Below are 230,686 nucleotides of genomic sequence, written 5' to 3' on the forward strand. Positions count from 1 at the left end.
CGGAGGAACTGCTGCCGCTCGGCCACGACATGGAGTTCGTGTACGTCGACGACGGCAGCCGCGACCGTACGCTCGCCGTCCTGAAGCAGCTGGCGGAGCTGGACGCACGCGTCCGGTACGTCTCGTTCAGCCGCAACTTCGGCAAGGAGGCGGCGCTGCTCGCGGGGTTGCGGCACGCCTCGGGCGACTCCGTGATCGTCATGGACGCCGACCTCCAGCACCCGCCGGAACTGATCCGCCGCATGGTCGACCTGCGTGAACAGGGCTACGACCAGGTCATGGCCCGCCGTACCCGGACCGGCGACGGCCTCCTGCGCACCGCCACCGCCCGGCTGTACTACCGGCTGGTCAACCGTCTCGTCGACGTGGAACTCGTCGACGGCGTGGGGGACTTCCGGCTGCTCTCCCGCCGCGTGGTCGACTCGGTCCTGGACCTCACCGAGTACAACCGCTTCTCCAAGGGCCTCTTCGCCTGGGTCGGCTTCCCGGGCACGACCTTCGAGTACGAGAACGCCGTGCGCGAACACGGCCGCAGCTCCTGGAGTTTCCGGTCGCTGCTCGACTACGGGCTCGACGGGCTCCTCTCGTTCAACAACCGGCCGCTGCGGGCCGCCCTCCACCTCGGCCTGTGCCTGCTGGTCTGCGCGGGGCTCTACACGGCGTGGATCGTGGGCGTCGCGCTCGTCAAGGGCGTGGAGACACCCGGCTATGTCACCATCGTCATGGCCGTCACCGCCCTCGCCGGCGTACAAATGATCATGCTCGGGGTGATCGGGGAGTACACCGGCCGGATCTACTACGAGGTGAAGGGGCGCCCGCACTTCCTGGTGAAGGCGACCAATGTGGAGCAGGCGGAGCAGGTGGAGCAGACGGAGGGGCACGCGGCGTGCGGCACGACGAAGGACCTCATTCGCTGATGGGGACGGCGACGCGTACGCAGACACTCCCCGAGGCCCGCCCGATGCCAGAGCGCCACATATCGGGACAGATCATCTCCTTCGCTCTGGTCGGCGTGGTCAACACGGCGACCTACTACGGCCTTTACCTGTTGTTTCTCAATGGGCTTCCTTATCTGGGCGCGCATATTCTCGCGTTCGCACTGAGCATGACGGGTTCGTTTTTCCTGAACGCGCGATTCACCTATCGCACCAGCCCCACCTGGCGGAAATTCCTGTTGTTCCCGCTGACCAACGCCACGAACTTCCTGATCACGACGGTGGGTGTGTATGTGATCGTGGACGTCCTGCACGCCGGGAACCGGTTCGCCCCGCTGCTCGCGTCGGGCGCGGCGATTCCGGTGACGTTCGCGGTGTCCCGCATGATCATGCTCCGGGGTTCCCGGGCCCGGTGAAAGGCCGTCAGGCCAGCGCGCCCAGCGGGTCGTCGAGCACCGGCTGCCACGCCAACTCGGCCGCCCCCACCAGACTGTTGTGGTCCAGCGTGCAGGCCAGGATCGGGGCGACCCCGCTCTGCCGGCCCCACAGGCTGCGGTCGGCGACGACGGCACGCAGCCGGTCGGGGTCGGCGTCGAGCAAGGTGCGGTGCATGCCGCCGAGGATGATGCGGTCGGGATTGAGGATGTTGACCAGGCCCGCGAGCCCCAGGCCGAGGCGGTCGATGATGGCCTCGGCGGCCGTGCGGACGCCGGGGTCGCCGTACTGGGTGCGGATCAGCTCGTTGGCCTGCTGAAGCAGGGAGCCCTCGGGCCCCGGGTCGCGGCCGACGGCGGTGAGGAAGGCCCGCGGGTCCGCCTCGACGTCGAGGCAGCCGCGGCTGCCGCAGTGACAGGGGCGGCCCTCGGGGTTGACGGTGAGGTGGCCGACTTCGAGGGCGAGACCCGAACTGCCCGTGTGCAGACGGCCGTCGAGGACCAGAGCGCCGCCGACGCCCCGGTGCCCGGTCGCCACGCACAGCAGATCGCGGGAGCCCCGCCCGGCGCCGTGCCGGTGTTCGGCGAGCGCGGCGAGGTTGACGTCGTTGGCCGCGAACGCGGGCCCCTCGATCCCGGCCGCGCGGACCCGCTCGGCGAAGATCTCCCGGACGGGCGCTCCGGCCGGCCAGGCCAGGTGCAGCGGGTTCAGCGCCAGCCCCGCCGGTTCGGCGACGGCGGACGGCACGGCCAGACCCGCGCCCACACACCGTCGGCCGGTCTCCCGCAGCAGTGCGGCGCCCGCGTCGACCACCGAGCCGAGCACCTTCGCCGGGTCGGCGTCCACGATCTCGCAGGCGGGCGCGGTGGCGACGATCCGTCCGCCGAGCCCGACCAGCGCGGCCCGCCAGCCGTCGGCGTGCACCTGGGCGGCGAGCGCGACGGGACCCTCCTCGGCGACTTCTAGGCGGTGCGAGGGCCGACCCTGCGAACCGGCGGCGGCGCCCGGATGCGCGTCGACCCGGATCAACCCCAGCGCCTCCAGCTCGGCGGCGACGGCGCCGGCCGTGGCCCGGGTGACACCCAGCTCGGCGGTGAGCACGGCCCGGGTCGGTGCCCGCCCGGTGTGCACGAGCTCCAGCGCCGGACCCAGCGCGCCCCTCCCCCGGTCCAGCCGAGTGCGTGTCGTCGTCGGTGTCCCTTCGCCCGCCGCCTTGGGGGCCGCCTTCCCGTCCATGAGGGCGAGTCTCCCATGATCCGCACGGCACCGAACCCCGCCCGGCGGGCGTCAGCCGTCGTCGAAGCCGCCGACCCGCAGGGTGACGTTCAGCCGTCCGGTCAGCCCCAGCCCGGGCGGCGCCGTCCCCGCATGCACCCGGGGCACCCCGTGGTACGCCTGCCGTGCCGCCCCGCCGAACACGAAGAGATCACCGCTGCGCAGCTCCACGTCCGTGTACGGCCGGGCCCGGGTCCGCGTGTTGCCGAAGCGGAAGACACAGGTGTCACCGAGGCTCAGCGACACCACCGGCGCGTCCGACTGCTCCTCGCCGTCACGGTGCATCCCCATGCGGGCGTCGCCGTCGTAGAAGTTGATCAGGGCGATGTCGTACGCGGCCGTCGCCGCCTCCGGTCCCAGGGCGTCCACGACCGCGCGCCCGCCCAGCTCCCCCAGCCAGTCCGGAAACGGCTTCACGGGCGCCCCGTCGCCGTCGACGGCCGTGCGAGCGTAGGCGTACGGGTACCAGTGCCGGCCCAGACAGACCTGTCGGGCGGTCATCGTGCCGCCGCCCGGGGTGCGGACCGTACGGAGTCCGGCGGGCGGGCGGGCCCACTCACGGCAGGCTTCCAGAAGCCGCCGCTGCTCTTCCGCGTCCAGCCAGTCCGGCACGTGGACCGCGCCCGGCGCGATCTCCGTACGGTCGCGGGGGAACAGCTCGGCGTCCGAAGGGGGCATGGGTTCCATGTTCGCGCATCGCCGCTCGGAGAAAGGACGTGAGCCGGGCTCGGTTAGCCTGGGCACACGATGAGCGACCGTATGACCGCGCCCTGGGGCGAATACTCCCTGACCCGCTTTCCCGATGACCCGCGTGAGCAGCTGCGCGCCTGGGACGCGTCCGACGCGTATCTGCTGCGCCACCTCGCGGAGAGCGGGACGCCGCTGGACGGCACGGTCGTGGTCGTCGGCGACCGCTGGGGCGCTCTGACCACCGCGCTGGCCGGGTACGGGCCGACGCAGATCACCGACTCGTTCCTGAGCCGGGAGGCGACGCGGGCGAACCTGGAGCGGGCCGGCGTCGAGGCGGACACCGTACGGCTGCTCACCACCCGGGACACGCCCCCGGACCGCGTCGACGTGCTCCTCGTCCGGGTCCCCAAGAGTCTCGCGCTCCTGGAGGACCAGCTGCACCGGCTCGCGCCCGCCGTGCACGAGGGCACGGTCGTGATCGGCACCGGGATGGTCAAGGAGATCCACACCTCCACGCTCAGGCTCTTCGAGCGCGTCCTCGGCCCGACCCGCACCTCGCTCGCCCGGCAGAAGGCACGACTCATCTTCTGCACGCCGGACGCGAGGACCCTTGACGCGCGGGGCAACGATCCGTGGCCGCACACCTACCAACTGCCGGACGACACCGGCCTGTTGGCCGGTCGTCCCGTCGTCAACCACGCGGGCGTGTTCTGCGCCGACCGACTCGACATCGGCACCCGGTTCTTCCTGCGCCATCTGCCGAAGGATCCGGGCGGCGGGCGGGTCGTCGACCTGGGGTGCGGCAACGGCGTGGTCGGCACGGCGGTCGCGCTGGCCGATCCGGATGCCGAGGTGGTGTTCGTCGACGAGTCGTACCAGGCGGTGGCCTCGGCGGAGGCGACGTACCGGGCGAACCGGCCGGACGCCGACGGCAGGGCGGAGTTCCGGGTCGGCGACGGGCTGGAGGGGTTCGCGCCGGCGGGGGTCGATCTCGTCCTCAACAACCCGCCGTTCCACTCCCACCAGGCGACGACCGACGCCACGGCCCGCCGGATGTTCACCGGGGCACGACGGGCGCTGCGGCCGGGCGGCGAGCTCTGGGTGGTCGGCAACCGTCATCTGGCCTATCACGTGACGCTGCGACGGATCTTCGGCAACAGTGAACTCGTCGCGAGCGATGCCAAGTTCGTGGTGCTGAAGGCGGTCAGGCGGAGTTAGGGCGTGTTTCGGAAGTCCCTTCGACGAAGGGACTTCCGAAACACGCCCTAGTGTTCCGAGTCGGGAATTCTGTTCAGATAACTGGCGAGGCGTTCGAGGATCTCGTCTGCGGTCTTCGTCCAGACGTAGGGCTTCGGGTCGGTGTTCCAGGCGGCGATCCAGTTGCGGATGTCCTTCTCCAGGGCTTGGACGGACCTGTGAACGCCGCGCCGTATCTGCTTGTTGGTCAGTTCGGCGAACCATCGCTCGACGAGGTTCAGCCAGGACGAGCCGGTCGGTGTGAAGTGCAGGTGGAAGCGGGGGTGGGCCGGCAGCCACTTCTTGATGGCGGGGGTCTTGTGGGTGGCGTAGTTGTCGCAGATGAGGTGGACATCCAGGTCGGCGGGCACCTCTTTGTCGAGCTTGGTGAGGAACTTCTTGAACTCCTCAGCCCGATGTCTGCGGTGCAGGGAGCCGATCACTTTGCCGGTGGCGACCTCGAGGGCGGCGAACAGGGTGGTGGTGCCGGCGCGGACGTGGTCGTGGGTCACCCGCTCGGGAACCCCGGGCATCATTGGCAGCACGGGCTGGGATCGGTCCAGGGCCTGGATCTGCGACTTCTCGTCGACGCAGAACACCAGGGCCCGCTCGGGCGGGTCCAGGTAAAGGCCGACGACATCGTGGACCTTGTCGACGAAGTACGGATCGGTCGACAGTTTGAAGGTCTCCGACCGGTGCGGCTGCAGGCCGAAGGCCCGCCAGATCCGTGAAACCGACGACTGCGAGAGGCCCGTCTCCTTCGCCATCGACCGCGTCGACCAGTGCGTTGCGTTCTTCGGAGTGGATTCCAGCGTCTTGGTGACTACCGCGGCAACCTGCTCGTCCGTCACGGTCCTTGGGCCGCCCGGACGCGGCATGTCACCCAGACCGGCGATCCGGTACTGCACGAACCGGGCCCGCCAGCGGCCCACCGCATGGGGTGTGGAACCGAGCTGAGCAGCCACGTCCTTGTTCGAGGCGCCCTCGGCGCAGGCCAGGATGATCCGACACCGCAACGCCCATGCCTGCGGCGTGGAACGTCGCCGCACCCACTCCTCGAGTGCGGCCCGTTCTTCGTCCGACAGTGTCAACTCGGCCTTCGGCCGCCCCGTCCGTGCCATGGAGCAAGCCTATACATCTGAACAGAATTCCCGACTCAGAACACTAGCGGCCCCCCGCCGAGAAGGTGGCCCCGCGCAGGGCGCGCGGTGAGGCGCCCAGTTCCCGGCGGCAGGCCTTGTTGAAGGCCTGGAGGTCGGGGATGCCGACGGAGGCGGCCACGGCGGGAATGGAGAGGGTCGTGGCGCGCAGCAGATGGTGGGCGCGTTCGAGTCTGCGGCGGCGAATGTAGGCGACGACCGTGCCGCCCGTCTCCGCGCGGAACAGCCGGGTCAGATGGTTGTGGGAGACGCCGGCCACGCGGGCCACCTCCGGGATGGTGAGCGGGGCGGCCAGGTGGGCCTCGATGTGGGCGATGGCGGTGGTGACCGCCGGGTGCGGACCGGGGCCGGCCGCGGCGGGCGGGGTCAGATGGGCGACGCGCCACAGGGTGGTCCAGATCTCGGCCCGGGTGCGGTCGGGCTCGCTCGGGGCGGCTGCCACCGCCTGAAGCAACAGGTCGGTGAGCGTAGGGAGTTCGGGACCGGCGTCCTGCACGACCGGAACCGTGCGGGGCGGCCCGGCCGGGGCGATGCGCAGATGCGCGAAGAGATGTTCGGAGCGGCCCCGGTAGCGGTAGCGGACGGTGGTGCCGGGCGGTACGAGGCTGACCCGGCCGGGGCGGATGGTGTGGACCGTGCCGTCGACGGTCAGTTCGGCCTCGTACTGGTAGAGGTGCAGCTGCCACAGCTCCGGCAGCCGGAACACGTCCGTGCGTCCCGCGACGCCGTGCACGCCGACACCGATGAGGGCGACGACCGGCGGCTCACCGAGGTGGATCTCCGTCTCCCGCATGACCGGAAAAATATCAGTGACGGGCGTCACACTCGGGTTCCGGGTGCCGCGCTTCGCGAGACGGTCGCATTCCCACACGGGACGGACCCGTACGGGCCTCCTACCCGGGCGGACCGGCCTCTCCCGTCCGCAGCACGCCGATGAGCCGGGCCACCGTCTCCGCCATCGCCGCCCGGCCGGCCGCGAGGTACGTGCGCGGGTCCACCACCTCGGGGCGGGCGGTGAGGAAGTCCCGGACCGCGCCGGTCAGGGCGATGTTGAGCGCGGTGCCGATGTTGACCTTGGCGATGCCGCCCGTGACGGCCGCCCGCAGTTCGTCGTCCGGGACGCCGGAGGAGCCGTGCAGGACGAGGGGGACGTCCACGGCGGCGGCCAGCCGTTTCAGGAGGGCGTGGTCGAGGGCGGCGGTCCGGGTGGTCATCGCGTGCGAGCTGCCGACGGCCACGGCGAGCGCGTCCACACCGGAGTCGGCCACGAAGGCCCGCGCCTCGTCGGGGTCGGTACGGGCGCCGGGCGTGTGCGCGTCGAGCGGCGGTGCGCCGTTCTTGCCTCCCACCTGCCCCAACTCGGCCTCGATCCACAGGCCTTGGCCGTGGGCCCACTGGACGGCGGCGTGGGTCGCGGCGAGGTTGTCCAGGTAGGGCAGGCGGGAGGCGTCGTACATCACGGAGCTGAACCCGGCGTCGGCCGCCCGGCGCAGCAGGTCGTCGCTCCGGATGTGGTCGAGGTGGAGTGCGACGGGCACGGCCGCCCGCTCGGCGGCGGCGGACGCGGCGCGGGCCAGTGGGAGCAGGCCCCCGGCGTGGAATGTGACGGCGTTCTCGCTGACCTGGAGGACGACCGGCGCGGCGACGGTCTCGGCGCCGGCGACGACCGCCTCGATGTGCTCCAGGGTGATGACGTTGAACGCGGCCACCGCGGAGTGCGCGGCGGCGGCCGCGGTGATCAGGTCACCGGTCGTCGTGAGGGGCACAACTTCTCCTGTCTCAGCGGTCGTTCGTATCGAGGATCACCGAACGGGTGAGGTGGCGCGGCCGGTCGGGATCGAGGCCTCGGGCGGTGGCCACGGCGACGGCGAGCCGCTGGGCGCGGACCAGTTCGGCGAGCGGATCGAGTGTGCCGGCCACCCACGTCCCGCCGGTCTCCCGCACCTGCTCGGCCAGCCCCTCGGGCGCCTCGCCGAGCATCCAGGTCGCCGTGGACCGGGTGGTGACGCTGATCGGGCCGTGCCGGTATTCCATCGCCGGGTACGCCTCGCTCCACGCCAGCGCGGCCTCGCGCATCTTCAGCGCGGCCTCGTTCGCGAGGCCCACGGTCCAGCCCCGGCCGAGGAAGGTGAACTGGCCGCTGTCGGCGAGCCCTTCGGGCAGCGGTGACTCCAGGGCGGTGCGCGCGTCGGCGACGGCGGCCTCGGTGTGCAGGCCGAGGTGGGCGCGGAGAAGGGTGAGGGCGGTGGTGGCGAAGCGGGTCTGGACGACGGACTTCTCGTCGGCGAAGTCCAGCACGACGACGTCGTCCGCGGCCGTCATCACGGGGGTCTGCGGGTCGGCGGTGATCGCCGTCGTACGCGTACGGCCGCGGAGCGCGTCCAGCAGTTCCAGCACCTCGGTGGTGGTGCCGGAGCGGGTGAGGGCGACGACGCGGTCGTAGGCCCGCCCGTGCGGGAACTCCGAGGCCGCGAAGGCGTCCGTCTCCCCCTGGCCGGAACGCTCGCGCAGCACGGCGGCGGCCTGCGCCATGAAGTACGACGTCCCGCAGCCGACGAGGGCCACCCGCTCCCCCGGCACCGGCAGGATCCCGGTGTGCTCCACCGCTTCGGCGGCGACGCGGGTCCAGCACTCGGGCTGGGTGTTCAGCTCGTCCTCGACGTGGGTCATGCGGTCACCCTCCCGGAGACACCGGAACTCATGCTTGATTGTGCAAGTTATAGCAACATTTCAAGCATCTTCAAGCAAGTCGGCGCGCCCGCCCTGTCCCTCGTGACGAACGCACTCGGCATCGCGAGCGAGTCGGCCGTGCGGCACCGGTTCAGGATCGTGGTGACGGGCGGGGTGGCCCGCGACCAGTCGTACGAACTCGGACGTGGTCGCGGCCGACTCCGGCGAGCCGGCGCGGCGGCCCTTCGCCTGGATCTGTGCGACCGGGTCGGTGGACACCCTGGTCGCGGGCGCGGTGGAGGCGGAGGCGGAGGCGGAGGCGGAGGCGGAGGCGGAGGCGGAGGCGGAGGCGGAGGCGGAGGCGGAGGCGGAGGCGCCGGAGACGGTACGGGGCTTCGAGGAGGCCGAGGTACGGGTCCGTCGCCGTCTGGGGCCCGATGCGCCGGGAGAGGGCGGGTCAGTCCTGCAGCCAAGGGGCCAGCATTCCGCCCCGCTTCAGGGTGGTGAGGACGAGGGAGACGTCGATCGACGCCACCTCGTGGAGCCACGGGGAGCGGGTGACGAAGTCGTGGAGGGCGCTTTCGTCGGGGAACGCGGTGAGGATGAGGAGTTGGCGTTCGCCGGTGACGAAGCTGGCGTAGCGGACGTGGGCGGACTCGGCGAGGGCCGCCGTCACCGAGCCGACCTCGGCCGGGGGTGTCCGGGCCCAGAGGACGGCCTCGACCGGCAGTCCGAGCACGGCGGGTTCGATCACGGCGCGGATGCGGACCTTGCCCTCGCGCCGCAGCGCCCCGAGGCGGCGTCTCGCGGTGGCCTCCGACACGCCCGACACGCGCGCGAGTTCGTCGTAGGTGCGGCGCCCGTCCTCGGCCAGGGCGTGCAGCAACAGCCGGTCGGCGCGGGAGAGTTCGGGTGATGTCTCACCGGCGGGCAGGGGATCGGTGACCGGCGGCGACGTGGCGCCGGAAGGGGCCGAGCCCTTCAGCGCGGCGATCTCGGCCTCGGTGAGGAGGCCCGCGTGCCACTCGCGGATCGTGCGGACATGGCGCAGCACCGGGAGGGTGCGGGTCTCCAACACGCCCGGCAGGCCGGCGAGTTCGTCCAGTACCAGGCCCGCCAGCCGTTCGCGGGGCCAGCGCAGTTCCGCGAGGCAGTCCGGGGTGCCGGTGAGAACGTGGGCGAAGACGCAGTCGGGGCGGCGGGCCAGCGCGGTGGCGGTGACCCGGGCCCGGCCGGGCGCGCAGCGGACGCCGACCACCACGCTGCGGCCACGCATCGCCATGGCCCCGATCCGCACCAGACCGGTCTCCAGCAGCCGGGTGCCCCGGCGGACGACGGTGCGTTCGGGCTCGCCGAGGGCCGCCGCGATGCGGTGCCAGGCGGCCCGGCCGTCGATCTGCAGCGCGCTGATGATGCGCCGGTCCAGCGAATCCGTCACGGGGCCGGTCTGCGATGCGTCCATCGGCCCCAGAGTATGGCGGATTCCGTCAACTCCGCAGGGGTTCTTGTTCCCTTCCGTCGCCGTGGCCCAGCCTGCCGTGAAGTGGAATCGCATGGTCCCGCACGGTCTCCCCGCCGTGCGGGCGCGCCCACCGTCCCCCTCTCGACCCGCACACGCCGCACGAACCCATGACTCCCGTAACTCCCCGATATACGGAGATGGTTGACGTGACCGCGACTCCCGGCAGTCCCCCACGTTCCCCGGCCAGCGACCCCACCGCGCCCGCGCCCCTGCGGCCCGCCGACACCCGGCGCGGCCGCCTGGCTCTCCTGGGTCCCGGTCTGGTGCTGGCCGCCGCGAGTGTGGGCGCGGGCGACATGGTGACGTCGCTCGCGGGCGCCGCCGGGTACGGGATGGCGTTGATGTGGGCGATCGTCATCGGTGTCGTCCTCAAGTACACGCTCACCGAGGCGGTGGGCCGCCTGTATCTGGCCACCGGGCAGACCGTGATCGCGAGCCTGAAGTCGGCCGCCCGCTGGCTCCCGGCGGCGTTCTTGCTCTTCGTCCTGGTCATCGGGCTGCTCTACGGGGCGGCCCTCAGCTCGGTGGCGTCACTGGCACTGTCCACGCTGTTCCCCGTGCTGCCGGTCAGGCCCGTCGCCGTGGTGATCGCACTGACGGCCGCCGCGATCGTGTACGTCGGGCGGTACGCGGTGTTCGAGCGGGTGATGAGCGTCTTCCTGCTCGCCAAGTTCCTCGGCATGGCCGTCCTGGCGGTGGCCACGCTCGCCACCGCCGACGATCTGCCCGGCCTGCTCGGCACGCTGCGCCCCAGGCTGCCGGAGGGTGACGTGGTGACGGTACTGGCCCTGGTCGGCGGCGTGGGCGGGACCGCCGGGATCGCCTCATACAGCTACTGGGTGCGGGAGAAGGGCTGGGCGGACCGGAGCCGGCTGCGGATCGTGCGGGCGGACTCGGCGGTGAGTTACGGCGTCACCCTGCTCTTCGTGCTGTGCACGACGGTGGTGGGCACGGGACTGCTGTACGGCACGGGCGGGAGCATCACCGGCAGCGACGGGCTGGCCGCGCTCGCCGATCCGCTCGGCGCCGATCTGGGGTCGGTGGCGCGGGTGCTGTTCCTGGGGACGTTCTTCCTGGTGACGCTGAGCGCGCTCGTCGGCGGCTTCAACGGCCTGTGCTACATGCTCGCCGACTCGCTGCGGACGCTGCGCGGCATTCCGGACGCCGAGGCGGAGCCCCACATCGCGCAGAACGGCGGCCCGTTCCGCCTGTTCGTCCTCTACTGCGCCGTCACCTCGGTCGTCGTCACCTTCCTGGGCCGGCCGGTGTCCCTGGTGCTCACCTACGCCGCCGTCGGCTCGCTGATCCTGCCGTTGCTCGCCAGCGCGCTGCTGGTGCTGCTCAACCGCCGGAACGTGGAGCCCGCGCTGCGCAACCGCATCACCTCGAACGTACTGCTGGGCGGCTCCTTCGTGCTCTTCGGAGTGCTCGCGGTCGTCCAGCTCAAGGACTCCCTGGGAGGGGCGTGAACCACCTCGTGAACCACCTCGTCGACCACCCCGCGCAGTACCCCGTGAACCCGACGGGCGACGCGGACCCGACGGACGACCTGTGCTTCCGGACCGCTTACGAACTCTCCGTCGCGCTGGCGCGCCGTGAGATCTCCGCGCGGGAGGTGGTGACCGCCCATCTGGAACGGATCGAGCGGGTCAATCCGGCGGTGAACGCGATCGTGACGCTGGTGGCCGACCAGGCGCTGGAGCAGGCGTCCGAGGCGGACGACCGGATGGCGGCCGGGGAGCCGGTCGGTCCGCTGCACGGGCTGCCCGTCGCGCACAAGGACCTGCACGACACGGCGGGCATCCGGACGACGTCCGGTTCGCCGATCTTCGCCGACCGGGTGCCCGGCCGTGACCATCTGGTCGTCGAGCGGCTGCGGAAGGCGGGGGCCATCACCCTCGGCAAGACCAACGTCCCCGAACTGGGCCTGGGTTCGCACACCGTCAACCCCGTCTTCGGGGCCACCCGCAACCCGTACGACCTCTCCCGCAGCGCGGGCGGCAGCAGCGGTGGGGCGGGAGCGGCCCTCGCCTGCGGGATGCAGCCCATCGCCGACGGCAGCGACACCGGTGGCTCGCTGCGCAATCCCGCCTCCTTCAACAACGTCGTCGGGCTGCGCCCGTCACCCGGCCGTGTGCCGTCCTGGCCCGACAAGGCGCCCTGGGGCCAGTTGTCGGTGAAGGGGCCGATGGCCCGGACCGTGGCGGACGTCGCCCTGACCCTGTCCGTGCTGGCCGGTCCGGACCCCCGCGACCCGCGCTCGCTGCAGACACCCGGCTCCACGTTCGCCTGGCAACTCGACGGTCATCTACGGGGGTTGCGGGTCGCCTGGTCACCCGATCTCGGCGGGCAGGTGCCCGTCGACCCGGAGGTACGGGACGCGCTGCGCCCGGCGGTGGAGGCGTTCTCCGCGCTGGGCTGCGACGTCGAGGAGGCCTGCCCGGACCTCACGGGCGCGGACGAGGTCTTCCTCGCCCAGCGCGCCTGGCAGGTCGAGCTCTCCTACGGGGCGCTGCTGGACGAGCACCGCGAACGGCTGGCCCCGGACGTGATCTGGAACATCGAGGAGGGCCGCAGGCTCGGCGGACCCGACCTGGGGCGGGCTCAGGCCCTGCATGGCGCCCTCTTCCACCGGGTCCGCGAGTTCTTCGAACGGTACGACCTGCTGTTGCTGCCGGTCAGCCAGGTCGCCCCCTTCGACATCGAGCTGGCGTACCCGACGGTCGTCGACGGCACCCCGATGGAGACCTATCTCGACTGGATGCGCTCGGCGTACCTGATCTCCGTCACGGGCTGCCCCGCCCTGTCCGTCCCGGCCGGGTTCACCCCGGAGGGCCTGCCGGTCGGGCTGCAGATCGTCGGCCCGCACCGCCGGGACTGGTCGGTCCTGAAGGCCGGGCACGCCTTCGAACGGGCGACGCGGGTCGGCGAGCGTCGGCCGCCGGTGGTGAGGGCCGACGCGTAGGCGCTCCGCTGGGGGCGCGGTGATACGTCCGCGGGCCGGTGGGGGCTTGTCGCGCGGTTCCCCGGGCACCTTATGGGGCGCGGTACCGCCGTCAGTGCGTGTGATCGGCCGAAGGCGCCGCCGGTACTTCCGTTGGCGCCGCTTCTCCGGCCCGGACCGTGAACGCCGCCGTGTGGACCTTGCCTTCGTGCTTGAAGTCGAGGAACAGGCGGTAGGCGCCGTCGCTGGGGGCGGTGGCCGTGAAGGAGATGTCCGGGCCGGGGTCGGTCTTGCCGTCGCCGGGTTCGCCGTTCGGGTGGACGTGCAGGTAGGCGAGGTCGCCGGAGCGCAGGGCGACCAGGTGGCCGTACGCGCCCAGGTAGGGCTGGAGGTCGGTGACGGGCCTGCCGTCGCGGGAGACCTTGAGCCTGAGTTCGCTCGCGGCGCCCGGGCGCAGTCCGCCGTCCAGCTCGACCTCGTAGCCGTTGACCTCGGCGGTGCCGCTCGGCGCCGGCAGTTTCCCCGGTTTGTACGTGCCCGAGGCCGCGAGGTCGGCGCCGAGCGTGAGGTTCTCGGCGTCCTCACCGGCCGGGGTGAAGTCGGCGAAGACGCGGTAGCCGCCCGCCCCGGGGAGGTCCACGGGGGTGCTCCAGGTGCCGTCGGCGGCGCGGGAGGGATGCAGGTGGCGGTAGGTGCCCAGGTCGCGTGAGGCGACGATGAGGTGGAGTTCCTTGTCGTGCTCGCGCTGGTACCCGGTGACGGCGCGGCCGTCCTCGTCCCGGATGACGAACCGCAGGTCGGTCCGCTGCCCCGCGGTGACATCCGGGGTCCGCAGATCGAGCGTGTAACCGCCTTCGGAGATCTGCAGCCCGCCGGCCGGGGCCGACGCGTGCCCGCCCTCGCCCTCTCCGCGATCCGTATCCGGTGACTCCTCGTTGTGACCGTCGTGGTGCGCGGGCGCGCTCTCTGCGGTGTCCGCGGTGTCCGCGGTGTCCGAGACGACGGGTTCGATGCCCTTGCCCACGCCGTAGGCGGTGCCGAACGTCGCGGCCAGCGCTGCGGCGAACGCGGTGATCCTCAGTCCGGTGTTCATGGCCGTCTCCTTCGAGGTCCGGGTCTCCAGCACAGCTCACGATACCCCTATGGGGTATACAGTCAAGCGCTGCGGATGACTTGCCACTGATACCCTCCGGGGGTATACAGGCAGTGCGACGAGGATACCCCCGCCCCGTATCAGGCTCGATCGCCGCCCACGATCTACGAGGAGCAGCCATGACCATCACCAGGACCGGGCCCGCCGCCGAGGTGGAGCTCACCATCGGCGGTATGACCTGTGCCTCCTGCGCGGCTCGCATCGAGAAGAAGCTGAACCGCATGGACGGCGTCACGGCCACGGTCAACTACGCCACCGAGAAGGCGAAGGTCAGCTATGCCGACGACGTCGCGGTGCGGGATCTGATCGCCACCGTCGAGGCGACCGGCTACACGGCACACGAGCCCGCGCCGCCCGCACCGGCCGAGCCCGGGAGCACCGGCGAGGCGGCGGACGACGCGCTGCTGCCGCTCCGGCAGCGGCTGATCACCGCGGTGGCGCTGGCCGTCCCCGTCGTCGCGATGGCCATGATCCCGGCACTGCAGTTCACGTACTGGCAGTGGCTGTCCCTGACACTGGCGGCGCCCGTGGTCACGTACGCCGGGTGGCCCTTCCACCGCGCCGCCTGGACGAACGCCCGGCACGGCGCCGCCACCATGGACACCCTGATCTCCATCGGCACCCTGGCCGCGTTCGGCTGGTCGCTGTGGGCCCTGTTCTTCGGAACGGCGGGCACACCGGGCATGACGCACCCCTTCGAGCTGACCATCGTCCGCGGTGACGGCGCCGGAAGTATCTATCTGGAGGCCGCGGCCGGGGTGACCGCCTTCATCCTCGCCGGGCGCTACTTCGAGGCCCGCTCCAAGCGGAAGGCGGGCGCGGCGCTACGGGCACTGCTGGAACTGGGGGCGAAGGACGTCACCGTGCTCACTCGGGACGGCGGTGAACGGACCGTCCCCGTGGCCGAGTTGAAGGCCGGCGACCGCTTCCTGGTGCGTCCCGGTGAGAAGATCGCCACCGACGGGACGGTCGTGGAGGGCTCGTCCGCCGTGGACGCGTCCATGCTCACCGGCGAGTCTGTGCCCGTGGAGGTCGTGGCCGGCGACCCGGTCACCGGCGCCACCGTCAACGCGGGCGGACGTCTCGTCGTCGAGGCCACGAGGGTCGGCGCCGACACCCAACTGGCCCGGATGGCGAAGCTGGTGGAGGACGCGCAGAACGGCAAGGCCGCGGCGCAACGGCTCGCGGACCGGATCTCCGCCGTCTTCGTGCCGATCGTGATCGCCCTCGCCCTGGGCACCCTCGGCTTCTGGCTCGGCAACGGCGCCGGGCTCACGGCCGCGTTCACCGCCGCCGTCGCCGTACTGATCATCGCCTGCCCCTGCGCCCTGGGGCTGGCCACGCCGACCGCGCTGCTGGTCGGCACCGGGCGCGGCGCCCAGCTGGGCATCCTGATCAAGGGCCCGGAGGTGCTGGAGTCCACCCGCAGGGTCGACACCGTAGTCCTCGACAAGACCGGCACCGTCACCACCGGGCGCATGACCCTGCTGGCCGTGCGCCCCGCCGACGGCACCGACGAGGCCGAAGTCCTGCGACTGGCGGGCGCGTTGGAGCACGCCTCCGAGCATCCGGTCGCCCGTGCCGTCGCCGAGGGCGCGTCGGCGCGGCTCGGCTCGCTGCCCGCGCCGGAGGACTTCGCGAACGTACCCGGCCTCGGTGTGCAGGGGATCGTCGACGGTCACGCGGTCCTCGTCGGCCGCGAACGACTCCTCGCCGACTGGGCGATGGAACTGCCGGCGGACCTCCGGCGTGCCAAGGACGAGGCAGAGGCGTCCGGCCGTACGGCCATCGCGGTGGCCTGGGACGGCGAGGCGCGCGCGCTGCTCGAAGTCGCCGATGCGGTGAAGGAGACCAGCGCGGAGGCGATCACCCGGCTGCGCGCGCTCGGCCTCACCCCGATCCTGCTGACCGGAGACAACCGCGCCGTGGCCGAGTCCGTCGCCCGCGAGGTCGGTATCGCGCCCGAGGACGTGATCGCGGAGGTGCTGCCGCAGGACAAGGTCGACGTCGTCAAACGGCTGCAGGACGAAGGCCGTTCGGTCGCGATGGTCGGTGACGGCGTCAATGACGCGGCCGCGCTCGCGCAGGCCGACCTGGGGCTGGCCATGGGCACGGGCACGGACGCGGCGATCGAAGCCGGCGACCTGACTCTCGTACGAGGCGACCTGCGCGCGGCGGCCGACGCCATCCGCCTCGCCCGGCGGACCCTCGGCACCATCCGGTCCAACCTGTTCTGGGCCTTCGCCTACAACGTGGCCGCCCTGCCGCTCGCGGCGGCCGGCCTCCTCAACCCGATGATCGCCGGGGCGGCCATGGCCTTCTCCTCGGTGTTCGTCGTCGGCAACTCCCTGCGCCTGCGGTCGTTCCGGGCGGCCGACTGAAGCAACTCGCCGACACCGACATCGGATTGTCCCTTGGCCGAGGAATTGACGGACACAGAAGGAGAGTGATTCGACATGGCGCCGCTGCCCGTCGCTGAAAATACTGACGAATGGCAGGCTCGATCTACCCCACCCGGACACTCCCACGAAAACGATGAGCGTGTCCCGGCCGGTTCCACGGAGACCTCCCGGAGGTTGCGCCGACGAGCGCTTTTCCGGGATTACTGGATCGAGGTCGACGAATTTCCCTTGCTCACGCCGCGCCAATTCCGTCGAGGGCGGTAAGGAGAAATACGACGCGGCCGGTCACCGGTCGTGGCGCTCACCGAGGTCGGCGAGAAGCAGGTTCGGGTCCCGCATGGTGAAAAAGGCGCCGCTGGTCACATAGACCGTTCGATGACGTACGGCCACGGAGGTCGGGTTGGAGTGCCCGTCCTCCTGGGTGAGGACGACGGTGTGGGTGCCGTCCGGGCGCACGAGGGCGAGTTCGTTGTCGAGGAACATGGCGGCGAGAACGGTGTCCCCGCGGCCGGTGAAGGCGAAGTCGTCGATTCCACCGAGCCCCGTCGCCCTGGTCTCGATCGGGCCCGCCGACCCGTTCCGGCGCACGGGAATGCGGAGCAGCGTTCCTCGGTCGCTGTTGGAAACCCATACGGCTCCGTCGTGGACCTTGAGTCCGTTCGCGCCGACACCGAAGCCGCCCTCCGAGCCGGGGACGGGGTCCAGGGCGGTGTCCTTGGCCCATTCCGTGGGCGTGCCGCCCTGCTGCGGGACGCTCCAGACGGTTCCCAGCACCGAGTCGGCGACGTAGAGGACGCCTCGGCGCTCGTCGAGGCCGATGGCGTTGGGCAGTCCGTTCGAAGGCAGTTGCGCGATCTGGCGGGGCGCGCCGCCGGGGGCGACGCGCCAGACGCCGGTCTTGCGGGTTCCGGTGGCGTAGGTGACGTAGAGCGTGCCGTCGTGGGCGCGGGCGATGCCGAGGACGATGTCGTCGCCGACGACCGGTGTCCGCGGGTTCGCCTCGGCGGGCAGGGTCGCGCGGATCCGGGTGTGCCCCTGCTTGGTGACATGGGCGATCTGGCGGGCGGCCGAGAAGGTCAGGTCGGCGGAGCCGTCGGGTTCGAGGGCGATGTTCTCCGGTGTCTGTCCCTGGGCGAAGTCGAAGTGGGCGACGACACGCGGACGGGACACGGTCACCTCGCCGCTCGGCGGGGGTGCCGCGGCCAGCAGGGCGACGACGGCGGTGGCCGCGGCGACACCGGACAGATAGGGAAGTCGGGGCATGCGTCTCTCCTTGGAAGGGCGCGGAGCGCCGGGGTGCGACGCACACGAACATGACGGGGCGTCAGTCGAGGGCGGTGGCCGTCACGGCCGGGCGTTCGCCCGCACGGCCCACGGCATGCGGCCGGTCGAGTTCCCCGCCGGGACCCGATCGGGTCGCGGGGACGAGACGGCCCCGCTTCCTGACCTGCCACGGCGAACGGCGAGGGACCACCCCCGGTCGGAGCGGGCCGTCGCCGTGGAAACGGAACAACGGAACAGGGATGGGGCAGCCCTCTCGTCGGCGGTCGGCGGTGAGGGAGGAACTCGGGATCACCCCCGGCACCCTGGGGCCGCACGCCCAGGTCAGGGGCACCTCGGCCCCCGCCCTCACTCTCTGCGGCCGCGCACACGGCCACCCCGCCGGAGCACTTCGTATCTGAGGACCCTCACACCGTGGGCGGCCTCACCCCACCCGCAGACCGCCCTGCCCCGCCACCCAGATGACCTTGCCCCGGCCTTCGGCCCCACCTAGCCTGGTTTTGTGCCGCGAATAAACAAAACCCGAACGCACAACGCCGTGCCGGGCCACGACAGCGACCTCTCACGCCTCCACGTCCTCCGCGTCCTCCGCATCGCCATCACCGCCTTCTTCGCCCTCGACGGCTTCGTCTTCGCCGGCTGGGTGGTCAGAATCCCCGCGATCAAGGAGCAGACCGGCGCCTCACCCGGCGCGCTGGGCCTCGCGCTGCTGGGCGTGTCCGCCGGAGCGGTGATCACGATGATGCTCACCGGCCGGCTCTGCCGCCGTTTCGGCAGCCACCCGGTGACGGTCGCCTGCGCCGTCCTGCTGTCCCTCAGCGTGGCCCTGCCCCCGCTCACCCACTCGGCGCTGGCGCTGGGCGCGGTACTGCTGGTCTTCGGTGCTGCCTTCGGCGGGATCAACGTCGCCTTCAACAGCGCCGCCGTGGATCTGGTGGCCGCGCTGGGGCGACCCGTCATGCCCGGTTTCCATGCCGCGTTCAGCCTCGGCGGCATGCTCGGGGCAGGGGTCGGCAGCCTGGTCGCGGACTCCCTTTCCCCGACGCGCCATCTGCTCGGCATCACCGTGATCGGCCTCCTGGTGACCGCCGTTGCCGCTCCCACCCTGCTGCGCCACGAACCCCCGGAACCACCGAACCGCGCCGCCGAGCGGGAGGACCGGGCGACCGGCGACCGCCGCCTCGACGGCCGTACCCGCGGCCTGGTCGTCGTCCTCGGTCTGATCGCCGGATGCACGGCGTACGGCGAGGGGGCGCTGGCCGACTGGGGCGCCCTGCATCTGGAGGCGGACCTGGACACCTCGCCCGGAGTCGCGGCGATCGGTTACTCGTGTTTCGCGCTCGCCATGACGATCGGCCGGCTGACCGGGACGACCCTGCTGGAACGCCTGGGCAGGACCACGGTGCTCGTGGCCGGTGGCGCGACCGCGACGGCCGGCATGCTGCTCGGCGCCCTCGCCCCCTCCGTGTGGGCGACCCTGCTCGGCTTCGCGGTCACCGGTCTGGGCCTCGCCAACATCTTCCCGGTCGCCATCGAACGCGCCGGCGCTTTGGCCGGGCCCAGCGGGGTGGCCACGGCCTCCACCCTCGGCTATCTCGGCATGCTCCTCGGCCCACCCGCGATCGGTTTCATGGCCGAATGGTTCTCCCTGCCCGCCGCGCTCACCAGCGTCGCGGTACTCGCCGCGTTCGCCTCCGCCATCGCGTTCACCACCCGCCACTCGACCGCGAAATGACCACTCACCGTTGCCCCGTGACACCTCGCGGTGCATGAAGTCAGCCCTCCGAGAACATGAGGCAACCATTCAGTCGTTCGATTCGTATAACTCCCTGGAGGCACTGCGACCCGGCCGAACAGAGGGCGGCCGGAGCGTCACCATCCGGTTTTCCGGATGGTCCCGAACAAGGAGAAACGATGCGACTGTTCGTGCTCAACTACGCTCGCGCCGCTGAGCAGTTGGAGTTCAGCGCTCCGTACACCTACGACTCCGGGCTGCAGTTGAACGTGCTCGCCGACGGGCGGATAGCCGCTCATGACCAGGGCCTGATGAGGGAATTGGGGGCGACGACGTCCACCGCGGGCTCGAAGACCCATTTCGACGACTGAACGCGGACCGGCGACGATGACGGTGCTGATCCTCACCTGCGAACAGGATGTGACGGCGGACCTAGTGGTCGCGCAACTCAACAGGACCGGCGTCCCGGTGGTCCGGCTCGACCCCGCCGACCTGCCCGGCGCGGTGGCGCTCTCCGGGGAGTACGTGCACGGCTCCTTCCGCGGGCATCTGTCCGCCGGGGGCCGCCTGGTGAGCATGAGCGGGCTGCGGTCGATCTGGCTGCGCCGACCGGGGGTTCCGGCCGGCCGGGTCGCCGAGCCGTCCGCATGGCTGACCGAGGAGTCCTCGCAGGCCCTGTACGGCATGCTCCGCGGCACGGGCGCCCGCTGGATGAACGACCCGGACGCCGCCCGGCGGGCTCGCCACAAGCCGTGGCAGCTTCGGCACGCCCAGCGCTGCGGACTCCCCGTACCGGCCACGCTGATCACCACGTTCCCGCAGGCCGCCCGCGACTTCGCCGAACGCTTCCCGGACCTGGTGGTGAAGCCGGTCTCCGGCACCCATCCGCAGGAGCCCGCCCGGACGGTCCCCACCAGCCGTATCGCGCCCGGCACCGACTTCACCGCCGTCGCGTTCGGCCCGACGCTGTTGCAGCGCCGGATCGCCAAGACCGCCGACATCCGGCTCACCGCCGTCGGCGACCGCATGCTGGCCGCCCGCAAAGCCGTCGCCCCGGACGCGCACCCCGACGAGGTCGACGTCCGCTTCGCCCCCTCCACCGCGCCCTGGCAGCCGGTCGACGTCCCGGCCCGCACCGCCACGGCCGTGCGCACCTACCTCCGTGACGCCGAACTCACCTACGGGGCCTTCGACTTCGCGGAGGACGCGGACGGGATCTGGTGGTTCCTGGAGTGCAACCAGTCGGGCCAGTTCGGGTTCGTGGAGATGGACACCGGCCAGCCGATCGCCCACAGCGTCGCCGAGTGGCTGGCACACGAGGAACCGGTGGCGGGAACGCGCCGCGACGGCCGGATCCGGGCGGCGCCCCGACATCCCTGACGACCCACCGGTGAGCCGAAGCGCCCGCCCCGGCCGGGGCGGGCGCTTCGAGCACGCTCCATCCGGCAGACTCGCCCCATGGAGACTGCCGAGCACATCAGCGCCCTGGACGAGGAAGGCCGACTGCTCGCCGCGGCCGCCCGCAAGGCCGGTACGGACGCCGAGGTGCCGACCTGCCCGAAGTGGCGGGTACGGGACCTGGTACGGCACACGGGAGTCGTGCACCGCTGGGCCACGGCGTTCGTCGCCGAGGGCCATGCCTCTCCCCGGCCCCTCGGCAGCGACCCGGAGCTGGACGGCGACGCTCTGCTGACCTGGTTCGAGGACGGCCACCGGCGCCTCGTCGACACCCTGCGCACCGCACCCGCCGACGTCGACTGCTGGAACTTCCTGCCCGCCCCGTCCCCGCTGGCCTTCTGGGCACGCCGTCAGGCCCACGAGACGGCCGTCCACCGTGCCGACGCGCAGTCCGCTCTCGGCGGCGAACTCGGCGAGCCCGCGGTGGACTTCGCCGTCGACGGCATCGACGAACTCCTGCTCGGCTTCCACGCCCGCGACAGGAGCCGGGTGCGCACCGAGACGCCGCGTGTCCTGCGGGTGCGGGCGACGGACACGGACGCCGTCTGGACCGTACGACTGTCGTCGGAGCCGCCCGTGGCGGAGCGCGCGGAAGCGTCGAAGGCCGGGGACGTGGACTGCGAGATCGCGGGACCGGCGCCCCGCCTGTACCTGTCCCTGTGGAACCGGCTCCCGTTGCCCGCCGCCACCGGCGACCCCTCACTCGCGGAACTGTGGCGGGAGACCTCGGGCATCGGCTGAACCGGGCCCGGCGGCGTGCCCGTTGCCTTGTCCGGTACGCCCGCCGCCCGCACACTCACCCCATGGGGAGACGAACGCAGGCCGAGCGGGACGCGATGACCACGGAGATCGGATTCGCGTTCTTCGCGGGGGCGGTGCTGGCGGGCGCGGCCTATTTCGGCGTGACCGAACTCCTCCCGCACTTCTTCGGCTCGCTGCGCGGCCGGTGGAGTCTGCTCGGGCCCCTCGCACTCTCCGTGACCGTGGTGGTGTTCGTCGCGGTCGTCACGATCGTGCTGACCCGCTTCCGGCGTGCCACACGGGTCAGCCGACAGGTTCCCGAAGAGCCCGGTCGGCCGCGCTCCGCCCAGCCCAGCCAGCCCGGCCGCACCAACCCCGACTCGTAGGCCGGCACGACGAGTTGGGCACGGTCGCGGGCGCGCCGCTTCCACCACGGGGGTCCGCCCCGTGCCATCGCCGGCACGGTGGCCCGCCCCACGCCGGGGGGGCCACCCGCCTGCGCACCCTGCTCCGCCACACCGGCCACTCTGGACGCCGCCCACCGGGCACGACGTCACCCGAGCGAGGTGACCACCCCTACTCCCGGCGCAGTACGCCCCGCCGGGCCGGGGGGCATCAGCGCGCCGCCGCCTCGGACTGCGGGAACACCAGACCGACGTGGTGGGCGAGTTGGCCCGCCGCGTGCCGGAAGAACACCGCACGGTCCTCGACCACCCGGTTGAACTGCCCGAACACCTCGAAGCTGACCAGGCCGAACAGCTGCGCCCATGCCCCGACCAGCACCGCGACCAGCTCCGGCGGCAGATCGGGCGCGACGTGCTCCGCCATCCGCCGCGCCTCCGGCCGCACCTCGGCGGGCAGCTTCCACTGGGCCACACCCTTGTCCCGGTAGGCATCCCGCACGATCCGGATCAGCAACTGCCCGGCCCGGGACGCGGCAGGCAGGGTCGTGTCGGGCGCGGTGTACCCGGGCACGGGCGAACCGTAGATCAACGCGTACTCGTGCGGGCGCGCCAGCGCCCACTGGCGCACCCCTTCGCACACCGCGACCCACTGCCCCGCCGGGCTCTCACCGGCGGCCTTCGCGTGCGCGGCCTCGGCGGCCTCGCCCAGGGAGTCGTAGGCGTCGATGATCAGCGCGGTCAGCAGCTCGTCGCGGCTCGGGAAGTAGCGGTACAGCGCGGAGGAGACCATGCCGAGCTCGCGCGCCACCGCACGCAGCGACAGCTTGGCGGCGCCCTCGGCGGCGAGCTGTCTGCGCGCCTCGTCCTTGATGGCGGCCGTGACCTCGATCCGGGCGCGGGCACGGGCCCCACGTGCTGTGCTCATGCGAAGAGTGTGCCACAAGGGCAGAGCACTGCACACATTTCGGAGCAGCGCTCTCCAATCGGAGCGCCACTCACAAACGAGAGCGCCGCTCTTGCTTGCGAGCACCGATCTCGTGCACACTGCTCTCAAGCGAGAGCAGTGCTCTCCAAATCACTCGGAGAGCAGCTCCACAACGGGAGGACCCCCCATGCCGTCGTCGCCCCACTACATCAAGTCCAACCCCTTCGACCGCGCGCTGAACGGCTTCATCGGCTGGCTCGCCCGCCACGGCGTCAGCCTCCTCGGCACGGCCGAGCTCTCGGTGCGCGGCCGCAAGAGCGGCGAGTGGCGTCGGCTGCCGGTCAACCCGCTGCCGTACGAGGGCGGCCCCTACCTCGTCTCGGCGCGCGGTCACTCCGAGTGGGTGCGCAACATGCGGGCGGCGGGCGGTGGACGGCTGCGGGTGGGCCGCCGGGTGCAGGAGTTCACGGCGGTCGAGCTGTCCGACGAGGAGAAGCCCGTCGTGCTCCGCACCTACCTGAAGAAGTGGGGCTGGGAGGTGGGCCGGTTCTTCGGCGACGTCAACGCCGACTCCTCCGACGCGGAGTTGCTCGCCGCCGCGCCGAAGCACCCCGTCTTCCGGATCACCGTCGAGCGGTGACCGTACGGGGTGCCGACGGATGGCCGGGCCGTGCGGTCCGGCGGTTCCCGGGCCGGCTCTTCGAAACGTTCCCCGGGCCTACTTGTCGAACGCGGTCAGCGCTCGCTGGGCGATCGGGTGGGTGCGGACGATCTCGCCCAGGGAGGTCGACCCGCGTGCGATGTCGACGAAGGCCCGCCAGGCGGGGCGGAAGCCGGTGATCGCCGCGTGGAAGAGCCCGGGCCGCCGCTCGAAGGCGATCAGCAGCCGCTTGCCGACGCTCATCTCGACGCCGAGTCCCGCCTTCACGGCGAACGCGTAGTTCAGGGCCTGGCGGCGGGTGTCCACCGCGTCGGGCGCCTCGGCGATCCGGACCGCCCACTCCCCCGCGAGCCGCCCCGAGCGCAGCGCGAAGGAGATGCCCTCCCGCGTCCACGGCTCCAGCAGTCCCGCCGCGTCGCCGCAGACCAGCACCCGCCCCCGCGAGAGCGGCGAGTCGTCGGCACGGCAACGCGTCAAGTGCCCGGAGGAGACGCTCGGTTCGAAGCCGGCGAGGCCGAGCCGCCCGATGAAGTCCTCCAAGTACCGCTTGGTGGCGGCGCCTTCACCGCGCGCGGAGATCACGCCGACGGTCAGCGTGTCTCCCTTGGGGAAGACCCACCCGTAACTGCCGGGCATCGGGCCCCAGTCGATGAGGACGCGTCCCTTCCAGTCCTCGGCGACGGTCTCCGGAACGGGGATCTCCGCCTCCAGGCCGAGGTCGACCTGGTCGAGCTTCACCCCGACGTGCGCTCCTATGCGGCTGGCACTGCCGTCGGCGCCGACGACGGCCCGCGCGAGCAGCGTCTCGCCGCTCTGCAGGACGACGGCGACCGTGCGCCGGTCGGGCACGGCCGAGCCGTGCTGCTCGACCCGGGTGACCGTGACGCCCGTTCGCAGCTCCGCGCCCGCCTTCTGGGCGTGCTCGACGAGTTGCTGGTCGAACTCGGGCCGGTTGATCAGACCGAACAGCATGTGCTTGGACTTGCGCGTGCGGGCGTAACGGCCGTCGAGGGAGAAGGTGACCGCGTGCACCCGGTCCTTGAGGGGCAGCTCGAAGCCGGGCGGCAGCGCGTCGCGCGAGGGGCCGATGATGCCGCCGCCGCACGTCTTGTACCGCGGCAGCTCCGCCTTCTCCAGCAACAGGACGCTGCGTCCCGCGACCGCCGCCGCGTAGGCGGCCGAGGCCCCCGCGGGGCCCGCACCCACCACGACGACGTCCCACACCCGCTGCACGTCGTCCGCCGAAGAGTTCTCGCTGCTCACGATGGTCTACTGCTCCCGATCCAGCCGCCTGCCGCACCTGTCCCACGCATCCTACGGCGGGTGACGCCGAGGACCGCTGTGGGAGGATCGGCAGCGCATGCGCCCTACACCGACACACCGGGTCAGCGCGTACGCAGCCACATCCCCAGAAGGACAACGTCGCACCCACGAGGAGCGTGCCCATGCCGTCGAACCCGGTCGCCGAGACCGTCGCCTCACTGATTCCCCGGGCGAAGGAGGAGCTCACCGAACTGGTGGCCTTCAGGTCGGTGGCGGACTTCGACCAGTTCCCGAGGAGCGAGAGCGAGGGCGCCGCGCGCTGGGTCGCCGACGCGCTGCGCGCCGAGGGCTTCCAGGACGTGGCGCTGCTCGACACCCCCGACGGCACCCAGTCCGTCTACGGCTACCTGCCGGGGCCCGAGGGCGCGAAGACCGTCCTCCTCTACGCGCACTACGACGTACAGCCGCCGCTGGACGAGGCCGCCTGGGTGTCACCGCCGTTCGAGCTGACCGAGCGCGACGGCCGCTGGTACGGGCGGGGCGCCGCCGACTGCAAGGGCGGCGTGATCATGCACCTGCTGGCCCTGCGCGCGCTCAAGGCGAACGGCGGGGTCCCGGTCCACGTCAAGGTGATCGCCGAGGGCTCCGAGGAGATGGGTACCGGCGGTCTCCAGCAGTACGCGGAGGCGCACCCCGAGCTGCTCGCCGCCGACACCGTCGTCATCGGCGACGCGGGCAACTTCCGCGTCGGCCTGCCGACGGTCACCTCCTCCCTGCGCGGCATGATCCTCATGCGGGTGAAGATCGACGCCCTCGAAGGCAACCTGCACTCGGGACAGTTCGGCGGCGCGGCCCCCGACGCGCTGGCCGCGCTGATCCGCGTCCTCGACTCACTGCGCGCCGAGGACGGCACGACGACCGTCGACGGACTCGCGAGCGACGGGACGTGGGACGGCCTGCAGTACGCCGACGCGCAGTTCCGCGCGGACGCCAAGGTGCTCGACGGCGTGGAGCTGGTCGGCGCCGACACGGTCGCCGACCGCATCTGGGCCCGCCCGGCCGCCACCGTGCTCGGTATCGACGCCCCGCCCGTGGTCGGCGCGACCCCGTCGATCCAGGCGAGCGCCCGCGCCCTGATCGGTCTGCGGGTCCCGCCGGGCGTCGACGTGCAGCAGGCGATCAAGCTGCTCGAAGCCCACCTGGTGGCGCACACCCCGTGGGGCGCCCGGGTGAGCTGCGAACCGATCGGCCACGGCCAGGCGTTCCGCGCCGACACCTCCAGCCCGGCGTACGAGGCGATGGCCTCGGCCATGGCCGTCGCCTACCCCGGCGAGGAGATGCAGTACGCGGGCCACGGCGGCTCCATCCCCCTCTGCAACGCCCTCGCCACCCTCTACCCCGACGCCGAGATCCTGCTCATCGGCCTCAGCGAACCCGAGGCCCGGATCCACGCGGTCAACGAGAGCGTGTCCCCGGAGGAGTTGGAGCGCATGTCGGTGACGGAGGCGTTGTTCCTCCGCAACTACGCGCACAACTGAGCGAACGGACCAACACCGGTGCGGTACCGCGCCCTTCAGGGGCGCGGGGCTGTACCACCTACGGCTCCGCCGCGTGGGCGCGGTCAGCCACGGTCCACCCGCAGCCGCTCCACGACCTCCCCCGAAACGGCGGCTCGGCGACCCGTCACACCGGCACCCCCGCTTCCAAGTACAACGCGGCACCCCGCTCCCGCGCCCGCAACGCCCACCGCAGCCGCTCGTACCGCACCGGCGGCAACAGATCCGCGGCCTCTTCCTCGGTCACGAACCGCCAGTCACGCAACTCGGGTCCGGGCAGCACGGGCCGCTGTGCCCCGCCGGTGTCGAGCCGACCTCCGTCGAACAGCAGGCGCAGTCCCCCGTATCCCGGCGGCCTAGGCGCCTCCCAGTCCACCACCAGCAGCCGGGGCACCTCGTCGAGCCGTATCCCGGTCTCCTCGACGACCTCCCGCATGCCCGCCCGCGCGGGCGCCTCTCCGGCCTCCACCACTCCGCCGGGGAACTCCCAGCCGGCCTTGTAGGTCGGATCGACGAGCAGGACCCGGTCGTCCTCGTCGAACAGCAGAACCCCCGCGGCGACCGTCTCGGCGGTCGGCTCGGGGGTCTGCACGATGTCGCACACGCGTACGTCGTCGGTGGCCACCGCGTCGGCGATACGCCGCGCGGTCTCGTACGGGGTGAGGGCGCCGGTGTCGACGAGGTGGGCATCGGCGGTGAGCCAGCCGCCCAGCGCGGCACGGTAGGGCGCGATGTGGTCGTACGCCCATTGACGCATCCGCATCTCCCCGTCGGGGAGGTCGGGCGGTATCTCCCGCCCGGCTATTCGCTCTCGCAGGATCGTTTCGGCCGGGGCCAGGAGCAGATGCCGTACGGGTATGCGACGCGAGGCGAGGCCACCGAAGATCTCGTCGCGGTACTCCTGGCGGAGCAGGGTCATGGGGACCACGAGGGTGCCACCCAGCTCGGCGAGCAGGGCGGCGGCGGTGTCGACCACGAGCCGTCGCCAGCTCTGCAGGTCCTGGAAGTCGCCGACCTCGGCGAGGCGTTTGGCCGGCAGCAGGTGTGTCAGTGCGCCGCCGATGACCTCGGGGTCGAAGAGCGTGCTGTTCGGGATCAGTTCGATCAGTTCCCGTGCGGTGGTGGTCTTCCCCGCACCGAACGCACCGTTGATCCAGACGATCACGGTTCCCCCTCTTCTGTTGGCCCCCTGAGCCTTGCCCTCCACTCCGCCACGGAAACCAGCCGCTGATGAGGAGCCGAAATACGACGGCGGCGGGTCCCCCACCGAGTGGGGGACCCGCCGCCTGCGATGCGAGGAGAGGCGGACCGGGAGTCCGCTGTCACCTACGCGGCCGTCAGCCTTCCTTGCCGCCCTTGCCCTCCTGGTCCGCCTGGCCCCCCAGGGCGTCCTCGTCGACCGCCAGGCTGTCGCTGGAGACGGTGCTGCCGACCTCGCCGAGCGTGCCCTCGACGTCCAGTTTGCTCAGCGCGTCCGTCTTCCCGACCGTGTCCCCGGCGTCGAGACCGTGCGACGGCGTGATGGCCGCGACGACGAAACCGGTGGCGAGGGAGGCGATGGCGAGCATGCTGCGCTTCTTCATGCCCCGCTCAACTGCGGAACGTCCCACGGGGTCACGGCCGACGTCCGGCGTTTCGGCTCAACGCCCCGCTCGCCCCGGGCCCGGGCGGGAAGACGACACGGCCACCAGGCCTGGAGCGCGGCACGGCCAGGGGCGGGAGCACGGAGCGGCCACGAGTGGGAAGAGGTGGCACCCTCACCGGGCGGCACCCCCCACAGCGCGGCACCCCCCAGGGCGACAAAGCCGCACGGCGATCCCGCATCCGCTTCCGCCGATGCGGGATCGCATTCCGGCCTCCCCGCTCCCGCGGCTCCCACAACGCCCCCGCAGTCACGCCACCGGCGTGCTCGGCCGGCGCGCCAGTGCCGCCGCGGCGGCTCCCACCAGGCCCGCGTCCGTGCCCATCACGGCCGGGGCGATGGTGAGGTGCTGGACGAAGGAGAGGGTGGCGTAGTCCTTGAGGGCGGTGCGGAGGGGGGCGAAGAGGACGTCGCCGGCGTTCGCGACGCCGCCGCCGATGACGGCGATGTCGATCTCGACGAGGGTGGCGGTGGCGGCGATACCGGCGGCGAGGGCCTGCGCGGCGCGCTCGAAGGAGGCCACCGCGACCGGATCACCGGCCTGTGCGGCGGCGGCGACCGCCGCGGCGGAGGCGTCGCCGTCGGGGCCGGGTCGCCAGCCGTTCTCCCGGGCGCGGCGGGCGATGTTGGGTCCGCTCGCGATGCGCTCGACGCAGCCGCGGGCGCCGCAGGGGCAGGCGTCGCCGTCGAGATCGACGCTGATGTGACCGATGTGACCGGCGTTCCCGGTGGGGCCCGCGTGCAGCTGACCGCCGAGGACGAGGCCACCACCGACGCCCGTCGACACGACCATGCACAGCGCGTTGTCATGGCCGCGCGCCGCGCCCTGCCAATGCTCGGCCGCCGTGATGGCCACGCCGTCGCCGATCAGCTCGACGGGGAGCCCGCCGGTGGCCGCCCGGACCCGCTCGACGAGCGGGAAGCCGCGCCAGCCGGGGACGTTCACCGGGCTCACCGTGCCGGCCGAGGCGTCCACCGGGCCCGCGCTGCCGATCCCGACGGCCGTGGCCCTGCCCCACAGTGGCGCGGCGGTCAGCTCGCCGAGCACCTCTTCCACGGCCCGCATGACGGTGTCGCCGTCCTCCTGCGCGGGCGTCGGGCGCTGGGCGCGCACCAGGATCCGGCCGTGGCCGTCCACCAGCGCCCCGGCGATCTTGGTGCCGCCGATGTCGAGCGCGGCCACGAGGTCGGTCTGCATCAGTGTCAGCTCTCCCGCTGCGAGTCTCCTACCGGGTACCCGAATCCAGCGGCACCCGGATCTCCGGCCGGAAAACGGGCAGCACGACGCTCGCCTGGTGGGGGCGCCGGCCAGAGAATGCGATAGACAGTCTCCCCCGGCTGTGACAACGTTGTCCAGGCTCTATGCTCGACGCCACATCCTCCACAGCCGCGCAATTCCGACACGGCACCACCCGCCACACCCTTGGACGACAGGACAGGACAGCGCATAGTGCCCGAGACCGCCAACGGCATCGCCCGCCGCCCCGAGAACCGCTACGGCAACCGTCCCACGATGAAGGACGTCGCGGCCCGGGCCGGGGTGGGTCTGAAGACGGTCTCCCGGGTGGTGAACGGCGAACCGGGTGTCACCCCGGACACCGAGCGCCGTGTCCAGGAGGCGATCGAGGCGCTCGGCTTCCGGCGCAACGACAGCGCACGGGTGTTGCGCAAGGGCAGTACGGCCACCATCGGCCTGGTCCTGGAGGACCTCGCCGACCCGTTCTACGGTCCCCTCAGCAGGGCGGTGGAGGAGGTGTCCCGCGCCCACGGCTCGCTGCTGATCAACGGGTCCAGCGCGGAGGACCCGGACCGCGAGCAGGAGTTGGCGCTGGCGCTGTGCGCCCGCCGCGTCGACGGGCTCGTGATCATTCCCGCCGGTGACGACCACCGGTATCTGGAACCCGAGGTCAGGGCCGGCGTCGCCACGGTGTTCGTGGACCGCCCGGCCGGGCGGATCGACGCCGACGTCGTGCTGTCGGACAACTTCGGCGGGGCCCGCGACGGCGTCGCCCACCTCATCGCCCACGGCCACCGCCGGATCGGGTTCATCGGCGACATGCCCCGCATCCACACCGCCGCCGAGCGGCTGCGCGGCTACCGGGCGGCCATGGAGGACGCCGGCATACCGGTCGAGGACGCGTGGATGTCCCTGGGCGTCACCGACCCCGAGCGGGTCCGCAGGGCGGCCGAGGACATGCTGTCCGGTCCGTCGCCCGTCACGGCGGTCTTCGCGGGCAACAACCGGGTGACGGTGACGGTCGTACGGGTCCTCGCCGAGCACACCCGTCCGGTCGCTCTCGTCGGCTTCGACGACTTCGAGCTGGCCGATCTGCTCCGGCCGGGCATCACCGTGGTCGCCCAGGACCCCGCCCGGCTGGGCCGCACCGCCGCCGAGCGGCTCTTCCAGCAGCTGGACGGCTCCCTCGTCGCCCCCGAGCGCATCGAGCTGCCGACGCGCCTGATCGCCCGCGGCTCGGGCGAACTCCCGCCCGCGGACTGACTCTTGGACGCCCCCGACCCCCGTACGCTCGAAGCGCTCGGCCTCGCCGTGGCGCCGCGCGAGGACCCGCTCAGCTACCCGGGCGCGTGGCCTGACGTGTCGGCGCTCCTGGACGGCAACCGGATGCTGCCGCTGGACACGCTCGTCTTCGAGGACCGGGTGCCCGTCCTCTCCGTCGGCTCCAACGCCTGCCCCGCGCAGCTCGTGCACAAGATGGCGGAGCACGGTGTCGGGTGCCGGATCCCCATGGTGAAGGCCAGGGTCACGGGCATCGGGGTCGGTGTCTCCGCCCACGTCAGCCTGCTCGGCTACCTGTCCGCGTCGCCGTTCCACTCCCCCGGCTCCACCGGCGAACTGTTCATCACCTGGCTCGACGAGGCGCAGCTCGCCGTGGTCGACGCGAGCGAGGGCGTCGACTCCCCGACCGGCAACTTCCACCGGGCCGCCCTCCCCGCCGCCGACTTCCGTGTCGAGCTGGAGTCGGGCCACGTCCTCGACCAGGCCTGGATCTACGTCAACCGGTGGGGCGTTCTGCGCGACGGCGGACCGGGCCCACGCCCCCACCCGGGCCGACAGCGGCCGCTCATCACCGAACTCCTCGCCGCGTCCCCCGAGTTGCGCGAGCTGTTCGGCACCACACCGGACGAGTTCTGCGCCCGCGCGCGCGGCAACCGGGGGTTGTGCGTCCAGGGCAGGGAGGTGTTCGCCGAGCAGAGGTGGACGACGGTGTCGGGTCTGGAGCAGTACGTACGACCGCATCCGCAGTCGCGGGCCTGACCCGGGCGCGGCCCGGCCCCAGGGCGTGTTTCGGAAGTCCCTTCTGCTCTGCGACGCCCGGCACGCTCCCCCACTCTCGGCTCCGCTCGAGCGGGAGGGACCCCCACCGCCGCACCGGACGAAAGGCCAAGTACGCCCAGCGCCGAGAGCACGCACCGGACGCCGCAGAGCCGCCCTTCGGGCGACGAAGGAACTTCCGAAACACGCCCTAGCTTGACTCTGTCGGGGATCTTGGAGTTTCCCGGTGCGGCAGCAAGATCGACGGGCATGCTCGGGTAGTTCCGCCGACCGATACAGCTGTCGAGGTGCTCGTTGTCTCTTCGTCCCCGTTCCGGTGAGCAGGTCCCGTCTCTGACTGCGCAGGTTGCGCGGGCGAGCAACCCGGACGGCACGACGGCGATATGGGTACGTGACCGCCTCGATGGGCTGTGGTGCGACGAGGACTTCGCCGACTGGTACCCGCGGAATGGGCGTCCGGGGCTCTCGCCTGCTCAACTGGCCACCGTCTGTGTGCTGCAGTTCCTGCTCGGCCTGTCGGACCGGCAGGCCGCCGAGTCGGTCCGCTGCCGCATTGACTTCAAGTACGCCATGGCCATGGAGCTGGACGATCCCGGCTTCCACCACAGTGTGCTGGCCGACTTCCGAGACCGTCTCGCCGAAGACGACCGCGCCGACCGCCTCCTCGACCTCGCACTGGCCCGCCTCAAGGAGGCCGGCCTGGTGCGCGGGCGCACCACGCAGCGCACCGACTCCACCCACGTCCTGGCCGCGGTGCGCGACCTGACCCGCCTGGAGATGGTCACCGAGGCGGTCCGCGCCGCACTCGAAGAAGTCGCCGGCACATCCCCGCACCTGCTGGACGAGCTGGTCGATGAGGACTGGGGGCTCCGCTACGGCCGGCCGGTCCGCCTGGGCAGGAACCCCACCAAGCCCAAGACCAGGATTCTTGCCACCGGAAACGACGCCGTCCGACTCCTGGAACACCTCTACCAGCACGGAGCAGACCGCACATCCGGTCCTCGTATCCAGGCCCTGCGCCAGATCATGGTGCAGAACTACCACCGTGACGCCGCAGGACATCTGCGCTGGCGCACCGCCGAGAAGGAAGGCGGGCCCGGGCTGCCGCCCTCGTCCCGGGCGGTCGTCTCTCCCTACGACACCTCGGCCCGCTACGCACGGCACGGACACATCATCAGCTGGAAGGGGTTCACCGCCCACCTTACCGAGACCTGCGCTCCCGACGGCCCCAACGTGATCACCGACGTGGCCACCACCGCGGCCACCACCCACGACAGCCAGGTCCTGCCCGGCATCCACACCCGCCTCTCCCGCCGCGGACTGCTGCCCGCCGAGCACCTGGTCGACGCCGGCTACACCTCCCTGCCCCACCTGGAACAGGCCACCCGCGAACACCAGGTCACCGTCTCCGGGCCGCTGAAGAGCAACCCCACCCGCCAACACCGCCGAAATGAGGGCTTCGCCCGGGACGACTTCCGCATCGACTACGACCATCAGCAAGTCACATGCCCGCAGGGGCAGGTCAGTGCGGGCTGGCACGGCCCCTACCCGACCTCCTCGCCCACCGCGGCCCCGCTGATCGTGGCCAGGTTCACCAAGAGCCAGTGCCGCCCCTGCCCGGCCCGCATCCAGTGCACCACCACCGCCGACAGCGCCCGCACCGTGGGATTTCCTCCACGAGAGCTCCGTGACCTGCAACTCCGTGTCCGCGCCGAGCAGCAGACGCCCGAGTGGAAGACGCGTTACGCGGTCCGCTCCGGAGTGGAGGGCACGGTCAACGAGTTCGCCCACGGCCACGGCATGCGGCGCTGCCGCTACCGAGGGCAGGGAAAGGCCCACATCCAGCACGTCCTGACGGCCATCGCCGTCAACATCGAGCGCCTCAGCGGATTGCCACCGGCCGAGGAAGCCCCCATACCCCGCCGACCGACTGCCTTCCAGAGCTACCTCGACCAGCGCGAGTTACCTCGGCTGAAATCCTGGCGAACCCTGGGCAGTTGACCTCGCCAACCCCAAGATCCCCGACAGAGTCAAGCTAGCAGACCGGGAGGCCGGGTACCGGGGCGTCGTTGTCGCCGCCCTGGATGTAGACGTCGCTGACGAAGACGTTCGTGTTGCCGCTGTCGTCGTCGGTCTTGGCCCACCAGACGTTGGTCCACTCGCCGGAGGTCTCGCGGCGGCCCAGGTTCTGCTGGCAGTAGAAGTAGTTGGTGCCCTGGTTGAGGACGCCGACCTCGGTGCCGGAGGCCGTGTAGGACTTGGCGGTGGTCCAGACCGTGCAGTTGTACTTGCCGCCGCCGATCGAGTGGCAGACCGGTTCCTCCTGGGTCTCGCCTCCGCCGGCCCCGCCGGTCGTGCCCCCGCTGGTGGAGCCGCCCGAGCTGTCCGAACCCCCCGTGCCGCCGCCGGTGGTGGTGCCGTCGCTCGCGTTCTTCGACGGTGAGGCGGACGCCTCGGTCTCCTTGTCGTCCTCCTGCGTGGCCTTCTCGCCGGGGCTCGCGGACTTGCTGTCGTCCTTCTCCTCGGCCTCGGAGTCGTCGGAGAGGTCGACCGTGCCCCGGCTGCGGCCCGGGGAGGGAGTGCCTCCGCTCGATTCGGTGGCCTGGGGCTGGGCGCCCGTCTCGGAGTCGTCGCCCGCGGTGAGCAGCGCGACCGTGACGCCCGTGGCGGCGAGCACCACGGTGACGGCCACGGCGGCGAGGAGGGCACGGCCCTTGCGTGGACGACTGCCGCCGGTCGAGGACAGGGCGGTGACGGCACCCGACGCGGGGACCGGCGCCTGTGGCGCGCCCGCACCGGATCCGCCGACCGCCGGCGAGGCCCCTGTGCCGGGCCCCGGGACCGGCTGCGGCGGGCCGAAGCCGGGGGTCGGTCCTGTCGAGCCGAACCCGGCACCCGCTCCCGCATCCGTGGCGCCGGTGCCCGCGCCCGCCGTCGGCGGTCCGAACCCCGGCGGCACCGACGGGACGCTTCGCTCGGTCTCCGCCCTCGGCCGCGATGCCGGGCCGCCGCCCGGCCCCGCCGTCGGGGAGTCGAGCCCGTCCCCGCAGGCCACGGCCTCCAGCAGTTCGCGGGCCCGAGCGGCGTCCGGGCGGTGCTCCGGGCGCTTGTCCATCAGCAGTCGCAGCACGGGCCCGAGCGGTCCGGCCCGCTGGGGTTCGGGCAGCGGGTCGACCACGATCGCGGTGAGCGTCGACCAGGTCGACGTACGCCGGAACGGGGAGGCGCCCTCGACGGCCGCGTACAGAGTGGCGCCGAGTGCCCAGATGTCGGAGGCGGGGCCGGGGTCGTTGCCCTGGGCGCGTTCGGGGGCCAGGTAGTCGAGGGAGCCGACGAGTTCGCCGCTGCGGGTGAGGTGGGTCGCGGAGCCGTCGCCCGGGTCCTCCATGGTGGCGATGCCGAAGTCGGTGAGGACGACGCGGCCCGAGCGGTCCAGCAGGATGTTGCCGGGCTTGACGTCGCGGTGCAGGACGCCGACGCGGTGGGCGGCGCCGAGGGCGTCCATCACCTTGGCTCCGATGGCGGCCGCCTCGCGCGGGTCGAGGAGGCCCCGGTCGCGCAGGACGTCGTCCAGGGACGGGCCGTCGACCAGTTCCATGACGATCAACGGGCGTCCGTCGACCTCGGCCACGTCGTGCACGGCGACGACCCCGGGGTGCCGGACGCGGGCGGCGGCCCGTGCCTCGCGCTGCATCCGCAGCCCCAGGTCGGCCAGTTCGGGCGCGCCCGCGTCCGTGTAGGTGCGCAGCTCCTTGAGGGCGACCTCGCGGTGGAGCACCTCGTCCACGGCCCGCCAGACGACGCCCATGCCGCCGCGTCCTAGCTGCTCCACGACCCGGTACCGCCCGGCGAGGATCCGCCCGGCACCGTCCGTCCGTTCGTTGGCCCCCGAAGACACCCGCGCCCCGTTCCTGTGACACACCGACGAATGGCGTACAGCCTAAGCCGTGGGCAGGGGCGCTCCGGACCGGCGGCAACGGCTGTCACAGGACCGCTACTCGTCCGCCGTGCGGCCGACCCCGCTACTGGCCGGAGAGCGTCGGATCGGCCCGCCGGGGCGCCGCGAAGCCCTCCAGGCCGGCGCGGGTCAGACCGGTCGCGCCGGAGACCTCGTCGAGGTCGAGGGCGCCGCAGTCCAGGCCCCGCAGCAGGTAGCCGCTGAGGGCCTTGGCCGTCGCGGGCTCGTCCATCATGTCGCCGCCGACGCGGCCGGCGTAGCGGGAGAGGCGGGCGGCGGCCTGTTCGTAGCCCTCGCGGTAGAAGGCGAAGACGGCCGCGTAGCGGGTGGGGATGTGGCCGGGGTGCATGTCCCAGCCCTGGTAGTAGGCGCGGGCGAGGGCACGGCGGGTCAGGCCGTAGTGCAGGCGCCAGGCGGCGTGGACCTTCTCGGTCGGGCCGACCGGCAGGACGTTGGTGGAGCCGTCCGAGACGCGTACGCCGGTGCCCGCCGCGGCGACCTGCATGATCGCCTTGGCGTGGTCGGCGGCGGGGTGGTCGCTGGCCTGGTGGGCGGCGGAGACACCGAGGCAGGCGCTGTAGTCGAAGGTGCCGTAGTGCAGGCCGGTGGCGCGGCCCTCGGCTGCGTCGATCATGCGGGCGACGGTGGCGGTGCCGTCGGCGGCGAGGATGGCCTGGCTGGTCTCGATCTGGATCTCGAAGCCGAGCCGGCCGGGTACGAGTCCGCGCGCCTTCTCGAAGGCCTCGAGGAGCCGGACCATGGCCGTGACCTGTTCGGCGTACGTCACCTTGGGCAGGGTCAGGACCAGCCCGTCGGGCAGGCCACCGGCCTCCAGCAGGCCGGTGAGGAAGATGTCGAGGGTGCGGATGCCCCGGTCGCGGACCGGTGCCTCCATGCACTTCATACGGATGCCCATGTACGGGGCGGCCGTGCCTGCGGCGTACGCCTCCGCGATCAGCCGGGCGGCGCGGGCGGCGGCCTCGTCCTCCTCGGCGTCCGGACGCGGCCCGTAGCCGTCCTCGAAGTCCACGCGGAGGTCCTCGATCGGCTCGCGCTCCAGCTTGGCGCGGACGCGGTCGTACACGGGCCCGGCGAGGTCGTCGCCGAGGTCGAGGACGGCGGCGAAGGAGGCCGCGTCGGGGGCGTGCTCGTCGAGGGCGGCGAGGGCCCGGTCGCCCCAGGTGCGGACGGTGTCGGCGGCGAAGACGTCACCGGGGACGTAGACGGTGTGTATGGGCTGGCGGGTGCCGGGGTCGCCCGGGTAGCGGCGCTCCAGCTCCGCGTCGACGGGGGCGAGGGAGGCGCTGATCTCCTCGCTGACGGCTCCCGCGAGACTCGTCGCCACGTTCTCCTGCCGACCCTGCCCCATTCCACACCCTCCGTTTTCCGTAGTACGGAATCAAGAATCCGCATAACGAAGCTAAGCGTCGATCTTCACCCCGGTCAATACTGTCTCGAAGTGGGATTGCCCATGCTTTCCCCCTGGTCACTGCTGACCCGCCCTCTTCTTCCGTATTCATGGGGCAAGGTTCATCCTGACTCCCAAGGGAGGAGATCGCGTGTCGAAAGAGGTCGGAGTGACGCGTCGCCAAGGACTCAGGTCCGCGGCGGCCGCCGCCATCGCCCTGCCGCTGCTGACCACAGCGGGTGCGTCACAGCCGGCGTCCGCCGGTGAGCACGCGGGGGCCCTGAACGTGATGACGTTCAATGTGCGCTTCGCGACCGTCGTCGACAAGACACCGCGCTGGGCCGTGCGTCGGCCGGTGATGCGGGAACTGCTGCGCCGCGAGCGACCGCATGTCATCGGCACCCAGGAGGGGCTGTACCAGCAGCTGCGCATGATCGAGAAGGATCTCGGCGGGCACTACGACTGGATCGGCACCGGCCGAGGGGGCGGCAGCAAGGACGAGTTCATGGCGATCTTCTACGACACCCGCAGACTCGACCCGATCGAGTTCGATCACTTCTGGCTGTCCGGCACCCCGTACGCGATCGCCTCCAACACCTGGGGCGCGGACTGGCTGCGCATGGTCACCTGGGTCCGCTTCGCCGATCTCGCCGACGGAGGGCGGGAGTTCTACGTCCTCAACACCCATCTGGACAGCGTCAGCCAGTACGCCCGGGAGCGCTCCGCGGGGCTCATCGGCGAGACGATCGCCGGATGGGACCGGTCGTCGCCGGTCATCGTCACCGGCGACTTCAACGCGGCCGCCCACGACAACCGGGTGTACGACCTGATGCTGGACCACGGCCTCGTGGACGCCTGGGACGCGGCCGGCTCCCGCGGCCCGGCGTACGGGACCTACCACGGCTACCGGGCGCCCGAGCCCGATGGCCGGCGCATCGACTGGATCCTGACCTCGCCCGGGGTGACCACGCACTGGGCGGCGATGAACACCTTCTCGATGGACGGGATGTTCCCGAGCGACCATCTGCCGATGCAGGCCTCACTGACTCTGGGATGAGCCGAGGCCCCCGCGACCGTTCCTTGGGTTCGGGCGGTCGCGGGGGCCTCGGACGACTCAGGAGGGTCAGCCCTTGCGGGTGTTGATCTCCTCGGTGAGCTGGGGGACGACGTCGAAGAGGTCGCCGACGACGCCGTAGTCGACGAGGTCGAAGATGGGGGCCTCGGCGTCCTTGTTGACGGCCACGATCGTCTTGGAGGTCTGCATGCCGGCGCGGTGCTGGATGGCGCCGGAGATGCCGTTGGCGATGTACAGCTGCGGGGAGACACTCTTGCCGGTCTGGCCGACCTGGTTGGTGTGCGGGTACCAGCCCGCGTCCACCGCGGCGCGGGAGGCGCCGACGGCGGCGCCGAGGGAGTCGGCGAGGGCCTCGATGAGTCCGAAGTTCTCGGTGCCGTTGACGCCACGGCCGCCGGAGACCACGATCGCGGCCTCCGTCAGCTCCGGGCGCCCGGTCGACTCGCGCGGGGTACGCGCGGTGACCTTGGTGCCGGTGGCCAGCGCACCGAACGTCACGGCCAGCGCCTCGACCGTACCGGCGGCCGGGGCGGCCTCCACGGCGGCGGAGTTGGGCTTGACGGTGATGACCGGGGTGCCCTTGGAGACACGGGTCCTGGTGGTGAAGGAGGCGGCGAACACCGACTGCGTGGCCACCGGACCGGAGTCACCGGCCTCCAGGTCGACGGCGTCGGTGATGATGCCGGAACCGATGCGCAGCGCCAGACGGGCGGCGATCTCCTTGCCCTCGGCGGAGGACGGGACGAGGACGGCGGCCGGGGACACGGCCTCGACGGCGGCCTGCAGCGCGTCGACCTTCGGCACGACCAGGTAGTCGGCGTACTCGGCGGCCTCGTGGGTGAGAACCCGGGTCGCGCCGTGCTCGGCGAGGGCGGCGGCCGTGCCGGCGGCGCCGGCACCGAGCGCGACGGCGACGGGCTCGCCGATGCGGCGGGCCAGGGTCAGCAGCTCCAGGGTGGGCTTGCGGACGGCACCGTCCACGTGGTCGACGTAGACGAGAACTTCAGCCATGGGATTGCTCTCCTGCGGATTGCGAAGGCCTAAAGGGGGCGGGGCGGGGCGGGGACGGGTCGGGCCTCGGCCGGACCCACGGGTCGCGGCGGGCCACAGGGCCTTAGATGAACTTCTGGCCCGCGAGGAACTCGGCGAGCTGCTTGCCGCCCTCGCCCTCGTCCTTGACGATCGTGCCGGCGGTACGCGCCGGGCGCGCGGCCGCGGAGTCGACAGCCGTCCAGGCACCCTCCAGACCGACCTCGTCCGCCTCGATGTCGAGGTCGGACAGGTCCCAGGCCTGCACCGGCTTCTTCTTCGCCGCCATGATGCCCTTGAAGGACGGGTAACGCGCCTCACCCGACTGGTCGGTGACCGACACCACCGCCGGCAGCGACGCCTCAAGCTGCTCGGAGGCGGTGTCACCGTCACGACGGCCCTTCACCACCCCGTCCTCGACGGACACCTCGGACAGCAGCGTCACCTGCGGAACACCCAGACGCTCCGCGACCAGCGCCGGAACCACACCCATCGTGCCGTCCGTCGACGCCATACCGGAGATCACCAGGTCAAAGCCGGCCTTCTCGATCGCCTTCGCCAGCACCAGCGACGTACCGATCGCGTCGGTGCCGTGCAGGTCGTCGTCCTCGACGTGGATCGCCTTGTCCGCGCCCATCGACAACGCCTTGCGCAGCGCGTCCTTGGCGTCCTCCGGACCCACCGTCAGCACGGTGATCTCGGCGTCGTCGGCCTCGTCGGCGATCTGCAGCGCCTGCTCCACCGCGTACTCGTCCAGCTCGGAGAGCAGACCGTCCACGTCGTCACGGTCGACGGTCAGGTCATCGGCGAAGTGCCGGTCGCCAGTGGCGTCGGGCACGTACTTCACAGTGACAACGATCCTCAAGCTCACGCCGGCTCTCCTACTGCATCGTCATTTCTGGGCTGCCTTCTTCCAGGCAGCATAGGCGCCTGAAGCGGCCGATCCCGATCGGGGCGACCTGCGCTCCGGTCGAAATATTACTCGCCAGTACGACACCTACGTTCCCGCATTCCGTGCCCGCTAAGCAACCGCTTTGAACTGTGAGTTAGGCAACCCTGCGTAATCGTGCGGGAATCAGTCTCGCAGACCGTTGAAGCGGCCCTGGTGGTACAAGAGCGGCCGCCCGGCGCCCGACGGATCGCCCATGACCACCTCGGCGAGGACGATCCGATGCTCGCCCGCCGGAACGCGTGCCACCACCCGGCAGACCAGCCAGGCGAGCACGTCGTCGAGGACGGGAACTCCCTCCGGGCCGCTACGCCATCCGGTGGGCGCCCCGAACCGGTCGGCGCCGCTGCGGGCGAAGGTGGCCGCCAGCTCCCGCTGATGCTCCCCGAGTATGTGCACGCCGATGTGTTCCGCCTCGGAGATCACCGGCCAGCTGGAGGCGCCGGTTCCGATACCGAACGAGAGCAGCGGGGGCTCGGCGGAGACCGAGGTGAGCGAGGTGGCGGTGAAGCCGACCGGGCCGGTGCCGTCCTGTGCGGTGATCACGGCGACGCCGGCGGCGTGGCGCCTGAAGACGGAGCGCAGGAGTTCGGGGGAGGCGAGCCGGGGCGAACCGAGGCCGGAAGTGGCCGTCATGGAACTGTCCTTCTGCTGGAGTCGGCATGGGGGCACCGCCCGCTCGAGCGAAGTCGAGAGTGGGGGATGGTCCGTGGTTGCTCAGGTTCCCGGACAGCGCGCACTCGCCGTGCGGAACAGGAACGACCTCGGCATGGCGCCACGCTCGAAGAGAAGGAGTTCTCGGGGCATACGGTCAGGCTGACGAGAGGCGAGGCCTACAGTCAAGCGCGTCCCGGAGTGCGGCTTCACACGGCCTCACCGAGAGCGGCGATCACATCCGCCCGACGCGGCTGTCCGGTTGCCCTGCGGACGATCCGGCCGTCCGCGTCGAGCACGAGCACGGTCGGCGTCTTGAGGATGTCGAGCCGCCGCACGAGATCGAGGTGTTTCTCGGCGTCGATCTCCACATGGGCGACGCCGGGCACCATTTCGGCCACTTCGGCGAGCACCCTGCGGGTCGCCCGGCAGGGGGCGCAGAAGGCGCTGGAGAACTGGACGAGCGTGGCCCGTTCACCGAGTCCCTCCCCCAACTCCGCCGCGCCGACCCGCTTGTCGCCGTCCCGCCCGCGCACCCTGACTCTCCCGCTCCGCCGCTGATGCAGCACTCCGTACGCGCTCGCCGCCGCGAGCACCAGCCCACACACCACAAGTCCGGTCACAGCGTGCTTCAGCGTTCACGAGACTGCAAAGATTCCCGGGTCCCCAGGGAGATTGGCCTGCGGAATGCTTGACCCATGGACATCGATGTGAGGGGACCGCGCTTCGGGGCGGCCGTGACGACCGTGGTGCTGGCGGTCGTGCTGATCACCGGCAGCGCCTGGCTGCTGGCCTGGCAGACGTTCGCGTTCGCGCTGGGCGCGGCGAGCGGGGTGGCGAACTCGCCGTACGGCCGGGCCTTCCGCACGCTGGTGCGGCCCCGGATCGGGCCGCCCACGGAGTTCGAGGCGCCGGAGCCGCCGCGGTTCGCGCAGGCGGTCGGGCTGGTCTTCGCGGCGGTCGGCCTGGTCGGTCTCACGGTGGGGCCCGAGTGGCTGGGACTGGCGTCGACCGGCGCGGCACTCGCGGCGGCCTTCCTGAACGCGGTGTTCGGGTACTGCCTGGGGTGCGAGATGTACCTGCTCGTCCGGCGGGTCACCGTACGCACGGAGTAAAGGACGGGTGAACGTCCGGCAGTCGATCGCGTGACCGACGTGACGAGAATCTCGCCGACGCCCGGCACCAGGACTGGCTACTCGCACGTTCTTGGGGCACGATCTGCGAGATGCCGTAAACCTACGGCTGCGTAACTTCCCGCCGGGAGACCCCTTCCCAGGCAGAGAGAAGGGTCCACTCCGCCCATGGCAGAGCTTGTCTACCGCCCCGCGATCGGTCTCGCCCGCACCCTGTTCAAGGCATGGGACCTGAAGATCGACTGCAAGGGGTCGGAGAACATCCCGCGCTCGGGCGGCGCCGTGCTGGTGAGCAATCACATCGGCTACCTGGACTTCATCTTCGACGGCCTGGCGGCGCTGCCGCAGAAGCGTCTGGTGCGTTTCATGGCCAAGGAGTCGGTGTTCCGGCACAAGGTCTCCGGTCCGCTGATGCGCAACATGCGGCACATCCCGGTGGACCGCAAGCAGGGTGAGGCCGCCTACGCGCACGCACTGGACTCGCTGCGCTCCGGCGAGATCATCGGCGTCTTCCCCGAGGCCACCATCTCGCAGTCGTTCACCCTGAAGAGCTTCAAGTCGGGCGCGGCCCGGCTGGCCCAGGAGGCGGGCGTCCCGCTGATCCCGATGGCCGTGTGGGGCACGCAGCGGCTGTGGACCAAGGGCCACCCGCGCAACTTCAAGCGCAGCCACATCCCGATCACCATCCGGGTCGGCGAAGCGATAGAGGCCTCCAAGGACAAGTACGCGGGCGCCATCACCCGCCAGCTCCGTGAGCGTGTGCAGGAGTTGCTGGAGGCCGCCCAGCGCGCCTACCCCGTCCGACCCAAGGGCCCGGACGACACCTGGTGGATGCCCGCCCACCTCGGCGGCACGGCCCCGACCCCGGAGCAGGTCCGCGAGGCCGAGGCACGCTGACGCGCTCGACCGGGGCGGGCTTCAGGGGTTCCAGTACGTGGACAGGGAACCGATGAAGCCCGCCCCGAAGTTGAGCACGACCAGGTGCACCACGGCGGTGAGCCACAGCCGGCAGACCAGGGCGAGACCGACACCTCCGACCGCCAACCGGTAGAGGAAGGCCACGGAGTCCTGCTGGTACGTCTCCCCGTCCGGGGCCGTCATCCCCGGATACGGCAGCCAGTCCTCGGTGAAGACGCCCTCCGTGCCGAGTATCAGGACCCAGCCGATGACGACGAGGTCCACAGCGCCCAGCACCACGGCCGCGCCGATGTCCGCGCGCTGATGCCGCTCCGACCTCACCAGGAACCGCTGGACCCGCCCCGCTGCACGCATCCGCCGAGTCGATCACTTCGACTCGGCGGCGCCTATGGCGGAAGCCACACCTCCGGCAACAGGAGCGTCACAGGCAGCGGCATAGGCCTCAGCAGGGGTTTCAGAGTTCCGTGGGGAGCGTTCGCCAGAGGTGCGGCCGGTCGGCGGCGGCCTTGAGCGTGTCGAGGACCGCCGGATGCGGTGCGGCGTAGAGAACCGGGTAGTCCAGCTCGTCCGCGTCGGGGTCCGGCACCCAGGCCAACTCCTCGCCCTCCAGCGAGAACTCGGCGTTCACTCCCGGCTTGTTGCCGCGGGGGTCCTGGCGGTGCCAGTCCCCGTTGAAGCGCACGGCGACCAGGCCGTGGACGGCATGTCCGTCGCCGTCGTCGTGCGCCAACCGCTGGTAGCAGAGCGCGGTCGGGATGTCCTCCGCGCGCAGCAGCGCGGTGAGCGCGTGCGCCTTGGCGTAGCAGATGCCCGTCTGCTGTTCCAGGACGTCGGAGGCGCGCCAGGTGACGCGCGGATCGCCCGAGTCGGCCGAGTGGGGAATGGTGTCGCGCACGAACTCGTACGCCGCTCGCGCATAGCCATACGAGTCCGCCACTCCCCTGGCGAGATGTGCGGCCGTCTGTCGTACGCGTGGATGGTGATGGTCTATGGCCTCGTCAGCAACCAAATAGGCGGAAAGGTCAGGGTTCTGCTGGATCAGCTCCATGCCTGGAGAGCATAGAAATACGATCACCCGAGAGTCAATTACTTTTCGAGTGACCGTATATCTATGCAGTACTCAGCGTGCCATCTCCTCCTTGAGCGCCGCCACGAACCCGTCCACATCCTCCTCCGTGGTGTCGAAGGAGCACATCCAGCGGACGTCGCCGGCCGCCTCGTCCCAGAAGTAGAAGCGGTAGCGCTTCTGGAGGCGTTCGCTCACGTCGTGCGGGAGGCGGGCGAAGACGGCGTTGGCCTGCACCGGGTGGAGGATCTCCACGCCGTGGACGGCGCGGACGCCGTCGGCGAGCCGCCGGGCCATCTCGTTGGAGTGGCGGGCGTTGCGCAGCCAGAGGTTCTTCGACAGCAGGGCCTCCAACTGCACCGACACGAAGCGCATCTTGGAGGCGAGCTGCATGGACAGCTTGCGCAGGTGCTTCATATGACGGACGGCGTCCTGGTTGATGACGACGACCGCCTCGCCGAACATCGCGCCGTTCTTGGTGCCGCCCAGGGAGAGCAGGTCGACGCCGACCGCGTTGGTGAACGTCCGCATCGGGACGTTCAGGGAGGCGGCGGCGTTGGCTATCCGGGAGCCGTCCAGGTGCACCTTCATGCCGTGCGCGTGGGCGTGCTCGCAGATCGCGCGGATCTCCTCGGGCGTGTAGAGGGTGCCGAGTTCGGTGCTCTGGGTGATCGAGACGACCTGCGGCATCGCGCGGTGCTCGTCGTCCCAGCCGTACGCCTGCCGGTCGATCAGCTCGGGTGTGAGCTTGCCGTCGGGCGTGGGCACCGTGAGCAGCTTCAGCCCGCCGATCCGTTCCGGCGCCCCGCACTCGTCTACGTGGATGTGCGCGCTCTCGGCGCAGATCACCGCGCCCCAGCGGTCGGTGACCGCCTGGAGCGCGACCACGTTGGCGCCGGTGCCGTTGAAGACGGGAAACGCCTCGGCGGTGGCGCCGAAGTGGCTGCGGACGATCCGCTGGAGGTTCTCGGTGTACTCGTCCTCGCCGTACGCGACCTGGTGCCCGCCGTTGGCCAGGGCCAGGGCGGCGAGCACCTCGGGATGGACCCCCGCGTAGTTGTCGCTGGCGAAGCCGCGGATCTCCGGGTCGTGATGGCGTCGGGCGTCGGTCTTCGGAGGGTTCACGGCTTGTCGGTCAGCCACAGACGGTTCCCGTTCACTTCGGCGGCGGACTTCTCCCAGACACCGACGATGGCCTCGGCCAGTTCCTTGACGTCGGTGAAGCCCGCGAACTTCGCGTTGGGTCGGTCGGCGCGCATCGCGTCGTGCACCAACGCCTTCACGACCAGGATGGCAGCCGCGGAGGTCGGCCCGTCCGGGCCGCCCGCCTTGCGGAAGTAGTCGGCCGTGGCCAGCGTCCACGCCTCGGCGGCGGCCTTGGCGGCGGCGTAGGCGGCGTTGCCCGCGGTGGGCTTGCTGGCGCCGGCCGCGCTGATCAGGACGTACCGGCCGCGCTCGCTGCGCTGCAGGGCCTCGTGGAAGGCGAGGGAGGTGTGCTGCACGGTGCGGATGAGCAGCATCTCCAGGAAGTCCCAGTCGTCGAGGCTGGTCCTGGTGAAGGTCTCACTGCCGCGCCAGCCGCCGACGAGGTGGACGAGGCCGTCGACGCGCCCGAAGTCCTTCTCGATGCGGGTGGCCCAGTCCCGGGTCGACTGCAGGTCGAGGAGGTCGACCGTGTCGCCCACGACGGTGGCGCCGCCGTGCGCGTAGCGGGCCGCGTCCACGGCCTCGGAGAGCCGCTCGGGGTCGTTGTCGGAGCCGACGACGATCGCGCCCGCTTCGGCCAGCCGCAGCAGGGCCGCCCGGCCGGCGGGTCCCCCCGCGCCGGCCACCGCGATCACCGCGCCACTCAGTGCACCGTTGCCGTTCTGCATGGTCTTCGCCTCCTGAGCAGCGTCTGTGACGTCCGCGAATCCGGCGCTCACGCGGCGACCCGCTCGGCGTTCGCCGCGGTGATGCCCTTGGTGGAGGCGATCACTGTCTTCAGCTTCTTGGCGAGCGCCTCATAGAACATGCTGAGCGGAAACTCGTCCGGAAGCACGTCGTCGACGAGTTTTCGCGGCGGCTGCGTCAGATCCAGGGCGTCCGGGCCCTTGGCCCAGCGGGATCCCGGGTGCGGGGCGAGGTACGTCGCGACCAGCTCGTACCCGGCGAACCAGTGGACGAGCTTCGGGCGGTCGATGCCGTCGCGGTAGAGCTGCTCGATGTCGGCGCAGAGCTGGTTGGTGACCTGCGGGGCACGCTGCCAGTCGATGTACAGCTTGTTGTCGGTCCAGCGGACGACGTCGTGCTTGTGCAGGTAGGCGAAGAGGAGCTGGCCGCCGAGGCCGTCGTAGTTGCGGACCCGCTCGCCGGTGACCGGGAAGCGGAACATACGGTCGAAGAGGACCGCGTACTGCACGTCACGGGCCTGCGGGACGCCGTCGGCCTCCAGCTTGACGGCCTCCCTGAAGGCCGTGAGGTCGCAGCGCAGCTCTTCCAGGCCGTACATCCAGAACGGCTGCCGCTGCTTGATCATGAAGGGGTCGAAGGGCAGGTCGCCGTGGCTGTGGGTGCGGTCGTGGACCATGTCCCACAGGACGAAGGCCTCCTCGCAGCGCTTCTGGTCGTGGACCATCGCGGCGACGTCCTCGGGCAGGTCGAGGCCGAGGATGTCGACGGCGGAGTCGGTGACACGGCGGAACCGGGCGGCCTCGCGGTCGCAGAAGATGCCACCCCAGGAGAAGCGGGCCGGGGCCTCGCGCACGGCGATGGTCTCCGGGAAGAGGACGGCCGAGTTGGTGTCGTAACCGGCGGTGAAGTCCTCGAAGGTGATGCCGCAGAACAGCGGGTTGTCGTAGCGGGTGCGCTCCAGCTCGGCCAGCCACTCCGGCCAGACCATGCGCAGCACGACCGCTTCGAGGTTGCGGTCGGGGTTGCCGTTCTGCGTGTACATCGGGAACACGACCAGGTGCTGGAGGCCGTCCGCGCGGCTCGCGGCGGGCTGGAAGGCCAGCAGCGAGTCGAGGAAGTCGGGCACCTCGAAACCGTCGTCGGCCCAGCGCCGCAGGTCCTTGACGAGCGCCTCGTGATAGGCGGCGTCGTGCGGCAGCAGCGGGGACAGGGCCTCGACGGCCCCGATGACGCCCTGCACCGCCAGCGCGGCCTCGGCCGGATCGGGGGCGTCCTCGGCGTCGAAGTCGATCGAGCCGTCCTTGGACTGCCATGGCCGGATCCGCTCCACGGCATCCTTGAGCACGGGCCAGGCCGGGTGTTCCACCACCCTGTCGACCGAAGGAACAACGTCCTCCGCGCCCATCTGCACAAGAATTTCCGTCATGACCCATCCTCCACGGGATAAACTTTCGTAAGGACACCGTACGTAGCGGAGGTTCCCCACCGCAAGACCGATCTTGACCGGTCCTGCCGGAAATCCTCCCGCCACCCCCTCTACCTAACCGCTGAATCTCCTGTCACACGCGTCATAGATCACAATTCGTGCGCCTCGCTCCCCGCGTGGAGGCCTCCGGGGTCAACGCGCACCGGACTCGCCCACTCACGGATGACCCGGTCGGTACGGGGCAGGCGCGGAAACGGTCCTGTCCTGCGACGTGGCACGGCATGACACGACCCGAAAGGGCTCGTGCACATACGGATCCATCGCACGGCTGGAGGACTACGCTGCGCCCCAGCCGCGTGCCGCCCCTCCCCCGGTCACGCGGGCCGAGCCGCCGTCGACGGAAGCGAGTCAACCTTGAACTTCCTCACCATCGGTCACCGCGGAGTCATGGGTGTCGAACCCGAGAACACCCTCCGTTCGTTCATGGCCGCCGACCGCGCGGGCCTCGACGTCATCGAACTCGATCTGCATCTGAGCAAGGACGGCGCGCTCGTCGTCATGCACGACGCGGATGTGGACCGGACGACGGACGGCACGGGCCCGATCTCCGACAAGACCCTCGCCGAACTGCGCGCCCTGGACGCGGGCCGCGGCGAGCGCGTCCCCACCTTCGAGGAGGTCCTGGACGCGGTACGGGCACCGCTCCAGGCCGAGATCAAGGACACGGCGGCGGCTCGCTCCCTCGCCGAGGTCATGCACCGGCGTGACCTGGTGGGACGGGTCGAGGTGCTGTCGTTCCACGACGAGGCGGTCGCCGAGATCGCCCGGCTCGTGCCCGGCGTACGCACCGCGCTCGTCGCCAGCCGCTACGGCCCCGATGTCGTGGACCGGGCGGTGGCGGTCGGCGCCGCCACGCTCGTGCTGAACATCCGGCGGCTGACGCTGGAGGTCGTCGAGAAGGCCCGCAAGGCGAACCTGCGGATCATCGGCTGGGTGGTGAACACCCAGGACCACCTGCGCCTGGTCCGCGCGCTCCAGCTGGACGGCGCCACGACCGACTACCCGGACATCAAACGCACGGGACGCTTCACGGCATAGGACCCCGCGCCCGCGGCGTGCTCCGCCGGACAGGCCCAGGTCTCAGACGAGTTCCTTGACCAGCAGCTCGAACCTCAGGCCCGCGCGCCGCGGGATGCCGAAGCGCTCGTCGCCGTACGGGAACGGGGTCATCCGTCCCGTACGGCGGTAGCCGCGGCGCTCGTACCAGGCGATGAGGTCGTCGCGTACGGAGATCACGGTCATGTGCATCTGCCGGGCGCCCCAGGCCTCGCGCACGATCCGCTCGGCCTCGGCGATGATCACCTTGCCGAGACCGGCGCCCTGGAGGTCCGGGCTCACCGCGAACATCCCGAAGTAGGCGTGGTCACCGCGGTGTTCGAGCTGGCAGCAGGCGACGACCACGCCGTCCCGCTCGATGGCGAGCAGCCGGCTGTCGGGCGACTTGATGACCGCCAGGACGCCCTCCGGGTCGGTCCGCTGCCCTTCGAGGATGTCCGCCTCCGTGGTCCACCCGACCCGGCTGGAGTCCCCGCGGTACGCCGACTCGATCAGCGCGACGAGGACGTCCACGTCACCGTCGCCCGCGTCACGGAAGGTCAGGCCGGTGGCGGCGGTCTCCATGGGCTGCTCCTGACGGGCGTCTGTGCGGCTCGAACACGCACGAGGGTAACCGCAGCCGCGCCCCGAAACGGACGCGGGGAACCGCGCGAGCGGCCCCACTCACCCGCACCCGAAACACCGCGTCTCCGACGCCTACGCTCGACACATGATCCACGTACTGAGCAGCCGCACCCTTCTCCGCCCCACCGACCCCGAGCGTTCCCGCGCCTTCTACGGCGAGAAGCTTGGACTCCCCGTCTACCGAGAGTTCGGTACGGGCGACCACCGGGGCGTCGTGTACTTCCTCGGCGGCGGTTTCCTGGAGGTCGCGGGCCGCTCGGAGACCCCGCCGTCGCCCGCGCTGAAGCTGTGGTTGCAGGTGGCGGACGTGGCGGCGGCTCACGAGGAGCTGCTGGCGGCCGGGGTGGAGGTGCGGCGGCCGCCGGTGCGGGAGCCGTGGGGGCTCATCGAGATGTGGATCGCCGACCCGGACGGCACGGAGATCGTGCTGGTGGAGATCCCGGCGGACCATCCGCTGCGGTACCGGCCGGGCATCTGACGCGTCGCACCCCGGTGGCCGGGCAGGGGCTCGGGCATAGCGTGCTGGAAGGGGTTCCCGTCCCCGATTCCTCCCGATCCCCGTCCGGAAGGAACACCATGAAGCTCGACGAGCCGGTGACCGGTGGGCCCTGCTGGACCGAGCGGGGGACCGGCGACCGGTGGGCCCTGCTGGACCGAGCTGGGGACCGGCGACCTGGGGGCGGCGAAGCGGTTCTGCACCGAGCTGTTCGGCCGGCGCCCGGCGCGGTGTCCCTGGCCCGGCTGCTCGGTCGCCCCGGCGCGCCCGACCTGGGCTTCCCGCACGACTTCCTGCGTGAGCCCGTCATCCCCCGGAACGGAACGGAACGGGTGCAGGCCCGCTGGGTCGAGATCCGCGACCCGCGTACGACGGCCCCAGCTGGGGCCGTCGTCCCCTTCCCGTCCGCCTCGCGTTCCCGTCCGCCTCGCGACGACGTGTCCTAGGCGCGCGGCAGCCCCAGGCGGCCTTCCAACTGGATGAGCAACTCACCGAGCAGTACGGCTAGTTCGCGGCGGTCGTCGGTGTCGACGCCGGAGAGTACGGCCTTCTCGTAGGCCAGTTGTTCCGGCATGACGCCGTCCACGAGGTCGCGGCCGGTGTCGGTGAGGCGGACGTGGGCGACGCGGCGGTCACGGGAGTCGCCGCGTCGCTCGACGAGTCCGCGCTCGGTGAGCACCTTGAGGCGTTTGGTGACGGCGGCGCCGGAGGCGAAGGTCTCCCGGGCGATCTCACTGGGGGTCAGCTCGTGGCCGGTGCGCCGCAGGGTGCCGAGGACGTCGAACTCGGGGCGCGTGAGCCCGGCGTGCCGCAGGGGCGCGTCCTCGGCCTGTTGCAGGAGCGCGGCGCAGCGGTTGACCCGGCCGATGATCTCCATCGGGGCGGTGTCGAGACCGGGGTGCACCGTGTGCCACTGGCGCACCACCTTGGCCACCGTGTCCCCCAGAGCCGCGCCGCTCCCCGCTGCCCGCCCGTTGCCTGCCGTCATGCCCGTGCGCCCTCCGATGCCTGGAACCCGTGCTGTCGTACCGTCGCGGCGAGCGTACGGTGTCCGGCCTGCTCGACGTGTGTCACCCGCTCCGACGGCCAGGCGCGTTGCCACCATTCGCCGCTCGCTGCGTCGGTGACGGCACGCAGTTCGACGAGGGCGGCGGAGAGGGCACGGCGGGCGGCACGCAGTGCGCCGGGCGCGGCGTCCGGGTCGGCGGCCGTGCGGACCGTGTGCGCGCGGGCGCGCTCCACGGCGGCGAGGGCGTGGGCGACGCGGTCCCCGGCGCGCCGGTTGGTGACGGCGACCGCCGCGAGGAAGCCGACCAGGGCGCCGACGAGGGTGTCCAGGAGCCGGTCGGCGATCAGCTCACCGGGGTTGCCGTAGCGGACGAACTCGGTGACGAGCAGGGCCATCGGGGTGACGCAGATGCTGCCGAGCCAGTAGTTGCGGCCGATCAGGGCCTCGGCGCCGAAGCCGAGGGCGAGGCAGCACAGGACGAGCGCCGTCGGGCCGAGGTGGGCGAGCGGGACCAGGGCGGCGAAGGCCAGCACCCCGGCGAGGTTGCCGACGACACGCTGGACGCCCCGGCTCCAGGTGAGGGTGAGGTTCGCCTGGTAGAGCGAGGCGGCGGTGACCAGGGCCCAGTAGGGACGGCCGACGCCGATCGCGAGGGAGGCGTACCCGGCGAGGGCGCAGCCGACGGCGGTGCGGACGGCGAGGGGGGTGAGCGGGCCGAGCCTGCTCCACAACGGGGCGCGCCCGCCCGCGAGTTCAGACTCGACGTCGAGCAGTTCGCCGGCCGCCTCCGCCGGGGCGGTGGCTCGTGGGAGGGGTCCGGCACCGCGCAGTTCGCGGGCCCGGGCCCGCAGTCGGCCGGGGTCGGCGTCGGCGGGCGCGGCGAGCGCGACATCGGCGCGGACCAGGAGCGCTTCGAGGGCCCGTCGGGGTTCGGTGCGAGCGCCGGCGGTGAGCAGTGTCTGCCAGGCGGCGTGCACGGCGGTCGCGGCGACGGCGCGGGACCCCGGCTGGCGCGCGTGTGCCGCCTCGATGTGGGCGGCCACCGCGTTCAGGGCCTGGGCGGTGGCACGGCGCTCCGGCCCGTGCGGGCGCAGGAGGCCGGGGACCATGCAGACGAGCCAGGCCCAGGCGCCCGCGACTGCGGACGCGGCGAGGTGGCCGGGGACCTGGGCGAGGGTCTGGGGCAGGAAGAGGGCCGCCGAGGTGACGAAGGTGAAGATCACGTTGGCGGGCGGCCCGATCCGGCTCGCGTCACAGAGCGCCTTCTGCGCGGCGGCGAGGAGCGCGCCCACGGTGACCAGCACCACCGCGTTCGGGGTGAGCGCGGCGGCGACCAGGGCGACCGCCAGGCCGGCGACCATGCCGAGCACCACCCGGGCAAGGGTCCGGGCGCGGGCGGCGTAGGGGCGGTTGTGGGCGTAGAGCGCGCACAGGGACCCGGCCATCGTGTACACCGCCAGGTCCAGGCGGTGGAGGGCCAGCAGCGTCAGGTTCGGCGGGGCGGTCGCCGCGACGACGCTGAGTGCGGGCTTGAACCAGATCTCGGAGGGGCGGTTCGCCCGGAGGACACCGGAGAGCGGAAGGCGGCGGGCACGGGGAGGTCTGACGCTGCGCATTCCATAACCTTAGCTGGTGTTTTATTCGTGAAATACATTGCGCGACTGTGGCACTCGTCTCCGTGGGCTCGTCTCCGTGGCGCACTCCCGCACGCTCCCCCGCGTACACCCTTGCGCTCGTATGCGCGCCATCGGGCCCGGGCATGCCCTGACCGACTGTCCGAGCTCACTCTCAGCACTGACCGACGTCGTCGAACGGGGAGGTGCGCGGTGCACGGACCGGTTTCGGCCGGCTGGCTGCTGGTCGCGCTGTGCGCGGTGACCGGGGGCTACTGCCTGCTGCGGATGCGCAGCGCCGTCGAGGAGCAGCGCCTGGCCGCGGGCGGCGAGGCGCTGATGGGGTTCGGCATGGCCGTGATGGCCGTGCCCGCCGCGGCCGTCGCGCCGCCGCGCTGGGCCTGGCTCGCCTACGCGGTCGTGTTCGGCGCGGCGGCGGTGCGCGCGCTGTGGTCGGCCCGCACGAGCGCGCACCATCTGCACCACTTGGTGGGCGCCCTCGCGATGGTCTACATGGCCGCGGTGATGGTCGCCTCGCCGGGCGGTGGCCACGGCGGCGCGGGCCTCCCCCTGGTGACCGGCGTGCTGCTGGTGTACTTCGCCGGCTATGTAGTGTGGGCGGGCGTCCGGCTCATGCCCGTACCGGCCACGACGGGGGCGCGGGTTCCGGTCGCCGGGGCTACGGGGTGGGGCGACCGGCCGGAGCTGGCGCGGGCCTGCCGGCTGTCCATGGGCATCGGGATGCTGGCGATGCTGCTGACGGTCTGAGCGGCCGGACGGGTGTGCCACCAGCCGTGAACCGTGAGCTGTGAGCTGTGAGCTGTCAGCTGTCAGCTGTCAGCTGTCAGCTGTCAGCTGTCAGCTGTCAGCTGTCAGCTGTGAGGTGTGAGCTGTCAGCTGTGAACAGCGGTTCGTCCGGCCGTGGGTTGTACGTGAGGGTGGGGTGCGTCACTTCGGTGGCTCGGCCCGTGTCGCCGTGCACCGGCCCGCTCATAGGCTGCGCCTCATGATGGTCCCCGCGGCGTTGTTGCTGCTCGGCGCCCTGACCGCCGTCGTCGCCCCGCGGCTGCTGGCCCGCGCCGACTGGCCGGACCGTGAACCTGTGGTCGCCCTGTGGGTGTGGCAGTGCGCGGTCGCGGCCGTGCTCCTGTGCTGCGCGCTGTCGATGGCGCTGAGCGCGGCCGCCGCCTGGACGGTGGTGCGCGGGCGGATGTTCGCGCCCGCGCCGGACGGGGTCGTGGAGGCGTACGCGCTGGGCGGCGGGGGCCCCTGGGCCGTGGCCACCGCCGTGGCACTCGCGTGCGGCGGACTGTGGACCGGGGCGATGCTGGTCCGCGAGGTCGTCCGGGCCCAGCGGCAGCACCATCGACGCCACGCCGAACTCCGCCTGCGCGCCCCGCTGTTGCCCGGCGAGAAGCCGGAGGGCGAGCGGCTGGTGGTGGTCGAGGGCGAGCGGCCGGACGCCTGGTGGCTGCCCGGTCCCACACCTCGACTGGTCATCACCACGGCCGCGTTGCGCCGACTGGAGGGGCGGCAGGTGGACGCGGTGGTGGCCCATGAGCAGGGGCACGCGCGGGCGAGGCACCACTGGCTGCTGCACTGTTCGGCGGCGCTGGCGGGCGGGTTTCCCCGGGTGCCGGTGTTCGCCGCGTTCCGCGACGAGATGCACCGGCTGGTCGAACTCGCCGCCGACGACACGGCCTCCCGCCGCCACGGCCGCCTCACCATCGCCCTCGCGCTCGTCGGCCTCAACGAGGACCGGGGTGTGTTCGGGCCCTGCCCGACCCCCGAGGATCATGTGCCGCAGCGGGTCCACCGGTTGCTCGCTCCCCCGGAACGCCTCACTCCGGCGCGGCGGCTGCGGCTGACCGCGTGCGCCGCCCTGGTTCCGGTCGTGCCGGTGTTGGTGGCTTTCGTCCCGGCGTTGCGGGCACTCGGTAGGTCGTGACATGGCAAAGAAGGCACAAAGCTCAGCCCAAGGACAACGCACGACGCGACGACTTTGCTCCGGTCGCGGCGCGTGACAGTGATCTCACGCCCCGGGGTTGGCCTGAGGCCCCGCGAGTCGGCCAGGATCGCTGTATGCACACCCCCACCGTCGACTCGCCGCCCCACCGGCCGTCGACCACCCGCACCGCCCGCGTCGCCGCGGCCTTCGCGGCGCCCTCCGTCCTGCTGCTCGTCCTGGTCGCGCTCTCCTGGGAGCCGCTCATGTCGCTGGACGAGAGCATCGCGAACACCACCCACGGATGGGCCGTCGACGAACGGGGCGTCACCCACGCGTTCCGCATCCTGACGGACTGGGTCTGGGACCCGGTGACGATGCGTCTGCTGGCCGCGGCCGCCGCCGTCTGGCTGGTGTGGCGCCACAGGGAATGGTGGCTCGCCCTCTGGCTGGCGGTCACCTGCGCGGTGGGTACGGCGATGCAGCAGGCGTTGAAGGCGGCCGTCGGCCGGGAGCGGCCGGCGTGGCCCGACCCCGTCGACTCCGCCCACTACGCCGCGTACCCGTCGGGCCACGCCATGACGGCCACGGTCGTCCTCGGGCTGCTGGTGTGGCTCCTGCACCGGTACGGCGCCGGCCCGGTCCTCATACGGACGGCCCTGGCGGTGGCCGCCGTCTCCGTCGTGGGTGTCGGCGCGACCCGGATCTGGCTGGGCGTGCACTGGGCGTCGGACGTCGTGGCCGGCTGGCTCCTGGGCGGTCTGACGATCGCGCTGGCGATGCTGACGTACGAGAAGTGGCTTGCCCCGACGCGCACTTGACCGGGTCCGGGCGGGCACGAAGGATCGACGGCATGACGATCAAAGGGGTCCTGTGCGTCGATGGATGGTCAGGCCGGGCGTAGCGGAATGGCGTTGAAGGTGTGGACCACCCAGATGCGGCGGGTGGTTTCGGCCGGGTAGGGCGTGACGGCGGTAGGGCGTGACGCCGGGGTCGGTGTCGATGGGCTGGGTGAGACGCTGCTCGGTCTCGTACTCGGGCCGGCCGCCGTGGCGGGCCCGGCCATCGGTGTGGCAGATCCCGACCGGCGTGATCTTCGCCGGCATCCCGCCGGGCCGGGATCATCGATGTCAATGTCCCCGACATGGAAAACAGGCCACCGACTGAAGCGATCAGCCGTGCTGCTCGGCATCCAGCAGTGCCAGGGCGGTGCGGATGCCCTGTTCGAGAAGCTCGTCGGCGAGCTGCTGATCGGTCAGGGCACGGGAGAGTTGCAGAGTCCCGGCCAGCATGCCGAGGAGGCTGAGTGACTTCAGACGCGCCGACGGCGGATCGTGGGGTGCCAGGCGGGCGGCGAAGCCGTCGATGAGGACCAGCGCGCCCTCGGTGTATGCCTGCCTGGTGGGATCCGTGGAGCGTGCGATCTCGTCGAGCAGGGCGGCATTGGGGCAGCCGTCCTCGATGTTGTCGCGCTGCTCGGTGGAGAAGTACCAGCGCACCAGCTGTTCGAGTCCGGCACGGCCGGGCGCCGCCCGCGCGACGATGTTCGCGTGCTGTGCGCGCATCTGGTCGGCGACCGCGGTGGCGACGAGTTCGTCCTTGGACGCGAAGTAGGCGTAGAAGGTGCCGTTGGTGAGGCCGCGTCCTTCATGAGGGTCGCGACTCCGGAGCCGTCGATGCCGTCCTGCTTGAGCCGGCGGCCGGCCGTCGCGATGATCCGCTGCCTTGTCTCCTGTTTGTGTTCTTTCGTGTAATACCGCGCCATGTGTTCCTCCATGGCAGCCGGGGCTTGCGCCCCGGCTGCCGCCCTGGTCAGGTCAGTGTGCCGCGCCTGCGAGGGGAGCGGCGAAGTTGATCCTCGCGGTCTGCAGTTTCGGGTCGTGGGGCTCGGGGACGCCGCCGTCGGTGATGTACAGCCGGTCGCCGCGGACCGCGGTCGCGGAGGGTGAGGCGAGACCGTCCGCGCTGGTCAGGACGGGCTTGTAGGTGCCGTTCGGGTAGATCACCACGACCCTGTCCGGACCGTTCTGCGAGGAGGAGCCGTTCTGCGCCGCGAAGACCACATCGGAGCGGGGGGTCAGGAAGCTGAGATCGTCGATGTTGGGCAGGCCGCCCGCGACGAGGCGGATGGGACCGGCCGAGCCGGTGGCGGTGACCGGTACCCGCAGCAGGGTGCCCTTGTTGAAGTTGCTGACCCACAGAGCGCCGTTGTGGAACCTGAGCCCGTTGGCGCCGATCGGCAGGGCCTCGGTCGGCACCGGCGCCAGAGCGGCATCGGTCAGCCACGGAGTCACCGATCCGCCCGAGACGGGAACGGACCAGATGGTGCCCTTCAGGCTGTCGGCGATGTAGAGGGTGTGTCCGGCCGAGTCGATGGCCAGCCCGTTGGGGCCCGAGTCGGCGGGCAGAGCGGCGATGCGCTGAGGGGTACCGTCCACAAGCAGCTCGTACACGCCGTTCCTGGCCGCGTTGCCCGGGGCCCACACGCTGTAGTAGACGGTGCCGTCACTGCCACGGGTGTTGCCGCTGATCGCCTCGCCCACCTGCCCGGTGACGAGCACCGTGCGCTCTCCGGACGGGGAAATACGCATCAGCTGCGGCCCATGGGTGCGCTCGCACACCGCGCAACTGCCGAGCAGGGACAGGGTCACCGAGCCGTCGGGGTTGACGGTGATGTTCTCGGGGATCTCGCCGGCGGCGTAGTCGAACGTCGCCGCGGTCGTTACGTCGGTGACAATGGGGCCGCGATACCAGTGTCCCGTCCCTGCGGACGCGGACGGCGCCGAGACCAGGACGGTCGCCGTCGCGGTGACCGCCAGCGCGATGCCCACGTTCCTCTCCAGGAAACGCCGTGCGCTCGACGCACCGCGCCGGACCGTTTGCTGGTGTTGCTGCTGCATGACTCTCCTCGGTACATCAGCGAGTGACTGATCGATGGGTCAGGGGCTTTGGGGACATCAGGGATGTCGGGAGGGATGTCGGGGGACATTCGGTCTGCAGCGGCACCCTTGGAGCCGGACCGGGACGTCGCCGGACCGGGATGTCAGCCGGGCAGGCGGTTGTTCTTGCGGATCCGCTGGTCGAACGTTCCGGCGGGGACGAGGCGGCGCGCCGTGGTGACGCGCGAGGCCGGCGGGCCGGCGGTGTAGCGCGGCTTCGGCTTCTCGTCGGTGGCCGCCGGTGACGATCGCCTTGGCGAGGTGGGGCCGTCGCCGTCCTTCACCGCATCCGCCATCACCCCGTCGGAGACGCGCCGTCACTTTCGGACGGGTTCGGGCACGCGAAAGGTGGGCGTCAGTTCGGCATCCGGTTGAACCTGCGGACGATGCGGTCGAAGATCCGGGGCGGAAGGACGCGGTGGAACACGCTGATGCCTGCGGCCGTCGAGCCGGCGGTGCGCCGCAGTTTCGGGTTCCGGTCGGTGGCCGCCGCGACGATCACCTTGGCCACGACGGCGGGATCGTCACCGCCGCTGAGGTTCTTCGCCAGCACCTCGTCGAAGGTGCGCCGTCCCGACGCGTAGAGCGCCAACGGGGTGTCGCCCTGCATGCTGTGGTCCCCGAACGGGGTGTTGATCGGGCCGGGCTCGACGAGCAGGATCCGGACGCCGTGCTCGCGGACCTCGTGGTCCAGCGACCCGGAGTAGCCCTCGACCGCGTGCTTGGTCGAGGTGTAGATGGCCATGAACGGGCTGGGGACGAACCCGCTGAGGGAGGAGACGTTGATGACGCGTCCGCGCCGTTGAGTGCGCATGTGCGGCAGAACCGCCTTGGTCATCCGCATGACGCCGTAGACGTTGACGTCGAAGACCTCCTGCGTCCGGGCTACGGAGAACTCCTCGGCCGCGCCGTTGGCGCCGACGCCGGCATTGTTGACCAGGACGTCGATGCGCCCGAACCGGCCGATCACCTGCTTGACCACGGAGGCGACCGATTCGTCGCTGGTCACGTCGAGGTCGAGGTAGGTCACCCCGGCGGGCGCGGTGACTCGCGCGGTGTTGCGAGCGGTTCCGATCACCTCGAAGCCCGCCGCGGCGAAGGTGCGGGCCGCCTCCTTGCCGACCCCCGATGAAGCGCCTGTCACGAGTGCCACCGGCCGAGTTGCCGCCATCACGGTCCCCTTTATTTGAATTACGTTCGTAAGTCTTACGTTCATACGACCATAGGGTGGTCGTCGGTCGATGGCAAGTGGTCAGGCCCGGAGCTCCGAGAAGATCTGAGAAAGGTCCGGAAACGTGGGGCGTGATCGTGGCGCTGGAGGTGAGCCCGGAGGCGTCATCCGCTGGTCCGGAACGGGTCGTCGCAGTCGGTGTTCACCGGCTCTCCTGACGTGCGACGCCGAGGTAGTGGCCCAAGCGGAGTTCCAGCTCTTCGGGACCCTTTTCGGCAGCGAGCTTCTCGAACCGGGGCAGGAATGCCTGGACCCTGGGCAGGTCATGGACGGGTTGCCATACCGTCCACGAAGCCGTCCAGCTCGGCGTCGGCGACGGCGCGGGTCACCCATCCGTAGCGTTCCGCCGTGTCGGCGTCGTAGTCATCGCTGCTGAGGATGGCTTCGAGTGCCCGATCCCGTCCGATGAGTCGGGACAGGTGTTCCGTGCCCCCGCCGCCGGGAAGAATCCCGCCGCCGACCTCGGGCCGGCCGAACACCGCGTGCTCGCGGCTGGCGTAGCGCAGATCGCAGGCCAGGGCCAGTTCGTCCCCGCCGCCCCGGGTCCGTCCGACCGGTGAGATCCTCGCGGCGGGCCGCAGCGGCGTACGGGGAGACGTCCGGGCCCGCGACGGCGTCGCCGAGGTAGGACGACCAGCCGTACCGGTTGCTCTTGGGCGTCCAGACGCGCACCTTGAGGGTGTCCAGGTCGGTTCTCGTCGTCGTGCGGTCGTCCAGCATGGGGTAGAGGAGCAGTTGGAACACCGGCCGGATCTCGGCCCGGTCGTGGGCGAGCAGCGCGAGGGCGGCGGCGATTCCGCCGCCGGCGCTGGCGCCGCCGATCGCGATGCGATCGATGTCGATGTTCAGGTCGCCCGCGCGCTCGGCCAGTCCACACAGTCCGGCGTAGGCGTCCTCGACCGCGGCGGGCGCGGGATGGTCCGGCCCCAGTCGACATCGAAGGGGCTGACCGGACGCGGCCGAGTGCGACGCCACCGCCCGAGCCCGCAGCGACCTGGTCGACGAGCCGCTTGCACGGTCGGCCACGAGACGCCGGACCGATGCGACGCGGGAGGACGAGTCGACGTCGGCGGCATTCGACGAGGCCGTCGCCGCAATCCCCGAGGTTCCACAAGCGCAACGCCGCTGCGGCGATACCGACTGCCTTGTGCACAGCGTGGCCGCCGACCTCGCCGACTAGCGGAAGCTTCACGAAGGGCAGCTGACCAGACTGCCGGGTGTACGGAAACCGACCTTCACCATCGTCATGAGGCACATCGTCGAGGCGCACCCTTTCCCCACCATAAACGACGCCCGGCCACCCCACCCGGCTCAGCACTGAGCCGCATACGGGCGACGCGGAGAAGGTGTGCGGCCCCGCCGGCCGACGGTTTGGAGCGCCCGTGGCGCACGTGCGGTCGGCTCGAGTAGGCGGCTCGGGCGGCGAAGCAGTCGCCGTCCGCCAGGGAGGACGTCTGCCATGGGCTCGTTGTCGGGAAAACCCTAGGTCCGATGCCGGACGTCGAAGTGCGCGGAGTGCGCGGTCAGCTTGCCGAGCAACTCGATGAGGGTCTGCCGCTCGTCCTCACTGAGGGCGCCCGCCCACTCCTGTTCACGTGCGTTGTGCGCCTGGAAGGCAGTGGTGATCGCCTGCACGCCGGCCTCGGTGAGGCCGAGCTGGACCGCACGCCCGTCGTAGGAGGCGCGCTCCTTGCTCACCAGGCCGTCCCGTTCCAGTGTGTTCACCAGCGCCGACACGGCGGCTCGGCTCATGCCGGACAGTTCCGCGACCTTCTTCGCCTCGACCGGGCCCGACAGCCAGATGGCGAACAGCACTCGGAAGCCGGGCCACGACCAGCCGCGAGGCCTGTGTACGGCGGATTCGAGGTCGTAGACGAGCATGTTGGCCGCGCGGTGGAGGGTGAGCACCAGCCGCATGGCGAGCGGGTCGATGCCGGGGAGTTCCCGCGAGGCCCGCTCGACGGCGTGGTCGATGAACGACCAGAAGTGCAGGTGGTCGGCGTCCAGCGGTTCCGGTTCCTGGGTCACAGTCGGAGTCTAGGTCGGACGGCTTCATGGGACCGCACTCGGGAAGCAGGGCATGCGTCGGCACCCCGTCCAGGTTCCCGGACCGTAGAAAATCCTTCGGTCGAGGGCTTCCCCAGAGATGCCGACGGGGGTACGGTCCCCAATTAGTCAAAGCATTGATTACATGCTCTGAGCAGTAGTCGTCCTGTTTTGTCCCCTGGGTCTGTCAGGGGACAGGTCTCCTCCCGGCCGTGCGTCCCGATGTGCGGCCGGGTAGCCCCGGCCGTTCCTCCCTCTCCGTCGACGGGCACGGTCCGGCGCGCGATCGATCCCAAGGAGCCTCGTATGCCCGAAGCACTCGCTCCCCCCAGTCCCGGCGCGCTGCGTGCCTGCATGTCCCGTTTCGCCACCGGCGTCACAGTGGTGTCGTACGCGACCGACAGCGGTCCGCGGGGCGCCACCATGAACTCCTTCACGTCCGTGTCCGCCGAACCGCCGCTGGTGCTGGTGAGCGTCGCCCGCCGGGCCCGCTGCCACGACCAGTTGGCCGACGGGCCCTTCTGCGTGAACATCCTCGGTGCCGAACAGGAGCAGTTGGCCCGGCTGTTCGCGGGAGCCCGGAGCGCCGCGGAGCCCCGCTGGGCAAAGGGCGCGCGCGTCCCCCGGCTGGCCGACCCGCTCGCCTGGGTGGAGTGCGAGCCCTGGCGCGCGTACGACGGCGGCGACCACACCCTGGTCCTCGGCCGCGTCACCGACCTCGGTCACCGCGACGGCGACGCCCTGACCTACGCCTGGAGCCGTTTCGCGTCCACGACCGAGTCGACCGACGGCATCGAGCACCTCTTCTGAAGCTCTTCCGCCCGTCCCACCCCCTCCCGAGCCCCACCGCACTCCCCAGGAGAACCGCCATGGCCGCACGCACCGGCAAGGAATTCCTCGATCGCCTCTCCCAGTCCCGCCCCACCGTGCACATCCAGGGCGAGACGCTCACCGGAGGAATTCAGGAACACCCCGCTTTCCGCAACGTGGTGCGCACCTACGCCGAGCTGTACGACCTCCAGCACAGCGACGAACACAAGGACGTCCTCACGTACGCCTCCCCCACCTCCGGTGAGCCGGTCGGCACGTCCTTCCTCACTCCGCGCACACCCGACGATCTCGTCAAGCGCCGTAAGGCGTTCAAGGTGTGGGCCGACCATGGCAACGGCATGCTGGGCCGCACCGGCGACTACATGAACAGCTCCCTGATGGCGCTCGCCTCGGCCGCCGACTGGTTCGCCCAGGCCAATCCCGCCTTCGGCGAGAACATCCGCCGCTACTACGAGAAGGCCCGCGAAGAGGATCTGCTGTGCACGCACACGCTGATCCCGCCGCAGGTCAACCGGGCGGTGGCGGGCACCCAGCAGGCGGGCGGCAAACTCGCGGCACGCATCGTGAAGGAGGACGACAACGGCGTGGTGATCCGCGGGGCGCGCATGCTCGCCACCATCGCCCCCTTCGCCGACGAGATGCTCGTCTTCCCCTCGACCGTGCTCCGCGGCACGCCCGAGGACAAGCCGTACTCGTACGCCTTCGCCATCCCCAACGACACCCCCGGCCTGCGCTACATCGCCCGCGAGCCCCTCGACTACGACCGCCCGCGCCACGACCACCCCCTCGCCTCCCGCTTCGAGGAATCGGACTGTGTGGTCGTCTTCGACGACGTGCACGTGCCCTTCGAACGCTGCTTCGCCCTCGGTGACGCCGAGCTGTGCAACGGCTTCTACTCCCAGACGTCCTCCGTGGTGCACATGACCCACCAGGTCGTCACCCGCACCACCGCCAAGACCGAGTACATCCTGGGACTGGTGACCCTGCTCACGGAGGCCATCGGCATCGAGCAGTTCCAGCACGTCCAGGAGGACATCGCCGAGATCATCACCACCCTGGAGACGCTGCGCGCCTTCCTGCGCGCGGCGGAAGCCGACGCCGAGGTCAACGAGTACGGGGTGCTGACCCCGGCCTGGGCCCCCCTCAACGCCGCCCGCAACCTCTACCCCAAGCTGTACCAGCGCTTCCCGCAGATCCTGCGCAAGCTCGGCGCCTCCGGCCTGATGGCCACCCCGACCGAACTGGACATCACCGGCCCGGCGGCCGCCGACATCGAGGCCTACCTCCAGTCGGCCACCCTCACCGGCGCCGAGCGCGTGAAGCTCTTCCGTCTCGTCTGGGACACCTGCATCTCCGCCTTCTCCAGCCGCCAGGCCCTGTACGAGTACTACTTCTTCGGTGACCCTGTCCGGATGGCGGGCGCGTACGTGAAGTCGTACGACCGTGAGCCGTACAAGGCGAAGGTCCAGGACTTCCTGAATCAGCGCAGCCTGGAGCGCTCCTGATGACGCACCCCCTGGGGAACCCTCCGTCGAAGATCATCGCTGTTCACCTCAACTATCCCAGCCGGGCCAGGGAGCGCGGCCGGATCCCGGCCCAGCCCTCCTACTTCCTCAAGCCCCCCTCGTCGCTGGCGGGCACCAAGGAGGCCATCGTCCGCCCGGAGGGGTGTGAACTGCTCGGGTTCGAGGGCGAGATCGCCCTGGTCGTCGGCGGCCGGGCCCAGCGGGTGCGGCCGGAGGACGGCTGGGCGCACGTGCGGTGGGTGACCGCCGCGAACGACGCCGGGGTCTACGACCTGCGGTATGCCGACCGCGGCTCCAACCTCCGCTCCAAGGGCGCCGACGGATTCACGCCGATCGGGCCGCGGCTGCTGGACGCCCGCCAACTCGACCCGGCCGCACTTCGGTTGCGTACCTGGGTCAACGGCGAACTCGTACAGGACGACACCACCGACACCCTCCTTTTCCCCTTCGGACAGCTCGTCGCCGATCTGTCGAGACTGGTCACCCTGGAGCCCGGGGACGTCATCCTTACGGGCACTCCGGCCGGCGCGTCCGTCGTCTCCCCCGGCGACACGGTGGAGGTCGAGGTCACCGGCGGCGGACAGTCCACCGGGCGGCTACGCAACCCCATCGCCTCCGGGCCCGCCCTGGAGACGTACGGCGCGATGCCGAGGACGGACGCGGCCGAACGCGAGGCCGCCCACGGAGCCGCGTTCACCCCCGAGCCTCCCCCAGCTACCGCTGGGAGGTGCCCCCAGCTCGACGAACGCGTCGAGGACGGACTGCGTTCGGTCGCGGTCGCCACACTCAGCGCGCAGTTGCGGGGGCGCGGACTGCCGCACATGTCCATCGACGGGGTACGTCCCGCACGGCCGGACACGAAGATGGTCGGCGTCGCCCACACGCTGCGCTACCTGCCGCTGCGTGAGGACCTGTTCAAGCGGTACGGCAACGGCATGAACGCCCAGAAGCGGGCCGTCGAGCAGCTGCGACCCGGTCATGTGCTGGTCATGGACGCCCGCCGGGACACCTCCGCCGGCACGCTCGGCGACATCCTCGCCCTGCGCGCCCAGCAGCGCGGCGCGGCCGGGGTGGTCACCGACGGAGGCCTGCGCGACAGCGTCGCCGTCACCGAACTGGGGCTGCCCGTCTACCACGGCGGAGCCCACCCCTCCGTCCTCGGCCGCCGCCATGTGCCGTGGGACACGGGAGTGCCGATCGCCTGTGGCGGAGCCCTCGTACAGCCCGGCGACCTGCTGGTGGGAGACGCGGACGGCGTGGTCGTCGTGCCGCCCGACCTGGCCGAGGACCTGATCACCGACTGCCGGGAGCAGGAACAGAAGGAGCGCTTCATCACCGAGCAGGTGCGTGCCGGGCACGGCATCGACGGCCTGTATCCCCTCGGTCCCGACTGGCACGAGATGTACGAGCGGTGGCGCAAGCAGCACAGCACGCAAGGAGAGCCCACATGAAATTCCGCAGCGACCCGTCCGCCATCCGCGGCTCCATCGCTCCCGCCATCACCCCCTTCACCTCGGACGGAGCCGTCGACCACGACAGCCTGCGCGCGCTGATCCGCTTCCAGCTGGAGTCCGGTTCGCACGGCATCTCGCTGGGCGGCTCCACCGGCGAGCCCAGCGCGCAGAGCGTGGCCGAACGGATCGCGGGGATGCGGACGGCGGTCGAGGAGATCGACGACCGCGTCCCGTTCCTGCCCGGGACCGGATCCCACAAGCTCGACGAGACCCTCGAACTCACCGCCGCCGCAGCGGAGTTGGGCGCCGACGCCGCGCTCGTCATCACGCCGTACTACGCGCGCCCCACGCAGGAGGCGTTGTACCAGTGGTACGCGACCGTCGCGCGGGAGTTCCCGGACCTGCCGATCGTCGCCTACAACGTGCCCTCGCGCACGGCCGTCGACATCGCGCCCGAGACGGTGAAGCGGCTGTTCACCGACTTCGAGAACTTCGTGGGCGTCAAGGAGACCACCAAGGACTTCGAGCACTTCTCGCGCGTGTTGCACGCCTGCGGGCGCTCACTGCTCGTCTGGTCGGGCATCGAGCTGCTGTGCCTGCCGCTGCTCGCGCTCGGCGGTGCGGGTTTCGTCTCGGCCGTCGCGAACCTGGCGCCCGGTGCGGTGGCTCGGATGTACGAGCTGTGGGAGGCGGGCGATTTCGACGGTGCCCGCGATCTCCACTACCGCCTGCACCCGCTCGTCGACCTCCTGTTCGTCGAGACGAACCCGGCGCCGGCGAAGTGGGTGCTGCACCAGCAGGGACGTATCGAGTCACCCCATGTCCGCCCGCCGCTCACCTCCCCCACCGACGCGGGCCTGTCCAAGATCCGCGCGCTGCTCCGCGAGGGCGGAGACCTCACCCAGCAGATCGGAGCCGTGCAGTGAGCACCACCCCTGAGCACCTTCCCTCCACCCCTGAGCACCTTCCCGCCGTGATCCCGCACTGGATCGGCGGTGCCTTCGTCGACGCCGCGGACGGACGCACCTTCGACGTCGCCGACCCGGTCTCCAACACGGCCTACGCGCAGGCCGCGCGTGGCTCCGCGGCCGACGTGGACCGGGCGGTGACGGCCGCCCGGGTCGCGTTCCCGGAGTGGGCCGGGCTGTCCAACCGGGCACGCGCGGGTGTCCTGTACCGGATCGCCGACGCCGTCGAGGTCCGTCATGACCGGCTCGCCGCCTTCGAGTCGTACGACTCCGGGCTGCCGATCACGCAGGCCCGCGGCCAGGCGCGGCGCGCCGCCGAGAACTTCCGCTACTTCGCGGATGTCATCGTGGCCCTCGGCGAGGAGGCGTTCCGGCAGGGCGACGACCAGTTCAGCTATGTGGTGCGCACACCGGTGGGGGTCGCCGGGCTGATCACTCCCTGGAACACGCCGTTCATGCTGGAGAGCTGGAAGCTGGCACCCGCGCTGGCGTCCGGCTGCACGCTGATCCTGAAGCCGGCCGAGTGGACCCCGCTGTCCGCGTCGCTGTGGCCGGAGATCTTCGAAGAGGCAGGCGTGCCCGCCGGGGTGGTGAACATCGTCCACGGCATCGGCGAGGAGGCCGGCCAGGCCCTCGTCGACCACCCGGACGTGCCGCTGATCTCCTTCACCGGCTCCTCCGACACAGGTCGGCACATCATCCGGTCCTCCGCCGAGCACCTGAAGACGGTGTCGATGGAGCTGGGCGGCAAGTCCCCGGTCGTCGTCTTCGCCGACGCCGACCTGGAGGCCGCGCTGGACTCGGTGGTCTTCGGCGTGTTCTCCCTCAACGGGGAGCGCTGCACGGCAGGTTCACGCGTACTCGTCGAGCGCCCGTTGTACGAGGAGTTCACCCGGCGACTGGCGGAGCGGGCCGCGAACGTACGGGTCGGGCTCCCTTCCGACCCGGCCACCGAGGTCGGCGCACTGGTACACCCCGAACACTACGAGCGCGTCCTGAACTACGTGGAGATCGGCCGGAAGGAGGCCCGACTGGTCGCCGGCGGCAGCCGCCCCGAGCACCTCGCGGACGGCAACTACCTCCAGCCCACCGTCTTCGCCGACGTCGAACGCGACGCCCGTATCTTCCAGGAGGAGATCTTCGGCCCGGTCGTGGCCGTCGCTCCCTTCGACGACGAGACCGAGGCCGTGGAACTCGCGAACGCCACGCAGTTCGGTCTGGCCGCCTACGTCTGGACCTCGGACCTCAAGCGCGGCCACCGCATCGCGCACGCGGTCGAGTCCGGCATGGTCTGGATCAACTCCCACAACGTCCGTGACCTGCGCACCCCCTTCGGCGGGGTCAAGGCCTCCGGCGTCGGCCGCGAGGGCGGCGCCCACAGCATCGACTTCTACACCGAATCGAAGATCGTCCACGTCGCCCTCGCCGAGGTGCACACCCCCCGCTTCGGAGCCACCTCATGACTGCCTCGAACGCCCCGGACGTCGTCCGGTCCGCCTACGCCCAGCTCGCCGTCACCGACCTCGGTGCCGCCCGCTGGTTCTGGGTCGACATGCTCGGCTTCCACATCCAGTACGAGGACACCGAGTCGCTGTACCTGCGCGGCACGGACGAACTCACCCACCACTCGCTGGTGCTGCGCAAGGGCGACCTGGCGGCCCTCGACCACATCGCCTACCGCGTACGCACCCCCGAGGACGTCGACAAGGCGGAGAAGTTCTTCACCGAACTCGGCTGCCCGGTCAAGCGGTTGAAGAAGGGCGAGGGCACACACGGTGTCGGCGACGCGGTCCGCGTCATCGACCCGCTCGGCTTCCCCGTGGAGTTCTTCCACGAGATCGAGCGCGCCGAGCGCCTCATCCAGCGCTACGACATCCGCCACGGCGCCGAGATCGCCCGCCTGGACCACTTCAACATCTGCACCCCCGACATCCCGGCCGCCTACGCCCACTACCGGTCCCTCGGCTTCGGCTGCTCGGAAACGATCGAGGGCGACGAGCACGAGCTGTACGCGGCCTGGATGTACCGCAAGCAGACCGTCCATGACGTCGCCTTCACGGGGGGTGCCGGGCCGCGTCTGCACCACCTCGGGGTGGCCACCCACGAGTCCCACCAGGTACTGCGCGCGGCCGACATCTTCGGCTCACTGCACAAAGAGCACCACATCGAACGAGGCCCCGGTCGGCACGGCGTCTCCAACGCCTTCTACCTCTACCTGAGGGACCCCGACGGCCACCGCGTGGAGATCTACACCTCGGACTACTACACCGGTGACCCGGACCACGAGACGTACCGCTGGAACGTGCGCGACGACCGCCGCCGCGACTTCTGGGGCAACGCCGTCATCGAGTCCTGGTACAAGGAGGCCGTCCCCGTCCTCGACCTGGACGGACGCCCGCAGCCCGTGACCGACACCGTCCTCGACGAGTCCGCGGTTCAGGTGGGTGCGGACGGCCTCGGCTGATCATTCGGGGGGGGTAGGGGGTAGGGGACCCGGAGGCGCTTCGCGCCCCTTCCGGGCCCCCTCGCCGCGCCCTCGACAGACAAGAAATCTTCCTATACACCCCATTCATCACACTTTGTAAAAACCGGATATGACAGTTAGTATCCGGCGGCACGCCTACCTGCCGGCTTGCCGAAGGGCCCGCAGAGGAGACCCATGCCCTCGATGACGACTCCGTCGGACGACACCTCCGCAGGACGCTTCGAGTTCTGGCGGGACGTGGTCGGCCAGAGTTTCGTGCCGCTGGAAGCGCTGCCGCGCGAGGTTCCCGACTTCCGCGCCTCCCTGCACACCGCCCAGCTCGGCGCGGTGCAGGTGTCCGTCGTGGCCGCGGATCCGCACGGCGTCGCCCACACGCGGAGGCACATCGCCTCCGACCCGGCCGATTTCGTCAAGGTGAGTCTTCAGCTGGCCGGCCAGTGCATGCTGACCCAGGCGGACCGCCAGGCCCTGCTCAAGCCGGGCGAGCTGGCCATCTACGACACCCGGCACCCGTACACGCTCGACTTCGACCAGCGGTACCGCACACTCGTGCTGATGTTCCCGCGGGTCATGCTCCGGCTGCCCGAGCGCGACCTGACCCGCGTGATCGCCACCACCGTGTCGTGCAGTGACGGACTGGGGCCCGTCGTACACCCGTTCCTGCGCGGACTGGCCGGGCAGGTCCGGCAACTGGACGCTCTCGGCACGCAGCGGCTCGCGGACAGCGTGGTCGACCTGGTCGGCGCGATGCTCTCGGAGCGGTGCGCCGTGCAGGTGGCGCAGCAGGACGACGGGCGGGAGCTGCTGGCCCGGCGGATCCTCACGTACATGGAACAGCGGCTCTCCGACCCGGGGCTCGGCCCCGACCGGATCGCGGCCGCCCATCACATCTCGCGGCGCTTCCTCTACAAGCTGCTGGCCGAGCGGGGATACACGGTCTCGGGCTGGCTCCGGGAGCGTCGCCTCGCCGAGTGCCTGCGCGATCTCGCGGACCCCGCGCTCGCCCATATGCCCGTCGCCACCGTCGGGAGCCGCTGGGGCTTTCCGGACCCCGCCCACTTCAGCCACGCCTTCCGGAGCGCCTACGGCATGAGCCCGTCGGAGGCACGCGGGGCCGGGCGCACGGCGCTGGGCGCCTGAGCGCTCCGCTGAATATGCGGGTTGTTCACCGCGGGCCGGTGGGGGCTGGTCGCGCAGTTCCCCGCGCCCCTTGCGGGGCGCTGTAGCGCAGCGGACTTCACCGATCCCGCTCAGCGAGCGCTCAGTGGCGGTCACGCGGTTTGGCTGCCCTGTAGCTGCCCTTTCGCTGCCTGTCGTAGCACGTCCCGAACACGGCGGATCCGCCGATCGTGCCCGCGCCCGCAAGGGCCGGTGCACCATCACGCAAGCCGGAGTGGGCCGCCGAGGTGCACCCTCCGGTCGTGAGAGAGAGCCGCACACGCCTCACGGGCCCGCCTCGCGGGCGCCGGTGAGCGGCTTACGCAGGAACGTCCACAGACACGGGAACGGGCTGACGTCCCGACCACCCCCAGGGCCGAAGCGCGTCACCGCGCCGATCGACAGCCCCGTTGCCGTCTCTTCTCCCCACGGCTCCCCCTTCCTGCCTCTCCGGCTCCCGCTCGTCCGACGAATGAGGCATTCATGCTGAGAAAGCGATCCGCCGCGCCCCCTCCGCTCGGTGGCGCCGGCCCCGACGCCCGCCGCTACGAGAACAAGCTGCTCGTCATCCTTTTCCTGGGCTTCGGCCTCGTCTTCTTCGACCGGCAGGCACTTCTCTTCCTCGTCCCCTTCATCAGCGAGGACATCCCCCTCTCGAACACCGCCCTGGGCGCGCTCTCCGGAGTCCTCGCCCTGACCTGGGCCCTGTCCGGAATGATCTCGGGACGCCTGTCCGACCGGCTCGGCCGCCGTAAGCCCGTGGTCATCATCGCGGTGGTGCTCTTCTCCAGCCTGTCGGCGTCGAGCGGTCTGGTCACCGGATTCGCCGCGCTGTTGGCAGTCAGGGCGCTGATGGGGCTGGCGGAAGGTGCCGTTCTGCCGGCGTCGCAATCCCTGATGGTGGAGGCGTCACAGGAGCACCGGCGCGGGCTGAACATGGGCCTGCTGCAGGGGTCCTCGGCCGGGTTGCTGGGCGGCATCCTCTGCCCGCTCGCGGTGGTGTGGATCGCCACGCAGTACACCTGGCGACTGGCGTTCGTCATCACCATCGTCCCCGGCCTGCTGCTCGCCCTGTGGATCTGGCGGTCGGTACGGGAGGAACCGCCGGGTGGCCGTGTGATGACGGAGCCCGCGGCGGAATCCGTGGATGCCGCGGCCAAGCCGAGCATCGGCAGCATCCTCCGGCAGCGCAACATCATCCTCTGCGTGCTGATCGCCTGCGCGTACATGACCTGGTTCTTCGTCATCATCACGTTCGCGCCTGTCTACATGACCTCGGTCAAGGGCTTCTCACCCGCGACGATGAGCGGCGTCGTGACCTGTCTCGGGGTGGCGTGGGTCGTGTGGGGCTTCGTCACACCGGCGATCTCGGACCGGTTCGGCCGCAAGAACACACTGATCGTCTTCACGGTGATGGCCGCGCTCTGCCCCCTGGCCGTGGTGTATGTGAGCAGTCCTCTGGCGCTCGGCGCAGTGGTTCTGCTCACGTATACGGGTCTCGGCTGCTTCACCCTGTTCATGGCGACCATCCCCGCGGAGACCGTCCCCCGTGGCGCGCTGGCGACCGCCCTGGGCCTGGTCATGGGCATCGGGGAACTCGCCGGCGGGTTCCTCGCTCCGGTGATCGCCGGGTGGGCCTCCGACAACTGGGGGCTTCAGACGGCCATGTACATCTCGGCGGCGGGTGCCGTGTTGGTCGTCCTGCTCGCGCTCGGGCTGAAGGAGACGGCTCCCGCCGTCCTGCGCAGGAAGAACGCGGCGGCGGTCGGCGCCGGCGCCACGGAGCGAGTCCCGAGCGCACCCGCCGTGTCCTGACTCCGCCCCCCCTTTCTGCGACTCCCGCGACGGGCCGGGACCACCTCGGTGGTCCCGGCCCGTCGCGTGCTGCCTCGGCGCAGCCGCTCGCCCGCGCGGCCGGGCCCGGTCACCCACGGCGGCTGCCAGGTCGCCCATAGGCCCGCAGCGGGCAGCGTGCGCCCGGCCACCGGGCCCGTCCGTCCGCCCGTGCACAGCCGTTCGTGCCCGCCTCCGCAACAGCCCGTGCACGACGGCACAAGCCGGCGGCCCGTCCGTCTGTGACCCTCCCGTCATGCGAGCAACACACACCGTTTACGACCACATCGTGGTGGGCGCCGGGTCCGCGGGCTGTGCGCTCGCGCGCAGACTCGTGGACGCCGGCCGGACCGTCCTGCTGATCGAGATGGGCGACCGGGACGACAACCCGGCCATCCACGACCCCGGGCGCCTGTGGGAGCTGTGGAACTCCCCGCAGGACCACGCGTACACCACCGAACCCCAGCGGCACGCCTCCGGCACCCAGGTGTTCTGGCCGCGCGGCAAGGTCCTCGGCGGCTCCAGCGCCCTCAACGGCATGATCTACGTCCGCGGTAACCGGGCCGACTACGACAGCTGGGCCTACCAGGGAGCGGCGGGCTGGTCGTACGACGAGGTGCTGCCGTACTTCAAACGCTCGGAGGACTTCGAGGACGGCGCGTCGTACTACCACGGGGCCGGCGGCCCGCTGCCCGTCAGCCGGAACCACTCCCCCAACCCGGTGACCACCGCCTTCATCGAGGCATGCCAGGACTACGGGATCGCGTACAACGACGACTGCAACGGCCAGGACCAGCTCGGCGTCAACCTGATTCACCGCAACATCCGCGACGGCAGGCGCGTCAGCGCGTGGACCGCCTTCATGGAGCCGGTGCTCGACAGCGCGCAGCTGACGGTGATGACCGGCGCGGCGGTCACGCGCGTCCTGGTGGCCGACGGCCGGGCGCGGGGCGTCGAGCTGCTGCGCGAAGGCCGTACGACGGAGGTCCGCTGCGAAGGGGACGTGATCCTGTCCGGCGGCGCCATCGGATCGGCACAGCTGCTCCTGCTCAGCGGTGTCGGGCCGGCGGACGAGCTGCGGGCCCTCGGGATCGAGGCGGCCGCGGACCTGCCGGGAGTGGGCGCGAACCTGCACGACCACACCCTCGCTCCGGTGGTGTGGGAGTCGGCACGTCCGGTGCCGCAGGGTACGGCCAACAACCTGGAGGCCCACTACTTCGCCAAGTCCGACCCGGCGCTGGCCGTGCCGGACCTGCAGCCGCTGATGTCCCACCTGCCCCTGCCGGTGCCCGACATGGACGTTCCGGAAGAAGGCCACGGCTTCTCGGTCCTCGCGGGGACGATCCGTCCGCTCAGCCGGGGCCGTCTGTGGCTGCGCTCGGCCGACCCCACCCAGGCTCCCGCCCTGGACCCCGCTTACTTCTCCGAGCCGTCGGACCTCGCGGCCATGGTGCGGGCCGTGCGGCAGGTGCGGGAGATCGGCGAGGAGAAGTCGCTGGGCGACTGGCGGGCCCGCGAGGTCGCACCCGGACCGTATGTGCGTACGGACGCGGAGATCGCCGCGTACATCAAGCGGACCCTCCTCAGCTATCACCACCAGGTGGGCACCTGCCGTATGGGCATCGACCGTATGGCGGTCGTCGATCCTCAGCTGCGCGTACACGGCGTGGCCGGCCTGCGCGTCGCGGACGCCTCCGTCATGCCCTCCGTCACCTCCGGCAACACCCACGCACCTGCCGTCATGATCGGCGAGCGCTGCGCCGACCTCATCCTGGGAGCACAGCTGTGACCAACACCCTTTTCATCGGTGGCGAGTGGCAAGCCGCGGCCTCCGGAGCGGAGTTCGAGACCCTGGACCCGGCGACGGGGCAGCCCCACGCCCAGGTGTCCCTGGCGGGGGCCGCGGAAGCCGACGCGGCCGTACGGGCCGCCCGCGCCGCCCTCGAGAACCCGGATTGGGCGGGACTCACCCCGGCCCGGCGCGCCCGGATCCTGTGGCGCATAGGCGACCTCATCGAGGAACACGCCGAGGAACTGGCCGAGTTGGAGACCCGCGACCAGGGCCAGCCGCTCGGCATCTCCATGGCGGTCAGCGTCGCCGCGGCTGCCGAGCACTTCCGCTACTACGCCGGCTGGGTCACCAAGATCTACGGCGAGACGGCGCCGCTGTCCTTCCCCGGCGTGCTGCAGTACACCAAGCGCGAGCCGGTGGGAGTGTGCGCGCTGATCACCCCGTGGAACTTCCCGCTCATGATCGCGAGTTGGAAGATCGCACCGGCCCTCGCCTGCGGGAACACCGTGATCGTCAAACCCGCGGAACAGACCCCGATGACCACGGTGCGGCTCGTCGAGTTGTGCCGTACGGCCGGTGTGCCGGACGGCGCCATCAACCTGCTGACCGGTGGTCCCGAGGCCGGCCGGGCCCTCGTCGAGCACCCCGGCGTGGACAAGGTCTCCTTCACCGGTTCGACCGAGACCGGCAGGGACATCGTCCGGGCCTCCGCGGGCAACCTCAAGCGTGTCACGCTCGAACTCGGCGGGAAGGCACCGAGCCTCGTGCTGCCCGGCGCCGACCTGGACGCGGCCGTGGCGGGCTGTCTTCAGGGCGCGCTCCTCAACAGCGGCCAGGTGTGCGCGGCCTACACCCGGTTCCTCGTCCACCGCTCCCTCGCCGACGAGTTCGCCGAGCGCTGTGCCAAGGCCGTCAGCGGGATGCGACTCGGCGCGGGCAACGCGCCCGACACCGAGCTCGGTCCCCTGGTCACGAGCGAACACCGTGCCCACGTCCACGCACTGGTGCGCAGCGGGGTCCAGGAAGGCGCCCAGCTGCTCGCCGGCGGGGCCCCCGTCGACGACCTGCCGGGCTTCTTCTACCAGCCGACCGTGTTCACGGGTGTACGGGACGACATGCGCATCGCCCGCGAGGAGATCTTCGGCCCGGTGCTGTCCGTCCTGCCGTACGACGACGAGGACGAGGCCGTCGCCCGCGCCAACGACACCGAGTACGGCCTGGCGGCGGCCGTATGGACCCGCGACGTGGGCGCGGCGCACCGCGTGGCCGGCTCCATCCGGGCGGGCACGGTATTCATCAACATGCCCAACCCCGTGGACGCCTCCGCCCCCTGGGGCGGGTTCAAGGCCAGCGGCTGGGGCCGGGAGATGGGCAGCGGAGCCATCGACGCGTACACGGAGGTCAAGAGCGTGTGGACCTCGCTCGCCTGAGGTGCCCGCCCGTCGCGGACAGGCGGCCCCGAGGGTTCGGACCGCACGATCCTGAGGATGATGCGCGGCCTGTCCGCCTGTCCGTCCGGGCGCCTGAAGAAGCCCGCAGAGATCCTGATCGCCGTCCGCGCGGCCGGCGTCAACCCGACCGACTGGTGGAACCGCGCCCAGCCCATGACCGCCAACGGCCTGCCCCTCATCCTGGGCTGGGACGTCTCCGGAGTCGTCGAGACCGTCGGCACCGGCGTCACCCTGTTCAAGCCGAGCGACGAGGTCTTCGGCATGCTGCCCTACCGTTCCTGTGGACGGAGCGGGAGTGAGTCCGCTCAGCCGCGCGCCCCGAACGGTCCTGGGCGAGCTGGTCCCCGGCGTACTCGACCCCGGGGCGGCGACACACATCCTGTGCGTGGTCCGAGCCCGGGAGGCCAGTTCCCTGCGCGACCTGGCCAATTGGGTACGGCCAGAGGCGACGGGGAGGCCCTGAACCATCACACCGGTGAAACAGGGGCCCCACACGCTGACGCCGTACCCCGCGTCCCAGATCGCACAGCCACGCTAACCCGAACGGCCCAGGACGCCGCAAGCCCGGAAACCGACCATCACACGATCGAGCTAACTCGACCTCATACGCACTCCTTGGCAAGCAGCTCATACCCCCACGGGGTCGGCTCCCACGCCGAGTACGTGACCGGCCGGGCCCGCGCCTTCGTCCACAAGCCCGCCGGCATCGACCACCTCCAGGCCGGCGCGCTCCCGCTCGCGGCCCTGACCGCCTACCAGGCACTCGTCGACACCGCCGACGTCCAGCCCGGGCAGCGCGTCCTCATCCACGCGGCCGCGAGCGGCGTCGGCCATCTCGCCGTCCAGATCGCCAAGTCCCGCGGCGCGTACGTCATCGGCACCGCCAGTGCCGCCAAGCACGACTTCCTGCGTTCGATCGGAGTGGACGAGGCCATCGACTACCACACGGTCGACTTCACCGAGGCCCGTCGAGGACATCGACGTGCTCCTCGACCCGATCTCGTTGGACGCCGCCGCCCGCGCCCGCTCCCTCACGGTGCTGCGCCCGGGCGGAACCCTCGTCTCGATCCTTCCGGTACCCATCGACGCCGACGAGCTGGCGGACATCGCCGAGCGGGGCATCCGCTACGAGGCCCTCCTCGTCGAGGCCGACCGCGCCGGCATGCAGGCCATCGCCGACCTCGTCGAGACCGGCGCCCTGCGCGCTCACATCGAGGCCACGTTCCCGCTCGCCGAGGCCGCAAAGGCCCACGCCCTGGGTGAGACCGGCCGTACCACTGGCAAGATCGTGCTGACCGTGGAAGGGACGGGGAAGGCATAGCGGAGGCTCGACCGGCTGATATGGCGGGGCATCCCGATTCCCCGCCGCACCACCTCCCACCACACCTGTAGGAACCCGTAGAACCTCGCCGCCTCGCGGGATCGCGGAGAGGCCGTCGGCGTGGTGAGCAGCATCGGGTGGGATCCGCGGCCGGTGTGGCGCGCACGGCCTCGATCCGTACGTCGGCGAGTACGTGCTGTCGTACGAGCACGGCGGCCGGAAGACGGACCCCAGGCTGTTCTCCCTCGCCTGCGAGGCGCTCGGTGTCGACGCGCGGAACACCCTGATGGTCGGTGACGACCGGCGGGCCGACGGCGGTGCCGCGGCTCTGGGGTGCGGGGTGCACTTCGTCGACCAGCTGCCCGCCGCCGAACGGCCGGACGGGCTGCGACCGGTGCTGGATGTGGTGGACTGAACTGCCGTCAGCCGCTGCCCGACGAGTCGGACCGGGTGCTCGAGTCGCGTTCGCCGATCGGCTGTTCGTCACCGCTGGACGTCCGTCCCGGACCGTCCCCCGTGCGGCCCGGGACGAACAACGGCCGGGAGGGAGCACGTAAGGTCGCCGCCCGGAAGCGCTGAGTATAGTTGGCCGACTGCCGGCCGACGCGGGAGTTACAGGATGTCCTCGCGCGGTGCCCCGGTCAATGAAGAGCTCGCGAGTGGTCCGTCCCGCCGGACCCCGAAGGGCCCGGCGGGACGGGTGACAGGGATCTGCCGCGGCGCTTCTACCAGTCGAAGTAGTCCGGCTGGGTCTGCACGTTGAGCTCGCGCAGGTGGACCCACTTGGCCGGATCCGTCCGCCGGTCGTTGATCTTCAGGACGTCGAAGCCCTTCACCAGGTCGTTCGAGTAGATGTAGCCGTTGTAGTAGTACGCCGACCACGAGCCGCCGCCGACGAGGGTGTCGGTGGAGATCGGACCGCGCTCGAAGTAGGCGATCTCCTTGGGCTTCGAGGAGTTGGTGAAGTCCCAGACGGAGACACCGCCCTGGTACCAGGCCTGGACCATGATGTCCTTGCCCTTGACCGGGATCAGCGAGCCGTTGTGGGCGACGCAGTTCTCGGTGTCCGCCTGGTAGCGGGGGATCTTGTAGTAGCTCTTGAAGACGAGCTTGCGCTGGTCGCCCTTGCCGACGATGTCGTAGATGCCGTCGGCGCCGCGGTCCGGCCCGATCGCCGCGTTGCAGGTGGCCGCGCCGCCGCCGCCCAACTCGTCGGTGAAGACGACCTTGTTCGCCTTCTGGTTGAAGGTCGCCGAGTGCCAGAACGCGAAGTTCACGTTGTCCTGGACCTGGTCGATGACCTTCGGCTTCTCCGGGTCCTTGATGGAGAACAGGATGCCGTCGCCCATGCACGCGCCGGCGGCCAGGTCCTTCGACGGCAGCACCGTGATGTCGTGGCAGCCGGTGGTCTTGGAGACGCCGGGGTTCGTGGGCGATCCCGGGTTGCCGCCGCCGTCCGCGCCCTCACCGGGGAACAGGACCGGGAAGCCCACCACGGCCGCCTTCTCCGGGGACTTGCGCGGCACCTTGATGATCGAGATGCCGTCGTGCGGCGGCTGGCAGTCGGGGAACGCGGCGTTCGGCGAGTACGAGGAGACGTAGACGTAGATGTTCCTGCGCTCGGGCACCAGCGTGTGGGTGTGCGAGCCACAGGGCGTCTCCACGGCGGCGACGTACTTCGGGTGTGCCTTGTCGCTGATGTCGAAGATCTTGACGCCCTCCCACGACGACTTCTCGGTCGCGGGCTGCGTGGTGCTGTTGCAGGAGTTGTCGCTGCGCGAGGAGTCGGTGGACAGGAAGAGCAGGTCGCCGGAGACGGAGATGTCGTTCTGCGAGCCCGGGCAGAGGACCTGGGCGACGGTCTTCGGGGCCTTCGGGTTGCTGATGTCGAAGACACGGAAGCCGTCGTAGTTGCCGGCGTAGGCGTACTTGCCCTGGAAGGCGAGGTCCGAGTTGGTGCCCGGCAGCGCCTCCTTCGGGATGTTGGTCAGGTGCTGGATGTTGGCGGAGTGGACGATCTCGTCCTGGCCGGGTATCTCGCCGGCGGCTATCGCCTCCCGCGCCTCGGCGGCATCACTCTTGGAGACCTTCTCCCGCACGGTGGGCGAGTCCCCGGGGTCGGGGGTCGCGGCCGCCGGTCCGGCGGTGAGCAACGCGGCCAGCAGGCCGGCCGCAGTCGCGGCGACCCCCAGACGTCTGCGCCGCGTCCGAAGGTTGTTCAACAGGGTCACTGTGTCCTCCCTTGTAGCCGTTCGCGGTTGAACGGTTCAGGCACCACCGAAGTATCGTCTTCATCATGCACAGATCAACAGACGGCAATGTACTTGTAACGAACAAATTTGATCACCAGCTCGCGAAAGCGTGTTAGGAACGTTCGTCAACACTCACGAGGTGTACGCCCGTTGCTGTGTCCCAGGAGGTCACTGTGCTCGTTCGCCGCACATCCCGCGCGCCGCTGGTCACGGCCTCGCTGACGGCCGCTCTGCTGGCACTCGCGGGCTGCGACTCGGGGTCGGACGCCGGCCCCGACGGCGGCTCCGCCAAGTCGAGCGGCCCCGCGGTGATCGCCCCCGGAAAACCCGGTGAGGCGGCTCAAACCCTCTCGCCGGAAGAAGTCGAGAAGCAGCGCGCCGAGGACGACTCGCCGAATTCCGCGGACTTCGACTACGCGCGCATGATGATCGCGCACCACACCCAGGCCCTGGAGATGACCGAACTCGCCCCCGACCAGGCGAAGTCGACCCAGGTGAAGCGGATCGCCGAGCGCATCTCGGCCGCCCAGAAGCCCGAGATCGAGGCCATGGAGGGCTGGCTGAAGGTCAACGGCGGTGACGGGCGGGCCACTTCGCACGACCACGAGACGATGCCCGGCATGGCGACCGAGGCCCAGCTGACGGAACTCGGCACGCTCGACGGGGAGAAGTTCGACCAGCTCTTCCTGAAGCTGATGATCACCCATCACGAGGGGGCGGTCACCATGGCCACGGACGTGAAGGCGCAGGGCAACAACATCCTGATCGAGGAAATGGCCGACGACGTGATCGCCCAGCAGACGACGGAGATCAGCCGGATGCGCGACCTGACGAAGTGACCGCGGGGCCGCTCCCGGTCCAAGGGCTCAGCGCCGGGCGTGACGGGGGCCGAGCAGGCCCTCGTCGCGCGCCCCGGCGATCAGCCGGAGCGACTTGCGGCGGCTGTGCCCGGTCGCGCACATCACCGCGAGGACCGGGTCGTAGCCGGACCGCTGCGCCGCGAGGTACTCCTCGGCGACCATCCGCCGCCCCTCCACACCGCGCGGCCACGCGGGCCTGGCCCGGCGCCCGGGCCCGTACGAGTCGTCCTGCGGCTCCTCGTCGAGGGGCTCCGCCGCGGTACCGCACGCCTCGAACAGCGGGCCCTCGATCCAGTCGGCGAGCTCGGTCAGGTCCTCCAGGGACAGCGGCGGCTGGGCGTGTACGTCCTCCAGGGACAGCCGGCCCTCGCAGACGACGACGAGCACCTCGACCACGGCGCCGTCCGGGAAGGACAGCCGGGCGTTGAACCAGGCCGTGGCGCCGCCGTGCTCCTGCACTTCCCACGCGGGCCGCACGGTCACCGCGCCGTCCTGCCAGTGGCGATCAGAGAGATTGAGAAAGGATGCTTCCAGCACATACGCAACGTAAGCGCATGATCACATTCTCTGCGTACAGCCACGCATACCGGGGGCGCACGGCACCCCGACGGCGCAGCACCCTCCTCTCTCGCCTCCGCGCCCCTCCCCCGGTGGGCCCGGTGGTGGGATCCTGGAGGCATCAGCGATCTCCTCGGGTAAGGAGTTCCGCGTGCTGCGTGTCGCCGTCGTCGGTTCGGGGCCGAGCGGGTGCTACACCGCCCAGAGCCTCGTCCAGCAGGATCCCCAGGTGCGCGTCGACGTGCTGGACCGGCTGCCGTGCCCGTACGGCCTGGTGCGCTACGGGGTGGCGCCGGACCACGAGAAGATCAAGTCGCTGCAGAACAATCTGCGCACCGTGCTGGAGCACGAGCGGGTGCGGTTCCTCGGCGGCGTCCGGGTGGGTCCGGACGGGGTGCCGGCGGCCCGGCTGCGGGAGCTGTACCACGCGGTCGTGTACTGCGTGGGCGCCGCCGGGGACCGACGGCTCGGCATCCCGGGCGAGGAGCTGCGCGGCAGCTGGTCGGCGACCGAGTTCGTCTCCTGGTACAGCGCGCACCCCGATGCCAGGGCCGACGGCTTCGTCCTCGGGGCGCGATCCGCCGTGGTCATCGGTGTCGGCAACGTCGCGGTGGACGTCACCCGTATGCTCGCGCGCGGCGCGACCGAGCTGAGCCCCACCGACATGCCCGAGGCCGCCCTCGCCTCCCTCGCCGCCAGCGAGGTCACCCGTGTGCACATGGTGGGCCGCCGCGGCCCCTCGCAGGCCCGCTTCACCACCAAGGAGCTGCGCGAGCTGAGCACCCTCCCGGACACCCAGGTGACGGTCAACCCCGCCGAGCTGGAACTCGACCCGGCCTACGCCGACCCGTCGTCACTCCCCGCCGCCCAGCGCCGCAACGTCGAGGTCCTGCGCGGCTGGGCCACCGCGCCCGCCCCGGGCGGCCGCCACCGCATCCGGCTGCGCTTCTTCCTCCGCCCCGTCGAACTCCTCGCCGACGGCGACCGCGTCTGCGGCGTACGCCTGGAGCGCACGGAACCCGACGGCCACGGCGGCCTGACGGGCACCGGCCGGTACGAGGAGATCGAGGCCCAGCTGGTCCTCCGCTCGGTCGGCTACCGGGGCGTCCCCGTCGACGGCCTGCCCTTCGACCCGGCCCACGGCACGGTCCCGCACACCGCCGGACGCGTCCTGCGAGAGGGCGTGCCGTCCCCGGGCGAGTACGTGGCCGGGTGGATCAAACGAGGCCCCACCGGAGTGATAGGCACCAACCGCCCCTGCGCCAAGGAGACGGCGACGTCACTTCTGGAGGACGCCCCGGCGCTCGCGTCCGGCAGCGTGCCGGACGATCCGCTGGCGGCACTGAGGGCAGAGGGCTGCCGGCCGGTCGAGTGGCCGGGCTGGCAGGCGATCGAACGGGCGGAGGCGGAGCTGGGCGCCTCCCTGGGCAGAGGTGTGGTGAAACTCCCCGACTGGGAGTCCCTGATGACCGCCGCCCACCGGGGCACCCCTTGAGGGACGCGGCGAACCGCGCGATCGGCCCCCACCGGCCCGCACTCTGAGCACACACAGGCAACACCCCAGAAATCAACAAACTGTTCAAGTCCCCTATCGTCTCGCCCATGGCATCCACCACCCACCCCGTCGACGAAGTACCCCCCACCCGCCACCTCGTCGCCTTCGGCCTCCAACACGTCCTCGCCATGTACGCGGGCGCGGTGGCCGTCCCCCTGATAGTCGGCGGCGCGATGCGGCTCCCGCCCGCCGACCTCGCCTACCTGATCACCGCGGACCTCCTCGTCTGCGGCATCGCGACGCTGATCCAGTGCGTCGGCGTGTGGCGCTTCGGCGTACGGCTCCCGATCATGCAGGGCTGTACCTTCGCGGCCGTCTCCCCCATGGTGCTGATCGGGACGGAGGGCGGCGGGCTCCCCGCGATCTACGGCTCGGTGATCGTGGCCGGTCTGGCGATCATGCTGCTGGCACCGGTGTTCGGAAAGCTCCTCCGCTTCTTCCCGCCGCTCGTCACCGGCACCGTCATCCTCGTCATCGGCCTGTCCCTCCTGCCGGTGGCCGGGAACTGGGCGGCCGGCGGCGTCGGCGCGGAGGACTTCGGTGAGCCGAAGAACCTGGCGCTCGCCGCGTTCGTGCTGCTCGTCGTGCTGGGCGTGCAGCGGTTCGCCCCGGCGTTCCTCAGCCGGATCGCCGTGCTGATCGGCATCGTCGTGGGGCTCGCGGTCGCGGTGCCGCTGGGCTTCACGGACTTCGGCGGGGTGAAGGACGCCGACTGGCTGGGCATCAGCACGCCGTTCCACTTCGGGGCGCCCACGTTCCACGTCTCCGCGATCCTGTCCATGCTGGTGGTGGCCCTGGTGACCATGACCGAGACCACCGGTGACCTGATCGCGGTCGGTGAGATGACCGGGCGCGAGGTGAAACCCCGTTCCCTCGCCGACGGACTCCGGGCCGACGGTTTCTCCACGGTTCTCGGCGGCGTCTTCAACACCTTCCCGTACACGGCGTACGCGCAGAACGTGGGCCTGGTCGGCATGACCCGGGTGCGCAGCCGCTGGGTCGTCGCGGCGGCGGGCGGGATGCTCGTGCTGCTCGGTCTGCTGCCGAAGCTCGGCGCCGTGGTCGCGGCGATCCCGGCGCCGGTGCTGGGCGGCGCCGGACTCGTGATGTTCGGTACGGTCGCCGCGAGCGGCCTGCGCACGCTCACCCGGGTCGAGTTCAGAGGCAACGACAACCTGACGATCGTGGCCGTCTCGGTGGCCGTGGGGCTGCTGCCCGTCGGGGTGCCCACGGTCTACGCGAAGTTCCCGGACTGGTTCCAGACGGTGATGAACAGCGGCATCAGCGCGGGCTGCCTGACGGCGATCGCGCTGAACCTGCTCTTCAACCACCTTCCGGCCAGGTCCGGTTCAGGTAACGCCGAGGCGGGCGACCCCTCGGGCGGCGGCGCCCACGGGGGCGTCCACAAGCCCCGGGAAGAGGCCGTCTAGGTCGAACGTCTAGGTCGTCCCGGCGCAGGCCCTTGATCTTGGCCGTGCCGTGGTAGACCTGCCGGATCACCCCGCTCTCGCGCAGCACCCGGAAGTGGTGGGTGGCCGTGGACTTCGTGACCGGCAGGTCGAAGTACGAACACGAGAACTCGTCGCCGTCGGCGGCGAGTGCGGGATCCTGCTCGCCGAACTCAACGCGGACTCCCGGCTGGACCGGTCCCGTTGCGTGGTCGACTCCTCCCACGCCAGAGCCCCAAAAGGGAGCAGCACACGGGCCCCTCGCCGGTCGACCGGGGCCGGGCCGGCTCGAAGCACCACCTGATCACCGACGGCCACGGCACCCCGTCTCACCGCCTACTGCGCACGACCGCAATGCACTCCGCTTGCCCAATCATTGACATTGTCATATCGTGGCAATAAGTGATCTTGCACGCCTCACAAAGCCGCCTCACACCGTGGAGTCGCGGCCAAGAGGATCCTCAATCTCCTACGTGCATACGTGCATACGCGCCGATCAGGGGGAAGCTCGCAGCGGGATTCCCTCCCTTGCCCGCAGGCACAGTTATCACATTTCGGCAATATCTCCTCTCTGGTCGGGGATTCCGGCCAATTCACGGTCCTCGATCCGAATATGCGGAAGCTCGGCTTCGAAGGTGACGACGCCAACGGCATCCCCGGCAAGGCCAGTTGGGACAAGCCGCAGGTCCCCAACGTCTCGAGGATGGGTCCTGCGGCACGACCGTATCTACATCCACCGCGTGGATCCGATGACGGTTGACGACATCTCGACTGGTGACGTGAGAATTCCTGATCCTGAGTACCACTGGCGACACAAAGTTGTGGAACTGAAAGGACGGCGTCATGTCTGAGAAGAACTTCGACGACGAGGACGTGAAGGCGGCTCTCGAGAAGACAGACGCCGGCGATGGACCCGGCATCGACAATCTCGATGACCTTCCGGAGAGCGACTTCGTCGCCTTCGCCGAGGACGGCGTCGAGAACGACGCGGTGCCCCCCGCCATCGCTTACGACCGTCCCGTCACGAACCTCATCGACGAGCTGAGCGCGACGGGCCACGTCACCCACGAGTCCTACAGGAAGACGTCGGTCACCCTGCACCACAACGCCGGCCGGCTTTCGCACCAGGGTGTGCTCGAGGTCTGGACGACGCGTCCGGCTTCGGCCCACTTCGACGTGGACGCCGCCGGTGCCGTCGCTCAGTACGTCAAGGTGAACGAGTACGCCTGGGCAGTCGGCAACATGGCCGGCAACCAGAGCTCGATCAGCATCGAAATGGCGAACGCGACGCTCGCGCCCGGCTGGACGGTCGCCGAAGTCACCTGGAAGAGCGCCGCACGTCTCGCTGGCTGGCACTTCGCCAAGGTGATCGGCGAACGCCCCAGCAAGAGCAACCTCTTCTACCACCATCACTGGTCCGCGACCGTCTGCGCCGGCCCGCACATGGACACGATCTACGACAACGTCCTCGCGGCGGCTCAGGAGGCGTACGACCACTTCAAGGAATCACACCCCGTCCCCGGGCCGGACGATGCCAACGGCATCCCTGGCAAGGCCAGTTGGGACAAGCTGCAGGTCCCCAACGTCTGACCGTCCTCGCTGATGGCTTAGCTCACCACGGCTCGTACGAGAACCGGGTCCGCTACGCGTTCGAGGTCGTCGACGCCGTGCGGGAGGTGTGGCCGGCGGACAAGCCGCTGTTCTTCCGTGTCTCCGCCACCGAGTGGCTGGAGAAGGGCGGTGGACGGCCGACGACACGGTCCGCCTCGCCGCCGAACTCAAGACCCACGGGGTGGATCTCCTGGACGTCTCCACGGGCGGCGACGCCTCCGGGGTCCGTATCCCCGTCGGTGCCGACTACCAGGTGCCCGTCGCCGCGGTCGGTCTGATCACGGAAGCCGAGCAGGCCGAGCAGGCCGAGAGGATCCTCGCCAACGGCGAGACCGACGCGGTCCTGCTCGGCCGTGAGCTGCTGCGCACCCCTTCGTGGGCCCGGCAGACCGCCCGTGAACTCGGGGGCGAGGCGCACGTGCCCGAAGCAGTACCACCGGTCGGTCCAGCCGGGGCTCGGACCACCGGCCGAGCCGGTCAGCTCCGTCGGAGCAGGCGGGCCGGAACCGCTTCGGCCAGGGTCCGGTAGCCCTCCGGGTTGAGGTGCAGCCAGTCGCCGTCGTGGAGGTCGGGGAGGAGTCGGCTCGGATCGCCCGGGTCGCGGACCGCGCGGTCGAAGTCGAGGACCGCGTCGAAACGGCCGCTGGTGCGGATCCAGGTGTTGACGGCCTGCCGTGCCGCCTCGCGGTGTCCGGCTGTGTCGTCGTACGGGGTGTTGCCGCCGAAGGGCAGCAGGGTCGCGCCGTACACGCGGATGCCCTGGGCGTGGGCGCGGACGATGATCTGCTCGTAGGCGGCGATGAGGTCGGCGGTGACGCGCTGCTGGGCGGCGGGAGTGGCTTCGGCGGTGCCGAGGTCGTTGACTCCCTCGAAGACGATCAGCTGTTCGACGGCGCTGTGGGCCAGGATGTCGCGGTCCAGGCGGGCGAGGGCGTTGGGACCGAGTCCGTCGTTGAGGACGCGGTTGCCGCCGGCCGCCTGGTTCACCACGGCGATGTGCCGGGTGCCGGGCTGCCGCTGGAGGCGGTCGAAGAGCTGGTCGGGCCAGCGGTTGTTGCCGTTGGTGGTGGAGCCCCGGCCGTCGGTGAGCGAGTCGCCGAGGACGGCGACGGCGGTGGTGGCGGGCCGGGACAGCACCTCGACATCGCTGAGCAGGTACCAGTGGTTGGTCGGGGTCGCCCCCGGGAGGTCCGCGTCCTCGGTGTGGTCGCCGTGCCGGAGGTACGAGGTGGTGCGGGACCCGGGGTGCGAGGTGAGGGCGAGGGAGGCCTGTCCCGCGGCCAGGTACGCCGTCACCGTCAGGTTGGTGCCCGGCCTCAGCGTGAAGTCCAGCGGGTCGGACACGACCTGGGCGCCGACCGGAACGGTCGTGGCCTCCCTGCCGCTGAAGGTCACCGTCCGGGAGGTGCCGGGTTCGATCGCCCCCACCCCCGCCCGCCCGCCCAGCGGGAGCGCCACCGTCACGGCGGTCAACGGCAGGGCGCTGCCGCCGAAGGCGTTGGAGAAGCGCAGCCGGACGCGGTCGCCGCCGGTGGTGACGCGTACGGTCTGCCGCAGAGTCGTGTCGACCAGCACGGCGCGCTCCCCGGTGAACGGCGCCGGTGGCATGTTGGCCGGCTCGGTGAGCTGTGGCATCGCGGACCAGGTGTTCACCCAGTGCCGGGCGGACGTCGCCGCGTCGCCGGTGCCGGCCCCGTCCGTCCGCTGCGGGCTCCTGACCAGGGCGACCACGGCGGCCGACGCCACGACGAGGGCCAGGGCGAGGACACAGGTGGCGATCACGGTCGCGAGCGGCGCCCCGCTCGACGGCCTGGCGGGCTGGGGGCTGCGGAGCGCGTGCAAGGGCGGTGCCTTTCTCCGGAGGTCGGGCGAGCGGGGCCGATCACCGACGCCGTCCGGGCGCGCGCCTGCTCGGCGCCCGGACGGACGGACGGACGGTCGGACACGTCAAGCGGGCGTACAGGCCGTGCCGTTGAGGGTGTACGCCGAGGGTGCGGCGCTGTTGCCCGTGTGGTTGGCCTGGTAGCCGATGCTGACGCTCGCGCCGGGTGCGATCGCGGCGTTGTACGTGGCGTTGGTCGCGGTCACGGTGCCACTGACCGGGCTGTACGTAGCGCCCCAGCCGTTGGTGACGGTCTGTCCGGAGGGCAGGGTGAAGCCCAGTTTCCAACCGTTGACCGCCGTCGTACCGGTGTTGGTGATGGTCACCGAGGCGGTCAGGCCGGTGCTCCAGGCGTTGGTGGTGACGGTCACCTTGCAGGGGCCGGCCGGGGGTTGGGGCGCGGGGCCGGAGCCGTTGAGGCCGAAGAAGGTGAGGACGCGCTCGGCCATGCCCCAGGCGTAGAGGTTGTGGCCGGTGCCCTGGAGGCTGATGGCCTCGACGGGGGCGCGGTCACCGGTGCCGCCGTAGCGGGTGCGGGTCCAGCCGGACTGGGGCGAGTCGGTGGCGGCCGGTGTCTGGCCGACACCGTGCACGTCGGTCCACTGCTTGATCTCCTCGCCGAAGTTCGGGTAGCGCAGCACGTCGTCCGCGGTGCCGTGCCACAGCTGCATGCGCGGGCGGGGTCCCGTGTACCCGGGGTAGGCGCCGCGGACCAGGTCGCCCCAGGCCTGCGGGGTGCGGGTGACGGTGCCGTTCGCGCAGTCGCTGTTCCACTCGGAGCCGTTGGTGGTGGCGAAGCAGGCGAAGGGCACGCCCGCGAAGGCGGCACCGGCGGCGAACACGTCCGGGTAGTCGCCGAGGAGGACGTTGGTCATCATCGCGCCGGAGGAGATGCCGGTGGCGAAGACGCGGTCGGTGTCGGCGCCGTAGGTGCGGACGGTCCAGTCGACCATGGACTTGATGCCCACGGGGTCGCTGCCGCCGCCACGGGTCAGCGCCTGCGGGGAGGCGACGTCGAAACACTTGCTGCTGCGGGTGACCGACGGGTACACGACGATGAACCCGTACCGGTCGGCCAGTGAGGCGTACTCGGTGCCGTTGTACATCGCCGGACCCGAGCCGGTGCAGTAGTGCACGGCCACCACGATCGCCGGGTTCGCGGTGACGCTGTCCGGTACGTACAGGTACATCTGCAGGTTGCTGGGGTTCGTGCCGAAGCCGGTGATCTCGGTGAGCGCCGCACGGGGAGCGGCCTCGGTCTTCGCGGCCGCCGCGGCGGCCGTGGGCGCGGTCAGGAGCGTGGTGGCCGCGAGCAAGGGCACCAGCGCTCCCAGCAGCGCGACGAGCACCGAGCGCAGCGGTCCACGCGTGCGGTCGTGGGGGGTGAGGGTCACGTCGTCGTGCCTTCCTGTGACGCGTTCGGCGGAAGGGAGAAGTCGGTTCAGGTCAGCAGGAGCAGCATCGTGACATGGACATGGTTGCCATGGAAGCGCTCCCACGCGTCGAAAGAATTCGCTCCCGCCGAGCCGCCGCGCCCCCTCGGCCCGCCCGGCGGGCGCGGCCCACCTCCCCCACCAGGCCCGACCCAATGTCTTTTGCGCAAAGCGTTGACTAGAAAGCGCTTGCCCCCTACGTTCCGTTCAGCAGTGTGAACCGGCTACGGCCGACCCGCCTCAGGGACCCCGCACTCCGGAGTCCGACACCCCCTGAGAAACCGCTCCACCTGCTCCATCGAGGTCCACGCCGCATTGCGTCCGCTCGCGCGCGTCGATCAGCACGATGAACAACGTTCATGTACATGGCCCGTCAGCTCTCCCTGAAGGGACGCACCCGCATGCGTACCGTCCCCCCACGTACACAGGCGCAAAGATCAGCTCTGGTGGCCGCCGCGGCCGCCCTGGCGACAGCCGCCGTCCTCGTCCTGCCGCACTCCGCGGGTGCGGCGGAGACCTCCCCCATCGGCTACGGCGCCGGGACCACCGGCGGCGGCAGCGCCACCCCTGTCACGGTCTCGACGCTCGCCGCCTTCCAGAGCGCCGTCACCGGCAACGCGGCCAAGGTCGTCCGCGTGAGCGGCCTGATCCCGTTGAGCGGTCAGGTCGACCTCGGCTCCAACACCACGGTGCTGGGCGTGGGTTCGTCGTCCGGGTTCACCGGCGGCGGCCTGCGGATCAAGGAGGAGACCAACGTCGTCGTGCGCAACCTGACCATCAGCAAGCCGGTCGCGCCTGCCGACGGGATCACCGTCCAGGAGTCCACGAAGGTGTGGATCGACCACAACTCGTTCTCGGCGGACCGCACGCACGACAAGGACCACTACGACGGTCTGCTGGACATCAACCACGGCTCGGACAACGTGACGGTGTCCTGGAACACCTTCAAGGAGCACTTCAAGGGCTCACTGGTCGGCCACAGCGACAACAACGCCTCCGAGGACACCGGTCATCTGAAGGTGACGTACCACCACAACCACTTCAGCAACGTCTACTCGCGCATCCCCAGCCTGCGCTTCGGCACCGGGCACTTCTACAACAACTACGTGGACGGCGCCGAGACCGCCTGCCACTCGCGCATGGGCGCGCAGATGCTCGTGGAGAACAACGTCTTCCGCAACACGGGAGTCGCGGTGACCACGAACCGCAGCAGTGACGTGGACGGCTACGCCAATCTGCGCGGCAACGACCTCGGTGGGGCCGCCACCGAGATCTCCCGGGTGGGGACCTTCACCACCCCGCCCTATGGCTACACCGCCGAGCCCGCCTCCTCCGTCGTCGCCTCGGTGACGTCGGGCGCGGGCGCCGGAAAGCTCTGACACCCCCCATCCGCCCGGACAACAGAAGGAATCGGGACATGACTTCTGCAACACGTCCGCGTGCCCGCACGCGCGCGCTGACCGGCACGTTCGCCGCGTTCAGCCTCTCGTTTGGCATGATCATGACTAGCGGGGCCACTCCGGCCAACGCCGCCACCTGGCCGACACCCAGCAGCAGCCAGCCGGTGTCCTCCACCATCTCGGTGTCGGGCACGAGGGACGGCGGCATGGTCCGCTACTACGGCAGCGGCGCCCTGGCCGGCGACGGCCAGGAGGAGGGCCAGGACCCGATCTTCAAGCTCGCGGCCGGCGCGACGCTGAAGAACGTCATCATCGGCGCGCCCGGCGCCGACGGCATCCACTGCGAGGGCAACTGCACCTTGCAGAACGTGTGGTGGGAGGACGTCGGCGAGGACGCGGCGACCTTCCGCGGCGGCTCCACCTACACGGTGACCGGCGGCGGCGCCAAGAAGGCGGCGGACAAGGTCTTCCAGCACAACGGGCCCGGCACCGTGAACATCTCCAACTTCGCGGTCAGCGAGTTCAAGACGCTGTACCGCTCGTGCGGCGACTGCTCCACGCAGTACACCCGCAAGGTGAACCTCAGCAACATCGAGGTGACCGGGACGGGTTCGACCGCGCGGCTCGTCGGCATCAACGTCAACCGCGGCGACGTGGCGACCCTGCGGGGCATCACGATCCTCAACGACAGCAGCCGCAAGGTCGTCCCGTGCCAGAAGTACAACAACACCACCGCGGTCGGTACGGGCCCCGACAGCACCAACTGCCTGTACTCCACCTCGGACATCACCTACAGGTGAGACCGCTCGTCACTCACCGGTGAGTCCGCTCGCGACGGCCGGACGGAGCCTCCCCCCACGGGCCTCGTCCGGCCGTCGGCCGTTGCGCGCGGGGCGCTCACCGTCACGTTCACGCCCCGCCCGTCCTCACCAGATCTTGCGCTCCCAGAGCGGGGCGATCCGCTCCCACTCCTCGTCCCACCGGTCCATCCGCCGCCGCTCCATACGGCCGCGCACGAGCCGGCCGCCCACGAAGGGCACGGCGCCCACGAACAGGCCCGCGAGGGCGCCGACGAGCACGGCGCGCAGCCGCGCCTGGGACTCGCCGGCGGGCTTGGTGACCAGGAGACCCTCGGCGTCCGTCCAGACGGTGACCGGGGCGCCCATCAGGGTGGCGGGATCGACCCGGGCCTGGCCCTCGTGGGCGGAGCCGTCCGGCGCCGTCCAGCGGACCTTCGCCCACACCTTCTCCGTGCCCGTACCGCTCGGGCCGGGCGGCTCCGGCGCGTCCTCGGTGAGGACGGCGCCGACCGGGCGCCACTCGGCGCGCTGCCGGGCGAGGCCCGACTCCACGGAGTCGGCGGCCATCAGGCCCGTGACCACCCCGCCGAGCAGCGTCAGCGCCCAGGCGATCAGCACGACCCAGGACTCCAGCCGATCGCCGCGCCTTCTGAGCGGGTTGCGCCGCCACCGCCACAACCACACCTTCGGACCACGGAATGCCACCATCGGGGGCACCCTCCCTCACACGCGCAGGACTGCCGGACCGCTCTCCCATACGGCGGCGGTCCCCCCGATGCTCATGCGATGTGGGTCACCCTGCCGTCACCCTGCCCGTTCCCAGCGGGCCCCGCTCCGCACGCCACACCCGTCCACGCCCGCTGACCTGCGGCGCAGGCGTGCCGAAGGGTGACTGTCAGTGGTGGGGTGCAGACTGGCCGGTGACTGGGACGACGATGTCCGGGAGGTGGCCGAGATGGCTGACGTAATGCTCACCGTGGGCACACGCAAGGGGCTGTTCATCGGGCGGCGCCGCAAAGGCGCCTGGGAGTTCGACGAAAGCCCGTACTTCAACGCGCAGGCCGTCTACGCGATCGCCATCGACACCCGTACGGACACCCCCCGGCTGCTCGTCGGCGGCGACAGCGCCCACTGGGGCCCCTCCGTCTTCCACTCCGACGACCTCGGCCGCACCTGGACCGAACCCGCCCGGCCCGCCGTCAAGTTCCCCAAGGACACCGGCGCCTCGCTGGAGCGGGTGTGGCAGCTGCACCCCTCGGCCGCCGAGCCGGACGTGGTGTACGCGGGCACGGAACCGGCCGCGCTGTACCGCTCCGAGGACCGCGGGGAGACCTTCGAGCTGGTACGGCCGCTGTGGGAGCACCCGACCCGCGACAGGTGGGTGCCGGGTGGCGGCGGCGAGGGGCTGCACACCATCCTCACCGACCGGCGCGACCGGCGCGCGATGACCGTGGCCGTCTCCACCGCCGGGGTGTTCCGCACCGAGGACGGCGGAGACAGCTGGTCGCCGTCCAACTCCGGTGTCTCCGCGGTGTTCCTGCCGGACCCGAACCCGGAGTTCGGCCAGTGCGTGCACAAGGTGGCCCGGGACGCGGCGACCCCCGACCGGCTGTACCTGCAGAACCACTGGGGCGTGTACCGCAGCGACGACGCGGGCGCGCACTGGGAGGACATCGGCGAGGGCCTGCCCTCCACGTTCGGGTTCGCCGCGGTCGCCCATCCGCACCGCGGGGACACCGCCTATGTGTTCCCGATCAACGCCGACGCCGACCGCGTCCCGGCCGACCACCGCTGCCGGGTCTTCCGCACGGCGGACGCGGGCAAGAGCTGGGAGCCGTTGTCGGCGGGGCTGCCGGTGGAGAACCACTACGGCACGGTGCTGCGCGACGCGATGTGCACGGACGACGCGGACCCGGCCGGCGTGTACTTCGGCAACCGCAACGGCGAGGTGTACGCGTCGGCCGACGACGGCGACAGCTGGCGGCAGCTGCTGTCGCACCTGCCGGACGTGCTGTGCGTGCGCGCGACGGTCGTCGGCTGAGTGGCCGGGAACGGGGGAAGCCGGTTGTTCGCGTCGCTCTCCGGGCGGTCTCCGTCGTCCGCGGGCCGCCCGTACCGTCCGCCAAGTCGGCCCGGAAACGGCCGCGTTCGGCACCGGAACGGTCGTCATCGATCACCTGCGGACCGCCGGTTGATCGTCACGACCGTTACGGCAGTAGGGTGACGCCGTGGCACCACGACCGTTGCATGAAATCGTCGAAGCGGGCTGGGCGAAGGCCCTGGAACCCGTGTCCGGGAAGATCGCCGAGATGGGCGACTTCCTGCGCGCTGAGATCGCCGCGGGACGCACCTACCTCCCCGCCGGATCCAACGTCCTACGGGCCTTCCAGCAGCCCTTCGACGAGGTCCGCGTCCTCATCGTCGGGCAGGACCCCTATCCGACACCGGGGCACGCGGTGGGGCTGTCCTTCTCGGTGGCCCCGGAGGTCCGGCCGCTGCCGGGCAGCCTGCTCAACATCTACCGGGAGCTGAACACCGACCTGGGGCTCTCCCAGCCGTCCAGCGGTGACCTGACGCCCTGGACCCGGCAGGGTGTGCTGCTGCTCAACAGGGCGCTCACCACGGCCCCGCGCAAGCCGGCCGCGCACCGGGGCAAGGGCTGGGAGGAGGTCACCGAGCAGGCGATACGAGCGCTGGCCGCGCGTGGTCGCCCCCTGGTGTCCATCCTCTGGGGCCGTGACGCCCGCAATCTCCGTCCGCTGCTCGGCGACCTGCCGTCCATCGAGTCCGCCCACCCCTCCCCCATGTCCGCCGACCGCGGCTTCTTCGGCTCCCGCCCCTTCAGCCGCGCCAACGACCTGCTGACCCGCCAGGGCGGCGCTCCCGTGGACTGGCGTCTGCCATGACGGGCGGCGCGCCCCCCGTCGTGCTCGCCGTGGACTCCGGTGGGTCCGGGCTGCGGGCGGTGCTGGCCCGGGGCACCGAGGTGCTCGGCGAGCCGGTCGCGTCCGGGGAGGCGGTGCCGACCGGCGCGCGCGGTATCGACACCGGACATCTGCTGGAGCTGCTGCTCCCCCTGGCCCGGCGGTTGCTCGACGCCGCCGGCTGCGAGCGCCCGGCCGCGGTGGCCGTCGGCGCCGCCGGGTTCGCGACGCTCGGCGAGCAGCTGCGCGCCGAGCTGCCGTCGGCGCTGACGCGCGAGTTGGGGGTGGGCCGGGTCGCGCTGGTCGCCGACGCGGTCGCCGCGTACACCGGCGCCCTCGGCGCGCGGCCGGGCGCGGTGATCGTCGCCGGTACGGGGCTGATCGCGATCGGCACGGACCTGGACAGGTGGCGTCGGGCGGACGGCTGGGGCCATCTGCTCGGGGACTGCGGCGGCGGGGCCTGGATCGGGCGCGCCGGACTGGAGGCGGCGCTGCGGGCGTACGACGGGCGCACCGGCGGTTCGGCCCGGCTGCTGGCACGCGCCGAGGAGGTGTTCGGCCCGATGGACGGGCTTCCCGGCCGGGTCTACCCGAGGCCCGACCGTCCGGCGGTCCTCGCGTCCTTCGCGCCCGAGGTGGCCGCCCGCACCGAGGACGACCCGGTGGCGGCCGGCATCCTGCGCGAGGCGGCCCGGCACATGGCCGACGCGGCGGCCGCCGTCTGCCCGGCCTCGGGCGAGCCCCGAGTGGCCCTGACCGGCGGCCTGTTCAAGCTCGGCGACCCGCTCCTCGTCCCCCTGAGGGCGGAGTTGGCCAAGCGGCTGCCGCACGCGCCGCTGGTGCCGGCGGAAGGAGATCCGCTGGTCGGTGCCGTGCGGATCGCGGTCGCCTGGGCGGGTGGCGGACTCGGGTTGCCCTACGACGAGCGGATGTTGTACGCGGTGGCCGAAAAGTAGTACCTGAAACAGGGAGCAATCCAGCCTGTCGGACAAACATCACCGTGCACCCCCAAGAACACCGCTCAGCAGATAAATGCGGTATTGATCGGTCCTGATCGGCACGTAACTCATCAGACAAATCAGGACGGATACCGCTCACCTGCACCCTCCCCGAACAGGGGAGCCCAAGAAGCCAGTAACATGCGGCGCCATGAGTTCCCCCACTGGGCCCGCGTCCGGCCTGCCAGTACGAATGCCGCGACCCCGCCAGCCCGGGCGGCACCGCCGTCCCGAGCCGCTGGCGGCTCCCGAGGGCGCGCCCGCGCTCGTCCTCGCGGTGCCCGGCACGCCCAGCGCCGCCACGCGCAGCCTCGCCGAGGAGGTCGTGAGCATCGCGCGCTCCGAGCTGCCCGGCCTCGACGCCCGCATCGGCTACGTCGACGGCGGTGCCGACGAGTTCCCCACGCTGCAGTCCGTGCTCACGCGCGCCGCCGAGGAGCGCACCGCCCGATACGAGCAGGCGCGCGCCGCCGGCCTGGACGTCAAGGAGCCGGACGGCCCCGTCGCCGTCGTCGTGCCGCTGCTGGCCGGCCCGGACAGCGCGACGCTGCGCCAGGTCCGCCAGGCCGTCATGGAGAGCCGTATCGCGGCCGAGCTGACCGATGTCCTCGGCCCGCACCCGCTGCTCGCCGAGGCGCTGCACGTGCGCCTGTCCGAGGCCGGTCTGGCGCGTGCCGACCGGGCCCGGCTGTTCACCGTCGCCACCGCCGCGGACGGCATCGTCCTGGCCACCGTGGGCGGCGAGGAGGCCGTGCAGGCCGCCGGGATCACGGGCATGCTGCTCGCCGCGCGGCTCGCCGTGCCGGTGATGGCCGCCGCCCTCGACCAGGAGGGCTCGATCACCTCCGTGGCCGAGCAGCTGCGCTCCTCGGGCTCCCAGCAGCTGGCGCTCGCGCCGTACCTGATAGGGCCGGAGATCGACGCCGGTCTGATCGAGGCGGCCGCGACGGAGGCGGGCTGCTCCGCCGCCGACGCGCTCGGCCCCTACCCGGCGATCGGCAAGCTGGCGCTCGGCAAGTACACGACCGCACTCGGCATCGCGCCGCAGCAGCCGCAGGGCATGCCGGTCCGCTGAGCCCGGTGCACCGATCCCGGACCGCGACCCGTACGGCCGAGGGCCCGCTCCTCTCGCAGGAGCGGGCCCTCGGCCGTACGCGTGCCGCACCGCGCGGCCCACTGGCAGGGGTCCGGATCAGACGTCCAGGACGACGCAGGAGGCGGCGGGCGCCTCGATCGAACCGCCTCGTACCGGTACACCCGTGTCCGGGTCGACCGTGAACCAGGTGACGTCGCCCGAGCGCTCGTTGGCCACGTACAGCGTCCCGGCCGCGTAGGCGAGGGCGCGCGGCCAGTGGCCGCCGCAGGGCACGGTCGTGACCAGACGCAGCCCGTCCTCCACGACGGCGAGCACGGAGAGCACGTCCGTGCCACGGGTGGCCGTCCACACGAAACGCCCGTCGGGGGACACCACGACGCCCGAGGGGTACGCGTCGCCTTCCGGGGCGTTCTGGAGCACCGGGGTCTCTCCCAGCGCCTCCAGCGGCCCGTCAGGGGCGTTCCAGCGGCACACGGTGACCGTGGGGGCGAGTTCGTTCAGCACATAGACGTACGACCCGTCCGGCCCACCCGGGTGGAAGGCGAGGTGGCGCGGTCCCGAGCCCGGCGGCAGCGCCGTCTCGTGGCGCACGACGGGGACGCCGTCCTCCAGGGCGCACACCCGCACCGAGTCCGTGCCGAGGTCGACGGCGAGGAAGCGGCGGCCGCTCGGGGCGGGCAGCACCTGGTGGGCGTGCGGCTCCTGTTGGCGACGGGGGTCGGGCCCCGATCCGGTGTGCCGGAGTGTTCCGGACGCCGGGGCCGCGAGGGTGCCGTCGGGGCGCAGGGGGACGGCGGTGACGCCGCCGGAACCGTAGTCGGCGGTCAGCACATGGCCGGCGTGCAGACAGAGGTGGGTGGGACCGCCGCCGACCGCCACCGGGGGCCCGGTCAACTCGGGCTTGTCGCCGGTCACCCGGTAGGCGGCCACGGCGCCCTCGGGTCGCTCGCTGACCGCGTAGAGCGTGCCCCCGTCCGGTGAGAGGGCGAGGTGGGACGGGTCGGGGACGTCGTCCGCGCCGCCGAGGACGGTCAGCGCGCCGCTCCCCTCGTCCACGGCGGCGACGAGGACACCGAGGCCGCCCGCCGAGGTGAACGACCCGATGTAGGCCCGTCGTCTCCTGCCGTGTGTCGTCGTGGCTGGTGCCATCGTCCGTCCCCTCACCGGTGGCTCTTGTGCGGGCGAGGGTAGCAGTAGGTCTAGACCAGAGGGGTTGCGCCCCCGCCGCCCCTACCCGTCCCATCCCCCCAGGGGCCGACGCCCCTTCGACCCCGCACGCCATCGAGCTCGGGGGGTGGGGTGAGTTGGCGGGTGCGGGTTGGGTGTGGTTGCTCGCGCCGTTCCCCGCGCCCCTAAAGGCTCCGGGCGCCACCCATGCTTTTCAGCGGCGCGGGGAACTGCGCGACAGGACCCTGAGGTCAGGCGCGGGCCGGGGAGGAGCCGTGCAGGGGGTGGGCCAGTTCCGCCAGGGCCCCTTCCAGGGCATGGAGGTGGGCAAGGGCCTGGTCGGCGCGCGGGTGATGACCGGACGTGGCCGCGTGCGCCGGCGCGGGGCGCTCGGGCACCGCGCCGACCAGGGCCTCGACGGCCGACTCGACACGACGGCAGGCGGCGGTGAGACGGGCGTCGTGGGAGGCGTCCGGGTCGGCGGCGACGGCGGCGAGGCCGCGGGCCTCCCGGGCACAGTCGTCGAGCAGCGCGAGCACCCGGCGGGCCCGTTCCTTGCGCGGCAGCAGCGGGTTGAGCGGGTGGACCAGGGGCGCGAGGGACAGCCGTACGCGCCCCAGGAGCGCCTCCAACTCCGCCACGCGCGGCGCCGGGTCCGCGTCGGCGTCTCCCGCCAGGCGCAGGGCCGCCGTCGCGGTGCAGCCGTGCACCGCGTGCAGGGCCCGCCGCACCCATCGGTCGGTGACGGCGTCCGTGGTGACGGGGAGGATCAGCGCCACGGCGAGCGCGGCCCCGAGCGCGCCGACCCCGGTCTGCGCCAGGCGGAGGCCGAGCAGTGCCGGATCCAGGACGCCGAGGAGGCCGTAGAGCAGGCCCGCCATGACGGTGACGCAGAGCATCATCCAGGAGTACGACACGGCGGCCGTGTAGAAGATGCCGAACACGCAGACGGCGACCAGCGCGGCCGTGGGCGCCGGGGCGCCGTGCAGGGGGACGGCGACCAGGAGACCGACGAGGATGCCGGTGACCGTGCCGAGGACGCGCCGGAAGCCGCGGACCAGGGTCTCGCCGCGCGAGGTGGTGTTCACGAAGATCCACCAGGCGGTGCCGACGGCCCAGTACCAGCGTTCCTGCGAGAGGACCTGCCCGGCGGCCATCGCGAAGGCGCAGGCGGCGCTCGCCTGGAAGGCCTGGCGGGTGGTGACCCGGGCCAGTCCGCGGCCGTCGGCCGGGGCGGGGGCGGCCGTCGGCGCGGTGCGCCGTTCGATGCACCAGGCGCCGAAGCGCACGGCCGAGGACGCGGCCAGCGCCAGGGTCATCGCCGTGTACAGCTCGGGCAGCTGGCCGGGGACGGCGTGCAGGAACTGGGTGACGAAGAAGGTCATGAACGCGAAGATGCCGAGCGCGTGGCCGCGTGGTCCCCAGCGGCGGGCGTGGACGCCACAGAAGATCACGACGAGCCAGGTGGCGTCCCGCAGCGCCGGCATGTCGTGCAGCACCGTCGCGAGGGCCAGGACCGGGAAGCCCACCGCGGGCAGCAGCGCGGTGGTGACCGCCTGGCCGCGCACCGTCGGGTCGGCGACCGTGAACAGCGCGAGGAGCGCCGCGAGCCCGCCCGTGATCGAGGCGGTCAGCGTCAGCCCCGCCAGTTCCGACAGCGTCACCGCGAGGCCGATGCCGAGCACCGCCCGCAGCGAGACCCGCAGCCGCAGCAGCCCCGGGTCCGGAGCCATGAACATCCTCTTCACCGCCGGCCGCCCGCCCCTCTCCCGTTCAGCTTCGGCCCGCACGGGCCCTTCGCGTTCGCCCACGCCGCGCCGGCATGGAAATGGCGCCGCGGGCACGGACCGGCCTCATTGCCGTCCTGCGCTGCGCGGCGCCATCGATGGTCAGTAGGAAAGCACCAGAGGAGCTGATGGCTCAACCGGCACCCGAATCACTGAGCCATTGGTACAGTTTTCCATGATCACCGAATGCCAGAGGGAGGCCAACGGACCATGGCCGTCGACGAGCTCGACACCCGCATCCTGCGGCTGCTGCTGGACCAGCCGCGCACCAGCGTGCGTGAGTACGCCCGCATCCTCGGCGTCGCCCGGGGCACCCTCCAGGCCCGCCTCGACCGGCTGGAACGCGACGGTGTGATCACCGGCACGAGCCCGTCACTCTCCCCCGCCGCGCTCGGCCACCCGGTGCTCGCCTTCGTGCACATCGAGGTGACCCAGGGGCACCTGGACGACGTGGGCGACGCGCTGGCGGCCGTACCGGAGATCATCGAGGCGTTCTCGATCACGGGCGGCGGCGATCTCCTGACCCGGGTCGTGGCCCGGGACAACGCGCACCTGGAGGACGTCATCCAGGCGCTGATCAGCCTGCCGGGCGTCGTGCGCACGCGCACGGAGGTGGCGCTCAGGGAGCGCGTGCCGTACCGGCTGTCGCCGCTGGTCGAGTCGATCGGCTCGGCGGCGGGCAGACCGGCGAGGAACTGACCGATGGCATCCTGGCGTTCATGAGCACCATCCGCGGCACCACGGTCATCTTCGATCTCGACGGAACGCTCGTGGACAGCGAGCCGAACTACTACGAGGCGAGCCAGCCCGACGTGATCCTCATGATGAGCAAGGGACTCGAGTCGGTCGGCGGTGTCGACGGGCTCGTGGAGATCCCCGGCATCAGGGAGACCCCGGCCGGGATGGACCGCCGGGTGGTGGACCTGGAGGACGGGGTGCTGCTCAGCTTCGGGCCGCGTACGCCGCTGGTGATCGATGTCTTGGTGGAGCGGTTGCATCGGGGCTGACGGCGGGTTGGGGCTGTGTGGTGGCCGCGGGTGGGTGGGGGCTGGTCGCGCGGTTCCCCGCGCCCCTGACAAGCAGGGGCTGCGCCCCGTGCTTGTCGGCCCGCGGGGAACCGCGCGAGAAGCCCCACCCACCCGCACCCGGCAACCCGCCCTCGGCTCAGCGGGCCTCCGCACAACTCACGTGTCGAAGTCGACCGTCAGAGTCTCCGAGACCGGGAACGACTGGCAGGTCAGGACATAGCCCGCGTCGACCTCGGCCGGTTCGAGCGCGAAATTGCGGCGCATGTCGGCCTTGCCGTCGGTGACCAGGGCCCGGCAGGTGCCGCAGACACCGCCCTTGCAGGCGAAGGGCAGGTCGGGGCGGGTGCGTTGGGCGCCGTCGAGGATGCTGCGCTCGCGGGAGAGCGCGGCGGTCGTGGAGCGGCCGTCGAGGGTGACGGTGACCTCGCTGACGGGCCCCTCGACGGCGGCCTCCTCGTGCCGGACCTCCCGTACGGGTTCGTCGTCGGCGTAGAACAGCTCCTGGTGGACGCGGCCGGCGGGCACGCCGAGTCCGGCCAGGACCCGCTGGGCGTCGCGGACCATGCCGTGCGGGCCGCACAGCCACCAGTGGTCCGCCGTGTCGACGTCGACCAGGGAGCCGATCAGCGCCGAGAGCCGATCGGCGTCGAGGCGGCCCGAGAGCACCTCGGCCTCGCGGGGTTCACGGGACAGGACGTGGGCGAGCTGGAAGCGGGCCGGGTACAGGTCCTTCAGGTCGGCCAGTTCGTCGGCGAACATCACCGTGCCGCTGCGGCGGTTGCCGTAGAAGAGGGTCACGGTCGAACGCGGGTCGGCGGCCAGCACCGACTCGGCGATGGAGACCATGGGGGTGATGCCGGAGCCCGCCGCGATCAGCACATGGTGGCCGGGGGTGCCCAGGTCGGGGGTGAAGAACCCGGTGGGGCCCATGACCTCGACGGTGTCGCCGGGCCGTACGTCCTCGACGAGCCACGAGGAGAACAGTCCGCCCGGCACCACCCGCACCCCGATACGCGGCGCCGAACCGGCCGGGGAGCAGATGGAGTACGAGCGCCGCTCGTCGCGTCCTTCGATCTCCCGCCGCAACGTCAGCGACTGCCCGGGCACGAACGCGAACTCCTGCGCCAGTTCCGCCGGAATCTCGAACCCGACGGCGACGGCGTCCTCGCAGAGCGGCTGTACGCCGGCGACGCGGAGGCGGTGGAAGGCGGGGCGGCGACGCGGGCGCACCGCCGCGGCGAGAGTGGCGTGGGCCGAGCCCGGACCGCCGGAGGCGGCCGGGGCGGAGACATCGGATGCGGTTGAGGCGGTGGGGGCCGCAGCGGCGGAGGTGGCCCGGCCTTCCGACGCGACCGCCGGTTCCCCCCGCAGGCCTCCCGTCGGTTCTTCCTTGAGGCCCTTCATCAGATCTCCTTGACGTGCTCGAACGGCTCGCGGCAGGTGCGGCAGCGCCACAGGGACTTGCAGGACGTGGCGGCGAAGCGGGAGGTCTCCTCGGTGTCCGCCGAGCCGCAGCGGGGGCAGCCGACCGACCGCCGGGTGGGTGACAGCAGGAGGGGGACCGCGCCTCGGGGTGCCGTGCCGGGTGGAGCGATGCCGTGTTCCGTCAGCTTGCGGCGGCCCGTGTCGGTGATCCAGTCGGTGGTCCACGGCGGGTACAGGACCGTGCGGATCTCCACCTGGGCGTAGCCGGCCGCGCGCAGCCGGGCCGCCACGTCGGCGCGCATCTCGGCCATGGCCGGGCAGCCGGAGTAGGTCGGGGTCAGGCTCGCGACCACCGTGCCGTCCTCGGTCAGCTCGACGTCCCGCAGGACGCCGAGGTCGGCGAGGGTCAGCATGGGCAGCTCGGGGTCCGGCACCTGCTCGGCGATGTACCGGGCGCGCCGCGCCTCGGTCGCCGTGGTCACCATGTCGCCTCCGGGTGGGCGCGGGCCACGCTCTGCAACTCGGCGAGCAGCGGCGCCAGATGCTCGGTGTGGTCGCCGCCGCGGCCGGCGCCCGGGAGCGGCCGGTACACCGGCATGGGCAGCCCGGCCGTCTCGGTGACCTGGCGGAGCACGGCGGCGACCTCGTCCCGTACGTCGCAGGCGGTGAACAGCTCACCGAAGTACGGGGCGACCTGCTCCATGGCCCTGCGGACGCGCCGGTGCGACTCCTCCGTGCCGTCCCCCAGCCGCACGGCCCACTCGGCGGCGTACTGCCGGTGGTACGTCAGCTCCTTGACGCCCTTCGCCGCGATCGCCGCGAGCACCGGGTCCGGGTGCGCGACCAGCCGCTCGAAGTGCGCGAGGCGCCAGCTGGACAGGACGAGCAGCCGCACGATCGAGAACGCGAAGTCACCGCCCGGGAGTTCGGCGAGGCGGACGTTGCGGAAGTCCTCCGGGTCGCGGAAGTAGGCGTACGCGTCCTCGCCGCGCCCCGTGCCGTCGACCTGCCCGGCGCGGGAGTACAGCAGGCGGGCCTGGCCGAGGAGGTCGAGGCCGATGTTGGCGAGGGCGACCTCCTCCTCCAGCTCGGGCGCGCGGGTGGTCCACTCGGCGAGTCGCTGGGCGGAGACCAGGGCGTCGTCGCCGAGGGCCACGCAGACGGCGGCCAGTTCACCGGCGTCGACGCCCTCGGGCACCGTGGTGTCCACGCCGTGCAGGGGGTCCTCGAAGCCGGTGCCGTACGCCCAGCGCGCGTCGTCCTCGTGTCCCTCGGCGAGGGTCAGGTAGACGTGGTCGTCACTCATACCCTGCTCCTCAGATGTGCGGGACGTCGTCGGGGATGTCGTAGAAGGTGGGGTGGCGGTACACCTTGTCGGCGCTGGGCTCGAAGAAGGGGTCCTTCTCGTCGCGGGTGGAGGCGGCGATGTGCTCGGAGCGCACGACCCAGAGGGAGACGCCCTCGTTGCGGCGGGTGTAGAGGTCGCGGGCGTGGGTGAGGGCCATCTGGTCGTCGGCGGCGTGCAGCGAGCCCACGTGGACGTGGTTCAGGCCGCGCTTGCCGCGGACGAACACCTCGTACAGCGGCCAGTCGCCCTTGTTCGTGCCGGTCATGCCGCCGTCCCCTTCCGGGCTCGCTCGCTCTGCCTGGCCGCGTGGGCGGTGGCCGCCTCGCGCACCCAGGCGCCTTCCTCGTGGGCGGTCCGCCGCCGTTCCATCCGCTGGTCGTTGCACGGCCCGTCGCCGGTGATCACGCGCTTCAGCTCGCCCCAGTCGGGGGTGCCGAAGTCGTGCCGGCCACGCTCCTCGTTCCACCGCAGCTCCGGGTCGGGGAGCGTCACGCCGAGCTTCTCGGCCTGCGGGACGGTCATGTCCACGAACCGCTGCCGCAACTCGTCGTTGCTGTGCCGCTTGATCTTCCAGGCCATCGACTGCGCGGAGTTGGGCGAGGCGTCGTCGGGCGGGCCGAACATCATCAGCGAGGGCCACCACCAGCGGTTCACCGCGTCCTGCACCATCTCGCGCTGAGCGTCGGTGCCGCGCATCATCGTCAGCAGCAGTTCGTACCCCTGCCGCTGGTGGAACGACTCCTCCTTGCAGATCCGCACCATCGCGCGCGCGTACGGCCCGTACGAACTCCGGCACAGCGGGACCTGGTTGCAGATCGCCGCACCGTCCACGAACCAGCCGATGACCCCCACGTCGGCGAAGCTCGCCGTCGGGTAGTTGAAGATCGACGAGTACTTCTGACGGCCCTCGATCAGGCGCCGGGTCAGGTCCGCGCGGTCCGCGCCGAGGGTCTCGGCCGCCGAGTACAGGTACAGCCCGTGGCCCGCCTCGTCCTGGACCTTCGCGAAGAGGATCGCCTTGCGGCGCAGCGAGGGCGCCTTGGTGATCCACTCGCCCTCCGGCTGCATGCCGATGATCTCCGAGTGCGCGTGCTGCGCGATCTGCCGGACGAGCGTCCTGCGATAGCCCTCCGGCATCCAGTCGCGCGGCTCGATCCGCTGGTCCCGCGCGATCGTCGCGTCGAAGTGCTCCTGCAGCGCGTCCTGGGTGTCCGGGGTCCCCTCGGCGTCCTGGGACGGCGCCCCGGCGGAGTCTGTCGTCGTCATCGAAACCAGCTTCCCAACCGACCATTCGTTCGGTACCAGTGTGACGCGATTCGCGCGGACGGGCAAGACCCGCACGCCCCTCCCGCGATCAGCACCTTCTTGACAGGCGGCGACCCCGCTGGATTTCATGAGGTGACGCACAGCAACCGAATGGTCGGTCGGCTCACGGGGTCGTGGGCACGAAGGAGTCGCGATGAGCAGCCTGGGCGATCCGCTCCCCCACGACCTGCTGGACGACGGCGAGCGCCTCACCCAGGAGCAACTGCGGGAGCTCCAACTCGACCGGCTGCGGGCGACCTTGCGGCACGCGTACGACAACGTGGAGCTGTACCGGAAGAAGTTCGACGCGGCCGGGGTCGGCCCCGGCGACTGCCGCTCTCTCGACGACCTGGCCCGGTTCCCCTTCACCACGAAGGCCGACCTGCGGGACACCTACCCCTACGGCATGTTCGCCGTCCCCATGTCCGACGTACGACGCGTCCACGCCTCCAGCGGCACCACCGGGCGCCCCACGGTCGTCGGCTACACGGAGAACGACCTCTCCCTGTGGGCGGACGTGGTCGCCCGCTCGATCCGGGCCGCCGGCGGGCGCCCCGGACACAAGGTGCACATCTCCTACGGCTACGGCCTGTTCACCGGCGGCCTCGGCGCGCACTACGGGGCCGAGCGCGCGGGATGCACGGTGATCCCGGCCTCCGGCGGCATGACGGCCCGCCAGGTGCGGCTGATCCAGGACTTCCGCCCCGAGATCATCATGGTCACCCCCTCCTACATGCTGACGCTGCTCGACGAGTTCGAGAAGCAGGGCGTGGACCCGCGCTCCACGTCCCTCCGGGTGGGCATCTTCGGGGCCGAGCCGTGGACGGAGGAGATGCGCCGGGAGATCGAGGAGCGGACGGGTCTCCACGCCGTCGACATATACGGACTGTCGGAGGTGATCGGCCCGGGTGTCGCGCAGGAGTGCGTGGAGACCAAGGACGGCCTGCACATCTGGGAGGACCACTTCTACCCCGAGGTGGTCGATCCGCTCACGGACACGGTCCTCCCCGAGGGCGAGGAGGGCGAGATCGTCTTCACCTCCCTCACCAAGGAGGCCCTGCCGGTCATCCGCTACCGCACCCGCGACCTGACCCGGCTGCTGCCCGGCACCGCCCGCCCCGCCTTCCGCCGGATGCGCAAGGTCACCGGCCGCTGCGACGACATGATCATCCTGCGCGGCGTGAACCTCTTCCCCAGCCAGATCGAGGAGATCGTGCTGCGCACGCCGGCCGTGGCCCCGCACTTCCAGATCCAGCTGACGCGGCGTGGCCGCATGGACCACATGACGGTCAGGGTCGAGGCACGGGCGGGGACGGCCCCCGACCAGCGGGAGGCGGCGGCCACGGTGATCACCCAGGCGGTCAAGGACGGTGTGGGCGTCACGGTGGAGGTGACGATCGTCGATCCGGAGACCCTGGAGCGCTCGGTCGGCAAACTCAAGCGGGTCAAGGACCTCCGCGACGCCGAGATCTGACGACCGGGCAGCACACCGACCAGGTCAGGGACGCGGGGAACGGCGCGACCGGCCACCGACGGCCCGCGGTCGGCAGGCCGACGGCAAGCGGAACGGCGCTCTCCCCTCGTGCGGCGCCGCTGCGCCGCGCTCAGAGCCCTCGATGCACAACATGCCCACCCGTCACGGTCAGCAGCACCGGCGCATCGGCGACCTCGTCCGCGGGCGCCTCCACGGGGTCGAGCCCCAAGGCGGTGAGATCAGCCCGCAGCCCCGGGGCGATACGGCCGACGACATCCCCCTCGCCCGCCGCGAGCGCCGCATGGCTGGTGCAGCCCTCCAGCGCCTGCACCCCCGTGAGTCCCGCCCCCGAGGACGCCGCGCCCTTCGGCTCCCTGGCCGTCGCCAGCACGACCCGCGCGTCGTAGTGGGTGATCGGCCAGTCCGACCCGAGCGCGACCACCGCACCCGCGTCCCGCAGATCACGCAGCCGCCACGCCCGCACGGCCCGCTCCTCACCGAGCCGCACCGACCACTCGTCGGACAGATCGGCCCGGGTGAAGTCGGTGTGCGGCGGCTGCATGGACGCGATGACCCCCACCTCGGCGAACCGCGCCACCAGCTCGTCCGGCACCGACTCGACGTGCTCCACGCGATGCGCGAGCCGCCCGCCGGGCCCCAGGGAGGCGACGGTGTCGAGAACGTGGCGTACGGCGGCGTCCCCGATGGCGTGTGTCGCCGTACGCACCCCGGCGTGGTGCAGCCGCCGTACGGCTTCGCCGTACGCCGCCGGGTCGGGCCAGAACGCGTCGGTGCCCTGGCCGTGGCAGTCGGGATGGTCGAGCCAGGCGGTGCCGCCCTCGACCGTGCCATCCATGAAGAACTTCACCCCGCCGACCCGCCAGTGCCGTCCTCCCCGGCCCTGGAGCGCGACGAGTTCCGCCAGGTCGTCCGCGTCGGCGCCGGGCATGCACCAGGGTGCGAAGCGCAGCCGCAGCGGCAGTACCGACTCCTCGGCGACCTCGCCCACCAGGTCGAGGTCGCCGAGGTCCATGACATGGGCGCCGGTGAGGCCGGTGGCCGCCATGCCGTCCAGCAACTCCGCCAGCCGGGCGCGTCGTTCGGCGTAGGACGGCCGGGGCATGACGGGCTGGAGGAGCTCCATGGCGGCGTGTTCGACGAGGTGGCCGGTCAGCCGCCCGTCGGTGTCGACGGCGATGTGCGACCGCTGGGCGAAGGCGCGCGGCCCGGTGATGCCGGCGGCCTTCAGCGCGGCCCCGCTGACGAGGGCGGAGTGGCCGTCGTACAGGCGCAGGAAGGCGGGGGCGCCCTCCAGGACGTCCTCGACGAGGGCACGGTCGATGGTCCGGCCGCCGAAGGCGTTGTGGTCCAGTCCGTAGCCGATGACCCAGCCGTCGACGCGTCGCCCCGAGGTGAGCGCGGCGCGCAGTCCGTCGAGGTCGGTCACGGCGGTGAGGTCGATGCCGGTGGCCATGTCCAGGCCCCACACGGGGTGGCTGTGGCCGTCCACCAGGCCGGGCACCAGCCGGCCGCCGCCCAGGTCCACCACCTCCGTGCCCCGCCCGCGCCAGTCCCGTACGTCCGAGGCCTCACCGACGGCGGCGATCAGCCCGTCGCGGACGGCGACCGCGGTGGCGTACGGCCGTCGCGGGTCGAGGGTGCGGACGTGGGTGCCGGTGATGACGAGGTCGGCGGTGGGCATGGAGAGGTCTCCTCCGGTGGTGAGCGGGACGGCGGTCGGCTGGGGCGGGGTCAGTCGGCGGTCCGGGCCGGTGGTTCGGCGGCGAAGCCCGCGTAGACCTCGGGCCGGGAACGGCGCAGCCACCGGGCGAGGACGAGGCCGATGACCAGGACGGCCGGGACGAGAGCCGCGAGGAAGGTGTTGACCGTCGTGGAGGCGCCGGTGAACTGGTCGAGGTGGCTGACGACCAGGGTGATGGCGCCGGTCAGGAGCGCCGCGGCGAGGACGGGGGCGACGACCGTGCGCAGGACGCCCTCGGTGTGGGTGACGCGCCGGAAGTAGAAGGGCACGGCGAGCGCGGCGAGCAGTTGCAGCAGCATCAGGGCGAGCATGCCCGGGGTGTTCACCCACAGCAGCAGCTGCATGTACGGGTCGGCGCCGGCCGCGGCGAAGGCGAGGACGACGAGGGCGCCGAGGACGGTCTGGGCGAGGCCCGCGACGTACGGGGAGCGGTGGCGCGGGTGGACGCGGGCCAGGGCCTTGGGGAGGATCCCCTCCTCCGCGAGGGCGAGGCCGTAGCGGTTGATGGCGTTGTGGAAGGCGAGCAGGGAGGCGAGGACGCTGGTGACGATGAGGACGCGCATCAGGTCGGCCGCCCACGGTCCGACGTAGGTGGTGATGGCGGAGAAGAAAAGGTCCGCGGGGTTGGCGCCGGCCGCCGCGATGACCTGGGCGTCGCCGAAGGCCTGGATCACGGTCCACACGATGAAGGCGTAGAACAGACCGAGGAAGCCGATGGCGAGGTAGGTGGCGCGGGGCACCGTGCGGGCCGGGTCGCGGGCCTCGCGGCGGTAGATGACCGTCGACTCGAAGCCGGTGAACGCGGCGAACGCGAAGGCCAGGACGGCCACCATGCCGGGCACCATGACGTTGTCGGGGGCGAAGGAGGCGAGGGAGAGGCCGTCGGCGCCGCCCTTGGTCAGTACTCCTCCGGCGAGCAGCACGAGGATGCCGGTCTCGGCGACGAGCAGGACGCCGAGGAGCTTGGCGCCGAAGTCGATGGACCGGTAGCCGGCCCAGCCGATGAGCAGCAGGCCCGCGAGGGAGACGGGCAGCCAGGGGATGTCGGCGCCGAACAGGGAACGGGCGGTGTCCCGGGTGGCGGTGCCGAGGAGGCCGTAGACGCCGATCTCCATGCTGTTGTAGCCGATGAGCGCGAGGAGCGCGGCGCCGATGCCGGCCGGGCGGCCGAGGCCTCGGGTGATGTACGCGTAGAAGGCGCCGGCGCTGCGGACGTGGCGGCTCATGGTGGTGAAGCCGACGGCGAAGACGGCGAGGGTGAGGCCGGCGAGCAGGTAGCCGACGGGGGCGCCGATGCCGCCCATCAGGAGGGCGAGCGGGGCGACGCCGGCCATCACCGTGAGCGGGGCGGCGGCGGAGACGACGAAGAAGGCGATGTCGGTGGTGCCGAGCGAGCCGGAGCGGAGGGACGGGGCCGGGGCGGCGGCGTTCTCCGCCGGGCCGGTGGCGGTCGCGTCAGGGGTGACAGTCATGAGGGGAAAACCCTTCTGGCTGCGGGCAGGGACGAGGGGACCGGGCCGTGCGGGATGACCGAGCCCGTAAACCTAAAGGCTTTCGGTTTTCGCAATGTAGCCTTCTCCTCGGACTACTGGGAAGACCCCGGAGGGGACGGACACCATGGGACGGCCGCGCACACCCCTGCTGGACAGGGAGCGCATCACCACCACCGCGCTGGAACTCCTCGACGCGCAGGGCGAGTTCAGCGTGCCGCAGATCGCGCGGCGGCTCGGGGTGCAGACCGGCTCGGTGTACCACCACGTGGAGGGCAGGGACGGCATCGTCGAACTGCTGCGCGAGCGGGTGGCGGAGGGCATCGACGTCACCGCCCTGGACCTGCACCCCTGGGACGAGGCCCTCGCCGCCTGGGCCCGCTCCTACCGCGCCGCCTTCGCGGCCCACCCCCGGGCCGTCCCGCTGCTGATGACCTCCCCGGTACGGGCCCCGCGCGTCCTCGAACAGTACGAGCGGGCCGTCACCCTGCTCCTCGACGCCGGCTTCCCCCTCCCCGACGTGATGCCGGTGCTGGTCGCCCTGGAGAACGTCGTCCTGGGCTCGGCCCTGGACCTCGCCGCTCCTGTGGCGATGTGGGAGATCACCGACGAGTCGGCGACCCCGCGCCTGGCGCAGGCCCTGGACGCGGTGGGCGACGGTCGCGCGGACGACGCCTTCGCACTCGCCCTAGACGGCTTCCTCGCGCACGCGCGGCGCAGGCTGGAGGCGTACGCGCGGGCGTAGCGGGACACGTGCGAACCGGGCCGCGTACGGAGTGCCGGACTGGGCCGCGTACAGAGTGCGGGACCGGGCCGCGTACAGAGTGCGGGACCGGGCGGCGTACAGAGTGCGGGACCGGGCGGCGTACGGGAAACTCCCGTGCGCCGGTTCGCACACCTCTGCGATCATCCCGGAATGGCGCAGAGTCCCGAATCGCTGGTCATCCGGCACACCCATCGCCTTCCCGTCCCCAAGGGGTCCGTCGGCGAAGGCACCGCCGCCGCGCGGCAGTTCGACGCCGCCCTCATGAACGTGGGCTTCAAGCTCTCGGCGGAGCTGCTGGAGCGGCTGTCCGGGCTGTCCGAGGCCGCTGTCCTGCACACCGCCAGGCGGACGCTGCGCATCGTGGGCGAGATGGTGGGCGACCACGTCCGGCACAACTCCTACTTCATCGACTTCCCGGCGAACGTGCCGGACACGGAAGAGTTCTGGACGCGGTGCGTGGCGCAGGCCCTCGGCGACGAGAAGTCGCGCGAGAACGTGCTGACGCAGCTGGCGAACGGGGTGCTGGACCTGCTCAGCCTCCCCACGTACGGCCGGTACCAGCACACCTACGAGGAGATGCTCGCGGCGCAGGACGAACTGATCGCCTCGGCGGGCGACCGGGTGACCGTCCTACACCTCGGCCGGGACCTGGACGACGAACTCACCGACCTGTACCTGTCGCTGGCGGGCAGCACGACCCCGCTGGGCGAGGAGCACCTGCGCGACCTCAGGACGCTCGCCGGGCGGTGCGCGCTCGGCCCCCAGCCGGAGCGGATCCCGGTGCGGGAGAACCGGGCGGTCGTCAACGAGGCCCGGCTCGGCGTCGGCGCGGACCTCCTCCTCGACACCGTCACCGATGTGCTGCGGCTGGCCTGCGCGCTGTCGGGCGGCGACGTGACGCTCCAGGAGCCGACCCGGTTCCGGGCGCTGTCGCGGCCGGTCCGCCGGGCGCTGCTCGCGGGCCTCGACGCCGTGGTCGCGGCGAACCCCGCCAAGCTCGCCGATGTGCACGCGCACCGGGAGCCCTTCAAGCGGCTCGGCGAGCGTCTCCACCCGCATGAGTACCCGCGCTGGCCGCACGCGGCCGACGTGTTCGCCGTCGCGCGGGGCGAGAAGGAGGCGCCGTCCTTCGGCGGCCGGGTCGAGAAGCTGCTCGACGGGTTCGACGTGCTCGGTGCCGTGAAGCTGCTGAAGTCCGCTCCCGGCAAGCTGTTCCGCGCCCTGGACCTCCTGCTGCGCATCGCCGCCGACCAGGCGGAGCGGGACGCGGTGGTGGCCGCCGCGGTGGAGGTCGCACCCGGCGTCTCCGGCCGGGTCGTGCTCTCGGTGCGCGAGCACTTCCACAACCGGGAGCGGGAGAGCGACGAACCCCGCATCTTCGTCAACCGCCGGGGCCGCGCCTGGGTGACCCCCGACCTCCGGCCGCCGGTGCCGGCGGCCGACCGCGACCGGCTGATCGCCGCCCTCGACGCCGAGCTGCGCCGCCGGCTCCCGGCGCCGTACCGGCTGCTGCTCGACCCCGACGTCCTCGACGTGGCGCTCCCGCTCAGCGGCCGGGCGACCGCGGCCGGGCTCGGTGTGCTGCCGCGGGGTTCGGTCTCGGCGGTCGAGGGCGAACAGCTGCGCTTCTTCGTGTACTGGAAGGAGACCGAGCACCGGACCGACTACGACCTGTCGGCGCTGCTTCTGCACCCCGACTACAGCACCGACTCCTGGCTCTCCTACACGTCCCTCACGGCGGTCGGGGGCGAGCACTCGGGAGATGTCACCGAGGCGCCCGACGGGGCGTCGGAATTCATCAACCTGTCCCTGGACCGGGTGCGCGGCCCGTTCATCGTTCCGCAGGTCAACATCTACTGCGGCGAGGGCTTCGAGGAGGTCGAGGAGTCGTTCTTCGGCTTCATGGTGCGTGACGGTGAGCAGAAGGGCCGGCCGTTCGAGCCGCGCACGGTCCGGACGAAGTCGGAGCTGCGCGGAGTGGGCCGGGTGGCACTGCCGCTGGTGTTCCGGCGCGGGGACGACGGCCGGTGGCACGCGAAGTGGCTGCATCTGTATCTGAAGGGCATCTCGGAGGCCAACCGGGTCGAGGAGAACCAGGTTTCGGTGTCCAAGGTGGTGCGCGCCCTCGTGGAGCGCGAGCAGCTGACGGTCGGGTACCTCATCGACCTGATGTCCCAGGACACCACGGTCATGGACCTGTGGGACGGCGAGCGGGTCCCGGACGAAGCCGTGACGTACATCGGTCTCGAACGCCCCGAGGGGCTGCACCCGGACTCCCGGGTCATCACCCTCGAAAATCTGCGCGACCTGATCCCGGGCTGAGTGCTAGCGTTGCGCACGGCGAGGCCATGAAGGGGCTTCCTTCTCCTTCACTTCACATGAATCAAGTCCTTTCGCTCTCCTCGCCCTCGACTTCGACCGGGAGGCGCCCGCGCGGCGCCTCCCGGTTCTCGTGTGCGCCGCCGGACCGTCGCCCGGAAAATCGGCGCGACCCGGTCCCGGGCCGACTGGTAGCGTTGCCGACGGCGAGGCCATGAGAGGGCTTCCTTCTCCTCCGCCGTGAAAGCGGCTTAAACGCGACGAGTCCTCTCGCCCTCCTCGCCGTCGACGTCGCTCCGGGCGGCGCCCGCGCTCACCGCGCGAGCGCCGCCCGAGCCGTTTCCAGGGCCTGTTCCGCGTAGCCGCGGCCGAAGAGCACCGCGTGCACCAGCAGCGGGAAGAGCTGCTGCAGTCCGACGCGGTCCTGCCAGCCGTCGGCGAGGGGCGCCGCCCGCTGGTAGCCGTCGAGGATGTGGCCCAGGTGGGGGCAGCCGAAGAGGGCGAGCATCGCCAGGTCGGTCTCCCGGTGACCGCCGTGGGCGGCCGGGTCGATGAGCCGGGCGTGGCCGTCGGCGCCCCACAGGACGTTGCCGTTCCAGAGGTCGCCATGGAGCCGGGCGGGCGGCTCGTCGGGGCCCGCGAGGTCGGGCAGCCGCACGCAGACGTCCTCGATCAGGGCGGCTTCGGCCGGGCGGACGGTGCCGTCGTCGACCGCGCGGCGCAGATACGGCAGTACGCGGTGCTCGGCGTACCAGACCGGCCAGTCGGTGCCGGGGACGTTCCGCATGGGGGCGCGCCCGATGTACGCCTCGCTCGGGCCGCCGGGCGGTGGGGCGCCGAAGGAGGGCGCGCCGGCGGTGTGCAGGGCGGCCAGGTCGGCGCCGAGGCGGACCGCCGCCGCGGCACTCGGTGCCCCCTGTTCCACCAGGTCGATGACCAGGCGGCGCCCGTCGTGGCCGTACACCGTCGGAACGCGGACCGTGCCCGCCTCGGCGAGCCAGCGCAGTCCGGCCGCCTCGGCCCGGGCCGCGCCGGGCCCGTCGCCCAGCTTGACGAGCACCAGGCGGCCGTCGTCGAGGGTGACCTCGGCGAGCGTCCCGGACAGACGGCGTTCACCGGTCGCCGAGCGGCCGGTGAGCCGCGCCGCCAGGGCACCGGGTGCCGTGCGATCGGCCACGGCGACCACCTCCCCATCTCATGTTCCCCGGCGTGCCACAGGATCCCGCAAGCTCCAGGTGTGGTGCCGGTGAAATCTCCTACCCATGTCTTGACATGCAAACGAAACGCTCCGTAGCTTGGCCGATCATTTAGATTCGTGAAGCGAGTTCACGGATATGAACAGCCGGGCGGACGGCCCGGAGGAACAACGGAGTGTGCCCATGGGCGTTCGCCGACGAAGTCGCCGCCTGGCCGCCATCATCACCGTCGCGGGGCTCGCGTTCGGGGCCGCGGCCTGCGGACCGGGGTCCGACAGCGCCGGGAGCGGTGACCCGAACACGCTGGAGGTCTGGACCCGGAGCAACCCGGACCCGGCCGCCACGTACGAGCGGGTGTTCGCCGCCTTCACGAAGAAGACCGGCATCAAGATCGACTACCAGCCGGTCATCAACTTCGACCAGCAGCTCCAGAGCCGGGCGTCCACCAAGGACCTCCCCGACGTGATGATCAACGACACGGCACTGATGGGCAGCTACCAGAGCCAGGGCCTGCTCGAGCCCGTCGATCCGGCCGCGATCGAGGGCCACGACCAGATCACCGACAAGACCTGGGCCTCCACCGTGGGCATCGACGGCGAGCACTACGGCATCCCGTACTCCCGCCAGGCCCAGACCCTGATGATCCGCACGGACTGGCTGAAGAAGCTCGGGCTCCGGGCGCCCACGACCTGGGCGGAGATGATCGGCGTCGCGAAGGCCTTCGCCGAGCGCGACCCGGACGGCGACGGCAAGAAGGACACCTACGGCATGGTCGTGCCGGGCAGCGCCCAGAACGGCTACGCCGCCTGGTGGGGCGCCAGCTTCCTCTGGTCCGGCGGCGCGAAGATCATCGAACCCGAGGGCCGGGGCTACCGCCCCGCCATGGACTCGGCCGCCGCCGTGCGCACCGTCACCTGGATGAAGGACAAACTCTTCTGCGGTGACAACGGTGTCATCCAGCCCGGCGCCATCAGCGCCGTCACCGGCACCGCCACCAACTTCCAGGACGGCAACGCCGGGATGTACCTCACCGGCCCCTACAACATCGCCACCTACGACGCGACGCCCGGCAAGGACACGTACGAGGTCGTCCCCTTCCCCGCGGGCCCGGCCGGGTCCACCGTGCTGGCCGACGGCGAGAACGTCTACTTCGGCGCCAGGACCGGCAAGACCGGGCAGGAACAGGCCCTCGCCGCCTTCCTGATCTCCCCCGAGGGCCAGAAGCTCGCCATGACGGGCGAGAACCAGCCCGTGGTCCGCATCCCCGTCAACGCAACGCTCGACGCGGCCCGGGTGCGGGACGACCCGCGCTGGAGCGTGGTGCAGAAGGCGTACGAGGACGCCTCCGAGCAGTTCCCCAACGCACCCGACTTCGCGCCGATCAAGCAGGACACCGCCGACGCCCTCAACGCGGTCTTCACGTACTGCGGCAGTGACGTCGGCTCCAGTCTCAAGGAACTCAACGACACCCTCGCCGGTGACCTCAAGGACCAGGACCTGTTGAAATGACCGCGACCACCGCGACCACCCTCGCGCCGGACCGGCGCGGAGCGCACGCCAGGCGGGCCCTCTCCAAAAAGGCCGTCCTCCCCTGGCTGTTCCTGGCCCCCGGTCTGCTGCTCGCCCTCGTCTTCAAGTTCCTGCCGATGGGCAAGGGCATCTGGCTCAGCTTCTTCGACGTACGGCCGTTCCTCGGCGACCAGTGGGTCGGCCTCGACAACTACACCCGGGTCCTGACCGACCACCGCTTCCAGGACGCGGTCGGCCACACCCTCCTCCTCGGCGTCGGGCAGTCGCTCGGCGCGATCGTCGTCGGCTTCCTCCTGGCCCTGCTCCTCGAAGGCCAGGCCCGCTCGCTGAAGATCATCCGTACGGCCGTCTTCCTGCCGGTCGTCACCGCGACCGCCGTGGTCGGTGAGCTGTGGCGGCTGATGTACTACCCGACCTCCGACGGCCTCGTGAACGGCGCCCTCGGGCTCCTCGGCCTCGGCCCGACACCGTTCCTCGACAACCCGGACACCGCGCTCTGGGCGACGATGGTCATGGGCATCTGGATGACCGCCCCCTACAACATGGTGATCATCCTCGCCGGACTCGCGGGCGTGGACCGCACGTTGTACGAGGCGGCCGCGATGGACGGCGTCTCGCTGTGGCAGCGGCTGCGGTACGTGACCCTGCCGGCGATCCGCCCCGCCATCGGGATCGTCCTCACCCTGGCCGCCATCCGTGGTCTGCGCGTCTTCACCGAGGTGTACGTCCTCACCGGCGGCGGTCCCGCCGGGTCCACCGAGGTGTGGATGACCCGCGCCTACACCCTCGGCTTCACCCGCAACGACATCGGCGGCGCGTCGGCGGCCTCCGTCGTCCTGCTCGCGGTGACGCTGCTGCTCACCGTCTCCGTCAACCACTTCCGCACGAAGGGAGACGTGCGATGAGCGCACCCGCCCTCGACCCCGTCCGGACGCCGTCGTCCGACGAGGCCGTCACGTCGTCCGGGAGAACCGGCAAGCAGGCCCGGACGACTCCTGCCCGCTTCGACACCGCGCTCGGCTGGAACGACCGGCCCGGTGTCTCGTGGGCCCTGCGGATCCTGCTGTGCGCGACAGCGCTCGGCATCTTCGCCGTGCCCTTCCTGACCATCGTCTCCGGCGCCCTCACCACCCACCCCAGCGGCTCGTCGCTGACCTTCCTCCCCCACGACAGCACGCTGCTCAACTTCCGGGTGGCCGGGGAGCGCGGCATCTGGGACTACTTCACCAACTCGCTCGTCATAGCGGGTGGCGGACTGCTCCTGCAGCTCGTGGTGTGCGTGCTCGCCGCGTACGCGCTGGCCCGGCACCGGTTCCGCGGCCAGGCGATCGTCATGACGCTGTTCATGCTGACGATGATGCTCCCCGAGGAGGTCATCGCCATCCCGCTGTCCCTGGTCCTCGGGCATGTCCCGGTGGTCGGCATCGACCTGAAGGGCACCGTCTGGGGCGTCATCCTGCCGCTCGGTGCCTGGGGTTTCTCGGTGATGCTGCTGACCGAGTTCATGAAGGACATCCCCGGCGAGATCGAGGAGGCCGCCCGTCTCGACGGCGTCGGCGAGCTGCGGATGCTGTGGCAGGTCGTCCTGCCGCTGTGCAAGCCCGCGCTCGGCGTGGCCGGGGTCCTCGGCTTCATCATGATCTGGGACCAGTACCTGCTGCCGCTGATCGCCGCGAAGGACCCGACCGACTACACGGTCACCGTGGCCCTCTCCATCCTGCGCACCGACCCCGAGGTCGGCTCGGGTGTCGTCCTCGCCGGCGCGGTCATCGCCCTGGTGCCCAGCCTCGTCGTCTACCTGCTCCTCCAGCGCTCGTTGGTCACCGGCATCGCCGCCGGGGCCACCAAGGGCTGAGCCAACCCCCCACGTTTGAGGGAGACATGAAGTTCCAAGGAGTGCTGTTCTTTCCGGTCACGCCGTTCGCCTCGGACGGTTCGCTGGACGAGGAACGGCTCGCACAGCACATCGAGGCCGGGGTCGCGGCCGGTGCCGGGGGCGTGTTCGTCGCCTGCGGCACCGGTGAGTTCCACGCGCTGACGTCCGAGGAGATCGAGCGGGCCGCACGGGTCGCCGTGGCGACGACGGCCGGGCGGGTCCCCGTCCTGGCCGCCGCCGGGGGCCCGCCCCCGGTCGCCCGCGACCAGGCCGCCCGGCTCGAACGCGCCGGTGCCGACGGCATCCTGCTGCTGCCGCCGTACCTGGTGAGCGCGCCACAACAGGGCCTGGTGCGCTACGTCGCGGAGGTCACGGCGGCCACCGGCCTGCCAGTGATCTTCTACCAGCGCGGCACCGCCCGCCTCACCGCGGACACCGCCGCCGAGATCGCCGCCCTGCCCCGCGTAGTCGGCCTCAAGGACGGCATCGGGGACATCGAGCGGATGCACCGCATCGTCCGCGCGGTACGGGCCGTGCCGGGCACGGAGGGCTTCCAGTTCTTCAACGGCCTGCCCACCGCCGAGATGACCGCGCCCGCCTACCAGGGCATCGGCGTCGGCCTGTACTCCTCCGCGGTGTTCGCCTTCGCCCCCGAGATCGCCCTCACCTTCCACCGGGCGCTCGCCGAGGGCGACGAGACGCTGGTCGCCACGCTCCTCGACGAGTTCTACGGCCCGCTGGTCGAACTGCGCGACGAGGTTCCCGGATACGCCGTGGCGCTGGTCAAGGCCGGGGTGACCCTGCGCGGCCTGGATGTCGGCGGCGTACGGGCGCCGCTGATCGATCCGGCCCCGGAGCACCTCGCCCGGCTGGCGAAGCTGATCGACCACGGACTGGAGGTGGTGGGCGCGTGACGCCGAAACAGCCGGGCCGTCCGCCCGCTGGCAACCCCCACGGCCCCGACCTTCACGGCCTCAAGGGGATGGGCACATGACCGGCACACCGGGGACCCGGATCCGGGAGCTGATCGTCACCCCGATCGCCTTCCGCGACCCGCCGCTGCTCAACTCGGGCGGCGTCCACGAGCCGCTCGCGCTGCGGACGATCCTCCAACTCGTCCTGGAGGACGGCACGGTGGGGCTCGGCGAGTCCACGGGCGGCACCGTCCGCCTGGAACGGCTCGACGCCGCCGCGAAGGCGGTCGTCGGCCTGGACGTCTTCGACACGACCGCCGTCGCGGCCGCGATCGACGCCGCCCTGCTGCCGACCGTGCCCAGTTCCCACGAGCGCGGCTGGACCACCTCGGCGGTCGAGGTGGCCTGCCTCGACGCACAGGGCAAGCTGCTCGGCCGCCCGGTCAGTGATCTGCTCGGCGGCCGGGTCCGCGACTCCGTGCCCTTCGCCGCGTACCTCTTCTACAAATGGGCCGAACACCCCGCCCTCGACGGCCGCCCGGCGGTCGGGGACGACTGGGGCGAGGCCCTGGACCCGGCCGGTGTCGTCGAGCAGGCCCGGCTGATGCGACAGCGGTACGGCTTCCGCTCGTTCAAGCTCAAGGGAGGTGTCTTCGCGCCGGACGAGGAGATCGCCGCGATCGAGGCGCTCGCCGAGGCGTTCCCCGGGCAACCGCTCCGGCTGGACCCCAACACGGCCTGGACCGTGGAGACCTCGACGTACGTCGCCCGCCGGCTGGACGGCGTACTGGAGTACCTGGAGGACCCGACCGCGACCATCCCCGGTATGGCGGAGGTGGCGAAGGAGTCGCCGATGCCGCTCGCCACCAACATGTGCGTGGTCGCCTGGGAGCACCTGAAGCCGGCCGTCGAGCGGAACGCGATCCAGGTGCTGCTCACCGACCACCACTACTGGGGTGGTCTGCGCCGCACCCGTGAACTGGCCGCCGTCTGCGAGGCGTTCGGGCTCGCCCTGTCCATGCACTCCAACTCGCACCTGGGCATCAGCCTGGCCGCGATGACCCATGTCGCGGCGGCCATCCCCAACCTCGACCACTCCTGCGACACGCACTACCCGTGGAACTCGGCGGACGACGTGATCGTCCCCGGCGTGCTGGAGTTCCGGGACGGGGAGGTCGCGGTGCCCACCGGGCCCGGGCTGGGCGTGGAGCTGGACCACGACGCCCTCGACCGGCTGCACCGGCGCTACGTCGACTCCGGCATGCGCTCCCGGGACGACACCGGGTACATGCGCCGGATCCAGCCGGGGTACGAGCCGAGACTGCCGCGCTGGTGAATCACCGCTGATCAGGGGCCGCCTTCGGGCGGCCCCTCTTTCGCGCGGCGGCGCCATACGCCGTCCGCCCTTCTGCCCTCCTTCTGTTCTTCTGCCCTCCTTCTGCTCCGCGCCCCGTACGTCCACGCACCTCCGCTCACCGATCGGGAGGGAATGTGACCGCCCCCGTAAGCTCCTCCGAAAGCGCACCGGAGCCCGCCGACGAACGGCAGTTCACCAGCCTCAGTACCCGGGCCGCGCGGCAGCTCGCGACGACCACCACAAGTCCGAACCGCACGTGCAGGCCATCACCTCCCGGTGGCTGCTCAGGACGCTGCCGTGGGTGGACGTCAAGGGCGGCACCTACCGAGTCAACCGCCGTCTCCAGCTGCGCATCGGCCGGGGCCGGGTGCAGTTCGACCAGAACGGCGCCGACGACGTCAGGGTCATCCCGGAGACGCTCACCGAACTCCTCGCGCTGCGCGGCTACTTGGACGTCGCGGCCCTGCGGGAGATCTCCTCCCGGTTCCGGGTGCGGGAGGTACGCGCCGGCCAGGTGCTGGTGGACGCAGGACAGCCGGTGACCGAGGCGTATCTCGTGGTACACGGCCGGTTCACGCGGTACACCATCGGCAAGTACGGCGAGGAGGAGGTCCTCGGCGTCATCAGTGACGGTGACGGTCTGGGCGACGAGGCCATCGGCCACGCCGACCCGCTGTGGCTCAGCTCGGTGCGGGCCGACACCGCGGGTGTGGTGCTGGCGCTCAACTGGGACGTGCTGATGGCGTTCGTGGAGCGCACACCGTCCCTGGCGGCCCAGTTCGACGCGTTCACCGAGCAGCAGCGCAAGCCCGTGAACCGCAAGGGCGAGGCCGACGTGCCCCTGGAGGCCGGGCACGTGGGCGAGTTGACACTGCCGGGCGGCTTCGTCGACTACGACCTCGCGCCGCGTGAGTACGAACTCTCCCTCACCCAGACGGTGTTTCCAGTACCTGCTGATCGCCGCGGACCGGGTCTGACAGAGGGGGCGGCGGGCCCGCACGGTCGGCGGCTCCGGCATCCCCTCCGCCTGCCGCGCGTGTTGGCCGGGCCCGGAATTGCCACCGCGGGGTTCCGGGCGCAGGCTGGAACGAGGAGGGGTGGCGGACAGTGGGCGCCGGAAGAAGGGCGCGGGGTCATGCCCTCTCTCAAACATCTCGTCCGGGAGACCGGCCGCGTCGCGTGGTCGTGGCCACCGACGGGGGCGCGCCGGGGGCGGCGGATCGCCCGGCTCCTCAGGGCCGCGCTCAGTGCCAGCGCGTTCTTCCTGCCGCTCGCCGCCGCGCTGGCCGTGCTCGCCGTGACGGGCGTGGTCGACGAATTCTCCGGGAAGTGGTCCGTGGCGGGGTGGGTCGCGCTCGTCGTGGCGGTGGTCCTGGTCCTGCTGACGGTCAGCCGACGCGGTTCGCGGCCCGTGCGGATCCTCTCGTTCAAGAACCTGGTCGCCGGCGACGACGTCGGCGAGCTGGACAAGGTCGCGGCGGGCTTCGCCGATTTGCTGCACAGCGAGATCGAGCGGATCTCGGAGCTGGTCAGACAGGAGCCGTTCATCACGCCCGCCGATGTGCTCAACCCGGCCGGGGAGCGGGGCGAGATGGTGCTGCGGTCGTCCGCGCGGGTGCCGTTCAAGTCCGGCGTCGCGGCGACCGGGCTGCACGGCGACATCAAGGAGACGGAGCTCGGCACGGTCGCCCTGGGCCCGCTCCAGCTCCAGGTCGGCACCCTGCTCACCCTCGTGGAGCGCGCGTTCGGCCGCACCCTTCAGGGTTCGCTGGTGGAGGCGGACGGGGTCCTGCGGGTCGTCGCCTCACAGTCCGGCCACGGCGGACGCACCTGGTCCGCGCAGACCGACATCGCCGGCGCCGACGTCCGCCGGGCCAGCGCCTCGCTCGCCCGGGAGGTGGCCCACCGCATCGAACTGGAGCGGCCCGGGGCCGCCGAGTCCGGTGCCGACGTCGACAGTTTCCAGCGTCTGGTGGACGGTCTGGAGAGCTATCAGCGGTTCCAGCGGGAAGGCCTGCTGCACCATCTCGACGCGGCGGAGGAGCACTTCCGCGCGGCTCTCTCGCACAGCCCCGGCTACGCGGCCGCGTACCACAACCTCGGACTCGTCTACCGCGAGCAGCGCCGCATCCGCACCGACATCGGGCTCCGGGCGTCGGCCGTGGTGCGCAGCGCGGCCACGCTGATGTGGCAGAAGGCGGTCGCCCTCGACCCGACCCTCGCCCCCGCCCGTATCCAACTGGCCAGAGCCGCCCTCGAACAGGCCGAGCATCCGGACGTCGACGCCCCGAAACGGGCCGAACTCCTTGACCAGGCGGCCCAGTCGGCCCACAGCGCGCTGCGCCAGTCCGTCGGCGGCCATCCCATGGACGGCGCGCTTGCCTCGTACTGGCTCGGGGTGGCACTGCTACGGCAGGAGGCCGAACTGCAACGGAAGACGGGGCCGGGTCAGGAGGCCGCGGAGGCACGGGCGGACGGCAAGGTCCGTGAAGCTCTCCGCCTCTTCCATCGCACCGAGCAGGATCTGATCGACGAACGGGCCCGCCGACTGGTCGAGGACGGTGACGAGACCGCGGTACAGCCGTTGACCGAGCGGATCGCCCATGTGATCGCGATGCGCTCCGAATGCTGGTTCCGGCTGGCCCGGGGCGCGGACGACGGGCCGGGGCGCCGCGCCCGCAAAAGGGCGGACCGGTACCTTCGTACAGCCATCCGCTGGGCCCCCGACATGGCCGAACTGCACGCGCTGCGGGGCCGCATGCTGCAGAAGCACAACAGCGAGGGCGCGCTCTTCGCGTGTCTGGAGGCGATCCAGCGGGACCCGCAGAACCATCATGTGGCGGTCCGGGACGTCGGCCTGTTCGCGGCCGGCTCCCCGGACGTCGACGGCACGCACGAGCTGGCCACCGCCCTGTTCACCGTCGCCGCGCACCAACACCCCGACGACGCCGAGGCCTGGCTCCTGCTCGCCGTCAACCAGATGTTCTGGCGGGAGAACCGGACCGCCGCCCGGGCCCTCGCGGGCATGGCGCTGGCCCTTGAGCCCGGCCGGGAGGACGTACGGCGGATCGTGAACGCGTACTGGCCTTCGCCCGACGGCGCGGACGGCGCGGACCGGAAGCCCTTCATCCTGGATTGGGCGCGGGCCTGGGCCCATGCCCGGGAGGCGGAGCAGCACTTCGACGAGGTGGGTCTGCGGGAGGCGCTGGCCGAGATCGAGTCGCTGCGGTGCGCACCGGGGGCGTCGGTGCCCGAAGTCTCGCTGGCCGCACGGGAGATCGGGCTGCTGCACGGCTCGCTCGCCGGACTGATCCGGCCCTCCGACCGACAGCGTCACCACTGGGCGACGGCGGTCGAGGAGCTGACCCGGGCGGTCACCGAAGGTCTGCCCGCCGGACTGGAGACGCCGCCGCAGTGGCACGTCGAACTGGGTGACGCGCACGCGGCCCTCGGTGACTCCCTGTCCGACGCGGAACACCGGCAGTTCGCCGCGGGGAGCTACCGGGAGGCCGTCGGGCAGTACGACATCGTCCTCGACCGGCCGCCGAAGACCGTCTGCCCCCGCTACCGCTCGGGGCGCCGGGGGCAGGAGAGGCTGACGGAACTGTCCGCCGAGCCGCCGGACCTGCCCACGCGGGCCCGGGCCCTGGCGGGGCGCGCGGCGGTGTACGTCCGGCAGGGGCGGACGAGCGACGCCGTGCGGGACTGCCGGGACGCGTTGAAGCTGGCGCCCCTGTACGCGTATCCCCGCTTCACCCTGGCGCGGCTGTACCGCGACCACCGGGCCCAGTACGACCTCGCCGAGCAGACGCTGCTGCGGTTGATCGAGCTCCTTCCGGCCGGGGAGCAACGGGATCTGGCCCGTCTCGAACTGGCCGTCACCCATCGCGGGCAGGCGGAGACCTCGCAGGGTGACGAACGCGCGGAACTCCTGGAGCGGGCGCGGGAGGAGTTGGTCGACGCCACGCGGGAGGCGTCGCTGAGCGCGGACCTGGACGCCCGGATGCACGAGGAGCTGGCCAACGTCCTCGATCTGCTGGGGCGTTGCGACGACGCGATCGTCGCGCTGCGCTCGATCGGCGGAACGGCCCGGCAGTCGGGCGCCGGCCGGCACCACGAGTGGATCGCGCATCTGATCGCCGGGCGTGAGCAGCCGTGGGAGGTGGAGCAGGAGCTCATCGAGGCCCAGGACGCCTGCGCGGCCCGGCTGACCGCGTTCCGCGGCACGGACGAGGAGCCTCCGCTGCGGGCCGCATTGGTCATTCTCACCGCGCGGCTCGCCATGTTCTACGCCGAGCAGGGGATCCGGCTCGACGAGGCGCGCCTGTTGGCGGAGGGGGCGCTGAAGAGTGCGCGCCGGGTGCTGGAGCCGACCCGGATGGCCGTGTGCGAGGACGCGTGCGGCTGGGTCGCCTTCCGGCAGGGGCGCCTCGACGAAGCGGTCGAGCTCCTGCAGGACGCCGTCGAACACTCCGGGGGCCATGCCCAGGAGTGGGCCCACCTCGCCCAGGCCCTCGAAGCCCGCGACGATCCCGAAGGCGTCGACCACGCCCGCGACATCTGGCAGCAGATCGCCGAACAGTTCCCGCACAGCGGCACGGCCGAACAGGCCCGACGCCACCTCGACCTCCTGGCGACCGGCTGAGCGACCGAACCGGGCCGACTTCCGCGGGGAATGGCGGGCCGCATCACGACCTCGTCGAACTCGGCGCCCCTGCGGCCGAGGTGGTGGAGGGCGTCACGGCTCCGATGTCTCGGATTCGAGCGAGGCGCGCGTCGCCTCGCCGTAGACGCCCGACTCGTCGTCGAGGAGGACACGGGTCAGCTGGTAGCCGCGGACCGCGCTCTGGACCTCGCGGTCGTAGTCGCCGTCGGCGTCGGCGTTGTAGTAGCCGATCTGGGTCAGACGGAGCTGGAGTTCGGTGACCTCCGCCCCCTGGTCGCCGAGGCCGAGGACGGGGGGCCGGCCGTCGGACCGGGTCGGCGCGGGGGCCGCCGTGGCGGTGGCGTCGCTGTTGGACGGGGTCCTGGTCGGGGTGCCGGAGCGGGTGGGGGTGGCCCCGCTCTCGGTCGGGGTCGCCTCCGGCGAGGCGGACGTCGTCCGGGACGGGGATGCCGTGGAGGCCGTGCGGGACGGGGTCGCCGGCGATGACGACGCCTCCGCGCCGGCCGCCGCCTCCGGGAGTCCCGCCCTGACGTCGTCGGGGCCCGAGCCGTCCCGCGAGGGAGCGTCGTACGAGAAGAGTCCGCCGATGATCCCTCCCGTCACCAGGACGGCCGCGGCGGCGATCCCCGCCCCCGTGGCCAACGCCGCTCGGCGCCGTCGCCGACCGCCCCGGGCACCGTCGTCCGGAGGCTGTTCGTCGAGGGGAGGGTGTTCGTCGAGGAGAGGCCGTGCGTCGAGGGGAGGCTCTTCGCCGAAGGGAGCCGATGCGTCGAAGGGAGCGGCCGGCGCGTGGTGCGGCTCGGTGAGGGCCGCCGTCGGTGCGTCGTCGTCATCCGAGGTGCTGGGCCGTGGTTCGTCCATGGGGGCCTTGGCGGCGGCGTCGACCGGCTCGTTTTCGTCGCCGACCTTCACGAACGGCCGTATGCGTACCGGGTCGAAGTCCTCCGCGGCCTCCGCCTGCGCCGCACGTGTGTCCCGATGAGCCTCCGACGCGAGGCGGCCGCAGGAACAGGCCGGAGTGCCGTCCGTCGCCCGGGGTGTACCGCACTGCGGGCAGACAGGGGCTGTCGGTTCACTCACGCGTGGTCTCTCTTCGAGCGGATTCCAGAGTTCAAACAGATCTTCTGCACAGAATCCCCAAGACTTGCTTGAATCTCAAACCTTTCCCGGCCAAGTTCCGTCCGGAGAAGACCGGTTGCCGCTCATGATGTCTTCATGCGCCGGGGCTGGTGCGCGACCCGGCACCGGGTGTGTCATGCCTCTGACATCAACCCGGTGTGCCGGAGTGGAAGGAACCCCGTGAGCCTGTCCCGTCCCCATCCCCGTCCCCGTTCGCGCCCTCGCGCCCATGCCCGTGCTCGCGCCCGCGCGCTGGGCGCGGTCGCCGCGCTCGCCCTGGGCGCGCCCGTCGCGCTCTCCGGCCCCGCAGCCGCGGCGGTCCCGACGTACTCGGTGTATCTGCAGAACTCCGTCACCGGGCTCAACGCGGCGGACAGCGGCGGTACGGTCGCCGCGCACAATCCCAAGGGCAACGAGGACCATCAGCAGTGGACGCCGGTCGCCGTCGGCGGCGGCCACCAGCTGCGGAACGCCGACGGGTCGGGGATCTGCCTCGGGCGCAGTGGCACGTCGGCGGTGACCACGACCTGCGGCGAGGACGGCACCACCTGGACGATCACCGAGGCCGCGAACAGCACGTACACGATCGGCGTTCCCGGGACCTCGCAGTATCTGACGGGCGCCTCCGCCGACTCCTCCCTCGTCCAGATCGGGTCGAGCGGCGACCAGGCCCGCTGGTACCTCACGCCGGCCACCTACGCCACGTCGGCCATGCCGTCCACCGACACCCGCACCCTCGACCAGGTCTCGTTCCTCACCTCGCACAACGCCTACGCCAACGGCGTCGACGGTAACTTCGCCTCGTTCCCCGTGAGCCTCTTCCCCAACCAGTCGCGGGGGGTGAGCCGACAACTCACCGACGGCGTACGGGGGTTCATGCTCGACACATACACCGTGTCGGGGCAGGCGATGCTCTGTCACAACAGCTGCGACGGGGTCGGCAGCCCGGTTCCGCTCGCCACCGGCCTCCAGCGCATGGTCGACTTCCTCAAGGCCAACCCGGGTCAGGTCGTCACCGTCTTCCTGGAGGACTACACCTCGTCCGACGTACTCAAGTCGTCGCTGGCCTCCGTGAGCGGTCTGTCCGACGTGCTGTACCGGCCGGACCAGGAGGGTGTGGCGACGAGCGGCTGGCCGACGATGGCCGATCTCGCCGCCCGGGGCAAGCAGTTGCTGATCTTCAGCGACCGCACACGGGCGAGCGACGTCTCCGCCGGCCAGACCACCCGGAACACCTTCGGTGTGATGTACCAGCGCGAGTGGACCGTGGAGAACTACTGGTCGATGGGCGGCGGGCTCGGCGGCTCCGACTGGTCCTGCTACAGCCGCTGGGGCACGAGCAGACCGCTCACCGCGGACTCGTCCGCCTTCCATCCGCTGTTCGTGATGAACCACTTCCGCGACTACACGATCAGCGGCACGGCCGAGACGGACAACGCCAAGCTGCTCAACCGCGCGCAGAACTTCTGCACCCCGGCCGCGCGCAAGAAGCCCAACTACCTCGCCGTGGACCGCTACGAGCTGGGCTCGCCGTCACCGCTCACCACCGTGGGGAACCTCAACACGTACGTCCTCACGGCCGGCCAGTAGCCGTCGCCGCGACAGGCGGCCGGCCGTCGGCCGTCGCCGTGCCAGCCGCTCGCCCATCCTGCGGGGCGCCGTGCGCATGCCCCGCAGGACGGGCAGCTGGTTCCGGGACAGCTTCGCCCGCTCGCCGCCGCCCGCGATCAGGGCGTTGACCGACGCCATCGGGTCGGCGCCGGCCGACCGGGCCACCAACGCGCCGATCACCAACGGCAGCAGCACCACCGCGAGGGCCGAACCGGTGGCGGTGGCCGTGGCGGTGACGTTCCGGAGGGGCCTCGGGCGCGAGGTGTTCGTGTCCATGACGACAGTGCACCAGCGGCCGGGGGTGCGGGGCATCCGAGCACGTACTCAGTCGGCCCGTCCGACGTACTCAGGCCGCCGCCACGGCTCCCCGCTCCCCCGCGTCCCGGTGGATCGGCGTCCCCGAACCGGTCAGCGGCACACCCGTGCCGCCGCGCCGGGCCGCGACGATCTCCGCCGCGATCGACAGGGCGGTCTCCTCGGGCGTACGGGCGCCCAGATCGAGCCCGATCGGGGACCGGAGCCGGGCCAACTCCCGATCGGTGAGGCCGACTTCACGCAGCCGCCGGTCGCGGTCGGCGTGCGTGCGGCGGGAGCCCATCGCCCCCACGAACGCGACCGGCATCCGCAGAGCCGTGTCCAGCAGGGGAATGTCGAACTTGGCGTCGTGGGTGAGCACACACAGGACGGTGCGACCGTCGGTCTCGGTGCGCCGCAGATACCGGTGCGGCCAGTCCACCACGATGTCGTCGGCCCCCGGGAAACGGGCCCGCGTGGCGAAGACCGGGCGGGCGTCGCACACGGTGACGTGATAGCCGAGGAACTTGCCCGCGCGTACGAGTGCCGCCGCGAAGTCGATCGCGCCGAACACGATCATGCGGGGTGGCGGCACCCTCGTCTCCACCAGCAGTGTGAGCCCACCGGGGCAGTGCGATCCTCCCCCGGACTCCGTCCGGGGGGACCCCCGTCCCGCTCCGCTCGCCGAGAGCTCGATCGTGCCCGTACGTCCGCCGTCCAGCAGGGCCCGGGCCTCGGCGGCGGCCGTCCGGTCCAGGTCGGGATGCCCGCCGAGACCGCCTTCGCAGGACCCGTCGGGGCGTACGAGCAGGACCTGTCCGAGGAGTTCGGCCGGGCCCCGGACGACGCGGGCGACAGCCGTCGGCTCACCCTCGGCGGCGGCCGACAGGGCGGTGTGCAGCACCGCTCGGGCCGGTGACCCGGCGGTGACGGGGGTGACCAGGACGTCGATGACGCCGCCGCAGGTCAGGCCGACGGCGAAGGCGTCCTCGTCGCTGTAGCCGAAGCGCCGGAGCACGGTCTCGCCGTCCGCCAGGGCCTGTTGGCACAGCTCGTACACCGCGCCCTCGACGCATCCTCCGGAGACCGAGCCGATGGCCGTGCCCGCGCTGTCGACGGCGAGGGCCGCGCCCGGGCCGCGCGGGGCGCTGCCGCTCACCGCCACGACGGTGGCGACGGCGAAGTCCCGGCCCTCCCCGGCCCAGGCGCTCAGCTCGGTGGCCAGGTCAAGCATCCCGGCCCGCCATCAGGACGCGGTCGGGTCGGATGGGCAGGTGGCGGTGGCGTACGCCGGTGGCGTGCCAGACCGCGTTGGCGACGGCGGCCGCCGCGCCCACGATGCCGATCTCGCCGATGCCCTTGATGCCGACGGGGTCCTCGGGGTCGGGGTCGTCCACCCAGTCGGCCTCGATGGCGGGCACGTCGGCGTGCGCGGCCACGTGGTAGCCGGCGAGGTCGGCTCCGTAGTGGCCGCCGGAGGCCTGGTCGCGTACCGCCTCCTCGTGGAGGGCCATCGAGATGCCCCAGGTCATACCGCCGATGAACTGGCTGCGGGCGGTGAGGGGGTTGACGATCCTGCCCGCCGCGAAGATACCGAGCATGCGGCGCACGCGTACCTCGCCGGTGGCGGGGTCGACGGCGACCTCGGCGAACTGGGCGCCGTAGGAGTGGCGTTCCCGCTGGGCGAGGGCGCCGATGGCGGCGGTGGTGTCGGAGCGGACGGTGATGCCCTCCGGGGGGATGCCGTCGCCCAGGGCGAGCCGTTCCCTCAGCTCGGTGCCGGCGGCCGTGACCGCCCAGGCCCAGGAGCGGGTGCCCATGGAGCCGCCGGCGATCATGGCCGGTCCGAAGTCGCTGTCGCCGATCCGCACCCGGACCCGCTCCGGTGCCACCTCCAGCGCGTCGGCGGCGACCAGGGTGAGCGCGGTGCGCGCTCCGGTCCCGATGTCCGCCGCGTTGATCCGCACGGTGAAGGAGCCGTCGGCCTCGGCCGTCAGGGACGCCGTGGACGGAGCGGCTCCCGCGCCGAAGGAGGCCGCCGCCGTGCCGGTGCCGAGCAGCCAGCGGCCCTCGCGCCGCAGGCCGGGGCGCGGGTCGCGGTCGGCCCAGCCGAACCGGCGGGCGCCCTCACGGAAGCAGGCGTGCAGATTGCGGCTGCCGAACGGCAAGCCGGAGACGGGGCCCCGCTCCGGCTCGTTACGGGCCCGCAGCTCGATCGGGTCGATGCCCAGCTTCTCGGCGAGTTCGTCGAAGGCCGACTCCAGCGCGAACGACCCCGGTGCCTCACCCGGCGCACGCATGAACGTCGGTGTCGGCACGTCGAGCCGTACGACCCGGTTGGCCGTGTGGTGGGCGTCCGCGTCGTACATCACGCGGGCCGGTCCGGCGGCCGGCTCGACGAACTCGTGGACGGTCGAGCTGAGGCACTGGGAGCGGTGCTCCAGCGCGCGCAGCCGTCCGTCGGGATCGGCGCCGAGCCGGACCCGCTGGGTGGTGGGGCTGCGGTAACCCGCCAGGGAGAACATCTGGCGCCGGGTCATGACCACCCGGACGGGGCGCTGGAGGACGGTCGCGGCCATGACCGCGGCGACCTGGTGCGCGCGGACGCCCTTGCTGCCGAAGCCGCCGCCGACGTGCTCGGAACGCACCCGCACCGAGGCGGGGTCGAGGGAGAACAGGTTGGCGAGTTCGCCCGCGACCCACATGGTGCCCTGGTTGGAGTCGACGACGTCGAGCCGGCCCGCGTCCCAGCGCACCGTCACCGCGTGGGGCTCCATCGGGTTGTGGTGTTCCTCGGGGGTGGTGTACTCGGCGTCCAGGACGACGGCGGACGCGGCGAGTTCGGCCTCCAGGTCGCCCTTCCCGGTGACCGCCGGGCCGAAGCCGCCCGCGTCGTACGCCTCCGGGTGCTCGGCGGCGAAGTCGATGTCGTGCGGCTCCTGCTCGTAGTGCACCACCAGCGCCTCGGCGGCCTCCCTGGCCTGCTCGGAGGTCTCGGCGACGACCAGCGCCACCGGCCAGCCCAGGTGCGGCACCCGGTCGTGTTGGAAGACGGTGATGGTCGGATCCGGTGTCATCCCCATGAGACCCGTGTAGTCGGTCGCCACGCGCGGGGCGTTCTCGTGGGTCAGGACGGCGAGCACGCCCGGCATCGCGAGCACGTCGGCGCTCTCGATCGCGCGGATCCGGCCGCGTGCCACGGTCGACAGCGCCAGCCAGCCGTGAACGAGTCCGGTGAACGGGACCTCCCCGGCGTAGCGGGCCGCTCCGGTGACCTTGTCGCGGCCCTCGACGCGGGTGTGCGCGGTGCCGACGGCGCCCTTGTGCGCCGTGGGGGCGGTGGTCATCGGGTGGCCTCCTCGGTGAGTTCGGACAGGACGGCCACCACGAGGTTGCGCATCAGCGTCACCTTGTATCCGTTGTGCGGCAGCGGCCGGGCTTCGGCCAGTTCGGCGTCGGCGGCGGCCGCGAAGGTCTCGGCGTCGGCCGGCGCCCCGGTCAGCACCCGCTCCGCCGCGTACGCCCGCCACGGCCGGGACGCGACCGCCCCGAAGGCCAGCCGCGCGTCCCGTACGACGCCGTCCCGGACGTCGAGCGCGGCGGCGACGGAGCCGATGGCGAAGGCGTATGAGGCGCGCTCGCGGACCTTGCGGTAGCGGGAGCGGGCGGCGACCGGGGCGGGCGGCAGGACGACGCCGGTGATCAGGGCGCCCGGTGGCAGGGCGGTCTCGAGGTGCGGGGTGTCTCCGACCGGAAGGTAGAAGTCGGCGAGCGGCGACTCGCCGGGGCCGTCGGCCGTTTCGTACGTCACGACGGCGTCGAAGGCGGCCAGCGCCACGCCCATGTCGGAGGGGTGGGTGGCGACACAGTGCCCGGAGGCGCCCAGGATCGCGTGGTTGTGGTGCTCACCCTCGATCGCGGGGCAGCCGCTGCCGGGGATCCGCTTGTTGCAGGGCTTGGTGACGTCGGCGAAGTAGCCGCAGCGGGTGCGCTGGAGGAGGTTGCCGCCGACGGTGGCCATGTTCCGCAGCTGCCCGGAGGCGCCGGCCAGGACCGCCTGGGTCAGCGCCGGGTAGCGGCGGCGGACGTCGGGGTGGGCGGCGAGGTCGCTGTTGGTGACGGTGGCGCCGATCCGCAGTCCGCCGTCCTCGGTCGACTCGATCCCGTCGAGCGGGAGTTCACGGACGTCGACCAGGCGGGCGGGCCGCTCCACGCCGGTCTTCATCAGGTCGACGAGGTTGGTGCCGCCGCCGAGGAAGCGGGCCTCGGGGTCGGCGCCGAGGAGGGCCACCGCGCCGGAGACGTCGTACGCCCGCTGGTAGTCGAACTCCTTCACGCCACGGCCTCCTTGGCCTTCGCTGTGCTGTCGGCGGCGGCGCGGGCGACGGCTTCGACGATCGACACGTAGGCGCCGCAGCGGCACAGGTTGCCGCTCATCCGCTCCCGGATCTCGTCGGCGCCGAGAGGGGGCGGGCCCGCCTCGGGACGGACGTCGTCGGTGACCGCGCTGGGCCAGCCCGCCGCATGCTCCTCGATGACCGCGATGGCGGAACAGATCTGGCCCGGGGTGCAGTAGCCGCACTGGAAGCCGTCCAGATCGAGGAACGCCTGCTGCACCGGGTGCAGTTCGTCCCCGTCGGCGACGCCCTCGATGGTGGTGATCTCGCGCCCCTCGGCCGCCACCGCCAACTGCAGACAGGAGACGTTGCGGCGGCCGTCGACCAGGACGGTGCAGGCACCGCACTGCCCCTGGTCGCAGCCCTTCTTGGTGCCGGTCATGTCGAGTCGCTCGCGCAGGGCGTCGAGCAGGGTGGTGCGGTGGTCGACGGAGAGCGTGTGCTTCTCGCCGTTGATGTTCAACGTGATGGCGCTGTACGTCGATGAGGTGGCTGGGGACATGATCAGCCTTCTTTCGCGTATCCGGGGCATGTCGAAGGGACTCGCTCCGGCAGGCGGTCGAATCGGGAATGCGGGACAGCTGGGGTGCCGGGGCCGGTCGTGCCGACGCTACGATGAAGCAACCGGACAGCTGTCCTCTCCGGGAAAACGTAACGGACAGTTGTCCGGTTAACAAGAACGGGTTTCGGCCACGGATCCCTGAGGAGGACGCGTGCGGCAGAAGAAGGACGCCTCTCTGCGCTCGGACGCCCAGCGGAACCGTGAACGGATCCTGGCGGTCGCGCTGATCGAGTTGACGCGCTCGGCGGACACACCGCTGAGCAGGATCGCCAGGAAGGCGTGCGTGGGACAGGGCACGTTCTACCGCCATTTCCCGAGCCGGGAGGCCCTCGTCCTGGAGGTCTACCGGCACGAGATGCAACAGGTCGCCGACTCCGCCGCCGAGTTGCTGGCCACCCGTGAACCCGACCGGGCGCTGCGCGAGTGGATGGACCACCTCGCCCGCTTCGCCATGACCAAGGCGGGCCTCGCGGACGCGATCCGCCAGGCCACCTGCGGCCCCGACCGCCCGGACAAGCCGGGTCACGGCCCGGTGGCCGAAGCCGCCGAGCTCCTGCTCCGCGCGGGCGAGAAAGCCGGAACCGTCCGCCCCGGAGTCACCCCGGACGACTTCTTCCTCGCGATAGCCGGCCTCTGGCAGATCGACCCCCAGGACTGGCAGGCGCGCGCCGCCCGCCTCCTCGACCTCGTGATGGACGGCCTGCGCACCAGGGCACCGCTCACCGGGACGTGAGTGCGCCGCCCGGTCCGGCCGGGCGGCGCACGGGCCGTGCCAGGGGTCGGCCTCCGTCAGAGCCGCGCCCCCACGTCCGCACCGTTCGCGGGCCGCAGGAAGGCCGAGGCCGGGATCGACCCGTCGGCCGCCCTGGCCCCGGTGATCGTGGCCGCGTCGGTGCTCGCGAAGGACCAGGTGCCGCCGAGGTTCCAGGAGTTGCCGCTGCCGCCGGAGTTCGAGCCCAGTGAGACGTTCGTGCCGTTGGCCACCGCGAGGTTCTTCGTGAGTGTGCCGTCGGCGTCGGCGAAGTCGAATCCGGTGCCCTTGTTGCGCCACGCCGTGCAGCGCTCGGCCACCAGCGCACCGGGGTTGGCGTTGTCGATGAACCCGCCGGCCGAGTTGTCCCACGCCATGCTGTTGCGCACGACGTGCGCCGCGGGCAGGTCCTCGTCACCGCCGCCGCCGAGCTTGAAGCCGTTGCCGTCACCCGTGTAGTCGGGCAGGTTCCAGCGGTTGTAGCCGTTCCCGTACGCGAGGCTCCCCTCGACCGTCACCGGGGAGAGGAACTCCCAGAAGTCCAGCCCGTCGTCGGCGTTGTTCCACAGCCGGGCGCCACGCACCACGTTGCCCGTCCCGGAGCCTTCCTTGATCGCCAGGCCGTCGGCGCTCTCGCCGTTCTTGCGCGGGTCCCGGTTGCCGTGGCTGTCCAGATTGATGAACTGGTTGGCGCTCGACGCGCCCTGGATGTGCACGCCGGACTCGTAGTTGTTCCGCGTGACCAGCCGCTCGAAGACATTGCCGCTGGTGTCCACGCCGAAGATCCCGTACGGCCCGTTGACGATCTCCAGCCCGCTCAGCCGCCAGTACTCCCCCTCGATGTGGATCGCGCCCCGCTGGGCCCGGGGGATGCTGGAACCCACCGCGCCGGGTGTGTACGGCATCCCCTCGCCGTCGATGACGACCCGCTCGCCGTTGTAGTTGCCCATCCTGATCGGCTGACTCGCCGTACCGCTCTTGAGCAGCTGGATATTCGCGGTGGGCGCGTAGGTTCCGCCCCGGATGAGGATCGAGTCGCCCGCCTGCGCCAGATCCACCGCGCGCTGGACGGTCCGCAGCGGGGCAGCCAGCGTGCCGGCGTTGCTGTCGCTGCCGTTGGTCGCCACATAGAGGCTGGTGGCGGCGTGCGCGGCGGGGGCGGACAGGGCGAGGAGTCCGCCGGCCAGGACGCTCAACAGGCCTACGCACGCGGTGAATCGCTGTGGACGCATGGTTCGTCTCCCGGGCAGCCGAAGGGAAAGCGCTTTCCATCTGGGAAGCTAGGGGCTTGTCCCGAGCACGTCAATATCCATGCACGTGATAGACGTTCTTACTCTTGAACGATCACCACCCCGGGGTCGAGTCGCCCGAGACGGCCTCGCGGGGGATGGGGCTGCGCCGGCCCGGCATCGCCGACTCGCTGCCGCCGCGCGCACAACAAGCCAGTCACGCACCCATCTTGACGCGTTAATGACAACGATGGCATGTTCACCTGGGAGCGCTCCCATCTCACCAGGGAAGGGACACACCATGCGCAAGCCCCGCCACTCCCCCTCACGGCACCTGCCGCTTCTCGGCCTTCTGACCACCCTGCTCCTCACCCTAGGTCCGACCCTCGCACCGCCCGCCGCAGCCGCGTCCGCGCCCGACATCGCGGCGGCTCCCGTGCGCATCATGCCGCTCGGCGACTCGATCACCGGCTCGCCCGGCTGCTGGCGGGCGGTGCTGTGGAACCGGCTGCGGAACGCCGGCCACACGGACATCGACTTCGTCGGCACGCTCGGCACGCAGGGCTGCGGGCAGGAGCACGACGGCGACAACGAAGGCCACGGCGGCGAGTTGGTGACCAACGTCGCCGACCAGAACCTGCTGCCCGCCCGGTTGGCCGCGACGCTTCCCGACATCGTTGTCATGCACTTCGGCACGAACGACGTGTGGAGCAGCATCGCCCCCGACCGCATCCTCGCCGCATACACCAAGCTGGTCGGGCAGCTGCGGGCCTCCAACCCGCACATGCGGATCCTCGTCGCGCAGCTCATCCCCATGAACCCCAGCAGCTGTGCGGGGTGCGCGCAGCGTGTCGTCGACTTCAACGCGCGGATCCCCGACTGGGCGCGGGCCACGAGCACCGGGGACTCGCCGGTGACCGTGGTCGACCAGTGGACGGGGTTCAGCACGGCGACCGACACGTACGACGGCGTGCATCCGAACGCCGCCGGCGACGACAGGATCGCCTCCCGCTGGTACCCGGCGCTGAGCGCGGTGCTGGACGCGTGGGTACCGGGCGACCCCGGTGATCCGGGTGGCGGGGAGCCCCTGTGCGGGGCGGTCTTCCGGGCCACCAACGTCTGGCAGGGCGGCTACCAGGGCGAGGTGACGGTGACCAACACGTCGGCGGCCACCGTGTCGGGGTGGACCGTGTCCGTCGCACCGGCGGACGGGGCCCGTCTCACCCAGGTCTGGAACGGGAGCTCCACCACGGCGGCCGACGGCACGGTCACCGTCACCAACGCCTCGTGGAACGGCACGCTCGCGCCGGGCGCGAGCGCCACGTTCGGGTTCGTCGCCACGACGTCCACGACGGCCGGGACGCCGTCGGCGAGCGTCGGTTGCACGGCGAGGGCCGCCACCTCGTGACGGACGGCGGGGTGCCGTCGTGTCCGCCGTCCGCACGGCGAGGACCGCCGCCCCAGGCCGTCGTCGTGCGACGACGGACCGACGGCCCCCTGCCCCGAACGCATCGGAACACCGCCCCATCACCCCCTCCCCACGCCCCCTCTTGGAGCCGCCATGAGATCCCGTAGGCGCACGCCCGCCCTCCCCCGCGCGGCACGCGCGGCACGGACAGCACGCACGGCACGCGCGGCACGGACAGCACGGACGGCACGCGCGGCCGCGCTCGCCGCAGCCCTCCTCGGCCTGCTCCTCCCTCTGTTCGCCTTCGGCGCGCCGGCGCACGCGGCACCCGCGGCGCCCGCCGGTTTCCGGATAGAGAACGGCCGGCTGTTGGAACGCTCGGGCAACGACTTCGTGATGCGCGGCGTGAACCACGCCCACACCTGGTATCCGAACCAGATCGGCTCGCTGGCCCACATCAAGGCCAAGGGCGCCAACACCGTGCGGGTGGTCCTCTCCAGCGGGGACCGGTGGACCCGTAACGACACGGCGGACGTGGCGAACGTCGTGGCGCAGTGCAAGCGGAACCGGCTCATCTGCGTTCTGGAGGTGCACGACACGACGGGTTACGGCGAGCAGAGCGGCGCGGTCACGCTCTCGCGCGCCGCCGACTACTGGATCGGTGTGCAGAGCGCGCTGACCGGCCAGGAGGACCACGTCATCGTCAACATCGGCAACGAGCCGTACGGCAACACCAACTACGCGAGCTGGACGGCCGACACCAAGGCGGCGATCCAGAAGCTGCGCACCGCCGGATTCGACCACACGATCATGGTCGACGCCCCCAACTGGGGCCAGGACTGGGCCTTCACGATGCGCGACAACGCGGCGTCGGTCTTCGCCGCCGATCCGGACGCCAACACGATCTTCTCCATCCACATGTACGGCGTCTTCGACACGGCGGCCGAGGTGAGCGATTACCTCAACCGGTTCGTCGCTGCCGAACTGCCCATCGTTGTAGGCGAGTTCGGGCACAACCACTCGGACGGCAACCCCGACGAGGACGCCATCCTCGCGACCGCGCAGCGCCTCGGCCTCGGTTACCTCGGCTGGTCCTGGAGCGGCAACGGCGGCGGTGTCGAGTACCTGGACATGGTGACGAACTTCGACCCGAACCAGCTCACCGGCTGGGGCCAACGCCTCTTCAACGGCGCGAACGGCATCGCCGCCACCGCCAAGGAGGCCGCCATCTACTCCTCCTCCGGCGGCGACACCACTCCCCCGAGCACGCCCGGCACCCCGACCGCCTCCGCGGTGACCTCCTCGTCGGCCACCCTGACCTGGACCGCCGCCACCGACGCGACCGGCGTGACGGGCTATGACGTGGTCCGCGTCAGCGGCACGACGGAGACCGCCGCGACGACCACGACCGGCACCTCCGCCACACTCACGGGTCTGACTCCCGCCACCTCGCACACCTTCGCCGTCTACGCGCGCGACGCGGCCGGCAACCGCTCTACGCGCTCGGGCACGGTGACCGTCACGACCGCCTCCGGCGGTTCTACGGCGGCCTGTGCCATCGGCTACCGGGTGACGGGCGAGTGGTCCGGCGGCTTCCAGGGCGAGATCGTCGTCCGCAACACGGGCACCTCGGCGATCAGCGGCTGGACCCTGCGCTGGACCTTCCCGGGCAGCCAGCGCGTCTCCAACCTGTGGGGCGGCACGGCGACCCAGTCCGGAGCGGACGTCACCGTCACGGCCGCCTCGTACACGGCGAACATCCCCGCGTCCGGCTCGGTCACCCTCGGCTTCACCGCGACGCGCGGCACCACGAACCCGGCCCCGACCGCGTTCACACTCAACGGGGCGGCCTGCACGTCGACTTGACCGCCTCGATCGCTCGCATCCCCCTGCTGCCTCAGCCCGGGCCCGGCCCGACCCCGCCCTTGAGCCGCTCCAGGTCGGACGGCCGGACCTGGATGGCCAGTACGGCGATCAGGGCGGCGATGACCGTGAAGACGGCGGCCATGACGAAGGCGGCCGAGACGCCTGCGGTGAGCACCTCGTGGGACCAGGGCGGCGGAAGCTGCCCGGTCTGTTCGAACCGCAGGCGCTCGGCCGGGGTCGCCTGCGACAGGAACTCCGGGACCTGTTTCTCCGCCTCGTTGCTGCTGGCCGTGCCGTACATCGTGACGAGGATGGAGAGGCCGAGCGAACCGCCGACCTGCTGGGTGGCGTTGAGGAGTCCGGAGGCGGCGCCGGTCTCGGGGGTGGGGACGTCGGAGAGCGCCATCAGGGTCAGCGAGACGAACTCCATGCCCATGCCCAGGCTGAAGACGAGCATCGGGCCGAGGACACTGCCGGCGTAGGTGGAGTTGACGTCCGTCAGGGTCAGCCAGGCGAGCCCGGCCGCGGACAGGATCGCGCCCCCCACCATGAACGGTTTGGGCCCGTACGTGGGCAGGAACTTCGAGGCCAGGCCGGCGCCGACCGCGATGACCGCGCTGACCGGCAGGAAGGCGAGGCCGGCCTGCAACGGGCTGAAGCCCAGCACGTTCTGCACGAAGAGCGTCAGGAAGAAGAACATGCCGAAGATCGCGGCGGCGAGACACAGCATGATGCCGTAGGTGCCCGCCCGGTTCCGGTCGCGGAACATGTGCAGCGGTGTGATCGGCTGCTTCGAACGCCGCTCGACCAGGATGAACAGGGCGAGAAAGGCGACGGCCCCGGCGAACGAGGCCACCGTGAGAGCGTCCCGCCAGCCTTCCTGCGCGGCCCGGATGAAGCCGTACACCAGGAGCACCATGCCCACGGTGGAGGTCAGCGCGCCGGTGATGTCGAAGTGCCCCGGGTGGCGTTCCGACTCCTTGATCCAGCGGGGCGTCGCCAGCACGATCAGCAGTCCGATCGGCACGTTGACGAAGAGCACCCACCGCCAGTTCAGCCACTCCACGAGGATGCCGCCCGCGAGCAGCCCGATCGCGCCGCCGCCCGCCGAGACCGCCGCGAACACCCCGAACGCCCTGTTGCGCTCCGGTCCTTCACGGAACGTCGTACTGATCAGCGCGAGGGACGTCGGGGACGCGATGGCACCGCCGACACCCTGGAGGGCGCGGGCGGCGAGGAGTTGGCCGGCGTTCTGCGCCAGACCGCCGAGCAGCGAGGCCAGCACGAACAGCAGCACACCGAACACGAACACCCGCCGCCGGCCGAGGATGTCCCCGGCCCGCCCGCCCAGCAGCAACAGCCCGCCGAAGGTCAGTGTGTACGCGTTGACCACCCAGGCGAGGCTCGTCGTCGAGAAGTCCAGCGACCGCTGGATGTCCGGCAGTGCGATGTTCACGATGGTGATGTCCAGCACCACCATCAACTGACACGACGCGATGACGAACAGCGCCATCGCACTCCCACCACCACCTGTTTCCCGGGTGGTGGTCCGCGCTGGGGAAGTCGGGTGTGGGTTGCTCATGGCAGATCGCAAAGGCAGGATTCGGTGAACGGTTCCGTCCACCGCCGCGTTCACTGTTCGACCGTACGCCGCCGCCCCGGCCCTCACCACTTGGGCAGCCGGTGCCGCCCGGCCGCGCTCAGTGCCCGCGGAACGCCTCCTTCAGCCACCACGACCCGTGGTCACGGGTGACCTTGGCGTCGGTCAGGAAAGGGGCGGCGCGGGGGCCGGTGAGCCAGTCGTCGAAGGCTGTCGAAAAACATGTGCGGGATCAGCGCGGGCGGCGTTACGATCCCCGCGATGACTACTCATTCCGTTGGCAGAATGGGGGTCCCGTCCGCGCAAGGTGAGTGCTGATGCTCACTCCCATCGCGAACGGGGATTCCCGGCTTTCCTTCTGGTCGCGCGTGCGCGAGTTCGCCGTGCCACCCTCCATGATCGAGACTGCGACCGCCCGCCGTGCCGTCGGCGACTGGGCCGGGGCGTGTGCCGCCGCAGGCTTCGACATCGACTTCGACATGCGTTCCCTGGCAGGCGGTCACGGCCAGGAGCTGGCGGCCCGAGTCCGCGCCGATCTACGGCATCTGGCTCCGGATCTGCTGCGCTGGCACATGCCGAGAATCGCTCCGGACGGGCTGCTGCGCCCGGGCCTGACCATCACACTGGCCCGGTACCCCGCGGCGGGGCGCGACGGCCCGCACGCCGTGCACCTCGTGGCCCGGACTCCACCCGCCTGGGCGGATGCCGGGCAGCGGATCGGCCTCGCGCTGTGGGACGGCTCCCGTTCCGAGGCCGGTGCCCGCGGGCATCCGCATCCGCGGCCCAGCCGTCGGTACCGGCTCGATCTGCATCGTCATCTGTGGGATGCCCGCAGGGCGGGTGAACTGCGGGTGCGTTCCGGAGCGGATCGGCCGGCCGCCGACGGGCCGCCTCCACCGTGCCCGGAACCGCAGGTGCCGCAGGTGCCGCAGGTGCCGCGGACGGAGATGCTGGGGACGGAGATGCTGGGGACGCTGGCGTCGGAGCGCGGTTGTGCCGTCGAGCGATGGGCGGACGAGGCGGCGACGGTGCTGCGCGCCGAGGGACGGTCCGCCGGATCCGTCCTCGTGCGGTGCGGCACCCGACGCCGAATCGTCCTGGACCTCGACCCGGGCCCGAGCCCGGGTGCGGGTGCGGGTGCGGGCGACCGCACGGGCATCGGCGACGGCGGCAACGGGCCACCCGCGCTGCGGATCAGGGCCGTGTCCGGCGACGTCGGTGCCACCGGCTCGCTGCCGGTCCTGCCCGACGCCGCGACCTGGGTGCTGCCCGATCTGGAGCTGATCCGTGCCGGCGCGATCGAGGTCGAGCGGCTGCATCCGCTGGTCGCGTCGGCGCTGGTGCCGGATCACGTACGGTCGGGACCGTCCGAGGCCGCGGACCGGGCGGAGCGAGCGCGGATCGTGGAGTGCCGGGGTGAGCGGCACCGGATCGGCCTGGTCGACGGGGTGCTGGTGGCACTGGACCATGACCCGGCCGAGCTCCGCCGGGAGGAGCTGCTGGTCGAACTGACCGGTACCCCGCTCCCCTGTCTGCGGGCCATCGACGAGGCACACCGTCGCCCGGACTGTCTGTCCGGAGTACGCGAACGGCTGGACCACGGGGACATCGCCGGTGCGCTGGCCGTCGTCGAAGGGCTCCTGGGCCCCGAGGCGGTGCTGCGCGACGGCCCTCTGCGGGACGAGCTGGAGTCGGCCGCGCGACGGCGGATCGCCTACGGCCTGTACCGGGCGGGCCTCGCCGATCCCGCCCCCGGCCGGGTCCGCTCCCACGTGGGCCGCCGCCCTTCCCGCCACCGCCGTCCCCGCGTGGCGACCTTCTTCTGACCGAGGACCCGGGCCGCACGCCGAAACACCGGGACGCTTTCAGCCCACTACACACCCAAGGTGATCAAACATGCCCACACGCACCCCCTCCGTCCTGCCCACCGTCTTCTCCGATACCGCCGCCTCCGACCACACCTCCCAACTCGACGTAGCCGGTGACCTGTTGAGCCTGCTGCGCACCACGACCACCGAACCGCGTCCCGACACACAGTTGGAGGCGCTGACCCTGGCCGTCGCCGCGGACCTGCCCGTACTGCTGTGGGGTGAGCCGGGGATCGGCAAGACCGCGGCGCTGACACAGCTCGCGGCCGCCCTGGATCTTCCGCTGACCACCGTGATCGCCAGCGTGCACGAGCCGTCCGACTTCTCCGGGCTGCCGATCGTGGGAGACGACCCGGCCGAGCAGGGTGTGCCGATGGCTCCGCCGGACTGGGCGGTGCGACTGGTACGGGCGGGCCGGGGACTGCTGTTCCTGGACGAACTGTCCACGGCGCCGCCCGCCGTTCAGGCCGCGCTGCTGCGGCTGGTGCTGGAGCGGCGGATCGGCGCGCTCCAACTGCCGCCCGGCGTAAGGATCGTGGCCGCCGCCAACCCCCGGTCCTCGGCGGCCGACGGCTGGGAGCTGAGCCCACCGCTGGCCAACCGGTTCGTGCACCTGCAGTGGACGCACGACCACGAGGTCGTCGTACGAGGTCTCGGGGGGACCTGGCCGCGGGCCACCCTGCCGCGGCTCGCGCCGGAGCGGCTGTCGGAGGCGGTGGTCTTCGCCCGACGCGCGGTGTGTGCGCTGCTGGCCGCGCGCCCCAAGCTCGTGCATCAGCTGCCCAGCAGCGAGACCCGTCGGGGCGGGCCGTGGCCGTCGCCCCGCAGCTGGGAGATGACCCTGCATCTGATCGCCTTCGCGACCGCCTCCGGTGTCTCGCGCGATGTGCTCTCCCTGCTGGTCAGGGGCACCGTCGGCGACGGCCCGGGGCTGGAGCTGCTGGCCAGTCTGGACCGGCTGGACCTCCCGGATCCCGAGGTGCTGCTCGCCGATCCGGCGGCGGCGGAACTGCCACAGCGAGGGGATCTGCGGCAGGCGGTGCTCGACGGGGTGGTGACGGCGGTCCGGGCGCGTCCGGAACGGGCCCGCTGGGACGCGGCCTGGGCGCTGCTCGTCCGGGCGCTGGAGACCGGGGCCCCGGACCTGGTGGTCGTCCCCGCGACCACCCTCGCCTCACTGCGCCGAGACGACTGGGACGTTCCGACGGCGATCGAGAACCTCGCCGGAGTGGTCACCCTGTCCCGGCGGGCGGACCAGGCGGCGGCCCGCGCCAGGACGGCGACGAAGGGCCGCCGATGAGCACGGGCGCGCGTGGGGACATGAACCCCGGAGCGAGGGCCGAAGTGAGCACCGACACGAACACCGGGACGAGCGCGAGCATGGGCAGCGGCAGCGGCACAGCGACGGCCGCGAGCAGCGGCGGCAGCAGCAGCGGCATCGGCATCGGCACGGCGACGACCTCGGGCACCGCCACGGCCACGGACACGGCCGGGGGCATGGGCACCGCCACGGCCACGGCCACGGGCACGGCCGGGGGCAGGGGCAGGGGCACCGCCACGGGCACGGCCGGGGGCAGGGGCAGGGCCAGGGGCACCGACGGGAGTCCCGTCGCCATCGGCGCCCAGAGCCTCGACCTCGACAAACTCTTCACCGCCCGGTTGCAGGCGGCGCGGGCCCGTCCCTACCTGGCGACGGCGTTGTTCGCGCTGCACACCGTCGAGTCTCGGCACGTGCCCACGATGGCCGTGGACCGGCACTGGCGGTGTTACGTCTCCCCGGCCTTCGTGGACCGTACGCCGGTGGAGGAGCTGGCCGGCGTATGGGTGCACGAGGTGTCGCACCTGCTGCGCGACCATCACGGGCGCAGCGACCGGGTCGCCAGGGAGCGTGAGCTGACCGGCCCCGGGGAGCGGCTGCGGATGAACATCGCCGCCGACTGCGAGATCAACGACGACGTGTTCGGCGACGGGTTGGTCAAGCCCGAGGGGGTCGTCGATCCGGCGTTCCTGAGGCTGCCGGAGGGACAGCTGATGGAGGACTATCTGCGCCAGTTCCAACTCGGGCCGCGCACGCTGGAGTTGGCGTGGCTGGACTGTGGCAGCGGCGCCGACGGCCTGGAGCGGGAATGGGAGCTGGGGCCGGACGGGGCGCACGGCCTGAGCGACCAGGAACGGGACGCGGTCCGGTTCCGGGTGGCGCAGGGCATCACCGGCCGTCCGGGGTCCGCGCCCGAGGGCTGGCGGCGCTGGGCGGAGGAGGCCTTCCATCCGCCGCAGCCGTGGCGGGCGTTGCTGGGCGCCGCGGTCCGGTCGGCGGCCTCCGCGCCCGGCGCGGGCGAGGACTACAGCTACGGCCGGCCGTCACGGCGTTCGGCCGGTGTGCCGGGAACCGTGCTGCCGAGTCTGCGGCGCCGCCCGCCCCATGTCTCCGTGATCATCGACACCTCCGGGTCGGTCAGTGACGCGGAACTGGGCAGCGCCCTCCTGGAGGTCGCCGCGATCTCCCGTGCCGTCGGCGGCCGACGTGATCTCGTCACCGTCGTACCGTGCGACGCGGCGGCCCGGATCGCCCACCCGCTGTGCCGGGCCGAGGGCATCCCCCTGCTGGGCGGCGGCGGTACGAACCTCCGCGCCGGCTTCGCCAAGGCGCTCCGCAGCCACCCCAGGCCCGACGTCATCGTGGCCCTCACCGACGGACAGACCCCCTGGCCCAGCACCCGGCCACCGTGCCGGACGGTGGTCGGCCTGTTCCCCCGGCATCGCCGGCACACCTCGTGGGACGAGGACGACCCCGACTACGTACCGGACTCACCGCCCGAGTGGGCCCGTGTGGTCGAGATCGGGTAGGCCCGTGGGCACCGCCGGAAATCATTGGACGCCCCCACGAAGGCCCTGCTGACATGGGCGGATGAGCGACTTCTGGACAGGTGAGCGGGTACGGCTGCGCGGGATCGAGCCCGAGGACTGGCAGGCGTTCATGCGGATCGACGGGCACTCGGGACACCAACGGTCGGTGGACGCGCTCTTTCCGCCGCGTTCCGCGGAGGGCTACCGCCGCTGGGCGGCGGAACAGGCCGTCGCCCAGCCGGACGGGGACGTCTTCCGGCTGGCGATCGAGGCGTTGGACAGTGGTGAGCTGGTCGGGGCCGTCTCGACGCACGACACCGAGCCGCGCGACGGCAGGTTCGCGTACGGCATCGGGGTCGGCGGCGACCATCAGCGACGCGGGTACGCGTCCGAGGCGGTGGTGCTGCTGTTGCGCTTCATGTTCGGCGAGCGGCGCCATCACAAGTGCGAGACGGGCGTGTACGCCTACAACGAGGCGTCGCTCGCGCTGCACCGGAGGCTCGGCTTCGTCGAGGAGGGCAGGCGGCGCGACCATAAGTTCTTCGCCGGACGCCATCACGACCTGGTGCTCTTCGGGATGACCGCACCGGAGTTCGCGGCGCGACACCCGTTCGGCGAACTCTGACCGACACCACTCCCGCATCCCCGTCACCCCCTCCCCATGACAATGAAAACGATTATCGATAAGGTGCACATGCCAAGCCGGGCACCTCCTTGTCGAGGTGTCGCCGGGCTGCCGTGACGCCTGAACGCACCGCACGAAAAGGGGAGCTGTGGCTCATCTGTTGGTGGTCGAGAGCTGGGTCGGATCGATGAGCAGGCTGCTCCCACGGGCCATCCGGGAGGGCGGGCACGAGTTCACGTTCCTCACCCGCGACCTGCACCACTACCTGCGCTCCGCCCCCGAGGGCACGGCCCATCCGCTGCTCGGCGCGCGGAACGTGGTCACGGCCGACACCAACGACATCGACACCCTCCTGCCGGAGGCGGAACGCCTGCACGCGGTGTTCGGCTTCGACGGGGTGATCTCGTCCTGCGACTACTACCTGCCGACAGTGGCCCGGATCGCCGGCCACCTCGGACTCCCCGGGCCGGGCCCGGAGGCCGTCGCGAACGCCTGCCGCAAGGACGCCACCCGCCGGGTCCTCGCCGACTCCGGCGTGCCCGGCCCCCGTTTCGCCCTCCACGAGGAGTGGGCCGATGTCGCCCGAGCGGCACGGGAGATCGGCTATCCGCTGGTCGTGAAGCCCGTCGACCTGTGCGCGGGCATGTACGTACGGCGCGTGGACAACGAGACCGAACTCGCGGATGCGGTAAGGCTGTTGGCCGACTTCCCGCTGAACGCGCGCGGACAGCGGCGGGTGCCCACCGTCCTCCTCGAAGAGCTGCTGAGCGGGCCCGAGGTGAGCGTGGAGACCGTGTCGTACGCGGGGGCCGTGCACGTCGTGGGAGTGACCGACAAGAGCATCGGCGGGGCGCCCGCGTTCATCGAGACCGGGCACATGTTCCCCGCCGCCCTGTCCGGTGCCGACGCCGATGCCGCCGAGCAGACCGCGCTGGGCGCGCTCAAGGCGCTCGGTCTCACCGACGGCGTCGTGGCGCACACCGAGATCAAGCTGACCCCGGCCGGTCCGCGCGTGGTCGAGGTGAACCCCCGGCCCGCCGGGAACCGCATCACCGAGCTGATCCGCCATGTCACCGGCATCGACCTCGCCGCGGCCGCCGTGGAGGTCGCCCTCGGCCGCGAGCCCGATCTGCGGCACCGGGAGACCGGGCTGCGCAGCGCCGCCGTCGGCTTCCTCGTACCGGAGAGGTCGGGCACGCTCGAAGCACTGGACGGCGATCGACTCGTCGATGTCGCAGGGGTGTTGGAGGTGCAGCTCGCCGAGCCGGGAAGGCAGGTCAAGGCGGCCGGCAGCAACAACGAGTATCTCGGCCACGTCATGGTGGGCGACCCGGCCGGGCCGGGCGCGCGCGGACAGGTCGAGGCGCTGTTGGGCGAGTTGAGCTCCGGCCTGGTGATCCGGTGACCGCCCTCGCTCCGGTGGCCGGCGCGGCCACCTACGAGGAGTTGGTGGAGCGTGCAAGATCCGGCCGGCTCGGCCCGGATCCCGGGACGCTGCGCATCGCCGTGGCGTTCGTGACACGGCAGGCCGTGCGGCACGACGGGCGCGGCACGGGTTATCGCAACGAGGTGCTCAGTCTGCGTCTCGCCGGGGCCGTGGGGTCCTGCGCGGTCGAACCCGGTGCCCTGCCGGACGCGGCGATCGACGAGTGCGTCGGCACCGATGTGGCCCGGCTCCTGGAGCATCCGTCGCTCCCGGTGCGGGTGGCCGCGCTGGACGCCTATCTGATGCATGTCGACCCGCACACACCGGAGAACGGGGCACGGCCCTTCCCGCTGCCGGGCGGCACGTCGCTGGAGAAGTCGAGGGCGCGGGCGCGGGCCGTCGTCGAGCTGCTCGATCTATCGCCGGGCGCGAACGTACTGGTGGTCGGCGTCGTCAACTCCCTGCTGGAGGCGCTGCGTTCACGCGGGCTCCGCTATGTGCCGTGCGATCTCAAGGGCGGGGTCACGGAGTGGGGCGAGAAGGTCGTCACCGACGCGCTCGGCGCGGCCGACCGCTGTGACGCGCTCCTGGCCTCCGGGATGACGTTGAGCAACGGCAGCTTCGAACCATTGCGGCGGCACGCGCTGGCGTACGGCAAGCAGTTGGTGATGTTCGCGCAGACGGGCAGCGCGGTGCTTCCCCGGTTCCTCGGTCACGGGGTGAGCGCGGTGTGCGCGGAGCCGTATCCCTTCTTCTGGCTGGACGCGGGCGCGGGCACACTGCACCGCTACCGCCTGAACGGAGCGGACGCCGGTTCGGGTTCGTCTCCCGATTCGGGTCCTGATTCGGGTCCTGATTCGGGAGGCGGCCAGTGACCGCGCCGACCGCCCTGCGTGCCGTCGCACGCCCGGAGTTGCTGTCCCTGGTCGGACGGACGCCGCTGGCGCGCATCACCGCCGATCTGCCCGGTCCGCAGCCGGGGTTCTGGGCCAAGCTGGAAGGGCTCGCGGCGGGCGGTATGAAGGCACGGGCCGCCGTGTCCATGTTGCTGGGTGCCCGCGAACGCGGTGAACTGCGGCCCGGCGCTCCGGTGGTGGAGTCGACGTCCGGCACGTTGGGCATCGGGCTGGCGTTCGCGGGGCAGGCGCTCGGCCATCCCGTCGTGCTGGTCGGAGACAGTGAACTGGAGCCGTCCATGCGGCAGTTGCTGCGCTCCCACGGTGTACGGCTGGAGCTGGTGGACCGTCCGGCGGCCCTGGGCGGCTGGCAGGCGGCACGCCTCGCGCGGCTGCGGGAGCTGCTCGCCGTGCTGCCGGGCGCGTACTGGCCCGACCAGTACAACAACCCCGACAACACCGCCGGTTACGCCTCGCTCGCCGCCGAACTCGCGGTCCAGCTGGACCACTTGGACGTCCTGGTGTGCAGCGTCGGCACCGGCGGCCACAGCGCGGGCATCATCGGCCCGCTGCAGCGGCACTGGCCGGCGCTGCGCCTCGTCGGCGTCGACTCCACCGGTTCGACGATCTTCGGCCAGCCGGCCCGGCCGAGGCTGATGCGCGGCCTGGGCAGCAGCATCCACCCGCGCAACGTCGCCTACGACGCCTTCGACGAGGTGCACTGGGTCGGCCCGGCGGAGGCCGTCGACAGCTGTCGACGCCTCGCGCGGGGCAGCTTCGTCAGCGGTGGCTGGAGCACCGGCGCGGTCGCGCTCGTCGCCGCCTGGGCGGCCCGCGTCCACCCGGGCGCCGTCGTCGCCACCGTCTTCCCGGACGGCCCGCACCGCTACCTCGGCAGCGTCTACGACGACGACTTCGCCGCCGCCCACGGCCTCGACCCGGCCTCCGCCGCCACCCGCCCCGTCGAGATCCCCCATCCCGGAGCGGCCGAGGCCGTCGGCTGGGTCCGGTGCGGCAGGGTCGCCGACCCGCTCAAGGCCCCCCGTTCGGAAGAGAGACTGTGAAGGTCACCCAGCGCACCGTACGCCTCGAACTCGCCGAGCCGTTGCGCATCTCCCGCTCCACCATGTCCGCGCGTGACGCCGTGTGGTTGACCGTCGAGGACGACGACGGGGCGCACGGCCACGGTGAGGCCGTCACCAGCGTCTACTACGGCCTCGACGCCGACGCCCTGGAGCGGCTGTTCACGGACGTCGCCACGGACCTCGCGCGCTTCCGCGATCCGGAGAGCGCGCTGGAGGCCCTGCGGGGCGGCGAGTCGGCCGGGGCGAGCGCTCCTGCGGCCGTCGGCCGGGCGACCGCCGTCCCTCCGGCCGTCACCGCCGCCGTCGAGGCCGCGCTGCTCGACCTCGTCGGAAAGCGGGCGGGCAGCCCCGTGCACCGGCTCCTCGGCGCGCCGGTCGCGCCGACGGCCGCGACCGCCCGGACCATCGGCATCACCTCGCCGACGCGTGCCGCGGCACAGGCGCGTCGGCTCGCCGCGAGCGGCTTCGAGGTCCTCAAGGTGAAGGCCGGAGCCCCGGACCCCGAGGACGACGTCGAGCGCGTACGGGTCGTCCGTGACGCCGCTCCCCGTGCCCGGCTGCTCCTCGACCCCAACGGTGCCTGGACACCGGCGCAGGCCGAGGCCCTGCTACCGCGTTTCGCGGAACTCGGGGTGGAGGCCGTCGAACAGCCCCTCGCCCCCGGCGATCCGGACGCCCTCGCGGCCCTCGCGGAGCGCTCGCCGCTTCCCGTCGTCGCCGACGAGGACGCCGTGGGGCTGGAGGACGTACGGCGGCTGGCGGGGCGGGTGCACGGCGTCAACGTCAAGCTCGCCAAGTGCGGGGGCGTCCACGCCGCGCTCCGGATCGCCCGGCTGATCGAGGGCAGCGGCACCGAGCTGATGCTCGGGTGCCTCACCGCCAGCAGCCTCGGACTCGCGCCCGCCGTCCATCTCGCCGACCGGGCCCGCTGGGTGGACCTCGACGGACATCTCCTGCTCGCCGACGACCCGTGGACCGGCATCGGGGGCACCGACGGGTTTGTACAAACAAGTGCCCTTCCGGGGCTGGGAGTTCGGCTCCGCGAGTCCAAGGAGACCGAGAGGACTGAGAGGACCGAGAGGACCGGGGAGACGGCAGAGACGGCGGAGACGGCGGAGACGGCAATGACCGGGAAGGCGGGGGAGATACGTCGTGCAGACATGGCATGAGATACGCCGCTTCCCGTTCGCGGTCCGCCTCCTGCTGGTCAACCAGCTCGGCGTCAACATCGGCTTCTACCTCCTGATCCCCTACCTCGCCACGCACCTCACCGAGAACCTGGGTATGTCGGCGGCCGTGGTCGGCATCGTCCTGGGCGTCCGCAACCTGAGCCAGCAGGGCCTGTTCATCATCGGCGGTTCCGCCTCGGACCGGCTCGGCGCGCGGGGCGTGATCATCGCCGGGTGTGCGCTGCGGACCGTCGGGTTCGGGCTGTTCGCGCTCGGCGACGGGCTGCCGGTGCTGCTCGCCGCGTCGGTGCTCAGCGGGCTCGCCGGGGCGCTGTTCAACCCGGCGGTGCGGGCCTATCTGGCGCAGGATGCCGGGGAGCGCAAGGCGGAGGCGTTCGCGCTGTTCAACGTCTTCGCGACGACCGGTGCGCTGATCGGTCCGCTGCTGGGGAGCGTGCTCCTGCTCGTGGACTTCCGTACGTCCGCGCTCACCGCCGCCGGGATCTTCGCGGTCCTCACCGTCGCGCAGGCCCTCGTCCTGCCCGCGCGGAAGGCCGAGCCGAGCGGCGGCGGTGTCCTCGGGGACTGGCGGGAGGTTCTCGGGAACCGGGCCTTCCTGGCGTTCGCGCTCGCCATGGTCGGCATGTTCACCCTGGAGAACCAGCTGTATCTGCTGCTGCCGGCCGGGGCCCGGGAGGCCACGGGCTGGGACGGCGCCGCCGGTCTCGTCTTCCTCGTCGGCACGCTCGCCAACCTCGCGCTTCAGCTGCGCATCACCAGATCGCTCAAGTCGCTTGGCGACAGGGCTCGTTGGATCGGTGTGGGGCTCGCCGTGACGGGCCTGGCGTTCCTGCCGCCGGCGGTGGGGGCGGGACTCGGCACCTCCGGGTGGCCGGCCGCCGCACTGGTCCTGCTCGGCGCACTGCTCCTCTACCTCGGCCTCATGGTCGCCTCGCCCTTCGTGATGGAGCTGATCCCGCGTTTCGGGCGGCCCGAGCTGACCGGCACGTACTTCGGGATCTTCTACGTCGTCTCGGGCGTCGCCGCGGCCATCGGCAACACCGCCGTCGGGTGGGCCATGGACGCCGGGGAGCGCGGCGGACACGCGTGGCTGGCCTGGGTGAGCTGCGCCCTGTTCGGGCTGGTCTCGGCGGCCGGCGTCGGCTGGCTCCACCGGCTGGGAGCACTGCCCGCGCCCCCGGCCCCGGCCGCCGCCCCGCCGGCCTCCGAAAGGAGCAACGCGTGACCGGCCGAGCGACCGACGAGGTGACGGCCGGAGTGAGCGACCGAGCGACCGACGAGGTGAGCGACCGGACGACCGGCGAAGCGACGGCCGAAGCACCCGCCACGAGGACGGACAGAGGTACCGGACGACCGACCGGCGCGGCGACGGCCAGGTCTCGGGGTCGCGCGACCGGCCCCGTGCCGGGCCGTAATCTCCTCACCGACAACCCCGAGCTGTACGAGGCCCGCTTCCCCGATCCCGAGCGGCTGGCCGGGCGCTGGGCCGAGGACTGTCTGCGGCGCCACGGCGGCGGACCAAGGATCCTGGACGTGGGCTGCGGCACCGGTCGCGACGCCGCCCACCTGCACGGCGTCGGCCGTACGGTGACCGGCGCCGACCTCTCCGAGGCGATGCTCGCCCATGCCCGTGCCCGGCACCCCGGTCCCACGTACGTGCGGGCCGATCTGCACGGCTTCGATCTGGGCCGGGCAGCCTTCGACGCGGTCGTCTGCCTGGACAGCTCGCTCCTGTACTGCCACACCAACACCCAGCTCGACGGCTTCCTCGCCTCCTGTCGCCGGGCACTCGCACCCGGCGGGCTGCTGGTCGCCGAGATGCGCAACGGCGCCTACTTCCTGGGCCGTACCGACCTCCTCGACACCCCGACCGTCAACGCCTTCACCTGGCAGGGCACCGCCCACCGGTCCACCACCACGCTCACCGTGGACCGCGCCGCCCAGCTCCTGCGCCGTATCCGCGTCTGGACCTCGGACGACGGCGCACCGCCCGCCGAACAGCGGTCCGCCTGGCGGCTGTTGTTCCCTCAGGAACTGCGTCATGTCCTGGCCGGGCACGGTTTCGAGGTGCTCGAACTCCACGACGGTCCGGGCCCGCGCACAGAACCACCCTGGCGGGAGGGGCAGTTGCCCGGCCGTACGGCGGACGCGGACCGGCTGCATGTCGTCGCCCGCCTCGGCATCGGCACTCGCTCCCTCTGACACCCGCCCCACTCCACCGCACCGCTCACCTCACCTCACCTCACCGCACTTCACCTCACCCAAGGAACTTTCATGCACGACGAACTTTTCCCCGGCCTGCGCCGACGCGGCTTCCTCGCCGCCACAGGTGCCGTCACGCTCGGTGCGCTCGCCCTGACCGGGTGCGGCGAGAGCGGCGGTACGGATACCCAGGCGGCCGACGGCGACGGCAAGCCGAAGCGCGGCGGGCGGCTGCGGGCCGCGTTCGCGGGCGGCGGTGCCGGCGAGACGCTCGATCCCCACCTGGCCAATCTGTTCGCCGACGTCGCCAGAGCCAAGGCGCTGTTCGACAAGCTCGCCGACTACGGGGCCGACCTGTCCGCGCAGCCGCGCCTCGCCGCGAAGTGGGAGTCGAACAAGGCCCTGGACCGCTGGCAGGTCACCCTGCGCGAGGCCACCTTCCACGACGGCAGGCCGGTCACCGCGAAGGACGTGCTGTACAGCTACCGCCGTATCGCCGACCCCGAGAAGGCCTTCCGCGCCAAGGCTTCCCTGGAACCCATCGACCTGGACGCCAGCCGGGCCACCGGTGAGCGGGGCATCGAGTTCGTACTGAAGCGGCCGACCGCCGAATTCCCCAATGTACTGGCGGCGTTCGGCGCGTACATCGTGCCGGAGAACGCCGGGAAGAACGCCACCGACTTCGACAAGAAGCCTGTCGGCTCCGGTCCCTTCCGCTTCGTGTCGTTCTCCCCCGGCCGCTCGGCCGTCCTCCGCCGTTACGACGCCTACTGGGAGGGCGCCCCGCACCTCGACGAACTCGAATTCGTCGTCGCCAACGAGGAGTCCGCCCGTGTCAACGCGCTCCTCGGTGGCCAGGTCGAGTACGCCCATGAGCTGAACCCCACCACCGCCCGTGCCCATGAGGGCAAGGGGCAGATCGAGATCGTCCGGCTGCGCAACAGCGCCATGCAGGCGTTCTGTATGAAGACGGACCGGGCGCCCTTCGACGACAAGCGGGTGCGGGAGGCGTTCTTCCTGATCGCCGACCGTCAGGAACTCGTCGACGGGGCACTCTCCGGCGCCGGCGTGGTCGGCAACGACCTGTTCGGCAAGGGCTACGAGTACTACGCCGCCGACCTCCCGCAGCGCGAGCAGGACCTCGACCGGGCCCGGGCCCTGCTGAAGCAGGCCGGTGCCGAGAAGCTGAAGGTCTCGCTGGACACCTCGGCCGTGGCAGCCGGGTTCATCGAGGCGGCCGGCATCTTCCGGGACCAGGCCGCGAAGGCGGGCGTCACCATCGACGTGAGGACGGGCAGCAAGGACTCGTACTGGAGCGACATCCTCGACTCCGGCACCCTCGCCTGTTACCGCTCCGGCGCCATGCCCATCGAGGCGCACCTCTCGCAGCGGCTGCTCACCGACTCCACCACCAACGCCACCAAGTGGCGGCACAAGGACTTCGACGCGCTGTACCAGCAGGCACAGTCGACGCGGGACAAGACCGAGCGGGCCGCCGTCTACGAGCGGATGCAGCGTCGGCTGTACGCCGAGGGCGGCTTCCTGATCTGGGGGTTCGCCGACTGGATCATCGGAACGGCCAAGATGGTGAAGGGAGTTGAGGCCAAGGCGCCCGCCAACACGCTCGACTGGGCACGCTTCGACAAGGTGTGGCTGGCGTGAGCGGAGGCGGTCTTCGCTCCTTCGTCGCCCGGCGGCTGCTCCTCGGCGTGGCGCAGACCGTAGCCGTCGTGCTGCTGGTCTTCGCGCTCACCGAGGCGCTGCCGGGCGACGCCGCCGTCGCCCTCGCCGGCGACCAGCCCGACCCGGCGCGCATCGCCGCCATCCGCGAGTCCATGCACCTCGACCGGCCGGTGCACGAGCGGCTGGCCGACTGGGCGCTGGGCCTGCCGCACGGAGACTTCGGCACCTCCCTGACCTCCGGCCGCCCGGTCGGCCGGTACATCGCCGACGGCTTCGGGCCGACCCTGCTGCTGGCCGCGCTCACCGTGGCCCTGCTCGTGCCGATCGGCTTCGGCCTCGGCGTACTGGCCGCCCGCCACGAGGGCGGACTCGTCGACCGGCTGATCAGCTCCCTGACACTCGCCGTGTACGCGGTCCCCGAGTTCGCCCTCGGTGTGCTGCTGGTGACCGTGTTCGCGCTGAAGCTGGGCTGGCTGCCGCCGACCGCCGTCGGCTACGGCACCGACCTGCTCGCCCACCCGGCCGCGCTCGTCCTGCCCGTCCTGGTCCTGCTCTCCCGGCCGGTCTGCTCCCTCGTCCGCCTGGTCCGCGCGGGCATGGTCGACGCCCTCGCCTCCCCGTACGTCGCCCACGCCCGCCGGTACGGCGTCCCGGGCGCCCGCGTCCGCTACGCCCACGCCCTGCCGAACGCCCTCGCCCCGGCCGCGCAGCAACTCGCCCGCACCGTCGACTGGTTGCTGTGCGGCGTCATCGTCGTGGAGGCCCTCTACGTGATCCCCGGTCTCGGCACCGTCCTCCTCAACGCCGTAGCCGAACGCGACGTGCCCGTCGTCCAGGGCCTGGCCGTGGTCTTCGGCGTCCTGACCGTCGTCCTCAATCTGGGCGCGGACGTGGTGGCCCGGCGGCTAGCACCCCGGGCGGGGGTGGCGGCGTGACGGCGGGCGCGGACATCAGCGCGGCCGACACGGGCCCCGTCTCCCCTTCCCGGCGGCGGCGTACGGGCCGTTTCGCGCTCGGCGTCACGATCATCGCCGTACCTCTCCTCCTCGCCCTCCTGGGACCGGTGTTCGCGGGTGAGCCGGGGGCGCGGTCCGCTTCCTTCACGCTCGGCGACGGGCACTGGCTCGGCACGGACTTCGTGGGCCGGGACGTATGGCGGCAGGTGCTGCACGGCGGCCGACCGGTCGTCCTGACCGCGCTCGGCGCCGGTGTCCTGGCCTACCTCGTCGCGCTACCTGTGGGTCTGTTCGCCGCGCTGACGCACCGGCGCTGGCTGGAGGAACTTCTGATGCGGCCCCTGGACGTGCTGATCGCGATCCCGTCGCTGCTGCTGATCCTGCTGGTCGCCTCCGTGTTCACCCCGGGAGCCATGGGCATCGCCCTCCTCGTGGCGCTGGTCAACGTGCCGGACGCGGCCCGCCTCGTGCGCGCCGCCGCCACGGAGGCCGCCGCCCGTCCGGTCGTCGAGGCGCTCCGTCTGCAGGGCGAGAGCTGGTGGCGTACGGCCGTCGGCTACGTCGGCCGCTCCATCCTGCGCACCCTCGGCGCCGACGCCGGCACCCGGCTGACCGGTGTGCTGTACCTGGTCGCCACGGCCGCGTTCCTCGGGGTCGGGGTGGCCCCGGACGCCGCCGACTGGGCGGTGATGGTCGACCGCAACCGCACGGGTCTGTTCGTGCAGCCGTGGGCCGTGGTCGTACCCGCCCTGCTGATCGTCGCCCTGACCACGGGCACGAATCTCCTCTTCGACGCCGCGCTGGAGAAGCCCGGCGGACGCGACGGGAACGGCCGGCGCGGCGAGCGCCGGGTACGGAAGGAACGACGGTCGTGAAGCGGTTCGACGACGAGACCGGCCCGGCCGCCCCGGCACCCCTGGCACCTCTGGCCGAGATCACGGATCTACGGGTAGAGGTGGGCGGCCGGGCGATCGTCGAGGCAGTGAGTCTGCGGGTGCTGCCCGGCAGGATCACCGCACTGGTGGGTGCCTCGGGGAGCGGGAAGACGACCACGGGGCTGGCCCTCCTCGGTGAGTTCCCGGCGGGCGCACGCGTCACCGGTGACGTCCGCGTGACGGCGGCCGACGGCCTCGTCGGATACGTGCCCCAGCATCCGGCGGCCGTCCTCAATCCCGCCCGCCGGATCACCGCCCTCCTGAACGACATCGCCCACGCGCGGGTACGTCACCTGCCCCGTGGCGCCCGCCGAGCAGCGATGCGGGAACGCGTCCTGCACGCCCTGACCGATGCCCAACTCCCCTCCCCCGCGACCCTGTTGCGCCGCTATCCGCACCAGCTCTCCGGCGGCCAGCAGCAACGTGTCGTCCTCGCCCAGGCCCTCCTGCTCGGTGCCCGGGTCATCGTCGCCGACGAGCCCACCACCGGCCAGGACGCGCTGACCAAGAGCCTCATCGTCGAGCAACTGGCGGCGGTCGCGGCTCAGGGCATCGCGGTCGTCCTGCTCAGCCACGACCTCGACGTCGTCCGCGCGCTCTCCGACGAGGTCCACGTCATGCGAGCGGGGCGCGTCGTGGAGTCGGGCCCGACATCGCGGGTGTGGTCGGCACCCCGACACGAGTGGACCCGCCAACTCCTCGCCGCGCAGCTGTCGTTCACGGGGACGGCCGGGGGCGCGGAAACAGGGCCGGGAGCGGGCGCGGAAACGGGGTCACCCGGAGGGACGGGGTCACCCGGAAGGACAGGGTCGGGCGACCGGAGCGGATCGGCGGCCGGGCGAGCCGCACGCCCCGTGGTGCGCGTCCGCGACCTCATCGCCCGCCATCGCGACGGATCACGCGGCACGTCGGTGACCGTGCGAGTGCCCGAACTCGCCCTGTACGCAGGCGAATCGATGGCCGTCGTCGGCCGTTCGGGCAGCGGCAAGACCACGCTCGCCCGCTGTCTCGCCGGGCTCCATCGCGATCACGACGGCGCGATCCTCCTCGATGGCAGCCCCCTGCCGCACAGCCTGCGCGACCGCGGCCGGGGGCAGTTGGCGGCGGTCCAGTACGTATTCCAGGACGCCCGCGCCGCCTTCGACGAGCACCGCCCGGTTCTGAGCCAGGTCGCCCGTACGGCGGTTCGGCTGCGCGGCGTCGACGCCCGTACCGCCGAGACCGAGGCCCTGACCACCCTCCTTCGTCTGGGCCTCCCCCAGGAACTGGCCCACCGCCGCCCCACCCGGCTCTCCGGCGGCGAACTGCAGCGCGCCGCCCTGGCCCGCGCCCTCCTCGCCCACCCCCGCGTCCTGATCTGCGACGAGATCACCTCGGGCCTCGACACGGTCACCCGGCGCGGCATCCTCGACGTCCTCACGGGTCTGCTGGGCGACGGCGACGACGGCAGTCACAGTGGCGGACCGGTAGAGGGAGAGGGCCCGGCCCTGGTGCTGATCACCCACGACCTGGACACCGCTGCCGTCGCCCACCGCATCGCGGTCATGGATGCCGGGGAACTGGTCGAACAGGGACCCGCCGAAAGGGTTCTCACAGCGCCGCAACACGCCTTCACCGCCTCGCTCATCGCCACGACGACACGGGCAGCCCGTCCCACGATCTCTCCGCATGCGGACGTGTGACACAGGCAGCGGTATGACGAGCGCGAACCGATCGCACACGCGGCGCTCTTGGCGGGTCGGAGACGTATCGGTACGTGAGTACGCGCGTCAAGCCGACCGGCATCGGCCTCGAGAAAGTTGTGGTGGGTGTCGTCGTCCGGCCATCCGACCGGGGTCAGGGCTCGCCATTCGCCCGTGCGTACGGCGGCGGCAGCCGACAGCACGTGGCCGCCGGGGTCGACGACGTAGTTCCGTACGCAGTACGGGGATCCGGCGATGTCCGCCTCCGTGAGGTCGGGCAGGGCCGCGCGGAACGACGGCCATCAGGTTCTCGTCGCGCAGGGCGATACGCCGGCCGGGCTGCGTTCCCACACCGTTTCTAGGGACTGAGCGGGAGTGAGTCCTGTTGCCAGGTCTCATGCTCGGCCGAACGCCCCGGACGGTGTTGGGCGTTCTGGTCGCCCGCGTTCACTCCGCAACCGGGCAGCACGGATCGTGTCCGTGGTCCGGGAATGCGGCGGCGGGGTTCCTCACGCCCAGGAACACCTGGTCGGGCCTGGACGGTCCGATGCCCCACCGCATCGCTCCGGTGCTGTGGGGGCGGTGTCGTCCGTCGCCGGATCGGGTGTTGCTGGGCGCGCCTTCCGATCGCCACGGCGGCAGCGTCGTGGCGGGTGGTGGTGCGGCTTGTGGTGGTGAGGGGTTTCTGCCAGTGCTGGGCACCCCAGCGGCTGGTGTAGGCCGGGTCGACGGCAATGACAGCGATACCGGTGGCGTCGGCCATCGAGGTCAGTCGGGCGCGGAGTTTGCCGGTGGGCATGCCGGAGATCAGTTGGCGGAAGCGTGTGCGGCGGCCGTGTTTCTCGCGGGTCTTCTCGGCGGCGAAGTCCAGGTCCTCCACCGCGACCGCCTTCACATCACAGGTACGGGCCCAGTGCAGGAGGCGGGTGAGGGCGTGGCGGACCTGGGCGTCACGGTGTCCGGCGGTGCCGGTCAGGTCGTGGAAGAAGCGGCGCGGGCTGCCGGTCGGGTTGCCGTGGATGTCCAGGCGCCAGGCGGCCAGGTGGTCGGCGTTCATGTCCACGCCGACCACACCGTGGGCGAGCGCGGCGTCCATCGGGACGGTCTGTGCGGTCGGAATCTGCCAGACGGCCGTCAGGTACCAGCGGTCCCGGCCGGTGTCGTAGTGGATGCGACAGGCGATCGCCCGGTCGGTGGCGACGCGGTCCGCCCACTCGCCGCCCCGGTGCGCGAACGCGACCCGGCAGGCCAGGACGTACCGCCCGTGCGGGACGTTCGCCAGATGTGCGAGCGGCGCGGGGACTTTGATACTCGCTTCGCCGTCGGGGCTGATGCGGATGGTCTCGTTGCCGGAGCGCTTGCCGGACTCCCCGTCCCGCCTGACAGAACCAGCGCTCCGCCTCCCACCGCCCACGCCACCCGGACTCGGACAGCCCGGCCGCCTCCAGGTGGTGCCGGGAGCGGGCCAGACGCTTGCCGCCGCGCACCACGTGCACGACGCCCGCCTCACGGTCCGCCCGCGCGGCAGCCAGCCGGTCCTCAAGGACCCGCAGCCGCCTCGACTTCGCATGCCACTCCCGCCGGGACCGGCAACCCCCCGGCGCCTTCTTCGTCCCCTTCTGCACGACCGGCCGGGACAGCCGGTCCTCGTTGGTGCGAACACCGGCTTCCAGGCCCTGGATGTGCGCGAGCTGGCAGCGCCGGGCCAGCGCCCACTGGTCATGCGAGGCCTTGGTGATCGCCCCCGCCCACCGCGACGACGACAGCGGCGTCAGCTCCCGCTTACGCACCGCCCACGCCTGACCGGAATGCTCCAGGCCGACCCGGCACCGCGCCTTGAGATCCTTCGAAGCCAGCGACCCCAGATGTCCGCCGACCTGGCGCAGCGCCTTCTCATCGTCCGGCGTCAGCTGCTTGAGGCGGGTTCGCACGGCCACACCACTCGGACCGGACGCGACGAACGGCGCGGCGATGCTCCTCAGTCCACCCACTCTGTCACTCCCGCCCGGCCCCACCCGAAGAACCCTGTCGCCATGGAAAACGAGCGCCACCCACGAAGGTCACGCATTCGATGAGAGAACGTCAGTTCCCCGCTGAAACCGACACCACCACCGAGGCGCGTGACACAACACAGACCAGCAGCACTCACTCCCGCTCACCAGAACGCACTTGAACGCACTCCATCGGCAGCAGTTCCACACCCTCATCAGCCAGACGGCGTCGAGGCCCGGCAGCGCGACCTCGTCCCAGACCTCGCCGGGCACGTCGCCGAGGGTGACGCGGCGTCCGTACCGTTCGCTCAACTCCCGTAGCCAGACGAGGGTGTTGATCTCGTAGATCACCGTCATGGCAGGCGTTCCTCCCTCGCGGCCGCCGGGGCGCGGCGTCCGCGTCGGTGTCGGCCGCCGCTGCCCCGGGGCGGGCAGGGGCGGGTCGCGAGGGCGGCGGACCATACGGAGGCGGGCGGCACCGTTCCGTGCGGACCGGGTTTTCCGGTCGACCGGTCGTGATGCCGCCCGCGGGTGGGTCAGACGATCTCGACGAGCAGGTCGCCGCCCTCCACCTGCTGGATCTTGTTGATGGCCAGGCGGGACACCCGTCCGGCCTTCGGGACGGTGATGGTGGCCTCCATCTTCATGGCCTCGATGGTGGCGACCGTCGCACCGGCCGCGACCTCGTCGCCCTCGGCGACCGCGAGGGTGACCACGCCGGCGAACGGGGCGGCGACATGGCCGGGGTTGGAGCGGTCGGCCTTCTCGGTGACGGGGATGTCGGAGGAGGCGGCCTTGTCGCGGATCTGGATGGGGCGCAGTTGGCCGTTCAGCGTGGACATCACCGTGCGCATGCCGCGTTCGTCGGCCTCGCCGACGGCCTCCAGGCCGATGAGGAGCCGGACGCCGGGCTCCAGGTCGACGGCGTACTCCTTGCCGGGACCGAGCCCGTAGAAGAAGTCCTTGCTGTCGAGGACGCTGGTGTCGCCGTAGGTCTGGCGGTGGGTCTCGAACTCGCGGGTCGGGCCGGGGAACAGCAGCCGGTTGAGGGTGGCGCGCCGGTCCTTCTCCAGTCCGGTACGGTCCTCGGCGTTCAGGTCCTGGACGGGCTTGGCGTCGGCGCGGCCCTGGAGGGCCTTGCTGCGGAACGGCTCGGGCCAGCCGCCGGGCGGGGTGCCCAGCTCGCCGCGCAGGAAGCCGATGACGGAGTCGGGGATGTCGAACCGGTCCGGCGTCGCCTCGAACTCCGCGGGAGCCACTCCGGCGCCGACGAGGTGCAACGCGAGGTCGCCGACCACCTTGGAGGAGGGGGTGACCTTCACCAGGTGGCCGAGGATGCGGTCGGCGGCGGTGTACATCGCCTCGATGTCCTCGAAGCGGTCGCCGAGGCCGAGGGCGACGGCCTGGGTGCGGAGGTTGGAGAGCTGGCCGCCGGGGATCTCGTGGTCGTAGACACGGCCGGTGGGCGAGGCGAGGCCCGCCTCGAACGGGGCGTAGATCCGGCGGACGCTCTCCCAGTAGGGCTCCAGGTCCCCGACGGCTTGCAGGTCGAGGCCGGTGGGCCGGTCGGAGTAGTCGGTCGCGGCCACGATCGCCGACAGCGACGGCTGCGAGGTGGTGCCCGCCATGGACGCCACGGCCCCGTCGACGGCGTCGGCGCCGGCCTGGATCGCGGCGAGGTAGGTGGCGAGCTGGCCGCCCGCCGTGTCGTGGGTGTGAATGTGCACCGGCAGGTCGAACTCGCGGCGCAGCGCCGTCACGAGCTTCGTGGCGGCCGGGGCGCGCAGCAGTCCCGCCATGTCCTTGACGGCCAGCACGTGGGCGCCCGCCTCGACGATCTGTTCGGCCAGCCGGAGGTAGTAGTCAAGCGTGTAGAGCTGCTCGCCGGGGTTGGAGAGATCGGAGGTGTAGCAGAGGGCGACCTCGGCGACGGCCGTCCCGGTGGCCCGTACGGCGTCGATGGCGGGCCGCATCTGGCCCACGTCGTTGAGCGCGTCGAAGATCCGGAAGATGTCGATGCCGGTCTCGGAGGCCTCCTGGACGAAGGCGTCGGTGACCTCGGTCGGGTACGGCGTGTAGCCGACGGTGTTGCGGCCGCGCAGCAGCATCTGGAGGCAGATGTTGGGCGCGGCGGCGCGGAAGGCGGCCAACCGCTCCCAGGGGTCCTCGGCGAGGAAGCGGAGGGCGACGTCGTAGGTGGCGCCGCCCCAGCACTCCAGGGAGAGCAGCTGCGGCAGGGTCCGGGCGACCACGGGGGCGACGGCGAGCATGTCCTTCGTACGGACGCGGGTGGCGAGCAGCGACTGGTGGGCGTCCCGGAAGGTGGTGTCGGTGACGCCGATGGTCGGGGACTCGCGCAGCCAGCGGGCGAAGCCCTCCGGGCCGAGTTCGACGAGCTTCTGCTTGGAGCCGGCCGGGGGTTCGGTGACGGTGGGCCGAGGCAGCTTGGTGGACGGGTCGATCAGGGCGGGCCGCTCGCCGTGCGGCTTGTTGACCGTGACATCGGCCAGATAGGTGAGCAGCTTGGTGCCCCGGTCGGCGGAGTGCCGGGAGGTGAGCAGGTGCGGGCGCTGCTCGATGAACGACGTGGTGACGTTACCCGACTGGAAGTCCGGGTCGTCGAGGACGGCCTGCAGGAACGGGATGTTCGTGGCCACGCCCCGGATACGGAACTCGGCGACGGCGCGCCGGGCCCGGTTGACGGCGGTGGTGAAGTCCCGGCCCCGGCAGGTCAGTTTGACCAGCATCGAGTCGAAGTGGGCGCTGATCTCCGTACCGGCGTGGGTGGTGCCGCCGTCGAGGCGGATGCCGGAGCCGCCGGGCGAGCGGTAGGCGCTGATGCGGCCGGTGTCGGGGCGGAAGCCGTTGGCGGGGTCCTCGGTGGTGATACGGCACTGGAGGGCGGCGCCGCGCAGCGTGACGGTCTCCTGGGAGAGCCCGAGGTCGGCGAGGGTGGCCCCGGCGGCGATGCGCAGCTGGGACTGCACGAGGTCGACGTCGGTGACCTCCTCGGTGACCGTGTGCTCGACCTGGATACGGGGGTTCATCTCGATGAAGACGTGGTTGCCCTCGCGGTCGAGGAGGAACTCGACGGTGCCCGCGTTGCGGTAGCCGATCTCCCGGGCGAACCGTACGGCGTCGGCGCAGATCCGGTCGCGCAGGGCCGGGTCGAGGTTCGGGGCCGGGGCCAGCTCGATGACCTTCTGGTGGCGGCGCTGCACCGAACAGTCGCGCTCGAAGAGGTGGATGACGTCGCCGTGGCCGTCGGCGAGGATCTGCACCTCGATGTGGCGGGGCTCGACGACGGCCTTCTCCAGGAAGACGGTGGGGTCACCGAAGGCGGAGGCGGCCTCGCGGGACGCCGCCTCGATGGACTCGCGCAGCGCGGCGGGGTCCTCGACGCGGCGCATTCCGCGTCCGCCGCCGCCGGCGACGGCCTTGACGAACACGGGGAAGCCGATGTCGTCGGCGGCGCGGACCAGTTCGTCCACGTCGGTGGAGGGCTCGGAGGAGCCCAGGACCGGTACGCCGGCGGCGCGGGCGGCGGCCACGGCGCGCGCCTTGTTGCCGGTCAGCTCCAGGATGTGCGCGCTGGGGCCGACGAACGTGATGCCCGCCTCCTCGCACGCCCGGGCCAGCTCGGGGTTCTCCGACAGGAACCCGTAGCCGGGGTAGACGGCGTCGGCGCCCGCCAGCCGGGCGGCGCGCATGATCTCCTCGACGGAGAGATACGCCCGCACGGGGTGCCCCGGTTCGCCGATCTCGTAGGCCTCGTCGGCCTTGAGCCGGTGCAGCGAGTTGCGGTCCTCGTGGGGGAAGACGGCGACGGTCCGCGCGCCCACTTCGTAGCCGGCGCGGAACGCCCGGATCGCGATCTCGCCTCGGTTGGCGACCAGTACCTTGCGGAGCATTCCCGTTCCCTTCGGCCTGCCTGGTGAGGAACACCATGGTCGCGGCAATGCGGCCGACGTGCCATGAGAGTCCCGTCACTGACAGGTGATCGGAGGTCTGGCCTACGTGACGGAGCGGGTGCGGGCCGCGCGGGCCCGTGCAGGTTGTACGGCCCGGGCTCGGGGCTCGGCCGGACCTCTGTCAGCTCCGCACCGCGAACTGGCTTCCCGTCTTCTCGCCGTCGTCCGTCACCGCCGCGGCCACACACCGGAAGACGCGCAGCCCGTTGTCCCACTCGACCGCCGACGGCGGGACGACGTCGACGTTCCACTCGTCCGCGACGTCACGGCCGCCGGAGGTCATCGTGGCGGCCATGACCTTCTGCGAACAGAGCGCCTTGACGTCCGGATGTCTGACCAGGTCGCGCGCGTTGTTCGTCATGCCGTCCTTCGGCAGCGGCGCGATCGCGAAGGTCTCCCAGACGTGCTTGGTCTGGCAGTCCGCACGGCTGACGGTGACGATGCCGGAGATGTCGACGATGCCGCTCCAGCACTCCGGGGTCGCGACGCACCGGCCGCCCACGCCGCCGACGTCCGCGGCGGGGCAGTTCTCCGTCGTGGTCGCCACCTCGAACCCCGAGGTGCCCTTGCCGTCGGCGGTGGCACCGGTGGACGGCGTGGCCGTCGAGGAGGAGTCGCCTCCCCCGCTGTCCCTGTCGTCGTTCTGGTACGTCACCACGGTGACCGACACGCTCACGGAGACGGCCACGGCCGCCAGTACGGCGATCACGGCCGGCCGGCGCCGCGCCACGCCCTTCCGCCCGCCGTCGCCACCCGGCCCGGGCACCACGGTGCTGCCGCCCCCGCCCGTGGGCGCGTCCCCGTACGGCGACTGCGTCGTCGCGGGCGGCGTGTCACGGTACGGCGGCATCGTCGTGGGCGGCGCGCCCCGGTACGCCGGGACCGTCGTCATGCTGGGCGGCGGTCCGAAGCCACCGCCGCCGCCTCCCAGGTCGACGGTGTCGAGGTCGACCCCGGCGAGGGCGTCGCGGAAGGCGCCCGCGTCGGAGAGGCGCCGGGCGGGGTCGGACGCGAGGGCGTGGCGGAGCGCCGAGTTGAAGGCGGGCGGCAGTCCGGGGAGGTCGGTGTACGGCCAGGTGTGGCGCACGATCAGTTCGGCGAGGCTGAGCTGGGTGCCGTCCTCCGGGTAGTGCGGCGGGCGGCCGCACAGCAGGGCGTAGACGGTCGCGGCCAGGGAGTACACATCGCCGGCCGGGCTGGGGTCCGCCATGTGGAAGGCCTCGGGCGGCGCGTACGCGGGGGTCAGCGCCTCCCGGGTCACGGACAGTTCGCGGCCCGGCCGGGGCATGGCGGCGAGGCCGAAGTCGGTGAGGGCGACGCCGCCGTACCGGTTGACCATGACGTTGCCGGGCTTGATGTCGCGGTGCAGCACCCCGGCGGCGTGGGCGGCGGCCACCGCGTCCGCGAGGCCCACACCGATGTCGCGTGCCTCCTTGGCCGGGAGCGCGCCCTGCCGGTGCAGCCGGTCGCCCAGGGAGCCGCCGGGGCACAGCTCCAGCACCATGTAGGGGCGGCTGTCGGCGAGGACCCCGGCGTCGTACACCGGAACCACGTGGGGGTGGCCGGACAGTTGCCCGGCGGCCGTCACCTCGCGCAGGAAGCGCTGCCGGTCGCGCGGTGTGGTCAGCACCCTGCTGTCCACCTTCAGCGCGACCTCCCGGCCCACGGCCAGTTGCCGGGCCCGGTACACCGTGGCGAATCCGCCCTGGCCCAGGACTTCCTGGATCTCGTAACCCGGCAGGTCCGTTCTTTCGGGCCCCATGTTGCCGTACCCCCAGCGCACAGCCCCGGTCAGGACGTCCGACCGAGGTGAGGCGAGACTCTAGCCGAGGCCGGTGACACCGGTACGCCGGGTTCGTCCACCGGGCACCACCGTCGTTCGGGCCGGCGGACCGAGGTCCCCTTCGAGGACGGTCCGGATGATCGGAGGGCGGTCCCAGCGGGCGAGGATCTCGTTGGCCAGGTCGACGATCGCGGCCCCGGCGTCAGGTCCACCGCGATCCGGTCGCCGCAGCCGTTGTCGCCGACGACGATCCAGCCGGGCGAGCCGACGGAGGGGCCGGCCGTACGCCGGGCGAGCCCACCCCCGCTCAGGGCCGGCACAGCGCCCCCACAGGGTCGGTTAAATCGTTTCATTCACCAGGATTCGAAGTGCGTCCCACCCATTGACCGGATTCGACGCGGAACCCTAACCTCCGGGCAATCGCATTGAAACCTTTCATGAACGGTCGTTCTCACCGGCCGACCTCATCGACATCGACCCGAAGGTGCACCATGGCGCGGGACTTCTCACGGCGAAGACTTCTCCAGCTGGGCGGCACCGCAGCCGCCTCCGTCGTCCTGTCCGGGCCCCGGGCCTTCGCCGCCCCCGGCCCGGCAGGCACGGTCGGTGCCGCGGGGAAGCCGCCCGCGCCCACCGGGATGCTCACCGATCTGCTGCCGCGGGCGCTGGGCACGAGTGCCGGACACAAGCCTCGCTTCAGCTGGCAGGTGCCCGACTTCTGTGCCGGTACCGTGCAGCACGCCTACCAGCTCCAACTGGCGGCCACCCCGGGCGGTTTCCAGGACGACGAGCTGGTGTGGGACTCCGGGAAGCGGAAGTCCGCCGACTCCACGGCCGTACCGTACGGCGGACCCGCCCTGCAGCCCCGTACTGCCTACTGGTGGCGGGTCAGCAGCTGGGGTGAGCGGCGTTCGGCCTGGTCGGAGCCGACCCTGCTGGCCACGTCGGTCGAGGACGAATGGGAGGCGAAGCCTATCTGGGCACCGGCCGGGCCGGTGATGACCGACGGCACCCTCACCGTCCGCGTGAAGATCAGCGCCGTGGCTGCCGGGCTGTGGTTCCGGGCCACGAACACCGCCAACAACTACATGTGGCAGCTGCGCGCGGGCACCACCGGTGTCCTGCGCAAGCACGTCTGCGTGGGCGGCACGTACACCGTGCTCGGCGAGGTGAAGCTGCCGTTCGCGGTCACCGCCGGGGAGTGGGTCGACCTCGGCGTCACCATGGCGGGCGCCACCTTCACCACCACCGTCAACGGCACCGTCGTCGACACCACCACCGACAGCCGCTACGCCTCCGGCAACGTCGGTCTGCGCAACGGCAGCACCGAGTCCCAGGTCTACGACCGGGTCACCTTCACGGCCGCCGACGGCACGGTCCTCCTCGACGACGACTTCGCCTCCGACAAGGGCACCTTCGCCACCGGCACGGTCGCCGGCGGCGTCCTCACCTTCCCGGCCGGCGCGTCCTCGCTCTCCTCCTACGGAGCCGACGACACCTGGGCGCTGCTGCGCCACGAGTACGACACGGCGGCCGGCAAGGAGATAGCCGCGGCGATCCTCTATGTGGCGGCCACCTCGCCCGATCCGGCCCGGCAGTACGTCGCGAAGGTGTGGAGCAACGGCACGACGGTCGGTTACGCCTCCGTCCGCTCCGGCGAGGGGACCGCCTACCAGGCCTTCGACGTGACCTCCACGCTGCGTGCCGACGGCAGGGCCAACGCGCTGGCCGCACTGTGCTGGACCACCTCGCAGCAGAAGTTCCTGGCCCAGCTGGAGATCACGTACACCGACGGCAGCCGGTCGACCGTCGCCTCCGGGGACCACTGGACGGCGCGCCGCCAGGCCGGGTTGCTGCCGTCGAAGGGCAGCGCGGGCAGCAGCTACTTCACCGTTCCGCAGGAGTACTGGGACCTGCGCCGCGAGCCGGTGGGCTGGACCAAGCCGGGCTTCGACGACGGCGACTGGCTCAAGCCGGTCGTCCGTACGGCGATCGACGGTCTCGTCCCGGCCCTGATCGAGGCGATACGGCCGCACGACGTCACCCCCGCCTCCGTCACCCAGGTCGCCGACGGACGCTGGCTGGTCGACCTCGGCCGGGAGATCGTCGGCGGGCTGGCCCTGGAGGTCACCGGCGGCGCGGGCGACACGGTCGAGGTGCGGCTCGGCGAGGAGCTGAACGCGGACGGCACGGTCAGGTACCAGCTGCGCGCCACCAACGCCTACCGCGAGGTGTGGACCCTGCGCGACGGCGAGCAGCGTGTCGAGCACTGGGGCTACCGCGGCTTCCGCTGGGCCGAGCTGCGCACCACACTCGACCTGTCGAAGGCGGTCGTCACCGGCCGCGCCTGGAAGCTCGACTGGGACGACTCGCACGCCTCGTTCCGCAGCTCCGACGCCGACCTGGACCGGGTGTGGGAGCTGTGCCGGTACTCCATCGAGGCCACGCGCGGCGACCTCTACACGGACACGCCCACCCGCGAACGCGGCCCGTACGAGGGCGACGCGCTGATCAACCAGCTCTCCGAGTACGGGGTGCAGCGCTCGTACGCGCTCGCCCGCTGGTCGAACGACTATCTGGTCCGGAAGGGCACCTGGCCCACCGAGTACCGGCTGATGTGCGCGATCTCCGCGTGGGAGGACTACCTCGCCACCGGCGACGACCGGCAGCTCGCCAAGGACTACGACCTGCTGACCGCCAAGAACCTCACCTCGTACCTGGACTCCGACGGGCTGGTCCGCAAGGCGCCCGGCGGCACCAGCCAGAACCTCGGCGATCTGGTCGACTGGCCGACAGCCAGCCGTGACGGTTACGTGTTCACCAACGTCAACACGGTCGTCAACGCCTTCCAGTACGCGGCCTTCGAGGCGCTCGCCGAGTGCGCCGCGGCCCTCGGCGAGGACGCCGACGCGACCGCCCTGCGCGGCCGGGCCGACACCCTCGCCACCGCCATGCGCGCCACCCTCCTCGACGGTGCGGGCGGGCGGTTCCTCGACGGCGTCGGCACCACGCACAGCGCCCAGCACGCGACCGCCTTCCCGGTGGCGCTGGGTGTCGCGGACACGCTGGACGAGGAGGTACGGGCCAGGCTGGGCGACACCCTGGCGGCGGGCGGCATGAAGGTGAGCGTGTACGGGTCGCAGTTCCTGCTCGACGCGCTGTTCCGGCTGGGCCGCTCCGACGCGGCGCTCGCCCTGCTCACCTCCACGGCCACCAACTCGTGGCTGCACATGCTGGACGCGCTCAAGGCGACCGTCGTCACGGAGGCGTGGGACCCCGCACTCAAGTCCAACATGACGCTCTCCCACGCCTGGGCGTCCGCGCCGGCCAACGCGGTGGCCCGGCACATCCTCGGCGTGCAGGTCAGCGAGCCCGGGGCGGCCGGGTTCCGGATCCGGCCCAGGACCGGGTCCCTGACCGAGGTCGAGGGGACGGTGCCCTCCGTGCGCGGGCCGGTCTCGGTCCGGGTGCGCCGCTCCGAGGACACGCACGCGACCCGGGTGACGGTGCCGCCGAACTCCCGTGCCGTGCTGGAGGTGGAGATCGGGGACGCCGACCCGGAGACGTACCGGGTGAACGGCACCACGCCCGGCGGGCAAGGTCGGGTGGAGGTCGAGTCGTTCACCGATCTGACGGGCACGGTGCTGCGGATCGGACCGGTGGGATCGGGCACGACGGAGGTGCGACGCGCGGCCTCCTGAGCCGCGGGTGGGGCGGATGTGACCGATAACCCGGAACGTGAGCCCATGCTGAGCTAGCCTCAGTTTTCTGGGGGCGAACTGATGTACGCCAAAAATCACTTCGGGGGTGTTGTGTCAGAGCAGCGGCCGGTGCCACCACGTGCGACGGCGGACAGGGCCGCGGCGCTGCGAGAGGCGGGGGCGCTGCCCCTGCGCCCCGGCGACCCGGACCGTATCGGTCCCTATGTGCCGGTGGGATTGCTCGGGAGCGGCGGGATGGGGCGCGTCTATCTGGCGCGCCCCACGGACGGCGGCCCCGACCTCGTCGCGGTGAAGGTGATCAGGCCCGAGTACGCGGAGGACATCCGGTTCCGCCGCCGGTTCGAGCAGGAGGCGTCGGTGCACAGCCGGGTGCGGACGCCGCGCATGCCGCGCCTGGCCGGCACGGGCTTCCGGGACGAACTGCTGTGGATGGCCACCGAGTATCTGCCGGGGCTCGATCTGGCGGCGGCCGTGCACGAGGACGGCCCCTTGTCGGCCGTCGCCGTCCGGCGGCTGGTGGCGGAGCTGGGGCAGGCCCTCGCCGATCTCTCCGCCGCGGGGATCGTGCACCGGGACCTGAAGCCGTCCAACGTCCTGCTGTCCGCCCGGGGCGCGCACGTCATCGACTTCGGTATCGCGAAGGCCGCCGACGCGAGCGCGATCACCGGCACGGGCAACCGGGTCGGCACACCGGCCTACATGTCGCCGGAGTATCTGCGGACAGGCACCTGCGACACGGCCTCGGACGTGTTCTCCCTGGCCTGCACCCTGATCTTCGCGGCGACCGGCAGCGCGCCGTTCGGCGACGGCACGGGCGTCGACGTCATGCACCGGGTGGCGTTCGAGGAGCCCAACCCGGAGGTGCTCGCCGAGATCTCGGCGGCCGACGCGAGGCTCACCGCACTGCTCTCCGCCTGCCTGGCCAAGGAGCCCGGAGATCGGCCGACGCCCGAGCAGTTGATCGAGGCCGCCCCGTCCGGCTCCCCGGGGTCCGAGGCGACCGGACCGTCCGGGACGTTCGGCTGGCCCGACCCGCTGGGCGGCAGAGTGCTGGCCCGGCAGCAGGCGTACGAGGCGCTGTGCCGGCTCCCCCTCGAACAGCCCGGCCCCGAACCGCGGGGGAAGGCCCCGGCCGCCGTCGCCGCGTCGCCGGGTCCGTCCGCCGACGCCTCGGCACAACCGTTACCCCCGACGCCGCCCGGCACCCGGACCCGCCGTAGGCGCGTGCTGATCGGAGCCTCCGGTCTGGCTCTCTGCGTCGCGGCCACCGGTGTCGTCGTACTCACCCTCCGAAGCCCCTCCACCACCACTGCCTCGCCGCAGCGAGGTATGACGAAGTCCGCCGACGCACGGCCCGGCGACGCCGCCTCGGGGTCGGCGACCGCGGGCTCGAACGGTGCGGCGGCGGCCCCGGACGGCGGATCGGGGGTCTCGGAGGTGTCCGGCAAGGACGACCGGGACGCGGTCGACGACGGCACCGCGCGCCCCGACGAGTCCGGATCGGGTTCCGGTTCCGGTTCCGGTTCCGGTTCCGCGAGCGACGACGAACACGCGGACTCCTCCGCTCCCGCCACCGAGACCAGCGCGCCCACCGAGCCCACGGCGAGCCCGACCGACGATCCCACCGAGCCCTCCACCCCGGCCTGGCTCTCGGAGTGCACGTACTACTCCGGCAACGGGCGCACCCGTCTGGGGAACAGCGGCAAACGCGTGGTGCAGGTCCAGTGCATGCTGACCAGGCGCGGGTACGGCGTCGGGGACGCGGAAGGCGACTTCGGGACCGGGACGCAGGACGCGGTGCGGAACTTCCAGAGCGACAAGGGGCTGGCCCCCGACGGCGTCGTCGCGCAAGGCACCTGGGCGGCGCTGCGCGGCACGGACTGACCTCTCGGTCCGCCGGCGTCCGCCGGGCAGCCCGGGCCGCGCCTCGGTCAGTCGACGAACAGCCCCCGCGCCGCGGCCCGCGCGTCGAACTCCTCCAGGTGGGCCTGGGCGTCCGGGAGGGCGTCGCACATCGCCTCCAGGAGGACCTGGCCCAGCAGCATGGGGGCGCTGACGGTGTCGAAGACGAGGCCGGTGCCCACGGCGGCGGGGAGCAGCAGGTCGCTGTGGGCGGCGACCGGGGCGAACGTGCCGTCGGCGACGGTCACCACGGTCAGGCCGACGGCACGGGCATGGGCGAGGGTGTCGAGGAGTTCGCGCGGGTGGCGGGGCAGCGCGAAGCACAGCAGCGCGCTCGCGCCGGCCTGCCGGGCCGCGTCGACGCGGTCGGCGAGCAGTGAGCCGCCCTCGTCGAGCAGCCGTACGTCGGTGTGGACCTTCGCGGCGAAGTAGGCGAAGCCGCGGGCCTGGGCGGCGGAGGCGCGCAGCCCGAGCACCGGCAGGGGCCGGGAGGCGGCGAGCAGACGGCCCGCGCGTTCGACGGGTTCGGGGTCGGTGAGCAGGGACGCCAGGTGCCGCAGGTTGTCGATCTCGGCCTGGACGGCGCGCTGGTACGGGTTGGCCGACCGTCCGTCGAAGCCGTGCCCGGTGGGTGCGACCGCCCGCAGGTGCTCGCGCAGGGCCGGATAGCCGTCGAAGCCGAGGGCGACCGCGAAGCGGGTCACCGACGGCTGGCTGACCCCGGCCAGGTGTGCCAGTTCCACGCTCGACAGGTAGGGCACGTCCGCCGCCTGCCGGACCAGGCAGTGCGCGATGCGGCGCTGTGTCGGAGTGAGCCGACGGCCTTCGAAGAGCTGCTGCAGCCGCGCGGCCGCGCCGACTCCGCCAGTTCCCTCGGTGCCGACTCCGCCACGTCCTTCGGTGCCGACTCCGCCACTTCCCTCGGTGCCAGCTCCGCCACTTCCTTCGGTGCCGACAACGTCAGGTCCTTCGGTGCCGACAGCGTCAGTCATCTGGTCCCCCAGCCGGTCGTCGTGCTCGGTCCCCTCCCCCTGCCCGGCGGGGTGGCCGGTGCGTGATGCCGGGCAGGAGTGGGGGCGACGGTGATGGCGTGACCGAGCCGGTCAGCTCACGAGGCCGGTGGACGTCAGCCAGTCCTCGGCTACGGCGTCCGCGTCCTCCTTGTCGTTGACGAGCTTCTTCATCATCTCCAGCAGGTCCTCGGTGGTGAGCTTGGCGGAGACGGCGTTGAGCGCCTCCTTGGCCTTGTCGTTCACCGCGTCCTTGTAGACGAGGGGCGTGACGTTCTGCGAGGAGAACAGGTTCTTCGGGTCCTCCAGGACCACCAGCTTGTCCGCGACGATGGCGGGGTCGGTGGTGTACAGGTTGGCGGCCTGCACCTTGTCGTCCTTCAGCAGCTTCACCAGGGTGGTCTGGGCACCCGCGTCGAGCGGCTGGAACTTGCCGAAGTCCACGCCGTAGACCTTCTTGAGGCCGACGCCGCCCTGGGTACGGGTCTTGAACTCCGACCCGGCCCCGAGGGTCATGTCGCCCGCGACCGGCTTGAGGTCGGCGAGCGTCTTGAGGTTGTACTTGGCGGCCGTCTCGGCGGTGACCGTCACCGAGTCCTTGTCCTCGGCCGCGGCGGAGTCGAGGATCTCCACGGACGACGGGAGCTTCTCCTTCAGTTCGGCGTTGATGTCCGCGGTGCTGGTCGCGGTGCTGTTCTTGTCGACCGCCACCGACAGCAGGGCGCCGTTGTACTCGGGGAAGACACCTATGCCGCCCTTGACGACCTGGTCGTAGTAGACCTCGCGGGCCCCGATGTCGAACTTGCGCGTCACCTTCAGGCCCTCGCTCTCCAGCGCCTGCGCATAGATCTCGGCGAGCAGCTGGTTCTCGGGGAAGTTCGCCGAGCCGACGACGATGGTCTTGCCGCCGCTGTCGCCACTGCTGCCGGTCAGCGGGTTGTCGTCGCTGTCACCGCCACCGCCACAGGCCGTCAGCGTGAGTGCGGTGATCAGACCGAAAGCGGCGCCTCTGTACATGCCTCGCATGGGTTTTTCCTCTCTGGGAGCCCGGGAGCTCGGAAGATTCGGCATCAGAAAATTCGGGGATCGGGGATCGGGGATCGGGGATCGGGGATCGGGGATCGGGGATCGGGGATCCACGAATCCGGGGATCCGGGGATTCAGGACTTCGACGCCGAGACCCTCAGGCCCGGCGAGACGACGGCGCGCCGGAGCGCGGTGAACGCGATCTGGACGACGAGCGCGAGGGCGACGACGACGGTGGAACCACCGATGACCAACCCGTAGTCGTTGCGGGAGAGTCCGTCGACGATGTAGCGGCCGAGGCCGCCGAGACCGGGGTAGGCGGCGACGGTCGCGGTGGCCACGACCTGGATCGCGGCGACCCGCAGTCCGAGGAGGATCAGCGGCAGCGCCATCGGCACCTCGACCCGGGTCAGGATCTCCCACTCGGTCATGCCGACCCCGCGCGCGGCGTCCCGGGTGGCGGGGTCCACGCCCCGTACCCCCTCGAAGGTGTTGATGAGGATCGGCGGGACCGCCAGCGCCACCAGGGCGACCAGTACGGGCGTGGTGCTGAGCCCGGCGAGCGTGACGACGAGGACGACCAGGCCGAAGGTGGGGATCGCGCGGGCGAGGTTCGCCACGCTGGCCACGGCGAAGGCGCCACGGCCGGTGTGTCCGACGAGCAGTCCGAACGTCAGGCCGATGAGGGCGGCGAACAGCAACGACAGTCCGCTGTAGGTGAGGTGCTCCACGAGTCGTCGCGGGATGCCCTCGTCTCCGTGCCACTGCGCCGAGGACGTCAGCCAGTCCCCCACGAGCTCCATCTGGTTCAGGAAATCGTTCATGCCGACGTCACCTTGTTCCGGGACCACGGGGTGAGCAGCCGCTGCGCCAGGACCAGCAGCGCGTCGGTGGTGAGCGCGAGCAGCATGATCAGGACGATCGCGGTGACGATCGGGGTGGGGAAGTCGAGTTGGAGGCCGCGGGTGATGTAGTAGCCGAGGCCGCCCTGGCCGATCAGCTGTCCCACGGCGACGAGGCTGATGGACGAAACCGCGGCGACGCGGACACCGGCGATGACGACGGGTACGGCGATGGGCAACTCGACCTGGACGACCCGGCGTACGGCGCCGAATCCCATGGCGGTGGCCGCGAGCCGGACGGGTTCGGGGACCGAGGCGAGGCCGTCGACCACGTTGGGGACCAGTACGGACAGGGTGTAGAGCGTCAGCGGGATCATCACCGTCTGTTCGGTCAGCCCGGTGTAGCGGACGAAGATCATGAACAGGGCGAGGGACGGGATCGAGTACAGGATGTTCGACACGGTCAGCACGGGCGGGTAGAGCCAGCGCCAGCGGTGGCACAGGATGCCGAGCGGCACGGAGATGATCAGCCCGAACAGCACCGGCAGCAGGCCGAGTCGGAGATGGATGCCGGTGTACTCGGCGAGTTCGGCCGTGTGATCGGCTATCCACTGCCACCGGACCAGCGGTTCGTCGTCGCTCATCGGTCACCGCCGCCCGGGGTGTCGGCGGAGGCCGTCTTGTCCACGGGCGACGCGGACTCGGCCGGCGCGGACCCAGCGGGCGCGGGGCCCGTCGGCTCGGACTCGGTCGGCGCGGACTCGGTCGGCGCGGTCGCCGTCGACTTGCCCTTTGCCGACGCGTCTTCGGCGGACCCGGCGGCGGTCGCCCCCGCGGACCGCTCGGCGGCGACGGCGCCGGCGGACAGCTCGTAGGCGTCCGCGACTCCGGCGACGGCGCCCTCCGCGTCGACGGCCACCGCGAGGCGGGCGGGTGACAGGAGCGCCGAGTCGAGGGCGGCCCGTGCCGAGTCACCGACGAGGCTGAAGGTGTGGCCGAGGGGGACCAGGGGCGCGTCCGCGAGGGTGCCGGCGTCCGGCAGTGCGTCGGTCGCGGCCCAGCCGAGGGGGCGCCGGGCGTCGTCGACGACGAGTACCCAGGGCGCGTCCACCGCCCTGGCCTCGGCGACGGGAGAGGTGGCCGACAGCACCGGGCCGTCGCGCAGCGGCAGTTCGGCCGCGTCGACGAAGGAGAGCCGGCGGATGCCCCGGTCCTGCCCCACGAAGTCGGCCACGAAGTCGTCGGCGGGCCGGGCGAGCAGCCGCTCGGGGGTGTCGAACTGGGCGAGCTTGCCGCCCGTGCGGAACACGGCGATGTTGTCGCCGAGTTTGATCGCCTCGTCGATGTCATGGGTGACGAACACGATCGTCTTGTGCAACTCCTTCTGCAGCCGGATGAACTCGGCCTGCAGCTCCGCCCGCACGATCGGGTCGACCGCGCTGAACGGCTCGTCCATCAGCAGCACCGGCGGGTCGGCGCCCAGTGCCCTGGCCACCCCGACGCGCTGCTGCTGCCCGCCGGAGAGCTGGTTCGGGTAGCGCTTGGCCATCTCGGCGGGCAGGCCCACCAGTTCGAGTAGTTCCGCCGCCCGGGCCCGCGCCTTCTTCTTGCCCCACCCCAACAGCAGCGGAACGGTGGCTATGTTGTCCAGGATGGTGCGGTGCGGGAACAGCCCCGCGTGCTGGATCACATATCCGATGCCCCGGCGCAGCTCCGGCGCGTTGACCTCCCTGATGTCCCGGCCGCGCAGGCTCACCGTGCCGTCGGTCGGCTCCACCATGCGGTTGATCATGCGCAGGGTGGTGGTCTTGCCGCAGCCGGAAGGACCGACCAGGACCGTGATGCCACCCTCGGCCAGCTCCAGGGACAGGTCGTCCACCGCTGTCGTGCCGTTGGGATATTTTTTGCTCACCGCGTCGAATCTGATCAAGACTGCCCCTTACCCGACTGCATATGGCCATTCAGAGTCGTCGGTGACTGAATGACAGTCAATGGGATTCCGTGAACGGCACGTTACGTTCACACCAAGCCGGACCGGAAATGTCCAGATCATTCAGCTTCCACCCTTTGCGCTCCCTCCGGGCAGGGTGCCCTGGCCCTCGCCCTCGACACCCTCGCGCCGGCGCTGGCGCAGACCGCGTCGGTCTCCGCCGACCCCCGTCAGGGCGCGGCGGCCGTCGAGGACGACTCGACCAACGCGGCGCTCGGCGCCCGGCGGCTGCCGACGATGCCGGCCCGGCCGCGGCGGTTGCTCGCCGTGGAGGCCGTGGTCGCCGCGCAGGCGGTGGATACGGCGGCACCGGCCGCACTGGGGCGGGGACCGGAGTTCCTGCGGCGCGCGATCCGGGAAGTTGTTCCCCGCCTGGAGGACGACCGGCCGTGCGGGGTGGACGTGGAGGCGGTGCGCCACGCCATCCTGGAATCCGACGACGTCCGGAGCACACCGCGCGCCCTGACCGGGGAAGCGTCGGCCTTGTGAGAGGAACGGCATGACCAACTGCGACGTGCACCAGCATCTGTGGACCCCCTCGCTGGTGACGGCCCTGCGCGCACGCCGCGAACCACCGTTCCTGGACGGCTGGACCCTGTTCCTCGACGGGGAGCCGCCCTACGAGATCCCGCCCGCCGACCACGACACCGCCCGTCGTGCGGACCTCGCCGGCGCCGACGGCCTCGGCCTGGCCCTCGTCTCGCTCTCCTCCCCGATCGGCGTGGAGTGGCTGCCCGCGGCCGAGGCACGCCCCCTGCTCGACGCCTACCACGACGGCTCGGCCGCGCTCCCCGAGCCGTTCGGCGCCTGGGCCGCCGCCTGCGTACGGGACGTCGACGCGAAGGCGACGGCCGAGGACCTCGACCGGGGCTTCGTCGGCCTCCAGCTCCCGGCGAACGCCCTTGCCGACGCGGCCGGTTACGCCCGCTGCGCCCCGCTCCTCGACCTCCTCGAAGAACGCGGCCTCCCGCTGTTCGTCCACCCGGGGCCCGCGCCCGGCGGCGCCGAGGGGCCCGGTTGGTGGCCCGCGATGGTGCCCTACGTGCAGCAGATGCACTCCGCCTGGTTCGCCTTCCGCGCCCACGGTCGGCCCCGTCACCCCCGTCTTCGGGTGTGCTTCGCCCTGCTGGCCGGGCTCGCCCCGCTCCACGGGGAGCGCTTCGCCGCCCGCGGCGGCGGGAGCGACGCGGGGGTGGACCCGGGCGTCTTCGTCGAGACGTCCTCCTACGGACCGACCGCCGTCGAAGCGGTGGTCCGCGCCCTCGGCGTGGACGCCGTCGTCCAGGGCTCCGACCGCCCCTACGCCGAGCCCCCGCAACAGCCCGGCTTCGGCCTGGGCGGGGCGGCGGCGTACGCCTTCCGCATCGCCAATCCACGGCGACTGCTCACCGGGACGGAGTGGCACGCCGGTACGCCCGGAGCACGGTGACCGTCCGTCAGCGGCCGGAGCGGATCAGCCCCGTGAGATAGCGCCACAGCGAGGAACGCTGCCGGGCGGACACGTCCGGCGTCACCGGCCGCGCCGCACCCGCCGCCGGGTCGTCCACCGGCGGCCGTTCGGGCATCGGCGCGAGTTCGTACCGCACGGGCAGTGAACGCAGGCCCCGCATGAAGGGCGAGGAGCGCCAGGGCAGTTGGTCGACGGGGAGGGCGAGGTCCAGGTTGGCGAAACGCTCGAACAGCCGGCCCACTCCGACGGCGGCGACCGTCGAGGCGAGTTCGCGTGCCGGGCACTGGCGCGGGCCCGCGCCCCAGGACAGGTGCGCCCGGGTGCTGACCGTCGTCGTACTGGGTGCCACGTGGTCGGCGAAGAGCGGGTCGGCGTGCGCCGCGGCGGAGGAGACCCAGACCGGGTCGCCCGCGCGGATCGTGTAGTTGCCGAGCTGGGTGTCCCTGGCCGCGAACCTCGGCACGAAGTTCACCAGCGGCGGCTTGCGCATGACGACCCGGTTCATGGCCTCCCGGACCATGCCGGCGGAGAGGCTGGCCCGCACGCTGTCCTCGCCGGAGAGGACCTCGACGACCGTGTTGGAGATGAGAATGCCGACGTGGTCGGACGTCATGCCGAGCAGCATGAACAGTTCGCGGGCCAGCTCGTCGAGCGACAGGTCCGGGTGAGCGGCCAACAGGTAGGAGGGGAAGTCCTCGCCCGGCGACTTCAGCTTCAGCTCCGCCAGTTCCGCCAGCGCGCCCAGCAGCCGGTCCAGGGCCGGCCCCGCGTCGGGTCCCGCGTCCAGTACCCGCCACATGTCCATCAGGGCGTCGTCGCCCTGGGAACCGGGGAAGCCGAGCAGATGGCTGGCCACCATCAGCGGCAGGGGCCGGGAGAACTGGGCGGACAGGTCCGCCAGCCCCGTGCCGCCGGCCTCGCCCATCAAGGTGATCAGCTCGTCGGCGTAGGCGGTCACGGCCATCTTGAGCCGTTTGGCCTGGGGGTTGCGCGGGTCCTGGAACGGCTTGAGCGCCTGGTCCCACGCCGTCCGCAGCGTCCGGTAGCCGGGTCCGCCCTGGATCAGTACGTGGTTGACCTCCAGGGAGGGACCGAGCGGCCAGTCGGCCGGGACCCTGCCCTCGGTCCTGGCCCGCCAGTTCTCCAGGCCCTTGGGCCATCCGTCGTCGTCCTGGAGCACCTGGAGCGCTTCGCGGTAGCCCAGCACCAGCCAGGCGGGTACGCCCAGCAGATCGACCGGCGCCACCGCGCCGTGCCGTTGCCTCAGCCGCTCGTACACCAACGACGGGCGCGTCTCGTAGTCCCGGGTCAGCAGCGGTTCGGGAGACATCGCCTCCAACCCCGCACCGTCCAGTTCCACGGACACGCCCTCACCCGACTGGGTTTCCCTCACCATGCCGCCCCTCCGACACTCCCCGTACCGGCCCACCTTCAGTCGGTAGCCGGAACGTGGGGACCCTACCCCAGGGTCACTTCCGGGGGAACGCCGGGCATCACCACTCACAGCTCCGGCCCCGTGACTCACAGAGGTGGACACGGCGGCGGCACCGCCGCCCGTCACCTCCCGGCGCGGGCGGCCTTGACGAACTCCCTGATCAGACCGGGGTCCTTGACGCCTCGGCTCTGCTCCACGCCGCTGGAGACGTCGACGCCCCAGGGGTCGGTGGCGGCGACGGCGTCGCGCACGTTCTCCGGGGTGAGGCCACCGGCGAGGAGCCACTTCTCCCCGGCGGCCGCCAGCGGCTTGCTCGCCCAGTCCCAGGCGATGCCCGAGCCGGGGACGGGCGCGTCGAGGAGGAGCATGTCCTCACCGAACTCCCCGCAGCGCGGCACCGAGTCGCCGAACGCCGCGGCACGGATCAGGGTCCAGTCGCCGGTCGCCAGGTCGTCGTAGTAGGCGCGGTCCTCGGGGCCGTGCAGCTGGATCGCCCGGATCCCCGACTCGGTGGCCAGGGACCGCACGCCGTCGAGGGGTTCCTGGCGGAAGACCCCGACCGTCAGGACGTGCTCCGGCACGCGGCGGCTCAGCCGTGCGGCGGTGGCGGCGTCGACCTGGCGCGGGCTGGCCGAGAAGACGAAGCCGATGGCGTCGGCGCCCGCCTCGACGGCCGTGTCGACGTCCTGCTCGGTCTTCAGACCGCAGATCTTGATGAAGAGGGAGTCCCTGGAGTTGCTCACGGCCCCAGCCTGCCGTATCGGCGTCGGCCCGGGGACGGCGGCCACCCGCTCCGGCTCGACCGGCCCGGTCAGCGCCACGCCCCCGACAGACGCCGGGTGACGGCCGCGCTGAGCGTCCGCACGCCCCGGGTCGAGCCCGGGTCGATGCCGGTGAGTTCCCGTACCCGGCGCAGGCGGTAGTCCAGTGTGCGGGTGTGGACGTTGAGGGCGGTCGCCGTGGCGCCGCGGTGCATGTCGTGGCGGTAGTACGCGTCGAGGGTGACCAGCAGGTCCGGGCCGGAGTCCAGCCTGCGGGCCAGCGAGCGCAGCCATGCGTCGACGAACGGCACGTCCGAGACGGCGAGTTCGACGAAGACGTCCGCCAGGGCGTGCGGCCGCAGCCGGGCGGAGGCGCGCCGCAGCGGGGCCGCCCGGCCGATCCGCCGAGCCCGGTCCAGGGCCTCGGCCAGCTCGGGCAGCGGTGCGGTGGCGGTGCCGACGGCGCACGGGCGGCCGAGGGCCCGGGCGAAGTCCCGTACGAGTTCCGGCAGGTGGTCGGGGGCGAGATCGGGTAAGAGGTCGGGAACGGCGTGCGCCGGTACGTTCTCCGCTTCCGCGGCGCCGGAATTCAGGGGAACCAGCGCGATCAGCTCACCGCTCCCGTCGGCGTCCTCCGGCCCCCACATGACCGGCACCCGGTGACTCTTCACCAGCGTTTCGATCTCGTTTTCCAGGAAACGGTCGACGGTGGGAGGGTCCGGCAGCCGGAACACGGTCACCGCGCAGTAATCCGGTAGTTCCATGTCGACGGCCGCGGCGAGTTCCGCCGATATCGGATCGCCGCTCAGTAATGACCGGGCCAGCAGGGCGACCTGCTCGGTGTACGGCATTCGGCGGCGCAGTACGCGTACGAATCCCCGGCGGTAGGCGCCGATGCCGCGCTCGCCCTGCGGGGCGAACCAGGTCATCATCCGCATGAGTTCGTCGACACCGCCGCCGCGCTGGGCGTCGGTCGCCTCGTTGATCTCGCGCAGCATGAGCGCGGTGTGCACGCGCAGCACCCGCTGCCGTGCGTCGAGCGACATGCCCGCACCGGCCCGCAGCTCGCCCATGGACGCGATGTAGCCAAGATCGTTGCTGCTCAACTCGCTGTTGTCCGGCGACAGTTCGACGGTCCGGTGGCGGAACCAGACCGAGTGGTCCAGCGTCTCGGCCCGCGCCCGGGGGTCCTTGTCCAGGAACCCGAACTCCGGGATCTCGCGTGTGTACGTCTCTACCTCCCGGCGGGCGTTGGTCGACGCCTGACGGGCCAGTTCGGCGAAGAGGCTCCCCATGGACGCGAGCATGTCATTCCGGACGAACCGGCCGACAGACGAGATCCGGACGGCGTTCATCACTCCGCATAAATCGGCGGCAACTATGCCGACAGGGTTTTTGTCACAGTGCGCAAAATTCCCGGATCAGGGCGTTCCCGTCACCCCTTCCGCTTGTGGAGGAGTCGTAAAACAGCCTTAATGAGAGCCGCGTACACGCCCGTGGGGGAAGACCGAGGCCAATCATTCCGGTGCGACTCCGGAAGGGCTCCGGCAATCAGTACGGGCACGGGTACCGAAATACCTCAGTCAGGCGCCACACAAGGGCGCTCGCCCGAACGGGAGGGAAACTCCGATGAAAGCAGGCACGCGAAAGAGAATCACGGCGGCGATGGCGGTCGCGGTCACGTCGACGGCGCTCATGCTCGGCACACCGGGCACCGGATCGGCCGCCCCCGCCGCCGCCCCCAGCCTGCGCGCGTACGGAATCAGCGGCGACGGCACCCTGATGGCCACGTTCACGACCGACCGGCCGGACGTGCTCAACTGGGTGCGGGCCATCACCGGCCTCAGCGGCGACACGGCCCTGATCGGCATCGACTTCCGGGTGCAGAACGGCGTGCTGTACGGCGTGGGCAACAAGGGCGGCATCTACACGATCAAGTACCCGCCGGCCACCACCCAGGACGTCGAGGTCACCAAGGTGTCCCAGCTGCAGTACGCGCTGAACGGCACCAACTTCGGTGTCGACTTCAACCCGGCGGCCGACCGGCTGCGCGTGATCAGCGACAACGGACAGAACCTGCGGCACAACCTGGGCGACCACACGACCATCCAGGACGTCAACCTCACCACCCCGCCGATCGAGGGCACGACCAAGGGCGTCTCCGCCGCCGCCTACACGAACAACGACCTCGACGGGTCCACCGCGACCACGCTGTTCGACATCAACACGACCAGCGACCAGGTCGTCATCCAGTCCCCGGCCAACAACGGCACACTCGCCGCGACCGGCAGCCTCGGCATCGACGCCCAGATCAACGCCGGCATGGACATCTACAGCACCCTGAGCGGCGGCAAGACGGTCGACAACGCCGCCTTCGCCACCCTCACCCCCTACGGCGCGAGCACGCCCTCCCTCTACAGCGTCAACGTCTTCACCGGGCAGACCACCCTCGTGAACGATGCCGCCAAGTCCAAGTTCCCCCTGAACATCACGGACGTGGCCATCTCCCTCACCGGCAGCTGACCCCACGGACCTCACCCTCGCCGCGGACCGGCCACGACCGGACCGCGGCGAGCCGGAGCCCCGTCACGTCACCGCATCTTCTCCAGGTCGAGGTCCGACCCCACGACCAGGGTCACCACGCCCGCCGCGGCGTCCGCGGACCGCGTGGCCTTGGCGTCGGGCAGCCGCGAGGCGAGAACCTTCGCCTGCTTGGTGAGGTCGGCCGGGTAGGCGACCGTGGTGGCGTCGGTGTTCTCGGGCGCGTTCCCCGTGCCGACGACGGTGAAGCCGGCCGCGCGCAGCTTCTCGGCGACGGCGGCGGCGCGTCCGTTGACACCGGTGCCGTTGAGGACCTGGACGCGCACGGTGGACGCGTAGATCAGGTCGTTCTTGGCCTGTGCCTGCAGCCGCTTCTTGTCGACCTCCTTGTCGCCTGCGAGGGAGGTGAACAGGTCGGCGGCCTGCGGGTACTGCCAGACGATGTTGGCCTTGTCGGCGGGGACGTCGGCCTCGCGCGGGTAGTTGGGGACGGTCAGGAACGTCAGCCGGTCGCTCGGGATGCCCTTCAGCTCGGAGGCGAGGTCGTAGAGCGGGTCGATACCGGCGAGATCCTCGTCCGTGGTCAGGGACTTGGTGGCGGACTGCAGGAAGTCGTAGAGCGAGGTGGGGCTGGTCAGCTTGGACTTGGCCTTGGCGGCCAGGGCCTCCATGAACTCCTGCTGGCGGCCGATGCGCCCGATGTCGGAGCCGTCGCCGACGGCGTAGCGGGTCCGTACGTAGCCGAGCGCCGTCTCGCCCTTGACGGTCTGGCAGCCCGCCTTCATGTCGAGCAGGGCGTTCTCGTCGTAGATGGCCTGCTCGGGGCAGACCTCGATGCCCTCCAGAGCGTCGACCATCCCCTTGAAGCCCTGGAAGTCGACGGACATGAAGCTGTCGATGCGCAGACCGGTGTTGGCCTCGACCGTCCTGATCGAGCAGGCGGCCGCGCCGGCGACCTCGCCGCTCGTACCGCCGATCGCGAACGCCTCGTTGATCTTCGCCAGATGCGGACCGGAGGAGCTGCCGTCACCCTTGTCGCACGCCGCTATCTCGACCCACGAGTCACGCGGGAACGACACCACGGTGGCCCATTCGCGGTTGGCGGGGATGTGCAGCACCATCAGCGTGTCCGACTGCATGGTGGTCAGGTCCTTGCCGTACTTCGCGTTCGCCCCGTCACGGCTGTCCGAGCCGACGACCATGATGTTCTTCGAACCCGGGCTGAGATTGACCGGTCGGTCCCCGCCGAGCTTGCCGTCCACGTCGGCGCCCGTGATGTTGTTGTCCAGGTCCTTGTAGACCCAGGCGCCGACACCTCCGACACCGAGGACGAGCACGGCCGCGCCGCCGGCGAACCAGCTCACCGTCCGGCCCCGCCGCGTCAGCCGCGTCCCCCCGCCCACGGCACCCGCGCGCCGCCTTCCCGTACCGCTCACCGGCCTTCCCCCACCTCGGCCGCATCCGGCCGGTCGACTACCCCCTGGGCGTCCGGTAGTTGTGATCACCGAACCCGCAGGACTCTACATGCATGTAGATATACGGATCGGCGCCACACACGTCTCATCACGCCCCGCGCCCACCGACGTCACAGAGGGGTCGCAGCGTACGGAATCAGGGCCACCGTCCCGGCCGAGGCGGCCGATGACCTCACCGACACGGCCGCGCCCCACGCCTGCCGGCCCCACCGAGGCGAACGGCGACGGCCGTCGGCCACCGCGGGCGCCGGGCCCAGCAGGGCCGCCACGCGGCGCGGCACCGGGCGCGACGCCTCGAAGCCGGCGAGCGTGGCCACCGGTGAGGCGACGGACAGGAGCGCTGCCCGGCCGATCGCGCGCGGCCGGACGGTCGGCGGCAACCGGTGGTGTCGGGCGACGAGATGGGCACGCTCATGGGCGAACAGCGCGCGCCGCTCGGCCGGTTCCCGGCACGACAGCATGACCTTGGCGGCCACCACACAGTCGCGGCGCCGCTCCGGCGGGATGTACGCGTACGGCACTTCCTCAGCAGTACGGCCACCTCGGTGTCCGGCAGTCCGGCCAGGGCCCCGGTGGCGCTGCGGCGCACCCGCCCGTGCCGCCGCAGGGTCCGGCCACGGGCGCCAACAGCGCGGCGAGCAACGCGGGATGGCCGGCCGACCGGCGACCGCGTCGGACGGCACCACCGCGCGCACCTCGGGGTCGGACCAGCCATCCGGCAGCGGTTTGCGGGCAGTTGGGCCTGTGCTGACCACCATCGCCAGGCCCGGACGCACCGTGCCGCACACCGCCATCACCCCGGCCACGCCGTGAGCGGCAGGCCCAGCGGCAGCGAGACGAACACCCCATGGGGCTTCGGTCGTCCCCGAGGGTTCGGTCGTCCCCGAGACTTCAGCGCCGTCCCCGACGCTTCAGCCGTCCCCTTCACCCTTCGCCCGATCGAGCAGCTCGCGCAGCAGCCGTTCGTCATCCGGCTCCAGGGAGGTGACGAAACTGGCCAGCACGGCCTCGCGGTCGCGCTCGCCGTCGAGGACCCGGCGCATCCGGTGCGCGGCCAGGCCCGCCTGGTCGGAGGCCGGGGTCCACACGAAGGAGCGGCCGGAGCGCTCCCGGGTCACCGCGCCCTTGGCCAGCAGTCGGGTCAGGATCGTGATCACCGTCGTATAGGCGAGGTCTCCGCCGAGGCGTTCCTGCACCCACCCCGCGCTCTCGGGGCCGTCCGCCTCGCCCAGCGCTGTCAGGACGAGTGCCTCCAGCTCGCCCTGCCCCCGCCGCCGGGGACGCTGCTGGTCCGTCACGCCCTGTCTCCTTCCGGTGCCCGATCGTATCCACATCACGATCTACAGAATTGTAGAAGCAGAGCGGCCCCAGGGCCCCTCACTTTCTACAGTTCTGTAGATCCCGAATCCCGGCAGGGCACTGCGACATCGACGCATCGGCCTACTGCTCGCGCCTCCGCAAAGGTGCTCTCCGACGGGCGCTTCGTCGTCTACAGCCACCTCACCGGCCCGGCCGGTGACGGCGAAGGCGAAGACGAAGACGAAGACGAGTCGGTCAAGGTCAACCTCGCGGCCGTGCCCGCCGGGGCCGGGCGTACCGGCGAGTGATGGGACGGACGCGACCGAAGCCAGACGCGGGGCGACGAGGGGGACGCCGTCAAGGCCGGGGCTGCCGACCGCGCTGTTCTGAACGGCGCCGAGGGGACACCCTGCCCCCGCGTCGCATCCCACTCCACCGGACCAGACTCGACCGGCCCGGCGGCAGGCCCTGTCGCACCGCGGCCCGCACCCGCACCCGCGCCGCACCCGCGCCGCTGCCGCTGCCGCAACGAGGACCCGTCCCTCCGGGCCCCGCGGCTGGCCAGGGCCCGGAGGGACGGGTCCGGATGGGTCCGGACCGAGCGAACTCGCCGCGCGGCCGCCGGGTCAGCGGAGCGAGCCCCCGGAATCGTCCCGCTTTGCCACGCACAGGGCCCAGATGATGAAGGCCGAGAAGGCGATCATCACGATGGACCAGACGGGGTAGTACGGCAGGGACAGGAAGTTGGCGATGATGATGAGGGCGGCGATGGCGACGCCGGCGACCCGCGCCCACAGGGACTCCTGGAAGAGACCCAGGCTGACGAGGACGGCCACGGCGCCGAGGGCGAGGTGGACCCAGCCCCAGCCGGTGAGGTCGAACTGGAAGACGTAGTCGCTGGTGGCGACGAAGACGTCGTCCTCGGCGATGGCCATGATGCCCCGGCAGACGTCGAGGACACCCGCGATCATGAGCATGACGGCGGCGAAGGCTGTCAGCCCCTCGGCGAAGGGCCGTGACCGCTTGGTCGGATGCACGTGCCCGCTGTGTGTGGCGGTCATACCGATACCTCGATTCCGTGTGCGGTGCCCTCAGCGCCCCGGGGCGGACGGGCCGGTGCCCGCGCCCGCCGAGGTTCCGTGGCCGCTCAGGACCAGTTCCTTCGCGCGGCGGAACTCGTCGTCCGTGATGTCGCCGCGTGAGCGGATCTCGGACAGCCTGGCGAGTTCGTCGACACTGCTGCCTCGTCCGTCCCCGCCCTGGGCCGTCTCCCGGATGTACGAGTCGAGAGCGGCCTGCTGCGCACGTGCCTGTGCCACCTCGCGACGGCCCATGTTCTTCCCGCGCGCGATCACATAGACGAACACGCCCAGGAACGGCAGCAGGATGGTGAAGGCCAGCCAGCCCGCCTTGGCCCAGCCGCTCATGTCGTCGTCGCGGAAGATGTCGACGACGACCCGGAAGAGCAGCACGAACCACATGATCCACAGGAAGAACACCAGCATGGACCAGAAAACGCTCAGCAGCGGATAGTCGTACGCGAGGTACGTCTGACCACTCATGTCTCTCCTCCGTCCCGGGCGCCCGCCCGGCAGGTGTTCTCCGCCGTTCGCGGCGCGCCCACAGCGCCGTGCTCGGCGCCGTTTTCAGCGTGCCCACGGCAAGGGCCGGGCGGCCTCACCCCGGGCGGGTGAGCCCGGCCTCGTCCGACTCGGGGGCTGCCGCGGGGTCCGCCGCGGCGGCGAGTACCGCCACGACCGCCAGTAGGGCCATGACCAGGACGGCGACGAGGACGGCGACGAGGACGGCCGCGCCGACCGTGGGGCGGTTCCGGAGGACGAGTGCCAGGGCGCCCGCCCCGAGGACGACGCCGTTGGTCCACCGGGGGTGGGGGTGGGCGGCCAGCCGCCGTCCGGACTGTCCGGTGCTCACCCCGGCGCTCCGCAGCGCCCGCCCGGCCGACGTGGTGCCGGTCCGGGCCAGGGCCCGCACCCGGCGGGCGCCCCGCCCCGGGCCGTACGGAGGAGGCGGCGAGGGGCGCGAGCAGGAGGGTGACCACCAGCAGGACGGCGGCGCCCGCCTTGCGCAGTTTCCGGTGGCGTACGCCGGCGTGCCGCCGGAGCCGCTCCTACTCGGCGCGCTCCTCGGAGGTCAGGGTGTGTCCGGCCGCGCGCCGGACGAGCCGGCACCGCCCGGCCCGGTTCCGCCGCCTGAGCCGGTTCCGTCTTCCGGTCCGGAGTGGGGCGGTGGAGTCCTTGCCCGAGACCATGAGGTTCGTCCTCCGGTCGAGGGCAGGCTCAGGTGGTTCCGGCGGCCTGCCCTTGGGACCCCGTGAGGCCCGCCCGGTGGAGGGCGGCCCGCCAGGCGAGTGCGACCGCCGCCTCGGCCAGGCCGATCAGGACGAGCCACAGGCCGAGCAGCCGGGTCAGTGCCGTCGCCGACTCGGTCGGCAGGGCCAGCACCACGATCCCCGCGACGATGCCGAGCACCGCGGCGCCGAGGACGAAGCCTCGGTGGGGCAGGTCCCTGGAGGCGAGGGCGGTGTAGAGGGTGAGGATGCCGGTCGCCAGCCAGACGATCCCGACGATCAGTGAGAGCGCGGCGATCGTCTGCAGCGGGTTCCTCAGGCAGAGCACCCCGGCCAGGACGTACAGCAGCGAGAGGAGCAGCCCGGACAGCCGCTCGCCCCGCTCTTCCCGGGCGAAGACGTCGACGAAACGGAACGCCCCGATCGCGAGCAGGTACAAACCGATGAGGACCGCGAGGACGTGCAGGGTCCCGTCCGGCCAGACCAGGACGATGACGCCCGGCACCAGCGTGGCCAGCGCCGAGCCGAGGATCCACTTCCAGGACCGGCCGACCCTCCCCAGCGTCTCCGCCGGGTCGCCCATCACTCCGGGATCCGCCCCGCCGGGCCGGCGGTCCGCCCCACCGGGCACTCCGTCGGCGCCGCCGGGCCTGTCGTCCGCCCCGGTACGCGGTGCCGGGCCATGGGACTCGGTCATGGCTCCTCCTCGCGCGGCCGAGCGGGCCGCTTCCGCACCGCCGGCACGCGGCGGTGTGCGGTGATCTCACCGGACCAGCGTCCCGCCACCCGCCGGCCGCCGGATCACCCCCGACGGGTGATCCCGGCGCACCGCCGGGGCGGGGAGGGTGGGGGTGGGCCCGGCCGGCTGTTCAGGAGGTGCGTGTCATGACCGTATCGAGCGCATTCACGGCGTCGCTGTCCGTGGCCGAGAGGGCGGCGTACGGCCGGGACGCGCGCAAGCGCGCCTCGCGCTCCTGCCACGGCTGGTTCGAGGCGGACAAGGACCACGAGCGAGCCGACCCGATCGAGGTGATAGAGCGTCAGTCGGCCACCCGGCTCACCGAGTTGGTTCCCATCCGCTACGGCCGCATGCTCGAGTCCCCGTTCCGCTTCTACCGGGGCGCCGCGGCGATCATGGCGTCGGATCTCGGGTCTCTCCCCAACACCGGCCTGACGGTGCAGCTCTGCGGTGACGCCCATCTGCTCAACTTCCGGCTGCTGGCCTCGCCCGAACGCCATCTCGTGTTCGACATCAACGACTTCGACGAGACGCTGCCCGGGCCGTTCGAATGGGATGTGAAGCGGCTGGCGGCCAGCTTCGCGATCGCGGGCCGGGCCAACGGCTTCTCGGCCGACGAGCAGAACGGCGCGGTGCGGACGTGTGTGAAGGCGTACCGGCGGCGGATGCGCGAGTTCGCCGGGATGCGCACCCTGGACATCTGGTACGCGCAGGACGACGCCGACCGGTTGGGGGAGCTGGTGGCCTCGTCGATGGACAAGGAGAGCAGACGCCGTACCGCCGAGGCGACGGCGAAGGCCCGTACACGCACCCATCTCCAGGCCTTCGAGAAACTCACCCGGGTCACGGCCGAGGGCCGGCTGATCGCGCCCGACCCACCACTGATCACACCGCTCCGGGACCTGCTGGCGGCCCCCGCCGCGGAGGGCCAGGAGAAGGAGCTCCAGAACGTGCTGGACCAGTACGTGCGGACCCTGTCGTCCGAGCGCCGGCATCTGCTGCGCCACTACCACGTCGTCGACATCGCCCGGAAGGTGGTGGGCGTCGGCAGCGTGGGGACGCGCTGCTGGATCGTGCTCCTGCTCGGCCGCGACGACACCGACCCGCTGCTGCTGCAGGCCAAGGAGGCGCAGGAGTCCGTCCTCTCCGCCCAGCTCGGCGGCGACAGCTACGACAACCAGGGCCGCCGCGTGGTGTCGGGGCAGCGGCTGATCCAGACGACCAGCGACATCTTCCTGGGCTGGACCCACGTCGTCGGTCTGGACGGGCTCGAACGTGACTTCTACGTACGGCAGTTGCGCGACTGGAAGGGCATCGCTCGGCCGGAGACCATGGATCCCGGCCTGCTGCGGCTCTTCGCGCGACTGTGCGGCGCCAGCCTGGCTCGGGCCCACGCCCGCTCCGGCGACCCCATCGCCATCGCCGCCTATCTGGGCGGCAGCGACCGCTTCGACCGTGCGCTCGCCGAGTTCGCGCAGTCCTACGCCGACCGGAACGAGCGGGACTTCGAGGCGCTGGGCGTCGCCGCCCACACGGGCAGGGTCCACGCCGAGAACCTCTGAGACACCGAAACGGCCTTCTCCGGCCCACTGCGGCGCGCGGGTCCGGCCCACTCCGGCGTGCAGGAGTGGGCCGGACCCGCGTGCAGGAGTGGGCCGGACCGCGTGCAGGCTTCGGCTCACTCCGGCAGCTGGCGCATCTCCAGGACCCGCAGGCCCAAAGACTGGCAGCGAGCCAGCAGCCCGTACAGATGCGCCTCGTCCACGACGTGCCCGAACAGGACGGTGTGGCCGGACATCACCACGTGGTCCAGCTCGGGGAAGGCTCTGGTCAGCGCCTCCGACAACTGTCCGTCGACGCGGATCTCGTAGCGCATGTGCGGTGTTCCCCCAGGGCCTGGTGCGGGCGGGCTGCGCCCCTTCTCCTAGCGATCGTCCGTCCCGACCACCGGCCGGGCCTCACCCCGGGAAGGTGAGTCAGTGGGTCAGGCGGCCAGGGGGCAGTGGGTCAGCGGGTCAGTGAGTCAGTGGGTCAGTGGGTCAGATAGAGCTTGAACCCGATGATGAGGAGGCCGAGCAGCAGATTCACCGAGGCGGTGGCGGCCATCAGCCCCCACGAGGCGTGGGCCCGGCGGGCCGCGGCCGCCGACCAGCCCACCTGTCCCGCGACGGCCACCGAGAGCGCCAGCCAGAGGGCGCCCGACACATCGAGGCCGAGGAGCGGGCTGACCGCGACGGCGGCCGCCGGGGGGACGGCGGCCTTGACGATCGGCCACTCGTCGCGGCACACCTCCAGCACCACCCGGCGGTCCAGACCCCGGTGCGCCAGCCGCGCACCGAACAGTTGGGCGTGCACATGCGCGATCCAGAACACCAGGCCGGTGAGCAGCAGCAGAAGGACGAGTTCCAGGCGGGGATAGGGCCCCGGGGCGCCGGCGCCGATGATCACGGAGGAGGCGAGCATGGATCCGTAGACGCCGCCGGTGTAGTCGGCACGGGCCCGGCGCTCGGCGCGGGACGTGGCGTGCCCGGTGGTGGACATCGTCGCGGCCTCCTCTCGGGGGCGGCGCGCCGAGCGGCGCTTCCCCCGCGTCCGGTTTTGGCGGCCGAGACGGCGATCGGCCGGATCCCCGTTCTCACCCGCCGTCCGGGTCACCGACCGAGTGCGTCGAGCGACGCGCGACGCGCGACGGCCGGGGCGCCGGTCCCGGGCGGCTCCGGCCGGTCCGTCCCCGGCGGCTCCGGCCGGTCCGTCCCCGGCGGCTTCGTACGGTCCGTCCGCCCGCTCGGCAGTTGCGCGGTGACCAGGAAGGCGGCGAGGGTGATGCCGCCGGTGGCGAGGATCGCCGCCTGCAGACCGTTCAGCCGGGCCGACGCGTAGGAGTCGGCGATGGCGTCGACCTCGGACGGCGGCAGTCCGGCGCGCTCGGCGGCCGTCCGCACCCGGTCGGTGGGGACGAAGCTGATCCCGGCCTTTTCGCCGAGTCGGCCCCGGAACGCCGGTGGGCGCCGGCCGGGCAGCGACCACCGCCGACCGGCCGCCACCTCCATCGCAGCTCAGGAGCCCTGTCGCCGCCTCACCCGCTGCGGGCGAGGCTGCCACCGCGCCGCTGGTGACCACGGACCGTCGGAGCCGTGAACAGAACATGCCGACCGCAGCTCGCGCGCCCGGCGCACCGCATCGCCATCGCCATCGCTACCGCCTGGCCCACACCAAGGCTCTGGCTGGGCGGGCCGCCGCCGGCTGCGAGCGGGGCCGGGTGCCGGCGCGGATCTTGCGACCGCGCCGGCACGTCTCATGCGCCGATCACTCCGTCGATCTGTTCGCGGATGAGGTCGGCATGACCGTTGTGACGTGCGTACTCCTCGATCATGTGCACCATGATCCAGCGCAGGGAGACACCCTGATCGCCGACGTGACCCGCTTCCTGTGCGGACAGGCGGCCGGAGTCGTCCAGCGACGCGTCGGCGATCAGCTCACGGCCCCGGGCGATCTCCGCCTGCCAGGCAGCCGTCGCCTCGTCGAGTCCTCGTTCCGGCTGAAGGGCAAAGCCGTCGAGGTTGCTCTCCTCGAAGACCGGCGACACATCCTGACTTGCGAATACACGCTGGAACCAGTTGCGCTCCACCTCAGCCATGTGCTGAACGAGACCGAGCAGCGTCATCGACGAGGGTGACGCCGCTGTGAACCTTAATTGATCATCTTTGAGGCCCGAACACTTCAGGACCAGAGTCGCACGGTGAAAGTCCAGCCATGCCTCCAGCATGGCGCGCTCGTCGGCATGCGCGGGTGGGATGGGCCGTCCATCCGGTGTCGTATTCATACGCACACCCTGGCAGCAGCAGTCGTGGCCCACGACCGTCTTCGCCGGCGACGAACATGCGTCTCGCCCATCTCCCGGGCGAGCCAGTGACAACGGCGGCACTCCGCCGGCTCGTCAGCCCGCCGCTTGCTGGAGGCCGTCGAGGATGAGGTCCAGTCCGAATGCGAACTCGTCGCCGTAGGCGTACCCGGGACGCATGACATGAGCGGTCGCGATCTCGGTCAGGTACGGGTACTCGCCATCGCCGAAACCGCTCATGATGGAATCCGCCAGTTCGGCGGTCTCCTCCGGGGAGTCGAAGGGCAGGGTCTTCTCCTGCAGGGCGAACCCGTAGATGTAGCTGTCGAGAACCGAGACGGCGTGGGCGGTCAGGGTGAGGGAGAACCCGCCCTGACGCAGGCAGCCGAGAACGGCGTCGTGGTGACGCAGAGTGGCTGGGCCCGGAGTCGACCGTGACTCCATCAGCCCGATGGCCCAGCGGTGGCGGGACAGCACCAGGCGCATGGAGACGGCCCGCTGCCGCATCGCCTGTCGCCAGTCGACACCCGGCGTGGGCACCTCGACTTCGCCGAACACCAGGTCGACCATGCCGTCGATCAGGTCCTCCTTGTTGGCTACGTGGTTGTACAGGGACATCGCCTCGACTCCGACGGCCTCACCGAGCTTGCGCATGCTGAGCGTCTCCAGGCCGCCGACGTCGGCGAGTTCGACGGCGGCATGCAGCACCCGCTGCCGGGTGAGGGTCTCGCGGGTCGGCTGCCGGACGGTACGTCGGGTCACGGTGGACATCACTTCCTCTTTCGGTCTCCCAGCATTGACGAGCTTACGCCGTAAGTGTTGTACTTACGGCGTAAGCCTGACTTACAGCGTAAGTACGCGAGCGTGGGAACGGGAGCAGGGACGATGCGGAACATGAGTGAGCCGATCGCAACCACCGGTGGAACCGCAACCATGGCGTCCGTCGTACAGGAGCGGTACGGAGCAGAGCCGGAAGCCGTGCTGCGCACCGCACGGCTCGCCCGGCCCGGCATCGGGCCGGGCGACGTATTGGTACGTGTGCTCGCCTCCAGCGTGGACCGGGGCACCTGGCACATGATGGCCGGTCTGCCGTACGCGATCCGGCCCGTGAGCGGCCTGCGCAAGCCGAAGCTCCCCAACCCCGGCCGCAACCTCGCCGGTGTCGTCGAAGCGGTCGGCCCCGAAGTGACCGGCTTCGCGCCCGGCGACGAGGTCTACGGCACGGCAGTGGCCGCGTTCGCCGAATACGCCGCCACCCGTCCTGACAGGATCGCTCCCAAGCCGACCGGACTCACCTTCGAGGAGGCGGCGACGGTACCCGTCAGCGCGCTCACCGCACTCCAGGCGGTTCGCGACAAGGCCAAGGTCCAGGAGGGCCAGCAGGTCCTGATCACGGGAGCCGCCGGCGGCGTAGGCACCTTCGCCGTCCAGCTCGCCCACGCCTTGGGCGCCCGGGTCACGGCCGTCGCGAGCACCCCCAAGCTCGACGCCGTACGAGCGCTGGGCGCCGACCACGTGATCGACTACACGCGCGAGGACTTCCTCGCCGTCCCGCGGCGCTACGACGCCATCATCGACATCGCGGGCAACCGCGGTCTGCGGGATCTGCGCCGCGCCCTCACCCCCCGCGGCAGGCTGGTCATCACCGGCGGCGGGACGAACGGCCGCTGGCTCGGCGGCACCGACCGGCAGCTCCGCGCACAGCTGCTGTCCCCGTTCACGGGCCGGCACCTGGGCACCTTCATTTCCTCCGAGCACGCCGACGGGCTGCGCGACCTGACCGTTCTCATCGACACAGGCACGCTCAGCCCTCTCGTGGACCGCGTCTACCCGCTCACCGAGACTGCCGCGGCCCTCCGCCACCTTCTCGCCGGCCGCGCCACGGGCAAGGTGGCGCTCGCCCTGCCCGCGGAGTGACGCCGCAGGCCGATGCCGGCACCTTGCCGGCACCTTTCCGGCACCTTTCCGTCCACCAGCAGCTTCAGCGATGAGTTTGGGCGGCGGATCGGGTCTGCCCTGGTATGACTCGCATCATCGCTGACATCTCGGTCTCCCTCGACGGCTTCGTCACCGGGCCCGACCCCGGCCCGGACAACGGTCTGGGCACCGGCGGCGAGGCCCTGCACACCTGGGCATTCTCCGACGACCTCGACGACCGCCGGGTCCTGCGTGAGGCGACCGCCCGCTCGGGCGCCGTCGTCCTCGGCCGCCGGCTCTTCGACGTGGTCGACGGGCCGCACGGCTGGGACGACAAGACCGGCTACGGCGCCGGCGAGGTCGGCAAGCCCGCCTTCGTCGTCGTCACGAGCTCGCCGCCGGAGTCGGTGCGGCTCACCGGCCTCGACTGGACGTTCGTCACCACCGGTCTGCCCGACGCCATCACCGTCGCGCGCGAGCGCGCCGAGGCGGCGTCGTCGAACAGCGGCAAGAACCTCGACGTCGTCCTCATGGGCGGCGGCGCCACGATCGGCTCGGCGCTCGCCGCAGGGCTGGTCGACGCACTGACGCTGCACCTCGCCCCCGTCGTGCTGGGCACCGGGACGCCACTGTTCACCGGTGGAGCACCGCGCATGCTCGTGCAGCGGAGCGTGACCTCGACGTCGACCACGACGCACCTGACCTACGACGTGGTCCGGTGATCCGATGACCACCGTCAACGTCAATGAGATCGCCTTGGGCATCGAGTCGTTCGGTGACGACGACGCGCCCCTCGTCCTGCTCGCGGGCGGGACAACGATGCTCTCCTGGCCCGACGCGCTGTGCGAGCACCTCGCCGCCGGCGGGCGCCGCGTGGTGCGCTACGACCTGCGCGACAGCGGAGAGTCGACGACGGCGGACCCGGAGGCACCCGCCTACACCCTGCGCGACCTCGCCGCCGACGCGGCGGCCCTCGCTGACGCGCTCGGTGGCGGGCCCGCGCACCTCGCGGGGATCGGCGTCGGCGGGATGGTCGCCCAGGTGGCCGCGCTCGACCATCCGGGCGCGTTCTCGGCGCTCACCCTGGCCGGCACCCGCGCGGTTGCGCCCGGCCCGCCTGACGACGACCTCCCCGACCATGACCAAGCGACGATGAGCCGACTGTTCGCGCATCCGACGCCCGACTGGACCGACCGCGAGGCGGTGGCGGAGTTCGCCGCCGACGGCGCGGAGGTCCGCGGCGACGACCCCGTCGCCGTGCGCGCGATCGCCGCGCGCATATGGGACCGCACGCCCGGCACCGCACCCCCGGTCCAGATGGCCAACCAGATGGGCATGGTGTTCTCCAGGCTCGACTGCAAACCCCGCTGGCGCGAGCGCCTGCGCGCGATCGATGTCCCCACGCTCGTCGTCCACGGCCGCCGCGACCGGTTCTTCCCCGTCGGCAACGGCGAGGCGATCGCGCGCGAGATCCCCGGGGCGCGGCTGCTCGTCCTGGAGGAGGCCGCCACCGCGATCCCCGAAGCAGCGGTCGGAGAGGTCGCCGAGGCGATGCTTACGCTCGGGGGAGGACGGCGCGTGCCGGGGGTATGACATCCGCGCTCGCCGCGCGGCGGCGAGCGCCGGATCTGCTGGTGACCTGCGAACAGGGGCCGCGGTGAGGGACGCGGGGGCTGGGCGGTGGGTGATTCCGTAGGCACGGGTGAAGTGGTCGGCCTCCATCGCGCCCGGGGAGTCAAGGTCGTCGGTCTGCTCCGCCGGGGGCGAGGGCCGGCTGGAGTTCGGCCTGCTGGAGTTCGGCGAGCAGCTCACTCTGGCCGGCGAGCAATTCGGTCAGGATCCGGCGAGCCGCACGCAGGAGTTCAGCCACATCACCACCAGCCAGCGCGTAACTGACGGTAGAGCCCTCCCGAATGGAGACCACGATCCCCGAACGGCGGAGTACACCAAGCTGTTGGGAAAGGCTGGACGGTTCGATCTCGATCTCGCTGAGCAGGTCGCGTACGGCAAGAGGACCGCTTTGCAGCAGTTCCAGGACCCGGATACGTACCGGGTGCCCGAGCATGCGGAAAAACTCGGCCTTGGCCTGATAGAGGGGGACCTGCATCAGAATCGCTCGCTCCCTGCCGCGTTCGAGGGCTTTCTCCGGGCACGGTGGCCCGTGCGTCCGCCGCAGGCGGTACCGCGCAGACCAATCTTCGTGGATCCGGCCTCGCACACCCATGGGATTGACCGGATCTGGATATGCCCAGTTGAAGAAATCTTCAAGTCATGGGCGTGCGAGGCCACGAAGCGCGGCGCCTTCTACACCTCGAGTCCGACCTCGATGCGCTTGAGCTGGTGGCGGGCCATGGCCAGGTTCGATTTCGCCCGGTCGAGCACGAGGTAGAGGAACAGTCCATTGCCGCCACGGCCCTTGAGCGGCTGGATGATGTGGTACTGGTTGCCGAGTGTGATCAGCACATCCTCGATCGCACCGTTGAGTCCGAGGTGTTCCATGGTGCGGGTCTTGGCACGAATCACGTCCGTGTTGCCCGCCGCCGCGACGGTCAGGTCGAGGTCCTTGCCTCCCCCCAGCGTGCCCAGCGCCATACCGCTGGTGTAATCGACGAGCGCGGTCCCCAACGCGCCCTCGATGGACGTCATGATCTCCTTCAGGGAAATCTCCACATTGCTCATACCAGCATCTCCTCCTGGACATTGCGCGGCCGGGCATCGCCCTCTCCGCCGGTGCCAGGACCCTACGAACCACCCATGCCCGGCACCCCTGTTGTTCCGGTACTGAACAAGGGAGCCCCGAATTGCCGGATGATGCGTCGCTCATGACCGCTCATGATCAGCAATTAACCATCGCTGTCGGGGACGAAGATCGCGGGCTTCACGCTGCCCGTCGGGAAGGTGGCCGCCTCCCTCGCAGCAGAGCGCCGTCCGACGCCCAGGACACGGCCACCGGTCACGAGGCCGTCGCTAGTGTTCTGAGTCGGGAATTCTGTTCAGATGTATAGGCTTGCTCCATGGCACGGACGGGGCGGCCGAAGGCCGAGTTGACACTGTCGGACGAAGAACGGGCCGCACTCGAGGAGTGGGTGCGGCGACGTTCCACGCCGCAGGCATGGGCGTTGCGGTGTCGGATCATCCTGGCCTGCGCCGAGGGCGCCTCGAACAAGGACGTGGCTGCTCAGCTCGGTTCCACACCCCATGCGGTGGGCCGCTGGCGGGCCCGGTTCGTGCAGTACCGGATCGCCGGTCTGGGTGACATGCCGCGTCCGGGCGGCCCAAGGACCGTGACGGACGAGCAGGTTGCCGCGGTAGTCACCAAGACGCTGGAATCCACTCCGAAGAACGCAACGCACTGGTCGACGCGGTCGATGGCGAAGGAGACGGGCCTCTCGCAGTCGTCGGTTTCACGGATCTGGCGGGCCTTCGGCCTGCAGCCGCACCGGTCGGAGACCTTCAAACTGTCGACCGATCCGTACTTCGTCGACAAGGTCCACGATGTCGTCGGCCTTTACCTGGACCCGCCCGAGCGGGCCCTGGTGTTCTGCGCCGACGAGAAGTCGCAGATCCAGGCCCTGGACCGATCCCAGCCCGTGCTGCCAATGATGCCCGGGGTTCCCGAGCGGGTGACCCACGACCACGTCCGCGCCGGCACCACCACCCTGTTCGCCGCCCTCGAGGTCGCCACCGGCAAAGTGATCGGCTCCCTGCACCGCAGACATCGGGCTGAGGAGTTCAAGAAGTTCCTCACCAAGCTCGACAAAGAGGTGCCCGCCGACCTGGATGTCCACCTCATCTGCGACAACTACGCCACCCACAAGACCCCCGCCATCAAGAAGTGGCTGCCGGCCCACCCCCGCTTCCACCTGCACTTCACACCGACCGGCTCGTCCTGGCTGAACCTCGTCGAGCGATGGTTCGCCGAACTGACCAACAAGCAGATACGGCGCGGCGTTCACAGGTCCGTCCAAGCCCTGGAGAAGGACATCCGCAACTGGATCGCCGCCTGGAACACCGACCCGAAGCCCTACGTCTGGACGAAGACCGCAGACGAGATCCTCGAACGCCTCGCCAGTTATCTGAACAGAATTCCCGACTCAGAACACTAGGACGGCGGTTCGGCCTCCGCCTGGGCGGTCCGCAGATCGGCGAGCAGCTCGGCCTGTCCCGCCAGTACGCCGGACAGGATGGTGCGCGCCACTCGCAGCAACTCCGCCACGTGCGGACTGGTCAGGGAGTAGTAGACGGCCGAGCCTTCCTTCCGGGTCACCACGAGGTTCGCCCGGCGCAGCACCGCGAGCTGCTGCGACAGATGCGCCGGCTCGATCCCCACCACGGGCAGCATCTCCGCGACCGCGTGCTCACGCTCGCTCAGGAGTTCCAGGACCCGGATGCGCGCCGGATGCCCCAGCGTCTTGAAGAACTCGGCCTTCAGTTGGTATAGCGGCGTACTCATCGTGCCACCCCCTCCCCCACGGAACAGCGCGGCCGTATCGGCCGTTCCTCGGCGCATCGAATCCACCCACTCGTCACACACATGCTGCCCATCCTCGCCCGCGACACCAGAGGCGCCGAATCCGTGCTTGGGAACCGGAACCCGACGCAGCCACCGCAGCAGACCCCATGATGATGACCTAAGCAATTGCTAAGATAAGCAACTCCATACATTATGCGAGGGAGGCCTGCGTGAGAATCATTCCGCTGCGTGGCGCGAGCGTCGTCTGGCTCAAGTGCCCCGCCTGCCGAATGAAGTGCCGTCCTGCGGCGGTCGGCGCGAACGGACGATGCCCACGGTGCGGCGCCGCCCGCATGGTGAAGCTGTCCTTCGGTGACCGGGCGGCCGCCCCCGCGCCGGACGCCGACCACAGCTGATCCTCTTTGCTTCACGTGTGATCAGCGCCGTGATGTCGCCGTGGCCTGGAACGACGTCAGCCGGGCCGGTCGTCGGCTGAGCATGTGTCCGCGGCCCAACCGGTTCACGACGCATCAGTCGAGAGCAAGCGGCCTGGGGAACATTCCGCGGGGCCCCGACCCCCGCTGACACCGGTCAGCTTCCTCGCACAGTCAGCCTGTTGGTTCAGAGCGGGAGAGAGATCCAGATGCTCTTGCCCTTGCCGTCGGCGTCCCCCCGGACGACCGCGGTGCCGCCCAGACCGCAGGTTAGCTCCATGACCGTGCCCAGACCGCCGACCCCGGTGACCGCGCCGAACAGGGACGGCTGGTAGGGGTGGCGGTCGTGGACGGCGAACGCCAGACAGTCCTTGCCGGCCGCGTAGATGACGGTCACCTCCGGGGAGAGCACCGCGGCGTGCCGGACGCTGTTGGTGACCAGCTCGCCGAGAATCAGCAGAGCCGGTCCGATGGCCGGATGGCGCAGGCTTATGCCCCACTCGACCAGGGCCTGCTCGGCGGTCTCCCGGGCCAGGCGGACCGCGGAGGGCATCATCGGCAGCGTGAGCACATGGCGGTAGGGCAGGGCTTCGAGCTGGGTACTCATCCCACCTCCGCGCGGGCGAGCCGGAATCCGCTCACCGTCTTGGGATTCAGGCGCAGCAGCGTGTCGTGCGGGCCGTGGGTCCAGCCGGGCAGCGTGCGCTGGTAGTGGGCGGCTTCATCGCGGTCGGTTATCACTGTGGTCGGCCCGGCGACGGTGACGGTCCAGCCGGTGCCGGCCACTGCCCGGATCTCGTCCACCTGGTACGTCGCCGTCGTCGGAATCGCGAACGCCGGGACGGGGGCACGCATCACCACGCGGCCGAACTCCCAGGTGTGGCGGCCGGGCCGGACGACGGTCAGGTCCCGGTGCGTGTAGACCAGTCGCCCCAGCGCGCTGCCCTCCAGCAGCCACAGTGCCTCGGCACCGGAGACCTCGACCATGCGCAGGGGTACGGGCGACATGCTCATCCGACGGTTTCCTCTTCTTCCTCGCTGATCGGCCGGTGCTTCCGGGCGGGGAGGGGCGGCACGACCCCTGCGTACTCCAAATAGGCGCGAGCACCCTCGATCGCCTCGGGCGTGGTGGCGTACTCGCCGCCCTCCCGGCACAGCAGCTCCAGCGCGCCGACCGAGTACAGAGCCTGGCGCTGGCCCGGTCGTATCCCGGAAGCCATGACGACGACGCCGCGTCGGTTGAGCTTGTCGACCGTGTCTTTGAGGACGAGGGCGCCGGTGGCGTCGATGGTGGTCACCCGGGACATGCGCAGGATGACGACGCGCACGTCGGCGACCTCGGCGAGTTCGAGGAGGAAGCGGTGCGCGGCGGCGAAGAACAGCGGCCCGTCGATGCGGTACGCCACGATGTGCTCGGCCAGCAGCGCGTGTTCCTCGGCGCTGTGGTCAGCCCGGTCAAGGGGTACCTGGTCCAAGCGGGCTTGTTTGGCCACGGCGCGCAGGGCCAGGGCGCCCGCCACGACCAGGCCGATGATCACGGCGTAGACCAGGTCCAGGGCCAGGGTCGCGACGGCGGTCAGTACGAGGATCAGCGCGTCGGAGCGGGTCGCCTTCGCCATCGCCCGCAGCGAGCCGACCTCGATCATGCGGATCGCCGTGGCGAGCAGCACGCCGGCGAGGGCGGCCAGCGGGATCTTCGAGACCAGAGGCGCCGCCGCGAAGACGATGACCGCGAGGATCACGGCGTGGGTGAGGGCGGCGAGGCGGGAGTTCGCGCCCGTACGGACGTTGACGGCCGTACGGGCGATGGCTCCGGTCGCGGGCACCCCGCCGAAGAGTGGGACGGCGATGTTGGCCAGGCCCTGGCCGAACAGTTCGCGGTCCGGGTCATGCTGCTGGCCGACCGTCATGCCGTCGGCCACCGAGGCGGACAGCAGCGACTCCAGCGCGGCGAGGACGGCGACCGCCACCGCCGGAGCGAGCAGCGAACTCAGAGCACCGAGATCGAGGAAGGACAGGGACGGCGCGGGCAGCCCGGACGGCAGGTCACCGATCGGCTTCGCCTCGTCCAGCCCGGCGGCCTGCGCCACCACGGTCGCGGCGATCACCGCGACGATGGAGAGCGGTACGGTCGGCCGCCACCGGGCCCCGGCCAGCATCACGACGGCGACCGCGAGCGCGAAGCCGACCGCGGTCCAGTTCGGGTGCCGGACGAACTCCTCCGCGGCCCGCCAGGTCACCACCAGGACGCGGTCGCCCTCCGGCTTGGGCACCCCGAGGGCGTTCGGCACCTGCTGCAGCCCGATCACGCACGCGATGCCGAGCGTGAACCCCTCCACGACGGGAGCGGGCACGTACTGCATGTACTTGCCGGCCTTCAGCGCCGCCAGCGCGACGAGCATCCCGCCCGCCATCAGCCCGACGGTCAGCACGCCCGACGGTCCGTGCTCGGCGACGATCGGCACGAGTACGACCGTCATCGCGCCGGTCGGCCCGGAGACCTGGAGGTTCGAACCGCCGAACAGCGCGGCGATCGCACCCGCGACCACCGCGGTCGCCAGCCCCGCCGCCGCACCCAGCCCGGAGGAGACCCCGAAGCCGAGCGCGAGCGGCAGCGCGACGACCGCCACGGTCAGCCCGGCCAGCAGGTCCCGGCGCGGGTCGCGCCGCATCTCCGCCAGATCGGCGCGGCCGGGCAGCAGCGCGGCAAGTCGGGCCCTCACCTGGCCGAACAAGGTGGTCATCGCGCGGCGGCCCCGGCTTCCCGCAGCTCGGCCAGCAGCTCGTCACGGCCGGCCAGCATCTCCGTGAGAATCCTCCGCGCGGCCGTCATCAGATCGGCGACGTCCCCGCCGGCCAGCTCGTAGACGACACGTGAGCCCTCGCGCACCGAGGCGACGATGCCCGACCGGCGCAGCATCGCCAGCTGCTGCGACAGATTGGAAGGCTCCACGTCTATGGCGGCCAGCAGGTCCCGTACCGGCAGGGGCCCGTCCTGCAGCAGCTCCAGCACCCGTATGCGCACCGGATGCCCCAGCATCCGGAAGAACTCGGCCTTGGCCTGATACAGCGGAACGGACACAACTCCTCAGCTTTCCCTCGACGACACCCACCCCGGACCACGCGAATCGGCGGTGCCCGCGGCAACCAGGTGACAGGGCACATCCCTCACAGCATCTAACCAATTGCTAAATTACGCAATTCAGCATTCCATGCGTACACTCGCCCGGTGACCGAGACCCTGCCGCCGTGCCCCGAGTGCTCCAGCACCTACGCCTACGAGATGGGCGCACTCCTGATCTGCCCCGAATGCGGCCACGAGTGGTCGCCCGCGTCCGCCGAGCCCGCGGACGCGGACGGCAGCGAGGCCAGGGTGATCAGGGACGCCGTCGGCAACACCCTCGCCGACGGCGACAGCGTCACCGTGGTCAAGACCCTCAAGGTCAAGGGCAGCCCGACCGGGATCAAGGCAGGCACCAAAGTGCGCGACATCCGCCTCGTCGACGGCGTGGACGGTCACGACATCGACTGCAGGATCGACGGCTTCGGCCCCATGCAACTGAAGTCCAGCGTGGTCAGGAAGGCCTGACCCGACACATCAGCGCAGAGCGAGGTCCCACCCGCCCGCCGCCACCCGGGTGCCCGCGCTGATCGTCGTCCACCGGCGCTCCCCGCCGACGCCTCCAGGACCATGCAGAGTCGGCACCTCCCGCGTCCGCTGCGTCACGGGCCCGTTCGTCTCCGGTCACCCCCAGCGCGGCCGACGCGACGGCGGCCGACCCGGCCAGCACGGGACCGGTCGCGGCGCGGGCCGGGACCTTGCGGGCCGTCCGGGCCGCCGCGGCGAACAGGGGCCGGGCCACGGCGTAACCGGTCGGCAGACGGTCGGATTCACAGGTGCGCGTCGATGTGCGTCGGCTTCGGGCGGTGGAGTTCGAGGAAGGGACGGCCGGCGGCCGTCCACCGGCCGGTCAGGACCCAGCCGGTGGCGTCGGCGACGCGCAGCAGCGCGGTGGTGCCGAGACGTGCCCAGGGGAACGGCCGGCCGTGCCGCCCCCGGCCGTCCTCGACGCGGACGGTCAGGCGTTCGTCCACGTCGTGCGGGGCGGCCTCGGCCAGCAGGCAACCGCCGGGAGCGACCAGTTCTCGCAGCCGGGTGAGCAGGGCCGGCGGGTCGCCGCCGATACCGACGTTGCCGTCCATCAGCAGGGCGGTGCCCCAGCCGCCTTCCCCCGGCAGGCGGTCGAAGACGGACCGCCTCACGGCGGCGCCCCCGTGGCGCCGGGTCCGGGTGACGGCGGCCGGGCTGACGTCCGCACCCAGCGCCGGCACACCGCGGGCGGCCAGGGCGGCCACCAGACGTCCCGGCCCGCAGCCGACGTCCAGGACGGGACCGGTGCAGCGGCTCAGCACGCTGGTGTCGGCGGCGTCGGGGGGTGCGCACCAGCGCTCGACGTCCAGCGGCAGCACCTCCTCACGGAGGCCGTCCGGGTGATCAGGGGGTGACAGGCGGCGCAGGAACAGCGGGCCGCGGCCGGCGCGAAGGGCGTGGGCGTAGGGGTCGTCGGTCCACGGTTCGCCCGGCTCTCCGGGTGCGAACGGATCCGTGGGTTGTGTCGGCGTGGAGATCCGCGCCGTGCGCGCGGTAAGGGTCCGCGGCTGCGTTCCCGTTGTGGCCGGCTCTGTCCCCTCGGTTACGGCGGTGTCCAGACCGGTCGCCACCGTCCCGCTCATCGGGCGACCTCCGCGAGCGGGGCGAGGGCGGTGGTGAAGCGGGAGCCGGGCGGACAGCAGGCGGCGACCTGCGCGGCGTCGGCGGCGGTGTCCACGTCGCGCAGTACCGGCAGATCGGCCACCGCCCGTCCCGCCTCGGCCAGGCGCGACCGCTGGATCGCACCGAAGCAGTCCGTGAACATCAGCAGCAACGCGGGGTCGAGGGAGGCGTCGCCGTCGCAGAAGCGGACGACGTCGGCGGTGGCGGCGGTCAGCCCGGCGTGGCACACGGCACCGAAGCCGCGGCGGGACTCAGGGACGACGTACGCTCCGAGGTCGCGGGCGATGTCCGCGGAACCGTCGGCCGAACCGTTGTCGACGACGATCGCGCGCCGGCCGGCCGGGATCCGGTCCAGGACCCACGGCAGGGCCCCGGCCTCGTCGAGGCAGGGCAGCACCACGTCGCCCCGGGCAGGGGTGGAGGGGGAGGTCTCGATCACCCCACTCACCCTACGAACCCGAAAGGGACATAAGGGATTTGGCGATCTTACGGATCGCTGACGTCCACAGCCGCTCCCCACAGACGAGCGGACACCGGTGCGAGACTCACCAACGTGAAACGCGTACTCGTCGTGGACGACGATCCCACCGTCTCCGAGGTCGTCGCCGGCTATCTGAACCGGGCGGGCTTCGCCGTCGACGTGGCCGCCGACGGCCCCGCCGCCGTGGCCGGGGCCGCCGCGCAGCCGCCGGACCTGGTGGTGCTGGACCTGATGCTGCCCGGCATGGACGGACTGGAGGTCTGCCGTCGTATCCGGCGGGACGGCCCGCTGCCGGTGATCATGCTGACCGCGCGTGGCGACGAGGAGGACCGCATCCTCGGCCTGGAGGTCGGGGCGGACGACTACGTCACCAAGCCCTTCAGCCCCCGCGAACTGGTCCTGCGGGTGGAGTCGGTACTGCGCCGCGCCGGGGCGGTGGCGGCCGCGCGGACCGCGCCCGCCGGGGCATGGCTGCGGGCGGGGCCGCTCGCCCTGGAACCCACCGCCCGCCGCGCCACCCGCCACAACGATGAACTCGCGCTGACCATAAGGGAGTTCGATCTACTGGAGTTCTTCCTGCGCAATCCCTGGCGGGCCACGAGCCGGGAGGAACTGATGCGCCAGGTGTGGGGCTGGGAGTTCGGGGACCTGTCGACCGTGACCGTCCACGTGCGGCGGCTGCGCGGGAAGATCGAGGACGATCCGGCGCACCCCCGGCTGATCACCACGGTGTGGGGAGTGGGCTACCGCTTCGACGTCCCCGGCACGAACGGAGGCGGCGATGCTGCCTGACACCCTCCTGATCGCGTTGTACGCGGCGATCGGCGCAGCCGCCGCCGGGCTGCTCGGTACCGCCGCCCTGCGACTGCTGCGCCACCGCTCGGTCACACTGTCGCTGGCCGTTGTCGCCGCCGTCACGGTCGCGGCGATGCTCGCCGGAACGATGCTGGTGGCCTGGGCGATGTTCCTCTCCGACCACGACCTCTGGGTCGTGACGATGGTGTGCTCCATGGCGGCCGTCGTCTCACTCGCCGTCGCCCTCCTCCTCGGCCGCAGCGTCGTCAAGGGCAGCCGCGCCCTGACCAGGGCCACCCGCGCCCTCGGCGACGGCGGCAGCTTCACTCCGCCGGCCGCGGCACCCACGGCCGAACTCGCCGCGCTCAGCCGCGAGTTGGCCGCCACGAGTGCGAAGCTCGCCGCGTCCCGGGAGCGGGAGCAGGCCCTGGACGCCTCCCGCCGCGAACTGGTCGCCTGGATCTCCCATGACCTGCGTACCCCGCTGGCCGGACTGCAGGCGATGACCGAGGCGCTGGAGGACGGCATGGTCGCCGACCCGCGTGTCTACCACGCCCGGATCCGCACGGAGGTCGAGCGGATGAGCGACATGGTCGGCGACCTGTTCGAACTCTCCCGCATCCAGGCCGGCGTCCTGGCCCTGAACACCGCCCGTATGTCGGTCTACGACCTGGTCGGTGACGCCCTCGCGGGCGCCGACGCCCTCGCCAGGGAATACGGCGTCCGGCTGGTGGGCGACGGGGTCGAGCCCGTGCCGATCGAGGTCGACGGCCGCGAGATGTCCCGGGTCCTGGCCAACCTGTTGGTCAACGCCATCCGCCGGACTCCCACCGACGGCACGGTCGCCGTGTCCGCCCGCCGCGAGGCCGACAGCGTCGTCGTGTCCGTGACGGACGGCTGCGGCGGCATCCTGCCCGAGGACCTGCCTCGTGTCTTCGACACCGGCTGGCGCGGCACCGACGCCCGCACCCCGCCCGCCGGGGCCGGACTCGGCCTGGCGATCGTGCGCGGCATCGTCGAGGCCCACAGAGGACGCGCGGCGGTGAGCAACGTACCGGGTGGCTGCCGCTTCGAGGTCCACCTTCCCGCGGCTGTCTGAGCGGCCCACCGGCGCAGGGCCGGCCCTGCGCTTGCGGGGGCCCAGGAGCGCGGTGGCCGCACCGGGATGTCAGTGCGCCCGCAGCGGTGCCTTCGGCGGAGCCGTGCGGTGGGCGGCGGACGGCGGACGGCGGACGGCAGCGAGTCGAGCACGCGCACCTCGTGCCCGGCGCCGGCAAAGGCCGTGACGAGGTGCGAGCCGGTGAAGCCCGCGCCTCCAGGGCCCAGGATCAACATGCGGCCGACGCTACGGCCGCGCGTTCACCCACGGATCCCGCGGTGGGGGTCCGGCAGGATGGCAGTCCCGTTCAGGCGCAGCGCGAGCAGGGTCAGGGGCCGCGGGCGTGCTCGTGCCCCCCTCTCCGAAACCCGGTAGCCGCCCCGGGTCCGCAACGACACCACCCGCACCCACGCGTGCGGCGGGGCTCTCGCCCACTCCACCAGGTCCATGACCCGCACGCCCGTCCAGCGCGCCGACTTGCTCCACCCCTCCACGCAGGCGATCGGCAGCTCCGCCTCGTGCTGGGGCAGGGCTCGCAGGCGGGCCCGCGAACAGGCGTGAACATGGACGCTGATGGCACCTGGCACCTGGCACCTGGCACCTGGCACCTGGCACCCCACCGCATCGCATCGCATCGCATCGCATCGCATCGCATCGAGCCGTCGCACCGATTGTCGGCACCGACGACCTCGATCACGCGGGCCTGCCCGCGGTATGTGGTGGCCGCGGACAGGCCCGCGCGGTGGTTCAGCGCATCACGGTCACTGGCATTCGCGGCCGGTGTCGATGCACTCAACCATGGTGTTCATCAGCTGCTCGTCGAAGACCTTGACGGGCGGGCGAGTCACAGCAGCCGCAGCTCACGGGCGCGGCGTACGGCGTCGTTGCGGCGGTTCACCGACAGTTTGCGGAAGACGCTCTTGAGGTGGGTCTTGACGGTGTTCACCGACACGCACAGGTCGGCGGCGATCTCCTCGGTGGACATCATGCGGTCCAGCCGCCGCAGCACATCGCGTTCGCGGCCGCTCAGCTCCTCCACGACCGGCGGCCGGTCCTCGGGCCGGGGCGGCCCGGTACGCGACGGCGGGCCGGGGGAGCCCGGGGTGAGCCAGCCGGCCGCGAGGTCCCTGAGCGGCGCGGTGTCGAGGACGGGCCGGAGCCATCCGCCGGCTTCGGCGAAGGGCCGGCGCAGCCGCTCGCGCCGGGCCTCGTGGAGCGCCTGGGCGACGAGTCTGCGCACAGTGGCCCGGTCCCCGACGGCGTGCGCGGCGCCGGCGCGGACCAGCAGGGCCCGTACGGTCACGGCCGGGCCGGTGCGGCTCTCGGGGCGCAACCCGTCCAGCAGGTCGATCGCCGCGAGGGGCGTGCCCGCGGCGAGCAGGGCCCGCGCCTCCCCCACGGCGCACGCCGGCTGGTGGCCGGGCACGGCGTGCAGCAGTTCGGCGGCGGCCTCGGGGTGGCCTCGGGCGAGGTGGGCGGCGGAGGCGACCAGCGCCGTGTGACCCTCCGCCCAGGGTGAGGCCACGTCGGCGGTCACGGCCGGTTCCGTCGCCGCCAGGGCGGCCCGGGTGTCGCCGCGGGCCAGCAGCAGACTGGCGGTGGCCAGGGCCCGGCCCGCCTCCGTCACCGGGTCCCGCGTCTCGGGCCGGGCGTCCGCCGCCGCGTCGAGGTGGGAACGGGCCAGCCGCAGCTCGTCCCGGTCGACGGCCACGGCGGCCAGGACCAGCCGTCCGATGCCGAAGCCGGACGGCTGCGGCAGGCCGTACCGCTCGGAGACGGTCAGTGCCGCCATGGCCTTGCGTTCCGCCCGGCCGAGCCAGCCGTTCAGATAGTCGATGAGGGCCAGCCGGCCGAGGGAGTCCTCACGTGGCAGTGCCGTCGACGCGCCGCCGGCGCAGTCGGCGACGAGGGACAGGGCGGCACGGGCATCCTCGAAGCGGCCGGCCCACAGCCGTGTCGACCCCAGATGGGCCAGGAGCAGGGCGGTGAGTTCGGGGTGCTTGTCCAGGAGGTGGGCGGGGACCTGTTCGCGCAGTCTCTCGGCCGTTCCGGCCGCCAGCTCGGCCCTCTCCGGCGAGCCGGTCAGCCGGGCCGCCAGCGCCTCCAGCAGGAGACAGCTCAGCCGGGCCGCCGCCGGACCCGGTTCGTCCGCCGCCTCCGCCCGGTCCTCCTCCCCCGCCAGACTCCGTTCCGCGTGCCGCAGATGGGCCAGGCCCCGGTCGACCTCGCACCGGGAGAGCTCACGGGCCGCCCGTACGAGATCCGTGGCGGGGCTCGTGGCCTCGGGGCCCATGGGGGAGAACAGCTCGGTGAGGTCGTCGGCGCGCAGGCCCGTGAAGAGCTGGCCGATGGCGAGGTCGTCGACGAGGGCGCCGGCGGTGAACTCCCAGTCCCCCGCGGCGGCCCCGTGGTCGAGCGCCTCCGCGAGGGTCCCCGAGCGGCGCAGCCACTCCGCCGCCCGCCGGTGCAGTACGGGTTCCAGGCCGGGAGAGCGCATCCGCAGATGGGCGCGGAGGATCTCCCCGAAGAGCGGGTGGAGGCGGTACCGGGTGTGCCCGAGGTCCTCGACGAAGGCGTTCCCGCGATGCAGGCCGGCCAGGATGCCCTCGGCGTCGGTGCGTTCGGTCAGCGCGTTCGCCAGCTCGGGGCAGAACCGCTCCAGGACGCTGACCCGCAGGAGGAGATCCTGGGTCTCGGGGGTCTGCCGTCTGAGCACTTCGGCGAGCAGGAAGTCGGCGACCGCCGTGCGCTCGGCCTCGAACCGTTTCAGATACGTCTGCGGATCCGGACTCTCGCGCGCGGCCAGCGCGCACAGCCGCAGGCCGGCCGCCCACCCCCGGGTGCGCTCCACGAGCGCCTCCGCGACGGCCACCGGGACCCGAAGGCCGTGCAGGCCCAGCAGTACGGACGCTTCCTCGGGCGTGAAGGCCAGCTCGGCGTTCCTGATCTCCGTCATGTCGCCGGCCGCCCGGTGGCGGTGCAGTGGCAGCAGCGGTTCGGTGCGGGTGACGAGGATCAGGCGCAGGCCGGGCGCGCCGTGGTACAGCACGAACTCCAGCTGTTCCGCGATCTCCGGGTCGGTCACCCGGTCGTACTCGTCGAGCACCACGATCACCGGCCGCTCCAGGGCGCCCAGCTCGGTGGCGAGCCGCGTCAGCAGCGTACGGTCCACGTGGCTGGCGTCGGCGGGGCAGCCGATCCCGGCGGGCAGCGGCACACCGGCGGAGCGCAGCGCCTGGAGGAGGTACGCCCAGAACATGCCAGGGCCCTGGTCGCCTGCCTCGGTGGTGAGCCAGGCGACCGGCCGGTCCCGCCGCGCGGCCCAGTCGGCGACCAGCAGGGTCTTGCCGGCCCCGGCGGCCCCGTTGACCATGGTCAGCGGGGTTTTCAGGGCCTGGTCGAGGTGCTCGACGAGGCGGTTCCGCCGCAGGAACGTGGCGGGCCGGGCCGGTACGGCGAACCGGGTGCGCAGGAACGGGTCGCCCTGGGGATCGGCACACGGGACGGTAGGCCCCGAACCGCTCTTCCCGGACCCTGCCACGGCGCTCACCACCACAGGTCGTAGAACTGGGGCAGTTTTCCCCGTTCAGCATCCCAGGGTTCCTCCGCGCCTGCGCGCTGCGTCGGTCTTCGCGGCCGTTGCCGACTTTTAGGTCGAGGAGATCAGTGCGACTCGCGGCTCACCTCGGAGCCGCTGGAGCCGATGAGGAAGTCGAGGTCGGCGCCGGTGTCGGCTTGGAGGACGTGGTCGACGTAGAGGCGTTCCCAGCCGCGCCGGGGGGCGGCGAAGCCGTCGACCGTGGCGCGGTCCGGCTCCCGGCGCGCGAGGTCGTCGGCGGGGACGTCGATGTCGATGCGGCGGGCCTCGACGTCGAGGACGACGACGTCACCGGTCCGTACGAGGGCGAGGGGGCCGCCGGCCGCGGCTTCCGGTGCGACGTGCAGGACGACCGTGCCGTACGCCGTGCCGCTCATCCGGCCGTCGCAGACGCGGACCATGTCGCGGACGCCCTGTTCGAGGAGTTTCCTCGGCAGGGGCATGTTGGCGACCTCGGGCATGCCCGGATAGCCCTTGGGGCCGCAGCCGCGCAGGACGAGGACGGAGTCGGCGTCTACGTCCAGGTCGGGATCGTCGACGCGGGCGCGGAAGTCCTCGATGGAGTCGAAGACGACGGCCCGGCCCCGGTGGCGCAGCAGGTGCGGGGAGGCGGCGGCCGGTTTGATCAGTGCCCCGTCGGGAGCGAGGTTGCCGCGCAGGACGGCGATGCCGCCCTCGGCGACCAGTGGTTCGGCGCGCGGGCGGATGACCTCGGCGTCCCAGACGGTGGCGTCGTCGAGGTGGTCGACCAGCGGCTCACCGGTGACGGTCAGCGCGTCGGGGTCGAGCAGGTCGCGGACCTCGCGCAGCACGGCGAGCAGCCCTCCGGCGCGGTGGAAGTCCTCCATGAGGAAGCGCCCGGCGGGCTGGAGGTCGACGAGGACCGGCACCCGGGAGCCGACGCGGTCGAAGTCGTCGAGGGTGAGGTCGATGCCGAGGCGGCCGGCGATCGCCAGGAGATGGACGACCGCGTTGGTGGAGCCGCCGACCGCGGCCAGCGCCACGATCGCGTTGTGGAAGGACGCCCTGGTCAGGAAGGTGCCGGGCCGCCGGTCGGCACCCACCATGTCCACGGCCAGCCGACCGGTGTGGTGCGCGGCCTCCAGGAGGCGGCTGTCGGGGGCGGGGGTGCCCGCCACGCCGGGAAACACGGTGCCGAGCGCCTCGGCCACCAGGGCCATCGTCGACGCCGTCCCCATCGTGTTGCAGTGGCCCCGGCTGCGGATCATCGCCGACTCGGAGCGGGTGAACTGCTCCTGGGAGAGCGTGCCCGCCCGCACCTCCTCCGACAGCTGCCACACACCGGTGCCGCAGCCCAACAGGCCGCCGCGGAAGGTGCCGTTGAGCATCGGGCCGCCCGGGACCACGACCGCGGGGAGGTCCACCGAGGCGGCGGCCATCAGCAGCGAGGGGATCGTCTTGTCGCAGCCGCCGAGGAGCACGACCCCGTCAATCGGATTGGCCCGCAGCATCTCCTCCGTGGCCATCGCGGCCATGTTCCGCCAGAGCATCGCGGTGGGCCGCACGTTCGTCTCGCCCAGCGACACCACCGGCAGGTCCAGGGGGATGCCGCCCGCCTCGTACACGCCGTTGCGCACCGAGGCCGCGACCTCGTCCAGATGCGCGTTGCAGGGGGTCAGGTCCGAGGCGGTGTTGGCGATGGCGATCTGCGGCCGGCCGGTGAAGGCGTCGCCCGGCACACCCCGCCGCATCCACGCCCGGTGGATGTAGGCGTTGCGGTCCTGTCCCCCGTACCACTGCGCACTGCGGAGCGTCACCCCGAGCCCCTTCCGGCTATCGGTACGGCGGTCTACAGTCCGGAACGCGATGAAGCATACGCAGCCGTACGAGGGATCGACAGACCTCGGTGAGGACGGCCCGACAGGTGCCGGGGGCAGCCGGCTTGTGGGATCGGACCGGGTGCTGGCGGTCCTCAAGGAGCTGGCCCGGTACCCCGGCGGGGTGGGCCTGGAGGAGCTGACCCGGGCGATCGGCAGTCCCAAGCCGACCGTGCACCGGGCGCTGGGCGCGCTGCGCCGGGCCGGGCTCGCCGACCAGGACGCCCGGGGCCGTTACGGGCTCGGCGACGAGTTCCTGCGCATGGCCTTCGCCCACCACGAGGCACGGCCCGAGCACCTGCGCGTCCGCCCGGTGCTCGAAGCGCTGGCACACCGGTTCGGCGAGACCGCGCACTACACGGTGCTCGACGGCCGTGAGGTGGTCCACCGCGCCGAGGTCGACCCGCCCGCCGGTGCCGTCCGGCTGACGTCGACGATCGGCGGGCGCAACCCCGCCCACGCGACCGCCGCCGGAAAGCTGCTGCTCGCCGGGCGGTTGACCACCCTGGAGGAGGTCGAGGCGTGGATCGGCGGCTCGCCCCTGGAACGTCGTACGCCACGGACGCCGTGCACGGCCGCCGGTCTGCACCGTGAGCTGGCGGCCACCCGAGCCCGCGGCCACGGCGTCGACGACCAGGAGACCGAGACCGGGGCCAACTGCCTCGCCCTGCCCGTGTTCCTCACCTCGCCGACGACCCCGTCCGGAGCCGTGAGCGTCAGCGCGCTGGCCTACCGGACGTCCCTGGCGACCCTGGTCGACGCGCTCGACGAGATCCGCGGCCTCCTCGGTCGCCTCGGCGAGCCGCACCGATGAGACCCCGCTGAAGACCCGGCTCACGCCCACCCCCGCCCGCTGCTGGAGAAAGACCGGTGAACCTCATGCGCGCGTTCGTCCTCACCGCCCCCGGCGCGTACGAGGTCCAGGACCTTCCGGCGCCGGTGGCCGGGCCCGGTGACGTCGTCGTCGACGTCGAGCGGGTCGGGGTGTGCGGCACGGACATGGAGTTCTTCACCGGCACGATGGCCTACCTCCACCAAGGGCACTCCGCCTACCCGATGCGGCTCGGCCACGAGTGGGCCGGGCGGGTGTCGGCGGCCGGCGACGGTGTCGACCCCGGCTGGGTCGGCCGTCGCGTCATGGGCGACACGATGCTCGGCTGCGGGGACTGCCGCCGCTGCCTCCGGGGCGACCAGCACGTGTGCGAGCGGCGCGAGGAGGTCGGCATACGCGGGGGCCGGGCCGGCGCCCTGGCCGAGCGGCTCGCCGTACCGGCCTCCTCCCTGCACGCCCTGCCCGACTCCGTGGACGCCGTGCTCGGAGCGCTCGTGGAGCCGGGCGGCAACGCTCTCCGCGCCGCGCAGGCCGCCGCGACCCGGCCGGGAGACCGCGCCCTGGTCCTGGGGCCGGGGACGATCGGAGTGCTGGTCGCGTTGTTCCTCCGCGCCGCCGGTACGGAGGTCCACCTCATGGGCCGGACCGCCGACTCCCTCGCCTTCGCACGCGGCCTGGACTTCGCGCACACCTGGACGGAGGACTCCCTCCCGGACCTGCCCTTCGACGCCGTCGTCGACGCCACGAACGCCGCCCATCTGCCGGGCAGCGCCCTGGAGTTGGTGGAGCCGGGGGGCCGCGTCGTGTACATCGGGCTGGCCGCCGGGCCCAGTCGGATCGACACCCGCGCCCTCGTCCTCAAGGACGTCACGGCCGTCGGCATCCTCTCCGCCTCCCCCGGCCTCGACGCCACCATCCGCGCGTACGCGGCCGGCACGGTCGATCCCCGGCCGCTCGTCGCCGCCACGGTCGCCCTCGACGAGGTCGGCCCGGTGCTCGCGGGTGAACGCCCGGCCGGAGCGGGAGCCGGACCGAAGATCCACGTCACCCCTGCCCGACCGGCCCGCTGAGGACCGGCTCGGCAAACCCTCGGGAGCTCGGCTCGGCAGGCCCCCGGGAGGCCGGATCGGCAGACCCCGAGAGCTCGGCTCGGCGGACCCTCGGGGCGACCGAATCGGCGCACCCGCCGCAGCTCGGCTCGGCAAGCCCCCCGGAGGGGCCGGATCGGCGGACTTCCGGGGCGACCGAATCGGCGCACCCGCCGGAACTCGGCTCGGCAAGCCCCCCGGAGAGGCCGACGGGCAGACCCCGAGAACTCTGCTCGGCAGACCCCCCGGGGGCCCGGATCGGCGGGGCGTCTCTCGGACGTGACGGGGCCCGGCTTAACGTACGGGGAGATCACGATCTGCCCGGGAGTTCGTATGGCCGGTAGCCGCCGGAAGAGACCTGTCGAGGCCGTCGATGCCTTCGAGGCCATCGAGCCGCCGGGCAACGCCGAACTGGTCCTCGGCGTGCTGGCGGTGACGGCCCTGGTGGAGGCGCTCGGGGTGCTGTCCGGGTCCGAGGTGTGGCTCCTCGGACTGCTGGTGTTCCTGCCGGGGACGGCGTCGGCGCTGTGCACCGTCCGGCAGACGGCTTTCGTCGCCGCGTGGACCACGCTCGTCGTCACCACCACGGCGGTGGTGCGCAACGTCGACGCGGACCGATGGCTCGACCGCCTCCTGCTGGTTCTGCTCACCCTCGCCCTGGGTGTGGCCTCGGTGTACGCCTGCCACCGGCGGATCGGACGCGAGTACGAGATGCTGCGGCTGCGTTCCACGGCCGCGGCCATGCAACGGCACATCCTGCACCCCCTCCCTCTGGTCACCGACGACGTCCTGGTCAACGGCATCTACGAGCCGCTCCAGGAGGACCGGCTCGTCGGCGGCGACATCTACGACGTCGTCGCCTCGCCCTGGGGGACACGGGTGCTGATCGGAGACGTGCAGGGCAAGGGACTGGCCGCCGTGGGCGCCGCGTTCGCCGTCATCGGCGCCTTCCGCGAGGCGGCCCATCGCGAGTCCACGCTCACCGCGCTCGTCGACGCCCTGGACGCGGCCGTGGTCCGCCACAACTCCTACGCCGAGAACACCGGCGACGACGAGCGCTTCGTCACCGCCCTGGTGATCGGCATCGACGCGTTGACCGAGGAAGCACAGGCCGTCAACTGCGGGCACGTCCTGCCGCATGTGATGCACGAGGGCACGGTCACCACGCCCGCGCTGGACTCCGGCGTCCCGCTCGGTCTCGCCGAGCTGGCCCTGGAACCCACGACCGTCGACTGGTTCGCGTTCCCGGACGGCGCGACGCTGCTGCTGAGCACCGACGGTCTCACCGAGATCCGGGCCGCCGACGGCACGTTCTACCCGGTCGACGAGCGCCTCGCCAAGCGCCTCGGCCTCTCCCCCACCGAGCTGCCCCGGGCCCTGTACGAGGACGCCCGCGCGTACGCGGGCGGCGGAGGCCGGCACGACGATGTCGCCGTCCTGACGGTCCGCCGCTCGCCACGTCGGTGAGCCCGGCCGCCGTGCCCGCGGACGCGCGCCCGGAAAGGAACCGAAAAGGATTTCCGGGGGCTGCGGCGCCCCTCTCGATCGCCCCGGCGCCCGGAGAGGGGACGCTCGCACTGTCCTGAACCGCTCGGCCCACGAACTCGGGCCTCTCCCACCTCTCTTGACACTTCAACAGCCCGCTCCTACGTTGCGAAAACCTTTTAGGTCGTTTCCGCACTCCCCGGTTCACGAACGTCGGTGCCATCGCGAGCGAACGCGTGTTGTCAACGGGACAGGGAGCATCCGATGAGAAGACCGCACGTCCTCCTGGTACGACGCCGGCGCACGAGGTGTCTCCTCGCCGCCCTGGCGCTCAGCGCATGTTCCGTCGTCGCCGCTCCCCCGGCCGCCGCGGCGCAGACCATCGGGTTCCCCACCTTCGGCGGGCCCGCGATCCCCGCACCACCCGTCGCCCACACACCGGGCGACATGATGAAGGCCGTCTACGACGCGGAGAGTTCGGGAACCGACTTCTGGATGGACCGCCTGCTCGCCCGCTCCGGCAACGACCCCGCCGGGCCCTGGCTGATGAGCCGTGGCCGGGCGCTCTTCATGAAGGAGCACACCCCCTCCCAACTCGGCTTCGGCGGCAAGGTCGCCTACTGGGAGAGCGTCAACGACAGCAGCGCCTACACCGTGGCGATCACGCCGGGCACTTTCACCGAACAGGTCGCCCAGCGCCGCCAGACGCCCAGCCACTGGAAGAGCGTGCACACCAGCGGCTCGATCACGGTCGACCAGACGAAGTTCATCACCGACAACAACGTCGCCGTGACCAACCTGTCCATCAAGAACAACGGCTCCGGTTCCACGACACTTCAGCTGCGGGCGACTTCGCCGTACGCCACCTCCGGCACCGGCGGTGAGCTGACCGGGCAGGTCAACGCCTACAACAACCTCACGACGCTCCGTCCCCGGCTCACCGGCGACGGCTTCGGCGTCTCCAGCGGCGGCCTCAACCGGTCCGTGACGATCGCGGCCGGGGCCACGGTGACGGCCAAGGTCGTCATGGGCTTCGTCACCGACGAGATCCCGCAGTCGCTGACCGAGTACACCGCCTACGCGGGGTACTCGCCCGCGACCGCGTTCGCCACCCACGTCAGGGCCTACAACCTGTGGTGGGCGCAGAACGTGCCGTACATCGACGTGCCCGAACCGGCGATCAAGAAGAACATCTACTACCGCTGGTGGCTGATGCGCTTCAACAGCCTCGACGCGGACATCCCCGGGCAGACCTTCCAGTTCCCGACCTCCACCGAGGGCGTCCTCGGCTACAACAACGCGATCGCGCTGACCCAGCCGATGCACATCGACGACCTCAAGTACCTGCGCAACCCGGCCTACGCGTACGGGGACTGGCTGAGCGTCGGCCAGACCTCCAAGGGCGGCCGTTTCCTCGACAACCCGGGTGACCCGGAGAACTGGTCCAACAGCTACACCCAGTACATCGCCGAGGCGGCCTGGAAGAGCTATCAGATCCACGGCGGCCAGCCGGGTATCGCGGCCAACCTGGCCCGGTACGCGGAGGGTGACGTCAAGGGGCAGCTCGCGTACTACGACCACGACGACAACAAGCTCATCGAGTACGACTGGGGCGCCCTGACCGGCAACGACGCCGACGCCGTCTCCTTCCACTGGAAGCCCGGCAACATGGACCGCGCCGAGTCCGCCTACCAGTACAGCGGCGCGCTGGCCGCCGCCCAGGCCTACGAGGCGATCGGCAACACGGCCAAGGCCACCGAGATGCGTACGCTGGCGACGCAGATCAAGGACGCGATCGTCAACGTGCTCTGGAACCCCAACAGGCAGCTGTTCGAGCACCGGTTGAAGTCGACGAACGAGTGGGTGCCATGGAAGGAGATCAACAACTACTACCCGTTCTCCGTCGGCGCCGTCCCCAACACCGCGACGTACCGGCAGGCCCTGCGGCTCTACGACGACCCGGCCCAGTATCCGATCTTCCCCTTCTACACGGCCAACCAGGTCGACAAGCAGGCCGCGGCCGACGCCGGGGAGCCGGGCTCCAACAACTTCTCCACCATCAACTCGACCGTGCAGTTCCGGCTGTACTCATCGGTGTTGCGCAACTACCCCAACTCCTGGATGAACGCGACCGACTACAAGAAGCTCCTCTACTGGAACACCTGGGCGCAGTACGTCGGCGGCAACATCCAGTGGCCCGACGCCAACGAGTTCTGGGCGGACTGGAACGGCAGCTCGATCGACTACCGCTCGTGGATCCACCACAACATCCTCGGCAGCAGCAACTGGACCGTCATCGAGGACGTGGCCGGGCTGCGGCCCCGCAACGACGCCAAGGTCGAGCTCTCCCCGATCGACATCGGCTGGAGCCACTTCACCGTCAACAACCTCCGCTACCGGGGCGCAGACCTGTCCGTCGTCTGGGACGACCCCGCCGACGGGGTGGTGCGCTACCCGGGCATCCCGGAGGGCTACTCGGTCTACGTCGACGGCGACCGGGTCGCCACCGTCAGCTCGCTGGTGCCCCTGACCTGGGACCCGGCCACGGGTGACGTCACCACGAACGGCACGGTCACCCACCACACCGCCAAGTCCGGGCTGAAGGCCCCCCACCAGGTCGTCCAGGACAGCCCGCAGATGGTCGACATGCTCGCCAAGGCCGGCGTCGACCTGACCGCCGACCTCACCAACCTCGCCGCCGGCGCGACCGCGTCCGCCTCCCACACCGGGTCCGGCGGCAACGTCTCCGGAGCGGTCGACGGCTACCCCACCAACGAACCGTTCTGGGGCGCGGGCGGCTCCGCCAACAGCCAGGACTGGTACGAGCTGAACTTCGGCACCACGCGCACGCTCAACGAGGTCCGGCTGCACTTCAAGGACAGCCGCCCGGCGAACAGCACCTACCGGGCGCCCTCCGCGTACACCATCCAGTACCACAACGGCAGTTCCTGGGTGAACGTCCCCGACCAGACGAAGAGTCCGGCGGCGCCACGGGCCAACTACAACCAGGTGCGGTTCCCGGCGGTCAGTGCCCAGCGCATCCGGGTCCTGGCCACCAACGCCTCCGGCGCGAAGACGGGCCTGACCGAGGCCAAGGTGTTCAACCGGGGCGGAGTCCAGCCACCGGGCAACCTGGCGACGTCGGCCACGGCGTCGGCGTCGTACACCTCCTCCTGGGAGAGTGTCACCGCCGTCAACGACGGGATCGATCCGCCGTCGTCCAACGACACCGTGAACCCGCGCTGGGGCACGTGGCCGGAGACAGGCCAGCAGTGGGCCGAGCTGACCTGGCCCTCCGCGAAGACCCTGAACAAGGCCGAGGTGTACTTCTTCGACGACGACCAGGGCATCGACATGCCCGCCTCGTGGAAGCTCCAGTACTGGAACGGTGGCGCGTACGTGGATGTGCCGGGCGCCGGGACCTACCCGCTGGCCAAGAACCAGTACAACACCGTCTCCTTCAACGCCACGAGCACCACACGACTGCGTGTGCTGCTCACCGGCAACGGCACGAACTCCGTCGGACTCCTCGAAGCAAAGGTGTACGGACCGTGACTCGTCCCAGAATCCTGTCGGCGTTCTTCGCGTCGGTCACCATGGCGGTCGCCTTCCTGGTGGCACCGCAACCCGCTGCCGCCGCCGTCTCCTTCACCTCCACGGGGGTCAACCAGAACGGCGGCAACTGCCTTGATCTTCCCGGCGGTTCGACCACCAACGGCGCACAGCTCCGCGCCTTCGCCTGCGGCGGCGGGGCCAACCAGAGCCTGAGTTTCACACCGGTCTCGGGGACGACCGACACCTACACGATCACCACCCGGTCCGGGCAGTGCGTCGACGTGTACGGCGCCTCGACCGCGGACAACGCCGCGGTCATCCAGTGGCCCTGCCACGGCGCGACCAACCAGCAGTGGCGGATCGCGCCGGTGTCGGTCGCCGGCACCGACAAGACCTTCAACCTGGTCTCCGTCGGCTCGGGCAAGTGTGTCGCGCCGAGCGGGGGTTCGTCGGCCTCGAACACCAACCTGGTGCAGCTGCCGTGCGCCACCGCGAACGGCAGGGTGTGGCGGCTGCCCGGCTTCACCGGCGGCGGCACGGCTCCGAAGACGTTCACCAACCCGCTGGCCCAGCGCGGCCCCGACCCGTGGCTGACGTACCACGACGGCTTCTACTACCTCGCCACCACGACATGGAACTCGACGGTCACCATGCGCAGGTCGAGCACCCTCGCGGGACTCGCCACGGCCAACGAACAGGTGATCTTCAACCTGACCCGGCCCAACGGGGCGGGCACGATGTGGGCCCCGGAGTTCCATCTCCTGGACGGCCCCAACGGGAAGCGCTGGTACTTCTACTACACGGCCGGCCGGGAGCCGTTCGACCTGGGCACCCAGCGGATCCACGTCCTGGAGAGCGCCGGCCTGGACCCGATGGGCCCCTACAGCTTCAAGGCCGACCTGCTCGACCCGACCCAGGACAACACCTGGGAGCTGGATCCCGGCATCCTGCAACTCGACGGCAGGCTCTACCTCCTGGGTACGTACTACAACGGCTCGCAGCCCATGTTCATCCGCCCGCTGTCGAACCCGTGGACCGCGAGCGGCACCCGCCGTGTGCTGTCCACGCCGACCTACAGCTGGGAGACGGTGGGCGGCGCGGTCAACGAGGGCGCCGAAGTCCTGCAACGGGGCGGCAAGACCTTCATCGTCTACTCCGCCAGCCACTGTTCCACGCCCGACTACAAGCTCGGGATGCTCACGTACAACGGCGGCGACCCGCTCAACTCGTCCTCCTGGGTCAAGTCCCCGAACCCGGTCTTCCAGCGGTCCAACGCCAACGGTGTCTACGGCCCCGGTCACAACGGCTTCTTCAAGTCGCCCGACGGGACCGAGGACTGGATGGTCTACCACGCCAACAGCTCCGCCTCCGGAGGCTGCGACATGAACCGATCGACCAGAGCGCAGAAGTTCACCTGGAACGCGGACGGCACCCCAGACTTCGGCGCTCCGGTACCCCTCGGCGTCACCTTGACCGCGCCGTCGGGCGAGTAACCGGCCACCGGAACCGGCCGCGCCGCCGCCCTGTGAGCGGCCGGAGTGTCAGTCCTGGACGAGCTGATCGGCCAGGCGATGGGCCTGCGCCAGCAGCGTGCCGTAGGTCACCAGGGCGTCGGGGTCGTCGGCGACCGCGCCCGGCAGCCGCCGGCGGAATGCGTCGAGGGAGCGGTGGAGTTCTCCGACGGCCTCGCGAAGCTCTTCCGCGGCCGAGTCGTCGTGGCCGCTCGGGGCGAATCGGGTCCGGCCGTAGAGCCGGACGGCCTGGGCGGTGCGGCGCAGGAAGTCCGCGTACGGGCGGGCGATCGCCTCGGCCGGTCGTGCCGCCTTACGGCCGTGGTCCGCGGTCTCCCACACCGTCCGCGTCACGCCCGAGGTGTGGACGGCTACGTAGTCGAGTACGGCCAGCGCGTCTGCGTACGCCTTGCCGGGCGGGGCGGTGGCGTGCCTGCGTCGTCCCCGGGGGTTGACGCGCATGCTCTCCCGGCTCCAGCCGATCGCCGACCGGGCCTGGTCGACCAGACGGCCCAGCCGCAGCGCGCGCTCGTGCCACTCCCCCGCCTGATGCCCGTCCCACTCGCCGGCGGCCAGCCCGTCCGCCACCGCGTCGAGGATCTCCTCGGCCTCGATGGCGGCGTCCTGCAGCGCCGCGCGGGTGTCGCGCAGGTACACCGGGGGCCGGATCAGCGCGTTGACGACGACGCCCACCACGGCACCGAACACGGCCTCCGCGATCCGGGCGCCCGCCGCGGCGACGGTGGCCTGGCCGCCGGTCAGCACGAACAGCGCGCCGGTGGCGGCGTAGACCCCCTGGCTCCCCAGCCGCTGCCACTGGCCCAGCAGCAGCACCGTCGGCAGGACCAGGGCCATCGTGACCATCGTGCTGTCCAGCACCAGCGCCGCCCCGGTGGCCACCACCGTGCCCACCGCGATCGCCGCGAGCTGCTGAAGGCCGTGCGCGAGCGACCGGTACACCGTCGACTCCACCAGGACGACCGCCACCCAGGGCGCCACGAACGCCATCGGCGCGGCGAGCCACCAGCCCGCCACCGCCCACGCCACCCAGGCGGCCAGCGCCGCCTTGCCGGCCTGCGCCACCAGGTCCCGCTCACGGCCCGGCCCCGCCCACGCCAACCGCACCGTCTCCACGGCGGCCGCACCGCGCCGCCGCACCTCCCGCACCACCCTGCCGGTCCACTCCATGACACACCAAGTGCCACGTCGTCGGCGAGACGCACCCGCCGACCGCGAATTCACGACGGAAGCACCTCGATGCGACGCAGCTCGACGGACTCGACGGACTCGACGGACCACGATCGCACGGTGGCCGGACCTTCCACGGTGATCGACGTGGTGGGCCACCCGGTGACGCAGCACGCAGCACGCGGCCGCAGCACGCAGCACGCGGCCGCGGCACGCGGCCCGTACGACGCGACGGCGGTGGCGTAATCGGCCGCGGCCCCGGGAAGGCGGCTGTCGTAGCCGCGTCTCCACGGGGCGCGCGTGCAAGGCTGGGTAGGAGGGCTGTCCGGGACGAGCGTGAGCGGAGGACGGGGTGGACTGGGACCGGTTCGCACAGCAGATGGCGTCCATGGCTCGCGATCTGCTGGCGCAGCACTCGGTCGATGCCACGCTGGAGCGGATCACCAGCTCGGCCACCGAGCTGGTGGAAGGCTGTGACGCGGCCGGCATCCTCGTGCTGAACGGCACGACGGCGAAGACACTCGCCCCCACCGACCCCTTGGTCCTCGACAGCGACCGGCTGCAGGAACGGCTACGGGAGGGGCCCTGCTTCGACGCCGCGCTCAGCTCGGACGGAGAACGGGTCTTCCGCATCGCCGACCTCACCGAGGAGCCCCCGCGCTGGCCCGCCTACGCCCCACGGGCGCACCGTCTCGGCGTGGGCAGCATGATGGGCTTCCTGCTGTTCACCGAGGACGAAGATCTCGGCGCCCTGAACCTCTACTCGCGCAAGCCCGGCGCTTTCACCGAGGTCAGCGAGCTGGCCGGCTGGCTGCTGGCCTCGCACGCGGCGGTCGCCTTCTCCAGTGCCCGCACCCACGCCCAGATGGAGCAGGCCGTCGCCACCCGCCATGCGATCGGCGAGGCCATGGGCATCCTCATGGGCAGCCATCACCTGACCGAGGGGGAGGCCTTCGACGTGCTGCGCCGCTTCTCGCAGGAGAACAACATCAAGCTCCGTGAGGTCGCCCGCCGGGTCTGCGAGCAGGGCAGCCTCTGACGGTTGCGTTGGGGGACGGCTCCTCCGGCACGTTGTCAGAACCAGAGAAGCCTGGCCGGGCCGACCCCCAGGGGAACGCCGCCGAATCCGGCCTGCCCACCAAGTCCCCCCGACTGGCCTCCCCACACCTCGGAAACCCCCGCCGACATCAGCTTGACGATCCCCGGCCGGCGGGGACCCAGGGGCACCTGGGCCCCGGGGGGCCGGGCCCCGACCGTCCGAGGGAGCGGCTTGCGACGCGAGTGGCGGCAGCGGTTTGGGCTGCGGCGCGCAGGGCACCCGGTGGGGCGCATACGAAGCAGCGGTGCCGTGACAGCCCGTCCCCGGGTTACGGCCGGCCCCGGACCGGAAAGTGGATGAGACGCCGTGAGCACGCACTCCGTCGAGAAGCTCGTCGTCCGCGAGAGCGGCTGGGCCAAGGCCCGCCGTCGGCGTGGGAAGGGTGTGCGCATGTGCCTTCCCGCCCTCCCGGACCGGGACGGACCCCGTATGACGGGGGCCGAGACGGACTCGAACATCGTCAGGGGTGACGACTGACGACTGACCCGCTCGTCCGCGGACGAGCGGGTGACGCGGGCGAGCGGGGCGAGGCACGGCGATGGGCCGGCAGAGACAGACGGAACTGTCTCTGCCGGCCCATCGCCGTCCGGTACGGAACCCGGTCCTGCTGGTACGGAGAACCGTCCGGTACGGGTGTCGGTCACGGGGAACGGTTACTCGGCTCTCTCACGGGTCTCAGTCGTTCACGGGTCTCAGTCGTCCTTGCCCCGGCCGGTCAGCGCGTCGCGCATGCGGTCGACGAGGCCCATGCCGGGGGCGAGCAGCTTGTTGGCCGGCGGGGTGTCCGGGGCCGCCGGGTGGGGCCGGGTCGGTGCCGTCTTCTTGGCCGTGCGGACCTTCTCGCCGAGACTGTTCAGGACGTCCGCCGAACAGGACGCGCGCAGCCGGGGGAAGAGGTTGCTCTCCTCGTCCTGGATGTGCGACCTGATCTCGGTCATCAGCTGGGTGATCAGCAGGTCGAAGTCCGGGTGGTCGGCCTCGCACCCCTCCAAGGCTTTCATGGTGCGCTCGGCCTCGGCGTGGTCCTCCAGCTCCCGGTCGGCGATCTCGTCCCCGTCCGGGATGTGCTCGCGGACTGCCGGGTAGAGGTACGCCTCCTCGGCGACCGAGTGACGCACGAGTTCGATGGTGACCTTGTCCGCGTACTTCTTGCGCTGGGGGTCCCCGGAGGGCAGCGCCTCGAGCTGGCCGAACATCTCCTCCACTTCCCCGTGGTCCGTGGTCAGTTCGGCGATGACGTCTCCGCCGTGGCCCATGTCCCGCTCCTCTCCTGAGTGAAACGCATCCGCATCCGCATCCGCTGTCGCATCCGTACCCGTCGGCCCCGTCGGCCTTTCGGCGCGACCCCGAGTACCCGCGAACGGCCCAGCCACGCGGCTGCCCCGGGGCCGCCCGACGATCCGCTCGACCTGGGGCTGAGGGGGCACCGGAGCCCGCCCCTGGTTCCTCCGCGGCCGGATCGGGGCCGAGGACCGGTGAGCAACGATGACCCGATGCGGCGCGACCCGAGGCCGCGTGGCCCGATGCGGCGCGGCCCGATGCGGCGCGACGAGGAGTCACCGGCGACCGCGGCAGGACCGCGGCAGAGGAGCCGCCCGAGGCCGCACCCGGCGGCCCTTCCTGGCCGTCCTCGGCCCCGGTGCGGCCGGCCGCCCGCTCGGTGGGGACATGCTGCACCTCGGCGTAGAGGGAGCGGTCCACCGGCCTGGCACCGACCTGCGGGATCACACCGCCCCGAGCTGATCGGGCGTGTGCCCCTTACGATCTCCGAAAGCGAACGTGCGGGGGTGCGGGAGTGAGCGGATTGCCATCCGATTCCTGGCGCTGGGTCGGCGGTGAGGCGTGGTGCGTGACGTTCACCCACGGCATCTCGCCGGAAGAGGTCCTGGAACGGTACGGAGCAGATCCGGCCCATGCCGAGCTGTTCGACCTGGAGGAAGCGCGCGACTTCCTCCACGACGGCACCGCACTCGACGTCAGCAGGTCGGCCCTGCGCGTGGGTTCACTCGGTGACTGGTCCTTCTGCTACGAGGAGGGATCGGGCGTCGACGGGGCGATGCCCGAAGTGCTGTCCGTCCTCTCCCGGGGCACGGAGACCTTCTCCGTCGTCCTGGGCGGGACCGGTATGAACATCTTCGAGCACTGGTCCGACCGGCAGTGCACCGAGTTGTTCGAGCCGGGAGAGCCGGTCAGCAGGACGCTGTCGGCGCGCCGCTGGTGGGACGCCGTACAGGCACGTCTGGAAGCGGCCGGTGCGGACCACCCCGGGCTCGGCCCCGTCATCGAGGTGATCGTCGCGTACATGGGTGTCGCGCTCGACGACAGCACCGTCGAGGGCCCCTTGCTCACCGTGCTGATGGAGGACGTCGAGGAACCCGGCCCTCGGCAGCGCTCCGGGTGAGCGGCACGCACACGTTCGTCGTCGGCGAGCCCCTGCTAGCCTCCGGGCGCGCCCCGACCCCCGCGGACCGACCACCGGCACCGCACAGCCCGTACTCTCGAAGGACTCTTTCACCGCGATGCTCCACGGCCCCCGTCCGACGACGGCGCCCACCGACTGGACCGACCGTCTGCGCGGGTTCGGGTACACCGCACGCCCCCGGAGCGACATCCGCGAACGCCTGGTCCCGCCCTTCCCGGAGCCGGCGACGCGGTTCTGGGAACGCCTGGGGCTCGGCCCGGTGTCGGCGTACCGCGTCGCGAGGGCCATGGGCTGGCTGGGACCGCTGCTCGTCGCCCTGTTGGCCGGAGCGATTCGCTTCTGGCGCCTCGGGCAGCCGCACGAACTCGCCTTCGACGAGACCTACTACGCCAAGGACGCCTGGTCCCTGCTGCGGTTGGGCTACGAGGGCACCTGGCCGGACCGCAAGGTCGCCGACCCGCAGGTCCTGGGCGACCCCCAGGTGATCCCGCTCTCCGACACCGGGAGCTTCGTCGCGCACCCGCCCACGGGCAAGTGGGTGATCGCCGTCGGTGAGTGGATGTTCGGTCTCGAACCGTTCGGCTGGCGCTTCATGACGGCCGTCCTGGGCACGCTGTCGGTGCTGATGCTGTGCCGCGTCGGACGCCGTCTGTTCCGTTCGACGTTCCTGGGCTGTCTGGCCGGCGCGCTGATGGCGGTGGACGGCCTGCACTACGTGATGAGCCGCACCGCGCTGCTGGACCTGGTCGTCATGTTCTTCGTCCTGGCCGCCTTCGGATGCCTGCTGATCGACCGGGACCATGCGCGGGCCCGGCTCGCCGCGGCGTTGCCGGTGGGCGTGGACGGGCACGTCGGCCCGGACCGGGACACCGGTGACCGTGCGGGGACGGGATGGCGGCCATGGCGGCTCGCGGCCGGCCTCTGCCTGGGTCTGGCCGCCTCGACCAAGTGGAACGGCCTGTACTTCCTGGCCTTCTTCATGGTCCTGACCATGCTGTGGGACGTCGGCGCCCGCCGCGTCGCGGGGGCACGCCGACCGTACCGGGCGGTGCTGCGCAAGGATCTCGGCCCGTCGGTGCTGTCCCTCGTCCCGGTCGCCGTGGTGACCTATGTGACGACGTGGACCGGCTGGTTCCTGTCCGACGACGGCTACGGGCGGCACTGGGCGGACGGCCGCGGCGGCACCTGGTCGTGGATCCCGGCACCGCTCCGCAGCCTGTGGCACTACGAGTACGGTGTCTACCGGTTCAACGTGGAACTGGACGCGTTCCACAAGTACGAGTCCAACCCGTGGAGTTGGCTGGTCCTCGGCCGTCCCGTGCTGTTCTCCTACCAGTCGCCCGAACCCGGGGAGGCAGGCTGCCACGCGATCACCGGCTGCTCGCAGGCGATCCTCGCCCTGGGCACGCCGATGCTGTGGTGGTCGGCGTGCTGCGCCCTGGTGTATCTGCTCTTCCGGTGGGCCCTGCGCCGCGACTGGCGCGCGGGCGCCCTGCTGTGTGCCGTGGGCGCGGGGTATCTGCCGTGGTTCCTGTACCAGGACCGCACGATCTTCGCCTTCTACGCCGTCGTGTTCGTGCCGTATCTGTGCCTGGCCGTGGCGATGACGCTCGGTGCGCTGCTGGGACCGCCGGGCGCGCGTGCCGAACGCCGCCATCGGGGAGCGGTGGCGGCGGGCACGCTCGTCCTGCTCATCGCCTGGAACTTCATCTACTTCTTCCCGATCTACACGGGGCAGACGATCCCGTATCCCGACTGGCACATCCGCATGTGGCTCGACACCTGGATATGAAGCCGCCATGGACGATCTTGTGACGGAACGGCTCGCGCTTCGACCTTCTCGGACCCGCTCCTACCGTCTCGGGCCGCTACCGCCTCGGGCCGGCGAGGGCGTAGGCCGTGGTGCCGGTGACCGCGAGGGTCAGGGCCGTCCAGGTGGCCGTCGTCGTGCCGGGCGGCAGCAGCATCCAGTTCGCCACCTGCATCGGCACGCTCGTCGAAGGCGGGGCGAAGACCGAGAACGACAGCCAGGCGATCGGCAGGGTCCACGCGTACTGCGCCCCGCACACCACCGCTCCGACGGCGGCGAGGCCCATCAGCCCCGCGCTGTCGCGGACGACGAACGCGGTGGCTGCCAGGTCCTCCCCGCCCATCGTCTGTACCGCGAGGAGCACGGCGCAGACGACCATGCCGATGAGCAGCACATGTGCCGCTCTGCGGGGCCTCCAGCGGATCGCGGCCGTGCGGTCCAGCGCGAGGTCCTGCCCACCGAGCCCGGTCGAGGCCGCCGTCACCCCCGCGACCAGGACGAACACGGGCAGCTTCGGATCGGCCGGCCCCCCGCCGCCGTCCCGGGCGACGAGTGCCCACACCGCCACCGTGCTGATCACCACGGCGGCGAGCGACGCGGGCACCTGCCGGGAGCGGGCGTACAGCGTCAGCCATCTCACCGGGACGTACCGCCGTCCAGGACGTCGAGCGGGTCGCCTTCGCAGGAGACGGCGGCGGTGTGCGCCGACTTGACGCGTGCGACCTGTTCGGACCAGGGCAGCGCCTTGAGTTCCGTCAACACCGGGCGGGCCGCGGCGAGTTGGTCGCTCGACGCGTGCATGGCCCCGTTGAACGGCCTGAGGTCACCGAGGACCCAGCCCGCCGCCACGCTCTGCGCGGCGATCTCGCCGAGCGTGCCGCTCTCGTTGGCGCTGCGGGCGGAGCAGAGCGGCACCATGCCCTGTGCGAGCAGGACCCGGGTCAGTTCCTCGCCCTTCGCGTCGGCGATCACGAAGTCGTCGAAGTCGACGAGCACGGACGTGCGGGACCGATCCGGCGGGTCGAAGATCCCCCGTGGGGCGGTGCTCTCCCGGACGGACGTCGGTGCCTCGCCGCCGAGGACGCCCCGCAGGAGGCGGAGCGCCTTCTTGCCGGGACCCGCGAGGCCGGCGAGGCGGTCCTGGTGCGCCGTCGCCACGCACACCGGGCCGTCGCACACCTGGGCCGCGGCGGCCTCGTCGACGACGTACGCCCGGCGCGGGTCCGAGGGGAAGAGGAGTAGGGCGACGGCCGCGCACGCCAGGACGGGTGCCAGGGCGAGCAGGCGAGCGCGCGGGGTCGCGGCGGCCAGCAGCGCGAAGCCGGTCGCGGCCATGCCGAACAGCCAGACCGTCTGGCCCAGATGCACGGGGGCGGAGAGCGTGAGGAACACGTCGCGTACCTCGTCCACCGGCGGTGACAGCAGCGCGACCCGGGTCGGCGCCGTGGCCGTCGGTATCCCCGAGCCCGTCGACAGCCGCAGGAGGTTGACGAACACGAAGGCGGCCACGGCCAGCGCGGGCGGGGTCAGCGGGGAGGGGAGGCTGCGCCCGAGCCCCATGCCGAGGACGGCCCCCGCGACGAGGGCGAGTCCGCCGACGAGCGAGATCGGCAGCCAGCCGAGGTGCGTGTACTCGGTGGCGCCGAGCACCTGGACCGCGCCCAGGAGGACGAGGAGCGCGAAGGCCGAGGCCAGCGTGATCGCCGTCGCGCCCGCGGTCGTGGCGGCGCGGTGCCGGGCGGGTCGTGGTGTGCTTGTCAGCAGCTCGGACATCCGCGAACGGTGGTCGCGCAGCCCCTGGAGCGCCCCGAGCGCCATGGCGAGCGGCCACAGGAAGACCAGCAGGAAGCGGGTCCACAGGGCCATGGACGTCCACTGGGTCGTCCACAGCGCGGTGCCCTTCCACCATGGTCCGCTCAGCAGGTAGAGGAACGCGAGGGAGACGGTCAGCGTCACGGCGCCGGCCCACGGGGCGACGGAACGCCTCAACTCGATACGCAGGACACGGACGTTCACCAGGTCCCCCTTGCCTGTTCGGGGTCGAGCAGCAGCGCCGAGTAGCCGCGCTCCAGCGGGCTGTCGCCCACGTGTTCGGGTCCGCCCGCCGCGGCCAGTTCGTCCGGGGTGCCCTGGAAGACCAGCCGGCCCTCGGCGAAGAGCACCACATCGGTGCAGGCGGCGGCGACGTCCTCCACCAGGTGGGTCGAGACGACGACGCAGGTGTCCGTGCCCAGCTCCTGCAACAGCTCCCGGAAGCGGAGCCGTTGGGCCGGGTCCAGGCCGACCGTCGGCTCGTCGAGAAGCAGGATCGCCGGGTCGTTGACGACGGCCTGGGCGATGCCGACGCGCCGCACCATGCCGCCCGACAGGGATTTCATCCTGTCGTCGGCGCGGTCCGCGAGGCCGACCCGCTCGACCGCCCGCTGCACCGCCGCCGGAATGTCCGCCTTGGGGACCTCCTTCAGCCACGCCATGTACTCGACGAACTCGCGCACCGTGAAGCGCTTGTAGTAGCCGAACTCCTGGGGCAGGTAGCCGATCCGGCGGCGCAGCGCCCGGTGTTCGCCCAGGCCGCCCGCCGACTCGCCGAGCAGTTCCAGGGTGCCCTCGGCGGGGCGCAGCACGGTGGCCAGCGCCCGGATGAGGGTGGTCTTGCCGGCCCCGTTGGGTCCGAGCAGGCCGTGCACGCCGGTGCCCAACGACAGGTCCAGCCCGTCGACGGCCATCCGTTTCCGGCCGACCCTGACCTTCAGCCCCGTGGCCCGTATCTCCCAGGCGTAGGGCGTCGGCGCGAGGTCGGCCGCGCTCACCGCGGACATCACGTGGTGTTCCTTCCGGTTGGTCATCGATGGGCTCCCAGCACGGCGTACGCGCCCCTGCGGGCGATCACGACACCGATGCCGAGGGTGAGGATCAGCCCCCAGACGGGCAGGCCGTCCGTCCGCAGGGCGAAGGGCGTATGGCTGGTGGCCAGGGTCGGCGCCACGACCACGGCGGCCCACACCACGACCAGCGCGACGGCGGCACGGGTCACGCCGACGACTCCGCCGAGCGCCAGGGTGGTCGAGGTGAAGGCCAGACAGGGCAGCAGCCACTGCGCGGTCGTCACCCCCGTCACCCATCCGCCCGCCAGCAGCGCGGGCACGACGACGGCGAGCACGGACGCGGTGCGCCGCAGCACCAGGGGGAGCCCGGCTCTGGGCACGGAGGCCGTCAGCTCGTACGCCGGGTCCAGGCCGCGCGACCACGACGCCGCGACGCCGAGCACGGGCAGGACGGGGGCGAGGAGCAGCACCAGCGACACCTGGCCGGAGCCGTACCCCGTGCCGCTGTCGGCCAGGTCGAGCAGCAGCGCGAGCAGGGTCACGCTCATGACCATGGCCAGCCAGGGCGCCATCGTGGGCGTCAGCCACCTCGACAACCGTGCCGACCGGCGTCGGCGGCGGGGCATCGTGGGGGTGGCGGCCAGCCGGGGTTCGAGGTCGGACCAGACGGTGGCGACCAGTGCCGCCACGGCGGGCGCCGTCGCGGTGGCGGCCGACAGCCTGTCCCGGCAGACCGGGCACCCCTCCAGGTGGGCCTCCAGGGCCCACACCTCGTCGGCGGCGATGTCCGTGTCGCCGCGCGCGTATCCGTCGATGAGCCGCGTCGACGCGTGTTCCACGCTCATGCCAGGGCCCTCCGCATCTCGGTCCGGGCCCGGCGGGCGCGGGTCTTGACCGTGCCCTCGGGCACGCCGAGCAGGACCGAGGTCTCCCGGACGGACAGTCCGTCGAGCACCATGGCCTGCAGTACTTGTCTGAGTTCGGGCGCGAGGCGCCGCAGCGCGTCCCCGACGTCACCGCCGACGCTCGACGCGAGTGCCTCGTCCTCGGCGGCGGGTGCCATGGGCTGCGCGGCAGCCGCGGGCGGCGGCTCCGCGTGGTGGGCCCTGCGGCGGAACGCGTCGACGAGACGGCGTGCCGCGATCGTCCAGAGCCAGCCGACGGCGGTCCCGCCGACCGCGGCCCCGGCGAACGCGCCCGCGGCGCGCCACACCGCCAGATACGTCTCCTGCATGACCTCGGCGACGATCTGCTCGTCGGCGCAGCGGCGCCGCAACCGCACCGCCAGCCATGGCGCGGTGCGCCGGTACAGCTCTTCGAACGCCGCGCGGTCGCCCCTCGCCACCAGCCGGACGAGGCGCTCCTCGTCCGGCTCGTCGGGTGCTTTCCTGACTGATCTCACACCCGCTAGACGCGGGGCCCGGGCGGTGGGTTTTCCATCGGGAGTGATCCCCGTCACAGTCGGGGGGTGTGGGGGATGTGGGGGGTGTAGGGGATGCGGGGAGTGTGCGGAGCGTCAGCCGGCCGGCTCCGCGTCGGTCACGGTTCGTTCGAACCGTTCACCTCGCGAAGCGGTACTTCAGGTGGGTGGCGAGAGGGGTGTGGACCACCCTGATCGGTTCGAGGTCGCGCCGCCCCGCACCCGGCTCGTCGAAGAGCCTCAGCCCCGCGCCGAGGAGCGCGGGAACGACGTGCAGTTGCAGCTCGTCGACGAGCCCTTCCCGGAGGTACTGCCGCACCGTGTTCGCCCCGCCCGCGATGTCGACGTTCCGGTCCCCGGCCGCGGCCTTCGCCCGGTCCAGGGCGCTGTGGATGCCGTCGGTGACGAACGTGAAGGTGGTGCCGCCCTCCTTGACCAGGGTGGGCCGGGGGCGGTGGGTGAGCACGAAGACCGGGGCCCGGAACGGCGGGTTGTCGCCCCAGAACTCCTCGCCCGTGTCGTACATCATCCGGCCCATGACCACCGCTCCGGTGGCGTCGAACCACTCGCGCATCAGCTCGGAGTCGCGGTTCTCCTCCCCGCCGGTCATGCCCTGGCGCTCCCGCCAGCTCGCCAGCCCGTGGATCCACTCGAACAGCGGCTCGGCGCCGTCGCCTCCCGGGTTGTCGAGCGAGACGTCGGTGCCGGCGATGTAGCCGTCGAGGGAGATGGCCATATCCGCGGTCACGGTCACGATGGGTGCTCCTGAGGTCTGGGATGTACTGCCTGCACCCTCACGTCGATCGGGGACCGCCGCATTCGACAACGCCGGAGCATCCGGATGAACGGCATGGAGGCCGAGACGCCCGGCTGCTTCGCGCCGGCGCGAAGCGACCACGCCGCCCGCCGCCGCCCGGTCTGCGGAAGGCGGCGGACCAGCGGGAGGCCCGGGAGGCGGCGGACGGTCGAGGCGCGGCCAGGCCCGTCACCGTGCCGACGGCGGCCGTGCGGGCCACCGCGGCGGCCGTAAGGGAACCGGTGGCCGACCGACCACGCGGCCGGCCGCCTCCGTGCGGTGCGGCGTGGTGCGACCTGCTGGGGCGTGTCAGGTCTCCCGCTCGTCCGGCGAGGGGAGTCGGTCGTCGGGGACGACGTGCATCGCCGCCTCCTCCGCGCCCGCCGCTCCACCGTCGATGCCCTCGTCCTCGGCGACGAGTTCCTTGGTGGTGTCCGTGCGCGCGCCCTCGTCCGGCGCGACCAGGCGACCGGCGCGGTCCCAGCCGGCCTCCGGGTCGAGTGGTTCGCCCTCGCCGCCCGGCAGGTCGCCGATACCGTCCCCGGCCGGCACGTCCACGTCGGGGACCTCCTGACGCAGCCTGTCGTCCAGGGACTCCCCCTCGTGCTGCTCGGCCGCCGTGGTGCCGCTCTTGGTGACACCCAGCGGCTTCTCCGGCGGCGAGTAGCCCTCGTCCAGCATGTCGTCGTAGGTGCGCTCGTCGACCGCGTCCTGGAGATCCAGCGGGGCGGCGTCCTCCTGCTCCTCGTTGCCGCCCGTGGGCTGATAGGCGTCGTCCGCCATGTTCTCGTCAGTCATGATCGCCTCCGGAGACCGTTGGCTCGTTCCTGCCTCCGTGCGGAGTACCGAGTTCCGCCGGATGTAACACCTCGGTGCCGCGACCGTCCCCATCGTCGCGCCGGTCGGCACGACCGGCGGGCATCGGCACCACGGCGCACGCCCTCGCGCGCGCAGGCTTCGGCACCGCGGAGCCGGAACCGGAGCCGGAGTCGGACCCTCCGGTAGGCCCCCCGTTCCGGGGATGGCGCCGGACCGGCCCCACGGTCAGGATGCTCCCTCGCACCACCCATCCCGCAGTGGGTCAAAGGGGGCTTTCCGATGGGTTCGCACGCGGCACCGAAACGTCGTGGACGCGCACTGTGGCCATCCACGAGTCTCATGCTCCTGGTGGCTCTGCTCGGTGTTCCGCGGGCCGAGGGAGCGCCCGTGTCGGCCGACGCCTGCCGCGCCTCGGGCACCGACCTGCCCCGAGGCGACTGCGGGCCCTTCTGGCAGGTCCTCGCGGAGGACTTCGACGGCGACCGGGTGCCGCTCGGCGCGTTCGGCGACTGCGATCACCGGGTCGATACGTCCGCCGCGTACTGCGGAGGCCTGCGCGGCACGTACCGTGACAACTGGTGGGCCTATCCGACCGGTTGGCGCGACACGGCGAACGACCGGGGCCGGGACGTCGTGGGCGTCTACCACCCGGAGGACACCGTGAGCGTGGGTCCTGCGGAGAACGGCGACGGCAGGATGTACATCCGGATGTGGCGGCCCGCCGACGGGGGTCCCGTGCACGCTGCCGCAGTGGTACCTCGTGCCGTCATGCAGATGAGGTACGGCAAGTACAGCGCCCGTATCAAGGTGACGAAGCTCGCTCCGGGATACAAGTCCGCCTGGCTGCACTACGGCGGGGGCTGCGAGATGGACCATCCCGAGGGCGAGTGGACCGGCGACCTCACCGCCTTCCACCATCCCTGCGGCGGCGGCGAGCAGAGCTACTTCCCCGGAAGCGACGACTGGACCGAGTGGCACACCGTGTCGACGGAGTGGACGCCCGGACAGGTGCGCTTCTTCGTGGACGGCCGGCAAGTGGGTCACGACACCCGGGACGTGCCGGACCGGCCCCTGTCCTGGGTACTGCAGAACGAGAGCGCCCTGCAGGGGCCGGGCGCGGCTCCGGGCAGCAGCGCCCAACTCGACATCACCTGGGTCGCCGCCTACGCCTACGGGTGGAAGTGACCGTCCCGCCTGTACGAGGAGCCGCGCGAGCACCGGGCCCCGCCGGGCGGCGCTTGCCCGTGCCGCGCGCCCGGCGCACGCTGGTCCTATGGCTGAGCACGAAGGCCCCGGCCCCACGCTCATCACCTCCGTGCAGCGGGCCTTCCGCCTGCTGGAGGCGGTGAGCGCGCACGAGAACGGCGCGCCGGCGAAACAGCTGGCACGCGAGACGGAGCTGCCCCTCGCCACCGCCTATCACCTGCTGCGGACCCTGGTGCACGACGGCTATCTGCGGAAGCTGGGCGACGGCGGGTTCGTCCTGGGCGACAAGGTGCAGACGCTGCACACCACGGGCCGGGGACAGGCGCTGCTCAGCCGGGTCCGTCCGACGCTCGCCGCGCTGCGCGACGAGCTGACCAGCGCCGCCTACCTCACCTTCTACGAGGACGGCGAGATCCGGGTCGCCGAGATCGTCGACAGCGCACGCGCTCCCCGGGTCGATCTCTGGGTGGGGTTCGAGGACGCCGGGCACGCGACCGCGCTGGGCAAGTCGGTGCTGCGCGAGCTGGACGAGGACTCCCGCAAGGACTATCTCTCCCGGCACCGGCTGGCCGATCTCACCCCGCGGACCATCACCGACGCCCCGGAACTGCTCCGGCGACTGGACTCCTCCCCCGTCGCGCCGGCCGTCACGGACCTGGAGGAGTACGCCCTCGGCACGGTCTGCATCGCGGTGCCCGTGTACAGCGGGGACACGCTCGGCTCGCTCGGTGTGTCGCTGCGGGCGGACCGGCTCTCCCGGCTCGAGGAGGTCCGGGCGCGGCTGCTCCCGACCGCGAACCGCGTGACCAGGGGCCTGTCACTCACTATCTGAAAATCGTCTCCTTGTGGTGCCCGACCCCATCCCCTTTCCTGGATCAAACGGACAATTCCGGAGCGCGAGCTCCACGCACAGGTGAGGACTGCGGGCACAGACATGAGTCACACCCGAGAGCGCGGCATCGACCACGGGTCGGTCCCGCCGTCCAGGAAACGAGCGGCCGCCCCGGGGACGGTGGCCCGCCATCGCGTCGCCGCGCAGCTGGCCTCCCGTACGCCCGTCCTGCCCGTGCTGATCGTTTCGGTCATCGTGGCCGTCGGCCTCCCCGGCGGAGCCGGGCTGACCTGGCTGCCGCTGCTGGCCGCGGGGCCCGCGCTGGCCGCCACCACCAGCGGGCCGCACGGGGTCCTCTGCGTCGGCCTCCTCGCCGGGGGGCTGGGCACGCTGCTCGGCGTCCACGGCGGGGCGCCGGGCCGCGAGCTGGCCGCCGTCCTGTCCGCCCTGCTGGCCGTCACCCTGGCCAGTGGACTGGCCAGCGCGTTGCGGGGGCGGCGCGAGCGGGTGCTCGCGGCCGTCCGCTCGGTCGCCGAGGCCGCCCAGCACGCGCTTCTCCAGCCCGTACCGGCGACCGTCGGCCCGTTCCAGGTGGCCGTCCGGTACAGCGCCGCCGCCGCGGAGGCCCGTATCGGCGGAGATCTCTACGCGCTGGTGCCCACCCCGTACGGGGTGCGGCTGATCGTCGGCGATGTACGCGGCAAGGGGCTGCCCGCGGTGGGGGTCGCCGCCCTGGTGGTCGGGGTCTTCCGCGAGGCGGCGTACGAGGAGCCCGACCTGCTCGCCGTCGTCGACCGGATCGAGCGGAGTCTGGCGCGCAACCTCCGCTGCGACGACTTCGTCACCGCCGTGATCGCCGGACACCCTCGGCCGGGACGGCTGGAGCTGGTCAACTGCGGGCACGCGCCGCCGCTGCTGGTGCGCGGCTCCGGAGTCGTACCGGTGGAGCCCGCCCGTCCGGCCCCGCCCCTCGGGCTGCGCGCCCTCACGGGCGAGACCCCCGGCCTCCAGACGCTGCCCTTCGGCGACGGTGATCAGCTGCTGCTCTACACCGACGGCGTCACGGAGGCACGCGACCGCGACCGCGCGTTCTACCCGCTCACGGAGCGGCTGGCACGCCACCTGTCCGACGAG

General features: G+C 71.7%; 196 protein-coding genes and 18 pseudogenes (2 of these 214 only partly in view). 107 read left to right on the forward strand and 107 right to left on the reverse strand.

The features are described from left to right. Together OG272_RS04100 and OG272_RS04105 are read left to right on the forward strand one after the other, a co-directional pair. On the forward strand, positions 1-917 hold the 3' portion of the coding sequence (locus OG272_RS04100) for a glycosyltransferase family 2 protein (protein WP_327731157.1). 79 nt of this gene lie to the left of the window's left edge; 917 of the gene's 996 nt are visible here — the last part of the coding sequence; its start codon lies beyond the left edge, outside the window; it ends in the stop codon at positions 915-917. Positions 918-961: 44 nt separating this feature from the next. After that, positions 962-1,351, forward strand: a complete 390-nt coding sequence (locus tag OG272_RS04105; protein ID WP_327732343.1) for a GtrA family protein — start codon at positions 962-964, stop codon at positions 1,349-1,351. Positions 1,352-1,358: 7 nt separating this feature from the next. On the opposite strand, the gene OG272_RS04110 is transcribed toward OG272_RS04105, so the two are convergent. After that, positions 1,359-2,606, reverse strand: coding sequence for an ROK family protein (locus tag OG272_RS04110; RefSeq protein WP_326584929.1), 1,248 nt, complete (start codon positions 2,604-2,606; stop codon positions 1,359-1,361). Positions 2,607-2,657: 51 nt separating this feature from the next. Beyond that, positions 2,658-3,323, reverse strand: a complete 666-nt coding sequence (locus OG272_RS04115) for an alpha-ketoglutarate-dependent dioxygenase AlkB (protein ID WP_327731156.1) — start codon at positions 3,321-3,323, stop codon at positions 2,658-2,660. A gap of 69 nt (positions 3,324-3,392) precedes the next feature. Here OG272_RS04115 and OG272_RS04120 point away from each other — a divergent pair, with 69 nt between their 5' ends. Next, positions 3,393-4,553, forward strand: coding sequence for a methyltransferase (locus OG272_RS04120; RefSeq protein ID WP_327731155.1), 1,161 nt, complete (start codon positions 3,393-3,395; stop codon positions 4,551-4,553). 47 nt (positions 4,554-4,600) lie between these two features. Here the strand turns inward: OG272_RS04120 and OG272_RS04125 are convergent, their stop codons facing one another. From OG272_RS04125 to OG272_RS04140, 4 genes are all read right to left on the reverse strand, one after another. After that, positions 4,601-5,692 carry an IS630 family transposase gene (locus OG272_RS04125; RefSeq protein WP_327727918.1) on the reverse strand — a complete coding sequence of 364 codons (1,092 nt, stop codon included), beginning with the start codon at positions 5,690-5,692 and terminating at the stop codon, positions 4,601-4,603. A 43-nt stretch (positions 5,693-5,735) separates the two neighbouring features. Then, positions 5,736-6,524 carry an AraC family transcriptional regulator gene (locus OG272_RS04130; protein ID WP_327731154.1) on the reverse strand — a complete coding sequence of 263 codons (789 nt, stop codon included), beginning with the start codon at positions 6,522-6,524 and terminating at the stop codon, positions 5,736-5,738. A 100-nt stretch (positions 6,525-6,624) separates the two neighbouring features. Continuing rightward, positions 6,625-7,497 carry a class II fructose-bisphosphate aldolase gene (locus OG272_RS04135; RefSeq protein WP_327731153.1) on the reverse strand — a complete coding sequence of 291 codons (873 nt, stop codon included), beginning with the start codon at positions 7,495-7,497 and terminating at the stop codon, positions 6,625-6,627. Between the two features lie 13 nt (positions 7,498-7,510). Further along, positions 7,511-8,401, reverse strand: a complete 891-nt coding sequence (locus OG272_RS04140; RefSeq protein ID WP_327731152.1) for an SIS domain-containing protein — start codon at positions 8,399-8,401, stop codon at positions 7,511-7,513. Positions 8,402-8,482: 81 nt separating this feature from the next. Between OG272_RS04140 and OG272_RS04145 the strand changes: the two are divergent. Beyond that, positions 8,483-8,599 (forward strand): annotated as a pseudogene (locus OG272_RS04145) (alkaline phosphatase); the annotation flags it as partial. Between the two features lie 259 nt (positions 8,600-8,858). Here the strand turns inward: OG272_RS04145 and OG272_RS04150 are convergent. Beyond that, a complete protein-coding gene (locus tag OG272_RS04150; protein ID WP_327731151.1) occupies positions 8,859-9,863 on the reverse strand; it encodes an Lrp/AsnC family transcriptional regulator in 1,005 nt (334 codons plus the stop codon). 197 nt (positions 9,864-10,060) lie between these two features. Between OG272_RS04150 and OG272_RS04155 the strand changes: the two genes are divergently transcribed. Together OG272_RS04155 and OG272_RS04160 are read left to right on the forward strand one after the other, a co-directional pair. After that, positions 10,061-11,392: an Nramp family divalent metal transporter gene (locus OG272_RS04155; RefSeq protein WP_327731150.1), complete on the forward strand. Its 1,332-nt coding sequence runs from the start codon at positions 10,061-10,063 to the stop codon at positions 11,390-11,392. Next, positions 11,389-12,888 carry an amidase gene (locus OG272_RS04160; RefSeq protein ID WP_327731149.1) on the forward strand — a complete coding sequence of 500 codons (1,500 nt, stop codon included), beginning with the start codon at positions 11,389-11,391 and terminating at the stop codon, positions 12,886-12,888. The genes OG272_RS04155 and OG272_RS04160 overlap by 4 nt, the downstream gene beginning before the upstream one ends. Positions 12,889-12,979: 91 nt before the next feature. Here OG272_RS04160 and OG272_RS04165 read toward each other — a convergent pair whose 3' ends face one another. After that, positions 12,980-13,960: a hypothetical protein gene (locus tag OG272_RS04165; protein ID WP_327731148.1), complete on the reverse strand. Its 981-nt coding sequence runs from the start codon at positions 13,958-13,960 to the stop codon at positions 12,980-12,982. Between the two features lie 179 nt (positions 13,961-14,139). Between OG272_RS04165 and OG272_RS04170 the strand changes: the two genes are divergently transcribed. Next, positions 14,140-16,401, forward strand: a complete 2,262-nt coding sequence (locus OG272_RS04170) for a heavy metal translocating P-type ATPase (protein ID WP_327731147.1) — start codon at positions 14,140-14,142, stop codon at positions 16,399-16,401. Between the two features lie 306 nt (positions 16,402-16,707). On the opposite strand, the gene OG272_RS04175 is transcribed toward OG272_RS04170, so the two are convergent. Further along, complete coding sequence (locus OG272_RS04175) at positions 16,708-17,685, reverse strand: hypothetical protein (RefSeq protein ID WP_327731146.1); 978 nt, start codon at positions 17,683-17,685, stop codon at positions 16,708-16,710. 556 nt (positions 17,686-18,241) lie between these two features. Between OG272_RS04175 and OG272_RS04180 the strand changes: the two genes are divergently transcribed. From OG272_RS04180 to OG272_RS04200, 5 genes are all read left to right on the forward strand, one after another. After that, on the forward strand, positions 18,242-19,438 hold the full coding sequence (locus OG272_RS04180) for an MFS transporter (RefSeq protein ID WP_327731145.1): 1,197 nt from the start codon (positions 18,242-18,244) through the stop codon (positions 19,436-19,438). A 179-nt stretch (positions 19,439-19,617) separates the two neighbouring features. Next, positions 19,618-19,809 carry a putative ATP-grasp-modified RiPP gene (gene tgmA, locus OG272_RS04185; RefSeq protein WP_013005676.1) on the forward strand — a complete coding sequence of 64 codons (192 nt, stop codon included), beginning with the start codon at positions 19,618-19,620 and terminating at the stop codon, positions 19,807-19,809. A gap of 16 nt (positions 19,810-19,825) precedes the next feature. Continuing rightward, a complete protein-coding gene (tgmB, locus tag OG272_RS04190) occupies positions 19,826-20,818 on the forward strand; it encodes an ATP-grasp ribosomal peptide maturase (RefSeq protein ID WP_327731144.1) in 993 nt (330 codons plus the stop codon). 78 nt (positions 20,819-20,896) lie between these two features. Continuing rightward, a complete protein-coding gene (locus OG272_RS04195; protein WP_326584915.1) occupies positions 20,897-21,637 on the forward strand; it encodes a maleylpyruvate isomerase family mycothiol-dependent enzyme in 741 nt (246 codons plus the stop codon). A 62-nt stretch (positions 21,638-21,699) separates the two neighbouring features. Further along, positions 21,700-22,023 carry a DUF6332 family protein gene (locus tag OG272_RS04200; RefSeq protein WP_405892580.1) on the forward strand — a complete coding sequence of 108 codons (324 nt, stop codon included), beginning with the start codon at positions 21,700-21,702 and terminating at the stop codon, positions 22,021-22,023. On the opposite strand, the pseudogene OG272_RS04205 reads toward OG272_RS04200, so the two are convergent. Together OG272_RS04205 and OG272_RS04210 are read right to left on the reverse strand one after the other, a co-directional pair. Then, positions 21,987-22,064, reverse strand: a pseudogene (locus tag OG272_RS04205) (DNA-binding response regulator); the annotation flags it as partial. The gene OG272_RS04200 and the pseudogene OG272_RS04205 overlap by 37 nt on opposite strands. Positions 22,065-22,252: 188 nt before the next feature. Next, the gene (locus OG272_RS04210; protein ID WP_327731143.1) at positions 22,253-22,966 is read right to left on the reverse strand and encodes a TetR/AcrR family transcriptional regulator; all 714 of its coding nucleotides are present in this window, start codon (positions 22,964-22,966) and stop codon (positions 22,253-22,255) included. A gap of 187 nt (positions 22,967-23,153) precedes the next feature. Between OG272_RS04210 and OG272_RS04215 the strand changes: the two genes are divergently transcribed. Beyond that, on the forward strand, positions 23,154-23,606 hold the full coding sequence (locus OG272_RS04215) for a nitroreductase family deazaflavin-dependent oxidoreductase (RefSeq protein WP_326584913.1): 453 nt from the start codon (positions 23,154-23,156) through the stop codon (positions 23,604-23,606). Between the two features lie 78 nt (positions 23,607-23,684). Here the strand turns inward: OG272_RS04215 and OG272_RS04220 are convergent, their stop codons facing one another. Next, positions 23,685-24,890, reverse strand: coding sequence for a geranylgeranyl reductase family protein (locus tag OG272_RS04220; protein WP_326584912.1), 1,206 nt, complete (start codon positions 24,888-24,890; stop codon positions 23,685-23,687). A gap of 182 nt (positions 24,891-25,072) precedes the next feature. On the opposite strand from OG272_RS04220, the gene OG272_RS04225 reads away from it, so the two are divergent. After that, positions 25,073-26,428: a dipeptidase gene (locus OG272_RS04225; RefSeq protein WP_326584911.1), complete on the forward strand. Its 1,356-nt coding sequence runs from the start codon at positions 25,073-25,075 to the stop codon at positions 26,426-26,428. A 145-nt stretch (positions 26,429-26,573) separates the two neighbouring features. Here OG272_RS04225 and OG272_RS04230 read toward each other — a convergent pair whose 3' ends face one another. From OG272_RS04230 to OG272_RS04240, 3 genes are all read right to left on the reverse strand, one after another. Beyond that, complete coding sequence (locus tag OG272_RS04230; protein WP_327731142.1) at positions 26,574-27,611, reverse strand: NUDIX domain-containing protein; 1,038 nt, start codon at positions 27,609-27,611, stop codon at positions 26,574-26,576. A gap of 172 nt (positions 27,612-27,783) precedes the next feature. Next, positions 27,784-28,029, reverse strand: a complete 246-nt coding sequence (locus tag OG272_RS04235) for a hypothetical protein (RefSeq protein WP_326584909.1) — start codon at positions 28,027-28,029, stop codon at positions 27,784-27,786. Between the two features lie 309 nt (positions 28,030-28,338). Next, the gene (locus OG272_RS04240) at positions 28,339-29,286 is read right to left on the reverse strand and encodes an ROK family protein (protein WP_327731141.1); all 948 of its coding nucleotides are present in this window, start codon (positions 29,284-29,286) and stop codon (positions 28,339-28,341) included. Positions 29,287-29,538: 252 nt separating this feature from the next. Here OG272_RS04240 and OG272_RS04245 point away from each other — a divergent pair, with 252 nt between their 5' ends. From OG272_RS04245 to OG272_RS04255, 3 genes are all read left to right on the forward strand, one after another. Beyond that, positions 29,539-30,588: a LacI family DNA-binding transcriptional regulator gene (locus OG272_RS04245; RefSeq protein WP_326584907.1), complete on the forward strand. Its 1,050-nt coding sequence runs from the start codon at positions 29,539-29,541 to the stop codon at positions 30,586-30,588. Positions 30,589-30,591: 3 nt separating this feature from the next. After that, the gene (locus OG272_RS04250; RefSeq protein WP_328222358.1) at positions 30,592-31,365 is read left to right on the forward strand and encodes a hypothetical protein; all 774 of its coding nucleotides are present in this window, start codon (positions 30,592-30,594) and stop codon (positions 31,363-31,365) included. A 312-nt stretch (positions 31,366-31,677) separates the two neighbouring features. After that, on the forward strand, positions 31,678-33,384 hold the full coding sequence (locus OG272_RS04255; protein ID WP_328222359.1) for an IS1182 family transposase: 1,707 nt from the start codon (positions 31,678-31,680) through the stop codon (positions 33,382-33,384). 34 nt (positions 33,385-33,418) lie between these two features. Here OG272_RS04255 and OG272_RS04260 read toward each other — a convergent pair whose 3' ends face one another. Both OG272_RS04260 and OG272_RS04265 read right to left on the reverse strand, forming a co-directional pair. Beyond that, positions 33,419-35,281 carry a serine/threonine-protein kinase gene (locus tag OG272_RS04260; RefSeq protein ID WP_327731139.1) on the reverse strand — a complete coding sequence of 621 codons (1,863 nt, stop codon included), beginning with the start codon at positions 35,279-35,281 and terminating at the stop codon, positions 33,419-33,421. Between the two features lie 124 nt (positions 35,282-35,405). Further along, positions 35,406-36,710, reverse strand: coding sequence for a DUF6986 family protein (locus OG272_RS04265; protein ID WP_405892583.1), 1,305 nt, complete (start codon positions 36,708-36,710; stop codon positions 35,406-35,408). Between the two features lie 190 nt (positions 36,711-36,900). Here OG272_RS04265 and OG272_RS04270 point away from each other — a divergent pair, with 190 nt between their 5' ends. Then, positions 36,901-37,806 carry an endonuclease/exonuclease/phosphatase family protein gene (locus tag OG272_RS04270; protein ID WP_328222364.1) on the forward strand — a complete coding sequence of 302 codons (906 nt, stop codon included), beginning with the start codon at positions 36,901-36,903 and terminating at the stop codon, positions 37,804-37,806. 66 nt (positions 37,807-37,872) lie between these two features. Here OG272_RS04270 and OG272_RS04275 read toward each other — a convergent pair whose 3' ends face one another. The 4 genes from OG272_RS04275 to OG272_RS04290 form a co-directional block, all read right to left on the reverse strand. Continuing rightward, a complete protein-coding gene (locus tag OG272_RS04275; RefSeq protein WP_326574322.1) occupies positions 37,873-38,835 on the reverse strand; it encodes an electron transfer flavoprotein subunit alpha/FixB family protein in 963 nt (320 codons plus the stop codon). 103 nt (positions 38,836-38,938) lie between these two features. Then, positions 38,939-39,724, reverse strand: a complete 786-nt coding sequence (locus OG272_RS04280; RefSeq protein ID WP_327731136.1) for an electron transfer flavoprotein subunit beta/FixA family protein — start codon at positions 39,722-39,724, stop codon at positions 38,939-38,941. Between the two features lie 204 nt (positions 39,725-39,928). Next, entirely contained in the window at positions 39,929-40,438 is a 510-nt protein-coding gene (locus tag OG272_RS04285; protein WP_326584901.1) for a flavin reductase family protein, read from the reverse strand. A 227-nt stretch (positions 40,439-40,665) separates the two neighbouring features. Next, the gene (locus tag OG272_RS04290; RefSeq protein WP_327731135.1) at positions 40,666-41,079 is read right to left on the reverse strand and encodes a thioredoxin family protein; all 414 of its coding nucleotides are present in this window, start codon (positions 41,077-41,079) and stop codon (positions 40,666-40,668) included. A gap of 75 nt (positions 41,080-41,154) precedes the next feature. On the opposite strand from OG272_RS04290, the gene OG272_RS04295 reads away from it, so the two are divergent. Next, on the forward strand, positions 41,155-41,571 hold the full coding sequence (locus OG272_RS04295; RefSeq protein ID WP_327731134.1) for a DUF4395 domain-containing protein: 417 nt from the start codon (positions 41,155-41,157) through the stop codon (positions 41,569-41,571). 186 nt (positions 41,572-41,757) lie between these two features. After that, positions 41,758-42,486: a lysophospholipid acyltransferase family protein gene (locus OG272_RS04300; protein ID WP_326584898.1), complete on the forward strand. Its 729-nt coding sequence runs from the start codon at positions 41,758-41,760 to the stop codon at positions 42,484-42,486. Positions 42,487-42,507: 21 nt separating this feature from the next. Here OG272_RS04300 and OG272_RS04305 read toward each other — a convergent pair whose 3' ends face one another. From OG272_RS04305 to OG272_RS04325, 5 genes are all read right to left on the reverse strand, one after another. Further along, positions 42,508-42,861: a hypothetical protein gene (locus OG272_RS04305; RefSeq protein ID WP_327731133.1), complete on the reverse strand. Its 354-nt coding sequence runs from the start codon at positions 42,859-42,861 to the stop codon at positions 42,508-42,510. 100 nt (positions 42,862-42,961) lie between these two features. Continuing rightward, a complete protein-coding gene (locus OG272_RS04310) occupies positions 42,962-43,555 on the reverse strand; it encodes a transglutaminase family protein (protein ID WP_328222366.1) in 594 nt (197 codons plus the stop codon). Positions 43,556-43,627: 72 nt separating this feature from the next. Next, positions 43,628-44,698, reverse strand: a complete 1,071-nt coding sequence (locus OG272_RS04315) for a low specificity L-threonine aldolase (RefSeq protein ID WP_327731131.1) — start codon at positions 44,696-44,698, stop codon at positions 43,628-43,630. Then, complete coding sequence (locus OG272_RS04320; RefSeq protein WP_326584894.1) at positions 44,695-45,447, reverse strand: SDR family NAD(P)-dependent oxidoreductase; 753 nt, start codon at positions 45,445-45,447, stop codon at positions 44,695-44,697. The genes OG272_RS04315 and OG272_RS04320 overlap by 4 nt, the downstream gene beginning before the upstream one ends. A gap of 47 nt (positions 45,448-45,494) precedes the next feature. Then, positions 45,495-46,892, reverse strand: coding sequence for a DUF6421 family protein (locus OG272_RS04325; protein WP_405892588.1), 1,398 nt, complete (start codon positions 46,890-46,892; stop codon positions 45,495-45,497). A 414-nt stretch (positions 46,893-47,306) separates the two neighbouring features. Between OG272_RS04325 and OG272_RS04330 the strand changes: the two genes are divergently transcribed. Then, on the forward strand, positions 47,307-47,990 hold the full coding sequence (locus OG272_RS04330; protein WP_326584892.1) for a glycerophosphodiester phosphodiesterase family protein: 684 nt from the start codon (positions 47,307-47,309) through the stop codon (positions 47,988-47,990). Between the two features lie 42 nt (positions 47,991-48,032). Here OG272_RS04330 and OG272_RS04335 read toward each other — a convergent pair whose 3' ends face one another. Further along, positions 48,033-48,572 carry a GNAT family N-acetyltransferase gene (locus OG272_RS04335; protein WP_326584891.1) on the reverse strand — a complete coding sequence of 180 codons (540 nt, stop codon included), beginning with the start codon at positions 48,570-48,572 and terminating at the stop codon, positions 48,033-48,035. Positions 48,573-48,717: 145 nt separating this feature from the next. Between OG272_RS04335 and OG272_RS04340 the strand changes: the two genes are divergently transcribed. Then, on the forward strand, positions 48,718-49,110 hold the full coding sequence (locus tag OG272_RS04340) for a VOC family protein (RefSeq protein WP_327731129.1): 393 nt from the start codon (positions 48,718-48,720) through the stop codon (positions 49,108-49,110). A gap of 98 nt (positions 49,111-49,208) precedes the next feature. Continuing rightward, positions 49,209-49,574: a hypothetical protein gene (locus tag OG272_RS04345; protein ID WP_405896143.1), complete on the forward strand. Its 366-nt coding sequence runs from the start codon at positions 49,209-49,211 to the stop codon at positions 49,572-49,574. Here the strand turns inward: OG272_RS04345 and OG272_RS04350 are convergent. Both OG272_RS04350 and OG272_RS04355 read right to left on the reverse strand, forming a co-directional pair. Then, positions 49,571-50,116 carry a MarR family transcriptional regulator gene (locus OG272_RS04350; RefSeq protein ID WP_327731128.1) on the reverse strand — a complete coding sequence of 182 codons (546 nt, stop codon included), beginning with the start codon at positions 50,114-50,116 and terminating at the stop codon, positions 49,571-49,573. The two genes, OG272_RS04345 and OG272_RS04350, sit on opposite strands and share 4 nt — an antisense overlap. After that, positions 50,113-51,753, reverse strand: coding sequence for an FUSC family protein (locus OG272_RS04355; protein ID WP_405892591.1), 1,641 nt, complete (start codon positions 51,751-51,753; stop codon positions 50,113-50,115). The genes OG272_RS04350 and OG272_RS04355 overlap by 4 nt, the downstream gene beginning before the upstream one ends. A gap of 210 nt (positions 51,754-51,963) precedes the next feature. Here OG272_RS04355 and OG272_RS04360 point away from each other — a divergent pair, with 210 nt between their 5' ends. From OG272_RS04360 to OG272_RS04370, 3 genes are all read left to right on the forward strand, one after another. Next, positions 51,964-52,518 carry a DUF5134 domain-containing protein gene (locus OG272_RS04360; protein ID WP_327731126.1) on the forward strand — a complete coding sequence of 185 codons (555 nt, stop codon included), beginning with the start codon at positions 51,964-51,966 and terminating at the stop codon, positions 52,516-52,518. Between the two features lie 238 nt (positions 52,519-52,756). Next, positions 52,757-53,698, forward strand: coding sequence for a M56 family metallopeptidase (locus tag OG272_RS04365; RefSeq protein WP_326584886.1), 942 nt, complete (start codon positions 52,757-52,759; stop codon positions 53,696-53,698). Positions 53,699-53,832: 134 nt separating this feature from the next. Further along, positions 53,833-54,516, forward strand: coding sequence for a phosphatase PAP2 family protein (locus tag OG272_RS04370; protein WP_405892593.1), 684 nt, complete (start codon positions 53,833-53,835; stop codon positions 54,514-54,516). 351 nt (positions 54,517-54,867) lie between these two features. Here OG272_RS04370 and OG272_RS04375 read toward each other — a convergent pair. From OG272_RS04375 to OG272_RS04405, 7 genes and pseudogenes are all read right to left on the reverse strand, one after another. Beyond that, positions 54,868-55,460: pseudogene (locus OG272_RS04375) on the reverse strand (TetR/AcrR family transcriptional regulator). 52 nt (positions 55,461-55,512) lie between these two features. Next, on the reverse strand, positions 55,513-56,595 hold the full coding sequence (locus OG272_RS04380; RefSeq protein ID WP_328222374.1) for a hypothetical protein: 1,083 nt from the start codon (positions 56,593-56,595) through the stop codon (positions 55,513-55,515). A gap of 143 nt (positions 56,596-56,738) precedes the next feature. Next, entirely contained in the window at positions 56,739-56,930 is a 192-nt protein-coding gene (locus tag OG272_RS04385) for a hypothetical protein (protein ID WP_327731122.1), read from the reverse strand. 59 nt (positions 56,931-56,989) lie between these two features. Continuing rightward, the gene (locus tag OG272_RS04390; protein WP_327731121.1) at positions 56,990-57,805 is read right to left on the reverse strand and encodes an oxidoreductase; all 816 of its coding nucleotides are present in this window, start codon (positions 57,803-57,805) and stop codon (positions 56,990-56,992) included. A gap of 323 nt (positions 57,806-58,128) precedes the next feature. Next, positions 58,129-58,446, reverse strand: coding sequence for an enoyl-CoA hydratase/isomerase family protein (locus OG272_RS04395; protein ID WP_405895982.1), 318 nt, complete (start codon positions 58,444-58,446; stop codon positions 58,129-58,131). Between the two features lie 31 nt (positions 58,447-58,477). Continuing rightward, positions 58,478-58,891 (reverse strand): annotated as a pseudogene (locus OG272_RS04400) (alpha/beta hydrolase fold domain-containing protein); the annotation flags it as partial. 456 nt (positions 58,892-59,347) lie between these two features. Further along, a complete protein-coding gene (locus OG272_RS04405) occupies positions 59,348-59,893 on the reverse strand; it encodes a MarR family winged helix-turn-helix transcriptional regulator (protein WP_327731120.1) in 546 nt (181 codons plus the stop codon). Positions 59,894-60,217: 324 nt separating this feature from the next. Here OG272_RS04405 and OG272_RS04410 point away from each other — a divergent pair, with 324 nt between their 5' ends. The 13 genes and pseudogenes from OG272_RS04410 to OG272_RS04470 form a co-directional block, all read left to right on the forward strand. Then, positions 60,218-60,721: a flavin reductase family protein gene (locus OG272_RS04410; RefSeq protein ID WP_326584878.1), complete on the forward strand. Its 504-nt coding sequence runs from the start codon at positions 60,218-60,220 to the stop codon at positions 60,719-60,721. Between the two features lie 59 nt (positions 60,722-60,780). Beyond that, the gene (gene hpaB / locus OG272_RS04415; RefSeq protein WP_326584877.1) at positions 60,781-62,247 is read left to right on the forward strand and encodes a 4-hydroxyphenylacetate 3-monooxygenase, oxygenase component; all 1,467 of its coding nucleotides are present in this window, start codon (positions 60,781-60,783) and stop codon (positions 62,245-62,247) included. Then, entirely contained in the window at positions 62,247-63,719 is a 1,473-nt protein-coding gene (locus tag OG272_RS04420; protein ID WP_327731119.1) for a fumarylacetoacetate hydrolase family protein, read from the forward strand. Before hpaB ends, OG272_RS04420 begins: the two co-directional genes overlap by 1 nt. Then, the gene (gene dapA, locus OG272_RS04425) at positions 63,716-64,648 is read left to right on the forward strand and encodes a 4-hydroxy-tetrahydrodipicolinate synthase (protein WP_405892596.1); all 933 of its coding nucleotides are present in this window, start codon (positions 63,716-63,718) and stop codon (positions 64,646-64,648) included. Before OG272_RS04420 ends, dapA begins: the two co-directional genes overlap by 4 nt. Beyond that, positions 64,645-66,153, forward strand: a complete 1,509-nt coding sequence (hpaE, locus tag OG272_RS04430; protein ID WP_405892597.1) for a 5-carboxymethyl-2-hydroxymuconate semialdehyde dehydrogenase — start codon at positions 64,645-64,647, stop codon at positions 66,151-66,153. Before dapA ends, hpaE begins: the two co-directional genes overlap by 4 nt. Continuing rightward, positions 66,150-67,154, forward strand: coding sequence for a 3,4-dihydroxyphenylacetate 2,3-dioxygenase (gene hpaD, locus OG272_RS04435; protein ID WP_327731116.1), 1,005 nt, complete (start codon positions 66,150-66,152; stop codon positions 67,152-67,154). The genes hpaE and hpaD overlap by 4 nt, the downstream gene beginning before the upstream one ends. A 195-nt stretch (positions 67,155-67,349) precedes the next feature. Beyond that, entirely contained in the window at positions 67,350-68,315 is a 966-nt protein-coding gene (locus tag OG272_RS04440) for a helix-turn-helix domain-containing protein (RefSeq protein ID WP_326584872.1), read from the forward strand. A gap of 501 nt (positions 68,316-68,816) precedes the next feature. After that, positions 68,817-70,148 carry an MFS transporter gene (locus OG272_RS04445; protein ID WP_327731115.1) on the forward strand — a complete coding sequence of 444 codons (1,332 nt, stop codon included), beginning with the start codon at positions 68,817-68,819 and terminating at the stop codon, positions 70,146-70,148. Between the two features lie 274 nt (positions 70,149-70,422). Then, positions 70,423-71,955, forward strand: a complete 1,533-nt coding sequence (locus tag OG272_RS04450) for a GMC family oxidoreductase N-terminal domain-containing protein (protein ID WP_326584870.1) — start codon at positions 70,423-70,425, stop codon at positions 71,953-71,955. Next, the gene (locus OG272_RS04455) at positions 71,952-73,388 is read left to right on the forward strand and encodes an aldehyde dehydrogenase family protein (RefSeq protein ID WP_327731114.1); all 1,437 of its coding nucleotides are present in this window, start codon (positions 71,952-71,954) and stop codon (positions 73,386-73,388) included. The genes OG272_RS04450 and OG272_RS04455 overlap by 4 nt, the downstream gene beginning before the upstream one ends. Before the next feature lie 153 nt (positions 73,389-73,541). After that, a pseudogene (locus OG272_RS04460) lies at positions 73,542-73,679 on the forward strand (alcohol dehydrogenase catalytic domain-containing protein); the annotation flags it as partial. Between the two features lie 354 nt (positions 73,680-74,033). Then, positions 74,034-74,730 (forward strand): annotated as a pseudogene (locus OG272_RS04465) (NADP-dependent oxidoreductase); the annotation flags it as partial. 84 nt (positions 74,731-74,814) lie between these two features. Next, positions 74,815-75,145 (forward strand): annotated as a pseudogene (locus OG272_RS04470) (HAD-IA family hydrolase); the annotation flags it as partial. 310 nt (positions 75,146-75,455) lie between these two features. Here OG272_RS04470 and OG272_RS04475 read toward each other — a convergent pair. After that, positions 75,456-76,961: a hypothetical protein gene (locus OG272_RS04475; protein WP_327731113.1), complete on the reverse strand. Its 1,506-nt coding sequence runs from the start codon at positions 76,959-76,961 to the stop codon at positions 75,456-75,458. A 194-nt stretch (positions 76,962-77,155) separates the two neighbouring features. On the opposite strand from OG272_RS04475, the gene OG272_RS04480 reads away from it, so the two are divergent. Next, the gene (locus OG272_RS04480) at positions 77,156-77,821 is read left to right on the forward strand and encodes a DUF305 domain-containing protein (RefSeq protein ID WP_327731112.1); all 666 of its coding nucleotides are present in this window, start codon (positions 77,156-77,158) and stop codon (positions 77,819-77,821) included. 27 nt (positions 77,822-77,848) lie between these two features. Here the strand turns inward: OG272_RS04480 and OG272_RS04485 are convergent, their stop codons facing one another. Next, positions 77,849-78,379, reverse strand: a complete 531-nt coding sequence (locus OG272_RS04485; protein WP_405892599.1) for a DUF6214 family protein — start codon at positions 78,377-78,379, stop codon at positions 77,849-77,851. A 172-nt stretch (positions 78,380-78,551) separates the two neighbouring features. On the opposite strand from OG272_RS04485, the gene OG272_RS04490 reads away from it, so the two are divergent. Then, entirely contained in the window at positions 78,552-79,895 is a 1,344-nt protein-coding gene (locus OG272_RS04490; protein WP_327731111.1) for an FAD-dependent oxidoreductase, read from the forward strand. 107 nt (positions 79,896-80,002) lie between these two features. Then, positions 80,003-81,385: a nucleobase:cation symporter-2 family protein gene (locus tag OG272_RS04495; RefSeq protein WP_328222386.1), complete on the forward strand. Its 1,383-nt coding sequence runs from the start codon at positions 80,003-80,005 to the stop codon at positions 81,383-81,385. On the opposite strand, the pseudogene OG272_RS04500 reads toward OG272_RS04495, so the two are convergent. Further along, positions 81,305-81,629 (reverse strand): annotated as a pseudogene (locus OG272_RS04500) (winged helix-turn-helix domain-containing protein). The gene OG272_RS04495 and the pseudogene OG272_RS04500 sit on opposite strands and share 81 nt — an antisense overlap. Here OG272_RS04500 and OG272_RS04505 point away from each other — a divergent pair. The 3 genes and pseudogenes from OG272_RS04505 to OG272_RS04515 all read left to right on the forward strand — a co-directional run. Continuing rightward, positions 81,561-81,730, forward strand: a pseudogene (locus tag OG272_RS04505) (IS5/IS1182 family transposase); the annotation flags it as partial. The pseudogenes OG272_RS04500 and OG272_RS04505 overlap by 69 nt on opposite strands. Positions 81,731-82,246: 516 nt before the next feature. Beyond that, on the forward strand, positions 82,247-82,993 hold the full coding sequence (locus tag OG272_RS04510; protein WP_326584862.1) for an N-acetylmuramoyl-L-alanine amidase: 747 nt from the start codon (positions 82,247-82,249) through the stop codon (positions 82,991-82,993). 20 nt (positions 82,994-83,013) lie between these two features. After that, positions 83,014-83,460 (forward strand): annotated as a pseudogene (locus OG272_RS04515) (NADH:flavin oxidoreductase/NADH oxidase); the annotation flags it as partial. Positions 83,461-83,491: 31 nt separating this feature from the next. Here OG272_RS04515 and OG272_RS04520 read toward each other — a convergent pair. Continuing rightward, positions 83,492-84,796 carry an SGNH/GDSL hydrolase family protein gene (locus tag OG272_RS04520; protein ID WP_327732341.1) on the reverse strand — a complete coding sequence of 435 codons (1,305 nt, stop codon included), beginning with the start codon at positions 84,794-84,796 and terminating at the stop codon, positions 83,492-83,494. A 165-nt stretch (positions 84,797-84,961) separates the two neighbouring features. After that, on the reverse strand, positions 84,962-86,290 hold the full coding sequence (locus tag OG272_RS04525; protein ID WP_326584860.1) for a PHB depolymerase family esterase: 1,329 nt from the start codon (positions 86,288-86,290) through the stop codon (positions 84,962-84,964). 440 nt (positions 86,291-86,730) lie between these two features. Here OG272_RS04525 and OG272_RS04530 point away from each other — a divergent pair, with 440 nt between their 5' ends. After that, positions 86,731-87,708 carry a polysaccharide lyase family 1 protein gene (locus OG272_RS04530; protein ID WP_327731109.1) on the forward strand — a complete coding sequence of 326 codons (978 nt, stop codon included), beginning with the start codon at positions 86,731-86,733 and terminating at the stop codon, positions 87,706-87,708. A 38-nt stretch (positions 87,709-87,746) separates the two neighbouring features. Beyond that, positions 87,747-88,529: a pectate lyase gene (locus tag OG272_RS04535; RefSeq protein ID WP_326584858.1), complete on the forward strand. Its 783-nt coding sequence runs from the start codon at positions 87,747-87,749 to the stop codon at positions 88,527-88,529. Between the two features lie 126 nt (positions 88,530-88,655). Here the strand turns inward: OG272_RS04535 and OG272_RS04540 are convergent, their stop codons facing one another. After that, positions 88,656-89,237 (reverse strand): hypothetical protein, encoded by a 582-nt coding sequence (locus OG272_RS04540; RefSeq protein WP_327731108.1) that lies wholly within the window; start codon positions 89,235-89,237, stop codon positions 88,656-88,658. Positions 89,238-89,484: 247 nt separating this feature from the next. Between OG272_RS04540 and OG272_RS04545 the strand changes: the two genes are divergently transcribed. The 4 genes from OG272_RS04545 (at position 89,485) to OG272_RS04560 (ending at position 93,526) form a co-directional block, all read left to right on the forward strand. Then, positions 89,485-90,570, forward strand: coding sequence for an exo-alpha-sialidase (locus OG272_RS04545; RefSeq protein WP_327731107.1), 1,086 nt, complete (start codon positions 89,485-89,487; stop codon positions 90,568-90,570). Between the two features lie 187 nt (positions 90,571-90,757). Next, positions 90,758-91,435 (forward strand): uracil-DNA glycosylase, encoded by a 678-nt coding sequence (locus OG272_RS04550; protein ID WP_327731106.1) that lies wholly within the window; start codon positions 90,758-90,760, stop codon positions 91,433-91,435. Further along, positions 91,432-92,409: an N-acetylglucosamine kinase gene (locus OG272_RS04555; RefSeq protein ID WP_405892603.1), complete on the forward strand. Its 978-nt coding sequence runs from the start codon at positions 91,432-91,434 to the stop codon at positions 92,407-92,409. Before OG272_RS04550 ends, OG272_RS04555 begins: the two co-directional genes overlap by 4 nt. 193 nt (positions 92,410-92,602) lie before the next feature. Beyond that, positions 92,603-93,526, forward strand: a complete 924-nt coding sequence (locus OG272_RS04560; protein WP_326584853.1) for a hypothetical protein — start codon at positions 92,603-92,605, stop codon at positions 93,524-93,526. 117 nt (positions 93,527-93,643) lie between these two features. On the opposite strand, the gene OG272_RS04565 is transcribed toward OG272_RS04560, so the two are convergent. Both OG272_RS04565 and OG272_RS04570 read right to left on the reverse strand, forming a co-directional pair. Further along, on the reverse strand, positions 93,644-94,696 hold the full coding sequence (locus OG272_RS04565; RefSeq protein ID WP_327731104.1) for a lactonase family protein: 1,053 nt from the start codon (positions 94,694-94,696) through the stop codon (positions 93,644-93,646). Positions 94,697-94,965: 269 nt separating this feature from the next. After that, entirely contained in the window at positions 94,966-96,453 is a 1,488-nt protein-coding gene (locus OG272_RS04570) for an FUSC family protein (RefSeq protein ID WP_405892605.1), read from the reverse strand. Positions 96,454-96,711: 258 nt separating this feature from the next. On the opposite strand from OG272_RS04570, the gene OG272_RS04575 reads away from it, so the two are divergent. After that, entirely contained in the window at positions 96,712-97,200 is a 489-nt protein-coding gene (locus OG272_RS04575) for an Lrp/AsnC family transcriptional regulator (protein WP_326584850.1), read from the forward strand. A gap of 101 nt (positions 97,201-97,301) precedes the next feature. Beyond that, a pseudogene (locus tag OG272_RS04580) lies at positions 97,302-97,508 on the forward strand (ABC transporter substrate-binding protein); the annotation flags it as partial. 177 nt (positions 97,509-97,685) lie between these two features. Here the strand turns inward: OG272_RS04580 and paaE are convergent. From paaE to paaA, 5 genes are read right to left on the reverse strand one after another with little or no spacing between them, the layout of a single operon-like run. Beyond that, positions 97,686-98,933: a 1,2-phenylacetyl-CoA epoxidase subunit PaaE gene (paaE, locus tag OG272_RS04585; protein ID WP_405892606.1), complete on the reverse strand. Its 1,248-nt coding sequence runs from the start codon at positions 98,931-98,933 to the stop codon at positions 97,686-97,688. After that, positions 98,933-99,439, reverse strand: a complete 507-nt coding sequence (gene paaD / locus OG272_RS04590; RefSeq protein WP_328222394.1) for a 1,2-phenylacetyl-CoA epoxidase subunit PaaD — start codon at positions 99,437-99,439, stop codon at positions 98,933-98,935. The genes paaE and paaD overlap by 1 nt, the downstream gene beginning before the upstream one ends. After that, entirely contained in the window at positions 99,433-100,260 is an 828-nt protein-coding gene (gene paaC / locus OG272_RS04595; RefSeq protein ID WP_326584841.1) for a 1,2-phenylacetyl-CoA epoxidase subunit PaaC, read from the reverse strand. Before paaC ends, paaD begins: the two co-directional genes overlap by 7 nt. A 10-nt stretch (positions 100,261-100,270) precedes the next feature. Next, positions 100,271-100,567 carry a 1,2-phenylacetyl-CoA epoxidase subunit PaaB gene (paaB, locus tag OG272_RS04600; RefSeq protein WP_086785833.1) on the reverse strand — a complete coding sequence of 99 codons (297 nt, stop codon included), beginning with the start codon at positions 100,565-100,567 and terminating at the stop codon, positions 100,271-100,273. Further along, complete coding sequence (gene paaA, locus OG272_RS04605) at positions 100,564-101,568, reverse strand: 1,2-phenylacetyl-CoA epoxidase subunit PaaA (RefSeq protein WP_328222395.1); 1,005 nt, start codon at positions 101,566-101,568, stop codon at positions 100,564-100,566. Before paaA ends, paaB begins: the two co-directional genes overlap by 4 nt. Positions 101,569-101,761: 193 nt before the next feature. On the opposite strand from paaA, the gene paaK reads away from it, so the two are divergent. Further along, a complete protein-coding gene (paaK, locus tag OG272_RS04610; protein ID WP_405892608.1) occupies positions 101,762-103,081 on the forward strand; it encodes a phenylacetate--CoA ligase PaaK in 1,320 nt (439 codons plus the stop codon). 130 nt (positions 103,082-103,211) lie between these two features. On the opposite strand, the gene OG272_RS04615 is transcribed toward paaK, so the two are convergent. Together OG272_RS04615 and OG272_RS04620 are read right to left on the reverse strand one after the other, a co-directional pair. Then, the gene (locus tag OG272_RS04615; RefSeq protein WP_405892609.1) at positions 103,212-104,783 is read right to left on the reverse strand and encodes an amidohydrolase; all 1,572 of its coding nucleotides are present in this window, start codon (positions 104,781-104,783) and stop codon (positions 103,212-103,214) included. Positions 104,784-104,833: 50 nt separating this feature from the next. Beyond that, the gene (locus OG272_RS04620; protein WP_328222399.1) at positions 104,834-106,315 is read right to left on the reverse strand and encodes an APC family permease; all 1,482 of its coding nucleotides are present in this window, start codon (positions 106,313-106,315) and stop codon (positions 104,834-104,836) included. A 145-nt stretch (positions 106,316-106,460) separates the two neighbouring features. On the opposite strand from OG272_RS04620, the gene OG272_RS04625 reads away from it, so the two are divergent. Beyond that, the gene (locus tag OG272_RS04625) at positions 106,461-107,078 is read left to right on the forward strand and encodes a TetR/AcrR family transcriptional regulator C-terminal domain-containing protein (RefSeq protein WP_326584836.1); all 618 of its coding nucleotides are present in this window, start codon (positions 106,461-106,463) and stop codon (positions 107,076-107,078) included. Positions 107,079-107,249: 171 nt separating this feature from the next. Next, a complete protein-coding gene (locus OG272_RS04630; RefSeq protein ID WP_405892611.1) occupies positions 107,250-109,421 on the forward strand; it encodes a hypothetical protein in 2,172 nt (723 codons plus the stop codon). Positions 109,422-109,731: 310 nt separating this feature from the next. Here the strand turns inward: OG272_RS04630 and OG272_RS04635 are convergent, their stop codons facing one another. Continuing rightward, complete coding sequence (locus OG272_RS04635) at positions 109,732-110,595, reverse strand: fructosamine kinase family protein (RefSeq protein WP_405892612.1); 864 nt, start codon at positions 110,593-110,595, stop codon at positions 109,732-109,734. A gap of 202 nt (positions 110,596-110,797) precedes the next feature. Here OG272_RS04635 and OG272_RS04640 point away from each other — a divergent pair, with 202 nt between their 5' ends. From OG272_RS04640 to OG272_RS04665, 6 genes and pseudogenes are all read left to right on the forward strand, one after another. Next, entirely contained in the window at positions 110,798-112,123 is a 1,326-nt protein-coding gene (locus OG272_RS04640) for an extracellular solute-binding protein (RefSeq protein ID WP_405892613.1), read from the forward strand. After that, positions 112,120-113,049, forward strand: a complete 930-nt coding sequence (locus tag OG272_RS04645) for a sugar ABC transporter permease (RefSeq protein ID WP_327731094.1) — start codon at positions 112,120-112,122, stop codon at positions 113,047-113,049. The genes OG272_RS04640 and OG272_RS04645 overlap by 4 nt, the downstream gene beginning before the upstream one ends. Further along, positions 113,046-113,999 carry a carbohydrate ABC transporter permease gene (locus tag OG272_RS04650; RefSeq protein ID WP_326584831.1) on the forward strand — a complete coding sequence of 318 codons (954 nt, stop codon included), beginning with the start codon at positions 113,046-113,048 and terminating at the stop codon, positions 113,997-113,999. The genes OG272_RS04645 and OG272_RS04650 overlap by 4 nt, the downstream gene beginning before the upstream one ends. Before the next feature lie 26 nt (positions 114,000-114,025). Next, the gene (locus tag OG272_RS04655) at positions 114,026-114,934 is read left to right on the forward strand and encodes a 5-dehydro-4-deoxyglucarate dehydratase (RefSeq protein WP_405892614.1); all 909 of its coding nucleotides are present in this window, start codon (positions 114,026-114,028) and stop codon (positions 114,932-114,934) included. A 76-nt stretch (positions 114,935-115,010) separates the two neighbouring features. After that, a complete protein-coding gene (locus tag OG272_RS04660) occupies positions 115,011-116,270 on the forward strand; it encodes an enolase C-terminal domain-like protein (RefSeq protein WP_327731092.1) in 1,260 nt (419 codons plus the stop codon). Between the two features lie 155 nt (positions 116,271-116,425). Continuing rightward, a pseudogene (locus OG272_RS04665) lies at positions 116,426-117,240 on the forward strand (cyclic nucleotide-binding domain-containing protein); the annotation flags it as partial. Positions 117,241-121,029: 3,789 nt separating this feature from the next. Here the strand turns inward: OG272_RS04665 and OG272_RS04670 are convergent. Next, positions 121,030-122,037, reverse strand: coding sequence for a peptidoglycan-binding protein (locus tag OG272_RS04670; protein ID WP_327731091.1), 1,008 nt, complete (start codon positions 122,035-122,037; stop codon positions 121,030-121,032). Between the two features lie 219 nt (positions 122,038-122,256). Here OG272_RS04670 and OG272_RS04675 point away from each other — a divergent pair, with 219 nt between their 5' ends. Continuing rightward, complete coding sequence (locus tag OG272_RS04675) at positions 122,257-123,666, forward strand: RICIN domain-containing protein (protein ID WP_327731090.1); 1,410 nt, start codon at positions 122,257-122,259, stop codon at positions 123,664-123,666. Here OG272_RS04675 and OG272_RS04680 read toward each other — a convergent pair. The 5 genes from OG272_RS04680 to OG272_RS04700 form a co-directional block, all read right to left on the reverse strand. Then, a complete protein-coding gene (locus tag OG272_RS04680) occupies positions 123,610-123,963 on the reverse strand; it encodes a hypothetical protein (protein ID WP_326584825.1) in 354 nt (117 codons plus the stop codon). The two genes, OG272_RS04675 and OG272_RS04680, sit on opposite strands and share 57 nt — an antisense overlap. Positions 123,964-124,033: 70 nt before the next feature. Continuing rightward, positions 124,034-125,215, reverse strand: coding sequence for an XdhC family protein (locus OG272_RS04685; protein WP_405892616.1), 1,182 nt, complete (start codon positions 125,213-125,215; stop codon positions 124,034-124,036). Continuing rightward, a complete protein-coding gene (locus OG272_RS04690; RefSeq protein ID WP_327731088.1) occupies positions 125,208-127,328 on the reverse strand; it encodes a xanthine dehydrogenase family protein molybdopterin-binding subunit in 2,121 nt (706 codons plus the stop codon). Before OG272_RS04690 ends, OG272_RS04685 begins: the two co-directional genes overlap by 8 nt. After that, positions 127,325-128,317, reverse strand: coding sequence for a xanthine dehydrogenase family protein subunit M (locus OG272_RS04695; protein WP_327731087.1), 993 nt, complete (start codon positions 128,315-128,317; stop codon positions 127,325-127,327). Before OG272_RS04695 ends, OG272_RS04690 begins: the two co-directional genes overlap by 4 nt. Continuing rightward, entirely contained in the window at positions 128,314-128,880 is a 567-nt protein-coding gene (locus tag OG272_RS04700) for a 2Fe-2S iron-sulfur cluster-binding protein (RefSeq protein WP_326584821.1), read from the reverse strand. The genes OG272_RS04695 and OG272_RS04700 overlap by 4 nt, the downstream gene beginning before the upstream one ends. Before the next feature lie 211 nt (positions 128,881-129,091). On the opposite strand from OG272_RS04700, the gene OG272_RS04705 reads away from it, so the two are divergent. Further along, the gene (locus OG272_RS04705; RefSeq protein ID WP_326584820.1) at positions 129,092-129,673 is read left to right on the forward strand and encodes a TetR/AcrR family transcriptional regulator; all 582 of its coding nucleotides are present in this window, start codon (positions 129,092-129,094) and stop codon (positions 129,671-129,673) included. Between the two features lie 56 nt (positions 129,674-129,729). On the opposite strand, the gene OG272_RS04710 is transcribed toward OG272_RS04705, so the two are convergent. After that, on the reverse strand, positions 129,730-130,923 hold the full coding sequence (locus tag OG272_RS04710) for a right-handed parallel beta-helix repeat-containing protein (RefSeq protein WP_327731085.1): 1,194 nt from the start codon (positions 130,921-130,923) through the stop codon (positions 129,730-129,732). A gap of 298 nt (positions 130,924-131,221) precedes the next feature. Here OG272_RS04710 and OG272_RS04715 point away from each other — a divergent pair, with 298 nt between their 5' ends. Further along, entirely contained in the window at positions 131,222-132,328 is a 1,107-nt protein-coding gene (locus OG272_RS04715; RefSeq protein ID WP_405892617.1) for a GDSL-type esterase/lipase family protein, read from the forward strand. Positions 132,329-132,481: 153 nt separating this feature from the next. After that, positions 132,482-134,194 carry a cellulase family glycosylhydrolase gene (locus OG272_RS04720; protein ID WP_405892619.1) on the forward strand — a complete coding sequence of 571 codons (1,713 nt, stop codon included), beginning with the start codon at positions 132,482-132,484 and terminating at the stop codon, positions 134,192-134,194. Positions 134,195-134,225: 31 nt separating this feature from the next. Here the strand turns inward: OG272_RS04720 and OG272_RS04725 are convergent, their stop codons facing one another. After that, positions 134,226-135,707, reverse strand: a complete 1,482-nt coding sequence (locus tag OG272_RS04725; RefSeq protein WP_327731082.1) for an MFS transporter — start codon at positions 135,705-135,707, stop codon at positions 134,226-134,228. 404 nt (positions 135,708-136,111) lie between these two features. On the opposite strand from OG272_RS04725, the gene OG272_RS04730 reads away from it, so the two are divergent. The 14 genes from OG272_RS04730 to OG272_RS04795 all read left to right on the forward strand — a co-directional run bounded on the left by OG272_RS04730 (position 136,112) and on the right by OG272_RS04795 (position 153,189). Next, a complete protein-coding gene (locus tag OG272_RS04730; protein WP_405892621.1) occupies positions 136,112-137,620 on the forward strand; it encodes a hypothetical protein in 1,509 nt (502 codons plus the stop codon). A 70-nt stretch (positions 137,621-137,690) separates the two neighbouring features. After that, on the forward strand, positions 137,691-138,962 hold the full coding sequence (locus OG272_RS04735; RefSeq protein WP_405892623.1) for an AAA family ATPase: 1,272 nt from the start codon (positions 137,691-137,693) through the stop codon (positions 138,960-138,962). A 44-nt stretch (positions 138,963-139,006) separates the two neighbouring features. Further along, the gene (locus tag OG272_RS04740) at positions 139,007-140,509 is read left to right on the forward strand and encodes a DUF2201 family putative metallopeptidase (protein ID WP_405892624.1); all 1,503 of its coding nucleotides are present in this window, start codon (positions 139,007-139,009) and stop codon (positions 140,507-140,509) included. A gap of 61 nt (positions 140,510-140,570) precedes the next feature. Then, complete coding sequence (locus OG272_RS04745; protein ID WP_326584813.1) at positions 140,571-141,134, forward strand: GNAT family protein; 564 nt, start codon at positions 140,571-140,573, stop codon at positions 141,132-141,134. A gap of 148 nt (positions 141,135-141,282) precedes the next feature. Then, a complete protein-coding gene (locus tag OG272_RS04750) occupies positions 141,283-142,539 on the forward strand; it encodes an ATP-grasp domain-containing protein (RefSeq protein WP_327731079.1) in 1,257 nt (418 codons plus the stop codon). Next, positions 142,536-143,435: a Rossmann-like domain-containing protein gene (locus OG272_RS04755; protein ID WP_405892625.1), complete on the forward strand. Its 900-nt coding sequence runs from the start codon at positions 142,536-142,538 to the stop codon at positions 143,433-143,435. The genes OG272_RS04750 and OG272_RS04755 overlap by 4 nt, the downstream gene beginning before the upstream one ends. After that, positions 143,432-144,520 carry a PLP-dependent cysteine synthase family protein gene (locus OG272_RS04760; RefSeq protein ID WP_405892627.1) on the forward strand — a complete coding sequence of 363 codons (1,089 nt, stop codon included), beginning with the start codon at positions 143,432-143,434 and terminating at the stop codon, positions 144,518-144,520. The genes OG272_RS04755 and OG272_RS04760 overlap by 4 nt, the downstream gene beginning before the upstream one ends. Continuing rightward, positions 144,517-145,710: a mandelate racemase/muconate lactonizing enzyme family protein gene (locus OG272_RS04765; protein ID WP_405892629.1), complete on the forward strand. Its 1,194-nt coding sequence runs from the start codon at positions 144,517-144,519 to the stop codon at positions 145,708-145,710. Before OG272_RS04760 ends, OG272_RS04765 begins: the two co-directional genes overlap by 4 nt. Continuing rightward, complete coding sequence (locus OG272_RS04770; protein ID WP_327731075.1) at positions 145,694-146,956, forward strand: MFS transporter; 1,263 nt, start codon at positions 145,694-145,696, stop codon at positions 146,954-146,956. Before OG272_RS04765 ends, OG272_RS04770 begins: the two co-directional genes overlap by 17 nt. A 176-nt stretch (positions 146,957-147,132) precedes the next feature. Further along, entirely contained in the window at positions 147,133-147,933 is an 801-nt protein-coding gene (locus OG272_RS04775) for a class I SAM-dependent methyltransferase (RefSeq protein ID WP_327732339.1), read from the forward strand. A 72-nt stretch (positions 147,934-148,005) separates the two neighbouring features. Continuing rightward, positions 148,006-149,595 (forward strand): ABC transporter substrate-binding protein, encoded by a 1,590-nt coding sequence (locus OG272_RS04780; protein ID WP_327731074.1) that lies wholly within the window; start codon positions 148,006-148,008, stop codon positions 149,593-149,595. Continuing rightward, positions 149,592-150,551 carry an ABC transporter permease gene (locus OG272_RS04785; RefSeq protein ID WP_327731073.1) on the forward strand — a complete coding sequence of 320 codons (960 nt, stop codon included), beginning with the start codon at positions 149,592-149,594 and terminating at the stop codon, positions 150,549-150,551. Before OG272_RS04780 ends, OG272_RS04785 begins: the two co-directional genes overlap by 4 nt. A 14-nt stretch (positions 150,552-150,565) precedes the next feature. Continuing rightward, positions 150,566-151,447 (forward strand): ABC transporter permease, encoded by an 882-nt coding sequence (locus OG272_RS04790; protein ID WP_327732338.1) that lies wholly within the window; start codon positions 150,566-150,568, stop codon positions 151,445-151,447. After that, positions 151,444-153,189, forward strand: coding sequence for an ABC transporter ATP-binding protein (locus tag OG272_RS04795; protein WP_405892631.1), 1,746 nt, complete (start codon positions 151,444-151,446; stop codon positions 153,187-153,189). Before OG272_RS04790 ends, OG272_RS04795 begins: the two co-directional genes overlap by 4 nt. Before the next feature lie 358 nt (positions 153,190-153,547). Here the strand turns inward: OG272_RS04795 and OG272_RS04800 are convergent. The 5 genes and pseudogenes from OG272_RS04800 to OG272_RS04820 form a co-directional block, all read right to left on the reverse strand. After that, positions 153,548-155,180: pseudogene (locus OG272_RS04800) on the reverse strand (IS200/IS605 family accessory protein TnpB-related protein). Between the two features lie 204 nt (positions 155,181-155,384). Beyond that, positions 155,385-155,537, reverse strand: a pseudogene (locus OG272_RS04805) (alpha-amylase); the annotation flags it as partial. 179 nt (positions 155,538-155,716) lie between these two features. Then, the gene (locus OG272_RS04810) at positions 155,717-159,091 is read right to left on the reverse strand and encodes a pyruvate carboxylase (RefSeq protein ID WP_405892633.1); all 3,375 of its coding nucleotides are present in this window, start codon (positions 159,089-159,091) and stop codon (positions 155,717-155,719) included. 181 nt (positions 159,092-159,272) lie between these two features. Continuing rightward, complete coding sequence (locus OG272_RS04815; protein WP_405892634.1) at positions 159,273-160,913, reverse strand: serine/threonine-protein kinase; 1,641 nt, start codon at positions 160,911-160,913, stop codon at positions 159,273-159,275. 209 nt (positions 160,914-161,122) lie between these two features. Further along, a pseudogene (locus OG272_RS04820) lies at positions 161,123-161,203 on the reverse strand (SMI1/KNR4 family protein); the annotation flags it as partial. Positions 161,204-161,425: 222 nt separating this feature from the next. Between OG272_RS04820 and OG272_RS04825 the strand changes: the two are divergent. Then, complete coding sequence (locus tag OG272_RS04825; protein ID WP_405892636.1) at positions 161,426-164,635, forward strand: family 78 glycoside hydrolase catalytic domain; 3,210 nt, start codon at positions 161,426-161,428, stop codon at positions 164,633-164,635. 81 nt (positions 164,636-164,716) lie between these two features. Continuing rightward, a complete protein-coding gene (locus OG272_RS04830; protein ID WP_405892637.1) occupies positions 164,717-166,540 on the forward strand; it encodes a protein kinase domain-containing protein in 1,824 nt (607 codons plus the stop codon). 47 nt (positions 166,541-166,587) lie between these two features. Here the strand turns inward: OG272_RS04830 and OG272_RS04835 are convergent, their stop codons facing one another. The 5 genes from OG272_RS04835 to OG272_RS04855 all read right to left on the reverse strand — a co-directional run bounded on the left by OG272_RS04835 (position 166,588) and on the right by OG272_RS04855 (position 171,366). Continuing rightward, positions 166,588-167,550, reverse strand: a complete 963-nt coding sequence (locus OG272_RS04835) for a MurR/RpiR family transcriptional regulator (RefSeq protein ID WP_405892638.1) — start codon at positions 167,548-167,550, stop codon at positions 166,588-166,590. A gap of 111 nt (positions 167,551-167,661) precedes the next feature. Continuing rightward, positions 167,662-168,585, reverse strand: a complete 924-nt coding sequence (locus OG272_RS04840; RefSeq protein WP_326585948.1) for an ABC transporter substrate-binding protein — start codon at positions 168,583-168,585, stop codon at positions 167,662-167,664. Between the two features lie 143 nt (positions 168,586-168,728). After that, positions 168,729-169,418, reverse strand: coding sequence for an ABC transporter permease (locus OG272_RS04845; RefSeq protein ID WP_326584799.1), 690 nt, complete (start codon positions 169,416-169,418; stop codon positions 168,729-168,731). Further along, complete coding sequence (locus OG272_RS04850; RefSeq protein WP_326584798.1) at positions 169,415-170,080, reverse strand: ABC transporter permease subunit; 666 nt, start codon at positions 170,078-170,080, stop codon at positions 169,415-169,417. The genes OG272_RS04845 and OG272_RS04850 overlap by 4 nt, the downstream gene beginning before the upstream one ends. Continuing rightward, entirely contained in the window at positions 170,077-171,366 is a 1,290-nt protein-coding gene (locus tag OG272_RS04855) for an ATP-binding cassette domain-containing protein (RefSeq protein ID WP_327731066.1), read from the reverse strand. Before OG272_RS04855 ends, OG272_RS04850 begins: the two co-directional genes overlap by 4 nt. Before the next feature lie 297 nt (positions 171,367-171,663). Here OG272_RS04855 and OG272_RS04860 point away from each other — a divergent pair, with 297 nt between their 5' ends. Both OG272_RS04860 and OG272_RS04865 read left to right on the forward strand, forming a co-directional pair. Further along, a complete protein-coding gene (locus OG272_RS04860; protein WP_327731065.1) occupies positions 171,664-171,915 on the forward strand; it encodes a hypothetical protein in 252 nt (83 codons plus the stop codon). 10 nt (positions 171,916-171,925) lie between these two features. After that, positions 171,926-172,855, forward strand: coding sequence for an amidohydrolase (locus OG272_RS04865; protein WP_328222440.1), 930 nt, complete (start codon positions 171,926-171,928; stop codon positions 172,853-172,855). A gap of 7 nt (positions 172,856-172,862) precedes the next feature. Here the strand turns inward: OG272_RS04865 and OG272_RS04870 are convergent, their stop codons facing one another. The 3 genes from OG272_RS04870 to OG272_RS04880 all read right to left on the reverse strand — a co-directional run bounded on the left by OG272_RS04870 (position 172,863) and on the right by OG272_RS04880 (position 176,367). Then, positions 172,863-174,272: a cytochrome P450 gene (locus OG272_RS04870; RefSeq protein WP_328222442.1), complete on the reverse strand. Its 1,410-nt coding sequence runs from the start codon at positions 174,270-174,272 to the stop codon at positions 172,863-172,865. Between the two features lie 161 nt (positions 174,273-174,433). Continuing rightward, the gene (locus OG272_RS04875; protein WP_328222444.1) at positions 174,434-175,054 is read right to left on the reverse strand and encodes a phosphoribosylanthranilate isomerase; all 621 of its coding nucleotides are present in this window, start codon (positions 175,052-175,054) and stop codon (positions 174,434-174,436) included. A 68-nt stretch (positions 175,055-175,122) separates the two neighbouring features. Continuing rightward, on the reverse strand, positions 175,123-176,367 hold the full coding sequence (locus OG272_RS04880) for a helix-turn-helix domain-containing protein (RefSeq protein ID WP_328222446.1): 1,245 nt from the start codon (positions 176,365-176,367) through the stop codon (positions 175,123-175,125). A 334-nt stretch (positions 176,368-176,701) separates the two neighbouring features. Between OG272_RS04880 and OG272_RS04885 the strand changes: the two genes are divergently transcribed. Then, the gene (locus tag OG272_RS04885) at positions 176,702-177,595 is read left to right on the forward strand and encodes a DUF4394 domain-containing protein (protein ID WP_326584791.1); all 894 of its coding nucleotides are present in this window, start codon (positions 176,702-176,704) and stop codon (positions 177,593-177,595) included. A gap of 68 nt (positions 177,596-177,663) precedes the next feature. Here the strand turns inward: OG272_RS04885 and OG272_RS04890 are convergent, their stop codons facing one another. The 3 genes from OG272_RS04890 to OG272_RS04900 form a co-directional block, all read right to left on the reverse strand. After that, the gene (locus OG272_RS04890; protein WP_326584790.1) at positions 177,664-178,977 is read right to left on the reverse strand and encodes an LCP family protein; all 1,314 of its coding nucleotides are present in this window, start codon (positions 178,975-178,977) and stop codon (positions 177,664-177,666) included. Positions 178,978-179,198: 221 nt separating this feature from the next. After that, on the reverse strand, positions 179,199-179,609 hold the full coding sequence (locus tag OG272_RS04895; RefSeq protein ID WP_405892643.1) for a M48 family metalloprotease: 411 nt from the start codon (positions 179,607-179,609) through the stop codon (positions 179,199-179,201). Between the two features lie 390 nt (positions 179,610-179,999). Then, positions 180,000-180,422: a BlaI/MecI/CopY family transcriptional regulator gene (locus tag OG272_RS04900; RefSeq protein ID WP_405895983.1), complete on the reverse strand. Its 423-nt coding sequence runs from the start codon at positions 180,420-180,422 to the stop codon at positions 180,000-180,002. 129 nt (positions 180,423-180,551) lie between these two features. Between OG272_RS04900 and OG272_RS04905 the strand changes: the two genes are divergently transcribed. Then, the gene (locus OG272_RS04905; protein ID WP_405892644.1) at positions 180,552-180,695 is read left to right on the forward strand and encodes a hypothetical protein; all 144 of its coding nucleotides are present in this window, start codon (positions 180,552-180,554) and stop codon (positions 180,693-180,695) included. Positions 180,696-181,013: 318 nt separating this feature from the next. On the opposite strand, the gene OG272_RS04910 is transcribed toward OG272_RS04905, so the two are convergent. The 4 genes from OG272_RS04910 to OG272_RS04925 form a co-directional block, all read right to left on the reverse strand. After that, positions 181,014-181,448, reverse strand: coding sequence for a hypothetical protein (locus OG272_RS04910; protein ID WP_327731061.1), 435 nt, complete (start codon positions 181,446-181,448; stop codon positions 181,014-181,016). 30 nt (positions 181,449-181,478) lie between these two features. Then, positions 181,479-181,949 (reverse strand): SHOCT domain-containing protein, encoded by a 471-nt coding sequence (locus tag OG272_RS04915; RefSeq protein WP_326584785.1) that lies wholly within the window; start codon positions 181,947-181,949, stop codon positions 181,479-181,481. A gap of 115 nt (positions 181,950-182,064) precedes the next feature. Beyond that, complete coding sequence (locus OG272_RS04920) at positions 182,065-182,319, reverse strand: hypothetical protein (protein WP_327731059.1); 255 nt, start codon at positions 182,317-182,319, stop codon at positions 182,065-182,067. Positions 182,320-182,684: 365 nt separating this feature from the next. Next, positions 182,685-183,392, reverse strand: a complete 708-nt coding sequence (locus tag OG272_RS04925) for an HdeD family acid-resistance protein (protein ID WP_327731058.1) — start codon at positions 183,390-183,392, stop codon at positions 182,685-182,687. 188 nt (positions 183,393-183,580) lie between these two features. On the opposite strand from OG272_RS04925, the gene OG272_RS04930 reads away from it, so the two are divergent. After that, positions 183,581-184,996 carry a DUF2252 domain-containing protein gene (locus tag OG272_RS04930; protein WP_327731057.1) on the forward strand — a complete coding sequence of 472 codons (1,416 nt, stop codon included), beginning with the start codon at positions 183,581-183,583 and terminating at the stop codon, positions 184,994-184,996. A 116-nt stretch (positions 184,997-185,112) separates the two neighbouring features. Here the strand turns inward: OG272_RS04930 and OG272_RS04935 are convergent, their stop codons facing one another. The 5 genes and pseudogenes from OG272_RS04935 to OG272_RS04955 all read right to left on the reverse strand — a co-directional run bounded on the left by OG272_RS04935 (position 185,113) and on the right by OG272_RS04955 (position 188,046). After that, the gene (locus OG272_RS04935) at positions 185,113-185,310 is read right to left on the reverse strand and encodes a hypothetical protein (RefSeq protein WP_326584781.1); all 198 of its coding nucleotides are present in this window, start codon (positions 185,308-185,310) and stop codon (positions 185,113-185,115) included. A 155-nt stretch (positions 185,311-185,465) separates the two neighbouring features. Beyond that, positions 185,466-185,975: a hypothetical protein gene (locus tag OG272_RS04940; RefSeq protein ID WP_326584780.1), complete on the reverse strand. Its 510-nt coding sequence runs from the start codon at positions 185,973-185,975 to the stop codon at positions 185,466-185,468. A gap of 110 nt (positions 185,976-186,085) precedes the next feature. After that, positions 186,086-186,409: pseudogene (locus OG272_RS04945) on the reverse strand (hypothetical protein); the annotation flags it as partial. Positions 186,410-186,729: 320 nt separating this feature from the next. Next, entirely contained in the window at positions 186,730-187,257 is a 528-nt protein-coding gene (locus tag OG272_RS04950; RefSeq protein ID WP_327731056.1) for a DinB family protein, read from the reverse strand. A gap of 114 nt (positions 187,258-187,371) precedes the next feature. Beyond that, a complete protein-coding gene (locus OG272_RS04955; protein ID WP_327731055.1) occupies positions 187,372-188,046 on the reverse strand; it encodes a TetR/AcrR family transcriptional regulator in 675 nt (224 codons plus the stop codon). Positions 188,047-188,169: 123 nt separating this feature from the next. Here OG272_RS04955 and OG272_RS04960 point away from each other — a divergent pair, with 123 nt between their 5' ends. The 3 genes from OG272_RS04960 (at position 188,170) to OG272_RS04970 (ending at position 190,785) form a co-directional block, all read left to right on the forward strand. After that, a complete protein-coding gene (locus tag OG272_RS04960; protein WP_405892646.1) occupies positions 188,170-189,192 on the forward strand; it encodes an NAD(P)-dependent alcohol dehydrogenase in 1,023 nt (340 codons plus the stop codon). A gap of 104 nt (positions 189,193-189,296) precedes the next feature. Beyond that, on the forward strand, positions 189,297-189,914 hold the full coding sequence (locus OG272_RS04965) for a dihydrofolate reductase family protein (RefSeq protein WP_327731053.1): 618 nt from the start codon (positions 189,297-189,299) through the stop codon (positions 189,912-189,914). Between the two features lie 4 nt (positions 189,915-189,918). Continuing rightward, complete coding sequence (locus OG272_RS04970) at positions 189,919-190,785, forward strand: alpha/beta hydrolase (protein WP_327731052.1); 867 nt, start codon at positions 189,919-189,921, stop codon at positions 190,783-190,785. Between the two features lie 142 nt (positions 190,786-190,927). Here OG272_RS04970 and OG272_RS04975 read toward each other — a convergent pair whose 3' ends face one another. Both OG272_RS04975 and OG272_RS04980 read right to left on the reverse strand, forming a co-directional pair. After that, entirely contained in the window at positions 190,928-191,299 is a 372-nt protein-coding gene (locus OG272_RS04975) for a metalloregulator ArsR/SmtB family transcription factor (RefSeq protein ID WP_326584774.1), read from the reverse strand. A gap of 197 nt (positions 191,300-191,496) precedes the next feature. After that, complete coding sequence (locus tag OG272_RS04980; RefSeq protein ID WP_326584773.1) at positions 191,497-191,871, reverse strand: hypothetical protein; 375 nt, start codon at positions 191,869-191,871, stop codon at positions 191,497-191,499. Positions 191,872-192,206: 335 nt separating this feature from the next. Between OG272_RS04980 and OG272_RS04985 the strand changes: the two genes are divergently transcribed. Continuing rightward, positions 192,207-193,298 carry an IS630 family transposase gene (locus OG272_RS04985; protein ID WP_405892648.1) on the forward strand — a complete coding sequence of 364 codons (1,092 nt, stop codon included), beginning with the start codon at positions 192,207-192,209 and terminating at the stop codon, positions 193,296-193,298. Here the strand turns inward: OG272_RS04985 and OG272_RS04990 are convergent. From OG272_RS04990 to OG272_RS05010, 5 genes are all read right to left on the reverse strand, one after another. Then, on the reverse strand, positions 193,295-193,645 hold the full coding sequence (locus tag OG272_RS04990) for a metalloregulator ArsR/SmtB family transcription factor (RefSeq protein WP_326584772.1): 351 nt from the start codon (positions 193,643-193,645) through the stop codon (positions 193,295-193,297). The genes OG272_RS04985 and OG272_RS04990 overlap by 4 nt on opposite strands. Positions 193,646-194,266: 621 nt before the next feature. Next, a complete protein-coding gene (locus OG272_RS04995; protein WP_327731050.1) occupies positions 194,267-194,686 on the reverse strand; it encodes an ATP-binding protein in 420 nt (139 codons plus the stop codon). Continuing rightward, on the reverse strand, positions 194,683-195,093 hold the full coding sequence (locus OG272_RS05000; RefSeq protein ID WP_326584770.1) for a pyridoxamine 5'-phosphate oxidase family protein: 411 nt from the start codon (positions 195,091-195,093) through the stop codon (positions 194,683-194,685). Before OG272_RS05000 ends, OG272_RS04995 begins: the two co-directional genes overlap by 4 nt. Further along, positions 195,090-196,823 carry a SulP family inorganic anion transporter gene (locus OG272_RS05005; RefSeq protein WP_328222456.1) on the reverse strand — a complete coding sequence of 578 codons (1,734 nt, stop codon included), beginning with the start codon at positions 196,821-196,823 and terminating at the stop codon, positions 195,090-195,092. The genes OG272_RS05000 and OG272_RS05005 overlap by 4 nt, the downstream gene beginning before the upstream one ends. Further along, positions 196,820-197,161 (reverse strand): metalloregulator ArsR/SmtB family transcription factor, encoded by a 342-nt coding sequence (locus OG272_RS05010; protein WP_328222458.1) that lies wholly within the window; start codon positions 197,159-197,161, stop codon positions 196,820-196,822. Before OG272_RS05010 ends, OG272_RS05005 begins: the two co-directional genes overlap by 4 nt. A 147-nt stretch (positions 197,162-197,308) precedes the next feature. Here OG272_RS05010 and OG272_RS05015 point away from each other — a divergent pair, with 147 nt between their 5' ends. Further along, positions 197,309-197,668 (forward strand): zinc ribbon domain-containing protein YjdM, encoded by a 360-nt coding sequence (locus OG272_RS05015; protein ID WP_326584767.1) that lies wholly within the window; start codon positions 197,309-197,311, stop codon positions 197,666-197,668. Between the two features lie 302 nt (positions 197,669-197,970). On the opposite strand, the gene OG272_RS05020 is transcribed toward OG272_RS05015, so the two are convergent. Continuing rightward, entirely contained in the window at positions 197,971-198,813 is an 843-nt protein-coding gene (locus OG272_RS05020) for a methyltransferase domain-containing protein (protein ID WP_328222459.1), read from the reverse strand. Next, positions 198,810-199,292, reverse strand: coding sequence for a glycosyltransferase (locus OG272_RS05025; RefSeq protein WP_328222460.1), 483 nt, complete (start codon positions 199,290-199,292; stop codon positions 198,810-198,812). The genes OG272_RS05020 and OG272_RS05025 overlap by 4 nt, the downstream gene beginning before the upstream one ends. Before the next feature lie 114 nt (positions 199,293-199,406). On the opposite strand from OG272_RS05025, the gene OG272_RS05030 reads away from it, so the two are divergent. Continuing rightward, a complete protein-coding gene (locus tag OG272_RS05030; protein WP_328222461.1) occupies positions 199,407-200,126 on the forward strand; it encodes a response regulator transcription factor in 720 nt (239 codons plus the stop codon). Next, complete coding sequence (locus tag OG272_RS05035) at positions 200,116-201,228, forward strand: HAMP domain-containing sensor histidine kinase (RefSeq protein WP_328222462.1); 1,113 nt, start codon at positions 200,116-200,118, stop codon at positions 201,226-201,228. The genes OG272_RS05030 and OG272_RS05035 overlap by 11 nt, the downstream gene beginning before the upstream one ends. Before the next feature lie 122 nt (positions 201,229-201,350). Here OG272_RS05035 and OG272_RS05040 read toward each other — a convergent pair. The 4 genes and pseudogenes from OG272_RS05040 to OG272_RS05055 all read right to left on the reverse strand — a co-directional run. Then, a pseudogene (locus tag OG272_RS05040) lies at positions 201,351-201,464 on the reverse strand (NAD-dependent epimerase/dehydratase family protein); the annotation flags it as partial. A 48-nt stretch (positions 201,465-201,512) separates the two neighbouring features. Next, positions 201,513-201,773: pseudogene (locus OG272_RS05045) on the reverse strand (molybdopterin-dependent oxidoreductase); the annotation flags it as partial. 299 nt (positions 201,774-202,072) lie between these two features. Beyond that, positions 202,073-204,778, reverse strand: coding sequence for a LuxR C-terminal-related transcriptional regulator (locus OG272_RS05050; protein ID WP_405892652.1), 2,706 nt, complete (start codon positions 204,776-204,778; stop codon positions 202,073-202,075). A 113-nt stretch (positions 204,779-204,891) separates the two neighbouring features. Then, positions 204,892-206,604 carry an IlvD/Edd family dehydratase gene (locus tag OG272_RS05055; RefSeq protein ID WP_405892654.1) on the reverse strand — a complete coding sequence of 571 codons (1,713 nt, stop codon included), beginning with the start codon at positions 206,602-206,604 and terminating at the stop codon, positions 204,892-204,894. Between the two features lie 49 nt (positions 206,605-206,653). Here OG272_RS05055 and OG272_RS05060 point away from each other — a divergent pair, with 49 nt between their 5' ends. The 5 genes from OG272_RS05060 (at position 206,654) to OG272_RS05080 (ending at position 215,117) form a co-directional block, all read left to right on the forward strand. After that, positions 206,654-207,478, forward strand: coding sequence for an IclR family transcriptional regulator (locus OG272_RS05060; RefSeq protein ID WP_405892656.1), 825 nt, complete (start codon positions 206,654-206,656; stop codon positions 207,476-207,478). Between the two features lie 65 nt (positions 207,479-207,543). Next, positions 207,544-208,566, forward strand: coding sequence for a zinc-binding dehydrogenase (locus OG272_RS05065; protein ID WP_405895984.1), 1,023 nt, complete (start codon positions 207,544-207,546; stop codon positions 208,564-208,566). A 351-nt stretch (positions 208,567-208,917) separates the two neighbouring features. Next, complete coding sequence (locus OG272_RS05070; protein ID WP_327731041.1) at positions 208,918-210,051, forward strand: PP2C family protein-serine/threonine phosphatase; 1,134 nt, start codon at positions 208,918-208,920, stop codon at positions 210,049-210,051. 282 nt (positions 210,052-210,333) lie between these two features. After that, positions 210,334-213,624, forward strand: coding sequence for a discoidin domain-containing protein (locus tag OG272_RS05075; protein ID WP_405892658.1), 3,291 nt, complete (start codon positions 210,334-210,336; stop codon positions 213,622-213,624). Next, complete coding sequence (locus OG272_RS05080; RefSeq protein WP_405892660.1) at positions 213,621-215,117, forward strand: family 43 glycosylhydrolase; 1,497 nt, start codon at positions 213,621-213,623, stop codon at positions 215,115-215,117. Before OG272_RS05075 ends, OG272_RS05080 begins: the two co-directional genes overlap by 4 nt. Before the next feature lie 48 nt (positions 215,118-215,165). Here OG272_RS05080 and OG272_RS05085 read toward each other — a convergent pair whose 3' ends face one another. Further along, positions 215,166-216,323 carry an aromatic acid exporter family protein gene (locus OG272_RS05085; RefSeq protein ID WP_327731038.1) on the reverse strand — a complete coding sequence of 386 codons (1,158 nt, stop codon included), beginning with the start codon at positions 216,321-216,323 and terminating at the stop codon, positions 215,166-215,168. A 120-nt stretch (positions 216,324-216,443) separates the two neighbouring features. Here OG272_RS05085 and OG272_RS05090 point away from each other — a divergent pair, with 120 nt between their 5' ends. The 3 genes from OG272_RS05090 (at position 216,444) to OG272_RS05100 (ending at position 217,899) form a co-directional block, all read left to right on the forward strand. Beyond that, the gene (locus OG272_RS05090; protein WP_405892662.1) at positions 216,444-216,569 is read left to right on the forward strand and encodes a hypothetical protein; all 126 of its coding nucleotides are present in this window, start codon (positions 216,444-216,446) and stop codon (positions 216,567-216,569) included. 106 nt (positions 216,570-216,675) lie between these two features. Next, a complete protein-coding gene (locus tag OG272_RS05095) occupies positions 216,676-217,362 on the forward strand; it encodes a GAF and ANTAR domain-containing protein (RefSeq protein WP_405892664.1) in 687 nt (228 codons plus the stop codon). A gap of 366 nt (positions 217,363-217,728) precedes the next feature. Continuing rightward, positions 217,729-217,899 (forward strand): hypothetical protein, encoded by a 171-nt coding sequence (locus tag OG272_RS05100; RefSeq protein WP_326584752.1) that lies wholly within the window; start codon positions 217,729-217,731, stop codon positions 217,897-217,899. Between the two features lie 215 nt (positions 217,900-218,114). On the opposite strand, the gene OG272_RS05105 is transcribed toward OG272_RS05100, so the two are convergent. Then, positions 218,115-218,678, reverse strand: a complete 564-nt coding sequence (locus OG272_RS05105) for a hemerythrin domain-containing protein (RefSeq protein WP_326584751.1) — start codon at positions 218,676-218,678, stop codon at positions 218,115-218,117. A 539-nt stretch (positions 218,679-219,217) separates the two neighbouring features. Here OG272_RS05105 and OG272_RS05110 point away from each other — a divergent pair. After that, positions 219,218-219,823 carry a DUF6461 domain-containing protein gene (locus OG272_RS05110; protein ID WP_405892666.1) on the forward strand — a complete coding sequence of 202 codons (606 nt, stop codon included), beginning with the start codon at positions 219,218-219,220 and terminating at the stop codon, positions 219,821-219,823. 118 nt (positions 219,824-219,941) lie between these two features. Continuing rightward, on the forward strand, positions 219,942-221,636 hold the full coding sequence (locus tag OG272_RS05115) for a dolichyl-phosphate-mannose--protein mannosyltransferase (RefSeq protein ID WP_405892668.1): 1,695 nt from the start codon (positions 219,942-219,944) through the stop codon (positions 221,634-221,636). A 76-nt stretch (positions 221,637-221,712) separates the two neighbouring features. Here the strand turns inward: OG272_RS05115 and OG272_RS05120 are convergent, their stop codons facing one another. From OG272_RS05120 to OG272_RS05150, 7 genes are all read right to left on the reverse strand, one after another. Further along, positions 221,713-222,294 carry a hypothetical protein gene (locus OG272_RS05120; RefSeq protein ID WP_326584748.1) on the reverse strand — a complete coding sequence of 194 codons (582 nt, stop codon included), beginning with the start codon at positions 222,292-222,294 and terminating at the stop codon, positions 221,713-221,715. Then, positions 222,291-223,670, reverse strand: coding sequence for a hypothetical protein (locus tag OG272_RS05125; RefSeq protein WP_405892669.1), 1,380 nt, complete (start codon positions 223,668-223,670; stop codon positions 222,291-222,293). The genes OG272_RS05120 and OG272_RS05125 overlap by 4 nt, the downstream gene beginning before the upstream one ends. After that, positions 223,667-224,500 (reverse strand): ABC transporter ATP-binding protein, encoded by an 834-nt coding sequence (locus OG272_RS05130; RefSeq protein WP_326584746.1) that lies wholly within the window; start codon positions 224,498-224,500, stop codon positions 223,667-223,669. Before OG272_RS05130 ends, OG272_RS05125 begins: the two co-directional genes overlap by 4 nt. Next, entirely contained in the window at positions 224,497-225,324 is an 828-nt protein-coding gene (locus tag OG272_RS05135) for a zf-HC2 domain-containing protein (RefSeq protein WP_405892671.1), read from the reverse strand. The genes OG272_RS05130 and OG272_RS05135 overlap by 4 nt, the downstream gene beginning before the upstream one ends. Then, complete coding sequence (locus OG272_RS05140; RefSeq protein WP_326584744.1) at positions 225,321-225,881, reverse strand: RNA polymerase sigma factor; 561 nt, start codon at positions 225,879-225,881, stop codon at positions 225,321-225,323. Before OG272_RS05140 ends, OG272_RS05135 begins: the two co-directional genes overlap by 4 nt. A gap of 157 nt (positions 225,882-226,038) precedes the next feature. Then, complete coding sequence (locus tag OG272_RS05145; RefSeq protein ID WP_327731032.1) at positions 226,039-226,653, reverse strand: dihydrofolate reductase family protein; 615 nt, start codon at positions 226,651-226,653, stop codon at positions 226,039-226,041. Between the two features lie 351 nt (positions 226,654-227,004). Next, complete coding sequence (locus OG272_RS05150; protein ID WP_327731031.1) at positions 227,005-227,493, reverse strand: DUF5709 domain-containing protein; 489 nt, start codon at positions 227,491-227,493, stop codon at positions 227,005-227,007. A 408-nt stretch (positions 227,494-227,901) separates the two neighbouring features. On the opposite strand from OG272_RS05150, the gene OG272_RS05155 reads away from it, so the two are divergent. The 3 genes from OG272_RS05155 to OG272_RS05165 all read left to right on the forward strand — a co-directional run. Then, positions 227,902-228,699: a glycoside hydrolase family 16 protein gene (locus tag OG272_RS05155; RefSeq protein ID WP_327731030.1), complete on the forward strand. Its 798-nt coding sequence runs from the start codon at positions 227,902-227,904 to the stop codon at positions 228,697-228,699. Positions 228,700-228,787: 88 nt separating this feature from the next. Continuing rightward, complete coding sequence (locus OG272_RS05160; RefSeq protein WP_328222466.1) at positions 228,788-229,552, forward strand: IclR family transcriptional regulator C-terminal domain-containing protein; 765 nt, start codon at positions 228,788-228,790, stop codon at positions 229,550-229,552. A 102-nt stretch (positions 229,553-229,654) separates the two neighbouring features. Continuing rightward, positions 229,655-230,686, forward strand: the 5' portion of a protein-coding gene (locus tag OG272_RS05165) for a PP2C family protein-serine/threonine phosphatase (RefSeq protein WP_327731029.1). 147 nt of this gene lie beyond the right edge of the window; the window shows 1,032 of its 1,179 coding nt (coding positions 1-1,032); it begins with the start codon at positions 229,655-229,657; its stop codon lies beyond the right edge, outside the window.

This window comes from Streptomyces sp. NBC_00104 (assembly GCF_045160825.1).
Lineage (GTDB): Bacteria > Actinomycetota > Actinomycetes > Streptomycetales > Streptomycetaceae > Streptomyces.

Excerpts from the sequence above, each read along its gene's own strand:
- OG272_RS04310 (WP_328222366.1), bottom strand. The coding sequence starts at position 43,555 with ATGGAGCTGATCCAGCAGAACCCTGACCTTTCCGCCTATTTGGTTGCT.
- OG272_RS04985 (WP_405892648.1), top strand. The coding sequence starts at position 192,207 with ATGGCACGGACGGGGCGGCCGAAGGCCGAGTTGACACTGTCGGACGAA.
- OG272_RS04345 (WP_405896143.1), top strand. The coding sequence starts at position 49,209 with ATGAAGCTCGACGAGCCGGTGACCGGTGGGCCCTGCTGGACCGAGCGG.
- OG272_RS04125 (WP_327727918.1), bottom strand. The coding sequence starts at position 5,692 with ATGGCACGGACGGGGCGGCCGAAGGCCGAGTTGACACTGTCGGACGAA.
- OG272_RS04650 (WP_326584831.1), top strand. The coding sequence starts at position 113,046 with ATGAGCGCACCCGCCCTCGACCCCGTCCGGACGCCGTCGTCCGACGAG.
- OG272_RS04910 (WP_327731061.1), bottom strand. The coding sequence starts at position 181,448 with ATGACCGCCACACACAGCGGGCACGTGCATCCGACCAAGCGGTCACGG.
- OG272_RS04710 (WP_327731085.1), bottom strand. The coding sequence starts at position 130,923 with ATGCGTCCACAGCGATTCACCGCGTGCGTAGGCCTGTTGAGCGTCCTG.
- OG272_RS04830 (WP_405892637.1), top strand. The coding sequence starts at position 164,717 with ATGTACGCCAAAAATCACTTCGGGGGTGTTGTGTCAGAGCAGCGGCCG.
- dapA (WP_405892596.1), top strand. The coding sequence starts at position 63,716 with ATGAAATTCCGCAGCGACCCGTCCGCCATCCGCGGCTCCATCGCTCCC.
- OG272_RS05085 (WP_327731038.1), bottom strand. The coding sequence starts at position 216,323 with ATGGAGTGGACCGGCAGGGTGGTGCGGGAGGTGCGGCGGCGCGGTGCG.
- OG272_RS04510 (WP_326584862.1), top strand. The coding sequence starts at position 82,247 with ATGTCTGAGAAGAACTTCGACGACGAGGACGTGAAGGCGGCTCTCGAG.
- OG272_RS04850 (WP_326584798.1), bottom strand. The coding sequence starts at position 170,080 with ATGAGCGACGACGAACCGCTGGTCCGGTGGCAGTGGATAGCCGATCAC.
- OG272_RS04845 (WP_326584799.1), bottom strand. The coding sequence starts at position 169,418 with ATGAACGATTTCCTGAACCAGATGGAGCTCGTGGGGGACTGGCTGACG.
- OG272_RS04915 (WP_326584785.1), bottom strand. The coding sequence starts at position 181,949 with ATGAGTGGTCAGACGTACCTCGCGTACGACTATCCGCTGCTGAGCGTT.
- OG272_RS04370 (WP_405892593.1), top strand. The coding sequence starts at position 53,833 with ATGCACACCCCCACCGTCGACTCGCCGCCCCACCGGCCGTCGACCACC.
- OG272_RS04380 (WP_328222374.1), bottom strand. The coding sequence starts at position 56,595 with ATGCAGCAGCAACACCAGCAAACGGTCCGGCGCGGTGCGTCGAGCGCA.
- OG272_RS04200 (WP_405892580.1), top strand. The coding sequence starts at position 21,700 with ATGGGGAGACGAACGCAGGCCGAGCGGGACGCGATGACCACGGAGATC.
- OG272_RS04745 (WP_326584813.1), top strand. The coding sequence starts at position 140,571 with ATGAGCGACTTCTGGACAGGTGAGCGGGTACGGCTGCGCGGGATCGAG.
- OG272_RS04130 (WP_327731154.1), bottom strand. The coding sequence starts at position 6,524 with ATGCGGGAGACGGAGATCCACCTCGGTGAGCCGCCGGTCGTCGCCCTC.
- OG272_RS05070 (WP_327731041.1), top strand. The coding sequence starts at position 208,918 with ATGGCCGGTAGCCGCCGGAAGAGACCTGTCGAGGCCGTCGATGCCTTC.
- OG272_RS04320 (WP_326584894.1), bottom strand. The coding sequence starts at position 45,447 with ATGCAGAACGGCAACGGTGCACTGAGTGGCGCGGTGATCGCGGTGGCC.
- OG272_RS04365 (WP_326584886.1), top strand. The coding sequence starts at position 52,757 with ATGATGGTCCCCGCGGCGTTGTTGCTGCTCGGCGCCCTGACCGCCGTC.
- OG272_RS04170 (WP_327731147.1), top strand. The coding sequence starts at position 14,140 with ATGACCATCACCAGGACCGGGCCCGCCGCCGAGGTGGAGCTCACCATC.
- OG272_RS04215 (WP_326584913.1), top strand. The coding sequence starts at position 23,154 with ATGCCGTCGTCGCCCCACTACATCAAGTCCAACCCCTTCGACCGCGCG.
- OG272_RS04355 (WP_405892591.1), bottom strand. The coding sequence starts at position 51,753 with ATGCGCAGCGTCAGACCTCCCCGTGCCCGCCGCCTTCCGCTCTCCGGT.
- OG272_RS04340 (WP_327731129.1), top strand. The coding sequence starts at position 48,718 with ATGATCCACGTACTGAGCAGCCGCACCCTTCTCCGCCCCACCGACCCC.
- OG272_RS05130 (WP_326584746.1), bottom strand. The coding sequence starts at position 224,500 with ATGACCAACCGGAAGGAACACCACGTGATGTCCGCGGTGAGCGCGGCC.
- OG272_RS04960 (WP_405892646.1), top strand. The coding sequence starts at position 188,170 with ATGAGTGAGCCGATCGCAACCACCGGTGGAACCGCAACCATGGCGTCC.
- OG272_RS04175 (WP_327731146.1), bottom strand. The coding sequence starts at position 17,685 with ATGCCCCGACTTCCCTATCTGTCCGGTGTCGCCGCGGCCACCGCCGTC.
- OG272_RS05150 (WP_327731031.1), bottom strand. The coding sequence starts at position 227,493 with ATGACTGACGAGAACATGGCGGACGACGCCTATCAGCCCACGGGCGGC.
- OG272_RS04555 (WP_405892603.1), top strand. The coding sequence starts at position 91,432 with ATGACGGGCGGCGCGCCCCCCGTCGTGCTCGCCGTGGACTCCGGTGGG.
- paaB (WP_086785833.1), bottom strand. The coding sequence starts at position 100,567 with ATGACCGGCACGAACAAGGGCGACTGGCCGCTGTACGAGGTGTTCGTC.
- OG272_RS04980 (WP_326584773.1), bottom strand. The coding sequence starts at position 191,871 with ATGAGCAATGTGGAGATTTCCCTGAAGGAGATCATGACGTCCATCGAG.
- OG272_RS04995 (WP_327731050.1), bottom strand. The coding sequence starts at position 194,686 with ATGAGTACCCAGCTCGAAGCCCTGCCCTACCGCCATGTGCTCACGCTG.
- OG272_RS04350 (WP_327731128.1), bottom strand. The coding sequence starts at position 50,116 with ATGACGGCAGGCAACGGGCGGGCAGCGGGGAGCGGCGCGGCTCTGGGG.
- OG272_RS04155 (WP_327731150.1), top strand. The coding sequence starts at position 10,061 with ATGGTTGACGTGACCGCGACTCCCGGCAGTCCCCCACGTTCCCCGGCC.
- OG272_RS04940 (WP_326584780.1), bottom strand. The coding sequence starts at position 185,975 with ATGTCCACCACCGGGCACGCCACGTCCCGCGCCGAGCGCCGGGCCCGT.
- paaC (WP_326584841.1), bottom strand. The coding sequence starts at position 100,260 with ATGAGTGACGACCACGTCTACCTGACCCTCGCCGAGGGACACGAGGAC.
- OG272_RS04810 (WP_405892633.1), bottom strand. The coding sequence starts at position 159,091 with ATGCTCCGCAAGGTACTGGTCGCCAACCGAGGCGAGATCGCGATCCGG.
- OG272_RS04925 (WP_327731058.1), bottom strand. The coding sequence starts at position 183,392 with ATGACCGAGTCCCATGGCCCGGCACCGCGTACCGGGGCGGACGACAGG.
- OG272_RS04575 (WP_326584850.1), top strand. The coding sequence starts at position 96,712 with ATGGCCGTCGACGAGCTCGACACCCGCATCCTGCGGCTGCTGCTGGAC.
- OG272_RS05135 (WP_405892671.1), bottom strand. The coding sequence starts at position 225,324 with ATGAGCGTGGAACACGCGTCGACGCGGCTCATCGACGGATACGCGCGC.
- paaD (WP_328222394.1), bottom strand. The coding sequence starts at position 99,439 with ATGGTGACCACGGCGACCGAGGCGCGGCGCGCCCGGTACATCGCCGAG.
- OG272_RS04300 (WP_326584898.1), top strand. The coding sequence starts at position 41,758 with ATGGCAGAGCTTGTCTACCGCCCCGCGATCGGTCTCGCCCGCACCCTG.
- OG272_RS04420 (WP_327731119.1), top strand. The coding sequence starts at position 62,247 with ATGACGCACCCCCTGGGGAACCCTCCGTCGAAGATCATCGCTGTTCAC.
- OG272_RS04305 (WP_327731133.1), bottom strand. The coding sequence starts at position 42,861 with ATGCGTGCAGCGGGGCGGGTCCAGCGGTTCCTGGTGAGGTCGGAGCGG.
- OG272_RS04680 (WP_326584825.1), bottom strand. The coding sequence starts at position 123,963 with ATGGACACGAACACCTCGCGCCCGAGGCCCCTCCGGAACGTCACCGCC.
- paaE (WP_405892606.1), bottom strand. The coding sequence starts at position 98,933 with ATGAAGGGCCTCAAGGAAGAACCGACGGGAGGCCTGCGGGGGGAACCG.
- OG272_RS04535 (WP_326584858.1), top strand. The coding sequence starts at position 87,747 with ATGACTTCTGCAACACGTCCGCGTGCCCGCACGCGCGCGCTGACCGGC.
- OG272_RS04165 (WP_327731148.1), bottom strand. The coding sequence starts at position 13,960 with ATGAACACCGGACTGAGGATCACCGCGTTCGCCGCAGCGCTGGCCGCG.
- OG272_RS04140 (WP_327731152.1), bottom strand. The coding sequence starts at position 8,401 with ATGACCCACGTCGAGGACGAGCTGAACACCCAGCCCGAGTGCTGGACC.
- OG272_RS04840 (WP_326585948.1), bottom strand. The coding sequence starts at position 168,585 with ATGTACAGAGGCGCCGCTTTCGGTCTGATCACCGCACTCACGCTGACG.
- tgmA (WP_013005676.1), top strand. The coding sequence starts at position 19,618 with ATGCGACTGTTCGTGCTCAACTACGCTCGCGCCGCTGAGCAGTTGGAG.
- OG272_RS04645 (WP_327731094.1), top strand. The coding sequence starts at position 112,120 with ATGACCGCGACCACCGCGACCACCCTCGCGCCGGACCGGCGCGGAGCG.
- OG272_RS04265 (WP_405892583.1), bottom strand. The coding sequence starts at position 36,710 with ATGGGGCAGGGTCGGCAGGAGAACGTGGCGACGAGTCTCGCGGGAGCC.
- OG272_RS04110 (WP_326584929.1), bottom strand. The coding sequence starts at position 2,606 with ATGGACGGGAAGGCGGCCCCCAAGGCGGCGGGCGAAGGGACACCGACG.
- OG272_RS04780 (WP_327731074.1), top strand. The coding sequence starts at position 148,006 with ATGCACGACGAACTTTTCCCCGGCCTGCGCCGACGCGGCTTCCTCGCC.
- OG272_RS04565 (WP_327731104.1), bottom strand. The coding sequence starts at position 94,696 with ATGGCACCAGCCACGACGACACACGGCAGGAGACGACGGGCCTACATC.
- OG272_RS04720 (WP_405892619.1), top strand. The coding sequence starts at position 132,482 with ATGAGATCCCGTAGGCGCACGCCCGCCCTCCCCCGCGCGGCACGCGCG.
- OG272_RS04115 (WP_327731156.1), bottom strand. The coding sequence starts at position 3,323 with ATGCCCCCTTCGGACGCCGAGCTGTTCCCCCGCGACCGTACGGAGATC.
- OG272_RS05020 (WP_328222459.1), bottom strand. The coding sequence starts at position 198,813 with ATGAGCGGGACGGTGGCGACCGGTCTGGACACCGCCGTAACCGAGGGG.
- OG272_RS04235 (WP_326584909.1), bottom strand. The coding sequence starts at position 28,029 with ATGAAGAAGCGCAGCATGCTCGCCATCGCCTCCCTCGCCACCGGTTTC.
- OG272_RS05065 (WP_405895984.1), top strand. The coding sequence starts at position 207,544 with ATGCGCGCGTTCGTCCTCACCGCCCCCGGCGCGTACGAGGTCCAGGAC.
- paaK (WP_405892608.1), top strand. The coding sequence starts at position 101,762 with ATGAGCAGCCTGGGCGATCCGCTCCCCCACGACCTGCTGGACGACGGC.
- OG272_RS04725 (WP_327731082.1), bottom strand. The coding sequence starts at position 135,707 with ATGGCGCTGTTCGTCATCGCGTCGTGTCAGTTGATGGTGGTGCTGGAC.
- OG272_RS04730 (WP_405892621.1), top strand. The coding sequence starts at position 136,112 with ATGCTCACTCCCATCGCGAACGGGGATTCCCGGCTTTCCTTCTGGTCG.
- OG272_RS04440 (WP_326584872.1), top strand. The coding sequence starts at position 67,350 with ATGCCCTCGATGACGACTCCGTCGGACGACACCTCCGCAGGACGCTTC.
- OG272_RS04545 (WP_327731107.1), top strand. The coding sequence starts at position 89,485 with ATGGCTGACGTAATGCTCACCGTGGGCACACGCAAGGGGCTGTTCATC.
- OG272_RS04560 (WP_326584853.1), top strand. The coding sequence starts at position 92,603 with ATGAGTTCCCCCACTGGGCCCGCGTCCGGCCTGCCAGTACGAATGCCG.
- OG272_RS04655 (WP_405892614.1), top strand. The coding sequence starts at position 114,026 with ATGAAGTTCCAAGGAGTGCTGTTCTTTCCGGTCACGCCGTTCGCCTCG.
- OG272_RS04570 (WP_405892605.1), bottom strand. The coding sequence starts at position 96,453 with ATGTTCATGGCTCCGGACCCGGGGCTGCTGCGGCTGCGGGTCTCGCTG.
- OG272_RS04970 (WP_327731052.1), top strand. The coding sequence starts at position 189,919 with ATGACCACCGTCAACGTCAATGAGATCGCCTTGGGCATCGAGTCGTTC.
- OG272_RS04325 (WP_405892588.1), bottom strand. The coding sequence starts at position 46,892 with ATGACGGAAATTCTTGTGCAGATGGGCGCGGAGGACGTTGTTCCTTCG.
- OG272_RS04390 (WP_327731121.1), bottom strand. The coding sequence starts at position 57,805 with ATGGCGGCAACTCGGCCGGTGGCACTCGTGACAGGCGCTTCATCGGGG.
- OG272_RS04530 (WP_327731109.1), top strand. The coding sequence starts at position 86,731 with ATGCGTACCGTCCCCCCACGTACACAGGCGCAAAGATCAGCTCTGGTG.
- OG272_RS04700 (WP_326584821.1), bottom strand. The coding sequence starts at position 128,880 with ATGTCCCCAGCCACCTCATCGACGTACAGCGCCATCACGTTGAACATC.
- OG272_RS04275 (WP_326574322.1), bottom strand. The coding sequence starts at position 38,835 with ATGGCTGAAGTTCTCGTCTACGTCGACCACGTGGACGGTGCCGTCCGC.
- OG272_RS04625 (WP_326584836.1), top strand. The coding sequence starts at position 106,461 with ATGGGACGGCCGCGCACACCCCTGCTGGACAGGGAGCGCATCACCACC.
- OG272_RS04225 (WP_326584911.1), top strand. The coding sequence starts at position 25,073 with ATGCCGTCGAACCCGGTCGCCGAGACCGTCGCCTCACTGATTCCCCGG.
- OG272_RS04660 (WP_327731092.1), top strand. The coding sequence starts at position 115,011 with ATGACCGGCACACCGGGGACCCGGATCCGGGAGCTGATCGTCACCCCG.
- OG272_RS05160 (WP_328222466.1), top strand. The coding sequence starts at position 228,788 with ATGGCTGAGCACGAAGGCCCCGGCCCCACGCTCATCACCTCCGTGCAG.
- OG272_RS04950 (WP_327731056.1), bottom strand. The coding sequence starts at position 187,257 with ATGAATACGACACCGGATGGACGGCCCATCCCACCCGCGCATGCCGAC.
- hpaD (WP_327731116.1), top strand. The coding sequence starts at position 66,150 with ATGACTGCCTCGAACGCCCCGGACGTCGTCCGGTCCGCCTACGCCCAG.
- OG272_RS04540 (WP_327731108.1), bottom strand. The coding sequence starts at position 89,237 with ATGGTGGCATTCCGTGGTCCGAAGGTGTGGTTGTGGCGGTGGCGGCGC.
- OG272_RS04870 (WP_328222442.1), bottom strand. The coding sequence starts at position 174,272 with ATGGTGAGGGAAACCCAGTCGGGTGAGGGCGTGTCCGTGGAACTGGAC.
- OG272_RS04935 (WP_326584781.1), bottom strand. The coding sequence starts at position 185,310 with ATGCGCTACGAGATCCGCGTCGACGGACAGTTGTCGGAGGCGCTGACC.
- OG272_RS04450 (WP_326584870.1), top strand. The coding sequence starts at position 70,423 with ATGCGAGCAACACACACCGTTTACGACCACATCGTGGTGGGCGCCGGG.
- OG272_RS04735 (WP_405892623.1), top strand. The coding sequence starts at position 137,691 with ATGCCCACACGCACCCCCTCCGTCCTGCCCACCGTCTTCTCCGATACC.
- OG272_RS04335 (WP_326584891.1), bottom strand. The coding sequence starts at position 48,572 with ATGGAGACCGCCGCCACCGGCCTGACCTTCCGTGACGCGGGCGACGGT.
- OG272_RS05075 (WP_405892658.1), top strand. The coding sequence starts at position 210,334 with ATGAGAAGACCGCACGTCCTCCTGGTACGACGCCGGCGCACGAGGTGT.
- OG272_RS05115 (WP_405892668.1), top strand. The coding sequence starts at position 219,942 with ATGCTCCACGGCCCCCGTCCGACGACGGCGCCCACCGACTGGACCGAC.
- OG272_RS04410 (WP_326584878.1), top strand. The coding sequence starts at position 60,218 with ATGCCCGAAGCACTCGCTCCCCCCAGTCCCGGCGCGCTGCGTGCCTGC.
- OG272_RS04685 (WP_405892616.1), bottom strand. The coding sequence starts at position 125,215 with ATGCTTGACCTGGCCACCGAGCTGAGCGCCTGGGCCGGGGAGGGCCGG.
- OG272_RS04975 (WP_326584774.1), bottom strand. The coding sequence starts at position 191,299 with ATGCAGGTCCCCCTCTATCAGGCCAAGGCCGAGTTTTTCCGCATGCTC.
- OG272_RS04930 (WP_327731057.1), top strand. The coding sequence starts at position 183,581 with ATGACCGTATCGAGCGCATTCACGGCGTCGCTGTCCGTGGCCGAGAGG.
- OG272_RS04240 (WP_327731141.1), bottom strand. The coding sequence starts at position 29,286 with ATGCAGACCGACCTCGTGGCCGCGCTCGACATCGGCGGCACCAAGATC.
- OG272_RS04150 (WP_327731151.1), bottom strand. The coding sequence starts at position 9,863 with ATGGACGCATCGCAGACCGGCCCCGTGACGGATTCGCTGGACCGGCGC.
- OG272_RS04105 (WP_327732343.1), top strand. The coding sequence starts at position 962 with ATGCCAGAGCGCCACATATCGGGACAGATCATCTCCTTCGCTCTGGTC.
- OG272_RS04445 (WP_327731115.1), top strand. The coding sequence starts at position 68,817 with ATGCTGAGAAAGCGATCCGCCGCGCCCCCTCCGCTCGGTGGCGCCGGC.
- OG272_RS04900 (WP_405895983.1), bottom strand. The coding sequence starts at position 180,422 with ATGTGGATACGATCGGGCACCGGAAGGAGACAGGGCGTGACGGACCAG.
- OG272_RS04715 (WP_405892617.1), top strand. The coding sequence starts at position 131,222 with ATGCGCAAGCCCCGCCACTCCCCCTCACGGCACCTGCCGCTTCTCGGC.
- OG272_RS04195 (WP_326584915.1), top strand. The coding sequence starts at position 20,897 with ATGGAGACTGCCGAGCACATCAGCGCCCTGGACGAGGAAGGCCGACTG.
- tgmB (WP_327731144.1), top strand. The coding sequence starts at position 19,826 with ATGACGGTGCTGATCCTCACCTGCGAACAGGATGTGACGGCGGACCTA.
- OG272_RS04495 (WP_328222386.1), top strand. The coding sequence starts at position 80,003 with ATGGCATCCACCACCCACCCCGTCGACGAAGTACCCCCCACCCGCCAC.
- OG272_RS04385 (WP_327731122.1), bottom strand. The coding sequence starts at position 56,930 with ATGGCGGATGCGGTGAAGGACGGCGACGGCCCCACCTCGCCAAGGCGA.
- OG272_RS04860 (WP_327731065.1), top strand. The coding sequence starts at position 171,664 with ATGCCGGCCCGGCCGCGGCGGTTGCTCGCCGTGGAGGCCGTGGTCGCC.
- OG272_RS04210 (WP_327731143.1), bottom strand. The coding sequence starts at position 22,966 with ATGAGCACAGCACGTGGGGCCCGTGCCCGCGCCCGGATCGAGGTCACG.
- paaA (WP_328222395.1), bottom strand. The coding sequence starts at position 101,568 with ATGACGACGACAGACTCCGCCGGGGCGCCGTCCCAGGACGCCGAGGGG.
- OG272_RS04615 (WP_405892609.1), bottom strand. The coding sequence starts at position 104,783 with ATGCCCACCGCCGACCTCGTCATCACCGGCACCCACGTCCGCACCCTC.
- OG272_RS04285 (WP_326584901.1), bottom strand. The coding sequence starts at position 40,438 with ATGACGGCCACTTCCGGCCTCGGTTCGCCCCGGCTCGCCTCCCCCGAA.
- OG272_RS05005 (WP_328222456.1), bottom strand. The coding sequence starts at position 196,823 with ATGACCACCTTGTTCGGCCAGGTGAGGGCCCGACTTGCCGCGCTGCTG.
- OG272_RS04295 (WP_327731134.1), top strand. The coding sequence starts at position 41,155 with ATGGACATCGATGTGAGGGGACCGCGCTTCGGGGCGGCCGTGACGACC.
- OG272_RS05060 (WP_405892656.1), top strand. The coding sequence starts at position 206,654 with ATGAAGCATACGCAGCCGTACGAGGGATCGACAGACCTCGGTGAGGAC.
- OG272_RS04690 (WP_327731088.1), bottom strand. The coding sequence starts at position 127,328 with ATGACCACCGCCCCCACGGCGCACAAGGGCGCCGTCGGCACCGCGCAC.
- OG272_RS04120 (WP_327731155.1), top strand. The coding sequence starts at position 3,393 with ATGAGCGACCGTATGACCGCGCCCTGGGGCGAATACTCCCTGACCCGC.
- OG272_RS04640 (WP_405892613.1), top strand. The coding sequence starts at position 110,798 with ATGGGCGTTCGCCGACGAAGTCGCCGCCTGGCCGCCATCATCACCGTC.
- OG272_RS05000 (WP_326584770.1), bottom strand. The coding sequence starts at position 195,093 with ATGAGCATGTCGCCCGTACCCCTGCGCATGGTCGAGGTCTCCGGTGCC.
- OG272_RS04955 (WP_327731055.1), bottom strand. The coding sequence starts at position 188,046 with ATGTCCACCGTGACCCGACGTACCGTCCGGCAGCCGACCCGCGAGACC.
- hpaB (WP_326584877.1), top strand. The coding sequence starts at position 60,781 with ATGGCCGCACGCACCGGCAAGGAATTCCTCGATCGCCTCTCCCAGTCC.
- OG272_RS04815 (WP_405892634.1), bottom strand. The coding sequence starts at position 160,913 with ATGGGGCCCGAAAGAACGGACCTGCCGGGTTACGAGATCCAGGAAGTC.
- OG272_RS04865 (WP_328222440.1), top strand. The coding sequence starts at position 171,926 with ATGACCAACTGCGACGTGCACCAGCATCTGTGGACCCCCTCGCTGGTG.
- OG272_RS05105 (WP_326584751.1), bottom strand. The coding sequence starts at position 218,678 with ATGGGCCACGGCGGAGACGTCATCGCCGAACTGACCACGGACCACGGG.
- OG272_RS04965 (WP_327731053.1), top strand. The coding sequence starts at position 189,297 with ATGACTCGCATCATCGCTGACATCTCGGTCTCCCTCGACGGCTTCGTC.
- OG272_RS04825 (WP_405892636.1), top strand. The coding sequence starts at position 161,426 with ATGGCGCGGGACTTCTCACGGCGAAGACTTCTCCAGCTGGGCGGCACC.
- OG272_RS04885 (WP_326584791.1), top strand. The coding sequence starts at position 176,702 with ATGAAAGCAGGCACGCGAAAGAGAATCACGGCGGCGATGGCGGTCGCG.
- OG272_RS04630 (WP_405892611.1), top strand. The coding sequence starts at position 107,250 with ATGGCGCAGAGTCCCGAATCGCTGGTCATCCGGCACACCCATCGCCTT.
- OG272_RS04620 (WP_328222399.1), bottom strand. The coding sequence starts at position 106,315 with ATGACTGTCACCCCTGACGCGACCGCCACCGGCCCGGCGGAGAACGCC.
- OG272_RS04880 (WP_328222446.1), bottom strand. The coding sequence starts at position 176,367 with ATGGGGAGCCTCTTCGCCGAACTGGCCCGTCAGGCGTCGACCAACGCC.
- OG272_RS04835 (WP_405892638.1), bottom strand. The coding sequence starts at position 167,550 with ATGACTGACGCTGTCGGCACCGAAGGACCTGACGTTGTCGGCACCGAA.
- OG272_RS05035 (WP_328222462.1), top strand. The coding sequence starts at position 200,116 with ATGCTGCCTGACACCCTCCTGATCGCGTTGTACGCGGCGATCGGCGCA.
- OG272_RS04990 (WP_326584772.1), bottom strand. The coding sequence starts at position 193,645 with ATGAGTACGCCGCTATACCAACTGAAGGCCGAGTTCTTCAAGACGCTG.